The 228,212-nt window shown below is 72.0% G+C and carries 190 protein-coding genes, 2 rRNA genes, 3 pseudogenes, 1 CRISPR repeat array and 2 riboswitches (1 of these 198 running past the window's edge); of the genes and pseudogenes, 100 read left to right on the top strand and 95 right to left on the bottom strand.

The window, feature by feature from the left end; translation table 11 throughout:
- Both ACIODU_RS14885 and ACIODU_RS14880 read left to right on the top strand, forming a co-directional pair.
- Nucleotides 1-724, top strand: the 3' portion of a protein-coding gene (locus tag ACIODU_RS14885) for a metallophosphoesterase (protein ID WP_401767641.1). Its footprint begins 497 nt before the window's first position; only the last 724 of its 1,221 coding nucleotides appear in the window; the start codon falls outside the window, past its left edge; it ends in the stop codon at nt 722-724.
- Nucleotides 725-1,019: 295 nt separating this feature from the next.
- Nucleotides 1,020-1,463, top strand: a complete 444-nt coding sequence (locus tag ACIODU_RS14880) for an SRPBCC family protein (RefSeq protein WP_401767639.1) — start codon at nt 1,020-1,022, stop codon at nt 1,461-1,463.
- A gap of 74 nt (nt 1,464-1,537) precedes the next feature.
- On the opposite strand, the gene ACIODU_RS14875 is transcribed toward ACIODU_RS14880, so the two are convergent.
- From ACIODU_RS14875 to ACIODU_RS14850, 6 genes are all read right to left on the bottom strand, one after another.
- Entirely contained in the window at nt 1,538-3,154 is a 1,617-nt protein-coding gene (locus ACIODU_RS14875; protein WP_401767637.1) for a glycoside hydrolase family 13 protein, read from the bottom strand.
- A gap of 136 nt (nt 3,155-3,290) precedes the next feature.
- Complete coding sequence (locus ACIODU_RS14870) at nt 3,291-5,792, bottom strand: carbohydrate-binding protein (protein WP_401767635.1); 2,502 nt, start codon at nt 5,790-5,792, stop codon at nt 3,291-3,293.
- Between the two features lie 226 nt (nt 5,793-6,018).
- Nucleotides 6,019-6,903, bottom strand: coding sequence for a carbohydrate ABC transporter permease (locus tag ACIODU_RS14865; protein ID WP_401767633.1), 885 nt, complete (start codon nt 6,901-6,903; stop codon nt 6,019-6,021).
- A gap of 11 nt (nt 6,904-6,914) precedes the next feature.
- Nucleotides 6,915-7,859, bottom strand: a complete 945-nt coding sequence (locus tag ACIODU_RS14860; protein WP_356425100.1) for a sugar ABC transporter permease — start codon at nt 7,857-7,859, stop codon at nt 6,915-6,917.
- 1 nt (nt 7,860) lies between these two features.
- Nucleotides 7,861-9,219: an ABC transporter substrate-binding protein gene (locus ACIODU_RS14855; RefSeq protein ID WP_401767630.1), complete on the bottom strand. Its 1,359-nt coding sequence runs from the start codon at nt 9,217-9,219 to the stop codon at nt 7,861-7,863.
- A gap of 119 nt (nt 9,220-9,338) precedes the next feature.
- The gene (locus ACIODU_RS14850) at nt 9,339-10,358 is read right to left on the bottom strand and encodes a LacI family DNA-binding transcriptional regulator (RefSeq protein WP_401767628.1); all 1,020 of its coding nucleotides are present in this window, start codon (nt 10,356-10,358) and stop codon (nt 9,339-9,341) included.
- A gap of 158 nt (nt 10,359-10,516) precedes the next feature.
- Between ACIODU_RS14850 and uvrA the strand changes: the two genes are divergently transcribed.
- Entirely contained in the window at nt 10,517-12,985 is a 2,469-nt protein-coding gene (uvrA, locus tag ACIODU_RS14845) for an excinuclease ABC subunit UvrA (protein WP_401767626.1), read from the top strand.
- A 40-nt stretch (nt 12,986-13,025) separates the two neighbouring features.
- Here the strand turns inward: uvrA and ACIODU_RS14840 are convergent, their stop codons facing one another.
- Nucleotides 13,026-13,448, bottom strand: a complete 423-nt coding sequence (locus ACIODU_RS14840; RefSeq protein WP_356425089.1) for a secondary thiamine-phosphate synthase enzyme YjbQ — start codon at nt 13,446-13,448, stop codon at nt 13,026-13,028.
- A 93-nt stretch (nt 13,449-13,541) separates the two neighbouring features.
- On the opposite strand from ACIODU_RS14840, the gene ACIODU_RS14835 reads away from it, so the two are divergent.
- From ACIODU_RS14835 to ACIODU_RS14810, 6 genes are all read left to right on the top strand, one after another.
- Nucleotides 13,542-13,625, top strand: a complete 84-nt coding sequence (locus ACIODU_RS14835) for a putative leader peptide (RefSeq protein ID WP_329223698.1) — start codon at nt 13,542-13,544, stop codon at nt 13,623-13,625.
- 149 nt (nt 13,626-13,774) lie between these two features.
- A complete protein-coding gene (locus ACIODU_RS14830) occupies nt 13,775-14,650 on the top strand; it encodes an ABC transporter permease (RefSeq protein ID WP_401767624.1) in 876 nt (291 codons plus the stop codon).
- On the top strand, nt 14,623-15,444 hold the full coding sequence (locus ACIODU_RS14825; RefSeq protein WP_401767622.1) for an ABC transporter ATP-binding protein: 822 nt from the start codon (nt 14,623-14,625) through the stop codon (nt 15,442-15,444). Before ACIODU_RS14830 ends, ACIODU_RS14825 begins: the two co-directional genes overlap by 28 nt.
- Nucleotides 15,434-16,492 (top strand): ABC transporter substrate-binding protein, encoded by a 1,059-nt coding sequence (locus tag ACIODU_RS14820; RefSeq protein ID WP_401767620.1) that lies wholly within the window; start codon nt 15,434-15,436, stop codon nt 16,490-16,492. The genes ACIODU_RS14825 and ACIODU_RS14820 overlap by 11 nt, the downstream gene beginning before the upstream one ends.
- Nucleotides 16,492-17,679 carry an LLM class flavin-dependent oxidoreductase gene (locus ACIODU_RS14815; RefSeq protein WP_401767618.1) on the top strand — a complete coding sequence of 396 codons (1,188 nt, stop codon included), beginning with the start codon at nt 16,492-16,494 and terminating at the stop codon, nt 17,677-17,679. The genes ACIODU_RS14820 and ACIODU_RS14815 overlap by 1 nt, the downstream gene beginning before the upstream one ends.
- A gap of 39 nt (nt 17,680-17,718) precedes the next feature.
- The gene (locus ACIODU_RS14810) at nt 17,719-18,843 is read left to right on the top strand and encodes an NAD(P)-binding domain-containing protein (protein ID WP_401767616.1); all 1,125 of its coding nucleotides are present in this window, start codon (nt 17,719-17,721) and stop codon (nt 18,841-18,843) included.
- A 43-nt stretch (nt 18,844-18,886) separates the two neighbouring features.
- Here ACIODU_RS14810 and mltG read toward each other — a convergent pair whose 3' ends face one another.
- Together mltG and ACIODU_RS14800 are read right to left on the bottom strand one after the other, a co-directional pair.
- Complete coding sequence (gene mltG, locus ACIODU_RS14805; RefSeq protein ID WP_401767614.1) at nt 18,887-19,735, bottom strand: endolytic transglycosylase MltG; 849 nt, start codon at nt 19,733-19,735, stop codon at nt 18,887-18,889.
- 77 nt (nt 19,736-19,812) lie between these two features.
- Complete coding sequence (locus tag ACIODU_RS14800; protein WP_401767612.1) at nt 19,813-21,702, bottom strand: ABC transporter ATP-binding protein; 1,890 nt, start codon at nt 21,700-21,702, stop codon at nt 19,813-19,815.
- A gap of 91 nt (nt 21,703-21,793) precedes the next feature.
- On the opposite strand from ACIODU_RS14800, the gene ACIODU_RS14795 reads away from it, so the two are divergent.
- The 3 genes from ACIODU_RS14795 (at nt 21,794) to ACIODU_RS14785 (ending at nt 25,964) form a co-directional block, all read left to right on the top strand.
- Nucleotides 21,794-22,237 carry a MarR family winged helix-turn-helix transcriptional regulator gene (locus tag ACIODU_RS14795; protein ID WP_401767610.1) on the top strand — a complete coding sequence of 148 codons (444 nt, stop codon included), beginning with the start codon at nt 21,794-21,796 and terminating at the stop codon, nt 22,235-22,237.
- 122 nt (nt 22,238-22,359) lie between these two features.
- Complete coding sequence (locus ACIODU_RS14790; RefSeq protein ID WP_401767608.1) at nt 22,360-24,186, top strand: ABC transporter transmembrane domain-containing protein; 1,827 nt, start codon at nt 22,360-22,362, stop codon at nt 24,184-24,186.
- A complete protein-coding gene (locus ACIODU_RS14785; protein ID WP_401767606.1) occupies nt 24,183-25,964 on the top strand; it encodes an ABC transporter ATP-binding protein in 1,782 nt (593 codons plus the stop codon). Before ACIODU_RS14790 ends, ACIODU_RS14785 begins: the two co-directional genes overlap by 4 nt.
- A 313-nt stretch (nt 25,965-26,277) precedes the next feature.
- Here the strand turns inward: ACIODU_RS14785 and ACIODU_RS14780 are convergent, their stop codons facing one another.
- Nucleotides 26,278-27,210, bottom strand: a complete 933-nt coding sequence (locus tag ACIODU_RS14780) for an SDR family oxidoreductase (RefSeq protein WP_401767604.1) — start codon at nt 27,208-27,210, stop codon at nt 26,278-26,280.
- A 109-nt stretch (nt 27,211-27,319) separates the two neighbouring features.
- On the opposite strand from ACIODU_RS14780, the gene ACIODU_RS14775 reads away from it, so the two are divergent.
- On the top strand, nt 27,320-27,889 hold the full coding sequence (locus tag ACIODU_RS14775) for a TetR family transcriptional regulator (protein WP_401767602.1): 570 nt from the start codon (nt 27,320-27,322) through the stop codon (nt 27,887-27,889).
- A gap of 942 nt (nt 27,890-28,831) precedes the next feature.
- Here ACIODU_RS14775 and ACIODU_RS14770 read toward each other — a convergent pair.
- Nucleotides 28,832-29,623, bottom strand: a complete 792-nt coding sequence (locus ACIODU_RS14770; protein ID WP_356430863.1) for a metal-dependent hydrolase — start codon at nt 29,621-29,623, stop codon at nt 28,832-28,834.
- 120 nt (nt 29,624-29,743) lie between these two features.
- On the opposite strand from ACIODU_RS14770, the gene ACIODU_RS14765 reads away from it, so the two are divergent.
- Together ACIODU_RS14765 and ACIODU_RS14760 are read left to right on the top strand one after the other, a co-directional pair.
- A complete protein-coding gene (locus ACIODU_RS14765) occupies nt 29,744-32,269 on the top strand; it encodes a DEAD/DEAH box helicase (RefSeq protein WP_401767600.1) in 2,526 nt (841 codons plus the stop codon).
- A 34-nt stretch (nt 32,270-32,303) separates the two neighbouring features.
- On the top strand, nt 32,304-33,182 hold the full coding sequence (locus tag ACIODU_RS14760; RefSeq protein ID WP_401767598.1) for an acyl-CoA thioesterase: 879 nt from the start codon (nt 32,304-32,306) through the stop codon (nt 33,180-33,182).
- Nucleotides 33,183-33,196: 14 nt separating this feature from the next.
- On the opposite strand, the gene ACIODU_RS14755 is transcribed toward ACIODU_RS14760, so the two are convergent.
- Nucleotides 33,197-33,469, bottom strand: coding sequence for a DUF6011 domain-containing protein (locus ACIODU_RS14755; RefSeq protein WP_401767596.1), 273 nt, complete (start codon nt 33,467-33,469; stop codon nt 33,197-33,199).
- Nucleotides 33,470-33,602: 133 nt separating this feature from the next.
- Here ACIODU_RS14755 and ACIODU_RS14750 point away from each other — a divergent pair, with 133 nt between their 5' ends.
- Nucleotides 33,603-34,091, top strand: coding sequence for a glutathione peroxidase (locus ACIODU_RS14750; RefSeq protein ID WP_401767594.1), 489 nt, complete (start codon nt 33,603-33,605; stop codon nt 34,089-34,091).
- Nucleotides 34,092-34,167: 76 nt separating this feature from the next.
- Here ACIODU_RS14750 and ACIODU_RS14745 read toward each other — a convergent pair whose 3' ends face one another.
- On the bottom strand, nt 34,168-35,397 hold the full coding sequence (locus tag ACIODU_RS14745; RefSeq protein ID WP_356430855.1) for an acyl-CoA dehydrogenase family protein: 1,230 nt from the start codon (nt 35,395-35,397) through the stop codon (nt 34,168-34,170).
- 168 nt (nt 35,398-35,565) lie between these two features.
- On the opposite strand from ACIODU_RS14745, the gene ACIODU_RS14740 reads away from it, so the two are divergent.
- Nucleotides 35,566-36,210: a TetR family transcriptional regulator gene (locus tag ACIODU_RS14740; RefSeq protein WP_161307472.1), complete on the top strand. Its 645-nt coding sequence runs from the start codon at nt 35,566-35,568 to the stop codon at nt 36,208-36,210.
- Between the two features lie 63 nt (nt 36,211-36,273).
- Here ACIODU_RS14740 and def read toward each other — a convergent pair whose 3' ends face one another.
- A complete protein-coding gene (def, locus tag ACIODU_RS14735; protein ID WP_401767591.1) occupies nt 36,274-36,819 on the bottom strand; it encodes a peptide deformylase in 546 nt (181 codons plus the stop codon).
- A 116-nt stretch (nt 36,820-36,935) separates the two neighbouring features.
- Between def and ACIODU_RS14730 the strand changes: the two genes are divergently transcribed.
- The 5 genes from ACIODU_RS14730 (at nt 36,936) to ACIODU_RS14710 (ending at nt 41,447) form a co-directional block, all read left to right on the top strand.
- Nucleotides 36,936-38,174 (top strand): MurT ligase domain-containing protein, encoded by a 1,239-nt coding sequence (locus ACIODU_RS14730; RefSeq protein WP_356430851.1) that lies wholly within the window; start codon nt 36,936-36,938, stop codon nt 38,172-38,174.
- A gap of 45 nt (nt 38,175-38,219) precedes the next feature.
- Complete coding sequence (locus ACIODU_RS14725) at nt 38,220-38,948, top strand: type 1 glutamine amidotransferase (protein ID WP_161307469.1); 729 nt, start codon at nt 38,220-38,222, stop codon at nt 38,946-38,948.
- A gap of 186 nt (nt 38,949-39,134) precedes the next feature.
- On the top strand, nt 39,135-40,160 hold the full coding sequence (locus ACIODU_RS14720; protein ID WP_356430849.1) for a 6-phosphofructokinase: 1,026 nt from the start codon (nt 39,135-39,137) through the stop codon (nt 40,158-40,160).
- A gap of 116 nt (nt 40,161-40,276) precedes the next feature.
- Nucleotides 40,277-41,230, top strand: a complete 954-nt coding sequence (locus ACIODU_RS14715) for a cytochrome c oxidase assembly protein (RefSeq protein ID WP_401767588.1) — start codon at nt 40,277-40,279, stop codon at nt 41,228-41,230.
- A 61-nt stretch (nt 41,231-41,291) separates the two neighbouring features.
- The gene (locus tag ACIODU_RS14710) at nt 41,292-41,447 is read left to right on the top strand and encodes a hypothetical protein (RefSeq protein WP_202532366.1); all 156 of its coding nucleotides are present in this window, start codon (nt 41,292-41,294) and stop codon (nt 41,445-41,447) included.
- 93 nt (nt 41,448-41,540) lie between these two features.
- Here ACIODU_RS14710 and ACIODU_RS14705 read toward each other — a convergent pair whose 3' ends face one another.
- Complete coding sequence (locus ACIODU_RS14705; protein WP_401767586.1) at nt 41,541-42,764, bottom strand: SPFH domain-containing protein; 1,224 nt, start codon at nt 42,762-42,764, stop codon at nt 41,541-41,543.
- Between the two features lie 95 nt (nt 42,765-42,859).
- Nucleotides 42,860-43,081 (bottom strand): hypothetical protein, encoded by a 222-nt coding sequence (locus ACIODU_RS14700; RefSeq protein WP_202532365.1) that lies wholly within the window; start codon nt 43,079-43,081, stop codon nt 42,860-42,862.
- Nucleotides 43,082-43,434: 353 nt separating this feature from the next.
- Between ACIODU_RS14700 and ACIODU_RS14695 the strand changes: the two genes are divergently transcribed.
- The 6 genes from ACIODU_RS14695 (at nt 43,435) to ACIODU_RS14670 (ending at nt 50,855) form a co-directional block, all read left to right on the top strand.
- Complete coding sequence (locus ACIODU_RS14695) at nt 43,435-45,138, top strand: ABC transporter ATP-binding protein (RefSeq protein ID WP_401767583.1); 1,704 nt, start codon at nt 43,435-43,437, stop codon at nt 45,136-45,138.
- Between the two features lie 68 nt (nt 45,139-45,206).
- Nucleotides 45,207-46,958, top strand: coding sequence for an ABC transporter ATP-binding protein (locus ACIODU_RS14690; RefSeq protein WP_401767877.1), 1,752 nt, complete (start codon nt 45,207-45,209; stop codon nt 46,956-46,958).
- A gap of 125 nt (nt 46,959-47,083) precedes the next feature.
- Nucleotides 47,084-48,151: an iron-siderophore ABC transporter substrate-binding protein gene (locus ACIODU_RS14685; protein ID WP_401767875.1), complete on the top strand. Its 1,068-nt coding sequence runs from the start codon at nt 47,084-47,086 to the stop codon at nt 48,149-48,151.
- Nucleotides 48,152-48,364: 213 nt separating this feature from the next.
- Nucleotides 48,365-48,928 carry a papain-like cysteine protease family protein gene (locus tag ACIODU_RS14680; protein ID WP_401767581.1) on the top strand — a complete coding sequence of 188 codons (564 nt, stop codon included), beginning with the start codon at nt 48,365-48,367 and terminating at the stop codon, nt 48,926-48,928.
- A gap of 10 nt (nt 48,929-48,938) precedes the next feature.
- Nucleotides 48,939-49,826 carry a hypothetical protein gene (locus tag ACIODU_RS14675; protein WP_401767579.1) on the top strand — a complete coding sequence of 296 codons (888 nt, stop codon included), beginning with the start codon at nt 48,939-48,941 and terminating at the stop codon, nt 49,824-49,826.
- A 186-nt stretch (nt 49,827-50,012) separates the two neighbouring features.
- Nucleotides 50,013-50,855: a TIGR03621 family F420-dependent LLM class oxidoreductase gene (locus ACIODU_RS14670; RefSeq protein WP_401767577.1), complete on the top strand. Its 843-nt coding sequence runs from the start codon at nt 50,013-50,015 to the stop codon at nt 50,853-50,855.
- 98 nt (nt 50,856-50,953) lie between these two features.
- Here the strand turns inward: ACIODU_RS14670 and ACIODU_RS14665 are convergent, their stop codons facing one another.
- Both ACIODU_RS14665 and ACIODU_RS14660 read right to left on the bottom strand, forming a co-directional pair.
- Entirely contained in the window at nt 50,954-51,157 is a 204-nt protein-coding gene (locus ACIODU_RS14665; protein ID WP_401767575.1) for an MbtH family protein, read from the bottom strand.
- Between the two features lie 26 nt (nt 51,158-51,183).
- The gene (locus tag ACIODU_RS14660) at nt 51,184-70,359 is read right to left on the bottom strand and encodes an amino acid adenylation domain-containing protein (RefSeq protein ID WP_401767573.1); all 19,176 of its coding nucleotides are present in this window, start codon (nt 70,357-70,359) and stop codon (nt 51,184-51,186) included.
- Nucleotides 70,360-70,535: 176 nt separating this feature from the next.
- Between ACIODU_RS14660 and ACIODU_RS14655 the strand changes: the two genes are divergently transcribed.
- The 3 genes from ACIODU_RS14655 to ACIODU_RS14645 are packed head-to-tail and all read left to right on the top strand — an operon-like array spanning nt 70,536 to nt 73,568.
- Nucleotides 70,536-71,561, top strand: a complete 1,026-nt coding sequence (locus ACIODU_RS14655) for a FecCD family ABC transporter permease (RefSeq protein WP_401767571.1) — start codon at nt 70,536-70,538, stop codon at nt 71,559-71,561.
- 2 nt (nt 71,562-71,563) lie between these two features.
- A complete protein-coding gene (locus ACIODU_RS14650; protein WP_356430830.1) occupies nt 71,564-72,673 on the top strand; it encodes an iron chelate uptake ABC transporter family permease subunit in 1,110 nt (369 codons plus the stop codon).
- A 4-nt stretch (nt 72,674-72,677) separates the two neighbouring features.
- Entirely contained in the window at nt 72,678-73,568 is an 891-nt protein-coding gene (locus tag ACIODU_RS14645; protein ID WP_356430828.1) for an ABC transporter ATP-binding protein, read from the top strand.
- Nucleotides 73,569-73,649: 81 nt separating this feature from the next.
- Here the strand turns inward: ACIODU_RS14645 and argB are convergent, their stop codons facing one another.
- Together argB and ACIODU_RS14635 are read right to left on the bottom strand one after the other, a co-directional pair.
- Entirely contained in the window at nt 73,650-74,519 is an 870-nt protein-coding gene (gene argB, locus ACIODU_RS14640; protein WP_401767568.1) for an acetylglutamate kinase, read from the bottom strand.
- Entirely contained in the window at nt 74,516-75,463 is a 948-nt protein-coding gene (locus ACIODU_RS14635) for a methionyl-tRNA formyltransferase (RefSeq protein WP_401767566.1), read from the bottom strand. Before ACIODU_RS14635 ends, argB begins: the two co-directional genes overlap by 4 nt.
- Nucleotides 75,464-75,539: 76 nt before the next feature.
- On the opposite strand from ACIODU_RS14635, the gene ACIODU_RS14630 reads away from it, so the two are divergent.
- Complete coding sequence (locus ACIODU_RS14630; protein ID WP_401767564.1) at nt 75,540-76,904, top strand: lysine N(6)-hydroxylase/L-ornithine N(5)-oxygenase family protein; 1,365 nt, start codon at nt 75,540-75,542, stop codon at nt 76,902-76,904.
- Between the two features lie 42 nt (nt 76,905-76,946).
- On the opposite strand, the gene ACIODU_RS14625 is transcribed toward ACIODU_RS14630, so the two are convergent.
- From ACIODU_RS14625 to ACIODU_RS14610, 4 genes are all read right to left on the bottom strand, one after another.
- Nucleotides 76,947-78,128: a PP2C family protein-serine/threonine phosphatase gene (locus ACIODU_RS14625; RefSeq protein ID WP_401767562.1), complete on the bottom strand. Its 1,182-nt coding sequence runs from the start codon at nt 78,126-78,128 to the stop codon at nt 76,947-76,949.
- Between the two features lie 127 nt (nt 78,129-78,255).
- Nucleotides 78,256-78,927, bottom strand: a complete 672-nt coding sequence (locus ACIODU_RS14620) for a response regulator transcription factor (RefSeq protein WP_356430819.1) — start codon at nt 78,925-78,927, stop codon at nt 78,256-78,258.
- Nucleotides 78,924-80,261, bottom strand: coding sequence for a sensor histidine kinase (locus tag ACIODU_RS14615; RefSeq protein WP_401767874.1), 1,338 nt, complete (start codon nt 80,259-80,261; stop codon nt 78,924-78,926). Before ACIODU_RS14615 ends, ACIODU_RS14620 begins: the two co-directional genes overlap by 4 nt.
- A gap of 43 nt (nt 80,262-80,304) precedes the next feature.
- Nucleotides 80,305-82,518, bottom strand: a complete 2,214-nt coding sequence (locus tag ACIODU_RS14610) for an MMPL family transporter (protein WP_401767560.1) — start codon at nt 82,516-82,518, stop codon at nt 80,305-80,307.
- Nucleotides 82,519-82,780: 262 nt separating this feature from the next.
- Here ACIODU_RS14610 and ACIODU_RS14605 point away from each other — a divergent pair, with 262 nt between their 5' ends.
- The 5 genes from ACIODU_RS14605 (at nt 82,781) to ACIODU_RS14585 (ending at nt 86,848) form a co-directional block, all read left to right on the top strand.
- Nucleotides 82,781-83,353 (top strand): isochorismatase family protein, encoded by a 573-nt coding sequence (locus ACIODU_RS14605; RefSeq protein WP_401767558.1) that lies wholly within the window; start codon nt 82,781-82,783, stop codon nt 83,351-83,353.
- 166 nt (nt 83,354-83,519) lie between these two features.
- Nucleotides 83,520-84,119 carry a hypothetical protein gene (locus tag ACIODU_RS14600; protein WP_356430814.1) on the top strand — a complete coding sequence of 200 codons (600 nt, stop codon included), beginning with the start codon at nt 83,520-83,522 and terminating at the stop codon, nt 84,117-84,119.
- A 61-nt stretch (nt 84,120-84,180) separates the two neighbouring features.
- Nucleotides 84,181-84,813: a class F sortase gene (locus ACIODU_RS14595; protein ID WP_401767555.1), complete on the top strand. Its 633-nt coding sequence runs from the start codon at nt 84,181-84,183 to the stop codon at nt 84,811-84,813.
- A 259-nt stretch (nt 84,814-85,072) separates the two neighbouring features.
- A complete protein-coding gene (locus ACIODU_RS14590) occupies nt 85,073-85,852 on the top strand; it encodes an SDR family NAD(P)-dependent oxidoreductase (RefSeq protein ID WP_401767553.1) in 780 nt (259 codons plus the stop codon).
- Between the two features lie 99 nt (nt 85,853-85,951).
- Nucleotides 85,952-86,848 (top strand): LysR family transcriptional regulator, encoded by an 897-nt coding sequence (locus ACIODU_RS14585; protein ID WP_401767551.1) that lies wholly within the window; start codon nt 85,952-85,954, stop codon nt 86,846-86,848.
- Nucleotides 86,849-86,897: 49 nt separating this feature from the next.
- On the opposite strand, the gene ACIODU_RS14580 is transcribed toward ACIODU_RS14585, so the two are convergent.
- The 6 genes from ACIODU_RS14580 to ACIODU_RS14555 all read right to left on the bottom strand — a co-directional run bounded on the left by ACIODU_RS14580 (nt 86,898) and on the right by ACIODU_RS14555 (nt 95,565).
- Nucleotides 86,898-87,812 (bottom strand): carbohydrate ABC transporter permease, encoded by a 915-nt coding sequence (locus tag ACIODU_RS14580; protein WP_401767549.1) that lies wholly within the window; start codon nt 87,810-87,812, stop codon nt 86,898-86,900.
- Entirely contained in the window at nt 87,809-88,735 is a 927-nt protein-coding gene (locus ACIODU_RS14575; RefSeq protein WP_401767547.1) for a carbohydrate ABC transporter permease, read from the bottom strand. The genes ACIODU_RS14580 and ACIODU_RS14575 overlap by 4 nt, the downstream gene beginning before the upstream one ends.
- A complete protein-coding gene (locus tag ACIODU_RS14570) occupies nt 88,732-90,114 on the bottom strand; it encodes an ABC transporter substrate-binding protein (protein WP_401767545.1) in 1,383 nt (460 codons plus the stop codon). The genes ACIODU_RS14575 and ACIODU_RS14570 overlap by 4 nt, the downstream gene beginning before the upstream one ends.
- A 38-nt stretch (nt 90,115-90,152) precedes the next feature.
- The gene (locus ACIODU_RS14565; RefSeq protein WP_401767543.1) at nt 90,153-91,250 is read right to left on the bottom strand and encodes an enolase C-terminal domain-like protein; all 1,098 of its coding nucleotides are present in this window, start codon (nt 91,248-91,250) and stop codon (nt 90,153-90,155) included.
- Between the two features lie 67 nt (nt 91,251-91,317).
- A complete protein-coding gene (locus ACIODU_RS14560) occupies nt 91,318-94,572 on the bottom strand; it encodes a discoidin domain-containing protein (RefSeq protein ID WP_401767541.1) in 3,255 nt (1,084 codons plus the stop codon).
- 162 nt (nt 94,573-94,734) lie between these two features.
- Nucleotides 94,735-95,565: a FadR/GntR family transcriptional regulator gene (locus ACIODU_RS14555; protein WP_401767539.1), complete on the bottom strand. Its 831-nt coding sequence runs from the start codon at nt 95,563-95,565 to the stop codon at nt 94,735-94,737.
- Between the two features lie 277 nt (nt 95,566-95,842).
- Here ACIODU_RS14555 and ACIODU_RS14550 point away from each other — a divergent pair, with 277 nt between their 5' ends.
- Together ACIODU_RS14550 and ACIODU_RS14545 are read left to right on the top strand one after the other, a co-directional pair.
- Nucleotides 95,843-96,181, top strand: coding sequence for an L-rhamnose mutarotase (locus ACIODU_RS14550; protein WP_401767537.1), 339 nt, complete (start codon nt 95,843-95,845; stop codon nt 96,179-96,181).
- A gap of 32 nt (nt 96,182-96,213) precedes the next feature.
- The gene (locus ACIODU_RS14545; RefSeq protein ID WP_401767535.1) at nt 96,214-96,936 is read left to right on the top strand and encodes a formylglycine-generating enzyme family protein; all 723 of its coding nucleotides are present in this window, start codon (nt 96,214-96,216) and stop codon (nt 96,934-96,936) included.
- 37 nt (nt 96,937-96,973) lie between these two features.
- Here the strand turns inward: ACIODU_RS14545 and lpdA are convergent, their stop codons facing one another.
- Nucleotides 96,974-98,386: a dihydrolipoyl dehydrogenase gene (lpdA, locus tag ACIODU_RS14540; protein WP_401767533.1), complete on the bottom strand. Its 1,413-nt coding sequence runs from the start codon at nt 98,384-98,386 to the stop codon at nt 96,974-96,976.
- A 212-nt stretch (nt 98,387-98,598) separates the two neighbouring features.
- Here lpdA and ACIODU_RS14535 point away from each other — a divergent pair, with 212 nt between their 5' ends.
- Nucleotides 98,599-99,321 carry a lysophospholipid acyltransferase family protein gene (locus ACIODU_RS14535; RefSeq protein WP_356432649.1) on the top strand — a complete coding sequence of 241 codons (723 nt, stop codon included), beginning with the start codon at nt 98,599-98,601 and terminating at the stop codon, nt 99,319-99,321.
- Between the two features lie 59 nt (nt 99,322-99,380).
- Nucleotides 99,381-99,884, top strand: a complete 504-nt coding sequence (locus tag ACIODU_RS14530; RefSeq protein ID WP_401767530.1) for a YbaK/EbsC family protein — start codon at nt 99,381-99,383, stop codon at nt 99,882-99,884.
- An 84-nt stretch (nt 99,885-99,968) separates the two neighbouring features.
- On the opposite strand, the gene ACIODU_RS14525 is transcribed toward ACIODU_RS14530, so the two are convergent.
- The 8 genes from ACIODU_RS14525 to ACIODU_RS14490 all read right to left on the bottom strand — a co-directional run bounded on the left by ACIODU_RS14525 (nt 99,969) and on the right by ACIODU_RS14490 (nt 106,816).
- A complete protein-coding gene (locus ACIODU_RS14525; RefSeq protein ID WP_401767528.1) occupies nt 99,969-101,570 on the bottom strand; it encodes an alpha/beta hydrolase in 1,602 nt (533 codons plus the stop codon).
- Nucleotides 101,571-101,714: 144 nt separating this feature from the next.
- Nucleotides 101,715-102,509, bottom strand: coding sequence for an urease accessory protein UreD (locus ACIODU_RS14520; RefSeq protein WP_401767526.1), 795 nt, complete (start codon nt 102,507-102,509; stop codon nt 101,715-101,717).
- On the bottom strand, nt 102,506-103,186 hold the full coding sequence (ureG, locus tag ACIODU_RS14515) for an urease accessory protein UreG (RefSeq protein ID WP_401767524.1): 681 nt from the start codon (nt 103,184-103,186) through the stop codon (nt 102,506-102,508). The genes ACIODU_RS14520 and ureG overlap by 4 nt, the downstream gene beginning before the upstream one ends.
- Before the next feature lie 74 nt (nt 103,187-103,260).
- The gene (locus ACIODU_RS14510; RefSeq protein ID WP_356432663.1) at nt 103,261-103,935 is read right to left on the bottom strand and encodes an urease accessory UreF family protein; all 675 of its coding nucleotides are present in this window, start codon (nt 103,933-103,935) and stop codon (nt 103,261-103,263) included.
- Between the two features lie 61 nt (nt 103,936-103,996).
- Nucleotides 103,997-105,718, bottom strand: coding sequence for an urease subunit alpha (locus tag ACIODU_RS14505; protein ID WP_401767522.1), 1,722 nt, complete (start codon nt 105,716-105,718; stop codon nt 103,997-103,999).
- Nucleotides 105,711-106,022 (bottom strand): urease subunit beta, encoded by a 312-nt coding sequence (locus ACIODU_RS14500; protein WP_356432669.1) that lies wholly within the window; start codon nt 106,020-106,022, stop codon nt 105,711-105,713. The genes ACIODU_RS14505 and ACIODU_RS14500 overlap by 8 nt, the downstream gene beginning before the upstream one ends.
- Before the next feature lie 14 nt (nt 106,023-106,036).
- The gene (locus ACIODU_RS14495; protein ID WP_356432671.1) at nt 106,037-106,339 is read right to left on the bottom strand and encodes an urease subunit gamma; all 303 of its coding nucleotides are present in this window, start codon (nt 106,337-106,339) and stop codon (nt 106,037-106,039) included.
- Nucleotides 106,340-106,522: 183 nt separating this feature from the next.
- On the bottom strand, nt 106,523-106,816 hold the full coding sequence (locus tag ACIODU_RS14490; protein ID WP_401767519.1) for a type II toxin-antitoxin system Phd/YefM family antitoxin: 294 nt from the start codon (nt 106,814-106,816) through the stop codon (nt 106,523-106,525).
- 58 nt (nt 106,817-106,874) lie between these two features.
- Between ACIODU_RS14490 and ACIODU_RS14485 the strand changes: the two genes are divergently transcribed.
- Nucleotides 106,875-107,534, top strand: coding sequence for an ATP-dependent Clp protease proteolytic subunit (locus tag ACIODU_RS14485; RefSeq protein WP_401767517.1), 660 nt, complete (start codon nt 106,875-106,877; stop codon nt 107,532-107,534).
- A gap of 354 nt (nt 107,535-107,888) precedes the next feature.
- Nucleotides 107,889-108,060: riboswitch (cyclic di-AMP (ydaO/yuaA leader) on the top strand.
- Between the two features lie 3 nt (nt 108,061-108,063).
- Entirely contained in the window at nt 108,064-108,537 is a 474-nt protein-coding gene (locus ACIODU_RS14480) for a C40 family peptidase (protein ID WP_401767516.1), read from the top strand.
- 80 nt (nt 108,538-108,617) lie between these two features.
- On the opposite strand, the gene ACIODU_RS14475 is transcribed toward ACIODU_RS14480, so the two are convergent.
- Both ACIODU_RS14475 and ACIODU_RS14470 read right to left on the bottom strand, forming a co-directional pair.
- Nucleotides 108,618-109,049, bottom strand: coding sequence for an ATP-binding protein (locus ACIODU_RS14475; protein WP_401767515.1), 432 nt, complete (start codon nt 109,047-109,049; stop codon nt 108,618-108,620).
- 235 nt (nt 109,050-109,284) lie between these two features.
- Nucleotides 109,285-110,373, bottom strand: a complete 1,089-nt coding sequence (locus ACIODU_RS14470) for an 8-amino-7-oxononanoate synthase (protein WP_401767873.1) — start codon at nt 110,371-110,373, stop codon at nt 109,285-109,287.
- Nucleotides 110,374-110,751: 378 nt separating this feature from the next.
- On the opposite strand from ACIODU_RS14470, the gene bioB reads away from it, so the two are divergent.
- The 5 genes and pseudogenes from bioB to ACIODU_RS14445 all read left to right on the top strand — a co-directional run bounded on the left by bioB (nt 110,752) and on the right by ACIODU_RS14445 (nt 115,096).
- Nucleotides 110,752-111,927: a biotin synthase BioB gene (gene bioB, locus ACIODU_RS14465; RefSeq protein ID WP_401767513.1), complete on the top strand. Its 1,176-nt coding sequence runs from the start codon at nt 110,752-110,754 to the stop codon at nt 111,925-111,927.
- Nucleotides 111,920-113,275: an adenosylmethionine--8-amino-7-oxononanoate transaminase gene (locus ACIODU_RS14460; protein WP_401767511.1), complete on the top strand. Its 1,356-nt coding sequence runs from the start codon at nt 111,920-111,922 to the stop codon at nt 113,273-113,275. The genes bioB and ACIODU_RS14460 overlap by 8 nt, the downstream gene beginning before the upstream one ends.
- Before the next feature lies 1 nt (nt 113,276).
- Nucleotides 113,277-113,495: pseudogene (locus ACIODU_RS14455) on the top strand (AAA family ATPase); the annotation flags it as partial.
- Between the two features lie 309 nt (nt 113,496-113,804).
- Nucleotides 113,805-114,512 (top strand): annotated as a pseudogene (bioD, locus tag ACIODU_RS14450) (ATP-dependent dethiobiotin synthetase BioD); the annotation flags it as partial.
- Between the two features lie 239 nt (nt 114,513-114,751).
- On the top strand, nt 114,752-115,096 hold the full coding sequence (locus tag ACIODU_RS14445; RefSeq protein ID WP_401767509.1) for a VOC family protein: 345 nt from the start codon (nt 114,752-114,754) through the stop codon (nt 115,094-115,096).
- A gap of 31 nt (nt 115,097-115,127) precedes the next feature.
- Here the strand turns inward: ACIODU_RS14445 and ACIODU_RS14440 are convergent, their stop codons facing one another.
- Nucleotides 115,128-115,616: an RrF2 family transcriptional regulator gene (locus ACIODU_RS14440; protein ID WP_401767507.1), complete on the bottom strand. Its 489-nt coding sequence runs from the start codon at nt 115,614-115,616 to the stop codon at nt 115,128-115,130.
- A gap of 156 nt (nt 115,617-115,772) precedes the next feature.
- Here ACIODU_RS14440 and ACIODU_RS14435 point away from each other — a divergent pair, with 156 nt between their 5' ends.
- The 7 genes from ACIODU_RS14435 to mug all read left to right on the top strand — a co-directional run bounded on the left by ACIODU_RS14435 (nt 115,773) and on the right by mug (nt 122,656).
- Nucleotides 115,773-116,504 carry an SDR family oxidoreductase gene (locus ACIODU_RS14435; protein WP_401767505.1) on the top strand — a complete coding sequence of 244 codons (732 nt, stop codon included), beginning with the start codon at nt 115,773-115,775 and terminating at the stop codon, nt 116,502-116,504.
- Between the two features lie 112 nt (nt 116,505-116,616).
- Entirely contained in the window at nt 116,617-117,036 is a 420-nt protein-coding gene (locus tag ACIODU_RS14430; RefSeq protein WP_401767504.1) for a GNAT family N-acetyltransferase, read from the top strand.
- Between the two features lie 171 nt (nt 117,037-117,207).
- Entirely contained in the window at nt 117,208-118,641 is a 1,434-nt protein-coding gene (locus ACIODU_RS14425) for a hemolysin family protein (RefSeq protein WP_401767502.1), read from the top strand.
- Nucleotides 118,638-119,651 carry a hemolysin family protein gene (locus ACIODU_RS14420; protein ID WP_356431026.1) on the top strand — a complete coding sequence of 338 codons (1,014 nt, stop codon included), beginning with the start codon at nt 118,638-118,640 and terminating at the stop codon, nt 119,649-119,651. Before ACIODU_RS14425 ends, ACIODU_RS14420 begins: the two co-directional genes overlap by 4 nt.
- Before the next feature lie 81 nt (nt 119,652-119,732).
- The gene (locus ACIODU_RS14415) at nt 119,733-120,542 is read left to right on the top strand and encodes an SGNH/GDSL hydrolase family protein (RefSeq protein ID WP_401767500.1); all 810 of its coding nucleotides are present in this window, start codon (nt 119,733-119,735) and stop codon (nt 120,540-120,542) included.
- A 70-nt stretch (nt 120,543-120,612) separates the two neighbouring features.
- The gene (gene purB, locus ACIODU_RS14410; RefSeq protein WP_401767498.1) at nt 120,613-122,055 is read left to right on the top strand and encodes an adenylosuccinate lyase; all 1,443 of its coding nucleotides are present in this window, start codon (nt 120,613-120,615) and stop codon (nt 122,053-122,055) included.
- A gap of 19 nt (nt 122,056-122,074) precedes the next feature.
- A complete protein-coding gene (gene mug, locus ACIODU_RS14405) occupies nt 122,075-122,656 on the top strand; it encodes a G/U mismatch-specific DNA glycosylase (protein WP_401767496.1) in 582 nt (193 codons plus the stop codon).
- Between the two features lie 17 nt (nt 122,657-122,673).
- On the opposite strand, the gene ACIODU_RS14400 is transcribed toward mug, so the two are convergent.
- From ACIODU_RS14400 to ACIODU_RS14390, 3 genes are all read right to left on the bottom strand, one after another.
- The gene (locus ACIODU_RS14400) at nt 122,674-123,084 is read right to left on the bottom strand and encodes a hypothetical protein (RefSeq protein ID WP_401767494.1); all 411 of its coding nucleotides are present in this window, start codon (nt 123,082-123,084) and stop codon (nt 122,674-122,676) included.
- 114 nt (nt 123,085-123,198) lie between these two features.
- On the bottom strand, nt 123,199-123,936 hold the full coding sequence (locus ACIODU_RS14395; protein ID WP_401767493.1) for an ABC transporter permease: 738 nt from the start codon (nt 123,934-123,936) through the stop codon (nt 123,199-123,201).
- Between the two features lie 2 nt (nt 123,937-123,938).
- Entirely contained in the window at nt 123,939-124,925 is a 987-nt protein-coding gene (locus ACIODU_RS14390; RefSeq protein WP_401767491.1) for an ATP-binding cassette domain-containing protein, read from the bottom strand.
- A 106-nt stretch (nt 124,926-125,031) separates the two neighbouring features.
- Here ACIODU_RS14390 and ACIODU_RS14385 point away from each other — a divergent pair, with 106 nt between their 5' ends.
- Nucleotides 125,032-126,294, top strand: coding sequence for a histidine kinase (locus tag ACIODU_RS14385; RefSeq protein WP_401767490.1), 1,263 nt, complete (start codon nt 125,032-125,034; stop codon nt 126,292-126,294).
- 56 nt (nt 126,295-126,350) lie between these two features.
- Nucleotides 126,351-127,001, top strand: coding sequence for a response regulator (locus ACIODU_RS14380; protein ID WP_401767488.1), 651 nt, complete (start codon nt 126,351-126,353; stop codon nt 126,999-127,001).
- Nucleotides 127,002-127,069: 68 nt separating this feature from the next.
- Here ACIODU_RS14380 and ACIODU_RS14375 read toward each other — a convergent pair whose 3' ends face one another.
- A complete protein-coding gene (locus ACIODU_RS14375; protein WP_401767486.1) occupies nt 127,070-127,510 on the bottom strand; it encodes a nitroreductase family deazaflavin-dependent oxidoreductase in 441 nt (146 codons plus the stop codon).
- Between the two features lie 208 nt (nt 127,511-127,718).
- On the opposite strand from ACIODU_RS14375, the gene ACIODU_RS14370 reads away from it, so the two are divergent.
- Entirely contained in the window at nt 127,719-128,876 is a 1,158-nt protein-coding gene (locus ACIODU_RS14370) for an ROK family transcriptional regulator (protein WP_401767484.1), read from the top strand.
- Nucleotides 128,877-129,004: 128 nt separating this feature from the next.
- Here ACIODU_RS14370 and ACIODU_RS14365 read toward each other — a convergent pair whose 3' ends face one another.
- The 3 genes from ACIODU_RS14365 to ACIODU_RS14355 all read right to left on the bottom strand — a co-directional run bounded on the left by ACIODU_RS14365 (nt 129,005) and on the right by ACIODU_RS14355 (nt 131,760).
- Nucleotides 129,005-129,769: a GntR family transcriptional regulator gene (locus ACIODU_RS14365; RefSeq protein ID WP_401767482.1), complete on the bottom strand. Its 765-nt coding sequence runs from the start codon at nt 129,767-129,769 to the stop codon at nt 129,005-129,007.
- 273 nt (nt 129,770-130,042) lie between these two features.
- Nucleotides 130,043-130,915, bottom strand: coding sequence for an RNA polymerase sigma factor SigJ (sigJ, locus tag ACIODU_RS14360; protein ID WP_401767872.1), 873 nt, complete (start codon nt 130,913-130,915; stop codon nt 130,043-130,045).
- Between the two features lie 86 nt (nt 130,916-131,001).
- Nucleotides 131,002-131,760, bottom strand: a complete 759-nt coding sequence (locus ACIODU_RS14355; RefSeq protein WP_401767480.1) for a DeoR/GlpR family DNA-binding transcription regulator — start codon at nt 131,758-131,760, stop codon at nt 131,002-131,004.
- A gap of 72 nt (nt 131,761-131,832) precedes the next feature.
- Between ACIODU_RS14355 and ACIODU_RS14350 the strand changes: the two genes are divergently transcribed.
- The 7 genes from ACIODU_RS14350 (at nt 131,833) to ACIODU_RS14320 (ending at nt 143,656) form a co-directional block, all read left to right on the top strand.
- Nucleotides 131,833-133,104 (top strand): MFS transporter, encoded by a 1,272-nt coding sequence (locus tag ACIODU_RS14350; RefSeq protein WP_401767479.1) that lies wholly within the window; start codon nt 131,833-131,835, stop codon nt 133,102-133,104.
- 135 nt (nt 133,105-133,239) lie between these two features.
- Nucleotides 133,240-134,847, top strand: coding sequence for an alkaline phosphatase D family protein (locus ACIODU_RS14345; protein ID WP_401767477.1), 1,608 nt, complete (start codon nt 133,240-133,242; stop codon nt 134,845-134,847).
- A gap of 67 nt (nt 134,848-134,914) precedes the next feature.
- Entirely contained in the window at nt 134,915-136,300 is a 1,386-nt protein-coding gene (locus ACIODU_RS14340) for an SWIM zinc finger family protein (protein WP_401767475.1), read from the top strand.
- On the top strand, nt 136,297-139,020 hold the full coding sequence (locus ACIODU_RS14335; protein ID WP_401767474.1) for a DUF6493 family protein: 2,724 nt from the start codon (nt 136,297-136,299) through the stop codon (nt 139,018-139,020). Before ACIODU_RS14340 ends, ACIODU_RS14335 begins: the two co-directional genes overlap by 4 nt.
- Nucleotides 139,021-139,138: 118 nt before the next feature.
- On the top strand, nt 139,139-140,545 hold the full coding sequence (locus ACIODU_RS14330; RefSeq protein WP_401767472.1) for a GNAT family N-acetyltransferase: 1,407 nt from the start codon (nt 139,139-139,141) through the stop codon (nt 140,543-140,545).
- Nucleotides 140,546-141,009: 464 nt separating this feature from the next.
- Complete coding sequence (locus ACIODU_RS14325; RefSeq protein WP_356430993.1) at nt 141,010-142,692, top strand: DUF885 domain-containing protein; 1,683 nt, start codon at nt 141,010-141,012, stop codon at nt 142,690-142,692.
- A 91-nt stretch (nt 142,693-142,783) separates the two neighbouring features.
- The gene (locus tag ACIODU_RS14320; RefSeq protein ID WP_401767470.1) at nt 142,784-143,656 is read left to right on the top strand and encodes an ATP-grasp domain-containing protein; all 873 of its coding nucleotides are present in this window, start codon (nt 142,784-142,786) and stop codon (nt 143,654-143,656) included.
- A 718-nt stretch (nt 143,657-144,374) separates the two neighbouring features.
- Here the strand turns inward: ACIODU_RS14320 and ACIODU_RS14315 are convergent.
- Nucleotides 144,375-144,902 (bottom strand): rhodanese-like domain-containing protein, encoded by a 528-nt coding sequence (locus tag ACIODU_RS14315; RefSeq protein ID WP_401767468.1) that lies wholly within the window; start codon nt 144,900-144,902, stop codon nt 144,375-144,377.
- Nucleotides 144,903-144,996: 94 nt separating this feature from the next.
- On the opposite strand from ACIODU_RS14315, the gene ACIODU_RS14310 reads away from it, so the two are divergent.
- The gene (locus tag ACIODU_RS14310; RefSeq protein WP_356430988.1) at nt 144,997-145,443 is read left to right on the top strand and encodes an Lrp/AsnC family transcriptional regulator; all 447 of its coding nucleotides are present in this window, start codon (nt 144,997-144,999) and stop codon (nt 145,441-145,443) included.
- Here ACIODU_RS14310 and ACIODU_RS14305 read toward each other — a convergent pair.
- Complete coding sequence (locus ACIODU_RS14305) at nt 145,433-148,447, bottom strand: AAA family ATPase (protein ID WP_401767466.1); 3,015 nt, start codon at nt 148,445-148,447, stop codon at nt 145,433-145,435. The two genes, ACIODU_RS14310 and ACIODU_RS14305, sit on opposite strands and share 11 nt — an antisense overlap.
- Nucleotides 148,444-149,610, bottom strand: coding sequence for an exonuclease SbcCD subunit D (locus tag ACIODU_RS14300; protein WP_401767464.1), 1,167 nt, complete (start codon nt 149,608-149,610; stop codon nt 148,444-148,446). Before ACIODU_RS14300 ends, ACIODU_RS14305 begins: the two co-directional genes overlap by 4 nt.
- 405 nt (nt 149,611-150,015) lie before the next feature.
- On the opposite strand from ACIODU_RS14300, the gene ACIODU_RS14295 reads away from it, so the two are divergent.
- The 3 genes from ACIODU_RS14295 (at nt 150,016) to ACIODU_RS14285 (ending at nt 151,938) form a co-directional block, all read left to right on the top strand.
- Entirely contained in the window at nt 150,016-150,405 is a 390-nt protein-coding gene (locus ACIODU_RS14295) for an STAS domain-containing protein (protein WP_356430983.1), read from the top strand.
- Nucleotides 150,406-150,466: 61 nt separating this feature from the next.
- On the top strand, nt 150,467-151,192 hold the full coding sequence (locus ACIODU_RS14290) for an ANTAR domain-containing protein (RefSeq protein WP_356430981.1): 726 nt from the start codon (nt 150,467-150,469) through the stop codon (nt 151,190-151,192).
- On the top strand, nt 151,189-151,938 hold the full coding sequence (locus tag ACIODU_RS14285) for an ANTAR domain-containing protein (protein WP_401767462.1): 750 nt from the start codon (nt 151,189-151,191) through the stop codon (nt 151,936-151,938). Before ACIODU_RS14290 ends, ACIODU_RS14285 begins: the two co-directional genes overlap by 4 nt.
- Nucleotides 151,939-151,987: 49 nt before the next feature.
- On the opposite strand, the gene ACIODU_RS14280 is transcribed toward ACIODU_RS14285, so the two are convergent.
- Nucleotides 151,988-152,614 (bottom strand): YigZ family protein, encoded by a 627-nt coding sequence (locus ACIODU_RS14280; protein WP_401767460.1) that lies wholly within the window; start codon nt 152,612-152,614, stop codon nt 151,988-151,990.
- Nucleotides 152,615-152,699: 85 nt separating this feature from the next.
- Between ACIODU_RS14280 and ACIODU_RS14275 the strand changes: the two genes are divergently transcribed.
- Nucleotides 152,700-153,107: a CoA-binding protein gene (locus ACIODU_RS14275; RefSeq protein ID WP_356430976.1), complete on the top strand. Its 408-nt coding sequence runs from the start codon at nt 152,700-152,702 to the stop codon at nt 153,105-153,107.
- Between the two features lie 97 nt (nt 153,108-153,204).
- Here the strand turns inward: ACIODU_RS14275 and ACIODU_RS14270 are convergent, their stop codons facing one another.
- Together ACIODU_RS14270 and ACIODU_RS14265 are read right to left on the bottom strand one after the other, a co-directional pair.
- Nucleotides 153,205-153,759, bottom strand: coding sequence for a YbaK/EbsC family protein (locus ACIODU_RS14270; protein ID WP_356430974.1), 555 nt, complete (start codon nt 153,757-153,759; stop codon nt 153,205-153,207).
- A 100-nt stretch (nt 153,760-153,859) separates the two neighbouring features.
- Nucleotides 153,860-154,600 carry an acyltransferase gene (locus ACIODU_RS14265; protein WP_356430972.1) on the bottom strand — a complete coding sequence of 247 codons (741 nt, stop codon included), beginning with the start codon at nt 154,598-154,600 and terminating at the stop codon, nt 153,860-153,862.
- A gap of 283 nt (nt 154,601-154,883) precedes the next feature.
- Between ACIODU_RS14265 and ACIODU_RS14260 the strand changes: the two genes are divergently transcribed.
- The 5 genes from ACIODU_RS14260 to ACIODU_RS14240 are packed head-to-tail and all read left to right on the top strand — an operon-like array spanning nt 154,884 to nt 159,463.
- Complete coding sequence (locus ACIODU_RS14260) at nt 154,884-156,638, top strand: sensor histidine kinase (protein ID WP_401767457.1); 1,755 nt, start codon at nt 154,884-154,886, stop codon at nt 156,636-156,638.
- Between the two features lie 57 nt (nt 156,639-156,695).
- Complete coding sequence (locus tag ACIODU_RS14255; protein WP_356430968.1) at nt 156,696-157,115, top strand: roadblock/LC7 domain-containing protein; 420 nt, start codon at nt 156,696-156,698, stop codon at nt 157,113-157,115.
- The gene (locus tag ACIODU_RS14250; RefSeq protein WP_401767455.1) at nt 157,112-157,471 is read left to right on the top strand and encodes a DUF742 domain-containing protein; all 360 of its coding nucleotides are present in this window, start codon (nt 157,112-157,114) and stop codon (nt 157,469-157,471) included. Before ACIODU_RS14255 ends, ACIODU_RS14250 begins: the two co-directional genes overlap by 4 nt.
- Nucleotides 157,452-158,066 carry an ATP/GTP-binding protein gene (locus ACIODU_RS14245; RefSeq protein ID WP_356430965.1) on the top strand — a complete coding sequence of 205 codons (615 nt, stop codon included), beginning with the start codon at nt 157,452-157,454 and terminating at the stop codon, nt 158,064-158,066. The genes ACIODU_RS14250 and ACIODU_RS14245 overlap by 20 nt, the downstream gene beginning before the upstream one ends.
- Nucleotides 158,063-159,463: a cytochrome P450 gene (locus ACIODU_RS14240; protein ID WP_401767453.1), complete on the top strand. Its 1,401-nt coding sequence runs from the start codon at nt 158,063-158,065 to the stop codon at nt 159,461-159,463. Before ACIODU_RS14245 ends, ACIODU_RS14240 begins: the two co-directional genes overlap by 4 nt.
- 72 nt (nt 159,464-159,535) lie before the next feature.
- Here the strand turns inward: ACIODU_RS14240 and ACIODU_RS14235 are convergent, their stop codons facing one another.
- The gene (locus tag ACIODU_RS14235) at nt 159,536-160,765 is read right to left on the bottom strand and encodes a cytochrome P450 (RefSeq protein WP_401767451.1); all 1,230 of its coding nucleotides are present in this window, start codon (nt 160,763-160,765) and stop codon (nt 159,536-159,538) included.
- Between the two features lie 166 nt (nt 160,766-160,931).
- On the opposite strand from ACIODU_RS14235, the gene ACIODU_RS14230 reads away from it, so the two are divergent.
- Complete coding sequence (locus tag ACIODU_RS14230) at nt 160,932-161,528, top strand: gamma carbonic anhydrase family protein (protein WP_401767450.1); 597 nt, start codon at nt 160,932-160,934, stop codon at nt 161,526-161,528.
- Nucleotides 161,529-161,714: 186 nt separating this feature from the next.
- Here the strand turns inward: ACIODU_RS14230 and ACIODU_RS14225 are convergent, their stop codons facing one another.
- Complete coding sequence (locus ACIODU_RS14225; protein ID WP_401767448.1) at nt 161,715-162,386, bottom strand: DedA family protein; 672 nt, start codon at nt 162,384-162,386, stop codon at nt 161,715-161,717.
- 80 nt (nt 162,387-162,466) lie between these two features.
- Nucleotides 162,467-162,904, bottom strand: a complete 438-nt coding sequence (locus tag ACIODU_RS14220) for a DUF4442 domain-containing protein (RefSeq protein WP_401767870.1) — start codon at nt 162,902-162,904, stop codon at nt 162,467-162,469.
- 109 nt (nt 162,905-163,013) lie between these two features.
- Between ACIODU_RS14220 and ACIODU_RS14215 the strand changes: the two genes are divergently transcribed.
- Together ACIODU_RS14215 and ACIODU_RS14210 are read left to right on the top strand one after the other, a co-directional pair.
- On the top strand, nt 163,014-164,150 hold the full coding sequence (locus tag ACIODU_RS14215) for a hypothetical protein (protein WP_401767446.1): 1,137 nt from the start codon (nt 163,014-163,016) through the stop codon (nt 164,148-164,150).
- Between the two features lie 95 nt (nt 164,151-164,245).
- Complete coding sequence (locus ACIODU_RS14210) at nt 164,246-165,586, top strand: MFS transporter (protein WP_401767445.1); 1,341 nt, start codon at nt 164,246-164,248, stop codon at nt 165,584-165,586.
- Here the strand turns inward: ACIODU_RS14210 and ACIODU_RS14205 are convergent.
- From ACIODU_RS14205 to tuf, 3 genes are all read right to left on the bottom strand, one after another.
- On the bottom strand, nt 165,548-166,393 hold the full coding sequence (locus ACIODU_RS14205) for a spermidine synthase (protein ID WP_401767444.1): 846 nt from the start codon (nt 166,391-166,393) through the stop codon (nt 165,548-165,550). The genes ACIODU_RS14210 and ACIODU_RS14205 overlap by 39 nt on opposite strands.
- A gap of 365 nt (nt 166,394-166,758) precedes the next feature.
- A complete protein-coding gene (locus tag ACIODU_RS14200; RefSeq protein ID WP_401767442.1) occupies nt 166,759-167,613 on the bottom strand; it encodes a patatin-like phospholipase family protein in 855 nt (284 codons plus the stop codon).
- A 256-nt stretch (nt 167,614-167,869) separates the two neighbouring features.
- Entirely contained in the window at nt 167,870-169,063 is a 1,194-nt protein-coding gene (gene tuf / locus ACIODU_RS14195; protein ID WP_401767440.1) for an elongation factor Tu, read from the bottom strand.
- A gap of 410 nt (nt 169,064-169,473) precedes the next feature.
- Between tuf and ACIODU_RS14190 the strand changes: the two genes are divergently transcribed.
- Nucleotides 169,474-170,184, top strand: a complete 711-nt coding sequence (locus tag ACIODU_RS14190; protein ID WP_356431829.1) for a TVP38/TMEM64 family protein — start codon at nt 169,474-169,476, stop codon at nt 170,182-170,184.
- 357 nt (nt 170,185-170,541) lie between these two features.
- Here the strand turns inward: ACIODU_RS14190 and ACIODU_RS14185 are convergent, their stop codons facing one another.
- The 4 genes from ACIODU_RS14185 to ACIODU_RS14170 form a co-directional block, all read right to left on the bottom strand.
- Nucleotides 170,542-171,627: an enoyl-CoA hydratase/isomerase family protein gene (locus ACIODU_RS14185; RefSeq protein WP_401767438.1), complete on the bottom strand. Its 1,086-nt coding sequence runs from the start codon at nt 171,625-171,627 to the stop codon at nt 170,542-170,544.
- 69 nt (nt 171,628-171,696) lie between these two features.
- Nucleotides 171,697-172,695 (bottom strand): methylmalonyl Co-A mutase-associated GTPase MeaB, encoded by a 999-nt coding sequence (meaB, locus tag ACIODU_RS14180; RefSeq protein ID WP_401767437.1) that lies wholly within the window; start codon nt 172,693-172,695, stop codon nt 171,697-171,699.
- Between the two features lie 4 nt (nt 172,696-172,699).
- Nucleotides 172,700-174,898, bottom strand: a complete 2,199-nt coding sequence (gene scpA / locus ACIODU_RS14175) for a methylmalonyl-CoA mutase (protein WP_401767435.1) — start codon at nt 174,896-174,898, stop codon at nt 172,700-172,702.
- Entirely contained in the window at nt 174,898-176,796 is a 1,899-nt protein-coding gene (locus ACIODU_RS14170) for a methylmalonyl-CoA mutase family protein (RefSeq protein ID WP_401767433.1), read from the bottom strand. The genes scpA and ACIODU_RS14170 overlap by 1 nt, the downstream gene beginning before the upstream one ends.
- A 448-nt stretch (nt 176,797-177,244) precedes the next feature.
- Here ACIODU_RS14170 and ACIODU_RS14165 point away from each other — a divergent pair, with 448 nt between their 5' ends.
- From ACIODU_RS14165 to lnt, 10 genes are all read left to right on the top strand, one after another.
- A complete protein-coding gene (locus tag ACIODU_RS14165; protein ID WP_356431820.1) occupies nt 177,245-178,117 on the top strand; it encodes an undecaprenyl-diphosphate phosphatase in 873 nt (290 codons plus the stop codon).
- Nucleotides 178,118-178,266: 149 nt separating this feature from the next.
- On the top strand, nt 178,267-178,437 hold the full coding sequence (locus ACIODU_RS14160) for a hypothetical protein (RefSeq protein WP_401767431.1): 171 nt from the start codon (nt 178,267-178,269) through the stop codon (nt 178,435-178,437).
- A 90-nt stretch (nt 178,438-178,527) separates the two neighbouring features.
- Entirely contained in the window at nt 178,528-179,094 is a 567-nt protein-coding gene (locus ACIODU_RS14155) for a hypothetical protein (protein WP_401767429.1), read from the top strand.
- A gap of 216 nt (nt 179,095-179,310) precedes the next feature.
- Entirely contained in the window at nt 179,311-180,762 is a 1,452-nt protein-coding gene (locus tag ACIODU_RS14150) for an MFS transporter (protein ID WP_401767428.1), read from the top strand.
- Between the two features lie 342 nt (nt 180,763-181,104).
- The gene (locus ACIODU_RS14145; RefSeq protein WP_401767426.1) at nt 181,105-181,620 is read left to right on the top strand and encodes a methylated-DNA--[protein]-cysteine S-methyltransferase; all 516 of its coding nucleotides are present in this window, start codon (nt 181,105-181,107) and stop codon (nt 181,618-181,620) included.
- 43 nt (nt 181,621-181,663) lie between these two features.
- Nucleotides 181,664-182,164, top strand: a complete 501-nt coding sequence (locus ACIODU_RS14140) for a sigma-70 family RNA polymerase sigma factor (protein WP_356431811.1) — start codon at nt 181,664-181,666, stop codon at nt 182,162-182,164.
- Nucleotides 182,164-182,781, top strand: coding sequence for a methylated-DNA--[protein]-cysteine S-methyltransferase (locus ACIODU_RS14135; RefSeq protein ID WP_401767424.1), 618 nt, complete (start codon nt 182,164-182,166; stop codon nt 182,779-182,781). The genes ACIODU_RS14140 and ACIODU_RS14135 overlap by 1 nt, the downstream gene beginning before the upstream one ends.
- Nucleotides 182,778-183,563: a 2OG-Fe(II) oxygenase gene (locus ACIODU_RS14130; RefSeq protein ID WP_401767423.1), complete on the top strand. Its 786-nt coding sequence runs from the start codon at nt 182,778-182,780 to the stop codon at nt 183,561-183,563. The genes ACIODU_RS14135 and ACIODU_RS14130 overlap by 4 nt, the downstream gene beginning before the upstream one ends.
- Before the next feature lie 148 nt (nt 183,564-183,711).
- Nucleotides 183,712-184,182 (top strand): nuclear transport factor 2 family protein, encoded by a 471-nt coding sequence (locus tag ACIODU_RS14125; protein ID WP_401767421.1) that lies wholly within the window; start codon nt 183,712-183,714, stop codon nt 184,180-184,182.
- 109 nt (nt 184,183-184,291) lie between these two features.
- Nucleotides 184,292-185,905, top strand: a complete 1,614-nt coding sequence (gene lnt / locus ACIODU_RS14120) for an apolipoprotein N-acyltransferase (RefSeq protein ID WP_401767419.1) — start codon at nt 184,292-184,294, stop codon at nt 185,903-185,905.
- Here the strand turns inward: lnt and ACIODU_RS14115 are convergent.
- Entirely contained in the window at nt 185,829-186,734 is a 906-nt protein-coding gene (locus tag ACIODU_RS14115) for a Gfo/Idh/MocA family protein (protein ID WP_401767417.1), read from the bottom strand. The two genes, lnt and ACIODU_RS14115, sit on opposite strands and share 77 nt — an antisense overlap.
- Nucleotides 186,735-186,859: 125 nt before the next feature.
- On the opposite strand from ACIODU_RS14115, the gene ACIODU_RS14110 reads away from it, so the two are divergent.
- A complete protein-coding gene (locus ACIODU_RS14110) occupies nt 186,860-187,378 on the top strand; it encodes a DinB family protein (protein ID WP_401767415.1) in 519 nt (172 codons plus the stop codon).
- 173 nt (nt 187,379-187,551) lie between these two features.
- Nucleotides 187,552-187,968 (top strand): hypothetical protein, encoded by a 417-nt coding sequence (locus ACIODU_RS14105; protein WP_401767413.1) that lies wholly within the window; start codon nt 187,552-187,554, stop codon nt 187,966-187,968.
- Here the strand turns inward: ACIODU_RS14105 and ACIODU_RS14100 are convergent.
- The 7 genes from ACIODU_RS14100 to ACIODU_RS14070 form a co-directional block, all read right to left on the bottom strand.
- On the bottom strand, nt 187,956-188,468 hold the full coding sequence (locus ACIODU_RS14100) for a hypothetical protein (RefSeq protein ID WP_401767412.1): 513 nt from the start codon (nt 188,466-188,468) through the stop codon (nt 187,956-187,958). The genes ACIODU_RS14105 and ACIODU_RS14100 overlap by 13 nt on opposite strands.
- A gap of 129 nt (nt 188,469-188,597) precedes the next feature.
- Nucleotides 188,598-189,281 carry a uracil-DNA glycosylase gene (locus ACIODU_RS14095; protein ID WP_401767410.1) on the bottom strand — a complete coding sequence of 228 codons (684 nt, stop codon included), beginning with the start codon at nt 189,279-189,281 and terminating at the stop codon, nt 188,598-188,600.
- Between the two features lie 135 nt (nt 189,282-189,416).
- The gene (locus ACIODU_RS14090; protein WP_401767868.1) at nt 189,417-191,000 is read right to left on the bottom strand and encodes an ABC transporter substrate-binding protein; all 1,584 of its coding nucleotides are present in this window, start codon (nt 190,998-191,000) and stop codon (nt 189,417-189,419) included.
- Between the two features lie 159 nt (nt 191,001-191,159).
- Nucleotides 191,160-191,966 carry an SDR family oxidoreductase gene (locus tag ACIODU_RS14085; protein WP_401767408.1) on the bottom strand — a complete coding sequence of 269 codons (807 nt, stop codon included), beginning with the start codon at nt 191,964-191,966 and terminating at the stop codon, nt 191,160-191,162.
- 67 nt (nt 191,967-192,033) lie between these two features.
- Complete coding sequence (gene fabG / locus ACIODU_RS14080) at nt 192,034-192,795, bottom strand: 3-oxoacyl-ACP reductase FabG (RefSeq protein WP_401767407.1); 762 nt, start codon at nt 192,793-192,795, stop codon at nt 192,034-192,036.
- Nucleotides 192,796-193,085: 290 nt separating this feature from the next.
- A complete protein-coding gene (locus ACIODU_RS14075; protein ID WP_401767405.1) occupies nt 193,086-193,469 on the bottom strand; it encodes a DUF3037 domain-containing protein in 384 nt (127 codons plus the stop codon).
- Nucleotides 193,466-194,323: a HipA family kinase gene (locus tag ACIODU_RS14070; RefSeq protein WP_356431786.1), complete on the bottom strand. Its 858-nt coding sequence runs from the start codon at nt 194,321-194,323 to the stop codon at nt 193,466-193,468. The genes ACIODU_RS14075 and ACIODU_RS14070 overlap by 4 nt, the downstream gene beginning before the upstream one ends.
- 1,304 nt (nt 194,324-195,627) lie before the next feature.
- A CRISPR array of direct repeats spans nt 195,628-195,900; the repeat unit is 29 nt; unit sequence GTCCTCCCCGCCAGCGCGGGGGTGTTCCG.
- Nucleotides 195,901-196,891: 991 nt separating this feature from the next.
- On the opposite strand from ACIODU_RS14070, the gene ACIODU_RS14065 reads away from it, so the two are divergent.
- Nucleotides 196,892-198,241, top strand: a complete 1,350-nt coding sequence (locus ACIODU_RS14065; protein WP_401767404.1) for a S28 family serine protease — start codon at nt 196,892-196,894, stop codon at nt 198,239-198,241.
- 257 nt (nt 198,242-198,498) lie between these two features.
- Here ACIODU_RS14065 and ACIODU_RS14060 read toward each other — a convergent pair whose 3' ends face one another.
- On the bottom strand, nt 198,499-198,669 hold the full coding sequence (locus tag ACIODU_RS14060; RefSeq protein WP_356429724.1) for a hydrophobic protein: 171 nt from the start codon (nt 198,667-198,669) through the stop codon (nt 198,499-198,501).
- 117 nt (nt 198,670-198,786) lie between these two features.
- Nucleotides 198,787-199,593: a class E sortase gene (locus ACIODU_RS14055; protein WP_401767402.1), complete on the bottom strand. Its 807-nt coding sequence runs from the start codon at nt 199,591-199,593 to the stop codon at nt 198,787-198,789.
- A gap of 239 nt (nt 199,594-199,832) precedes the next feature.
- Between ACIODU_RS14055 and ACIODU_RS14050 the strand changes: the two genes are divergently transcribed.
- Nucleotides 199,833-200,294: a Rieske (2Fe-2S) protein gene (locus ACIODU_RS14050; protein WP_401767400.1), complete on the top strand. Its 462-nt coding sequence runs from the start codon at nt 199,833-199,835 to the stop codon at nt 200,292-200,294.
- Between the two features lie 39 nt (nt 200,295-200,333).
- On the opposite strand, the gene ACIODU_RS14045 is transcribed toward ACIODU_RS14050, so the two are convergent.
- Nucleotides 200,334-201,239 carry a LysR family transcriptional regulator gene (locus tag ACIODU_RS14045; RefSeq protein WP_356429671.1) on the bottom strand — a complete coding sequence of 302 codons (906 nt, stop codon included), beginning with the start codon at nt 201,237-201,239 and terminating at the stop codon, nt 200,334-200,336.
- A gap of 74 nt (nt 201,240-201,313) precedes the next feature.
- Here ACIODU_RS14045 and ACIODU_RS14040 point away from each other — a divergent pair, with 74 nt between their 5' ends.
- A complete protein-coding gene (locus ACIODU_RS14040; protein ID WP_401767398.1) occupies nt 201,314-202,435 on the top strand; it encodes a DMT family transporter in 1,122 nt (373 codons plus the stop codon).
- On the opposite strand, the gene ACIODU_RS14035 is transcribed toward ACIODU_RS14040, so the two are convergent.
- On the bottom strand, nt 202,426-203,757 hold the full coding sequence (locus ACIODU_RS14035) for an aminotransferase class I/II-fold pyridoxal phosphate-dependent enzyme (RefSeq protein ID WP_401767396.1): 1,332 nt from the start codon (nt 203,755-203,757) through the stop codon (nt 202,426-202,428). The two genes, ACIODU_RS14040 and ACIODU_RS14035, sit on opposite strands and share 10 nt — an antisense overlap.
- Before the next feature lie 36 nt (nt 203,758-203,793).
- Here ACIODU_RS14035 and ACIODU_RS14030 point away from each other — a divergent pair, with 36 nt between their 5' ends.
- Nucleotides 203,794-204,486: a pyridoxamine 5'-phosphate oxidase family protein gene (locus ACIODU_RS14030; RefSeq protein ID WP_401767394.1), complete on the top strand. Its 693-nt coding sequence runs from the start codon at nt 203,794-203,796 to the stop codon at nt 204,484-204,486.
- Nucleotides 204,487-204,502: 16 nt separating this feature from the next.
- Here the strand turns inward: ACIODU_RS14030 and ACIODU_RS14025 are convergent, their stop codons facing one another.
- The 3 genes from ACIODU_RS14025 to ACIODU_RS14015 all read right to left on the bottom strand — a co-directional run bounded on the left by ACIODU_RS14025 (nt 204,503) and on the right by ACIODU_RS14015 (nt 207,028).
- Entirely contained in the window at nt 204,503-205,510 is a 1,008-nt protein-coding gene (locus tag ACIODU_RS14025) for an EamA family transporter (protein WP_401767393.1), read from the bottom strand.
- 40 nt (nt 205,511-205,550) lie between these two features.
- A complete protein-coding gene (locus ACIODU_RS14020) occupies nt 205,551-206,093 on the bottom strand; it encodes a Clp protease N-terminal domain-containing protein (RefSeq protein ID WP_401767391.1) in 543 nt (180 codons plus the stop codon).
- A 296-nt stretch (nt 206,094-206,389) separates the two neighbouring features.
- The gene (locus ACIODU_RS14015) at nt 206,390-207,028 is read right to left on the bottom strand and encodes a PadR family transcriptional regulator (protein ID WP_401767389.1); all 639 of its coding nucleotides are present in this window, start codon (nt 207,026-207,028) and stop codon (nt 206,390-206,392) included.
- A 132-nt stretch (nt 207,029-207,160) separates the two neighbouring features.
- Here ACIODU_RS14015 and ACIODU_RS14010 point away from each other — a divergent pair, with 132 nt between their 5' ends.
- Nucleotides 207,161-207,994 (top strand): PhzF family phenazine biosynthesis protein, encoded by an 834-nt coding sequence (locus ACIODU_RS14010; RefSeq protein WP_356429690.1) that lies wholly within the window; start codon nt 207,161-207,163, stop codon nt 207,992-207,994.
- A 15-nt stretch (nt 207,995-208,009) separates the two neighbouring features.
- Here the strand turns inward: ACIODU_RS14010 and ACIODU_RS14005 are convergent, their stop codons facing one another.
- The gene (locus ACIODU_RS14005) at nt 208,010-208,789 is read right to left on the bottom strand and encodes a CPBP family intramembrane glutamic endopeptidase (RefSeq protein WP_161306662.1); all 780 of its coding nucleotides are present in this window, start codon (nt 208,787-208,789) and stop codon (nt 208,010-208,012) included.
- Between the two features lie 218 nt (nt 208,790-209,007).
- Between ACIODU_RS14005 and ACIODU_RS14000 the strand changes: the two genes are divergently transcribed.
- Nucleotides 209,008-210,807 (top strand): substrate-binding domain-containing protein, encoded by a 1,800-nt coding sequence (locus tag ACIODU_RS14000; protein ID WP_401767387.1) that lies wholly within the window; start codon nt 209,008-209,010, stop codon nt 210,805-210,807.
- A 5-nt stretch (nt 210,808-210,812) separates the two neighbouring features.
- Here the strand turns inward: ACIODU_RS14000 and ACIODU_RS13995 are convergent, their stop codons facing one another.
- The gene (locus tag ACIODU_RS13995) at nt 210,813-212,336 is read right to left on the bottom strand and encodes a glutamate--cysteine ligase (protein WP_356429696.1); all 1,524 of its coding nucleotides are present in this window, start codon (nt 212,334-212,336) and stop codon (nt 210,813-210,815) included.
- A 509-nt stretch (nt 212,337-212,845) separates the two neighbouring features.
- Here ACIODU_RS13995 and ACIODU_RS13990 point away from each other — a divergent pair.
- Both ACIODU_RS13990 and ACIODU_RS13985 read left to right on the top strand, forming a co-directional pair.
- Nucleotides 212,846-213,454 (top strand): hypothetical protein, encoded by a 609-nt coding sequence (locus ACIODU_RS13990; protein ID WP_356429699.1) that lies wholly within the window; start codon nt 212,846-212,848, stop codon nt 213,452-213,454.
- 304 nt (nt 213,455-213,758) lie between these two features.
- Nucleotides 213,759-213,962, top strand: a complete 204-nt coding sequence (locus ACIODU_RS13985) for a DUF5999 family protein (RefSeq protein ID WP_356429727.1) — start codon at nt 213,759-213,761, stop codon at nt 213,960-213,962.
- Between the two features lie 120 nt (nt 213,963-214,082).
- Here ACIODU_RS13985 and gcvP read toward each other — a convergent pair whose 3' ends face one another.
- Nucleotides 214,083-216,968: an aminomethyl-transferring glycine dehydrogenase gene (gene gcvP, locus ACIODU_RS13980; RefSeq protein ID WP_401767386.1), complete on the bottom strand. Its 2,886-nt coding sequence runs from the start codon at nt 216,966-216,968 to the stop codon at nt 214,083-214,085.
- A gap of 174 nt (nt 216,969-217,142) precedes the next feature.
- A riboswitch (glycine riboswitch) is annotated at nt 217,143-217,240 on the bottom strand.
- A gap of 129 nt (nt 217,241-217,369) precedes the next feature.
- On the opposite strand from gcvP, the pseudogene ACIODU_RS13975 reads away from it, so the two are divergent.
- Nucleotides 217,370-217,765, top strand: a pseudogene (locus tag ACIODU_RS13975) (PRC-barrel domain-containing protein); the annotation flags it as partial.
- Here ACIODU_RS13975 and ACIODU_RS13970 read toward each other — a convergent pair.
- From ACIODU_RS13970 to ACIODU_RS13915, 12 genes are all read right to left on the bottom strand, one after another.
- On the bottom strand, nt 217,663-219,327 hold the full coding sequence (locus tag ACIODU_RS13970; RefSeq protein WP_401767384.1) for a DNA polymerase IV: 1,665 nt from the start codon (nt 219,325-219,327) through the stop codon (nt 217,663-217,665). The pseudogene ACIODU_RS13975 and the gene ACIODU_RS13970 sit on opposite strands and share 103 nt — an antisense overlap.
- Before the next feature lie 87 nt (nt 219,328-219,414).
- Entirely contained in the window at nt 219,415-219,984 is a 570-nt protein-coding gene (locus tag ACIODU_RS13965) for a MerR family transcriptional regulator (protein WP_401767382.1), read from the bottom strand.
- Between the two features lie 203 nt (nt 219,985-220,187).
- Complete coding sequence (locus ACIODU_RS13960) at nt 220,188-220,661, bottom strand: bifunctional nuclease family protein (protein ID WP_161308445.1); 474 nt, start codon at nt 220,659-220,661, stop codon at nt 220,188-220,190.
- Nucleotides 220,662-220,714: 53 nt separating this feature from the next.
- Nucleotides 220,715-221,449: a MerR family transcriptional regulator gene (locus tag ACIODU_RS13955; RefSeq protein ID WP_356429708.1), complete on the bottom strand. Its 735-nt coding sequence runs from the start codon at nt 221,447-221,449 to the stop codon at nt 220,715-220,717.
- A gap of 16 nt (nt 221,450-221,465) precedes the next feature.
- Nucleotides 221,466-222,227, bottom strand: coding sequence for an FHA domain-containing protein (locus ACIODU_RS13950; protein ID WP_401767379.1), 762 nt, complete (start codon nt 222,225-222,227; stop codon nt 221,466-221,468).
- A gap of 190 nt (nt 222,228-222,417) precedes the next feature.
- Nucleotides 222,418-223,176: a DUF881 domain-containing protein gene (locus ACIODU_RS13945; RefSeq protein ID WP_356429714.1), complete on the bottom strand. Its 759-nt coding sequence runs from the start codon at nt 223,174-223,176 to the stop codon at nt 222,418-222,420.
- Between the two features lie 5 nt (nt 223,177-223,181).
- Complete coding sequence (locus ACIODU_RS13940) at nt 223,182-223,514, bottom strand: small basic family protein (protein ID WP_023543062.1); 333 nt, start codon at nt 223,512-223,514, stop codon at nt 223,182-223,184.
- Nucleotides 223,511-224,443 (bottom strand): DUF881 domain-containing protein, encoded by a 933-nt coding sequence (locus ACIODU_RS13935; protein ID WP_356429717.1) that lies wholly within the window; start codon nt 224,441-224,443, stop codon nt 223,511-223,513. Before ACIODU_RS13935 ends, ACIODU_RS13940 begins: the two co-directional genes overlap by 4 nt.
- A 127-nt stretch (nt 224,444-224,570) precedes the next feature.
- Complete coding sequence (locus ACIODU_RS13930; protein ID WP_161306733.1) at nt 224,571-227,066, bottom strand: mannose-1-phosphate guanyltransferase; 2,496 nt, start codon at nt 227,064-227,066, stop codon at nt 224,571-224,573.
- A 113-nt stretch (nt 227,067-227,179) separates the two neighbouring features.
- The gene (locus ACIODU_RS13925) at nt 227,180-227,788 is read right to left on the bottom strand and encodes a CDP-alcohol phosphatidyltransferase family protein (RefSeq protein ID WP_161306734.1); all 609 of its coding nucleotides are present in this window, start codon (nt 227,786-227,788) and stop codon (nt 227,180-227,182) included.
- 152 nt (nt 227,789-227,940) lie between these two features.
- Nucleotides 227,941-228,057: ribosomal RNA gene (gene rrf / locus ACIODU_RS13920) — 5S ribosomal RNA — on the bottom strand.
- An 81-nt stretch (nt 228,058-228,138) separates the two neighbouring features.
- Nucleotides 228,139-228,212: ribosomal RNA gene (locus tag ACIODU_RS13915) — 23S ribosomal RNA — on the bottom strand; the annotation flags it as partial.

Below are 228,212 nucleotides of genomic sequence, written 5' to 3'. Positions count from 1 at the left end.
GGGGGCGGGACTGGACGGCACCCGGGTCGTGCTGATCACCGACACGCACTACGGTCCGCTGGACCGCGCCCGCTGGTCGGCGCGGGTGTGCGAGACGGTGAACACCCTGGACGCCGACCTGGTGTGCCACACCGGCGACATCGCGGACGGAACCGCCGCACGCCGTCGCGCCCAGGCCGCCCCGCTGGGCACGGTGCGGGCGACGCACGGCCGTGTCTACGTCACCGGCAACCACGAGTACTACAGCGAGGCCCAGGGCTGGGTCGACCTGATGGACGAACTGGGCTGGGAGCCGCTGCGCAACCGGCATGTGCTGCTCGAACGCGGCGGCGACACCCTCGTGGTCGCGGGCGTCGACGACGTCACCGCCGAGTCCTCAGGGCTGCCGGGCCACCGCGCCCACCTCGCCGGCGCCCTCCAGGGCGCCGACCCCGGCCTCCCCGTCCTCCTCCTCGCCCACCAGCCCACGTTCGTCGACCGCGCGGCGGCCCACGGCGTCGACCTCCAGCTCTCCGGCCACACCCACGGCGGCCAGATCTGGCCCTTCCACTACCTGGTACGCCTCGACCAGCCGGCCCTCGCGGGCCTCAGCCACCACGGCGCACGCACCCTCCTGTACACCAGCCGAGGCACCGGCTTCTGGGGCCCTCCGTTCCGCGTCTTCGCCCCGAGCGAGATCACCCTGCTGGTGCTCCGCTCCCCGCAGAGCCCCACCACGCCCTGAGCCAACGAGCAAGTCGTCCTCCCCTCCGATACCCCGCTCGGACCCGGGCAGCCGCCGCCCGGCCCCGGTCCGGTACCGCCTCCGCCTGCGCCTCCGCCTGCGGGAGTGTTGTTCTCCGGCCGGTCTCTCTCTTGAGGCTTGCGACCAGTCCAGCGCGTGATGGTGTGCCTCGTGGCTTTCGACCTGGTGGACGAGGAAGCGCGCCCTGCCGGTGATGCGGGGGGCATTGAGCGGGTATCCGTTGACGTGCGATGGCCGCCGCGAGAGCCGGTCCCCCTACAGACAGGTGCCCACCATGGTTCACGTTGTCCGCTCGATGACCGTCAACAGGCCGCTCGGCCCCGTGGTCGCCTACCTCGCCGACTTCTCCAACGCCCTGGAATGGGACCCGGGCACGCGTGAGTGCACGCGCCAGGACCACGGTCCGCTCCAGGTGGGCTCTCTCTGGCACAACGTCTCCGAGCTGCGCGGCCGGCGCACCGCCCTGACCTACCGGCTCACCCGGATGGACCCGGACCGGCTGACGTTCGTGGGCAGCAACGACACAGCGACCTCCACCGACGACCTCACCTTCAAGGACCACGGCGCGGCAACCCTCGTGGTCTACGAGGCCACCGTCAAGTTCAACGGTCTGGCCAAGCTCGCCGACCCCTTCATGCGCCGTGTGTTCGAAGGCCTGGGGGACGAACTCGTACACTCTCTGCCCGCCGCGGTCGAAGCGCGCGTGACACCCGCCTGAGAGCCGCGACCGAGGAGCGGCAGCGGGAGTGGGGGCCCGCGCGGGTGAGGTGTGGTCTCCGCGCGGGCCGGGTGTCAGACCGTACGGAGCCAGACGCTCGTGTCGCTGGGCAGCTGACTGCCGTTCAGGGGGTGGGAGGCCAGCAGTACGGCGTGGTCGCCGGGCAGCTCGACCGGTGTGCCGGACAGGTTGACGAGGCAGGTGAAGTCCGTGCCGCGGCGGTAGGCGAGGACGCCCTCGGGGGCGGGCAGCCACTGGAGGGGGCCGTCGCCGAGGTCGTGGCGCTCTGCTCGCAGGGCGAGCGCGGCGCGGTAGAGGTTGAGCATGGAGGCGGGGTCGGGCTCCTGTGCCGCGACGCTGAGCCCGGCCCAGGCGGCGGGCTGGGGCAGCCACGGGCGGGCGGCGTCGTCGTCGTCGCTGAAGCCGTAGGGGGCTGTGGTGCCGGACCAGGGCAGGGGGACGCGGCAGCCGTCGCGGCCCGGGTCCTTTCCGCCGGTGCGGTGGTAGATGGGGTCGTCGCGGCGGTCGGCGGGAATGTCCTCGACCTCGGGGAGTCCGAGTTCCTCGCCCTGGTAGATGTAGACCGCCCCGGGCAGGGAGAGCGTGAGCAGGGCCGCGGCGCGGGCACGGCGCCGGCCGAGATCCTCGTCGACGACCGGGTTGTACTGGCGGATGCCGGCGGCGGTGCTGGTGTCGGGGCGGCCGTAGCGCGTGACGTGGCGGGTGACGTCGTGGTTGGACAGGACCCAGGTACTGGGGGCCGCGACCGTCGCGTGGACGCTGAGCGTCTGGTCGATGACGGTGCGCAGCGCGGAGGCGTCCCAAGCGCAGCCGAGGAAGTCGAAGTTGAAGGCGGCGTGCAGCTCGTCGGCGCGGAGGTAGCGCGCGAAGCGTGCGGAGTCGGCCAGCCAGACCTCGCCGATCAGGGCCCGGGGGTCGGGGTAGGAGTCGGCGACGGCCCGCCAGCGCCGGTAGATGTCGTGGTTGATGTCGAGGTCGACGTAGGGGTGGGGGTCGGGCAGGCCGGAGTGGTCGAAGTCGGGCAGCTCGGGGTCCTTGCCGCACATGGCGGCGGAGTCGACGCGGATGCCGTCGACACCGCGGTCGAACCAGAAGCGCAGGATGTCCTCGTACTCGCTGTGGACGAGAGGGTTGCGCCAGTTGAGGTCGGGCTGCTCGGGAGCGAAGAGGTGGAGGTACCACTGGCCGTCGGGCAACCGGGTCCAGGCCGGGCCGCCGAAGATGGACTGCCACTCGTTGGGGGGCAGCTCGCCGTTCTCGCCGCGGCCGTCGCGGAACCAGAAGAGGTCGCGCTCGGGTGAGCCGGGGGTGGCGGCGAGGGCCTTGAGGAACCACTCGTGCTCGTGGGAGACGTGGTTGGGGATGACGTCGACGATGATGCGGATGCCGCGCTCGTGCGCCTCGCCGATGAGGGCGTCGGCGTCGGCGAGGGTGCCGAAGCGGGGGTCGATCTGCCGGAAGTCGGTGACGTCGTAGCCGGCGTCGGCCATGGGGGTCAGGTACCAGGGCGAGAACCAGATGGCTTCGATGCCGAGCCGTTTGAGGTAGTCCAGGCGGTTCCGGACGCCGGTCAGGTCGCCGATACCGTCGCCGTTGCCGTCCGCGAAGCTGCGCGGGTAGACCTGGTAAATGGCTGCGTGACGCCACCAGTCGGTGGTGCGCGGGGTCATGGGACCTGCCTTCGTGAGTGTGGTGGAACGGGCGCGCGGGCCCGGCAGCGAGGTGGGGCCGGGCCCGCGGGTCTGCGGGTACGGTCGACCGCGGGCCCGGGCGGTCAGGGGCGACCGGGCCCGCGGTCGGCCGTGGCTACCAGCCGGAGTTGCCGGTTCCGCGCTGGATGGCGAATCCGCCGGTCATGTTCAGGGGCGCGCCGGCGGTGGAGGTGATCTTGGTGTTGGAGAAGCTTCCGCTGCCCGCGGCGTTGCCCTCGATGCCGTGGAGACCGGTCTGGTTGATGGTCAGGCCGTTCACGCGCAGGTCGGAGACCACCCGCTGCCAGCTGATGAGGAGGCCGCTGTAGGTGGAGTCCTCGATCGTGTTGTTCGTCAGGACGACGGGCTGGGTGATGTCGTAGCGGTCGGCGTAGACCCAGAGGGCGCCGAGCTTGCTGTTCCAGTTGACCTCCATGCTGCCGGTGCGGCGCAGGAGGTTGCCGGAGACGGTGGTGGTGCCGCTGAAGGGGTCGCCGAAGCGTGTGGAGACGGTGATGCCCGCGGCGGCCACGACGGTGTCGGAGATGAGGTTGTTCTCGACGCTGTTGCCGCTGCCGCCGTAGACGGCGGCGCCGTTGGCCAGGGTGGGGAGCTGGACGGTGTTGTTGCGGAAGGCGCTGTTGGTGACAGCCGCTCCGTCCGACCACATGGCCAGGGCGTCGTCCCCGGTACCGCGGAGGCTGCTGTTGGAGATGACGGTGTTCCTCACCGCGCCGTGCAGGTTGACCCCGTCGGCGAAGGTGTTGCGGATGCGCAGGTCGCCGGCCTTCAGGCCGTCGGTCGGCGCGGAGATCCAGAGGCCGACCTTGGTGTGCTGGATCCAGACGTTCTTGATCACCGAGCCGGTGCCGAAGTCGCCCTCGACGGCGGCCTGGCCGGCCGCGTCGTCGCGGACGTTGTTCTGCCCGTCGATCATCAGGTTCTCGACGGTGCTGGTGCCGCCCCGGCCGAACAGCCCGCCCTTGAGGCCGGTGCCGCGCAGGACGGTGTACCAGACACCCGCGCCGCGCAGCTTCACGCCGCTGAGGTTGACGTGGTCGGAGATGTTGTAGGTGCCGGCGGGGAGGAACAGCCCCCTGCCCTGGCTCTTGGCCGTGTTCAGGGCGGTGTTCAGGGCGGCGGTGTCGTCCTGGTTGTCGTTGGGCGTGACACCCAGGGTGCCTGCGGAGACGTAACCGCTGGGCAGTGTGCCGGCCGCGCCGGTCTCCTCCGCCTCGATCAGGTCGATCGTGTAGGACGCGGCGGTGTCTCCGCTGTCCTTCTGGAGCCGCAGGACTGTGCCCGCCGGCAGGGTACGGCCGAAGGTGGCGCGGCTCTCGTCGAAGAAGCGGTGGGCCTGGCCCTCTCCGGGGTTGTTCGTGTACGGGTACGCGCCGTAGACCCAGGCGTAACGGGAGGTCAGCTGGAGGTCGGGCAGGGCCGCGCCGTCCGCGTAGGCGCTCAGCGTGGCGTCGATGCCCCTGCCGTCGCCGCTGTCGGGCAGGGAGTAGCGCAGGTTGACGGCGTTGGCGGGCTTGGTGAGCTTGACCTCGACGTAGTCGCCGGTCTGGGTCAGCTTGACGGCCTTGCGGCCGGAGGCTTCCGAGGCGACGGTGAGGTAGGTGCGGTCGGGGCCGATGGACGAGCCCTTGAAGGTGCCGGACTCGGCCTCGTAGGTGGTGAAGGGCAGGGTGGCGCCCACGCCGCTGGGGGCCGGGGGGCCGGGGTCGGTGGGCGTGGTGGGGGTGTTCGCCTTGACGCTGTCGATGTTGACGTTGCCGCTGTCGTTGTTGGTGAAGGCCAGCGTGAGGGTGTTGGCGCCCTGGGTGAAGGTGACGGGTACGTCGACGGTCGCCCAGCTCGTCCAGCCGCTCGTCGCGGGGAGGTTGACCCCCGAGGCGGTTCCGCCCGCCGTGAGGGTCAGCGTCTTGGCCGCGCCGTTGCCGTTGGCGTAGCGGACGGTGACGGTTCCGGCGCCGGCGTAGGCCGACTGCACGGTGGTGGTGAGGGACGCGCGGCCCCTGTTGGCGTCGGTCAGTCCGCCGACGTAGCCGGTGCCGGTGTAGCCGGCGTGCTCGTTCTCGACGACGGCGCCGCCCGCGAGGACGGCGCTCTCGGCCTCGGAGGAGCCCGGCTGCGTCGTGGTGTCGGGTGTGACGGCCGTGAGGCTGTCGACGTTGACGTTGCCGCTGTCGGCGGCGCCGAACTTCAGGGCGAGGGGGTTGGCGCCCTGGGTGAAGGCGACCGGCACGTCGATGGTCGCCCAGGTCGTCCAGCCGCTCGTCGCGGGCAGGGTGACCTGCTGGGAGGCGGTGCCGCGGACCAGGGTCAGCGTCTTGGCCGCGCCGTTGCCGTTGGCGTAGCGGATCTTCACCGACCCGTTGCCCGTATGCGTGGACTGCACGGTGTAGGCCGCGGTGGCGCCCCGGTTGGCGTCGGTGTAGCCGCCGACGTAACCGGTGCCGGTGTATCCCGAGTGCTCCGTCTCGACCCGGGCACCGCCCGTGAGGGTCGCGGTCTCGGCCTGGAGGAGGGCGGTGGCGGCGTGCGCCGGGAGGGGGGCGGCGATGCCGTAGGAGGCGGCGCCGGTGAGCGCGAGGAGGAGGGCCGCTGTCACGGCGGAGTTTCTGGGGCGCGGGTGGGCGCGGTGGATCGACACGGCGTTGTGTCCTTTCGGGGCAGGGGCGGCTCAGCCCTGGGGGTGTACCGGCGGGGGCCGGTGGTGGGTGCCGCCGGGCAGGCGGAGGCCGGCCGGCGGCCGGGCGACCGGTGCGCGGGATTCGTGCGGGGAGGCGCCGGTCGGTCGGAGGGGGTGTGCTTCTCGCCGGGCCGGGCGGGCGGGTTCAGCCCTTCAGGCTGCCCGCGGTCAGACCGGCGATGATGTGCCGCTGGAAGATCAGGAAGATGACCAGCAGGGGTACGGAGGCCATGACCATGCCGGCGAGGAGCTGGTTGGCGGGCATGAACTCGGCGAGACGGTTGAGGGCCACGGTGATGGGCTGGCGTGCCGGGTCGGGCAGGACCAGCAGGGGCCACAGGAAGTCCTTCCAGACCCCGACGACCGCGAAGATCGACACGACGGCCAGGACCGGCCGGGACAGCGGCAGGATGAGCGACCACAGGATCCGCACGGGGCCGGCGCCATCCAGGCGGGCGGATTCCAGCAGCTCGCCCGGGATCTGGTCGAAGAACCTCTTCAGGATGAAGATGTTGAAGGCGTTGGCGCAGGCCGGCAGCCAGATCGCCCAGGGGGTGTTGATCAGGTTGGCGTGGATGAGGGGAACGTCCGTGACCGTGAGGTAGGTCGGGACCAGGAGCGCCGAGACCGGCAGCATGAGCGTGGCCAGCATCATGCCCAGGACGACGTTGCCCAGTACCGGCCGCAGCCGGGACAGGGCGTAGGCGGCGGCGACGTCGACGACGACCTGGGTGAGCCAGGCGCCGACGGCGAGGAGCAGGGTGTTGAGGAAGTACTGGCCCAGGCCGACGTTGGTCCACACCTCGCTGTAGGACTCCGGGTGCCAGCTCTGCGGCAGCGGCGTCGGGTTCGGGTCGGCGAGTTCCGCGGAGGACTTGAGGGCCCCGCTGGCCATCCAGTACAGCGGGAAGACGAACGCGAGGGTGAAGCCGGTGACGGTCAGGACGAGGACGAACCGGTAGAGGAGCCGGCCCGTACGGCGGTTCATCTCGGTGGGGGCGATGAGGGTGCGTTCCGCAGGGGCGGACATGGTGGTTCCTTTCAGCCCTTGCCGCGGGTCAGCCGCAGGTAGACGGCGGCGAACAGGCCCAGGACGACGAAGAGCACAGTGCTCATCGCGCTGGCCATGCCGAAGTCGTTGTAGACGAACGCGTACCGGTACAGCAGCAGCAGGACGGTGACGGTGGCGTCGTTGGGGCCGCCGCCGGTGAGCACGTAGGGCTCGATGAACACCTGCATGGTGCCGATGATCTGCAACAGCAGGGTGATCATGAGGATGAACCGCGTCTGCGGGATGGTCACGTGCCACAGCCGCCGCCGGACGGAGGCGCCGTCGAGTTCGGCCGCCTCGTACAGTTCGCCCGGGACGGAGCCGAGGGCGGCGAGGTAGATCAGGGTGGTGGTGCCCATGTTCGCCCAGGTGGAGACCAGGACCAGGGAGACCATGGCGAGGTTCTCCGACTCCAGCCACTGCTGGGCCGGCAGGTGCAACATCTCCAGGACGTTGTTGAACAGGCCGGGGCCCGGGTCGTAGAACCAGCGCCACAGCAGCATGGTCACGATCGGTGGCAGCATCACCGGGAGGTAGACGGTCATCCGCAGGTAGGACCGGGCGTGCCGGAACTCGTTGAGGACGACCGCGGTGGCGAACGGGGCGACGAAGCCGAAGACGAGGGCGAGGAGCGTGAAGTAGCCGGTGTTCTTCCACGCGGTCGCGAACAGCGGGTCGTCGAAGAGGCGCTGGTAGTTCTCCCAGCCCACCCAGGTCGACGGCCGGGCGAAGGTGACCTGCTGGAATCCCAGCAGGATGCCCCGCACGATCGGGTACCAGGAGAACAGGACGAAGCAGATCAGCCCCGCGCCGAGGAACGCGTAGGCGGTGAGGTTCTCGCGGATGCGGCGCCGGAGCCTGCTGGGGCTGTCCACCGAGTGCTTCTGCGGCTTGGCTGTGCGCTTGGGTGCCCTGGTCAGGGTCGGAGCCGCCATGTCACTTGACCGTCGCGAGGATGCCGTCGACCTTCTTGGCGGCATCCGCGAGCAGCTGGTCGATGTTCGCGTCCTTCTTGGTCAGTACGGCCTGCATCAGCCCGTCCAGGACGGTGTAGATCTGCTGGGCGTTCGGCGGCTCGACCTTCTGCTCCAGCTGGGCGTTGCGCTCGATGAAGGGCTTGTAGTTGCCCTGCGGGACGTTGGCGTACGTGCGGTGCGCGGCGTCCTGCTTGGCCGCGGCGCCACCGGTGAGGAGCCTGTCCAGCGGGAGGCCGATCGGGACGTCGTTGCCGGAGGCCCGCTTGTCCTCGAACGCGGTGCGGTCGGGGTTGAGGTACTTCCACTGGAGCCACTCGATGCCGGCCTTGATCTTCTCCGGCGACGCCTTCGGATTGAACATGAAGCCGCTGCCGCCGCCGAGGGTGGCGTTGTCGTTCGGCATGCCGGCGACGCCGTAGTCCTCGTACTCGCGCTCGAACTGCTTGACGATGGTGGGGATGTTGTCCGGCCCGGCCATGTACATGCCGAGCTTGCCGGCGCCCATCATCTTCTGCACATCCTCGATCTGCAGGAGCTGACGCGTGCCCATGGTGTTGTCGGTCCAGCGCATGTCGTGCAGCATCTGGAGCGCCTCGCGGCCGGCGTCGCTGTCGAACGCGGCCTTCCAGCGGCCCTGCTCCTTGACGGCGATGTCGCCGCCCATCGAGTAGACCCAGGCGGTGTAGTGCCAGCCGCCCTGGTTGTTCTTGCTGTAGTCGGCGTAGCCGACGGTCCCGTCGCCCAGCGCCGAGATCTTCTTCGCGGCCGCCCGGACCTCGTCCCACGTGGTCGGCGGCCGGTCCGGGTCGAGGCCGGCCTTCTTGAACAGGGCGCGGTTGTACACCAGGCCGAGGGAGTACTGGCCGTTCGGCAGCCCGTACAGGCCGCCGTCGGGGCCGGTGAACACCTTCAGGTAGTCCTTCTTGATCTGGTCGTAGTACGGCATGTCCTTCACGTACTCGCTGATGTCGGCGCCCTGGCCGCGCTGTATCAGCCCCGAGGGGTCGGTGAAGTACACGTAGTAGACGTCCTCCAGCTGGCCGCCGGCCAGTTTCGCGGAGAAGGTCTTGGGGTCCATCTGGCCCTCGCGGGCGTCGATCCTGATCTTGGGGTGCGCCTTCTCGAAAGCCTTGATGTCCTCCACGAAGTACTTGTGGTCCACAGGCTGCGTCTTGGGCGGCATGCCGTTCACCGTGATGGTGACGACGCCGTCCTTGCCGACTCCCGTGGTCTCGCCGCTGCATGCGACGAGACCCGCGGAGAGGGCACAGGCGATGCCTGCGGCGATGAGCCGGCGGCGGCTCTGGATTCCAGCCATGAGAGGTCAGCCTTCCTGCGATACACCCGCGTCCGTGGGCCCCGTCGCCCACAGCTCCAGCGGACACGCAGAACGTAGAAGCCTGTCATGTAAGAAGTCAATGACTGTGCGCAAAAGTTCTACTGCGCTGCTCCGGCGGGCGGCCTGCCCGTGGAGCCGCGAAGGAGCAGCTGAGTCTGGAAAAGGGTCACGCCCGGAGCGATCTGCTGTCCTTGCATCTGTTGCGCGAGCGCCTCCACGGCCGCGTCCGCCATCCGCGCGACGGGCTGCTGGCACGTGGTCAGCGGCGGGTCGACGGCCACCATGAACACCGAGTCGTCGAACCCCGTCACCGAGACGTCACGGGGCACGTCCAGGCCCAGGCGGCGAACTCCACGAATCGCCCCCAGCGCCAGTTCGTCACTTCCGCAAACAATCGCGGTCGCCCCGTCCCGTACGAGCCTCACCGCGGCCGCGGCGCCCCCTTCCAGCGAGAACAGAGCGTGCCCGACCAGCGGCATCCAGTCCTGCGAGGGGACCTCGCGGGCCTTCCAGAAGGCCGCGAAGGCCGCCAGCTTGCGGGCGGACGGCACGTGCCCCGCCGGGCCGATCAGCAGCCCCACGCGCCGATGCCCCACCCAGGTCAGATGGGTGAGGGACTGGACGACGGCATCCGCGTCATCCGCGCTGATCCGCACCGACCCCTCGTTCTCGTCGGCCGGGTTCACCAGCACCATCGGCACCTTGCGGTCCCTCAGCGCCTTGCCCTGCTCCGGTCCGGCGTCGGCGTAGCTGGACCCGATGAAGACGATTCCGCCGATGTTCTGTTTCAGCAGCATCTTGATGTAGTTCGCCTCGGAAACCCCGTCCGATGTGCGAGTGCACAGCACGGGAATGAGCCCCCGCTTGTTGAGGCGGCCGGCGATCGCCTCCGCGAACGCGGGGAAGACCGGATTGCGCAGATCCGGCACCACCACACCCACCAGCGGGCTCCGCTCGACCTCGGTCGCGGCGGGCCGCGGCAGACCCAGCACGTCCAGAGCCCTCAGCACCCGCTCCCGCGTCGCGGGGGCCACCGCCGGGCTGCCGTTCAGCGCCCTGCGGACCGTCCCCTCGCTGACGCCTGCGAACTCCGCGACATCGCTCAGCTTTTTCTTCATACGCGAACCGTACATCGAGAGCGCAAGAAATGATCAGAAAAATGCAAGGATTCTGCAATCGCCAGGCGGACCGGAGGCGTCTCGCAACTGCCCGGACAGCGAGGCCCGGTGGCGGCGCCTGTCGCGCGGTTTCCAGGGTCATGAGGTAGTCAGGAGGGGTGGACAAGGACGCGACCGACCCCTTCGTACGTGTCAGGGGGGCCAGCGAGAACAACCTGCGGAACATCGATCTCGACGTTCCGCGGGACGCGATGGTCGCCTTCACCGGCGTCTCCGGTTCGGGCAAGTCCTCGCTCGCGTTCGGCACGCTCTACGCGGAGGCCCAGCGGCGCTACTTCGAGTCCGTGGCACCGTACGCCCGGAGGCTGTTGCAACAGGTCGGCGCACCGCACGTGCGGGAAATCACCGGGCTGCCACCGGCCGTGGCACTACAACAGCGGCGCGGGTCGCCCAGCTCGCGCTCGACGGTCGGCACCCTCACCACCCTGTCCAATCTGCTCCGCATGCTGTACTCCCGCGCCGGCACCTACCCGCCCGGGGCCGCACGACTGGAGGCCGAGTCGTTCTCACCCAACACCGCGGCCGGCGCCTGCCCGGAGTGCCACGGGCTGGGCGTCGTGCACGACGTCGCCGAGGACCTGCTGGTCCCGGACCCCTCGCTGAGCATCCGCGAGGGGGCGATCGCCGCCTGGCCGGGCGCCTGGCAGGGCGCCAACCTGCGCAGTGTCGTGAACGGCCTGGGGATCGACATCGACCGACCGTGGCGAAGGCTCAGGAAGAAGGACCGGGACTGGCTGCTGTACACGGACGAGCAGCCCTCCGTGTACGTCGAGCCGGAGGAGGAGCGTGTCGACTACGGCTACCAGGGCACGTTCTGGAGCGCGCGCAAGCACGTCATGCACGTCCTCGCCGACTCCAAGAGCGACCGGATGCGCGAACGGGCGCTCCGGTTCGTCAGGAGTGTGCCCTGCCCCGAGTGTCACGGCAGCGGACTGCGGCCCGAGGCGCTCGCCGTGACCTTCGCCGGACGTTCCGTCGCCGAGATCAACACGATGCCGCTCACCGAGGCCGTGGCGCTGCTGCGGCCCGTCGCGGGGCGGTCCGAGGCCGACGCCACCACGTCGACCGCCCGATCCGGGGAGACGACCGAGGTCGCGGTACGCATCTGCGGCGACCTGGTCGAGCGGATCGACGTCCTGCTCGAACTGGGCCTCGGATACCTCAGCCTCGGGCGCCGCTCCACGACCCTGTCGCCCGGCGAGGCGCAGCGCCTGCGGATCGCCACCCAGCTGCGCTCGGGGCTGTTCGGCGTCGTCTACGTCCTCGACGAACCGTCCGCGGGCCTGCACCCGGCCGACGCGGAACCGCTGCTGGACGTGCTGGACCGCCTCAAAGCGGCGGGCAACACGCTGTTCGTCGTCGAGCACGACATGGACGTCGTACGGCGGGCGGACTGGGTGGTCGACATCGGCCCCGGCGCGGGCGAGGGCGGCGGACGCGTGCTGTACAGCGGCCCGGTCGCCGGTCTTGAGCAGGTCGGGGAGTCGGCCACGAGCCACTACCTGTTCGGGCGCGCCCGGCCGCCCGATCACCGCCCGCGCACACCGCACGGCCGGCTGCGCCTGAGCGGCGTCTCCCGCCACAACCTGCGCAACGTGTCCGTCGACGTACCGCTCCGCGTACTGACGGCGGTGACGGGCGTGTCCGGTTCCGGAAAGTCGACGCTGGTGACGCAGGTGCTCGCCGAGGTCGTCCGCGGCCACCTCGGACTCGTACCCGAGGAGCCCGACGAGGCGCGGCTGGAGGTCGACGTCCGGGACGCGTCGGGGGTCGAGTCGTTCGACCGGCTGGTCCGGGTCGACCAACGGCCCATCGGCCGGACTCCCCGGTCCAACCTGGCCACGTACACGGGGATGTTCGACGCGGTGCGCAAACTGTACGCGGGGACGGACGAGGCCAGGGCGCGCGGCTACGCGGCCGGGCGGTTCTCCTTCAACGTGCCCGAAGGGCGGTGCGGGACCTGCCAGGGCGAAGGATTCGTCGCGGTGGAACTGCTGTTCCTGCCCGGCACCTACGCGCCGTGCCCGACCTGCCAGGGGGCCCGGTACAACGCCGAAACGCTGGAAGTCACCTACCGCGGCAAGAACATCGCGCAGGTGCTGGGGATGTCCGTCGACGCCGCCGCCACGTTCCTGTCCGCCGTCCCGGCCGCCTCCCGCAGTCTGGAGACGTTGCGCGAGGTGGGACTGGGGTATCTGCGGCTGGGGCAGCCCGCGACGGAACTCAGCGGTGGTGAGGCGCAACGCATCAAACTGGCCACCGAGTTGCAGCGAGCCCGCCGCGGGCACGCGCTCTACCTGCTCGACGAGCCGACGGCGGGGCTGCACCCCTCGGACATCGCGCTGCTCCTGCGACAGCTGCACCGGCTCGTCGACGCCGGCAACACGGTCGTCCTCGTCGAGCACGACCTCGACACGATCGCCACCGCCGACTGGGTCATCGACCTCGGGCCGGGCGGCGGCGACGCGGGCGGCCGGGTGGTCGCGGCGGGCACGCCGGCCGACGTGGCGAAGGCCCGCCGCAGCGCCACCGCGCCGTATCTCGCGGCCCGGCTCGCCCGCTCCTGACGACGGCGCGAGGGCTGGGCCGCCCCCTGGGCGATCCCGCTCAGCCCAGGAAGCTCAGCCGGACCTGTCGGTCCGGGTTGTCCCTGTTCGTGTCGACCAGGCAGACCGACTGCCAGGTGCCCAGTTCCAGGCGGCCGGCGAGCACCGGGAGGGTGGCGTGCGGGGGGACCAGGGCCGGGAGTACGTGGTCCCTGCCGTGGCCCGGGGTGCCGTGGCGGTGCTGCCAGCGGTTGTCCGCCGGAAGGAGTGTGTGCAGGGCCGCCAGCAGGTCGTCGTCGCTGCCTGCTCCCGTTTCGAGGATCGCGACGCCCGCGGTGGCGTGCGGGACGAAGATGTTGAGGAGGCCGTCGCGGCCGGCCGCGGTGTCGTGGAGGAACCGTTCGCAGGCGGCCGTCAGGTCGGACACGGTCTCCTCCCGGCCGGTGGCGATGTTCAGGACCCTGGTGGTGAAGGCGTCTGGCATGGGTCCATCCTGCCCGCTCGCGCCCCGGGATCGCGCGTCCGCGTGACGAGACGCCATTGACCGTGGCCGGAGGGGCTCGCTACGTTCTGCGCCATGTTGCGTTCAGCTCTGCTCACCACGCGCGGTCACATCGACCTGCTGCGGGTGGCTTCCGCCGCGTGTTGTCGCGGCCGCTGACCTTCTTCTTCCGTATCGCCGCCGACGCTCGGCGCGGCGTTCTGTTCCGCCCGCAGTCCCGTTGACCGTGTGACGCCGTCGTGCGTGGTCAGGGGGCGTCGAGGCGTTTTCCCGTACGGCCCTCTCCCCCACCTGCCCGTGGAGCCGTCATGACCGTCGATCATGCCCCACCGGACCTTCCCGTCGCCCCGGCCGGGGCAAAACCACCCGAGCTGGAGGCGGTTGTCCCCGCCGCCGGCCCGGGGAAACGTTCCTCCCCGCGCTCCGTCCCGCGCTGGCTGCGCAGGACCGTCGGACCGCTGCTGCTCCTCGTCCTCTGGCAGGTGCTCAGCTCGACCGGCGTCCTGCACCCCGACACCCTCGCCTCGCCCGGGTCCGTCGCCCGGTCGGCCGGGGATCTCATCGCGGACGGCACCCTGCCGACCGCGATGGGCGTCTCGCTCCAGCGGGTCGCCGTCGGACTGCTGATCGGCGGGGTCGCCGGGACCGCCCTCGCCCTCGCGTCCGGGCTCTCGCGGCTCGGCGAGGACCTGATCGACGCGACCGTACAGATGCTGCGGACCGTGCCGTTCATCGGGCTGATCCCGCTCCTCATCATCTGGCTGGGCATCGGCGAGGCGCCGAAGATCGCGCTCATCGCGCTCGGCGTCGCCTTTCACCTCTACCTCAACGTGTACGCCGGGATCCGGGGTGTCGACGAGCAACTCATCGAGGCCGGGCAGTCGTTGGGGCTGGGACGGTGGGGGCTCGTCCGGCACGTCATCCTGCCGGGCGCCCTGCCCGGCGCGATGACCGGGCTGCGGTACTCGCTCGCCACCGCCTGGCTGGCCCTGGTCTTCGGCGAGTCCATCAACGCCGACGCCGGCATCGGCTTCCTGATGAACCAGGCCAGGGAGTTCTTCCGTACCGACGTGATCGTCGTCTGCCTGGTCGTCTACGCCTTCCTCGGCCTGCTCGCCGATGCCGTCGTCCGCACTCTCGAAAGGCTGTTGCTGCAATGGCGACCCACCTTCAAGGGCCGGTGAACCACGTGAACCGCGTGAACGGCTTGAATGGCGCGAACGACGTGAGCGGCGACACCGCCGTCCGGGTCACGGGGCTCACCCGGGCCTTCGACAGCCGTCCGGTGATCGACCGGCTCGATCTCACCCTGCGCGCGGGCGAGTTCACCGCGCTCCTCGGCCGCAGCGGCTGCGGCAAGTCGACCCTCCTGCGGATCCTGGCCGGCCTCGACCGCGACATCGAGGGGACCGTGCTCGTACCGAAGCGGCGTGCGGTCGCGTTCCAGTCGCCCCGGCTGATGCCGTGGAAACGGGTCTGGCGCAATGTGCTGCTCGGCCTCGACGGCAGTCCCGGACGGGCCGTCGCCGAGGGCGCGTTGGAGGAGGTCGGACTCGGGCACCGGTCGGGCGCCTGGCCCAAGACGCTGTCCGGCGGCGAGGCCCAGCGCGCCTCGCTGGCCAGGGCGCTCGTACGGGAGCCCGATCTGCTGCTGCTCGACGAACCGTTCGGCGCGCTCGACGCGCTGACCCGTATCAAGGCCCAGCGGTTGGTGGCCGAGTTGTGGCAGCGGCGCGGCTGCGCGGTGCTGCTCGTGACCCATGACGTGGAGGAGGCCCTGTTGCTCGCCGACCGTGCGCTGGTGATGCGGGACGGTGTGATCGCGTACGAGACGGAGGTCGCCCTGGACCGGCCGCGCTCCGTCGGTGATCCCGCCTTCGCCGCGTTGCGTACGCGGCTGCTCACGGAGTTGGGCGTCGACGAACCGGCGGCCGCCGGGACGAGCACCGCCACCACCGGGACGAGCAATGCCGCGTAGGCCGCGAGGGCTGGCCTTCGCCCTCCTCCCCGTCGCCCTCACCCTCCTCCTCTCCGCCTGCTCCTCCGCCGCCGGCGACACCTCGGACGGTGGCCTCGGTGGCGGCGGCAACACCGACGGCAAGGGGTCCGTGACTCTCAACGTCGGTGACCAGAAGGGGGGTTCGGAAGCCGTCCTGCGCGCCGCCGGTGAACTGGACGACCTGCCCTACCGCGTGAAGTGGTCCACCTTCACCTCAGGACCGCCGCTGCTCGAAGCCGTCAACGCCGGTGCCGTGGACATCGGGAGCGTCGGCAACACCCCGCCCGTCTTCGCCGCGGGCGCCAAGTCGAAGATCACCGTCGTGGCCGCCACCCACGGCGACTCAGCCGGCGAGGCCATCCTCGTCCCCGAGAACTCGCCGCTGAAGAAGACGAGCGACCTCAGGGGGAGGACGGTCGCGGTCGCCCAAGGCAGCTCGGCGCACTACCAGTTGATCGCCTCGCTCAGGCAGGCCGGTCTGACGCCGGACGACATCAAGGTCACGCTGTTGCAGCCGGCCGACGCGCTCGCCGCCTTCACCAGCGGCAAGATCGACGCGTGGGCGGTCTGGGACCCGTACACCTCACAGGTCCTGCGCGGCGGCAAGGGGCGGGTGCTCACCACCGGACGCGGCGTGGTGAACGGCCTCAACTTCCAGGTCGCCGCCCCCGCCGCGCTCCGGGACAGGGAGAAGGAGCAGGCGATCGACGACTTCGTCACGCGGCTGCGCCGGGCGCAGGACTGGGTCTTCGAGCACCCCGAGGAGTGGGCGAAGGTCTGGGCGAAGGACACCGGACTGCCGTACGACGTGGCCCTCGACGCGGTGAGGCGGAGTTACGGCACCCGCGTGCCGGTCGCCCTCGACGAGGCCGCGATCGCCTCCGAGCAGGAGATCGCCGACAGCTTCGCCGATCTCGAACTCATCCCGGGCCGCTTCGACTTCGCGGACTTCGTGGACGACCGCTTCAACGACTCCCTGCCGCCGTCGACCTCCCCGGCGCGCAGTTACGGAAAGGCCCCCTCCTGATGAGCATCCATCTGCACTGGTTCCTGCCGACGGGCGGGGACGGGCGGACCCTCGTGGACCGGCACGCGTACACCGACGGTGGCATCACCCGTACCGGGAACACCGCCGTGACCGGGATCCGCGCACCCGACGTCGACTATCTGGCGCAGATCGCCAAGGCGGCCGAACGCCTCGGTTTCGAGGGCGTGCTGACCCCCACGGGCACCTGGTGCGAGGACGCCTGGCTGACGACGGTCGCGCTGTCCCAGCACACCGACCGGCTGAAGTTCCTGGTGGCGTTCCGGCCCGGGGTGATCTCCCCCGTGCTGGCGGCGCAGATGGCGTCCACGTACCAGCGCATCACCCGCGGCCGGCTGATGCTCAACGTGGTGACCGGCGGTGACTCCACCGAGCAGCGGCGCTTCGGCGACCCTCTCGACCACGACCGGCGTTACGCCAGGACGGCGGAGTTCCTCCAGGTCGTACGGGGTGTGTGGGGCGGGCGCCCGTTCGACTTCGACGGCGAGCACTACCAGGTCGAGGGCGGGCTGACGGCGCTGCCGCCCGACCCGCTGCCGCCCGTCTTCTTCGGCGGTTCGTCGGCGGCCGCGGGCCCGGTCGCCGCCGCGCACACGGACGTCTACCTGACCTGGGGCGAGCCCCCGGCGCAGGTGAAGGAGAAGATCGACTGGATCCGGGGGCTGGCCGAGGAGCAGGGCCGTACCGTCCGCTTCGGCATCCGGATGCACACCATCTCGCGGGACTCCGCGAGGGACGCCTGGGCGACGGCGGACCGGCTGCTGGACGACCTCGACCCGGAGACGGTCGCCGCCGCGCAGAAGGCGCTCGGCAGGAGCGAGTCGGTCGGGCAGCAGCGGATGCTCGCGCTGCACGGCGGCACCCGTGACCAGCTGGAGATCGCGCCGAACCTGTGGGCGGGGGTCGGGCTGGTACGGGGTGGTGCCGGGACGGCGCTGGTGGGCAGCCACGGCGATGTCGCCGACCGGATCGAGGAGTACCACGCGCTGGGGATCGAGCACTTCGTGCTGTCCGGCTACCCGCATCTGGAGGAGGCGTACTGGTTCGGGGAGGGCGTGACCCCGGAGCTGGCGCGGCGGGGGCTGCTCGCCGAGCTGGCGCCCCTGCCCGGCGCGGCGGGCGGCGGGGCGGGCGGCGGGGCGCCGCTGCTGGTGTCCGGGGGCCGCTGAGGCGGGAAGATCCCTCGTCGCCCGGCTGTTGCTGTGGACGTGAGCGACTTCGGCGTACGGGACATCGATGTGGTGGTCATAGGCGCCGGGCAGGCGGGTCTGTCCGGCGCCTACCATCTGCGCCGGTCGGGTCTGGAGCCCGACCGGGACTTCGTGGTGCTCGACCATGCCCCGCGCCCGGGCGGGGCGTGGCAGTTCCGGTGGCCGTCGCTCACGTACGGCCGGGTGCACGGCATGCACTCGCTGCCCGGCATGGAGCTGACCACGGCGGCGGCCGACGACAACCGGCCCTCCTCCGAGGTGATCGCCGCCTACTTCGCCGCGTACGAGAGCTGCTTCGGTCTGCGGGTGCACCGGCCGGTGGACGTCTCGGCGGTACGCGACGCCTCCGCCGTACGGGAAGGTTCCACGCCATCCGACGGCGGGGCGGGGCGGCTGCGGGTCGAGACGTCCGAGGGGATCTGGTCGGCGCGGGCCCTGATCAATGCCACCGGCACCTGGGACCGGCCCTTCTGGCCGCGCTATCCCGGCCAGGAGACCTTCCTGGGACGGCAGTTGCACACGGCGGACTACCCGGGCCCCGGCGAGTTCGCCGGCCTGCGGGTGGTCGTGGTGGGCGGCGGTGCCTCCGGGACCCAGCATCTGATCGAGATCGCGAAGGTGGCGGCGGACACGACGTGGGTGACCCGGCGGCCGCCCGTCTACCGCGAGGGCCCGTTCGGCGAGGAGCAGGGCCGGGCGGCCGTCGCCCTCGTGGAGGAACGGGTCCGCCAGGGCCTTCCCCCGCAGAGCGTGGTGTCCGTGACCGGGCTGCCGGTGAACGAGGCGATCACGAAGGCGCGCGAGGAGGGGGTGCTGGACCGGCTGCCGATGTTCGACCGGATCACCCCGACCGGCGTGGCCTGGGACGACGGCCGGGCGGTGGAGGCCGACGTGATCCTCTGGGCGACCGGTTTCCGGGCGGCCGTGGACCATCTGGCGCCCCTGCGGCTGCGGGAGCCGGGCGGCGGCATCCGTGTCGAGGAGACCAGGGCCGTACGGGACGAGCGGGTCCATCTGGTCGGGTACGGGCCTTCGGCCTCGACCATCGGCGCGAACCGGGCGGGCCGGGCGGCCGTACGGGACATCAGGCGGCTCCTGGCGCGGGTGCCCGAGTCGGTGTGAGCCCTGGGGACAGCCCCTCGGCCGGTACCCCGGGGACAGCTCCTTAGCTGCTACGACTGGCCGCCCGGCGGTTCGCGTTGAACTCCGCCACGTTCCGCTGCTGCTCGGCGAAGCTGTCCGTGAAGCGGGTGTCCCCCGGCGCCACGGTGACGAAGTAGAGCCAGTTCCCCCGCGTCGGATGCACCGCCGCGTCCAGCGCCTCGTCCCCCGGGTTCCCGATCGGGGTCGGGGGCAGTCCCTTGCGTTCGTACGTGTTGTACGGGCTGTCGACCCCGGTGTCCTGGTACGTGGTGTCCAGGCTGCTCCGGTTGAGCGCGTAGTTGATGGTCGAGTCCATCTGGAGCGCCATCCCCCGGGCCAGCCGGTTGTGGATGACGCGGGCGACCTTGCCCATGTCGGTGGCCGTCGCGGCCTCGGCCTGCACGATGCTGGCGATGGTGACGGCCTGGTAGACGGTCACGTGGTGGAGCTGGGCGCCGGTACTGACGCGGTGGTCGCCCAGCCGCTGGTTCGCTGTGTTGACCATGAAGCTCAGCAGGCTGGCGGGGGTGCTCTCCGAGTCCACCGGATACGTCGCCGGGAAGAGGTAGCCCTCCGGGTTGTCCCCCGCCGTCTCCGGGAGGTCGAGCGGTACGGACGCGGCCTTCTCGCGCGTGGTGCCGGCCGGCATGCCGAGGACGCGGTCGACGGAGGCGTACACCTGCGCGGCCCGCCGTCCCTCGGGGACGACCAGCGTGGCCGGTCCCGGGCCGTCGGATCCCCGCTCGACCAGGACGGGCACCAGCACCGCGACGGCGATGACCAGGACGGCGCCCATCATGAGGACCAGCCGGCCCCGGCGCGTCAGCCGGGGACGGCGCCCCGGCCGGCGCCTCGAAGGGTCGTACGTCATACGGGCACGCTAACCCGCGGTGATCACCGATCACGGCACGTGGGGAGCGGCGACACGGTAGAGGCAGGACAGAGGGCCTAGGGCGCGAGCGACGCCAGGTCCTCCGCCGGGGGCAGGGTCTCCCCGGCCCCCGCGGGCCGCGTGTCCCTGCGGACCAGCGCCGCGTACCGGCCGTCCTCCCGCAGCAGCTCCTCATGGGTGCCCCGCTCCACGACGCGCCCCGCGTCCAGGACCACGATCTGGTCCGCGTCCCTGATCGTGGAGAGCCGGTGGGCGATGGTGAGGGTGGTACGTCCTTCGGAGAGCGCGTCGATGGCCTGCTGCACCGCCTGTTCCGTACGGGTGTCCAGCGCGCTGGTGGCCTCGTCCAGGATCAGGACGGGCGGGTCCCGCAGGATCGTCCGGGCGATGGCCAGGCGCTGCTTCTCGCCGCCGGAGAAGCGGTACCCGCGCTCGCCGACGAGGGTGTCGTACCCGTCGGGCAGCGAGGCGATGTGGTCGTGGATCTGGGCGGCCCTGGCGGCCGTCTCCAGCTCCTCGTCCGTGGCGTCCGGCTTGGCGAAGCGCAGGTTCTCGGCGACGGAGGCGTGGAAGAGGTACGTCTCCTGGGACACGACGCCGACCGCGCGGGCGAGGGTGTCGAAGTCCAGGTCCCGTACGTCCACCCCGTCCAGGAGGACCCGGCCGCCGGTCACGTCGTACAGCCGGGGCACCAGATAGCTGAGGGTGGACTTGCCGGATCCCGTGGGCCCGACCACGGCGAGGCTGCCGCCGGCCGGGACCGTCAGGTCGATGGAGCTCAGCGTCCGGCCGCCCTTGCCCTCGTAGCTGAAGTCGACGCCCTCGAAGCGGACCTCACCGCCGATCTTGGCGAGGCGGACCGGCTCGTCGGGCTCGGTGATGTCGACCTTCAGGTCGAGGTATTCGAAGATGCGCTGGAAGAGCGCGAGGGACGTCTGCATCTGCACACCGGTGGAGAGCAGGCTCACCGCCGGGCGGAAGAGGCCCTGCTGGAGCGAGACGAAGGCGACGAGTGTGCCGATGGAGACGGCCGTGCCGCTCTCGTGCAGCGCGAGGCCCGCGACCCAGTAGATGACCGCCGGCATGGCGGCCATCACGATCCCGATGGTCGACATGCGCCAGCGTCCGGCCATGTTCGACCGCACTTCCAGGTCGACGAGCTGCTCGGACTCGTCGGCGAACGCCTTCGTGAGCGAGTCGGCCCGGCCCATCGTGCGTCCCAGGAGGATGCCGCTGACGGAGAGCGATTCGGTGATGTTGGCCGCCATCGTGGCCATCTGGCGCTGGCAGTGGGTGGTGATCTTCTTGCGCTCGCGGCCGACACGTCGGCTGATCCAGACGAAGACCGGCAGGAGGAGCAGCGAGACGAGCGTGAGCCGCCAGTCCAGGGCGAGCATCGCGACGACCGTGGCGATGACGGCCGTGAGGTTGGAGACCAGGGAGGTCGCGGTGGAGGTCACGGTCGCCTGCATGCCGCCGATGTCGTTGGCGATGCGCGACTGGACCTCGCCGGTCCGTGTCCTGGTGAAGAAGGCGAGCGGCATGCGCTGGAGCTGGGCGTACACGCCGGTGCGCAGGTCGTGCATGACGCGCTGGCCGACGGTCGTGGAGATGAGGGTCTGGAGCACGCCGAAGACGCTGTTGACGACGGCGGTGAGGATCATGCCGAGGGCGAGCAGGCTCAGCAGGCCCGTACGTCCCTCGGGGATGGCGGTGTCGAGGATCTCGCGCAGCAGGAACGGCGAGGCGACGGAGACCAGCGACGAGGCGCCGACGAGCAGCCCCACGACGGCGAGACGGCCGCGGTAGGGGCGGAAGAGACGGAAGATGCGCCGCAGCTCGGCGGGGGGTTCCCGGCCCGGCGCCTCGGCGCCGGGACCGCCGGGGGCGGGCCGGCCGGCCTCGGGGGCCGGCGAGGGTGTCCAGGTGGGGGCGTGCGGGTTCATGGGCTCCTTCGAGAGGGGTGTCGTGACATCCTTGAGCATAGCCGATAGTTACCTGTGTTCACAATGAGCGTGGTCCTGATATTATTCCGCCATGGACACCCCCGATCCCGACGGCGTGCTGGCCGAGCAGCTGTTGCGTCTGACCCGGCGGCTCCACCGCCTCCAGAAACGGCAGCTGGAACCGATCGGTATCACGCCCGCGCAGGCGAGACTGCTGCGCACGGTCGCGATGTACGACACCCCGCCCCGCATGGCCGATCTGGCCGCGCGCCTGGAAGTGGTCCCCCGCGCGGTCACCACCCTGGTCGACGGTCTGGAGGCGAGCGGCTGGGTCCGCCGCGCCCCGGATCCGACCAACCGCAGAGTGGTACGGATCGAGCTGACCGACACGGGCACGGCCACGCTCAAGTCGCTGCGGCTGGCCCGGCGTTCGGCCGCCACGGAGATCCTGGCCCCGCTGACCGGCGAACAGCGCGAGACGCTGGGCGGGCTGCTGGCGACCCTGGTCGACGGGACGGCCGGCTCCCGCTGCTGACCCCGTTCCCCGACAGAGCGGATGGCTCGATTCCGCTCGTCCCGGAGAAAATCGATTGCTCCGGGCCGGGCGCGAGGGCGAACCTGGCACGGTTTGCGCCACTCCACCAGTCATGGGACGTCATGCAGATTCGCGATCTTCCGTATCCCGATCCAGGGGTTCCCGACGCGCGGTCGGGCCCCCGGTTCCTGCTGTGGCTCGGACGCAACCAGCTCGGCGGGCAGCTCAAGGCCGTGGCCTGGGGACTGCTGCACCACCTGGGCATCGCCGGTCTCCCGGTCGGTGCCGGGCTCGCCGTCCAGGCCGTGGTGGACCGCTCCGGCGGGCGCCTCGCGTGGGCCGGTGGCCTCATCGCGCTGTGCGGCGCCGCCATCGCCCTCGGCGACACGATGCTGCACCGCACCGCCGTCACCAACTGGATCACCGCCGCCGCCCGCGTCCAGCAGCTGCTCGCCCGCAGGACGGCCGACCTGGGCTCGGCGCTGACCCGCCGGGTCGCCGCCGGGGAGGTCGTGGCGGTCTCCACGGGGGACGTCGAGAAGATCGGCTGGTTCGTGGAGGCGCTGTCGCGCTTCCTGGCCGCCGCCCTCGCCATCATCCTGATCTGCGTGGGGCTGCCGCTGTACCTGCCCGAGCTGGGCTGGATCGTCGCCGCCGGGGTGCCGGTGCTCGCGCTGGCCGTCCTGCCGCTGCTCCCCGTGGCCACCCAGCGCGCCGACATCCAGCGCGAGAAGGGGGGCAAGGCCACCGAACTGGCCTCGGACACCGTCGCCGGACTGCGGGTCCTGCGCGGCATCGGCGGCGAGGAGCTGTTCCTCGGGCGCTACCGCGCCGCGTCCCAGGAGGTCAGGAGGGCCGCCGTCCGCAGCGCGCGGATGTGGTCGCTGATCTCGGCCGTCCAGGTCCTGCTGCCGGGCATCCTGCTGATCTCGGTGGTCTGGTACGGCGCGCACCTCGCGCTCGACGGGCGGATCGGCGTCGGCGGGCTGGTGACCGTCTACAGCGCGGTGACGCTGCTGCTCTTCCCGCTGGGCCAGTTCGAGGAGATCGCCATGGCGTACTCCTTCTCGCGGCCCTCCGCGAAGCGCGCGGCGCGGGTGCTGTCGCTGGAGCGGACGTCGTACGACGACGAGCGCGGCGGCCTCGACGACGCGCGGCCGACCGGGGACCTCTACGACCCGGCGACCGGGCTGCTCGCCCCGGCGGGACTGCTGACCGCCGTGGTGTGCGGCGACCCGGACGCGGCGGGGCTGCTCGCCGAACGCCTGGGCGGGCACGCGGCCGAGGAGGAGAAGAGCCCGTCGGTGCTGCTCGGCGGGGTGGCGCTGGACGACCTTCCGCTCGACGCGGCGCGGGCCAGTGTGCTCGTACAGGACAAGGATCCGGTGCTGCTGTCGGGCACGCTCACCGAGCTGCTGGACGTGCCTGCCTCCGGCGCGGTCGACGCCGGGAAGGCGCTGGAGGCCGCGCAGTGCGCGGACGTGCTGGACGCGCTCGCGCAGGCGTCCGTGGACGGCAGCGGCGACCCGATGTCGTCGCGCATCACCGAGCGCGGGCGCTCGCTGTCCGGTGGCCAGCGCCAGCGGCTCGCGCTGGCCCGTTCGCTGGTCACGGACCCGGAGGTGCTCGTCCTGGACGAGCCGACGTCCGCCGTGGACTCGCACACGGAGGCCCGGATCGCGCAGGGCGTCAAGGAGTTGCGGGCCGGTCGTACGACGATCGTGTTCGCGTCCTCGCCGCTGCTGCTGGACAGCGCGGACCGCGTGGTGTTCGTCCACGAGGGGGCGGTCGCCGCGGTGGGCGGCCACCGTGAGCTGGTACGGACCGACGCGCGGTACCGCGCGGTCGTGACGCGCGAGACGGAGCCGGAGAGCGAAGAGCTCTCCGTACAAGACGAGTTGACACCGGCGTCCGCGCGGGCCCGGGAAGAGATCGAGGAATCGGCATGATCGGCCTGTCTCCCCCGGCGTTCGACCCGGCGGCCCCGGAATCGGCGGCCACCCTGCCCGTCGGGACGCCCGCGACCGTACGGGCCTATGTGCGGGAGCTGCTGCGCCGCCACCGCCGGGCGTTCGTCCTGCTCGTCACGGTCAACGCGGTCGCGGTCGTCGGGTCGATGGTCGGTCCGTACCTGCTCGGCTCGCTGGTCGAGGATCTCTCCGAGGGGGCGCGCGACCTGCACCTGGAGCGCGTCGCCGTGGTGTTCGCGGTGGCGCTGGCCGTCCAGACGGTCTTCACCCGGCTGGTACGGCTGCGCGGGGCGATGCTGGGCGAGGAGATGCTCGCCGATCTGCGGGAGGACTTCCTCGTCAGGGCGGTCGGGCTGCCGCCGGGCGTGCTGGAGCGGGCCGGGACCGGCGATCTGCTGTCCCGGATCACCACCGACATCGACCGGCTGGCGAACGCGATGCGGGAGGCCGTGCCGCAGCTGGCGATCGGTGTGGTGTGGGCGGCGCTGCTGCTCGGCGCCCTGACGGTCACCGCTCCGCCGCTGGCGCTCGCCGTGCTGGTCGCGGTGCCGCTGGTGGTGGCGGGCTGCCGCTGGTACTTCAAACGGGCGCCGTCCGCGTACCGTTCGGAGGCCGCCGGGTACGCCGCGGTCGCCGCGATGCTCGCGGAAACCGTCGACGCGGGCCGGACGATCGAGGCGCACCGCCTCGGCGCGCGCCGCGTCGCCCTGTCGGAGCAGCGGGTCAAGGAGTGGACGGCGTGGGAGCGGTACACGCTCTGGCTGCGGTCGGTGCTCTTCCCCGTCATCAACCTCACCCATACGACGATCTTCCTGTCCGTCCTGATGATCGGCGGGGTGTTCGTCCTCCAGGACTGGATCACCGTCGGACAGCTGACGACGGGGGCGCTGCTCTCCCAGATGCTGGTCGAGCCGGTCGGGCTGATCCTGCGGTGGTACGACGAACTCCAGGTCGCCCAGGTGTCGATCGCGCGGCTCGTCGGCGTGCGGGACATCGAGCCGGCCGGGGGCGACGAGTCGGTCGTCCCGGACGGCAGGACCGTCAGCGCGGACGACGTGCGCTTCGGGTACCGGGCGGGGGTGGACGTCCTGCACCGGGTGACGCTGGACGTCCCGCCGGGCACCCGGCTCGCGCTGGTCGGCCCGTCGGGGGCCGGCAAGTCCACGCTGGGGCGGCTGCTCGCGGGCATCTACGGGCCCAGGACCGGCAGTGTCACGCTCGGCGGGGCGGAGCTGTCCCGGATGCCGGCCGAGCGGGTGCGGCGGCATGTGGCGCTGGTCAACCAGGAACACCACGTGTTCGTCGGGTCGTTGCGCGACAACCTGCTGCTGGCCCGCACGGACGCGTCGGACGCCGAGCTGTGGGGGGCGCTGGGCGCGGTCGACGCGGAGGGCTGGGCGCGGGGGCTCGGCGGGGGCCTGGACACGGAGGTCGGGTCGGGCAGTACGACGCTGACCCCGGCGCAGGCCCAGCAGGTCGCCCTGGCCCGCCTCGTCCTGGCGGACCCGCACACGCTGGTCCTGGACGAGGCGACCTCCCTGCTGGACCCGCGGGCGGCGCGGCATCTGGAGCGGTCGCTGGCGCGGGTGCTGGACGGCCGTACGGTGGTGGCGATCGCCCACCGCCTGCACACCGCGCATGACGCGGACGTCATCGCGGTGGTGGAGGAGGGCCGGATCAGCGAGCTGGGGAGCCATGACGAGCTGGTGGCGGCGGAGGGGGCGTATGCGGCGTTGTGGCGGTCTTGGCATGGCTGACGGTGCGGTGGGGCGCGGGGCGCCCGGCTTGGCGGCGGCCGGCTTTTGTCCTCAAGCGCCGGACGGGCTTGATTTCGCCCGCTGCGGGTGCCCGTGCGGGGCGGGCCCGGCCTGACGGCCGGAGTGTTGTCCTCAAACGCCGGACGGGCTTGAATTCGCCCGGCGCGGGTGCCCGTGGGGGGCGCGCTTGGCTTGGCGGCCGGGGTGTTGTCCTCAAACGCCGGACGGGCTGGATTTGCCCGCCTCGGGTGCGGGGCGGGTCCGTGGAGTGGGGGGCGCTTCGCGGACGGGCCCCGGGGCCCGGGGGGAGGTGTCAGGTGGTTGTGGTGGTGAAGTAGTGGCCCTCGTCCAGGTCTTCGAGGAGGCCGGCATGGGTCGGGTGCCAGTTCAGCAGGTCCCGGGTGTGGGCGGCGGAGGTGGGGCTGTCCAGGGCGAGGAACGAGGCCATCCAGGCGAAGTGCCCGGCCGCCTCGTCCGGGGGGACCGAGACCACGGGCAGGCCCAGGTGGCGCCCGATCACCTCGGCGACCGCCTTGATCGGCACGCCTTCGTCCGCGACGGCGTGCAGGGTGGAGCCCGCCGGGGCGTTCTCCAGCGCCAGGTGGAAGAGGTGGGCGGCATCGGCGCGGTGCACGGCGGGCCAGCGCTGGGCGCCGTCACCGACGTAGCCGGAGACGCCCTTCTCGCGGGCGATGGCGACCAGCGTGGCGAGGAAGCCCTGGTCCCCGTCGCCGTGGACGGTCGGAGCCAGCCGTACGACCGACGAGCGCACGCCCCGGTCCGCGAGAGCGGTCGTGGCCTGCGCGGTCGCGAGCCGCCTCGCGGGGCCGGGAGCGTGGGCGCCCTCGGTGACGGACTCCTGGCCGTCGCGCTCGGTGGCGAACCGCCCCGGCGCGAGGCCGAGCGTGCCGGAGGCGATGAGGAGCGGGCGGCCGGTCCCGGCGAGTACGTCGCCGAACATGTCGACGGCCCTGCGGTCCGCGTCGGCGGCGTCCTCGAAGCCACCGCTGAACGCGATGTCGTGCTTGAAGGCGAGGTGGATCACGCCGTCGGACGCCTTGGCCGCGTCGCGCAGGATGTCGAGATCGTCGAGCGTGCCGCGCAGTACGTCGGCGCCGGCCCGGGTGAGGGCGTCTGCCGAGGCGTCGGAGCGGGCGAGGCCGAGGACCTTGTGGCCGGAGCCGAGGAGTTCGGGGACGACGGCGGAGCCGATCCAGCCGGACGCGCCGGTGAGGAACACACGCATGGGAGACCTCCAGGGTCGATGTCGATGCCGTGACCGTCGATGTCAGTCACTGCCATCACCACCAACGTAACACTCGATGTCAGTGACTGCCATCGCGTAGGATCGAGGCATGAGCCGATGGGAGCCCGACGCACGCGGGAGGCTGGAGCGGGCCGCGCTGGAGCTGTACAGCGAGCGGGGTTTCGAGCAGACGACGGCCGCGCAGATCGCGGAACGCGCGGGTCTTTCCGAGCGGACGTTCTTCCGCCACTACGCCGACAAGCGCGAGGTGCTGTTCGGGGGCGCCCAGCTGCTGGAGGGGGCCTTCGTGGAGACCCTGGCGGCTGTTCCGGCGGCGGTCGGACCGATGGACGCGATGGCGTCGACGCTGGAGGCGCTCTCGGACTTCTTCGCGGACCGGCACGAGTTCGCGCGGCGGCGCCAGGCGGTCATCGCGGCGAACGTGGAGCTTCAGGAGCGCGAGCTGATCAAACTGGCGACGCTGACCGCGGCGCTGTCGACGACGTTGCGGGGGCGGGGGGTGGGTGAGGCGGCGGCGAGCTTGGTGGCGGAGGTGGGGGTGGCGGTGTTCAAGGTGGGGTTTGAGCGGTGGCTACGGGCTGAGGGGGGAGCGTTGTCGTCGTTCTTGCGCGAGGCGCTTTTGGAGTTGCGGGTGGTGGTGGGGCCCCCGCCGCGATGACCGCGCCGCGGTCAGGGTTGTCCTCACGCCGGACGGGCGCCTACGCCCCGGTGGGCGGCGCGGCTTCCCTGCTTGTCCTCGCGCCGGACGGGCGTGTGCGCCCCGGTGGTGGGCGCGGCTTACTGATGTCCTCAATCGCCGGACGGGCTTGATTTTGCCCGCTGCGGGCCGCGTTTTCTGGCGCGGGTTGTCGCCGGGGGCCGGTCAGGGGTCGTGTCCTGCACTGCATGTTTTACGTCGCGTGCGACCAGTCGTATTGATTGACGATCGCCATGCGACACAAAACACGCTTTACGTTCCGGACACGACCCCTGCCCGTCCCCCTTCCAGGCCCGCGTCACTACCCGACCCGCTCCGGGGCGGGGCGGCAGGCAGCCCGGACCCGCACCGGGGCACTTCAAGCCCGTCCGGCGCTTGAGGACATCAGTAAGCCGCGCTGTCGGCAACCCAGGCCCGCCCGGACGCCCCCCCCAGCCCGTCCGGCGCTTGAGGACGACCCTGACCCGCACCGGCGCGCCGCGCGGGGGCACACCCCAGCCCGTCCGGCGTTTGAGGACATCAGTGAGCCGCGCCCGCGCAACGGACCGCAGGGTCCCCGGGGCGGGCGGGGTCGTTCAGTTCACCCCCGGCGTGAGGGGGGCGGGGTCGGAGGAGGTGCGTGTGTCCGGACGTAAAGCGTGTTTTGTGGCGCATGGCTACCGTCAACAAAACAAGACCTCGCACGCGCCGTAAAACATGCAGTCCGGACATACGTACCTCCGCAGGCCCCGCCCCCCGTCACCACGACACACCCAGCCCGTCCGGCGATTGAGGACAAGTAGTAAGGCGCGCCCACCACCGGGCCGCACACGCCCGTCCAGCGCAAGGACACGCAAGACGCCGCGCCCACCACCGCCGCGCAGACGCCCGTCCGGCGCGAGGACAAAACAAGAAGCGCGACCGCTAAAAGACCCCCAGCGCCGACGCCGCCCCCACCGCTCCCAGGATCATGAACACCGGCGTCAGAACCTTCAGCTCCACCCAGCTACCCGCGCGAAAGCGCATCGGCTTCGGCGGACCCAGCGCGTACCACCGCTTCCGCCCCAGCGGGATCGGCCACAGGATCGGGCAGCCCGACACCGTCAGCGCGTCGCCGATGTCGTGCACCAGCGCGCCCAGCACGATCGGCAGGCCCAGCCACAGGTACTCCTGGCCGGGCGCGGTGAACAGCCAGTCCGAGCCGTTGCCCGGCTGGTCCAGGATGCCCGCGAGATTCCACGCGGACGTCGCCCCCAGCAGCCACACCAGGATGTCGCTCGACATCCTCGCGGCCCGCCACAGCAGCCCCTCCACCGCGAGGACCAGGTGCACGAAGAGGATGAAGAGCACCGCCCAGCGCCCGCCCACGAGCGCCAGCCCGGACGCGCCCGCGCCGATCGTGACGGCCCAGAGCCAGGTGTGCGTGAGGGTGCGGTGCCCCCCGCTCCTGCGGGCGTCGCCGGGCTTCTTCGTCGCCTTGTAGACGGCGTACGACAGCTTGTCGACGATCTCGCACATCCGCTTCGAGACCGGGCCGAACGCCCTCGATATCGTCGCGGCCTTGTGGTCCAGGTCGGGGGCGAGCGCGGCCCCCGCGGTGATCAGCGCGCCGACCACCAGTACCGGCCACGGCATGCTGTGGCCGGTGGCCGCCGCCGCGGCGCCCACCCCCAGCCAGGCCGCAGCCCCTGACAGTGAGTGTGCCGGTCCCATCATGCGCGTATCCGCCCCATTGCAGTTGTGGAGAAGCTCAGTTGACAGGGCAGAGTACCGCTCATGATCTTCGGCCGAGCGGCCGGTTCCCGCCGTAGGGCGTGAGGCAGGCAAGATGGGGTGGTGACCCTCACTGATCAGCTGCCGCCGACCGCCGACCCCGACGCCCTTTTCGAGGCCTTCACCACCTGGGCCGAGGGCGAGGGCATCACGCTCTACCCGGCTCAGGAAGAGGCGCTGATCGAGGTGGTGTCGGGGGCCAATGTGATCGTCTCCACCCCCACGGGCTCCGGGAAGAGCCTGATCGCGGCGGGTGCGCACTTCGCCGCGCTGGCGCAGGACAAGGTCACGTTCTACACCGCGCCGATCAAGGCGCTGGTCTCGGAGAAGTTCTTCGACCTGTGCAAGCTCTTCGGCACCGAGAACGTCGGGATGCTGACCGGCGACGCGTCGGTCAACGCCGACGCCCCGGTCATCTGCTGCACGGCGGAGGTGCTCGCCTCCATCGCGCTGCGGGACGGCAGGCAGGCGGACGTCGGCCAGGTCGTGATGGACGAGTTCCACTTCTACGCGGAGCCGGACCGCGGCTGGGCCTGGCAGATCCCGATCCTGGAGCTGCCGCAGGCACAGTTCATCCTGATGTCCGCGACGCTCGGTGACATGTCGCGGTTCGAGGAGGACCTGACTCGCCGTACGGGCCGGCCGACGACGGTCGTCCGCTCGGCGACCCGGCCGGTGCCGCTGTACTACGAGTACAAGCTCACGCCCATCACCGAGACCCTGACGGAGCTGCTGGAGACCAAACAGGCGCCGGTCTACATCGTGCACTTCACGCAGGCCGCCGCCGTCGAGCGGGCGCAGTCGCTGATGAGCATCAACATGTGCAGCCGCGAGGAGAAGGACAGGATCGCCGACCTGATCGGCAGTTTCCGCTTCACCACCAAGTTCGGCCAGAACCTCTCGCGGTACGTACGGCACGGGATCGGCGTGCACCACGCGGGCATGCTGCCCAAGTACCGGCGGTTGGTCGAAAAGCTGGCCCAGGCCGGGCTGTTGAAGGTCATCTGCGGTACGGACACGCTCGGCGTGGGCGTCAACGTGCCCATCCGCACGGTGTTGTTCACCGCCCTGACCAAGTACGACGGCACGCGGGTACGGACGTTGCGCGCCCGGGAGTTCCATCAGATCGCCGGGCGGGCGGGCCGGGCCGGCTTCGACACGGCCGGACTGGTCGTCGCGCAGGCGCCCGAGCACGTCGTGGAGAACGAGAAGGCGCTCGCCAAGGCCGGCGACGACCCGAAGAAGCGCCGCAAGGTGGTCAGGAAGAAGGCGCCCGAAGGCTTCGTCGCCTGGTCGGAAACCACCTTCGACAAGCTGATCGGCTCCGATCCCGAGCCGCTGACCTCGCGTTTCCGGGTCACGCACACCATGCTGCTGTCGGTCATCGCCCGGCCGGGCAACGCCTTCGAGGCGATGCGCCACCTGCTGGAGGACAACCACGAGCCGCGCAGGCAGCAGCTCCGCCACATCCGCCGGGCCCTCGCCATCTACCGCTCGCTGCTGGACGGCGGGGTGGTGGAGCGCCTGGAGACCCCGGACGCGGAGGGCCGGATCGTCCGCCTCACCGTCGATCTCCAGCAGGACTTCGCGCTCAACCAGCCGCTGTCCACCTTCGCGCTGGCCTCGTTCGAGCTGCTGGACCCCGAATCGCCGTCGTACGCCCTGGACATGGTGTCGGTGGTCGAGTCCACGCTGGACGATCCGCGGCAGATCCTGGCGGCCCAGCAGAACAAGGCGCGCGGCGAGGCGGTCGGCGCGATGAAGGCCGACGGGATCGAGTACGAGGAGCGGATGGAGCGGCTCCAGGAGATCACGTACCCGAAGCCGCTGGAGGAGCTGCTCGTCCACGCGTACAACGTGTACCGCACCAGCCACCCGTGGGTCGGCGACCACCCCGTCTCGCCCAAGTCCGTGATCCGGGACATGTACGAACGGGCGCTGTCCTTCACGGAGTTCACGTCCCACTACGAGCTGGCGCGGACCGAGGGTATCGTCCTGCGCTATCTCGCGGGCGCGTACAAGGCGCTGGAACACACCATTCCGGACGATCTCAAGTCGGAGGACCTGGAGGATCTGACGGCCTGGCTCGGTGAGATGGTCCGTCAGGTGGACTCCAGTCTGCTGGACGAGTGGGAGCAGCTGGCCAACCCCGAGGTGGAGACGGCCGAGCAGGCGCAGGAGAAGGCGGACCAGGTACGGCCGGTCACGGCCAACGCGCGGGCCTTCCGGGTCCTGGTGCGCAACGCGATGTTCCGCCGGGTGGAGCTGGCCGCGCTGGACCGCGTCAACGACCTGGGCGAGCTGGACGGCGAGTCGGGCTGGGACGCGGACCGGTGGGGCGAGGCGATGGACGCGTACTGGGAGGAGTACGAGGACCTGGGTACGGGCCCCGACGCTCGCGGGCCCAAGCTGCTGGCCATCGAGGAGGACGCCGAGCACGGCCTGTGGCGGGTCAGGCAGACGTTCGCCGACCCGAACGGGGATCATGACTGGGGCATCGGCGCGGAGGTGGATCTCGCGGCCTCCGACGAGGAGGGCCGGGCGGTCCTGCGCGTCACGTCGGTGGGCCAGCTCTCCGCGGTGCGCTGAGACCGGGCCGGGAACAAGGCAGAAGGAGCACACCATGACCAACCCCGCCGAGCGGCTTGTCGACCTCCTCGACCTGGAGCGGATCGAGGTCGACATCTTCCGCGGCCGCAGTCCCGAGGAGTCCCTGCAACGGGTCTTCGGCGGCCAGGTCGCGGGCCAGGCGCTGGTCGCGGCCGGCCGTACCACCGACGGCGACCGGCCGGTCCACTCGCTGCACGCGTACTTCCTGCGCCCCGGCCGGCCCGGCGTGCCGATCGTCTACCAGGTGGAACGGGTCAGGGACGGCCGGTCGTTCACCACCCGCCGGGTGACGGCCGTGCAGGAGGGCCGGACGATCTTCAATCTGACGGCTTCCTTCCACCGCCCCGAGGAGGGCGGGATCGAGCACCAGCTGCCGCCGCGCCTGGACTTCCCCGACCCCGAGTCGCTGCCGACGGTCGCGGAGGAGGTACGGGAGCATCTGGGCGCGCTGCCGCAGTCGCTGGAGCGGATGGCCAGGCGCCAGCCGTTCGACATCCGGTACGTGGACCGGCTGCGCTGGACGCGGGAGGAGATCAAGGACGCGGATCCGCGCAGCGCGGTGTGGATGCGCGCGGTGGGGCCGCTGGGCGACGACCCGCTGGTGCACACCTGCGCGCTGACGTACGCGAGTGACATGACCTTGCTCGACGCCGTACGCATCCCGGTCGAGCCCCTGTGGGGCCCGCGCGGGTTCGACATGGCGAGCCTGGATCACGCCATGTGGTTTCACCACCCGTTCCGCGCCGACGAGTGGTTCCTGTACGACCAGGAGTCGCCGATCGCGACGGGCGGCCGGGGCCTGGCGCGCGGCCGGATCTACGACCGGGCGGGCACGCTCCTGGTGTCGGTGGTGCAGGAAGGTCTCTTCCGGCGCCACGCCGCGGCGGGATGAGTCACGGCGCGGGGTCAGAAGCCGGGGATCGGGTCCTGGTCGGCCTCGCGCCGCCGGGTCCTGATGTCCCGCGCGGGCGGGTGCAGCTTGGCGTCGCAGTCCGGCCCCAGACCGCTGCGCCGGGACGCCGTACCCCTCAGCGGGCGCCCGCACATGCGGCAGCGGACCAGGCGGCGGGCGGGCTCCGGCCCTGCGTCGGGCCCGGCGTCCGGCACGGCACCCGGCAGGGGCGGACCGGCCGCGGTTCGGTCCGGCGGGAACAGCTCCGGCTGCGGGGAATCGGGCATGCCCCACCTCTACCACCCCGGCCGCCGCGCCGGTACGGCCGGCCCGGTCCGCGACCGCCCGGCCCCCTGATCGCCGCCTCTCCGGCGGGTCCACAATGGGAGCGGACCACCGCCTGCACCAAGGAGACCCAGGATGACTCTGTACGACATTCCGCTGCGCACCCTCGCCGGTGAGCCGACCTCGCTCGCGGCGTACGAGGGCAAGGCCGTCCTGGTGGTGAACGTGGCGTCCAAGTGCGGCCTCACCCCGCAGTACACCGGCCTGGAGCGGCTCCAGAAGGAGTACGGCGACCGGGGGTTCACCGTGCTCGGGGTGCCCTGCAACCAGTTCGCCGGCCAGGAGCCGGGCAGCGCCGAGGACATCCAGACGTTCTGCTCGGCGACGTACGGGGTCACCTTCCCGCTGCTGGAGAAGACCGACGTGAACGGTGACGATCGTCACCCCCTGTACGCGGAGCTGACGAAGACGGCCGACGCCGAGGGCGGCGCGGGCGACGTGAGCTGGAACTTCGAGAAGTTCCTGCTCTCCCCGAAGGGCGAGGTCGTGGCCCGCTTCCGGCCCACCACGGAGCCCGGCGCCCCCGAGTTGGTCGCAGCCGTCGAGGCACAGCTGGCCGCCTGACCGCCGACCGTCGTACGGCTACGGCTGCCCCCGCCGGGCGATTCCGGCGGGGGCACTCGTACGCCCCGGGATCCCGCTACCGGATCGGCATGCCCGACAGCGCGCGGGCGATGACCAGGCGCTGGATCTCGCTGGTCCCCTCGAAGATCGTGTAGATCGCGCTGTCGCGGTGCATGCGCTCCACCGGGTACTCCCGCGTGTAGCCGTTGCCGCCGAGTATCTGGACGGCCTGCGCCGTGACCTCCTTGGCGGTCTCACTGGCGTACAGCTTCGACATCGAGCCCTCGGCCGCCTCGAAGGGCCGCCCCGCCGCCGCCATCCAGGACGCCCGCCACACCAGCAGGCGCGCGGCGTCGACGCGGGTGCGCATGTCGGCGAGCTGGAAGGCGATGCCCTGGTTGTCGATGATCGGCCGGCCGAACTGGGTGCGGGTCCTGGCGTAGTCGAGCGCGACCTCGTACGCGGCCCTGGCGGTGCCGACGGCCATCGCGCCGACCGCCGGGCGGGACGCCTCGAACGTGGCCATGGCCGCGTTCCGCACCCGCTCGCCGCCGGGCGCCGCCGCGCGCTCGCGGGCCCGGGCCAGCCGCTCGTCCAGCTTCTCCTTGCCCCCGAGGAGGCAGTGGCCGGGGATCCTCACGTTCTCCAGGACCACCTCGGCGGTGTGGGAGGCGCGGATGCCGTGTTTCCTGAACTTCTGGCCCTGGGAGAGTCCCGGGGTCCCGGGCGGTACGACGAAGGAGGCGTGGCCCCGGGTGCCGAGGGCCGGGTCCACGACGGCGACCACGACGTGCACGTGGGCGATGCCCCCGTTGGTCGCCCAGGTCTTGGTGCCGTCGAGGACCCATTCGTCCTTGGCCTCGTCGTAGACGGCGCGGGTCCGCATGGCGGCCACGTCGGAGCCGGCGTCGGGTTCCGAGGAGCAGAAGGCAGCCAGTTTCACGTCGTCGGCGTCGCCGTACATCTGCGGCACCCACGTGCCGATCTGCTCGTCCGTGCCGTTGGCGAGGACTCCGACGGCCGCCAGGCCCGTACCGACGATGGACAGGGCGATGCCCGCGTCGCCCCAGAACAGCTCCTCCATCGTGAGGGGGATCCCGAGGCCCGTGGGGTCGAAGTACTGCTGGGCGTAGAAGTCGAGGGAATAAATTCCGATCTTGGCGGCTTCCTGGATGATCGGCCAGGGCGTCTCCTCACGCTCGTCCCACTCGGCGGCGGCCGGGCGGATGACGTCCGCGGCGAAGCCGTGGAGCCAGTCGCGGACCTGCTTCTGGTCGTCGTCGAGTTCGAGCGTGAACGCGGCCATCGTGCCCCTCCGGTACTGTGTCGCCTGGGTTCGTTACTGGCGGTAACCGCAGTCTGTTACCCGCAAGTAGCCGATGTCAACCGGCCAAGGAGCGGGCGGCATTGCCGGGGGGCGGGGTGTTACGTTGCCCGGGCGTCACGGATACAGCGCAGGGCGGGGAGAGACACGATGGAGACCACACAGCAGGCCGAGCAGCAGCGATCGGCGCGGCAACGCCGGCGGCAACTGCTGGAAGCCGCGGACCGGGTGGTGCTCCGGGACGGCCCCCAGGCCTCCATGAACGCCATCGCCGCCGAGGCGGGCATCACCAAGCCGATCCTGTACCGGCACTTCGGTGACAAGGGCGGGCTGTACCGGGCCCTGGCCAAACGCCACACGGACGCGCTGCTGGACGCCCTGCGGGCCGCGCTCGACGCGCCCGCCGAGCGCCGCCAGCGGGTGGAGGCGACGCTCGACACGTACCTCGCGGCGATCGAGGCGAGGCCGCAGGTCTACCGCTTCCTGATGCACCCGGCCGAGGACAGCCAGCCGTCCGAGCAGGGCTTCGACGTGGGCCGGCACTCGGTCCCGCTGCTGCGGCGCCTGGGTGAGGAATTGGCCAAGGTCATCGAGGAGCGCGTCGACCTCGGTCCCGGCAGCGAGCAGCTGGCGCGGGTCTGGGGCCACGGCATCGTCGGCATGATGCACGGCGCGGGCGACTGGTGGCTCGGCGAACGGCCGTGCCCGCGCGAGCAGTTGGTCCACAGCCTGGCGGACCTGCTGTGGGGCCGGCTGGCGGTCGCGGGCGACCGCACGGGCGGACCGGCGTTCTGACGTGCCCCCGACGAGGACGAGGGCGGTACGGGCCGGTGCCGTACGGGTCCCGCGTACCGGACCTCAGACCGTACGGACTCCCGGCACCCGGCGCCCCGCCCGCAGCGCCCGGGACCTGCGCCACCCCGTGAGCCGGTCGGTGTACACCGTCCCCTCCAGGTGGTCGCACTCGTGCTGGAGGCAGCGGGCGAAGAAGCCGGTGCCCTCGACCCGTACCGGCTCGCCGTCCAGGGTGAACCCCTCCACGACGGCCCGGTCGTACCGCTCGGTTCCGGCCTCCACGCCGGGCAGCGAGAGACAGCCCTCGGGCCCGCGGAGGACAATGCCGTCCGCCTCCGCCAGCCGGGGATTGACCAGGTGTCCGAGGTGACGGACGTCCTCGTCGTCCGGGCAGTCGTACACGAACACCCGCTGGGCCACCCCGATCTGACTGGCCGCCAGGCCGACACCCCGGGCCTCGTACATCGTCGCGAAAAGGTCCTCGACCAGCTCCGCGAGCGCGGGACCGAAGTCGGTGACGGGGTCGCAGGGGGCGTGCAGCACCGGATCGCCCAGCAATCTCATGGCTCGTACTCGCCCGGAACTGCCGGGGATCGGACGGTTTCGCATGACGCTCAGGGTACGGTCCAGCGTGACCCCCGCCTTCTGCCCGGTGCCGCGGTTCGGGGCCCTGGCCGGATCTCGATAGGCTGACCCACGGACCGACGCAAGGAGGATCAAGGACGATGGCAGGCAACACGGAGCCGCTGTCGCCGCGGGCCAAGTTGGCCGTGACGGCGGGCAAGGCCGCGGCGGCGGTGTCGCGCGCGGCTGGCCGCGGCAGCGGATCGGTGATCGGCGGGAAGGTGGCGCTGAAGCTCGACCCCGATCTGCTGGGACGGCTGGCGCAGCACCTGGACGTCATCCTCGTGTCGGCGACGAACGGCAAGACCACCACCACACGGCTGATCGCGGAGGCGCTGGGCGCCGCGGGACCCGTCGTGTCGAACGCGCTCGGCGCCAACATGCCGGCGGGGATCACCTCCGCCCTGGCGGGCGGTTCCGACGCGAAGTACGGCGTGATCGAGGTGGACGAGAAGTACCTCGCGGGTGTGGCGCGGGACACCACACCGAAGGCGATCGCGCTGCTGAACCTCTCGCGCGACCAGCTCGACCGCGCCGCCGAGACCCGGATGCTCGCCGAGAAGTGGCGGGAGGGGCTGGCCGGCACGAAGGCCGTCGTCATCGCCAACGCGGACGACCCGCTGATCGTCTGGGCCGCCTCCTCCTCGCCGAACGTGGTGTGGGTGGCGGCGGGCCAGGAGTGGAAGGACGACGCCTGGTCGTGCCCGTCCTGCGGTGGTGTGATGCAGCGCCCCGGGGACGACTGGTTCTGCGGCGAGTGCGGTTTCCGCAGGCCGTCGCCGAGCTGGGCGCTGCACGGCGACCACGTCCTGGACCCGCACGGGTCGGCGTGGCCGATCCACCTCCAGCTGCCGGGCCGCGCGAACAAGTCGAACGCGGCCACCTCCGCCGCCGTCGTGGCGACCTTCGGGGTCCCCCCGCAGGTGGCGCTGGAGCGGATGTACCAGGTCCAGGCCGTCGCGGGACGGTACGACGTGGTGTCCTTCCAGAACCGCGACATCCGGCTGCTGCTGGCGAAGAACCCGGCGGGCTGGCTGGAGACGTTCTCCCTGATCGACCCGCCGCCGACGCCCGTCGTGCTGGCCGTCAACGCGCGGGGCGCCGACGGCACCGACACCTCCTGGCTGTGGGACGTGGACTACACCCGGCTCGCCGGGCATCCGATCTTCGTCCTCGGGGACCGCAAGCTCGACCTGGCCGTCCGTCTCGAAGTGGCCAATCTCGACTTCCGGGTGTGCGAGACGCTGGACGAGGCCGTCCAGCAGGCGCCCCCGGGCCGTATCGAGGCGATCGCCAACTACACCGCGTTCCAGGACCTGCGCCGAAGGGTCGGTAACTGACCGATGGACCCCCGGACCCAGAGAGCTTCGGAAAGGCGAGCGAACATGAGCGAGAGCAGCCTGCGGCTGGTGTGGATCTATCCAGACCTGCTGAGCACGTACGGCGACCAGGGCAACGCGCTGGTCGTGGAGCGCCGTGCCAGACAGCGCCGCCTGGGTGTCACGCGCGTGGACGTCCGCAGTGACCAGCCGATCCCGACCTCCGGCGACATCTATCTGATCGGCGGCGGTGAGGACCGGCCGCAGCGGCTGGCCGCCGAGCGGCTGCGCCGGGACGGCGGGCTCAGCCGTGCCGTGTCCAACGGCGCGATCGTCTTCTCGGTCTGCGCCGGCTACCAGATCCTCGGCCACGAGTTCATCAACGACCTGGGCGAGCGCGAGGCCGGCCTCGGGCTGCTCGACGTGGTCTCCACCCGCGGCGAGGGCGAGCGGTGTGTCGGTGACGTCCTCGGCGACATCGACCCGCGGCTCGGCCTGCCGCAGCTGACGGGCTTCGAGAACCACCAGGGCGTCACCCACCTCGGCCCGACGGCCCGCCCGTTCGCGCAGGTCAGGCTGGGCAAGGGCAACGGCACGGGGGACGGTACGGAGGGCGCGTACAACGACACCGTCTTCGGTACGTACATGCACGGCCCGGTCATGGCACGCAACCCGCACATCGCGGACCTGCTGCTGAAGCTGGCGCTGGACGTCAACGCGCTGCCGCCGACGGACGACCGCTGGTACGACGCGCTGCGCGCCGAGCGCATCTCCGCGGCGGTCCAGCCCGCCTGAGGCCTTGCTCACGGCCCGCCCGGCGGCCCGTGCGTACCCCTGGTGGGTGCGTCGCGCGGCGCCGGGCGGCTGTCCAGCAGTCGGACGGCAGGTTCGGTCCTGACACTCCCCGCCGGTAGGCTGGCCGAGATCAGGCCGGACAGAGTGGTGCGGCCTCCAGCCCACGTTGCAAAGGTATTCCGGGCCATGCGAATTGGTGTGCTCACCTCAGGCGGGGACTGCCCCGGCCTCAACGCCGTCATCCGGTCCGTCGTACACCGCGCCGTCGTCGACCACGGCGACGAGGTGATCGGCTTCCACGACGGCTGGCGGGGTCTCCTGGAGTGCGACTACCGCAAGCTCGACCTGGACGCGGTGGCCGGGATCCTGGCCCGGGGCGGGACGATCCTCGGCTCCTCGCGGGTCCAGCCGGCGCACCTGCGCGACGGGGTGGAGCGGGCCAGGGGCCATGTCGCGGACCTCGGCCTGGACGCGATCATCCCGATCGGCGGCGAGGGCACGCTCAAGGCGGCCCATCTGCTGTCCGAGGCCGGGCTACCGATCGTCGGGGTGCCGAAGACCATCGACAACGACATCCCCTCGACCGACGTGACGTTCGGCTTCGACACGGCCGTGGGGGTCGCCACCGACGCGCTCGACCGGCTCAAGACCACCGCCGAGTCCCACCAGCGGGTCCTGATCGTCGAGGTCATGGGCCGCCACACCGGCTGGATCGCGCTGCACTCCGGCATGGCCGCCGGGGCCCACGCCATCGTCGTCCCCGAGCGCCCCTTCGACATCGGTGAGCTGGCGGCGCTGGTCGGCAAGCGGTTCTCGGCGGGCAAGCGGTTCGCGATCGTGGTGGTCGCCGAGGGCGCCAAGCCGCGCGAGGGCTCGATGAAGTTCGACGAGGGCGGCACGGACGTCTACGGGCACGAGCGCTTCGCCGGGGTGGCCGGGCAGCTCTCCGTGGAGCTGGAGCAGCGGCTCGGCAAGGAGGCCCGTCCGGTGATACTGGGCCACGTCCAGCGCGGCGGCACGCCGACCGCGTACGACAGGGTCCTCGCGACCCGGTTCGGCTGGCACGCGGTCGAGGCGACCCACCGGGGCGAGTTCGGCATGCTGACCGCGCTGCGCGGCACGGACATCGTGATGGTGCCGCTGTCCGAGGCCACGGCGACGCTCAAGACGGTGCCCGCCGAGCGGTACGCCGAGGCGGAGTGCGTGCTCTGAGCCGCTGTACGGCGGACACCGCCCCCGGTCGCGGCCGCGGCCGGGGGCGGTTCTAGTCTGGTGCGGACAACCGGCACGAATCGCCGCGGCACCACTCGTCACTCGGGAGCGCACGGATGGATCACAGCGGGCACGGCATGACCATGGATCTGCCGCCGTTCACGCTGGGACGGGCGCTGGAGTACTCCCCCGACTACTTCTTCCTGACGGGCTGCCTGCTCGCGCTCGTGCTGTACGGCTGGGGTGTGGTGCGGCTGCGCCGGCGCGGCGACGGCTGGCCGGTGGGCCGCGCCGTCGGCTTCACGCTCGGCGTGCTGACCGTGGCCCTGGTGATGTGCACGAAGCTGAACGACTACGGCATGGTCATGTTCAGCGTCCACATGGTCCAGCACATGGTGATCAGCATGGTCTCCCCCATCCTGATCCTGCTGGGCGCGCCGGTGACACTGGCCCTGCGGGCGCTGCCGGTGGCACGCCGCCGGGGCCGCAAGGGCGCGCGTGAGCTGCTGCTCGCGGTCCTGCACAGCGGGTTCGTACGGGTGATCACACATCCGGCCTTCACCATCCCGCTCTTCATCGCGAGCCTCTACGGGCTGTACTTCACGCCGCTCTTCGACTTCCTGATGGGGTCGAAGACCGGACACGTCGCGATGATGGTGCACTTCCTCACCGTGGGCCTGGTCTTCTTCTGGCCGATCATGGGCATCGACCCGGGGCCGCACCGGCCGGGCTATGTGATGCGGATGCTGGAGCTGTTCGCCGGGATGCCGTTCCACGCGTTCTTCGGGATCGCGCTGATGATGGCGAGCGAGCCGATGATCGGCGCGTACCGTACGCCTCCGGCCTCGCTCGGGATCGACGCCCTGAGCGACCAGACGGCGGCGGGCGGTATCGCCTGGGCGTTCAGCGAGATCCCGTCCGTGCTGGTGCTGGTGGCCCTGGTCTTCCAGTGGTACCGCTCGGAGCAGCGGGTCGCGACCCGCTCGGACCGGGCCGCCGACCGGGACGGGGACAAGGAGCTGGTGGCGTACAACGCCTATCTCGCCTCGCTCCAGACCCGGGGGCAGTAGCGCGAACCACCCGTCGGGGGCGACGATAGCCCTCACGGCCCCGGCCGGGAGGAGGACGTTCATGTCCGGTTCCACAAAAACGATGGGTGGCATCACCGTCGGTGCGCTGGTCCTGGTGACCGCCTACACGGCGGCGCTGGGCAGCAACGGGTGGCTCTGGTTCGGGTGGGTGGTACTGGGCCTGCTCACGATCGGGATGGCCGCCTCGCGCTCCTGAAGCCCGCGAGGAAGTGCGCGTACGACCAGGGCACCGCCGCACACGCGGCGGTGCCTTGGTCGTGTACGCCCCCGGCGGTGACCGGGACCGGTGCTACTTGGTCTCGGGGGTGCGGGCCGGGGCCTTGCCGTTCAGGTTCGGGGACGCCGGGGCGCCGCCGTTGCCGGTCGCGCCCTGCGTGCCGGGGCGCTGGAGCGAGTTCAGGATCGCCAGGCCCTGGCTCACCAGGCCCGCCACCATCTCGTTGAGGCCGTCGGTGCCGTTGAGGACGGTCAGGTTGGCGCCCGCCATGCCCCGCGCGGCCGCGTCGGCGAGGGCGGGAAGGTTCTCCACCGTCCGGTTGGCGGCGATGAGTTCCTGGTTGCCGTTCTTGAGGGACTCGGCGCGGGCGCTGTTCGCGTCGGCCTGGGCCTGCGCGAGCGTACGTTCCGCGTACGCCGAACCGTCCGCCTCGAACTTCGCCCGGTCGCGGGAGGCTTCGGCCAGCGTGCGCTGCCGGTAGGCCTCGGCGTCCGCCGGGCGCCTGACCTCGGCCTCGAGGCGCTGTGCGGCGAGGAGCGCCTGGCGCGTCGCCAGCGAGGTCTGCTCCTCGATGACTTCCTGGGAGGCCCGGGCCTCGGCCAGCGGCCCCGCCTGCGCGGCGCGGGCGTTGACCTGCTCCGTCTCGGCGAGGAAGCCCGCGCGCTTGATCGCGGTGTCCCGTTCGTACTCGGCCTTCAACGCGGCGGCCTGCTGCTCGCGTTCGGCCGCTTCCTGGTCGGACTTCGCCTGGGCGATACGGGCCTGGCTGGCGACGGCCGCCGCGTGCGGGGCGGCGAGGTTCTGGATGTAGCCGGTGGCGTCCTCGATCTCCTGGATCTGGAGGGCGTCGACCACGATCCCGAGCTTCTCCATCTCGCTGTGGCTGCCCTGCTTCACCTCCTGGGCGACCCGGTCACGCTCGCGGATGATCTGTTCGACGGTCAGTCCGCCGATGATGGAGCGGAGGTGACCGGCGAAGATCCGGCCGACCAGCTCCTCCATCCGGTCCTGCTCGGCGAGGAAACGCCGGGCCGCGTTGGCGATCGACACCGCGTCGTCGCCGACCTTGAAGACGGTCACCGCGCGCACGTTCAGCCGGATGCCCTGCTGCGTGACGCAGTCCTCGACTATCTCGGCCTCCCGCAACGCGAGGGACAGCATGCGGGCCTTCTGCTTGATGGGCATGACGAAGCTGCCGTGCCCGGTGACGATACGGAACTGCGTGTCCTGCGCCTGGCGTTTGGAGCCGGAGATGAGCATCGCCTCGTTGGGCGCGGGAACATGCCAGAACAGCATGGTGGGACTCCTGTCGTACCGCGTGGTGCGTGTGTGGGATTGCTCAGGAGGAATGAGGGATCACGGGGAAAAGGGGCCCGGGAGGAAGAGGGGGCTCAGGAGGGAAAGGGCTCCACGATCACCGAGCGGGCCGAGATCGACTCGACGACGATCACGCGGAGGTTCCTGCCGATCGGCCGGTCCGACCAAGCGGCGTAGGCCTCGGATCCGCCCCGTACGGCGACCAGTACTTCGCCCGGGCCCTCGGCGGGGATCGGAACGGTGACCCGGCCGATCGCGCCGACCGGGCTCTGCGCGGAGTCATCTGCCACGGACATACGTCGTCGCCCCACCCGTTTCCCTGGCGCGGGGCTCCCGGGCGCCGGGCGCCGCTCCGCGCTTCCGCACAGCCGGTGTGTCAGCCGCGATCATGAGCGACCACGCCTTCCGGAGGACCGTGCCTCCGACGTCGTTCCTCGTCGAGGACGCCACCGGCAGAACGGCCGGTGACGACAGGTCCTCGATACCTCTCACAGTACTCCGCGAAGCGCCGGGAAAGGCTCACCGCGGGCGATGTTCCCGGGGCCCACCCCGGGGTGTCCCCGGGAAGGAAGTTAGTCTAGCCTTACCTAAGTTTTGTGCCCGGTCCGTGGGCGCGGGCAGGGATTCCGGAGGGGCGCGGTGGAGTGCGGTGGGGGCTGAAGTCCCAGCAGGACGGGACGTCCTGAGGCGAGTGGTCACCGGACAGCGGCGCGATGTGCTCCTCGCCTCGCTGCTCGCGGCCGGGCACCAGGGCGGCGAGGCCCTCGTCCCCGTCCTGGTCGGCGTGGTGATCGACCGGGCCGTCGCCGAGGACGACGGAGGGGCCCTGGGTCTGTGGATCGGTGTGCTGGCCGTCGTCTATGTCGGGCTCTCGTTCAGCTTCCGGCACGGCGCCCGCCTCTCCGAGCGGGCGGCCGTGGTCGCCGCGCACGAACTGCGGACCGCCGTGGTGGCGCGGGTGCTGGAGCCGGGGGGCGGGGCGGAGGCCGGCCGGCTGCCCGGCGCGCTCACGAACCTCGCCACGGAGGACGCCAAGCGGGTCGGCGCCGTCACCGTCGCGGTGATGGAGGCCGCCGCCGCGCTCGCCGCGCTCACCGTCAGCGCCGTGGCGCTGCTCTGGATCTCCGTCCCCCTCGGACTGGTCGTCCTGCTGGGCACCCCGCTGCTGCTCTGGCTGGGGCATCTGCTGAGCAAGCCGCTGGAGCGGCGCAGCGAGGCCGAGCAGGAGCGCGCCGCGCACGCCTCGGGGGTGGCCGCCGATCTGGTGGCCGGGCTGCGGGTGCTCAAGGGCATCGGCGCCGAGTCCGCGGCGCTCGCCCGCTACCGGTCCACGAGCCGCGCCTCGCTGGGCGCCACGCTGCGGGCCACCCGGGCCCAGGCGTGGCAGAACGGCATGACGCTCGCCCTGACCGGGGTGTTCCTCGCCCTGGTCGCGCTGGTCGGCGGCCGGCTGGCCGCCCAGGGGGACATCAGCCTGGGCGGGCTGGTCTCGGCGGTGGGTCTCGCGCTGTTCCTGCTCGGGCCGCTGCAAGTGGCCGGCTGGGTGAACGCGGAGCTGGCCCAGGGCCGGGCGTCCGCCGCGCGGATCGCGGAGGTGCTGTCCGCTCCCCCGGCCGTGGTGCCGGGGCCGGGCGCGCCGACCCGGCCCGTACGGGGAGAGGTCCGTCTGCGCGCGGTGTCGTACGGCGGGCTGCGCGGCCTCGAACTGGACGCCGCGCCGGGCGAGTTGCTCGGGGTGGTCACGACGGATCCGGCCGACGCCCTGGCGCTGCTGCACTGCCTGGGACGGGTGGCCGACCCGGACGCGGGATCCGTGGAGCTGGACGGCACGGCCCTCGCGTCGCTCGATCCGGCGCTGGTACGGGACGTGGTGCTGGTCGCGGGCCACGACGCCGATCTGTTCGAGGGGACCGTCCTGAGCAACGTGTCGGCCGCCGCCCCCGACCCCGCCGACACCGCCCATCTCCGGCGGGCGATGGCGGCGGCGGGCGCGGACGAGGTCGCCGGCACGCTGCCGTACGGCGCGGACACGACGGTCACCGAGCGTGGACGCTCCCTGTCCGGCGGGCAGCGCCAGCGCGTGGCCCTGGCCCGGGCGCTGGCCGCCGAGGCGCCGGTGCTGGTCCTGCACGATCCGACGACGGCGGTCGACGCGGTCACGGAGGCCCGGGTGGCAGGCGCGGTACGGGAGTTCCGGCGCGGCCGTACGACGATCCTGGTCACCGCGAGCCCCGCCCTGCTGGCCGTCACCGACCGGGTGGTGCTGGTGGACCGGGGGCGCGTGACGGACACGGCCGCGCACGCCGACCTCGTACAGCGGCACGAGTCCTACCGGACGGCGGTCTTCGCGTGACGGACCACCTCACCACCACGTCTGCCGATTCCGGTACGACGCCGTCCGCCGGGGCGGACGGCCGGGCCCTGCTGCCCACCGCGTCCGTCCGGCGCACCCGCGCGGCGGTACGGGAACTGGTGCGCCCGCACCGGGGGTTGGCCCTCGCCGGACTGGCCACGATGGTCGCCGCCACCGCCGTCGGGCTGCTGATCCAGCCGACGCTCGGCCACATCGTCGACACGGTCACCGAGGGCCGGCCGGCCGGCGCGCTGACCGCTCCGGTGGTCCTGCTCGTCGTGGTCGCGCTCGTCCAGGGCGCGGCGACCGGGCTCGGGCTCTCCCTCGTCTCCCGGCTCGGCGAAACCGTACTGGCCCTGCTGCGCGAGCGGTTCGTGGACCGCGCGCTGCACCTGCCCCTGGAACGGGTGGAGGGCGCGGGCTCGGGCGACCTCACGGCGCGGGTCACCGGAGACGTGTCGCTGATCGCCGACGCGGTGCGCAACGCCCTGCCCGAGCTGGCCCGTTCGGTCCTCGCGATCGTCCTCACGCTCGGTGCGCTGGCCCTGCTCGACTGGCGGTTCTTCCTGGCCGCGCTGCTCGCCTTTCCCGTACAGGCGCACACGGCACGCTGGTACCTGCGCCACGCGGCACCGCTCTACGCCGAGCAGCGCGTCGCCCACGGGGCCCAGCAGCAGCAGTTGCTGGACACCATCGGTGGCGGGCCGACCGTGCGCGCCTTCCGGCTGGAGAAGGAGCACACCGGACAGGTCACCGCCCGGTCGTGGTCGGTGGTCGAGCTGACGATGCGCGGGGTGCGGCTGATCCTGCGCTTCTACAGCCGGCTGCACCTGGCGGAGTTCACCGGTCTGGCCGCCGTGCTGGTGGCCGGCTTCCTGCTGGTACGGGCCGACGCCGTGTCCATCGGTACGGCGACCGCGGCCGCGCTCTACTTCCACAGCCTCTTCACCCCGGTGAACTCGGCGCTGATCCTGATCGACGACGCCCAGTCGGCGACGGCGGGGCTGGCCCGGCTGATCGGCGTGGCCGATCTGGCACCGCCCGTACAGCCGGAGCGGCCGGCCGTACCGAAGGACGCGTCCGTCACCGTCCGCGGCCTCACGCACGCGTACCGCACCAACCATCCCGTTCTGCACGGGGTGGACCTCACGCTGGCCCCCGGGGAGCGGGTCGCGCTGGTCGGGGCGAGCGGCGCGGGCAAGACCACCCTGGCCAAGATCGTCGCGGGCATCCACCGGCCGCAGGAGGGCACGGTGCTGATCGGCGGCGCGGACCTGGACGCGCTCGGTCCCGAAGCCGTCCGCCGGGCCGTCGCGCTGATCACCCAGGAGGTGCACGTCTTCGCCGGGCCCCTCGCGGACGACCTGCGGCTGGCGCGCCCCGGCGCGACGGACGCGGAGCTGCGCGAAGCGCTGGACCGGGTGGACGCGCTCACCTGGGCCGACCTGCTGCCGGACGGACTCACCACGGTCGTCGGCGAGGGGGGCCACCGGCTCACCAGCGCCCAGGCCCAACAGCTCGCCCTCGCCCGGCTGGTGCTGGCCGACCCGCCGGTCGCCGTCCTCGACGAGGCCACGGCGGAGGCGGGCAGTGCCGGGGCGCGCGCCCTGGAGAAGGCCGCCGCGCGCGCCGTGGACGGCCGTACCGCACTGATCGTGGCGCACCGGCTGACGCAGGCCGCGACCGCGGACCGGGTGGTCGTGATGGACGCCGGCCGGATCGTCGAGTCGGGGACGCACGACACGCTGCGCGCGGCGGGCGGGCGCTATGCCGCGCTGTGGGAGGCGTGGTCGGACAGCCGCGAGGCGGCGGGGCCGTGACCGGGGCTCACCGGCGAGGGCCGTGACCGTACTCCCCGGCTTCCCGAACGCACCACCCAACCCCCCGCATCAACCCACCAGAGAAGCACCACCGATCACGAAGGACCCCTTTGATGGCCCGCACACTGGCCCGCACCCTCCGTGCCGACCGGCTCGCCGCCGCGTTCGCCTCCGTCCTGCTGCTCTTCGCCACCGTCGCCGCCTGCGGCTCGGACTCGGGCTCCGAGCCCGGTTCGGCCGCCGGGGGCAAGGACGCGGCGGCGCCCGGGGCGTACCCCGTCACGATCCCCCACAAGTTCGGCAGTACGGTCGTGAAGTCCGAGCCGCAGCGGATCGTCACGGTCGGCCTGACCGACCAGGACGCCGTGCTCGCACTGGGCGAGGTCCCCGTCGGCACGACGGAGTGGCTGGGCGCGTACAAGGGCGCGCTCGGTCCCTGGGCGACGGCGAAGCTGGACGGCGGGGCCGTACCAACGCTCCTCAAGGACCCCGGCACCGGGCCGCAGACCGAGCGGATCGCGGCGCTGAAGCCCGATCTGATCATCGCGCTGTACTCGGGGCTCACCAAGGAGCAGTACGAGACGCTCTCGAAGTTCGCGCCCGTTCTGGCGCAGCCGAAGCAGTACAACGACTACGGCATCCCGTGGGAGCTCCAGACCGAGACGATAGGGAAGGCGCTCGGCAAGGAGGCGGAGGCGAAGAAGCTCGTATCCGGGGTGGAGGCGAAGTTCGCCGCCGCGCGCGAGGCGAATCCGGCGTTCACCGGCGCGACGGGCGTGATGGCGACTCCGTACGAGGGCATGTTCGTCTTCGGCAGCCAGGACCCGCGCTCGCGGCTGCTGACGTCGTACGGCTTCACGCTGCCGGCGGGGCTCGACAAGGCGATCGGGGACCAGTTCGGCGCGAACATCAGCAAGGAGCGGACGGATCTGCTGAACCAGAAGGTGGCGGTGTGGTTCGTCGGCGACCCGGTCAAGGACGCGGAGAAGCTGCACAAGGACCCGACGTACGGGGATCTGCCGGTGGTGAAGCAGGGGCGTGAGGTCTTCATCAAGGAGACGAGCGACTACGGGAACGCGCTGTCCATGGGGACGGTGCTGAGCCTGCCGTACGCACTGGACCGGCTGACGCCGCAGCTGGCGGCGGCGGTGGACGGGGACCCGGCGACGGTGGTGGCGCAGCCCGCGTCGTGACGCGGCCGCGCGTGCGCGCGGCCTGCACGGTGACCGCACCCCGGCCAGGCGGGTCCTGGCCGGGGTGCGGTCATTTGCATGATTGCCTGACGAATAATCAGTAAGGGTTCATGTCTCGCAAGTCACCTATATACCGCAAACATAATGCGGTGTCATATTCCTGCCACATCACCCCGTTCATCGCGTGTGAACGGATCAGGGGAAGGCAGGGACATGAGCAGATTCAGGTACGGAACCACTGCGCCGCTCGTCGCGCTGGCCGCCTTGGGAGCGCTCGTCACCGCGGGAGGCACGGCCCACGCGGAGGCGGGCCAGGACAGCATCACCATGCTGAAGCAGGAGAAGAACCAGTGGTGCTGGGTCGCCTCCGGGCTGACCATCGCCAAGTTCCAGGGCGTCGGCTCCACCCAGGCGGACTTCTGCGACCGGGCCAAGCCCTACTACGGCTGCAACAACCAGCCCGCCACGCTCGACGACATGGCCAAGGGGTGGAGCAGCCTCGGCATGACCCGCACCGGCACGGGCCTGAACAGCGCGGCCACGTTCGACCAGGTCCACACGGACGTCAAGGCGGCCCGGCCGATCGGTGCCCGCATCGGGTGGGCGGCCGGCGGCGGCCACATGAACGTGATCTACGGCTTCGACACGTCGAACACGACGATCGCGGTGGCCGACCCGTGGCCGGACACCACCACGTACACGTGGTGGAAGTACAGCGACTACGTGAGCAACAGCTCGTCCAAGTGGACCCATTCCCGCATCGGTATCTCCCGCTAAGGCAGGCGACATGCGCGACACCAGCGGCACCAGAACGTCCGGCGGGCGGGCCGCCCGCTCCTCCCGGCTCTCCGTCCTCCTCGCGGTCGGCGCGTCCGCGCTGCTGTCCATGGCCGGACCGGCGTACGCGGCCCCGGCCAAGGACCCGCTCCCGGCCGACATCCCCGACTACCGGGCCGCCCTCGACGCGGTGAAGTCCACCGACGTCCTCAACACCGTCTGCCGGTTCCTGCGCACCCCGGTGCCCACCGGCGAGGCGAGCACCCGGGTGCAGACGATCCCCGACACGGCCGAGCCCTGCCAGGGCCTCCCGGCCTTCACGATCAAGGACCCGGTCGCGCGGAACGAGATCACCCCCGGGTTCGCGGCGGGAACCGCCCAGCCGCTGGCCACCGAGGCGATCAGCCTGACCGGCCTGGTCTCCTCGCTGAGCACCACCGTCAACGGCCGCGACGCCACCGTCCTGCTCGCGCCCACCCAGGGCGGCGGCTGGCACCTGGCGGCCGTGCGCGACGGCAACACCGACGCCGGATACGCCGGCCGGGCCGGCGTGGGCACGCTGACCTTCACCGAGCCGCAGATCCGCGGCTGGTACCGGCTCAGGCTCACCACCGTCGAGCCGCTCAACGACCAGGCCCGGGAAGGACTGGGCGGCAAGGCGTCGGTGTCGCTCCGCGACTACCAGAACCTGGTCAAGGCCCGCTACGCCGACAAGCAGCCCGGCTCGGAGTACGACTCCAAGGGCTTCTCCAGCGGCTACGAGCTCCAGCGCGCGGAGACCGGTTCCTCGCCCTCCTCGTCCTCCGCCCTGCTCGTCGCCGGCGGGTCCGGCACGGCCCTCGCCCTCGCGGGCGGGGCGGCGGTGTTCCTCCGGCGCCGTCGCCCTGGCGCGCGCTGAGCCCTGGCGCGCGCTGAGCCCACTCTTGGTTCACCCCCCGCTCCGCTCCGGCGGAGGGGGGGGTGAACCACTCGCATGCGGTCCTCGTGTGTTATTCCGGTAGATACGGGTCGATGAGTGCATCCACCACTCAGACGGCTTTTCCATCCGTACCCGTACCCGCTGGATCCGCACGAAGGGCTGCCCATGAGTAACCACCCGTTCCGTTTCGGCGTGAGTCTGATCAACGTCGGTTCCCGCTCCGCCTGGCGTGACCGTGTGCGCGAGGTGGAGGACCTGGGGTACGACGTGCTCCAGATGCCTGATCATCTGGGCATGCAGTCGCCGTTCCCGGCTCTGGTGGCGGCCGCCGACGTGACAGCCATGCGCCTGGGTACGTACGTGCTCAACGCGGGCATCGCCAGTCCCGCCTACCTGGCGCGGGACGTCGCGGACACCCAGCGCCTCACCGACGGGCGCCTGGAGCTGGGGCTCGGCGCGGGATACATGCCGAACGAGTTCGAGGCCGTGGGCCTGCCCTTCGGTACCGGAGGGGAACGCCTGGGGAGGCTGGAGGCCACCCTGGCCGCCACGCGTGAGCTGCTGGCGGCGGAGGCGGACCGGCCCGTGCCGCCGATCATGCTGGCGGGCTCCGGTGAGCGCATGCTGCGATTCGGCGCGCGGGAGGCCGACATCTTCAGCTTCTCGATCATGGCCGGGGTGACGGAGGGCGTACCCCCCGAGGAAGCGTTCGCGCGCCGCGTCCGCGTCCTGCGCGAGGCCGCGGGCGAGCGGGCCGACCGGATCGAGCTGAACCTGTTCGTCGCGGCGGTCGGCGCGAGCGCCGAGCAGCTGGATCTCGCGATCATCCGGCAGGCCAGCGGTCTGGACGACGCCTCGCTCAACCAGCTGCCGGGTGTGCTGATCGGTTCGCCGGGGGAGATCGCGGATCGGCTGCGGCGGTATCACGAGGAGTACGGCGTCAGCTACATCAGCGTGCTGGAGCCGCACCGGGCCGCGTTCGCGGAGGTCATCAAGCACCTGCGGTGACGCCTCGGCGCGGAGCGCCCACGCCGGGGCTCCGCCCCGACCCAGGTCCTCAATCGCCGGACGGGCTCATGGGAGCCCGTCCGGTCGAAGGAGGAACGTCAGAGGGTCAGGCTCTTCGGGCGGAGGTCCGTCCAGTTGTCCTCGATGTGGCTCAGGCACGACTCGCGGGTCGTCGGGCCGTGGGTCCTCGTCCAGCCCGCCGGGATCTCCGCGAAGTCCGGCCACAGGCTGTGCTGTCCCTCGTCGTTGACCAGGACCGAGTAGACACCCTCGGGGTTCTCGAACGGGTTGCTGCTGCTCATGTCGGATTCTCCTCAGGCTGCTCTTGTCACAAACGTGCGCCGGCGCGTGCCACCAGCGCTTCCAGGGCCCGGAACCACGTCTCCGCGAGGTCCCTGACATCTTCCTCGTCCAGCACTCCCGCCGGCCAGGACCAGTGTGCCGCGAGGACCGGGCCCTCGGGGCGGTCTTCCGTGACGACGTTGATGCCGAGGGCGTGGCCCTCGCGCATCGACGGGTCGGCGCCGATGTCGGCCGCGTCCTCCTCGGGCGCGTACGACCAGTCGGTCGCCTCGGGGATGCTGAAGCGTCCCAGGTAGTTGAACTCGATCCGCGGCGGTTCCAGCGCGGCGAGCACCGGGGCCGTACGGGGGTTGAGGTGGCGGAGCATGCCGTAACCGACGCCGTTGGCCGGCAGTCCGCCCAGGTGGCGCCTGACCCGCTCCAGCGCCTCGTCCACCGCCGGGCCGCCCGCGAAGGCGTCGGCCAGGTCGACGGGGCCCGGGTCGAGGCGGACGGGGAAGACGCTGGTGAACCAGCCGACGGTACGGGACAGGTCCGCGTCGCCGGTCAACTCCTCCTCGCGGCCGTGGCCTTCGAGGTCGACCAGCACCCCGCCCGCCGTGCCCCGGCGGCGGAGCCAGTCCGTCAGCGCGAGGGCGAGGCCGGTGAGCAGGACGTCGTTGACCGTCGCGCCGAGGGCGGCGGGGGCCGTGGACAGCAGGGGGTCGGTGTGTTCCGGCGGAAGGCGCAGCGCCATCTCCCGTACGGTGCCGGTGGTGTCGCGCTCCGGGTCCAGCGGGCGGAGCAGCGGGAGGGGTTGCGCGCCGTCCAGGATGCCGGTCCAGACCGGCAGTTCGGCCTCGCGGGCGGGGTCCTGCGCCAGCTCGGTGAGTTGGTGCGACCACTGGCGGAACGACGTCTCCACGGGGGCGAGTTCGGCCGGCCTGTCCTCGGCGACGTCCTGCCAGGCCGCCGCCAGGTCGGGCAGCAGGATGCGCCAGGAGACGCCGTCGACCAGCAGGTGGTGGGCCATCAGGAGCAGTCGGCCGGGGCGGTCGCCCGTGTCGAACCAGACGGCCTTGACGGCGTCGCCCGTCTCGGGGTCGAGCGCGGCCCGGGCGGCGTGGGCCCGGTCGGCGACGAGGGTGCTCAGGGCGTCCGGGTCGTTCGGGTCGAGGCCGGTCGCGTCCACGCGTTCGATCCAGCGGTCGGAGTCGAATCCGTCGGCCGGGGGGACGTCCAGGGACCAGTGCGGGGTGTGGGCTGTGCCGGTTGTCGCGGTCGTGTCCGTACGGATCAGCCTCGCCCGCAGCATGTCGTGCCGGACCGCCAGCGCCCGCAGGACGGCCGCCAGCTTCGGGCGGTCGAGTGCGGCGGGGGTCTGGACCAGGGCCGCCTGGTGGTAGCCCTGGAAGGGGCCGCCCAGTTCGCGCAGCCAGTGCATGACGGGGGTCGGCGGGACGCTGCCCGTGCCGTCGTCCGGGGTGCGGACCACCGGGGCCGCGGCCTGTTCGGTGGCGACGGCGCAGAGGCCCGCGACCGTACGGTGCCGGAAGACCAGGCGCGGTGTGATGCGCAGCCCGGCCGCCCGGGCCCGGCTGACCAGTTGCATGGCGACGATGCTGTCGCCGCCGAGGGTGAAGAAGTCGTCGTCGGCGCCGACTTCTTCGAGGCCGAGGACGTCGGCGAAGACGGCGGCGAGGGTCTTCTCCCGGGGGGTGGCGGGCGGGCGGCCCGTGGAGAGGGCGGTGAAGTCGGGCGCGGGCAGGGCCGCGCGGTTGAGCTTGCCGTTGGCGAGCTGCGGCAGCCGGTCCAGCAGGACGACGGCCGCGGGCACCATGTAGTCGGGCAGGTGCTGGGCGGCGTGGCCGCGCAGCCGGGCCGCGTCGGGGGTGCGTCCGGCCACCGGGACGACGTAGGCGACGAGTTGCTTGCGCGGTCCGTCCTGACGGGCCGTCACCACCGCCTGTGCGGTGTCGGGATGGCGGTCCAGGACGGACTCGATCTCGGCGAGTTCGACGCGGAAGCCACGGATCTTGACCTGGTCGTCGGCGCGGCCGAGGTAGTCGAGCATCCCGTCGGACGTCCAGCGCGCGAGGTCACCGGTGCGGTAGAGGCGGGATCCCGGGGCGCCGAACGGGTCGGCGACGAACCGTTCGGCGGTCAGCGCGGGGCGGTCGAGGTAGCCGCGCGCCAGTCCGCCGCCGGCGAGGTACAGCTCGCCGGTGACACCGGGGGGTACGGGCCGGAGCCGGTCGTCCAGCACGTAGGCCCGGGTGCCCGCGACGGGGCGGCCGACCAGGGGCCGGTCGCTGTCGCGGACCCGTGCCACCAGGGCGTCGACGGTCGACTCGGTGGGCCCGTAGAGGTTGAAGACCTCCGTGCCGCGCAGCCCCCGCAGCCTGTCCCACAGCGCCTGCGCTACGGCCTCCCCGCCGACGCCGACCACCGCGAGGGGGCAGGTGTCGCCGGAGACCAGGCCGGTGTCGGCCATCTGGGCGAAGAACGACGGGGTGACCTCCAGGAAGTCGAAGCCGTGCGTGACGACGGCCGCCGCGAGCAGTTCGGGGTCGCGGCGGGTCTCCTCGGACACGACGTGCACGCAGTGGCCGTCCAGCAGCCACAGCTGCGGCTGCCAGGAGGCGTCGAACGAGAACGACCAGGCGTGCCCGGCCCGCAGATGACGCCGGCCGGTCGCCGCGACGGCCGGGGCGTAGAGGGTCTCGCGGTGGCTGTGGAAGAGGTTGCCGACGGTCTCGTGGGTGATGACCACGCCCTTGGGGCGGCCGGTGGAGCCCGAGGTGTAGATCAGGTACGCCGGGTGGGCCGGGGTGAGCGGGGCCGTACGGTCCGCGTCGGTGAGGTCCCGTACGTCCGCCTTCGCGAGGCGGGTGACGGTCCCGGGGGCGTCGAGCACCAGGACCGGCACCTCCGACTCCGGGAGCAGCGGGGCGAGTTCGCGGGTGGTCAGGGTCAGGACGGGCCGGGCGTCGGCGAGCACGTCGGCCGTGCGGGCGGCGGGGGCGTCGGTGTCGACGGGCAGGTAGGCGGCGCCCGCCTTCTGCACGGCCAGGATGGCCGCGAGGGTGTGGGCGGTACGGGGCAGGGCGAGCGCGACGAACCGCTCGGGTCCGGCGCCCTGTTCGACCAGCAGCCGCGCCAACTGATTGACGTACGCGTTGAGTTCGGCGTAGGTCAGCTCGACGCCGTCGGACGCGACGGCGGGCGCGCCGGGAGACAGCCGTACCTGCCGCTCGAAGAGGGCGGGCACGGTGGTCGGCGGGGCCGGCAGGGCGCGGGCGTTCCACTCGTGCAGGATCCGGTGGCGCTCGCCGACGCCGAGGATGTCGATCCCGCTCAGGGGCCGGTCGGGGTCGGCGGCGACGGCGCGCAGCAGGCGGTGCAGCCGGTCGGCGAGGGCCTGCGCCGTCGACCGGTCGTACAGGTCGGTGCTGTATTCGAGGACGCCGTGCACCCCGCCGCCGTCGGGCTCCTCCACGAAGTCGAAGGAGAGGTCGAACTTGGCGGTGTCCTGGCCGATGTTCTCCTCGCGGGCGGTGAGCCCGGGCAGGGCGGGGCCGCCGGAGCCGGCCGCCAGGTAGACGACCATGACCTGGAACAGGGGGTGCCTGGCGAGCGAGCGCGGTGGGTTGAGGACTTCCACCAGCCGCTCGAAGGGGATGTCCTGGTGGTCGTACGCGGCGAGGTCGGTGTCCCGGACGCGGGCCAGCAGCTCGCGGAAGCCGGGGTCCCCCGAGGTGTCGGTGCGCAGGACCAGGGTGTTGAGGAAGAAGCCGACCATGTCCTCCAGCGCCTCGTCCGTGCGCCCGGCGATGGGGCTGCCGAGGGGGATGTCGGTGCCGGCGCCGAGCCGGGTGAGCAGCGCGGCTACGGCGGCCTGGATCAGCATGAACATACTGACCTCGCCGTCGCGCGCCAGTTCCCGGAGGGAGCGCGCGAGTTCGGGGTCGAGGGTGAGGTCCACGGACCCGCCCCGGTAGCCGGCCTCCTGCGGGCGCGGCCGGTCGGTGGGCAGGTCGAGTTCCTCGGGCAGTCCCTCCAGGGCCCGCTTCCAGTGGGCGAGTTGGCGGGCGGCCGGGCTGGCGGGATCGCGCTCGTCGCCGAGGACGTCCCGCTGCCAGAGGGTGTAGTCGGCGTACTGCACCGGCAGGGGCGCCCGCCGCGGGGCGAGCCCGGCGGCCCGCGCCGTGTAGGCGGTGGCGAGGTCGCGGGTCAGCGGCAGCTCGGACCATTCGTCACCGGCGATGTGGTGGACCAGGACGAGGAGGACGTACTCGTCCTCGCCCAGCTCGAACACCGTGACGCGCAGCGGGGGTTCACGGTCCAGGGCGAAGCCGTGCGACGCGGCGGCGGCGAGCAGGCTCGCCAGGCTCTCCTCGTCGGCGGGGACGACGTCGACGGCGAGGTCGTACGAACCGGGGGCGAGGATCCGCTGGTAGGCGGTGCCGCCCTCGTCGGGGAAGACCGTGCGCAGCGTCTCGTGCCGCTCCGCCAGGTCGGCGACGGCGGCGCGCAGGGCGGTGGTGTCCAGGGCGCCGGTCAGCCGCCAGGCGGAGGGGATGTTGTACGTGGAGCTGGGCCCCTCCACCTGGTGGAGCACCCAGAGCCGCTGCTGCGCCGACGAGAGGGGGAGCCGGTCGGGACGGGTCCTGGGGACGAGCGGGGGCCGGGGCGCGCCGCTCGCGCCGTCGGTCGCGGCCGACCGCTGGGCCAGTTCGGCGACGGTGGGCGCGTCGAAGACCGTACGCAGCGAGATCTGCGTACCGAGTGCGGTGCGGATCCTGGCGACGAGCCGCATGGCGAGCAGGGAGTGGCCGCCGAGGGCGAAGAAGTCGTCGTCGATGCCGACCCGTTCGACGCCGAGGACGTCGGCGAACTGCTCGCAGAGGATCTCCTCGCGCGGGGTGCGCGGGCGCCGGCCCTCGGGCACGGCGGTGACGTCGGGGGCGGGCAGGGCGGCGCGGTCCAGCTTGCCGCTGACGCTCCGGGGCAGCGCCGTCAGCGGGACGAAGGCGGCGGGCACCATGGGGGCGGGGAGCGCGGCGGCGACGTGGGCGCGCAGGTCCGCCGGGCCGGGGACGTGGGCCGCGTCCGCCGGGACGAGGTAGGCGACCAGCCGTTGTACGCCGGGGGTGTCCTCGCGGACGATCACGGCGGCGGCGGCCACGTCGGGGTGTGCGGCGACCTGGGCCTCGATCTCGCCCAACTCGATCCGGAATCCACGCAGTTTCACCTGGTCGTCGGCGCGGCCCAGGAATTCCAGGGTGCCGTCGGCGCGGCGCCTGGCCCGGTCGCCGGTGCGGTACATCCGGCTGCCGGGGGCGCCGAACGGGTCGGCGGTGAAGCGTTCCGCGGTGAGGGCGGGCCGGTGCAGGTAGCCGCGGGCGAGCCCCTCCCCGGCGAGGTACAGCTCTCCCGCCACGCCGACCGGGACCGGCCGGAGGACGGCGTCGAGGACGTGGGCGCGGATGTTGGCGAGCGGGGCGGCCCATGTGCGGCTGTCGCCGGCGTTGTCCATGGTGCCCCTGGCACCGCTGTGCCAGCCGTACGCGTCGACGGCGGACTCGGTGGGTCCGTACAGGTCGTGGACGACCGTGCCAGGCAGGGCGCGGAGCTGGTCCCACAGGGGGGCGGGGGTGGCCTCGCCGCCGACGGCGAGGACGGCGGGCACCTGGCTGCCGGGGGCCAGGAAGCCGTGGTGGGTCAGTTCCTTCAGGTAGGTGGGGGTGACGTCGAGGAAGTCGATGTGCTGGTCGGCGAGTTGGGCGAGGAGGGCGGCCGGGTCGGTCATCGTGGTCTCGTCCACGACGTGCAGTTCGTGTCCGGCGAGGAGCCAGAGCAGCGGCTCCCAGGAGCCGTCGAAGCTGAACGAGGCCGCGTGCAGGGCGCGCAGGACGGTCCGTCCGGCGGCGCGCTCGGCGGGCAGGATCAGGTCCTCGTGGTGGGAGGCGAAGAGGTTGCTGAGGCCGCGGTGGGTGCCGAGGACGCCCTTGGGACGGCCGGTGGAGCCGGAGGTGAAGATGAGGTAGGCGGCGCTCGCGGGGTGGATGGCGGGCTTCGTGAGAGGTCCGGGGTCCGCCGCCTCCTCCGCCTCCTCGGCGAGGAGCGTGTCCAGCAGGACGTACGGGTGACCGGTCTCCGGCAGCTTCGCCGTCAGGTCCTCGGTGGTGAGGACGCACAGCGGCGCCGCGTCCGTGAGCATGAATTCCAGCCGGTCGGCCGGATATTCGGGGTCGAGCGGCAGGTAGGCGGCGCCCGAGGCGAGGACGCCGAGGATCGCCGGGACCATCTCGGCCCGGGGCAGGGCGAGGCCGACGACCGTCTCGGGGGCGGCGCCGCGCCGCAGCAGGGCGCGGGTGACGGCATCGGCCTTCGCGGACAGCTCGGTGAAGGTCAGCCGCCCGTTCGCGGTGACGAGGGCGGTGGCGTCCGGCCGGTCCCGTACCGCCGCGTCGAACAGCTCGGGGACACCGCGGGTCTCGATGGGCCGGTCCGTGTCGTTCCAGGTGGTCAGGGCGGCGGTGGCCTCGTCGTCGGTGAGCACCCGCAGGGCTCCGACGGCCCGTTCCGGCGCCTCGGCGACCTGCGCCAGCAGGCCCACCAGGCGTGCGGCGAGGCCGGCCGCCGTGCCGGGGTCGACCAGGTCGGTGGCGTACTCCAGGAGCAGCACGAGCGACCGGTCACCGCCGTGGTCCACGAAGGTGAAGTCGAGGTCGAACTTGGCCATGCCGGTGTCCATGTCGTACCACTCGGTCTCCAGGCCCAGCAGGTCCGGATCGCCGTCGGGACGGTAGTGGTAGCCGAGCATGACCTGGAAGAGCGGGTTGCGGTCCGCGACGCGCGCCGGGTTGACCGCCTCGACCACCCGGTCGAAGGGGAGATCCTGGTGCTCGAAGGCCGCGAGCGCGGACTCCCGTACCCGCGCGAGCAGTTCGGCGAAGGTGGGGTCTCCGGTCAGGTCCGTGCGGAGCACGAGGGTGTTGACGAAGAAGCCGACGAGGTCGTCCACGGCCGCGTCCGTGCGGCCCGCGATGGGCGCGCCGAGCGGGATGTCGTCCCCGGCGCCGAGGCGGTGCAGGAGGGTGGCGGTGGCGGCCTGGAACAGCATGAACATGCTGACGCCCTGGGCTCCGGCCAGCTCCCGTAGGGCGCTGCCGGTGTCCGCCGGCAGTTCGACCCGTACGACTCCGGCGTGGCCGGTGGCCTGTGCGGGGCGGGTGCGGTCGAGCGGCAGGACGAGGTCGTCGGGCAGGTCGCGCAACGTCTCGGTCCAGTAGGCGAGTTGCCGTTCCCCCACCTCCGCGAGCAGGCGGTCCTGCCAGAGGGTGTAGTCGGCGTACTGCACCGGCAGGGGCGCCCACGTCGGCGCGTGCCCCTCGGTCCGTGCCGCGTAGGCGGTGTTGAGGTCGGCGAGGAACGGCCGGTCGGACCACTCGTCCGTGGTGATGTGGTGGAGCACGACGGCCACCACCTGGTCGGCGGGACCGAGGCGCAACACCTCGGCCCGAAGGGGGAGCTCGGTGCTGAGGTCGAAGGGGCGGCGCTGTGCCTCCTCGACGCGCGCGGCCAGGTCGGCCTCGGCGCAGTCGGAGACGGTCAGCGCGGGACGGGCCTCGTCGGCGGGGACGATCCGCTGGTACGGCTCTCCCTCGTGCTCCTCGAAGCGGGTACGGAGCGCTTCGTGACGTCCCGTCACATCGTGGAGGGCGAGCCGCAGCGCGTCCAGGTCGAGGGTCCCGCGCAGCCGGAAGACGAGCGGGAAGTTGTAGGCGACCCCGTCACCGGTGATCTTTTCGACCAGCCAGAGCCGCCGCTGGGCGGCGGACAGCGGAACGCGGTCGGGACGGCGCGCGGCGGGTTCCAGGACGGGGCGGGCGGGCTGTCCGCCGTCGGTGCGGCCGGCGAGGAGTTCCGGGGTCGGGGCCTCGAAGAGGTCGCGGATGGCGAGTTCGGCGCCCAGTTCGGTGCGGGCGCGGCTGATGAGCCGGGTGGCGAGCAGGGAGTGCCCGCCGAGGTCGAAGAAGTTGTCCTCGGCGCCCACGGCGGGCAGGCCGAGCACGTCGGCGAAGAGCCGGCACAGGATCTCTTCGCGGGGCGTGCGAGGGCCGCGGCCCTCGCCCCGGGCGGCGGCGGGCTCGGGATCGGGCAGCGCCCGGACGTCGAGCTTGCCGTTGCCGGTCATCGGGAGGCGCGGCAGGACGGCGAGGGCGGCGGGCACCATGTAGTCGGGCAGCGACTCCTTGAGGTCGTCGCGCAACCGCCGTACGAGACCGCCGGAACCGCGGGTGGTGGTCGGGGTGTTGGCGTACGGCGGGGTGCCGCCCTGGGGGCGGTGGAGACCGGCCGTCAGGCGCGGGGCCGTACCGTCGTCCCGTACGAACACCGCTTCGTAGCGGCCGATTTCGGCGGACCAGGTGGTGAGGGTGCGGTACCCGAGGCCGGTTGCCAGGTCGCGCAGCTCTTCGGGTTCCACTCCCCCGTCCGGTACGGCGTGCGGACGGCCGGTGTCCAGGGCGCGCAGGGCGGCCAGTTCACCGGCGGTACGGGCGTCGGGGATGCCGGTGACGCGCAGCTGTCCGGGGCGCCGGTCGCGCAGGTGCCGTACGAGCGTGGTCTCGTCGGTCCAGCTCGTCACGGGCGCGTCGGTGAGCCGGAGTACGTCGTCCGCGCCAGCCGACTCCCGGTCCGCGTCCGGCCATTCCCGGTAGAGGACGGCGTCGTAGCGGTGGCGGGTCAGTTCGTTCTGGTGGCGGCCCGCCTTGGTGCGCAGGTCGACGCCGAAACCGAGGGTGCTGAAGTAGTCGGGGTCGACGAGGAGTTCCTTCTCCAGCGCGATGCCCCGGTCCACGGCCCGCCGTACGGTCGCGGCGTCCGTGCCCTCGTCGACGCGGGTGAGCTGGATGGCGGCCTGGAAGGCGCGGGCGAGGCGCGGGTTGCGTACGTCACCGACGAACAGGGCGCCGCCGGGGACGAGGAGATCCATCGCGCCGGTGATGACCTCGGTGAGGTGGTCGACGCTCGGGAAGTACTGGATGACGGAGTTGATGACGACGGTGTCGAAGAAGCCGGTGGGCAGCCCGTCGGTGATGTGGGCGGCCTGGGCGCGCAGTTCGACCTTGGCGGCCAGTCCGGGGTCCTGCCGCAGGTCCTCGCCGATCTTGCGGATGACGGGCGCCGCGAAGTCCGTGGCCCAGTACGCCTCCGCGTCCGGCGCGAGCTGCGAGAGGAGCAGCCCGGAACCGACGCCGATCTCCAGGATGCGGCGGGGCCGCAGCGAGCGGATGCGCTCGACCGTGGCGGCCCGCCACTCGCGCATGTCCTCCAGCGGAATGGGAGCGCCGTCGTACGAGCTGTCCCAGCCCGCGAAGTCCTCGGTGAAGACGGCGGTGTCGATCTCGGTGTACTCGGCGGAGTAGATCTCCTGCCATTCGCCGATCTGCTCGCGTTCCGCCTCTTCCTTGGCGGCGCCGGTGAGTTCGGCCGGGACGACGTAGCCGATGAGGCGCTGGGTGCCGGGTGCGGACGGGTCGTCGCGGGCGATGACGGCGGCCTGGGCGACCTGGGGGTGCCGGTCGAGCGCGGCCTCGATCTCACCGAGTTCGACGCGGTAGCCGCGTACCTTGACCTGGTCGTCGGTGCGGCCGAGGAAGTCCAGGTTGCCGTCGGGGCGTCGGCGTACGAGGTCGCCGGTGCGGTACATCCGCTCGCCCGGTTCGCCGAACGGGTCGGCGACGAAGCGTTCGGCGGTCAGGCCCGGCCGGTCGAGGTAGCCGCGGGCGAGGCCGACTCCGGCGATGTACAGCTCGCCGGGGACACCGTCCTGGACGGGCCGCAGCCAGGCGTCCAGGAGGTGGGCGCGGGTGGCGCGGATCGGGCGGCCGACGGTCGGGGTGGCGCTGTCGTCCGTACCGCCGCCGAGGGTGTTGATGGTGTATTCGGTGGGGCCGTACAGGTTGTAGCCGTACGTGCCCTCGGTGTCGCGCAGCCGGTTCCAGACGGTCTCGGTGACGGCCTCGCCGCCGAGCAGGACCAGCGGGGGCCGGTGGCCGTCCAACAGCCCTTCTTCGATGAGGAGATGGGCGTAGGTCGGGGTGACGTTGACGACGTCGATCCGCCGTTCCTCGCAGTACGCGACGAGCGCCTCGGCGTCGCGGCGCAACTCCTCGTCGCAGATGTGCACTTCGTGGCCCTCGACCAGCCAGAGCAGTTCCTCCCAGGACATGTCGAAGGCGAAGGACACGGTGTGCGCGATCCGCAGCCGCCGGCCGCCGGCCGACGCGATGGCGGGTTCGAAGATCTCCTTCTGGTGGTTGAGCTGCATGTTGGTCAGGCCCCGGTAGGGGGTGACCACGCCCTTGGGGCGGCCGGTGGATCCCGAGGTGTAGATGACGTACGCCGGGTGGTCCAGGGCGAAGTCGACGTGCACCGGCCCCTCGGGCAGCGCGGCCAGTTCGGCGACGACGGCGGCGTCGTCCAGCAGGACGCGCGGGACGTCGCCCTCCAGTGTCTCGGACACGGCGGCGGTGGAGAGGAGGAGCAGCGGCCGCGCGTCTTCGAGCATCAGCGCGAGACGGTCGGCGGGGTGATCGAGCTCCAGGGGGAGGTAGGCGGCGCCGGTGCGCAGGACGGCGAAGAGCGCGACGACCATGTCGAGGGAGCGCGGCAGTCCGAGCGCCACCACTCGCTCCGGGGCGGCGCCCCGGGCGATCAGCAGCCGGGCCAAGCGGTCGCAGCGGGCGTCGAGTTCGGCGTAGGTGAGCGTGCGGCTGCCGAAGACCAGGGCGGTCGCGTCGGGGGTACGGGCGGCCTGGGCGGCGAGGAGGTCGGCGACGGTCTCGTCGGGGACGGGCTCGCGGCTCGCGGCGTTCTCCCGTACCAGCGCGGCCCGTTCGGCGGGCAGCAGCGCGTCGAGCCGGCCGACGGGCGCCGAGGGGTCGGCGGTCAGCCCCTCCAGGAGGAGGGTGAACCGGGCCAACAGGGTCCCGGCGTAGGGGTGTTCGATGAAGTCGGGGCGGTAGGAGAGGGTGATCCGCACGCGCTGTCCCGGCGTGACGACGAGGTTCACCGGGTAGTGCGTGGCGTCGACGTTGGCGACGGCGGTGGCGCCGTGCAGGTCGCGCAGTGCGGCGAGGCGCTCCTCGGTGTCGGCGTTGCGCAGCACGAACAGGGTGTCGAAGAGCCTGCGGTGGCCGGTCTCGGCCTGGAGGACACCGAGGCCCAGGTATTCGTGCGGCATGAGGGCGAGCCGTTCGCCCTGGATGCGGCGAAGCAGGTCGAGGACCTGTTCGGCCGGGTCGAAGGCGATGCGGGCAGGCACGGTGTTGAGGAACATGCCGATGACGTTCTCGACGTCCGGCACCTCGCTCGGGCGTCCCGCGACCGTCGTACCGAACACGACGTCGGTGCGGCCGGTGGCACTGGCGAGGGCCAGCCCCCAGGCGGCGTTGAGGACGGTGTTGAGGGTCAGGCCGTGCCGGCGCGCGGTGTCGCGCAGCCGGTCACTGGCCTCTGCGGTCAGGTCGGTGTCGAGGCTGCGCGGGATGACGGGTTCGAGCCCCCGGTCGGCCGCGGCGGGGACGAGCAGGGTGGGCTCGTCCAGTCCGGCGAGCGCGGCGCGCCAGGCGCCGGTGGCGTCGTCCTCGTCCTGCTGGTCCAGCCAGGTGAGGTAGTCGCGGTAGGAGCCGGGGCGCGGCAGGTCGCGGGCGTCGCCGCCGTTCTCGTACAGGGCGAACAGCTCGTCCAGGAACAGCCAGGCGGACCAGCCGTCCCAGAGGATGAGGTGGCGGCCGATGACCAGCCGGTCGCCGCGCTCCCCGCCGAGGCGGATGAGCAGCAGCCGGAAGAGCAGCGGGCGGGTGAGGTCGAAGCGGCGGCCGCGTTCCTCGTCCATCAACTCCCGCAGCCGGTCGTCCTGTTCGGCGGCGGGGAGGCCGGTGAGGTCGACCTCTTCGAGGGGGACCTCCGGGTCCTTCACGATGAACTGGACGGGCCGGCGCAGCCCTTCGCTGGTGAAGCCGGCCCGCAGGCTGGGGTTGCGGGCCAGCAGCACCTTGGTGGCGGCGCGCAGACGGGCGGTGTCGACGCGGGCGGCGAGGTCGAAGGACTCGTGGACGGTGTAGACGTCCAGGGCGCCGTTGTCGTACGTGGAGTGGAAGAACAGGCCTTCCTGGAGCGGCGCGAGGGGCCAGATGTCCTCGACGGCGCCGGGGGCGATCCGCTCGACGCGGGCCGTCTCCTCGGGGGTGAGCGAGAAGGAGTCGGTACGGTTCCGCTCGGCCCGCTCGGTGGTTGTCGCCTCGGTGGCGAGGGTCGCGGCGGCCACCGCGAGGGCGGCCGGGGTGCGGTGCTCGAAGATGTCGCGGGGGCTCAGGCCGAGGCCCGCGCGGCGGGCGCGGCTGGAGACCCCGATGGAGCTGATGCTGTCGCCGCCGAGGAGGAAGAAGTCGTCGTCGGCCGAGACGTCCGCCAGCTTGAGGACGCCCGCGAAGATGTCGGTGAGCGCCTGCTCCCGGGCGTCCTTCGGGGCGCGGGCGGCGGCGCGGACGGTGGTCGGGGCGGGCAGGGCGGCCCGGTCGAGCTTGCCGCTGGGGGTGAGGGGCAGGGCGTCGAGGACCACGTAGGCGGTGGGCACCATCGGGGCGGGCAGCGCGCCGGTGAGGAAGGCCTGGAGCGCGGGGGCGTCCAGGGCGTGGCCCGAGGCGGGGACCGCGTACGCCACGAGTGTGTTCTCGCGGACGGTCACGGCGGTCTGCGCGACGCCGGGTGCGCCGAGGAGGGCGGCCTCGATCTCGCCGAGTTCGACGCGGTTGCCGCGCAGTTTGACCTGCCGGTCGGTACGGCCCAGGTACTCGACCGTGCCGTCGGGGCGGCGCAGGACCAGGTCGCCGGTGCGGTACATGCGGGTGCCGGGCGGGCCGTACGGGTCGGCCGTGAAGCGTTCGGCGGTGAGCGCGGCGCGGCCGTGGTAGCCGCGGGCCAGCTGGACGCCGGTGAGGTACAGCTCGCCGGGGACGCCCGCCGGGACGGGGCGCAGGCAGGCGTCGAGCACGCGCAGTCCGGTGTTCCAGACGGGGCGGCCGATGGGCACGGTGGTGGTACCGCCCCCGGTGTCGTCCGTGTACGCGTGGTGGGTGACGTCCACGGCCGCCTCGGTGGGGCCGTACAGGTTGTGCAGGGGCACGCCGGTGAGCGCGTGCCAGCGGCTCGCGGCGGAGACGGTCAGGGCCTCGCCGCTGCTGAGGACGCGGCGGAGAGTACGGGCCCACCCGGGGTCGCCGGTGACCTCGTCGGCCGCCAGGAACGCGTCCAGCATCGACGGCACGAAGTGCATCGTGGTGACGCGCTCGTCGCGGACGAGCGCGGCGAGGTAGGCGGGGTCGCGGTGGCCGTCGGGCTTGGCGAGGACGACGGCGGCGCCCTCGGTCAGCGGCCAGAAGAACTCCCACACGGACACGTCGAAGCTGGACGGGGTCTTCTGGAGCACGCGGTCGTCGGCGCGCAGGCCGAACGCGCCCTGCATCCAGGCGAGTCGATTGACGATGGCGCGGTGGGTGACGACCACGCCCTTGGGCCGGCCGGTGGATCCGGAGGTGTAGATGAGGTAGGCGGGATCGTCGGGTCCGGCGGCACGCGGGGTCGCCCGGCCGGCCGGGGTGGCGGTCCCGGCGGACGCGTCGTCGTCCGGCGCGTCGCCGTCCGGTGGGTCATCGTCCGGGGCGTCGTCGTCCGGCGCGTCGAGCACCAGCGCGGTCACGCCCTCCGCGCCGGGCAGCCGGGCGGCCGACGCGGCGGTGGTGACCACCGTGGCCGCCCCCGAGTCGGTGAGCATGTGCGCCACCCGGTCGGCCGGGTAGTCCAGGTCGAGCGGGAGGTAGGCGGCGCCGGACTTGAGGACGCCGAGGAGGGCGACCATCAGCTCGGTCGAGCGGGGGACGGCGACCCCGACCACCTGGTCGGGTCCCGCTCCCCGGGCCCGCAGGCGCCGGGCCAGCCGCTCGGCGCGGGCGTCCAGCTCCGCGTAGGTCAGGTGTTCGTCGCCGAAGACGACCGCCGTGGCGTCCGGCGTCCTGGCGACCCGGGCCTCGAAGGCGGCGGAGAGAGTGGTCGCCGGTATCTCGCGCTCGGCGCCGGCCAGTTGGGCCCCGGACCGCTCGGCCGGGGAGAGCAGGTCGATCCGCGCGGCGGGCTGCGCCGGGTCGTCGGCCAGCGCCTCCAGGATCAGCGCGAGCCGGCCGGCGAGCGCCCGGACGGTGTCGCCGTCCAGCCGCTCGGCGTGGTGCTTGAGACGCAGGTCGAGCCGCCGGCCCGGCTTCACGATGAGGGCGAGCGGATAGTGGACCGCGTCGTGGAACGCGCGGCCGGTGATCCGGACCGTCCCCGAGGGGTCGCGCAGGTCGGTGTCGGCCGGGTAGTTCTCGAACACCAGCAGGGTGTCGAAGAGTTCACCGCCGCCCGCGAGACCAGTGAGGCGCTGGATCTCCGCGAGCCCGAGGTGCTGGTGGTCCAGGAGCTGGGCCTGCTCGTCCTGGAGCCGGCCGAGGAGGGCCGCGAGGGTATCGGCGGGGTCCCAGGTGAAGCGGGTCGGCAGGGTGTTGATGAACAGCCCGACCATCGACTCGATGCCGTCGACCGCGCCGTCACGGCCGGAGACGGTGGTGCCGAACACCACGTCCTGGCGGCCGGTGAGCCGTCCGAGCAGCAGGCCCCAGGCGCCCTGGACGACCGTGCCCAGGGTGACGCCGTGTTCGCGGGCACGGGCGGCGAGCCGTCCCGTGGTCCGCTCGGACAGCTCGACGCGGACCTGTTCCGGCCGCATCGGCGTGCCGTCGGCGGGGGTGGTGACCAGCCGGGTCGGCTCGTCGAGCCCGGCGAGGGCGGTGCGCCAGGTGGCGCGGGCGGCCTCGCGGTCCAGGCCGGCGAGCCTGCGCAGATACGTGCGGTACGGAGCGACGTCGGGCAGCGGGGCGGTGCCGGGCCCGGAGCCGTACGACGCCATCAGCTCGCGATGCAGCACCGGCAACGACCAGCCGTCCGCCACGATGTGATGGAACGTCAGAATCAGGGCGGCGCGCTCGGGGCCGAGGCGCACGAGCGCGCAGCGCAGCAGCGGGGGCCTGGCCAGGTCGAAGCGGCGGGCGCGTTCGTCGGCGGCGACGGCCTCGGCGAGGGAGTCCCGTACGGACACGTCCTGGGCGGTCAGGTCGATCTCGCGCCAGGGCAGGGTCAGGCCGCCGGCGATGATCTGCACGGGTGCGCCGTCCGGGCCCGGCCGGAAGGCGGCGCGCAGGGGGGCGTGCCGGTCGAGGAGGCTCTGCGCGGCGGTGCGCAGGGCTTCGCCGTCGAGGGGTCCCGCCAGCTCGATGACCTGCTGGACGACGTACGCGTCGCGGTCGGAGCCACCGACGAGGGAGTGGAAGTAGAAGCCCTCCTGGAGCGGGGTGAGCGGCAGCAGGTCCCGTACGGCCAGCGGGTCCGCGCCCTGGATCTCGGCGAGTCCGGCGGCGGTGACCGCGACGAGCGGTTCCTCGTGGTCGGTGGAACCGGTGCCCGTACGGTCGACGGCGACGGTCGCGAGCGCGGCGACCGTGCGGTGCCGGAAGACGTCGCGGGTGGTGAGCCGGATCCCCTCCTTGCGGGCCCTGATCAGGAGTTGGATCGCGGTGATGCTGTCGCCGCCGAGGGCGAGGAAGTCGTCGTCGACGGTGACGGAGCGCAGGCCGAGCACCTCGGCGTACAGGCCGCAGAGCAGCGTCTCCCGGGCGTCCCGGGGGGCGCGGCCCGAGCTGAGGGCGCCGTAGTCCGGGGTGGGCAGGGCCTTTTCGTCCAGCTTGCCGCTGGGGGTGACGGGGAGCCGGTCCAGCGGGACGAACGCCGACGGCACCATGTACTCCGGCAGCCGGTCGGTGGTGTGCGCGCGCAGGGTCTTCATCAGCGTGGTGATGTCACGGAAGGGCACGGGCCGGTTGGCGTGCGGGAAGCTCCCGCCGGGCCGGTAGACCGTGCCGAGCGGCGCGTCGCCCGCCGCGAGGACGACGTCGAGGCTCCCGTCGTCGGCGTGGCCGTTCCAGGTGACGGCGCAGCGGTAGCCGTGCCGGGCGGCGAGGGTGTGGAACGCCTCGGGGTCGATCCCGGCGGGGGCGGGGCCGCTGCTGTCCTCCAGGGCGCGCAGCGCCGAACTGTCCTCGTCCAGGCGCCCGTTGGGCACACCGGTGACGCGGATCCGGCAGGGGTGTTCGCCGAGGAGGGCGGTGAGCGCGTCGAGTCCGCCGAGCGCGGACCAGCGGATCTCCCGCGAGTCCTGCGGGTCGGGAACGGTCGGGGGCAGCCCGGTCGCCGCGGCGGACGGGCGCAGGACGACGTCGTACCGGTAGCGGCTCAACTCGTTCTGGTGGACGGCCCGTTTGACGAGGACGTCCGCCTCGTAGCCGGGCAGGGCCGTGAAGTAGTCGGGATCGAGGAGCAGTTCGCCCTCCCAGCGGACGGAGCGCTCGACCGCCGCGCGCAGCGCGGTCTTGTCGTTCTCGTCCTGCCCGGCCGTTCCCCGGCTCTCGACGGCGGCGCGCAGGGTCCGCAGCAGCCGCGCGTTCCGTACGTCGCCGACGAAGACGGCGCCGCCGGGCGCGAGCAGGGCCGTCACCTTGCGCAGCACCTCGGCGAGGTAGTCGGCGCTCGGGAAGTACTGGGCGACGGAGTTGATGACGACGGTGTCGAAGAAGCCCTCCGGCAGGCCCTCGGTGTCATGGGCGGGCCGGGCCGACAGCTCGACGCGCGCGGCCAGTTCCGGCACGGCCCCGACCTGCGCGCGCAGCGCCCGTACCGCCTCGTGGGAGACGTCGGTGCCCCAGTACGCCTCGCTGTCCGGGGCGATCCTGGAGAGGATCAGGCCGCTGCCGACGCCGATCTCCAGCACCCGGCGGCCGGGGCCGAGCGCGCGGATGCGGTCGACGGTGGCGTCCCGCCACTCGCGCATCTCGTCGACGGGCAGGGGGGTGCCGTCGTACATGCTGTTCCAGCCCGCGAAGTTCTCGCGGAAGCCCTGGCCCTCGGACCCGGCGGCGCTGTAGAGCAGTTCGTGCAGGTCCTTCCACTCCTCGACCTGGGCGGTCTCGTCGTGGCCCGGTTCGGTGTCGAGCGAGGGGACGATGTACGCGGCGAGCCTGCGCTCGCCGGGGCGGTCCTCGCGGGCGACCACGGCGACCTGGTCGACCGCCGGGTGGCCGCGGAGCACGGACTCGATCTCGCCCGGTTCGATGCGGAAGCCGCGGATCTTGATCTGGGTGTCGGCGCGGCCGAGGAACTCCAGGCGCCCGTCGGCCTTCCACCGTACGAGGTCACCGGTGCGGTAGAGCCGTTCGCCGGGCGCGCCGAACGGGTCGGCGACAAAACGCTCGGCGGTGAGGGCGGGCCGGCCGAGGTAGCCGCGCGCGAGGCCCGCGCCGCCCAGGTACAACTCGCCGGGCACACCGGCCGGGACGGGTCGCAGGCGCGCGTCGAGGACGTAGGCCCGGGTGCCGGGGTCGGGGACGCCGATGGGGACGATCGTGCCGGCCGGGGTGTCGGGGTCGCAGAGGCCGAGGGTCGAGTTGGTGGTGGCTTCGGTGGGACCGTACGCGTTGAACATCATGCGGCCGCGCGCGTAGCGCCCGACGAGTTCCGGCGAGACGCGCTCGGTGCCGGCCAGCAGGGTGGCGGCGGGCGGCAGCCGGACGTCGTCGGGCAGGGCCGCGAGCAGGGCGGGCGGCAGGATCATGAAGGTGATGCCGTGGGTGTTGGCGTAGTCGGCGAGAGGGGCTGCCGGCACCCGCAGTTCACTCGGTACGACCACGAGGCGGCCGCCGGAGAGCAGGCCGAGGCAGAGGTCCCAGAACGCCACGTCGAAGCTGGGCGAGGCGAATTGGAGGACCCGGCTGTGCGGTCCGATGCCGAAGCGCTCGCTCTGGGTGGCGACGAGCTTGGCGACGCCGGTGTGGGAGAGGACCACTCCCTTGGGGCGGCCGGTGGATCCCGAGGTGTAGATGACGTACGCGGCGTTCAGGACGGTGAGTTCACCGCCGCGGTCCGTGTCGGTCGGGTCGTGGGCGGGGCGCCCGGCCAGTTCTTCGGCGGTCTCCGGCAGGTCGAGGAGGAGCGTGGCGATCCCGTCCGCCGGGTCCTGCGCGTCCTGAGGGAGAAGTTCGGCGTCGGCCGTCGTGACCAGGCAGACCGGCCGGGCGTCCGCGAGCATGTACGCGATCCGGTCGGCCGGGTAGTCGCGGTCGACGGGCAGGTAGGCGGCGCCCGACTTGAGGACGGCGACCTCGGCGACGATCAGGTCGGCCGAGCGCGGCAGGGCGAGGGCCACGACCCGCTCGGGGCCGGCGCCCCGGGCGATCAGGGCGTGCGCGAGGCGGTTGGCCCGTTCGTCCAACTCGGCGTAGGTCAGGCGCTCTTCCTCGAAGACGAGCGCGGTCGCGTCCGGGCGCAGGCGGACCTGCTCGGCGAACATCGCGGGCCAGGTGGCGGCCGGGACGGAGTGCTCGGTGGCGTTCCATTCGACCAGCAGCCGGTGGTGCTCTTCCGGGGTGGTCAGGGCCAGTTCGCCGACCGCCGCCTCCGGCCGGGCGACACCGTCCGCCAGCAGGGTCTCGTAGTGGCCGAGGAGCCGGTCGACGGTCGCGTCGTCGAACAGGTCGGTGCGGTACGTCGCCTGCACCTCGCCCGGGACGACGTCCAGCGCCAGGTCGAGCGTGCCGGGTATGTCCTCGTCGGCGCTGTTCGCGCCCGCCGCGCGCCACGGGACTCCCGTCCCGGGGTCCGCGTCGAACGCGGTGTTGAAGAACAGTCCGCCGCCGCGCGTCGGCGCCGGGCGCAGCGCCCCGACCAGCGTCCGCAGCGGCACCCGGTGCTCCCGGGCCGCCGCGAGGGCGTCCTCCACGCGCCGTACCAGCGCGCCGAAGGTGGGGTTGCCGCCGAGGTCGACCCGTACGGGCAGGTTCTCGAACCCCACGGTGAGGTCGGCGGCGCCGCTGTACCGGTGCAGCAGGGCGAAGTAGGCGGCGAGCAGGGTCTCCGCCGCGGCCGGGGTGTCCGTGCGCCGGGTCCGTACCGACCGGCCCCCGGAGGGGGACACGGGGTAGGGGCGGTCGGCCGGCAGCGCCGTCTCGGGTGAGAGCGGTGCGAGCGCGTTCCGCCAGTAACCCACTGCTTCTTCGATAGCGGACACGGTGGCCGCGCCTCCCCAGACAGGTCGGTCCCCGGTTCGGTGGAGCCCGGGTCGGACGCCATACTAAGGTAAGGGTTACCTAATCAAAAGCACCCACCCGGACCGAGGTGCCCCGAGGCTCCTGCACTACAGTTAAGGTCTGCCTAACCTAAGGATGTTGACGTGGAGAGCGTTCGGTGACCCGGGCGAAAGCCCCTCGCGCGGTGCTGCTCGTGGCACTGCCCGGCGCCGCCCTTCTCACTCTGTGCCTGCTGTCGATCGCGTTCGGCGCGCTGAGCGTTCCGCTCGGCCAGGTTGTGGAGACCCTGTTCGGCCACGCGCCCAGCGCGCGGATCGACAGTGTCATCTGGTCGGTACGGATCCCCCGTACCGCACTCGGCGTGGCGGCCGGAGCCGCCCTCGGGCTGTCGGGCTGCCTGATGCAGGCCCTGACCCGTAATCCGCTGGCCGACCCCGGGGTGCTCGGGGTCAGCGCGGGCGCGGCGTTCGCCATCGCGGTCTCCGTCGGGGTGTTCGGCCTCGGATCGGTCTACGGCTACATCTGGTTCGCCTTCGCCGGGGCGCTGTTCGCGAGTGTGCTGGTGTATCTGCTGGGCGGGCTCGGGCGATCGGGTACGACACCGGTCAAACTCGCCCTCGCCGGGGTCGCGATCACCTCGCTGCTCTCCTCGCTGACCAGCGCCATCGTGCTCACCGACGCGGACGCCCTGAACCGCTTCCGCTTCTGGGAGGCGGGCTCCCTCGCCAACCAGAACGGCGACACGCTCGTCCAGGTGCTGCCGTTCCTCGCGGTCGGCGCCGTCCTGGCCCTCGCCTCCGCGCCCGCGCTCAACAGCCTGGCCCTGGGCGACGACGTGGCGGCCTCCCTGGGGCTGCGGCTGGGACTGATACGGGTCCAGGGCGTCCTCGCCGTGACCCTGCTCACGGGCGGGGCGGTGGCCGTCATCGGCCCGGTGGTCTTCGTCGGACTGGTCGTCCCCCACGTCGCGCGCATCCTCACCCAGGCGGCGGGCATCGGCCCCGACCACCGGTGGCTGCTGCCGCTGTCGGCGGTGCTCGCGCCCTGTCTGCTGCTCCTCGCCGACATCGCCGGACGTCTGATCGCGCGCCCGGTGGAGATCCAGGCCGGCATCCTGGTCGCCTTCATCGGCGGCCCGTTCTTCATCGCGATGGTCCGCCGCCGACGACTCGCGGAGCTGTGAACATGACCGGTCCGCCGCCCACCCGTACCCCGGCCGCCGTCACCGACCCCGCGCCGGTTCCGCGCCGTACCGCCGGCCGTGTCCCGTTCCGGCTGGCCCTTCCCCCCGTCTCCGGAGTGGTACGGCCCCGGCTGGTCGCGGTCTGCGCCGGCCTCGCCGTCGCCACCTTCCTGGTCTTCTGCTGGGGCATGTCCGTGGGAGAGATCTCTCTCGGCCTGCCCGACGTGGTGCGGGCCGTGCTGGGCACGGGCGATCCCGGCACCCAGCTGATCGTCCAGGAACTCCGGCTCCCCCGGGCGACCACCGGGCTGCTCGTCGGCATCGCCTTCGGGATCTCCGGCGCGCTCTTCCAGACCATGACGCTCAATCCGCTGGCCAGCCCCGACATGATCGGCATCACCCAGGGCGCGGGCGCGGCGGTCGTCGCGGGTCTCGTCCTCGGCTGGGACGCGGGGCTGAGCACCCAATCCCTGGGCCTGGCGGGCGCGTTGGGCGCCGCGCTGCTCGTGTACGTCCTGGCGTGGAAGCGCGGGACCACCGGCTACCGGATCGTGCTCGTCGGGATCGGCATCTCCTGGATCTGCACCAGCGTCACGGACTATCTGATGGCCCGCGGCGGGCAGTTCCAGGCGCAGGCCTCGCTCGGCTGGCTGGTGGGGAACCTCAACGGCCGCGGCTGGAACGAGGTCGGGCCGCTCGCCGTCGCGATGGCCGTACTCGTCCCGGCCTCGCTGCTGCTCGGCCGCCGGCTGCGCACGCTGCAACTGGGCGACGACGTGGCGAAGGGCCTCGGCACCGCCGTGCAGCCGGTGCGGCTGGCCACGCTGCTCACCGGCGTCGGGCTGGTGGCGTTCGGTACGGCGGCGGCGGGACCGGTCGCGTTCGTCGCGCTGGCCGCGCCGCAGGTCGCGCAGCGGCTGGCCCGTACCGCCTGGCCCCCGCCGGTGGCCGCCGGCCTGACCGGCGCGCTGATGGTGCTGGCCGCGGACCTCGCCGCGCGGGAGCTGATCCCCGATACGGAACTTCCCGTCGGCGTGGTCACCGGGGTGCTCGGCGCGCCGGTGCTGCTCTGGCTGCTCGTCCGCGCCAACCGCGTCGGCTCAGGAGGCTGAACCCATGTCATCAAAATCCGCGCCCGCCACCGACCCGGCCGCACCCAAAGCGACAACGACAACCGCCGACGCCGCTGTCGCCGGTACCGGGCCCGGCCCCGACCTGCGGGCCGAAGGGGTACGGCTCGCGTACGACAACCGGGTCGTGGTCGATCACCTGGACGTGGCGATCCCGCCCGGCCGGGTCACGGCGATCGTCGGGGCCAACGCGTGCGGCAAGTCGACCCTGTTGCGGGCGCTGGCCCGGCTGCTGTCCCCGCGCGAGGGTACGGTCCAGCTGGACGGCCGCTCCCTCCACGCCATCCCCACGCGGGAGTTGGCCCAGCGGCTCGGCATCCTGCCCCAGGGCCCGGTGGCCCCGGAGGGCCTGACGGTCATCGACCTGGTGGGGCGCGGCCGTTCACCGCACCAGACGTGGTGGCGGCAGTGGTCCCAGGGCGACGAGCGGGCCGTGCACGACGCGCTGCGCGCGACCGCGATGACGGATCTCGCGGACCGCCCGGTCGATGAACTCTCCGGCGGCCAGCGACAGCGCGCCTGGATCGCCATGGCGGTGGCCCAGGGCACGCCGGTCCTGCTGCTGGACGAGCCGACGACGTATCTCGACCTGGCCCACCAGATCGACGTCCTGGACCTGATCACGGACCTCAACCGGCACGAGAACCGCACGATCGTGATGGTGCTGCACGACCTCAACCAGGCCTGCCGGTACGCGGATCACGTCATCGCCATGAAGTCCGGCGCGATCGTCGCCGAGGGCCCGCCGGCCGAGGTCATCACGGCGAAGACGGTGGAGGAGGTCTTCGGCCTGCGCTGCCAGGTCACCGAGGACCCCGTCAGCGGCACCCCGATGATCATCCCGATGAGCCGCCACCACGAGCCCGCGCTGCCGTGAGAACGCACCGCTGTGAGAACGCGCTGCCGTGAGAACGCGCTGGACGGGCCCGTCGAGGCCCGTCCAGCGATCGGGCCCGCTCTAAGCCCTCGCGTCCGGCACAACTGTGGTGCCCGCAACTCCCGGCTCCAGCAGGCCCGTCCACAGCGCGTGGTGCACCCGCCCGTCCAGGACGCGGGCCGTGGCCACTCCGGCCCGTACCGCCGTGCGGCACGCCTCCATCTTCGGGAGCATCCCCCCGTCCAGGCCCGGCAGCAGCAGGTCCAGGTCGCCAGCCGTCAGGCGCTCCACGATCCGGTCGCTGTCCGGCCAGTGCGCGTACAGACCCGGCACGTCCGTCAGGACGACCAGCGTCTCCGCCTCCAGCGCCGCCGCGATCGCGCCCGCCGCCGTGTCGGCGTTGACGTTGTAGACCTCGCCTTCCTCACCGCGCGCGACCGGCGAGACGACCGGGATGTGGCCGTGGTCCAGCAGGACCTGTACGGCCGCCGTGTCGACCTTGGTGATGTTCCCCACCATGCCGAGGTCGACGGGTTCGCCCGCCACCCGGGCGTAGTGCTTCTCCGCCGTCAGGGTGTGCGCGTCCTCGCCGGTGAGCCCGACCGCGTACGGGCCGTGCTCGTTGAGCAGGCCGACCAGTTCGCGCTGTACCTTGCCGGAGAGCACCATCCGTACGACGTCCATCGCCTCCGGCGTGGTCACCCGCAGCCCCGCCTCGAAGCGGGACTCCAGCCCGTGCCGGGCCAGTTGGGCGCTGATCTGCGGGCCGCCGCCGTGCACGACGACGGGTTTCACCCCGGCCAGGCGCAGGGCGACGACGTCGTGGGCGAACGCGCGCTTGAGCGCGTCGTCCACCATCGCGTTCCCGCCGAACTTGACGACGACGATCCGGCCGCGCAGCCGCTCCAGCGCGTCCGTACCGGCGCCGGCCGGCGCGAGGACCCCGTTCACGGACGGGCGGTCAGGTAGCCGCCCATGGTCCGGAAGTAGTCCGTGGCGGCGTGCTCGACACCGTCCTCGGTCCGCACCCGCCTGACCACCAGGCCCTTGCTCCGGCCGAAGCGCGCCTCCGTGCCCGCCACGATGACCACGCCGTCGCCCTCGCGGATGAAGATCCGGCCGGGCGTGCCTCCGTAGTCGGCCTGCGAGAGCGCCGCCGAGACGATCCGTATCCGCTCGCCCCGGTGGTACGTGAAGGCGTTGGGGTACGGGTCGGACTGGGCGCGTACCAGCCGCTCCAGGTCCTCGGCGGGCCACGTCCAGTCGATCCGGCTGTCCTCGACGGACCGCTTGTGGAAGAAGCTGGCCCGGCTCCGGTCCTGCGGGACCCACTCCGCGGTGCCCGACTCGATGCGGTCGAGCGAGTCGCGCACGATCGGGCCGATGAGGTCGACCGTACGGTGGAAGAGGTCGGTGGCCGTGTCGGTCGGGCCGACCGGGACGGAACGCTGGAACACGACGTCCCCGGCGTCCAGTTCGGCGTCCATCCGGTGCGCGGTGACCCCCACCTCCCGCTCGCCGTTGATCAGCGCCCAGATCAGCGGCGAGAATCCCGCGTACGAAGGCAGCAGCGAGTCATGGACGTTGAGCGTGCCGTGCGGCGGCAGGTCGAAGATCTCCGGCGGCAGCCACGTGCGCCAGTTGTTGGCGACGATGATGTCCGGCTCCGCCTCGCGCAGCGCCGTCAGCAGCTCCTCGTCGTCGGGGCGGTTGCGCAGCAGCACCGGGACGCCGTGCTTCTCGGCGAGTTCGGCCACCGAGTCGTCCCAGATCTTCTCGTAGACGTGGTCGCTCTTGGGGTGGGTCACCACCAGGACCACGTCGTGCGTGGAGTCGAGCAGCGCTTGGAGCGTGCGATGACCCCAGGTCTGGTAGCCGAACATGACGACCCGCATGGTGAATCCTCCTCAGACGTTGCAAGGTAAGGCTAACCTTATCTAACATGTGCCTGCTTAGGGAGGCGATGACGCGGTGAACCCACTGCACAGTGAGCCGGGCTCGGTCCAGGACATCCATGACATCCATGACGTACTGGGCATCGGATTCGGGCCGTCGAACCTGGCGCTCGCGATTGCGATCCAGGAACACAACGCACGAGTCCCCGACGACGAACGGATACGGGCCGGTTTTCTGGAGAAGCAACCGCGTTTCGGCTGGCACCGGGGCATGCTCATCGACGACGCCACGATGCAGGTCTCGTTCCTCAAGGACCTGGTCACGATGCGGGATCCGACGAGCGACTTCAGCTTCCTGTCGTACCTGCGCGAACAGGGCAGGCTGGTGGACTTCCTGAACCAGAAGACGCTGTTCCCCCTCCGCATCGAGTTCCACGACTACTTCGAGTGGGCCGCCGCCCGCGTGGACGACATGGTGGAGTACGGCTCCGAGGTCGTCTCCGTCGACCCCGTGACGGTGGAGGGCGAGGTGCGCTGGTTCGACGTGACCAGCCGCGACCCCGGGGACCCGGAGCGGCGGATCGTGCGCCGGGCGCGCAACCTGGTGGTCGCCACGGGCCTGGAGCCGCACCTGCCGCCCGGGACCGTCCTGTCGGACCAGGTCTGGCACAACAGCCAACTCATCCCGCGCGTCGCCGAGTTGGCGGACAGCGGCAAGCAGGTGCGCCGGGCCGTGGTGCTGGGCGCCGGGCAGAGCGCCGCGGAGGCGGTCGACTACCTGCACCGCAGCTTCCCGGAGGCCGAGGTCTGCTCGGTGTTCTCCAAGTACGGCTACACCCCCGCCGACGACAGCCCCTTCGCCAACCGGATCTTCGACCCGGAGGCCGTCGACATCTACTACCACGCCCCGCGCGGCGTGAAGCAGTCGCTCTTCGACTACCACCGGGGCACCAACTACTCGGTGGTGGACATGGATCTGATCGAGGCCCTCTCCCGGACCATGTACCAGGAGAAGGTCCAGGGCCGGGAGCGGCTGCGCATGCTGAACGTCTCCCGCATCCGTGAGGTCGAGGCGCGCGGGGACCAACTGGACATCACTGTCGAGTACTTGCCGACCGGGGAGCGGGAGGTGCTCACCGCGGACGTCCTCGTCCACGGGACGGGGTACCGGCCGCAGGACCTCGGCGAGCGCCTGGGCGGTGTCGGCAAGTTGTGCCTGCGCGACGACGAGGACGCGCTGCTCGTGGGGCGTGACCACCGGGTGGTGACGGCCGCGAACGTGAGCGCCGGGATCTACCTCCAGGGCGGTACGGAGCACACCCACGGGATCACCTCGACACTGCTGTCGAACACGGCGGTGCGGGCCGGCGAGATCCACGCGGCGCTGCTCGCGGAGCGCGGGAGCCGGGGGTCCGTCCCGGTGAGGAGCGGCACCGTCTAAAAACGGACGGGCGGGGCGGCGGGGCGGCGTACGGACCGCGGCTCAGGCCGCCGGCGGCTCCGGCTGGTCCCGCAGCCGCTCCAGGGCGACCAGCGCCACGTCGTCCTCCAGCCGCCCTTCGACGTGCTCCAGCAGATCCTTCACCAGGCGCTGGAGCAGTTCGTCGGGGTCGCACCAGAGCAGGGTGTCGAAGCGCTCGTGCGCGGGATAGAACGCGCCGGTACTGTCCCGGGCCTCCAGCAGACCGTCGGTGTGCAGGAGAAGCGTGTCGCCCGACTCCAGCGGGAAGCTGTCCAACTGGTAGTCGTCGATGTCGCCGGCCAGGCCGAGCGGCGGCGCGGGGTGCGGCGAGCGCAGCAGCGTCGTGACCCCGCGGTGGGAGCGCAGGGGCGGCGGGTGGCCGCAGCTGATCATCCGTACCACCGGGGCGTCGTCCGGGATCTCCAGGACCAGGGCGGTGATGAACCGCTCGCCGCTGTCCCGGTCGGTCTTGCCGACCTCCCGCAGGTGCCGGCCCACGCTGCCCTCCAGCGACGCCACCAGCTCCGGCAGGGTGGCGTCACGGTGGGCGGCCTCCCGGAAGGCCCCCAGCACGGCCGCGGCGTCGTCCACCGCCGGCAGGCCCTTGCCCCGTACGTCCCCGATGATCAGGCGGACCGCCCCCGGGATCCGCTCGGCGGCGTACAGGTCACCGCCGATCTGCGCCTGCGCGGCGGCCGAACGGTAGACGGACGCGATCCGCAGCCGGCCGATCCGGCGTGGCAGGGGGCGCAGCACCGCGCGCTGGGCGGCGTCCGAGACGGATCTCACCTGGACCAGCGCCTTGAAGTCCAGGTCCCGCAGGCGCCAGAACAGCACGACGAGACCGCAGACCACCAGCAGGTCGATCAGGTGGATCGGCAGGATCGGTGAGTCCATGAGGCCGTCACGGATGTCGAGCGCGGCGGCGGCCACACACGCCAGGGCGGTGATGAGGGCCGTCCACCGGGGTCCCACCAGCCCGGCGGTCAGCGCCGGCACCGCGACCAGCAGCGACGCCAGGTGGATGTCGGCGGGGACGAGGAATCCGACGACGGTCACCGCGCACAGCACCGCCAGCGGCAGGACCGTGGGCGCCTGCCACAGCAGGCGGAGCAGGAGGGTCTTCCCCGCCGTGGCTCCGGACCGGCGCGCCGGAGAGCCCGGGCGGGCACGCGTGGCGGTGGGGGTCGTCCGTTCTCTCAAAGGGGTGCCTCAAGCGGGGAGCGGGAGCGGGCCGGTCGCGGAACCCGGCCTTTGGTCAGCCATTGTCCTGATTTTGACCTCGTCCAACTGTACGCGTATCGCCCAGAACGTCCAGGGCCGTGTCCCGTCAGGCCGAGCCCGGCTGGACGATGCCCGACTCGTACGCCAGGATCACCACCTGCGCCCGGTCCCGGGCGCCGAGCTTGGCCATCGCCCGGTTGACGTGGGTCTTCACGGTGACGGGGCTGACGTACAGCTGGGCGGCGATGTCCTGGTTGGAGAGGCCCCGCCCCACCCAGGTGACCACCTCCCGTTCGCGCGGGGTCAGTCCGGCCAGCCGCTCCGCCGCGTCCGGGTTGGGCCGCTCGGTCTGGGCGAGGAAGCGGGAGATGACGCTCTTCGTGGCGGACGGCGAGAGGAGCATGTCGCCGGTGGCGATCACCCGGATCGCGTCGAGGAGTTCGTCGGGGTTGATGCCCTTGCCGAGGAAGCCGCTGGCCCCGGCGCGCAGGGCCTCGGCCACGTACTCGTCGTTCTCGAAGGTGGTCAGGATCAGCACCCGGACCCCGGCCAGGTCTTCGTCCGCCATGATCTGCCGGGTCGCGTCGAGGCCGTTCACGCCGGGCATGCGGATGTCCATCAGGACGACCTCGGCCTGGCTGCTGAGGGCCAGCGCGACCGCCTCCCGGCCGTCGGACGCCTCGGCGACGACCTCCATGTCCGGCTCGGAGTCGATGAGCAGCCGGAACGTACCCCGCAGCAGCGCCTGGTCGTCGGCGAGCAGCACCCTGATGGTCATGCGCGGCCGCCGCCGAGGAGGCGTACGCCGGTGACGAGGCAGGGGGCGGTGGGTTCGGCGGGGGCCGGGATCGTGCCGGTGAGGCCGGGCTCGGTGGCGTCGGGCGCGGGGGCGTCGTCCGCGGCGCCGGGAACCCTCACGACCGGGGAGGCGACGGTCGAAGGCGGGGCGGCTCCGACGCTCAGCGGCAGTTCGGCCGTGACCCGGAATCCCGTCTCCGGGGCGGGCCGCGCGCCGGCCGTCACGGTGCCGCCCGCCGTCCGCGCCCGTTCGTGCATCCCGATGAGGCCGTACCCGATGCCGTTCCCCGTACCGGCGTCCCGTCCGTCGTCCTCGACGGTGATCCGCACCGAGGCCGCCGTGTAGTCGAGCAGCACCCGGGCGCGGGCCCGCCCGGCGTGCTTGTGGGTGTTGGTCAGGGCCTCCTGGATGATCCGGTACGCCGTGAGGTCGGCCGTCGCCGACAGCGTCCCCGGCTCCCCCGCGCACACCAGCTCCACCGGCAGCCCGGAGTGCCGGAAGCGCTCCAGCAGGTCGTCCAGATCGGCCAGCCCCGGCGCGGGCTGCGTCGAGGGCGTCTCGCCGGGCTGGCGCAACAGGCCGACGGTGGCGCGCAGTTCGTCCAGGGCCGACCGGCTGGTGTCCCGGATCCGTTCGAGCGCGGTGTACGCGTGCTCCGGGTCGGTGCGCATCAGATGGTGGGCGACCCCGGCCTGGGCGTTGACCAGGGTGATGTGGTGGGCCACCACGTCGTGCAGCTCGCGGGCGATCCGTACCCGCTCCTCCGTCACCCGGCGCAGCGCGACCTCCTCGCGGGTCCGCTCGGCGCGCTCGGCCCGTTCCGTCGCCGCCGCCAGGACCTCCCGGCGGCTGCGGACGCCGTCGCTGATGGCGACGGGCAGGCAGGTCCAGGGGAGCACGCCGAGGTTCATCGGCAGGTTGTCCACGCCGGGCCGGACGAACAGGGCGACGGCGGTCAGCGCGAGGACGACCGCCCCCGCGACCCGCCACGCGGTACGGCGGCCGGTGTGCGCGGCCATCACGTACAGCGCGATCACGGTCGCGGTGGGGTACGTCTTCTGGAAGTCCGGCTCGATGAGGAACAGCCGGGTGACGTCGAGGGCGGCGGTCACCAGGACGACCGGCACCGGCCAGCGGCTCCCGGCGAGCAGCGGCAGACAGGTCAGCACCACCAGGCCCGCCGGGACGGCGATGGCGGAGTCCGACGCCCGGAGCGCGACGCTGAGGGTGATCGACAGGAGCACGACGGCGGTCGCGAGGGCCACCACGGCGTCGTGCAGCGCCGGGCGCGTCCTGACCCGGCTCCACACCATGGGGATCACTCGTCCTCCTTCGCCTTCCGGCCCCGCCGCGGGCTCAGCGCCCGACCGGCACGTCCTGCCTGTCGTCCCGGTCCTGCCGGTCCCCCGCCGTGGCCGGCACGTCGTCCGGGGTCCCCTCGATGGAGAGGTGCGGCAGCAGCTTGTCCAGCCGGCGCGGCAGCCACCAGTTGCGCGCGCCGAACAGATGCATCAACGCGGGCACAATAACCATACGCACGAGCAGCACGTCCAGAAGAACGGCGAGCGCCAGGCCCAGGCCGAACTCCGCGACGATCCGCTGGCCGCTGAACATGAAGGCCGCGAACACACACGCCATGATGACGGCGGCGGCCGTGATGATCCGCCCGGTCTCGGCCTGCCCGATCCGTACCGCCCGGGCGTTGTCCCGGCTCAGCGTCCACTCCTCGTGCATCCGGCTGATCAGGAACACCTGGTAGTCCATGGACAGGCCGAACAGGATCGCGATCATCATCACCGGCGCGAACGCCTCCACCGGTCCGGCGGCTCCGGCGCCCAGCGCCTCGGACACCCAGCCCCACTGGAAGGCCGCGACCACGGCGCCGAAGGCGACGCCCATGGTCAGCAGGTTCATCACCACACCGATCAGCGGGACCAGCACGCTGCGGAACGCCACCATCATCAGCAGGCAGCCGAGGCTGACGATGATCACGATGAACAGCGGGAGCTTGGAGACGATGACGTCGGAGAAGTCGACCCCGCTCGCCGTGCTGCCGCCCACGTAGACCTGGAGGTCGGTGTTCTGCTCCGCCCTCGGCACCACGGTGTCCCGCAGGTGGGTGATGAGGTCGGTGGTCTGCACGGACTGGGGCGAGCTGGTCGGGACGACCTGGATCGTGCCCACGTCCTGGCCGGGGGCCAGCGGCGGGGCCACCACTTGCGCGACACCCTTCACGTCCGAGAGGTCGGCGGCCAGGGACTCCAGCGCCGTCTTGTCCTGGGCGTGCGGGGCCTGGGCCACCAGCAGCAGCGGCCCGTTGAAGCCGGGCCCGAAACCGTCCGCCAGCAGGTCGTACGACTGACGGCTCGCGCTCGACGAGGGGTCGTTGCCCGCGTCGGCGCTGCCCAGCCGCAGGGAGAACACCGGCAGGGAGACGGCGACCATCACGAGCAGGGCCAGCAGAGCCTTGCCGCGCGGCTTGGCCAGGACGGCGGAGGCCCAGCGGCCCCACACCCCGCGCTGCTCGTCGTGGGCCGGGCCGTGTTCGCGCAGGGTCCGCCGTTGCTTGCGGCTCAGCACCCGGTGTCCCATGAGCCCGAGGAGGGCCGGGAGGAGGGTGATCGAGGCGAGGACGGTGAGGGCGACGGTGAGCGCGGAGGCGGCCGCCATGCCGTTGAGGAAGCCGATGCCCAGGGCGTACTGCCCCAGCAGGGCGACCACCACGGTCAGGCCCGCGAAGATCACCGCGCGCCCGGAGGTGTCCAGGGCCCGGGCCGCCGCGTCCTCGACGGAGGAGCCGGCCATCAGCCCCTTGCGATGCCGGTTGACGATGAACAGCGCGTAGTCGATGCCCACCCCGAGCCCGACCAGGGCGGCGACGGTGGTCGCCACGTCCGGGATGGAGAGGGTGTGGCTGAGCACACCGGTGCCCAGGATGCCGGCGCCGACCCCGGCGACGGCGGTGAGGATGGGCAGCGCCGCCGCCCACAGCGAGCGGAAGAGCAGCAGCATGATCAGCAGCGCCGCGATCACCCCGACGATCTCGCTGGTGGGCTTGAGCTCGTTCTCGGCCGCCTTGAAGGCCTGCCCGCCGTACTGCACGTCGACCGTGTCCGTACGGGCCTGCTTCACGAGCGAGATGACGTGCTCGACCTGCGCCTTGTCCACGTCGTTCGCGGCCTTGTCCAGCGTCACCGCCGCGTACGCCGTCGCCCCGTCCTCGCTGATCTGTCCCGCGCCGCCCTTGGCGTACGGACTGGCGACCGACGCCACCCCGGGCGCCCTGGATATCCGGTCCAGCACCCCCGTGAGGTCCTGGCGCACCGCGCTGTCGGTCACCTTGCCGCCGCTGGTGTGCCACACGACGGTGTCCCGGTCGCCCGAGGCGGCCGGACTGTTCTTCTTCAGCAGGTCCAGGGCCTTGCTGGACTCGGTGCTCGGCGCGGACAGCGTCGTACTGTACGCGCTGCCCACGCTGTTCGACACGGCCCCGAGTCCGACCAGCACCCCCAGCCAGATCAGTGCGGTCAGTAGCCGGTGCCGGTAGCACCAGCGGGCAAGGGCGGACATCGGTCCTCCAGGAACAACGTGCGGCTGACAGGGCGGAAAGCGGTGAAGGGAGCGCGCGGACGCGGCGGGCGCCGGGCGGGCTCCGCGCCGGGCCCTCCTCGCGCCCGTCCCACACTTCCGCAGTACGGGCCGTACGTCGTCGTGCCACCGCAGGCGCCCCGCCTGCTGCGAGCGCAGCAGACAGGGACGCGTCAACCGCCTCCCTGGTGGGGGGCGGGAAATTGAATGGAGGCGCCCCGGCGGCGAAGGTCATCATGGCCGGATGAACTCTCCCGTGCCGCCCGCAGAGGCTTTGATCGTGGTGGACGTCCAGTCCGCCTTCGTCTCCGGTGACGGGGCGGTGCCCGACGCGGCCCGGCTGGTGGACCGTACGACGGACCTGCTCGACCGGGCCCGCGGGAGCGGCGCGCTGGTGGTCCACGTACAGAACGACGGAGCGCCCGGCGCGGACGACGAGGCCGGCACGCCGGGCTGGGAGCTGTACCACCCCGTGCAGGCGGGCCCGGCGGAGGTCGTGATCCGCAAGGCCAAGGACGACGGCTTCGACGGGACCCCGCTGGGGACCCTGTTGGCCGACGCGGGGGTACGGGCGCTCGCGGTCTGCGGCGTGATGTCCGAGATGTGCGTCCTGGCGACGGCGCGTACGGCCCTGGCGCGGGGGTACCGGGTGGTCCTGCCGCACGACGCCCACGCGACGCAGGACATCCCGGCGAGGCCCGGGCTCGGCGACCGGGTCCCGGCGGCGACGGTCTCCCGGGTCGCCGAATGGGCACTGGGCGCGGGGGTGGAGATCCCCCCGCGCGCGGCGGACGTCACGTTCACTCCCCTGCCCTGAGGGCGCGGCGGGGAGGGACGGCGGTGCGGGTGGGGCCGTCCGTTGCGCCAGTCAGGGCATTGTGACGGTTTCCCGGCGTTTCGCCGCTGGGTTTTGTCGGATATGTGACATTTAGTCAGATGATCGCATGCAGTACGACAATCATCCCGGCTTGAAGGAGCCTCCCATGCCCACGTCGCCCTCCCTCCGCTCCGCCCGCTCCCGCTCCGCCGCCGTCCTCGGCGCGTTCGCTCTCGCCGGCGCGTCCCTGGCCGGGGCGTCGGCCGCCGTCGCCGCTCCCGGCGACAGCGGGGACGTGAGGATCCACAACGCCGGGACCCCCGCCGGCAACACCGGGGACGCCCTGAAGGTCTGCAAGTTCAACCTGAGCGCCTTCAACTTCGAGACGGTCCCGCTGGTGACCTTCACCATCACCGCCGAGCCGCCCACCCCCGCCCTGCCCACCCTGACCGGTGCCATCACGCTCGCGGCCGGGAAGGGGAGCACCTCGGACTACTCGCTCCCCAACGGGACGTACCAGCTCAACTGGACGTTCCCCGGCGGGGTGCCCAAGAAGAAGCTCTTCAAGGTCGAGTGCCCGCTGGGAAGCGGTGAGCTCCCCCTGCCGGTCGGCGCCGTGGCGGCGGGCGGCGGCGGGGTCGCGAGCCTCGAAGGCGGCGACGACTCGTCCACGGGGCTGACCCCGTGGCTCGTCACCGGTGCGGTCGGAGCCGCGGGCCTGCTCCTCGTCCGCCGCGCCCGCCGCCGCGGCCATGGCGCCGCGTAACACGCCACATCGACGCCGGAGAGGGCCGAGCCGCGCCTGCCGCCTCACCCTCACGCTGAGCGTGACCGCCTCGCTGGTGACCGGTGTGGTGTGGGCGTGCGGCGACGCCCCCGCCGATCCGCCGTTCACCGGGACCGTCGTGCTCGCCGCGCCCGCCGCGGAGAGCGCGAAGGGCGCGGGACGGCGGCCGGGGCGGGCGGCGGCGGTCCCGCGCCGCCCGCCCCGGCCCCTGCCGCCCTCGCCGGCGGTACGGCTCGCCGTCCCCGCCCTCACGATCGAGGCCCCCGTCATCCAGGTGGGGCTCGACCCGCTGGGCCACCTGGGCACTCCCCCGCTGGAGCGGCCCCGGGAGGTCGGCTGGTACCGGGGCGGTCCCACGCCGGGCGAGGCGGGGACCGCTCTGATCGTGGGCCACCGGGACACCAGGACCGGCCCTGCCATCTTCCTCAACCTCAACGCCCTGCGCCCCGGCGACCTCGTCAACATCGCCCGGGCGGACCGGCGGACGGCGGTGTTCAGCGTCGATGCCGTGAAGACGTACCGCAAGGACAAATTCCCCGACCGGGAGGTGTACGGCAGGACCGGGCGCCCCGAACTGCGCCTGCTGACGTGCGGCGGGACCTTCGAGAAGAAGACCGGCTACGCGGCCAACATCGTGGTGTTCGCGCACCTGACGGATGTGAAACGCACATGACCCGGGGTGTACGCGCCCCGGGCGCACGGGCCCGGCGGCACACGCATGCCGCCGGGCCGCCGTGTCGCCACGCACAGGTCACCGCAAGCCGGTCACCACAAGCCGCCCACCGCGTGCCGGTCACCGCGTGCCGCTTATGGCCGCCAGCAGGAACGCCGATGGGCCGGCCGGAAGGCCGGAGGCGGCCCGCTCCTTGTACCGGGTACAGCCGCGCGACACCGCGCACGGCGTTCCGTACCGCTTCAGGAGATGCCCCGTCATGACTGTCAGGAACGAAGAGCAGACCACCCGCCGGGAGACGTCGTCGGGCGAGTTGGCGGACCAGGTCGCCCTCATCACCGGGGGCACCGCGGGAATCGGCCTGGAGACCGCCCGCCTGTTCCTCCGCGAGGGAGCCCACGTCGTCATCTCCGGCCGCAGCCCCGAGCGCGGCGCCAAGGCGCTCGCCGACCTGCCGGAAGGCCCCGGCACCGTGCGCTTCGTCGCGGCCGACCTCGCGGACCTCGACTCGGTCCGCGCCCTGGCGGAGGAGGTCGGCCCGGTCGACATCCTCGTCAACAACGCCTCCGCGTTCCCCGTCGCGCCGACCGTGGAGCAGAGCGTCAGCGTGTTCGAGCGACTGTTCGACACCAACGTCCGCGGCGCCTATTTCCTCACCGCGAGCCTGGTCCCCGCCATGCTCGACAAGGGCGCGGGCAGCATCGTCAACGTCAGCACCATGGCCGCGTCGATGGGCGTTCCGGGTGCCTCGGGCTACAGCGCCACCAAGGCCGCGCTGGCCTCGCTCACCCGCACCTGGGCGGCCGAGTTCGGCCCCGGCGGCATCCGGGTCAACAGCGTCGCCCCCGGCCCGACCCTCACGGACGGCGTCCTGGTCGAGTGGGGTGACGGAGTGGCGGAACTGGGCAAGACCCTGCCGCTGCGCCGGACCGCCGGACCCGCCGAGATCGCCGAGGCGATCCTCTTCCTGGCCTCGCCCCGCTCCAGCTTCGTCACCGGTGCCACCCTCGCGACCGACGGCGGAGCGACCGCGGTCTGAGCCGTCCCCGCCGGCGGGCCCACCGCCCCCGGGAGCGTTACTGTCGGGATGACGTGCCGTCAGGCATCACGTACGACAGGAAAGGGGCTCTCGGGGGCGATGGAGATCCGGGAGATGCGCGCGTTCGTGACGGTCGCCGACGAGGGCGGCCTCTCGGCGGCCGCGCGTGTCATGCACATCAGCCAGTCGGCCCTCTCGCAGACGATGCGGTCACTGGAACGCCAGATCGGCGGCCAGTTGCTCGTCCGGGGCCCCGGCGGGACCCACCCCACCGAGCTGGGCGCGACCCTGCTCGACGAGGCCCGCGTCCTCATCGAGCGGCACGACCGGCTGATGAGCACCCTCAACCGGCCGGCCGTGCCGCCCGAGCGGGTGCGCGTCGGCGTACCGCTGGAACTTCCCCCGGACCTGCTGCCGACGGCGATCGCCGAGGTGAACGCCACGTACCCGAACACCTCGGTCGTCCTCCAGCACGCCAGGAGCACGGCCCAGCTCACCGCCCTGCGGGCCGGTGAACTGGAAGTGGCGCTGGTACGGGACCACCCCACGGACCCGTCCCTCGACAGCGTGCTCGCGGTCGAGGAGGCGATGGGGGTGGTCCTCACCGCCGCCCGCGCGGAGGAACTGGCCGACGCGGGGAGCGTACGGCTGCACCGGCTGAGGGGCATGTCCTGGGTCAGCTTCGCCCGGGTGGACGCCCCGGCGTGGCACGACCAGGTGATCGCCACCTTGCGCAGCCACGGGGTCACCGACACCTACAGCGCGAGCGAGGAGGGCCGTCCGGTGCCCCGGGAGGTGAAGTTCGCCGCGGTGAACGGCCCGCGGACGTTCGCCTTCGCGTCCCCGCGCTGGGTGGACCCGCTGCCCGACGGGCTGGTGTGGCATCCCCTGGCCGGCGACCCCCTCGTCCGCCACACCTGGGCGGTCTGGCGGGCGGACGCCACGGAGCGGGGACTCGCCGCGCTGGTCGCCGCGCTGGACCTCACCGCCCGCTGACCGCACGGACCTCCCACCGTACGGATTCCGGCCGCACCGGCGGTGTTCCTCACTCCTTGGTGGATCCGGCGAGCATCCCGGAGACCAGCGTCCGCTGCGAGAAGAGGAACAGCACCAGCACCGGCAGGATCGCGATGATGATGGCCAGCGCGAGTTCGGGGATCGTGATGTTGAGACCGGCGCCCGCCACGGGGTTGAACGACGGGGTGGACGACAGGAGTTGGTTCAGTCCCACCTGGACGGGGAACTGGTCGCTGTTCGGCAGCACGAGATACGGAAGGAAGAAGTTGTTCCAGTTGCCGACGAAGCTGAAGAAGGCGACCAGCCCGATGACGGGCTTGGCCAGCGGCAGCGCGATGAGCTGGAAGATCTGCCATTCCGAACAGCCGTCGATGCGCGCCGCCGAAAGGATCTCGCGCGGCAGGCTGGTGGCGAAGTAGATGTAGACGAGGTAGACGCCGAACGGGTAGAAGGAGAAGGGCAGGATCACCGACCAGGCCGTGCCGATCAGATGGGACCGGTTGAGCTCCAGGAAGATCGGCAGCACCAGGGTGGCCGACGGCATGATCATCGTGACCAGGGTGATCGTGAGCAGCAGCTTGCGTCCCCGGAACCGCGTCAGCGCCAGCGCGTACCCCGCCGGCACACTGGTCAGCAGGGTGAGGAGCAGCGAACCGCCCGAGTAGACCGCCGAGTTGCGCAGCCACAGGAGCAGCGCGCCGTCCTGGAAGTCCACCAGGTGGTGCCAGGCCGTGCCGATCTGGGCGAAGGAGCCGAAGGAGAGCGGCGCGTCGTGGGTCATCTGCGACGCCGTCTTCGTCGGCGCCAGCAGCAGCCAGACGACGGGCAGGACGAAGAAGACGAGCAGCGCGGTCAGCAGCACGCAGACGACGAGGACCGACAGGGCGCGGGAGGGCTTGCCGCGTCGCGGGCGGGTGGGTGAGCCAGGTGCGGTGTAGGTCATTTCTCATCCAACGTGAACATGTCCGAGCGCCACACGAGCAGCCCGGCGACGATGACACCCAGGGCCAGCAGGAAGACGGAGATCGCCGCGGCGCCGTTGAAGTCGCCCTGCTGGAAGGCGAAGACGTACGCGAGCTGGTTGGGTGACCAGGTGGGGCTGACCCGGCCGAGGCTGGCCGTCTGGAGGAGTTGCGGCTCGACGAAGAGCTGGGTGCCGCCCGCGAAGGCGAGGATCGTCATGTAGGCGATCCACTGCCTGATCATGGGGATCTGGATGTGCCAGGCCGTCTTCCACGGGCCGGCGCCGTCCATCCTGGCGGCTTCGATGACCTCGTCGGGGATGTTGTTGAGCGCCCCGTACATCACGACGATCCAGCCGCCGGCGCCGGTCCAGAAGGCGATCAGGACGAAGATCACGGGAAGGTCGCCGGGGCTGAGGACGGCGGCGAAGCTGTCCTTGCCCATCGCGTCCAGCACCCAGGAGGCGGGGCTGACCGCCGGGTCCAGCATGAACAGCCAGACGAGCACACTGGCGACCCCGGCCAGCGCACCCGGGATGTAGTAGAGGAAGCGGAAGACGGCGGACAGTCCCGGCCTCATCCGGCCGCGCAGGACGACGGCCACCAGGACCGTCAGGACGACCAGGACGACCAGCCACATCACCAGGTAAAACAGGATGTTGGTGAAGGCGGGGACGAACCGGTAGTCCCCCATGACCTTGGTGAACTGGTTGATGCCGGTGAACTGCCCCTTGTCGTTCGTCAGGGACAGGTAGAACGAGTAGACGGTGGGGAAGACCCCGAAAGCGAGCAGCAGGATCGCGTAGCCGGCGACGAAGAGGTAGCCGGCCACCCCTCCCCGCCGCCGCGACGCGTCGCGGCGGCGGGGAGGGTTCGTGACGTGCTGAGTGTCCAGCACGGTCATTTCGTGGTCACCTTGTATCCGACGGCCTTGGCCTCGTTCGCGATGGCCGTCTGCCACGCGGGCAGGGTCTCCGACAGGGTCTTGCCGGAGGTCAGCGCGGGAAGGACCACGCTCGACCAGGCGGTCGCGTCACTGAACTTGGTGTTGGACCAGCCCGTCCACACCTGGCCGGCGGCCGTGCGGAAGACGTCGCTGATGTCGCCGGCGAAGTACTTCTTGTTGTCGGGGTTGGCGAGCCAGGCGTCGGCCGCGGGGGCGTACGCCGGGTAGGTCGGCGCCTTGGCCTGGTTCTCGTCGGACGTGGTCAGCCAGCTGACCAGGTCGGTGGAGGCCTTGAGGTTGGCGCTGTGCGAGGAGACCATCCACAGGCCGCCGCCGACGTTGCCCGTCGACGCGGTCGTCTCACCGGGCCAGGTCAGCGGGGCCGCGGCGGAGATCTGTCCGGCCGGCGTCTTGAAGGCCGCGTTGAACAGGTACTGGCCGTACCAGGACGGGCCGTACGCCATCAGGACCTTGCTGCCGCTGTCCTTGGCGAAGCCCTGGCTGAAGAAGCCCTGGGTGCTGACGGTCTTCTTCGCGATGAGGGTGTCCAGGAGCTTGGACATCCGGGTGCACTTCTCGTCCCCGAGGGCCACCCGCAGGGTGTTGGGCGCCGTCAGGTTGAAGGCGGGGCACTGGCTGGACCAGAAGTACGACTCCTGGGAGTTGGTGTCACCCACCGACCCGACGAGGTAGCCGGGGTGGTCCTTGGCGAGCTTCTCGCCGATGGCCTGGTACTGCTCCCAGGTGGTGGGCACCTGGTAGCCGAACTGGTCCATCAGCTTCTTGTTGTACCAGAGGACGACCTGGGCTATGTCGTTGCGCATGCAGTAGGTGTGGCCGCCGACCTGGCACGGCGCGAGCGAGCCCTTGGCGAAGTTGTCCAGGGTCTTCTGCGGGACCAGGTCCTGGTCGAGCGGCGCGGCGAAGGGGATGGCGCCGGGCTTGGTGGGCTCGGCGGCCCAGGTCACGTCGGTCGGCGAGCCGAACACGACGTCGGGCCAGCCCTTGCCGGTCCGGTCGAAGAGCTGCACCTTCGTCTGGAGGTACGTGGACCCGTCGGCGCCTCCGTCGTACGTGACGACGTTCAGCTTCGCGTCCGGGTGCTGCTTCTGGTACGCCTCCACCTGCGGCAGCCGGGTCGAGTCGGTCCAGACGGTGATCTTCGACGCCTCGTCCTGCTTGACCGGCTTGAACGCCTTGGTGGTGTCCGACGACGAGGACTGCGTGGCGTCGGCGCAGCCGGCCAGCAGGGTGACGGCCGACAGGGCCAGGGCCGCGACCGCCTTCCGGGTGACGTTGCGGCGGATGCCGGCTCCCGAACCTCTTGAAGACGTCATTGTCTTGCCTTTCTGCTTTCTTACGTGTGTCACGTGTGTCACGAGTGCTTCTCGACAAAGGGGAGGAGGGCGCTGCCGTACTCGAAGTCGAGCGGCAGGGCGATCCCCGGACCGGTGGGTGCGTGGACGAGTCCGCGCTCGTCCACGTGGCGTTCGCGGGTCACCGTCGTCCGGGTGACGAGGGATTCGTAGTAGGTGGTGTTGGAGATCGCCATGCAGAGGTGGTGGTTCGGGATGTCCGAACCGTGCACCTCGGCGCGGAGCAGGTGCGCGTCGGCGAGGTGGGCCGTGCGCATGGCTCCGGTGATGCCCCCGCGCAGGGTGGTCCCTGTGCGCACGCCGAAGGTCGCCGCCCCCGAGGCGATGAAGTCGGCGGAGTTCATGTGGGCGCCGTCCGAGGTCTCGGCGACGAGCAGCGGTACGGAGACGGCCTGGCCGAGCCGCCGGTAGGCGCCGACGCTGAATTCGCGCATCGGCTCCTCGTACCAGAGGTAGTCGGCCTCGGAGAGGGCGCGGCCGAGGTGGATGGCGTCCGGCAGGTCGAACCCGGCGGAGCCGTCGTACATCAGCGGGACGTCGCTCCCGACGTGTTCGCGCAGCGCCAGGCAGAGCGCGGCGTCCTTGCGGGCGTCGCCCCAGGCGTGCAGCTTGATGCCCTGGTAGCCCAGTTCCAGGCACTGGTCCGCGACGTCGAGGAATTCCTCGGTGGTCGCGAAGGTGGAGGTGGAGGCGTACGCGGGTATCGCGTCGCGGAATCCGCCGAGGAGCTGCCAGACGGGCTGGTCGCTCACGCGTCCCGCGAGGTCCCACAGGGCGATGTCGATCAGGCCGAACGCGGGCAGCGGCAGTTCGTGGATGCGGTCCAGTTCCCAGACGCGGTGCCAGAGCCATTCCCGCCGGAACGGGTCCTGTCCGACGAGTTCGTCCCGGAACACCCGGTCCACGAGGTCGGCGAGGAGGACGGCCGCGCCGGGTCTCGCGAACACCGCCACGCCCTCGGCGCCCTCGTCGGTGCCGATCCGCAGGACCGCGCCGTCGCCGACGGCGGGGCTGCCGGCCAGGCCCTGCCGCCAGCTGAACGGCGGGTCCGCGGCCGGGACCCGGATCGGATGGGCTTCCACATGCGTGATCTTCATACTGGCTTTCGTTTCGGTGGGAGGGGGAGACGGGCGGGGTGCCCGCCTCCCCCTCGGAATCGCGGGATCAGAAGTCGCCGTACGCCTGGAGCTCGTACAGGCTGCCGCCGTTCCAGTTCGACCCGGTGACCGTGAGCCGCAGGTAGCGGGCGGAGACCGGCGCGCCGGGGAGGGAGATGTTCGTCCGTCCCGAGGTGGCCGTGGCGGTGTGGTCCTCCAGCGTCGACCAGGTGGTGGCGTCGGTGGAGTACTCGATCCGGTACTTGTAGCCGCTCTGGAGCTCGAACGTGGTGACCACTCCCGACACGGAGGCGGTCCTGCCCAGGTCGACCTGGATCCAGGACGGGTCCGGGAGGCCGAGGCCCTGGGCCCAGCGGGTGGAGAGGTCACCGTCGACGGCGAGCCCGGGGGTGTTGGGCTCGGAGTACGAGGACACGGTGACCGGCTTGTTGAGGGCCAGGTTGACGTAGGCGGGCAGGGTCACGTCGGCGGCCGGGCTCGGGGCGGAGGCGTTGAGCGCGCCGTCCACCGCGACGACCGTGAAGCGGTACTTCTGCCCGGAGGTCAGATCGGTGAGCCGCAGGCTCGTCCGGTCGGTGACGGCGATCCGCTTGCCGTCCTGGAAGACCTCGTAGGTGGCCACCCCGACGTTGTCGGCCGGGGCCGTCCAGGTGAGGTCGGCCGTGCCGGGGACCAGCGGGGAGACCTTCGGCGCGGCGGGCGCGGCCGGGGCCTGGGTGTCGGTGTTCGGCGCCTTGAGGGAGCCGTACGCCTGGAGTTCGTAGAGGCTGCCACCGTTGCCGTTGGAGCCGGTGACCGTCAGGCGCAGGTACCGTCCGGCGGTCGGCTTGTCGGCGGAGGAGTAGTTCGTCGCCTCGGTGGTGGCGGTGGCGGTGTGGTCCTCCAGGGTGACCCAGTGGACCTCGTCCGGGGAGACCTCGACGCGGTACTTGTAGCCGTTGGCCTTCTCGAAGGTGGTGATCGCGCCGGTCAGGTCGTACTGGGCGCCGAGGTCGACCTGGATCCAGGAGGGGTCCGGGAGGCCGAGGCCCTGGGCCCAGCGGGTGGAGAGGTCACCGTCGACGGCGCGCGCGGGGGTGTTGGCCTCGGAGTACGAGGAGGCCGTGACCGGCTTGTCCTGGGCGACGTCGGCGCCGGACGGCATGGTGACCACGGCGGGCCTGCTCGCCCTGGACTCGTTGCCGGCGGCGTCGCGGGCGGTCACCGTGAAGGTGTACTTCTTGCCCGCGGTGAGGCCGGTGACCCGGGCGGTGGGCTTGGCGGAGGCGCTGACGACCTTGCCGTCGAGGTACACCGCGTACCCGGTGACGCCGGTCTTGTCCTGCGACGGGGACCAGCTGAGGTCGGTGACGGTCGGGAAGTCGGCCGCCGCGGTGGGCGTGCCCGGCGCGGTGGGCGCCGTACGGTCCGTGGTGGCGGGGTCCGGGTCCAGGTGGCGGTAGCGCGGCTGGAGCCCGGCGTTCTCGACGATCGAGGCGGGCAGCTGGGCGCAGCTGTCGACCTTGGTGTTGTCGACCACAGCGGAGCCGATGGTGTTCGCCTGGGTCGAGTAGTTGGGCTGGGTGGTGAAGTTGCGGTCGGCGGTGACGTCCAGGCCGTGGTTCATCAGCAGCCACTGGTACGAGACGTCGCAGAACGCGTTCTGCGTGGTGTGGAAGTACTGGCTTCCCTCGTCGTGGTAGATCGCGCCGTACGCGGGCTCGGGGACGCCCTTGATGTAGTTGCCCGAGACGACACTGCCGGGGTTCGAGCTCAGGGTGTAGATGGCACCCCCGTCGGCCTGGAGCTTCATGATGTCGCTGATCTCGTTGTCACTGATGACGTTGTTCCTGGCGGGCGTCGGTGTGTCGTAGATCGGGACGCCCGAGTTGCCGGGGTAGTTGGTGTCACCGCCCTTGTCGGTGAGCCCCCAGCCCCAGCCGAGGGAGATGCCGCTGTACGGGAGGTCGTAGACCTTGTTGTGCGTGATGACGGTGTGGTCCGTGTAGCTCGCCATGATGCCCAGCGAACCGGTGTACTGGTCCGCCACGTTGGTGACCACGTTGTTGCTGACGGTGGTGTTCTTGACGATCGACCGGGGGTCGCTCGGGTGGTGGTCGATGACGTCGGTGCCACCGATCTGGACGCCCGTCCCGGCGATCTCCTTGAAGACGTTGCCGGTGATCGTGGTTCCCTGCGTGCCGGTGTTCAGGTTCAGCCCGACCGCGCCGAGGTGCGTGAAGGTGTTGTCCAGGAACGACACGTCGTGGCCGTAGCCCACGTTGACCGCGCCGGGCGTCTTCTGCCAGTGCAGCCGGGTGGAGTCGAAGTCCGGGTTGTCCTTGCCGACCATGCGGAAGCCCGCCTGGCCCTCGATCAGCCCGTCGTCCGAACTGGGCGCGAGCCACGTCGAGTAGGAGAACGTGATGCCCTTGAACGTGACGTCCGTGACCGGCTTGGAGAGCGTGCCGTTCAGGTCCACCAGGTCCTGGACGCGCGGCACGGTCACCTGCGCGGTCGCGAGGTTCTGGCCGGTCTTCGGTATGTAGAAGAGGTCGCCCGCGCTCTTGTCGAGGTACCACTCCCCCGGGGCGTCCAGCAGCTCGCGGGCGTTCTCCAGCCAGGTCGGGTTGGTGATCTCCTGGCCCTGCTGGAGGTTGGCGTTCTTCCAGCACGGCTGCTGCATCGTCACGGTGGTGCCGACGATCGAGTCGACCGGGCAGCGCATGAGCTTCCAGCCCCAGCGGCTGGCGACCTCGAGGTCCGACTGGTTCTTCCAGTCGGCGAGGCCCGTGTCGGTGGTCTTGTAGCCGGTCGCGGTCTTGGTGAAGCCGCCGGGGTCCTTGGCGCCGCGGGCGCGGGTGGCCAGTTCACCGTTGACGTACAGCTGCCGGGTGTCGATGTTCCCGACGTGGGCCTTGTAGACGTTCTTCGCGGCGTCGGCGACGGTCCAGCCGGTCACGGACGTGCCGCCGCTGATCACGGGGTGGGCGCCGGGCGCGGCCTGGTACGTGATGGTGTGGCCGTTGGTGCCGGAGTCGGCGCTCGTCAGGGTGAAGGTGTCGGTGAGCTGGTACGTACCGTCCAGCAGCTCGACCTCGATGTCGCGCTTCATCCGGTCGTTGAGGTCACGCACCCGGTCCCTGGCGTGCGTCAGGGTCCTGTACGGGTGCGAGGCCGTGCCGGATCCGGCGTCGCGGCCCTTGCCGGGCGAGACGTAGATCTTGAGCGGGGCCGGCGAGGACTTCGCCGTGCCGGCCGAGGCCAGGCCGACGGGCATCGCCACGGTGACGACCAGCGCGAGGCCGGTCATGAGGGTCATTCTCCGCTTCACGGTGCGGAGAGTGCCGGGAAATTTCGACACTGAAAATTCCAATCGACTGCCAGGGACGAATGGGGTGGTGGCGTACGGGGCCGGAAGGGTGCTCCGGGTCGTTCCTGCGGGGTTTTCGCCGGCCTGTGCGCGTCTCTCGCGAGACGTCCGCTACGAGGCCGAAGTCTGCTGTCGCTCCTCCGGCGCCGGCGGGGTGGCCGCGGGGCCGGTGGTGTGGTCCGGCTGGTTGAAGAGCCGGTCGCGGATCTTGCGTTCGAACTGGGTCTGGGTGGTGGAGATGTGCTCGGCCATGAGCCGGACCGCGGATTCCGCGTCCCCCGAGCCGATGGCCTCGGCGATGGCAAGGTGCTGCGTCCCGGCGATCCGGAGGGAGCCCGGCACGTCGCCGTGGAAGAGCAGGACGTCCGACTGCGCCGCGAAGCTGCGGACGTTGGCCACGCTGGAGCGCAGGAAGACGTTGTGCGCCGCGACGCCGACCGAGTCGTGGAACAGCGCGTCGGCGCGGGCGAACGTCTCGACGTCGTCCGCCTCCCCCGCCTCCAGGGAGGTGCTGGCCGCCTCGCGGATCGCCCGGACCTCGATCGGGGTGGCCAGGGTCGCCGCCCGTCTCGCCGTCTCGGACTCGATGAGCCGGCGGTAGTCGAGGAGCATGAGGACGTGTTCCATGCTCGTCGGCTGGAAGTGGGCGAGCCGGTCGTCGCCCAGCGCGCCCGGCGAGGACGCCACGAAGATGCCGGCTCCCCTGCGGACGCTCAGCCGGCCGATCGCCGCGAGGACCTTGACGGCCTCGCGGGTCACGTTGCGGGTGGCCCCGAGGATCTCCGCCAGTCCTTTCTCGGTCGGCAGCCGGTCGCCGGGGAGCAGGTTCTGCTCGGCGATGTGGTTCAGCAGCTGTTCCGCGACGAGTTCGTACCCCGGGCGGTAGCGGTCGGACGCGTCGTCCGTACCGCCGGACGCGGGACCGGCAGGGCCTGACACCACGCAACCTCCTCAAGTTCAGATGAATCAGATCTATCGGCGCGGTCACTATGACACCGGCGTGGGGCGAAGGGAAGGTTTGCGCCAAACTCCGTTCGGAGAGTGGCTGATTCAATCGAGCAATCCAGACAAAACACCCATGGACGCCGCAACCGTTGCCTGTTGGCCCGCTGATACATAGGGTCCATCCCGTCCGATGAACCAGATCCATCGAGTCGGACCCCCACAAGCCGCTGTCACAACCAATGCAACTGCCACTGCCACCCAGGGAGGACGGGCCGTGCCCCAGCCCACCACTCGGCGATTCGCCTCGGTCATCCGCCTGCGCCCGGAGAAGGAGGCCGAGTACCGCGCACTGCACGCGGCGGCCTGGCCCGGCGTCCTGGCGGCGCTGAAGCGCGCGCACATCGCCAACTACTCGATCTTCCTGCGCGCCGGGGTGCTCTTCAGCTACCTGGAGTACACGGGGGACGACTACGAGGCCGACATGGCCTCGATCGCGGCGGATCCGGTCACACGGGAGTGGTGGGAGCGCACCGATCCCTGCCAGCAGCCCGTGGAGGACGCGGGGGAGGGCGAGTGGTGGGCGCCGGCGGAGGAGGTCTTCCACCTCGACTGACAGCAGTCCGGAGCCGCTAAGATCATCCGTTCATGGGACCGAGCGCAGAAGACGAGACGATGACAGCCGTCCCCCCGGGGCGCGTGACGCTGTCCGACCGGCGGACGCAGCGCAGTTGGCCGGTCGAGGTGGCGCCGTACCTGCTCGGGGTCTTCCCCGTCACCCAGGCGTCGTACGCCGCGGTCACCGGCCTCGCTCCGATCACCGCGCGGGGCGGGCGGCTGCCGGTCGAGGGGGTGTCGTGGGGGGACGCGGTCCGCTACTGCAACGCGCGTTCGGAGCGGGAGGGGTTGACGCCCGCGTACGACCTCCCGGCCCCGCCGTCCCGCCCCTCCCTTCCTGACCTCCCCGCTCTCCCCGACGACACCGGGACCGTCACGTGGGACACGTCCGCCGACGGGTACCGGCTGCCGACCGAGGCCGAGTGGGAACACGCCTGCCGGGCGGGCACCACCGACGCGCGGTACGGACAGCTCGACGACATCGCGTGGCACCGGGGCAACTCGCTGGACCACGTGCACGAGGTGGGCGGCAAGCGGCCCAACGCCTGGGGCCTGTACGACATGGTGGGCAACGTGTGGGAGTGGTGCTGGGACCTGTACGACCCCGAGGTCTACGCCTCGTACCGAGTGCTGCGGGGCGGCGGCTGGTTCGACGAGCACTGGAGCTGCCGCGCCTCGGTGCGCCGGCGCAGCCATCCGACGTTCCGGATCGACGACGTGGGATTCCGGGTGGCGCGGTCCGTGGTGGGCTGACACGTGGCGTGTGCCGGCCCACCACCGGGGCGGCGGCCTACAGGTTGATCATGTGCCCGGACAGCCCGTGGACCGCTTCCTGGATGGCCTCACCGAGCGTCGGATGGGCGTGCACGTTGCGCGCGACCTCGTGCACCGTGAGGTCCCACTTCTGCGCCAGGGTGAGTTCGGGGAGCAGTTCGGTGACGTCGGGGCCGATCAGGTGCGCGCCGATGATCTCGCCGTGGCGCGCGTCGCTGAGCAGCTTCACGAAGCCCTTCGCGTCCCCCAGGCCGTGGGCCTTCCCGTTCGCGGTGAACGGGAACGTCGCCACCTTGACGTCGAATCCCCGCTCGCGCGCCTGCGCCTCCGTCCAGCCGAAGCTGGCGATCTGGGGCTGGCAGTAGGTGGCGCGCGGAATCATGACGTAGTCGAGTTCCATGGTCTCCGCGCCGGCGAGGGTTTCGGCGGCGATGACCCCCATGGCCTCGGCGGCGTGCGCGAGCATCAGCTTGGCGGTCACGTCGCCGATCGCGTAGATGTGCGGCACGGAGGTCCGGCAGTAGCCGTCCACGTCGATCGCGCCGCGCTCGGTGAGCGCCACTCCGGTCGTCTCCAGGCCGTAGCCGTCCACGTTCGGCACGAACCCGATGGCCTGGAGGACCTTGTCGGTCTCCAGGACCCGGGACGACCCGTCCTTCGCGGTGACAGTGACCTGCACGCGCGGCCCGGACTCGTCGATCCGGTCGACCCGGGTCGACGTGAGAACTTCGATGCCCAACTTGCGGTAGCGCCTGGCCAGTTCCGCCGAGACATCCTCGTCCTCCAGCGGCGCCAACCGGTCGAGGAACTCGACCATCGTGACCTTGACGCCGTAGTTGCGCAGCACGTACGCGAACTCGATGCCGATGGCTCCGGCCCCGGCGATGACGATCGACTCCGGGAGCTGGTCGCTGAGGATGAGTTCCTCGTACGTCACCACCCGGTCGCTGACGGCGGTCCCGGGAAGGAGCCGGGTCGAGGCACCCGTGGCAATGATGCAATCGTCGAATCCGATGACGCGCCTGCTGCCGTCCGGCTGGGTCACGTGGAGGGTGTGCGGGTCGGCGAACGCGCCGTGCCCATCGACCTCGGTGATCCCGTTCTTCTTCATCAGGTAGTGCACGCCCTTGACGCGGCCGTCCGCGACCCGCCGGCTGCGGCGGTACGCCTCGCCGTAGTCGAAGGACACCTCGCCGTCGAACCGGATGCCGAAGGTCTTCGCCTCCTGCGTGACGATGTGCGCCAGCTCCGCGTTGCGCAGCAGCGCCTTGGTGGGGATGCAGCCCACGTTCAGACAGACACCGCCCCAGTACTTCTTCTCCACGACCGCGACGCTCCGACCCAGCTGCGCGGCCCGGATGGCAGCCACGTAACCGCCCGGACCCGCCCCGAGTACGACGACATCGAAGTGCTCGCCCTGTTCGTCCATGAGGTTCACCGTAGACCAGATCAATCGAAGCTTTCACGTCCCGTTACGCCGACCCGGCCACGACGGCGGCGCGACGCGGACACCTTTCGCCGGGCTCGTCGCGGACGCTTTCACGCGGGTGCGGGTGCGCATACACTGACCCCCGCCGGGGCACCCGCTGACCTGGGGCAATGTCGCCCCGGGGCCGGTCGGAGCAGTGAGGGGCGCATCCCATGTTCTATTACGTGCTCAAATACGTGCTCCTCGGGCCCCTGCTGCGGCTGCTCTTCCGCCCCCGGATCGAGGGTCTTGAGCACATCCCCGCCGACGGGCCCGCGATCGTCGCGGGCAACCATCTGTCGTTCTCCGACCACTTCCTGATGCCCGCCATCCTCAAACGGCGCATCACCTTCCTCGCGAAGGCCGAGTACTTCACCGGGCCCGGGGTCAAGGGGCGGCTGACCGCCTTCTTCTTCCGCAGCGCCGGGCAGATCCCCGTGGACCGGTCGGGCAAGGAGGCCGGGCAGGCGGCGATCCGGGAAGGGCTCGGGGTGCTCGCCGAGGACGAGCTGCTGGGGATCTATCCCGAGGGCACCCGCTCGCACGACGGACGCCTCTACAAGGGCAAGGTCGGCGTCGCGGTGATGGCGATCCGGGGGAAGGCCCCCGTGGTGCCGTGCGCGATGGTCGGTACGTTCGAGATCCAGCCTCCCGGCCAGAAGGTCCCCCGCATCAAGCGGGTCACCATCCGCTTCGGCGAGCCGATGGACTTCTCGCGGTACGAGGGCCTGGAGGACCAGAAGGCCGCGATCAGGGCCGTCACCGACGAGATCATGTACGCGATCCTCGAACTGTCCGGCCAGGAGTACGTCGACCGGTACGCGGCGGACGTCAAGGCGGAGGCCGCGAAGGCCGAGGCGAGGGGCGCGAAGAAGTTCCCCCGGCTGCGCCGCTGAGCGGGAGCGGGACGGCAGGATACGTTTCGCGAACCGGAAGCGTACGAAGAGGGAGCGCAGTGAGCGAGACCTACGGGAATGACACCTACGACAAGCTGATCGGGCTGCTGGACGAACACGGGGCCGTGTACCGGGTCATCGAGCACGCCGCGCAGGGCGCGACCGAGGAGGTCAGCGCGCTGCGGGGCAACACCCTGCGGCAGGCCGCCAAATGCATCGTGGTGATGGTCAAGACCGGGAAGAAGACCAAGCGTTACGCGCTGGCCGTCGTGCCGGGCGACCGGCGGGTGGACCTGGGCGCGCTCAAGGCCCTGTGGGGCGGGACGTACGCGGGGTTCGCGACGCCCGAGGTGGCGGAGCGGCTCGCGGGCAGTGTCAGCGGGACGATCCTGCCGTTCTCCTTCGACCCGGAGCTGGAGTTGGTGGTGGATCCGGTGCTCCTGGCGGAAGAGGAGATCTTCTTCAACGCGGCCCGCCTGGACCGGTCGTTGGCGTTGCGGACCGCCGACTACCAGACCGTCGCCGGGCCGAGGACCGCGCCGATCTCACAGCCGGCGGTCTGAGCCCGGAAGCGGAGAAGGGGCGGCCGGTGGATCCGGCCGCCCCTTCGAGCTGATCAGTCGGTCAGCTCAACCCCGCCCGCCGCCTTACGGCTTGGGCGTGGCGTGCGGGCCGCAGGTGACGTCCTTGCCGCCCACCGCCCCGGAGAGCAGGTACGCCTTGACCAGGTCGTTGACACACGGGTTCACCAGGTTGGTGATGCCGTGCGAACCGGCGTCCTTCTCGGTGACCAGACGCGAGCCCTTGAAGCGCTTGTGCAGTTCGACCGCGCCGGAGTACGGCGTGGCCGCGTCGCGCGTGGACTGCGCGATCAGCACGGGCGGCAGGCCCTTGCCGGTCTTGACCTCGACCGGGGTCTGCTGCTTGACGCCCCAGGTGGCGCACGGCAGGTTCAACCAGGCGTTCCCCCAGGTGAGGAAGGGGTAGTCCTTGTTGAGGCGGGTGTTGTCCCGGTCCCACTTCTGCCAGCTGGTGGGCCACTTCGCGTCGGTGCACTCGACGGCCGTGTAGACCGCGTTGCCGTTCTCCGAGGCGATGTTGCCCTTGACGTCGGACAGGTCGGGCGCCGCCGCGTCGACGAGCGCCTGCGTGTCACCGGCGAGGTACGCGCTCCAGGTCGAGGCGACGGGCACCCAGCTGGAGTCGTAGTACGCGGCGCTCTGGAACAGGCTGTCCAGCTCGGCCGGGCCGACGAGGCCCCCGAAGGGCGCCTTCTTGGCGGCGGCGCGGAGCTGGTCGTACGCCTGCTGGACCTTGGTGGCGGTGGAGCCGATGTGGAAGGTCGCGTCGTTCTGCGCCACCCACTTCTTCCAGTCAAGGAAGCGGCCCTCGAAGGCGACGTCCTGGTCGAGGTTGGCCTCGTACCAGATCTTGTCCTTCGACGGGTTGACGACACTGTCGACGACCATGCGCCGCACGTGCGTCGGGAAGAGCGTGCCGTAGACGGCGCCGAGGTACGTGCCGTACGAGACGCCCACGTAGTTCAGCTTCTTGTCACCGAGCGCGGCGCGGATGACGTCCAGGTCGCGCGCGGTGTTCGCCGTCGTCATCTGCGGGAGCATCCAGCCGCTGCGCTTCACGCAGCCGTCCGCGTACGCGGCCGCCAGCTTGCGCTGCGCCCTCTTCTCCGCCTCGCTGTGCGGGACGGGGTCGAGCTTGGGCGCCTTGACGAACTCCTGCGGGTCGACACAGGAGATGGGCGTCGAACGGCCCACCCCGCGCGGGTCGAACCCGACGAAGTCGTACGCCTTGGCCGCGTCGGCCCAGATGGCGTTCTTGGTGACGACACGGCGCGGGAACGCCATGCCGGAACCGCCGGGACCGCCCGGGTTGTAGAGGAGCGAACCCTGGCGCTCGCCCTTGGTGCCGGTGTTGCCGATGCGGTCGACGGCGAGCGTGATCTGCTTGCCGTTCGGCTTCGTGTAGTCCAGCGGGACGCTCACGTAACCGCACTGGATGGGCTTCTCCAGCGACCAGTCCGCCGGACAGTCCGCCCAGGCGATGCCCTTCTTGGCGGCCCTGTCGGCGGCGACCTTCGCGCCGTAGGACGCGCTGTGGGACGCGCCGTACGACGTGGAGTGCCCCGTCTGCCGGGCGTCGGCGGTGGCCGCCGGTGCGGCGACCGCGCCGGCTATGAGCGCGCCGGCGAGCAGAGTGCCGGCCGAGCCGAGCACTGCTGTACGTCTCAAGTGGAACCTCCCCCTGTGTGATGCGCTGTCTGCCTGCGACAACGCGTTCGATCGGACTCCGGGATCCTCGCTCCTGTGAGCCAGCTGAGAACAGGCCTCATGGCCCATTCTTTACCTAACCCATAACCGGTGTCGGTGGCCCGCTCAGCGGTACGCGGTGAGGCGCAGCGCCTCGTCGAGCACGCGCCGCAGTTCCAGGGCGTCCGCCGCGACGGCGGTGACGAGGACGCCGGGTCCGGCGAGCGGGGTGAGGACGGCGGTGTCGCCGAGCAGGATCGGCTGCGCGGGTTTCTCCTCGAACTCCGGTCCCACGACGAGGAGTTGACCGACGGCCCGGTGTCCGCCGAGGACCGCTCCGCCGTCCCAGCCGCCAGGCGCGCCGGGCCCGTGGCGCAGCTCCTGGTCGAGGAGGGGGCGGCCGGCGCGGCGGACGGTGAGGCGGGTGCGGAGGGTGCCGGGCTCTTCGCCGTGGCGGCCGAGGACCTGTTCCTCGCGGAGCACGAGGCGGGCGGTGGCGGCGAGTTCGACGGTCATGCGCGTCCGCAGGTCGCTGCCCCGGGCGGAGACGAGCTGTTCGGGCAGCCAGTGGAGTTCGGCACCGTCGTCCACGGTGAGGCGCACGTCGTAGTGGGCCGGTTCGGCGGTGTCCGCGCCCGGTGGGATCCGGCCGGGCAGCGCGAGTGTCGCCGCCGACGCGTCCACGGTCAGCCGGGCGCCGTCCCGTACGCGCACCTCGATCGCGAGCCGGTCGCCGCCCAGGGGCGCGCTCATGGCGCCGACGACGGTGACGCGGTGGCGGGTGCCGGTGGCGGGTCCGGTGCTTGTGCCGGTGACGGTGCCGGTCGCGCGGGTACGGCGTACCGCCAGCGGCCCGTCGCTCACGAGGACGGGCAGCCCCGCGCGGGTCGCGACGATCCGGGCGGTGGCGCGGACGCTCATGCGGTCCAGGCGGCGAGCCGCGCCCGCACCCACGCGGCGACCGGCTCGACGCCTTCCTCGCCGGCCCTCAACGAGGTGAGGACGACGGGGAGTTCGCCGCGCTGCTCCTTCGCGTCGCGGGCCATCCGGCCGAGGTCGGAGCCGACGTACGGCGCGAGGTCCGTCTTGTTGATCACGAGCAGGTCGGCGGTGGTGACGCCGGGGCCGCCCTTGCGGGGGATGTCGTCGCCGCCGGCCACGTCGATGACGAACACCTGGGCGTCGACGAGCCCCTTGGAGAAGGTGGCGGTGAGGTTGTCGCCGCCGGACTCGACGAGGATCAGGTCGAGCGGCCCCACCGCGTCCTCCAGGTCCTCCACGGCCTCCAGGTTGGCGGAGATGTCGTCGCGGATCGCGGTGTGCGGGCAGGCGCCGGTCTCGACGGCCTGGATGCGCTCCGGGGGCAGCACGGCGTGCCGGAGCAGGAACTCGGCGTCCTCGCGCGTGTAGATGTCGTTGGTGACGACGGCGAGGGAGAACCGGTCGCGCAGCGCGCGGCAGAGCGCGGCGACGGTCGCGGTCTTGCCGGACCCGACGGGCCCGCCGAGCCCGATACGCAGCGCGCGCCGCGTCCCGTCGGACCGGACGGCGTCAGCACTGACGGCGGCCGGCCCGGGAAGGCTGTGGTCGAGATGCATGGGGCGACTCCTTGGCTTCTGGCCCGTGAGGGCCTGCGTCCCTGAGGGCTTGTGTCTCCGGGGGTGTTCGCCGCTCAGGAGGCGAACAGTCTGACCGGCCAGGCCGCGTGGGCCTCCGCCGCGATGTCCGCCAGGGGGCCGGAGGCGGCCGGCAGTGCGTCGAGGCCCTCGTCCGCCGCGCGTGCCGCGTACGTGGTGGCCCGCGCCGCGACCTCGTCCAGTTCGGGGGCGAGGCGGGCCAGGACGGCGGTCGCCTCGAAGGGGTTGAGGCTGAGGAGGCGTACGGCGGCCGTGGCGGGGCCGCTGACGGTCTCGTACACGACACAGTGCGCGGCGTCCCCGGGCGTGAGCCCGGCGGAGCGTGCGGTCAGGCCCAGGACGACCGGCTGGTGGGCGCCGCGCGGCCGGGCGGCGGCGAGCGCGTCGAGTTCCCGGCCCGGCCACGTCGCGCGGGCCGCGCGCATCAGCTGGCGGCCGAGCCTGCGGGCGGTGGCGCGCAGGGCGGGTGAGGGGGTACGGGCGTCCGCCGCCTCGTCCAGGCCGAGCGGGTCGAGGCCCCCGGCGGCGGCCGCGGCCAGCGCCGCCGAGGTGAGCCCGGCGGTGTGCAGCCGCCCCCGGCAGAAGGCGGCCAGATCCCGGGCGTCCCGGATCCGCCCCGCCTTGACGGCGGCCTCCGCCCCGCCGGAGTGGGCGTGGCCGCCGGCGGGGAACCGTCCGTCGGCGAGGACGAGCAGGGCCGCGGCACTCATCCGGTGCTCCTTTCGGTCGGGTTCGGGGCCGCGGACACGGATGTCAGGACGGGCAGTCACGTCAGAACAGGAAGTACCGCTGCGCCAGCGGCAGTTCAGTGGCCGGGGCGGGCTCGACCGGTTCGCCGTCGATCGTCACGGTGAACGTGTCCGGTTCGACCTCCACGCGCGGCCGGGCGTCGTTCTCCCGCATGTCGGACTTGCTGAGCCCTCGCGTGTTGCGGATCGGCACGAACCTCTTGGCCAGGGCGAGCCGTTCGGGCAGCCCGTCCTCGATCGCCGCCTCCGCCACGAAGTTGAACGATCCCGCCGCCGCGGCCCGGCCCAGCGCGCCGAACATCGGCCGGGGCAGCACCGGTTGCGGGGTGGGGATGGACGCGTTGGCGTCGCCCATCTGCGCGTACGCGATCTGCCCGCCCTTGATGACCAGTTGGGGCTTGACGCCGAAGAACGCCGGGTCCCAGAGCACCAGATCGGCGAGCTTGCCGGTCTCCACCGAGCCGATCTCACCGTCGAGGCCCTGCGCGACGGCGGGGTTGATCGTGTACTTGGCGACGTACCGCCGTACCCGGTGGTTGTCCGCGCGCCCGTCGCCGGGCAGCGCGCCCCGGCGCTTCTTCATCACGTGGGCGGTCTGCCACGTCCGCATGACCACCTCCCCGACCCGCCCCATGGCCTGCGCGTCGGACGAGATGATCGAGATGGCTCCGAGGTCGTGCAGGATGTCCTCGGCCGCGATGGTGGAGGGCCGGATCCGGGACTCCGCGAAGGCCAGGTCGCCGGGCACGGCCGGGTTGAGGTGGTGGCACACCATCAGCATGTCGAGATGTTCGTCGATGGTGTTGACGGTGTGCGGCCGGGTCGGATTGGTGGAGCTGGGCAGCACGTGCGGCTCGGAGACGACCGTGATGATGTCCGGGGCGTGCCCGCCCCCCGCGCCCTCGGTGTGGTACGCGTGGATCGTGCGGCCCGCGATGGCGGCGAGGGTGTCGCCGACGAACCCGGCCTCGTTCAGGGTGTCGGTGTGGATGGCGAGCTGGGCGCCGCTCTCCTCGCAGACCCGCAGGCACGCGTCGATGACGGCGGGGGTGGCGCCCCAGTCCTCATGGATCTTGAACCCGAGCGCCCCGCCCCGGAGTTGGGCGTGCATGGCGTCGCTCGACATGGTGTTGCCCTTGCCCAGCAGCCCGATGTTGACGGGGAAGGTCTCCAGCGCCTCGAACATCCGGGCGAGATGCCAGGCGCCCGGGGTGACGGTGGTGGCCTTCGTGCCCTCGGCCGGTCCCGTACCGCCGCCGACGAGGGTGGTGACACCGCTCGTGAGCGCCTGGTCGACGATGGTCGGCGAGATGAAGTGGACGTGGGCGTCGATCGCGCCCGCCGTGAGGATCTTCCCGTTGCCCGCGATCACCTCGGTCTCGGGCCCGATGACGAGGTCGGGGTGGACGCCGTCCATGGTGTCGGGGTTGCCGGCCTTGCCGATCCCGGTGATCCGGCCGTCCCGGATGCCGAGGTCGGCCTTCACGACGCCCCAGTGGTCGATGACCAGCGCGCCGGTGATCACCGTGTCGGGCGCCCCTTCGGCCCGGGTCGTCCGGGACTGGCCCATCGACTCGCGGATCACCTTGCCGCCGCCGAACACCGCCTCGTCACCCGCGCGTCCGGGGCCGCCGCAGCGGTCCTCCTCCACCTCCACGAAGAGGTCGGTGTCGGCGAGGCGGATCCGGTCGCCGGTGGTGGGGCCGAAGAGATCGGCGTACGCGGCGCGGGAGATGTCAGTCATCGAGGGGACCTCCGGTCTCGCCGCGCAGGCCGGGGACGACCCGCAGGCCGGCGAGGGGGACGAGTGCGACGGCGACGGGGATGCCGGGCTCGAAGCGCACGGCGGTGCCCGCGGCGATGTGCAGGCGCTTGCCGCGCGCGGCGGCGCGGTCGAACTCCAGCCCGGGGTTGGCCTCGGCGAAGTGGTAGTGCGAGCCGACCTGGACGGGCCGGTCGGCGGTGTTGAGGACGGTCAGACGGGTGACCTCGCGGCCCTCGTTGAGGGCGACCGGCCCGTCTCCGTACAGGATCTCTCCGGGGATCATCGGCGTCCCGCCCCTCAGACGATCGGGTCGTGGACGGTGACGAGCTTGGTGCCGTCCGGGAAGGTGGCCTCCACCTGCACGTCGTGGATCATCTCGGGGACGCCCTCCATGACGTCCTCGCGCCCGAGCACCGTGCGCCCCGACTCCATGAGTTCGGCGACGGTACGGCCGTCCCTGGCGCCTTCGAGGAGGTGCGAGGTGATCAGCGCGACCGCTTCGGGATGGTTCAGCCGCAGTCCGCGGTCCCTGCGCCTGGCCGCCACGTCCGCGGCCACATGGATGAGCAGGCGTTCCTGCTCGTGCGGGGTCAGTTGCACGCTTCCACCTCACAGTGTCGGCCCGGTGACGGCTCAAGAGTCCCTGGCACGTTAAGGCCGAAGTTTTTCGGGCGCGTTAACTGGAGCCCTCGACGGGGCCGTGGGAGTGAGTGCCGTATACAACGGCGGCGTACAACGGCGGCGCGGGCTCCCGCCCCCGCCCGCTCCGCCGTCAACGGCCCGTCAGTGCCCCTGGGGCGGCTCGTCGTGCTGCCCGCGCAGCTCGGCCGCGATACCGAAGCGCGCGCGTTCGCCCGGAGCGGACGACAGGGTCCCGACCGACGTGACCGACGTGATCACCCGCTCCTCGGCCGCCTCCTGCTCCTTCTCCAGTCGCTCCAGGTCAGCGGCGGAGACCAGCGCCACCAGCGGCTTGCCGTGGCGCGTCACGACCACCCGCTCGCCGCCGTACACGACGCGGTTGATCAGGTCCGCCAGCTCGGCCCTGGCTTGCGTCACCGGAATCTCGTAGGCCATGCTCCCCAGGGTACGGGACGTACGTCCTGTACATTTTTGACAGAAAGCGAGCCCCGCGATGCCCGGCTTTTCCGTTCCCGGCCCTTCCGCGCGTTACGTCCTGCCGGAGTTCAGCGAGAGGACGAGCAACGGCACCCGCACGCTCGACCCGTACTCCAAGCTCTTCGAGGAGCGGATCATCTTCCTCGGCACCCCGATCGACGACACGGCGGTCAACGACGTCATCGCGCAGTTCCTCCACCTGGAGTACGCCGCGCCCGACCGGGACATCTGCCTCTACATCAACTCCCCCGGCGGCACGATCGGCGCCATGACCGCCCTCTACGACACGATGCGGACGATCGGGTGCGACGTGCAGACGACCTGCCTCGGCCAGGCGGCGTCCACCGCCGCCGCCCTGCTCGCGGCCGGCACACCCGGCAAGCGGATGGCGCTGCCCGGCGCGCGGGTCGTGCTCCAGCAGCCCGGCGTCGACGAGCCCGTCCGGGGCCAGCCGTCCGACCTGATGATCCGGGCCGACGAGCTGCTGCGGACGCGCGACCTGCTCGCGTCGCTGCTGACGCGCCACACCGGGCAGAGCGAGGAGCGGGTACGGGACGACCTGGAGCGGGACACGATCTTCGACGCCGCCGGGGCCCGGGCGTACGGCCTGGTCGATCACGTGGTGCGGACCCGCAGGGCCACCCTCGGCCTCGCGGGCCCGGCCGGCGGGCGGTGACGGCGGAAGGCCCCCGGGACGGGCGACTTGAGGGAGTGTTCCCGTACGGGCGCGTCCGTACGGGAAAGCCTCCCCCGTTCGGCGTAGGAGCGAACTGGACAACCGCGGGGACACGAGTTGCGCGAAGTGACCATGCGCGCAACGAGGGGTGACGCTCCGTCGCAGGTGCGGCCCTCGTCGGGCTCGCGCCGTCCGGGCGAAAACTCCCGCGTCCACCCGTATGGGTCAGACGTGATGAGATTCACATATCGTCGTTTCGCCTCGGAAATCCCTCGGATCCGCGTCAAGATCCCTGGGACGACAAGCCCCCGCCACCCACGGCGGGGCGGTCCGGGCGGACGCCGAGTCCTGCCGCCGCTCCGGATGCCTGGTCGACACGAGTGGATCGGCAGGAGTGGAGGACCCGAGCAGTACGGGCCGGCCCGCACAGGGGCCGTCCCTCGGGGTGAAGCCGCTCACGCGGCCGGGCGACTTCGCCAGCCCGAACCCGACAGGTCATCCTTCACAGGCGGCTGACGAAGGGTTGCGCATGACTGCGCAGACGCATGTCCCGTCCTTGTTCTCGCGGGCGGGGGCCGTCTCGGCCCTCACGCTCGCCGCAGTCGGCGGCTCGCTGCTGGTACCGGGCGCCGCGTCCGAGGCCCAGGCCGTGCCCCACGCGGCGACGGCTCTCAAGGTGGCCGCCTCCAAAAAGGGTTCACCATACAAGTACGGAGCCACGGGGCCACGCCGCTTCGACTGCTCGGGGCTGACGGTCTATTCGTACAAAAAAGCGGGCAAAAAACTCCCCCGTACGGCCCAGCAGCAGTACAACAAGACGCGCCACATCTCGGCGTCGAGCAGGAAGAAGGGGGATCTGGTGTTCTTCCACTACGGCAGCAGCGTCTACCACGTCGGGATCTACGCGGGCAGGGGCAAGATCTGGCATTCGCCGAAGCGGGGCTCCGTGGTGCGCCTGGAGCGCATCTGGTCCAGAAGCGTCTGGTACGGGCGGGTCCGCTGACGGGGCCGGGGCAGGAGACGGCGGGCCGACTCGAGCGGTACGGGGGCGGGGACAGGGCCCTCGGAGCCGCGGGGCCGGAGTCAGCGCTGCGCCGGCGCCGTCCAGGGCAGGGCGATCCAGACCGTCTTCCCGCCTTCCTCCGTGGGGGTGACGCTCACCCGTCCGCCGCACTCGGCGGTCAGTGAGCGGATGATGACCATGCCGCGGCCGTTGTCCTGCTGCACGGCGGCGGGCAGCCGCCGCGGCCACCGCGGGTGGCTGTCGGTGACGCCGACCCGCAGCCGCTCGTCGCGCTCCAGCCGTACCTCCACGGTGAACGTCGGCGACGTGCCGAAGGTGTGCTGGACGGCGTTGGTGGCCAGCTCCGAGACGATCAGCCGGACCGTGTCCGCCAGATCCGCCTCGCCCGGCAGCCCCCAGTCCCTGAGGAGGGCCGCGACAAATCTCCGGGCCTCGGGGACGGAGGCCGCATCACTCGGCAGGGTGACGGATGCTTCCTGATGGTCTGCCATGGCGACGCTGTCCCTTTCCCGCCGGGCCGGACTGGGGCTCAGAACTGATGCTGCGCCGGCGGCCTCGGACTGTGCTCCGCGCCAGAGTGCCACTTATCGTGCCGTTCGGGGCGCTGATCCACCGAGATATGGGGAATCCTGTCGCTCGAAGCGGTGAACTCTGCTACGTGAGAACGTATTTGAGGGCTCTTGTCCGGAGGGCCGTGACCGGCGCCCCGGTGCGGTCCGGACGGTCTCAGCCCACCGGGGCCGCGGTCGCGATGATCGTCTCCACCGCCGCGTCGAGCTGACGGTACGTCATGTCGGCCCGGGCCGTGAGCCTGATCCGCGAGACGCCGTCGGTGACCGACGGCGGCCGGAAGCATCCCACGGCCAGGCCGGCCGCGCGGCAGTCCGCCGCCCAGCGGACCGCGGCTTCCGCCGAGGCCGCGCGGACCGACACCACCGCGGCGTCCGGGCGCACGGCGCTCAGCCCGGCCTCGGTGAGCCGCCCGTACAGGGTCAGCGCCACCTCCCGGGCCCGCGCCGCCCGCTCGGGCTCGCGGCGCAGCAGCCGCAGGCTCTCCCGCGCCCCGCCGACCGCCGCCGGTGCGAGGCCGGTGTCGAAGATGAACGTCCGCGCGGCGTTGACCAGGTGGTCGATGACCCGGGCCGGGCCGAGGACGGCGCCGCCCTGGCTGCCGAGGGACTTGGAGAGCGTGACCGTGGCCACGACGCCCGGGGCTCCCGCGATCCCGGCGGCGGCCGGTGCGCCGCGCCCGCCCGCGCCGAGCACCCCCAGTCCGTGCGCGTCGTCGACGACCAGGGCGGCGCCCCGGGTACGGCAGACCTCGGCCAGCTCGCCCAGCGGCGCGGCGTCGCCGTCCACCGAGAAGACCCCGTCGGTGACGACGAGGGCGCGGCGCCCCGGGTGCGCGTCGAGTGTCTTCCGTACCGCCCGGGGGTCGGCGTGCGGGACGACCACCGTCTCGGCGCGGGAGAGGCGGCAACCGTCGATGATCGAGGCGTGGTTGCCGGCGTCGGAGACGATCAGCGAGCCGGGGGCCGTGAGCGCGGTGAGGGCGGCGAGGTTGGCCGCGTAACCGGACGACAGGACGAGGGCCGCCTCGAAGCCGCAGAACGCGGCCAGTTCGCTCTCCAGCTCGGCGTGGAGCGCGGTGCTGCCGGTCACCAGGCGGGAGCCGGTGGCGCCGGCGCCCCAGCGCAGGGCCGCGTCCGCCGCGGCGGCGGTGACCGAGGGGTGGCGGGCGAGGCCCAGGTAGTCGTTGCTGGCGAGGTCGACCAGCGGCGAGTCGGCCGGGCGGGGGCGGAGGGTGCGGACCAGTCCCGCGCGGGCGCGGCGGCGCGCCTCGGCGTCCGTCCAGTCGAACGGATCGGGGAGCGGCGCCGGCGCGGGAACCGCGGGCGGTACGGACGCTTGACCGGCGGCGGGGCGGGCAGGGTCGACCGGGGCGGACACGGGGCCGCCGGTCCGGGGGCGCGAGCCCCGCGGGTCCTGAGGGTCCTGGGGGTCCCGAGGGTCCGGGCGATCCTGCGGGTCCTGGCGGTCCAGCGGCACGGGAAGGGTCCTTTTGTAGGCTGCGCACAGACCCTAACCGGGACCGGATCGGGCAAGGATGTGGCCATACACACACTTCGATCGGGTGGTGTTGTCGGGTTCCTCCCTGGCACCGGAGCCTCGCCGTGCGCGAGGATCAACGCCATGGATCTGCTGAAGACGCTGGTGGAGAAGGGTCTGCGGCGTGAGCTGCCGACCCGCGAAGAGGCCCTCGCCGTACTGGCGACCTCCGACGACGAGCTGCTCGACGTGGTGGCCGCGGCGGGGAAGGTGCGCCGGCAGTGGTTCGGGCGGCGGGTGAAGCTGAATTACCTGGTCAACCTCAAGTCGGGTCTCTGCCCCGAGGACTGCTCGTACTGCTCGCAGCGGCTCGGGTCCACGGCCGAGATCCTCAAGTACACCTGGCTGAAGCCCGACGAGGCGTCGAAGGCGGCGGCCGCGGGCGTGGCCGGCGGGGCGAAGCGGGTCTGCCTGGTGGCGAGCGGCCGGGGGCCGACGGACCGCGATGTCGAGCGGGTCTCGGGCACCATCAGGGCGATCAAGGAACAGAACGAGGGCGTCGAGGTCTGCGCGTGCCTCGGGCTCCTCTCGGACGGCCAGGCCGAGCGGCTGCGGGCGGCGGGAGCCGACGCGTACAACCACAACCTGAACACGTCCGAGGGGACGTACGGGGACATCACCACGACGCACACCTACGCGGACCGCGTGGACACCGTGAACAGGGCCCACGCGGCGGGCCTTTCGGCCTGCTCCGGGCTGATCGCGGGCATGGGCGAGAGCGACGAGGACCTGGTCGACGTCGTGTTCTCGCTGCGCGCGCTCGACCCGGACTCGGTGCCGGTGAACTTCCTGATCCCCTTCGAGGGAACGCCGTTGGCGAAGGAGTGGAACCTCACCCCGCAGCGGTGTCTGCGGATCCTCGCCATGACGCGCTTCGTCTGCCCGGACGTGGAGGTGCGGCTGGCGGGCGGGCGCGAGGTGCATCTGCGGACGATGCAGCCGCTCGCGCTGCACCTGGTCAACTCCATCTTCCTCGGCGACTACCTCACGAGCGAGGGCCAGGAGGGCAAGGCGGACCTGGACATGATCGCCGACGCCGGGTTCGAGGTGGAGGGCGCGGACACCACGACGCTGCCGGAGCACCGGAGCGGCGGGGGCTGCGGGCCGTGCGACGGGGCGGACGGGGGCACGGGTACGGGCGGGTGCTCGGGTACGGTCCCGGCGGCGCGGGCCGACGCGGCTCCGGCGGACACCGTACGGACGGATCTGGTGGCCGTACGGCGCCGGGGTGCCGGTACGGACCTCGCCCCGAATGCCTGAGACCGCGCCGCCGTCCGTGTCTCCGTCCGTGTCTCCGTCCGCGTTGGACCCGGAGGCATCGCTCGCGCCGGACCCGGAGGAACTGCTCGCGCTGGACCGGGCCCACGTCTGGCATCCGTACGGCCCCATGCCGGGCCGTGCGGAGCCGCTGGTCGTGGAGTCCGCGTCGGGGGTACGGCTCCGGCTGGCCCGGCCCGCCCACGGGCAGCGCGAGTTGGTCGACGGGATGTCGTCCTGGTGGTCGGCGATCCACGGCTACAACCACCCCGTCCTCAACGACGCGGCGCGCGGCCAGCTGGACCGGATGAGCCATGTCATGTTCGGCGGGCTCACGCACGAGCCCGCCGTACGGCTCGCGGCCAAGCTGGTCGAGATCACCCCGGAGCCGCTGCGGCACGTGTTCCTCGCCGACTCCGGTTCGGTGTCGGTCGAGGTCGCGGTGAAGATGTGCCTCCAGTACTGGCGTTCGGTGGGCCGGCTGGCCAAACAGCGGCTGCTGACCTGGCGGGGCGGGTACCACGGGGACACCTGGCAGCCCATGTCGGTGTGCGACCCCGACGGCGGGATGCACGAGCTGTGGTCGGGGGTGCTGCCGCGCCAGATCTTCGCGGACGCGCCGCCGGCCGCGTACGACGAGACGTACGCGCGCGGTCTGCGTGAGCTGATCGGGCGCCACGCCGGGGAGCTGGCGGCGGTGATCGTGGAGCCGGTGGTGCAGGGCGCGGGCGGGATGCGCTTCCACTCCCCCGCGTATCTGCGGGTGCTGCGGGAGGCGTGCGACGCGCACGACGTGCTGCTGATCCTGGACGAGATCGCGACGGGATTCGGCCGTACGGGCACGCTGTTCGCGGCCGAGCAGGGCGGGATCTCGCCCGATGTGATGTGCGTGGGCAAGGCGCTGACCGGCGGCTATCTGACGATGGCGGCGACGCTGTGCACGGCGCGGGTGGCCGAGGGCATCGCGCGGGGCGACGTACCCGTACTGGCCCATGGCCCGACCTTCATGGGCAACCCGCTGGCGGCGTCGGTCGCGCTGGCCTCGATCGAACTGCTCCTGGCCCAGGACTGGCGGGCGGAGGTCGAACGCATCGGTACGGGACTGCGCGAGGGCCTGGCCAAGGCGTCGGGCCTGCCCGGCGTCATGGACGTCCGGGTGCTGGGCGCGATCGGGGTCGTCCAGCTGGACCACGAGGTGGACATGGCGGCGGCGACGCGCGCGGCGGTCCGCGAGGGCGTGTGGCTGCGGCCGTTCCGCGACCTCGTCTACACGATGCCTCCGTATGTCACCGGCGACGACGACATCACGAGAATCTGCCGCGCGGTGGTCGCGGCGGCGGAAGAGGGCTGACATGCCGGTACTGATCGTGACGGGCACGGGCACGGAGGTCGGCAAGACGGTCGTCACGGCGGCGGTGGCGTCCACGGCCCTCGCGCACGGCCACACGGTAGCGGTCCTGAAACCGGCCCAGACGGGCGTCGCCCTGGACGAACGGGGGGACGCGGCGGAGACGGCCCGCCTGGCGGGTGCCCCTCGGCCCCTCGGCCGCTCGGGTGCGGCCGCTCGGTCGGCCGGGGGCGGCGTGGCCGGTGAGGCGGCGCCCGGGGGCGGCGTGGCCGGACCGACGGGGTCGGCCGGGGTGGCGGACCGCCCGGGATCGCCCGGACAGACCGCGTACGCCGAATCCGCCCGACGGGCGGCGGCCGACGTGACCGGTCGGGCGGATCGGCCCGGATTGGCCGGGCAGACGTGGTCCGGCGCACCCGCCCGGCAGGCGGAGGCGGCCGACATGGACGGCCAGGCGGAGCCTGCCGGTCAGGCAGACCCGCTCGGGTCGGCCGGGCAGACGTGGCCCGGCGCACCCACCCGGCAGGAGGCGGTGGGCGGTACAGGCAGCCAGGCGGAGCCTGCTGGTCAGGCAGACCCGCTCGGGGCGGCCCGGCAGACCCGGTTCGGCGCACTCGCCCCGCAGGCGGAGGTGGGCGGTACCGCCGCGCAGGTAGGGGTGGTCGGGCAGGTCGCCGGGCCCCGGGCGGGCCGTGGTGGTGTGGGGGCGTTGACCGTGGTGGAACTCGCCCGGTATCCCGAGCCGTTGGCGCCTGCCACGGCCGCGCGTCGCGCGGGCCTGGCCGCTGTGTCGCCCGACGAGATCGCCGACGCGGCGCTGAAGCTCGCCGTGGAGCACGACCTGGTGATCGTCGAGGGCGCGGGCGGGCTGCTGGTGCGGTTCGACGAGGCCGGCGGGACGCTCGCGGACGTGGCCCGGTTGCTGGACGCTCCGGTGCTGGTGGTGGCCGCGGCGGGTCTCGGCACGCTGAACGTCACCGCCCTGACGACCGAGGCGCTGCGCGCCAGGGGCGTCGAGCCCCTCGGGGTGGTGATCGGCAGCTGGCCCGACGACCCCGACCTCGCGGCACGCTGCAACCTCGCGGACCTCCCGGAGTCGGCGGGGGCGCCGCTGCTCGGCGCCGTACCGGCGGGAGCGGGCGCGCTGGCCCCGGCGGACTTCGGAGCGCTGGCGCCCGACTGGCTGGCCCCGGAGCTGGGCGGGGGCTGGGACGCGGCGGAATTCGGCGCGCGGCACGCGCCTCCGGCCCCGGCCCCGGCCTCGGCTCCGGCTCGGTATCGCTCCGACAGGACGGAGGACACGCGCGGCCACGCGATTCGCCCGTACGGCGATACGAACCGCTCGTAAGACATGCTCTCGGGGCCTGGGAGGCCCGTTCGGTCACCCCACACGCCGGTCCGGCACGGCGGGCAACGGCACCCGCCCCCGCTGCGCCGCGCCGCGCGGAACCGCGTCCCCTCCGCCGTAAGGTGGGCCGCATGCGCGCGCGTATCGAGGAGATCGTCTTCGACTGTGCCGGGCCCGCCCGACTGGCGCGGTTCTGGGCCGCCCTGCTGGGCGGTGAGCCGGTGGACCGTACCCCCGACTGGTCGTACGTCGACCCGCCCGGGTTCGCCCGGATCGCCTTCCAGCTCGTGCCGGAGGGCAAGGTCGCCAAGAACCGGCTCCACCTCGACCTGGACGCGGGCGACGTCGAGGAGGCGACGGCGGAAGCCGTACGGCTCGGCGCCGTCCCGGTGGGCGGCGTGGTGAACGACTCGTACGGCCGGTTCCAGGTCCTCCAGGACCCCGAGGGCAACGAGTTCTGCTTCGTGGGGAGTTGAGCGGGGCCGAGGTCGCCGCGAAGCCCGGGACTCACTCCTCCTGAGCCGCCGTCAGCCAGGCCCCCATCCCCGCCAGCGCGCCCGCCCCGCTCCCCGGCGGATCCACCCGCCCCGCCAGGTCCGCGATCGAGACGCCCGCGAGCGAGTCCCGCCACGCCGCCTCCGCCACGGCCATCGCGTGCGCGATGCCGCAGGGCGCCGTGCAGGACTCGGGCGGGCTCGCCAGCGGTCCGCGCTGCCGGATCTCCGTACAGACGAACGCCGGTCCTGCCCCGTCGACCGCCTCCACGACGTCGAGCACCGTGATCGAGGCCGGGTGCCGGGTGAGGACGTAACCGCCCGACTTGCCCTGCACCGCCCGCACCAGCCCCGCCCGGGACAACGCCTGCATCTGTTTGGCGAGATACGTGGCCGACACGTCGTGCAGCCGGGCCAGCCGCGCCGCGGGGACGGGTTCCTCCACCGCGGTGAGCACCACACAGCAGTGCAACGCCCACTCGACCCCACCGGACATCTTCATCCGGCCACTTTAATCCACCCCGCCCTTGACTCGGACACGATGCATCCGGGTATCGTCCGCAGAGAAGCGGACAACACGTGTCCGGGTTTGTGCGTACGGTCCGTCCACGGGCATGTATGTCACCCGTCGGACACCTCCCGAGCGGAAAGGCATGTCATGAGGGTCGCAGTCATCGGCGGTACGGGGCTCATCGGATCGCAGGTCGTGAAGAAGCTGAACGCCGTCGGTCACGAGGCGGTGCCGCACTCCCAGTCCACCGGCGTCGACGTGCTCTCGGGCGAGGGCCTGGACGCCGCGACGGCGGGGGCGGACGTCGTCGTCAACCTGACGAACTCCCCCACCTTCGACGAGGCGTCCCTGGCCTTCTTCCAGACGTCGATGGACAACCTCCTGGCCGCCGCCGGGAAGAACGGGGCCGGCCACTTCCTCATCCTCTCCATCGTCGGCGTGGACCAGGTGCCCCAGCTGGACTACTACCGGGCGAAGGCCCTCCAGGAGGACATCCTCACGGCCGGGCCGATCCCGTACTCGATCGTCCGTGCCACGCAGTTCATGGAGTTCATGGACGCCACCCTGTCCTGGACCACCAGCGGCGACGTCGTCCGCCTGCCCCCGACCCCCCTCCAGCCGATCGCCGCCGAGGACGTCTCCGACGCGGTCGCCGGCGTCGCGGCGGGCCCGCCCCTCCAGGGCATCCGCAACATCGCGGGCCCCGACGTCTTCCCCCTCGACGAACTCGGCCGGATCACCCTGGCCGCCCGCCCCGACGGCCGCAGCGTCGTCACCGACCCGACGGCGGGACTCTTCGGCGCCGTCGAGGGCGACGTCCTCATCGCCAGGGGGGACGCGCACCTCGCCCCCACGCGCTACACCGACTGGCTCGCCTGAGCCCGGGAGCGGCACGGCGCGCGGAGGGTCCGTACAAAATCCGTACCGTACAAAATCCGTACCGTACGAAAACCGTTCGCCCGACCGGTCGGCGCCCTGGTTGGCTCGTCCCATGAGCGATCTCCTCATCCGGCCCGCCTCGCCCGCCGACATCGACGCCGTCCTGCTGTTCTGGCGCGAGGCCGCCATGGGGGTGAGCGTCAGCGACGACCACGACGGAGTGGCCCGGCTCCTCGCCAGGGACCCGGAGGCCCTGCTCCTCGCGGAGCGCGACGGGGTTCTCGTGGGCACGGTCATCGCCGGTTTCGACGGCTGGCGGTGTCACGCGTACCGGCTGGCCGTCCACCCCGCCCACCGCAGGCAGGGGATCGCCACGGCCCTGACGGAGGCGGCGGAGCGGCGGTTCACCGCCCTCGGGGGGCGCCGGGTCGACGCCATGGTGCTGGAGGCCAACGACGGGGCGCGCCACGCGTGGTCGGCGGGCGGCTACCACCGGGAGGATCACTGGCGGCGTTGGGTGAAACCGCTGTGAGCCGGCCCCGCGCGACGGGGCGGGACGGGGTCGGTCGAGCCGCCGGGCGGGTGAACCCGGGGTCCTGACGTGTGAGCGTCCCGCCACGGGCCACCCTCCCTGTAGCGATCTGTGGCGATCCGGTCGGGCGGCGACCGATCGGCCGGCCGATCATGGGACGGAGGTGGACCGATGACCGAAGCGCTCCTGCTCGTCGTGGCGGTCGTCCTGTCGTTCGCCTGCGGCGCCTTCGTCGCGGCGGAGTTCTCGCTCACCACCGTCGAGCGCGGTGAGCTGGAGCGGGCGGCGGACGAGGGGCGGCGGGGGGCCTCCGGCGCCCTGGAGGCGGTACGGAGCCTCACCTTCCAGCTCTCCGGCGCCCAACTCGGCATCACTGTCACCAACCTGGTCGTCGGCATGCTCGCGGAACCCTCGCTCGGCAAGCTGCTGCGCGGGCCCGTCGAGGACGCCGGGCTGTCCCGTTCCGTCGCGTCCTCGGTGGCCCTGGTGATCGGCACCGCCCTGTCGACGGTCTTCCTGATGGTCGTCGGCGAACTCGTCCCCAAGAACTGGGCGATCTCCTCCCCGCTCGCCGTCGCGACGACGGTGGGCACCCCGCAGCGGTACTTCACCCTGGCCTTCCGGCCCTTCATCGCGCACCTCAACAACACCGCGAACCGCATCGTGCGCGCCCTCGGCATGGAGCCGACCGAGGAGCTGGCGACCGCCCGCAGCCCGCAGGAGCTGGTCGCCCTGGCCCGGCACTCCGCGAAGGAGGGCGCACTGGAGGCGGACACGGCCGAGCTGTTCGTACGGACGCTGAGCCTGTCGTCGCTGACGGCGGAGAACGTGATGACGCCGCGCGTGCAGCTGATCGCCCTCGACGTGCGGGCGACGGCGGAGGACGTCGCCAACGCCACCCGCGCCACCGGGCTCTCCCGCTTCCCCGTCTACCGCGACAGCCTCGACACCGTCGTGGGCATCGCCCACATCAAGGACGTACTGGCCGTCCCGGCGGAGGAGAGGCCCCGGCGGCCGGTGTCCGGGCTGCTGCGCGAGCCGCTGCTGGTCCCCGGGTCGCTGACGGTGGACCAGCTCCTCGACCGGTTGTCAGCGGGGATGACGATGGCCGTCGTGATCGACGAGTACGGGGGTACGGCGGGGGTGGCGACGCTGGAGGACATCGTCGAGGAGGTCGTCGGCGAGGTCAGGGACGAGCACGATCCGCACGAGACCTCGGACCTGGCATCCGTCGGCGAGGACGCGCGCGGCCGGCGGCTCTGGTCGGCGGACGGCGCGGCCCGGTCCGACCAGCTGGAGACGATCGGGCTGCGGATGCCCGAAGGGCCGTACGAGACACTCGCCGGGCTGGTGGCGGCCTCACTGGGGCGGATCCCGGCCAGGGGCGACCGGCTGGACGTGGCGGAGTGGCAGCTGGAGGTGGTGGACGACACGGGCCGCCGGGCGGCCCGGCTGCTGCTGCGGTCGCCGATTCCGACAGATGACGGCGAAGCTGGCGAGGGCGGCGAAGGTGGCAAGGGCAGCGGGGGCGGCGGGGGCATGACCGGCGGAAGCGGCAACGGAGACGGTCCGGCGGCCCGCACGGACGAGCGGGGTGGCCGGTGACCGCCGTCCAGCTGATCGTCGGACTGCTCACGATCGCCCTCAACGCCCTCTTCGTCGGCGCCGAGTTCTCCCTCATCTCCGTACGCCGCAGCCAGATCGAGCCCGAGGCCGAGGCGGGGAACCGCCGCGCGCGCAGCGTCATCTGGGGGCTGGAGCACGTGGCCGCCCTGCTGGCGGCGGCGCAGCTCGGCATCACCCTGTGCACGCTGGTGCTCGGCATCGTCGCCGAGCCCGCCATCGCCCATCTGCTGGAGCCGCTCTTCCACGCGGTGGGCCTGCCGGACGGACTGATCCACCCGTTCTCGTTCGCGATCTCCCTCATCCTGGCGACCTATCTGCACATGCTGCTGGGCGAGATGGTGCCGAAGAACATCGCCCTGGCGAGCCCCGTCCGGCTGGCGCTCGCGCTCGGCCCGCCGCTGGTCGCGATCGCCCGGGCGCTGCGACCGGTGATCTTCACGGTCAACGCCTTCGCCAACAGCCTCCTCAAGCTGCTCAAGGTGGAGGTCAAGAGCGAGGTCGCGGCCACCTACTCGGACGACGAGCTGTCCCGTCTGGTCACGGACGCCGGTCATGCCGGGGTGCTCGACGAGCGGTCGGCCGAGCGGTTGCAGGACGCGCTGGAGCTGGGGCGGCGGCCGGTGCGGGACGTGGTGATGCCGCTGGAACGGGTGGTCACGGCGGAGGTCGGGGTCACGCCGGAGACGCTGGAGGGGCTCGCGGCCGAGTCGGGCTTCTCACGCTTCCCGGTGGTCGACGCCTCCCGGCGGATCCTCGGCTACCTCCATGTGAAGGACGCGCTGGACGCGGCCCCGCGCGACACCCCGTTCGCGGTCTCCGCGATGCGGGCGATCGCGCGAGTGACGGACACGACGCCGATGGACGACGTCCTGAACGCGATGCGTCGCAGCCGTACGCACCTGGCGGCCGTCCTGGACGAGGACGGCAAGCTGGAAGGGCTCGTGACCATGGAGGACGTGCTGCGCGAACTGGTGGGACGGCACGCGTAGGGCGGGCGGCACCGCGCTCGCGGGGGCCGTACGGGAGACGCCGCAAGGGCCCGCCGTACCGCGCGGTACGATCGCTCCGCCATGGAGATGAATGCCAGCTACACCAGCCTTGTCGCGGTCGGTGACTCCTTCACCGAGGGCATGTCCGACCTGCTGCCCGACGGTTCCTACCGGGGCTGGGCGGATCTGCTCGCCGCCCGCTTCGCCGCGCGTGACCCCCGCTTCCGGTACGCGAATCTCGCCGTGCGCGGCAAGCTCATCGGACAGATCGTCGAGGAGCAGGTGGCGGTCGCCGCCGCGATGTCCGCCGACGTGGTGACCCTGGTCGGCGGTCTCAACGACACCCTGCGGCCGAAGTGCGACATGGGCCGGGTGCGCGGGCTGCTCGAAGAGGCGGTGGAGAAGCTGACCCCGTCCTGCAAGCAGCTGGTGCTGATGCGCAGCCCCGGCCGGAACGGCCCGGTGATGGAACGGTTCCGCCCGCGCATGGAGGAGCTGTTCGGCTTCGTCGACGAGCTGGCGGAGCGGCACGGCGCCCTGGTCGTGGACCTGTACGGCGCCCCGGCGCTCGGTGACCAGCGGATGTGGGACGTGGACCGGCTGCACCTGACCGCCGAGGGCCACCGCCGGGTCGCCGAGGCGGTCTGGCAGGCGCTGGGGCAGGCGGCGGAGGACGACTGGCGTACGGAGCTGCCCGCCGCCGTACCGGTGCGCTGGCTGGCGCGGCGCTCGGGCGACGTACGGTTCGCCCGGCAGTACCTGGGGCCGTGGATCATGCGGCGGCTCACCGGCCGCTCCACGGGGGACGGCCGGCTGCCGAAGCGGCCGGAGCTGCTGCCGTACGGGACTCCGGGCGACCACCGGCTGCCCCAGGGGGCTCGGGAGTCGTGAGGAAGCTGTAGGAAGCCACAAGAACGGGCACGGCGTCGGCCTGCGGGATCCGCCAGTAGAATCAGGACACGTGACTGTCGCGTCTGAGAAGCCCCGTATCCCCAACGTCCTCGCCGGCCGCTACGCCTCGGCGGAGCTGGCCGTGCTGTGGTCCCCCGAGCAGAAGGTGAAGCTGGAGCGCCGGCTCTGGCTGGCGGTGCTCCGGGCGCAGAAGGACCTCGGCATCGAGGTGCCCGAGACGGCCCTCGCCGACTACGAGCGGGTGGTCGACCAGGTCGACCTCGCGTCGATCGCGGAGCGCGAGAAGGTCACGCGGCACGACGTGAAGGCGCGGATCGAGGAGTTCAACGCCCTCGCCGGCCATGAGCAGGTCCACAAGGGCATGACGTCCCGCGACCTGACGGAGAACGTCGAGCAGCTCCAGATCCGGCTCTCGCTGGAGCTGGTGCGGGACCGTACGGTCGCGGTGCTGGCCCGGCTGGGCAGGCTCGCGGGTGAGTACGGCGAGCTGGTCATGGCGGGCCGCTCGCACAACGTGGCCGCGCAGGCCACCACGCTCGGCAAGCGCTTCGCGACCGCCGCCGACGAGCTGCTGGTCGCCCACGGCCGGCTGGAGGACCTGCTGGGCCGCTACCCGCTGCGCGGCATCAAGGGCCCGGTCGGCACCGCGCAGGACATGCTGGACCTGCTGGGCGGCGACACGGCGAAGCTCGCCGACCTGGAGGGCCGGATCGCGGGGCATCTGGGCTTCGCCCGGGCCTTCACCTCCGTCGGCCAGGTCTACCCGCGCTCGCTCGACTACGACGTGGTGACCGCGCTGGTGCAGCTGGCGGCGGCGCCGTCGTCGGTGGCGAAGACGATCCGGCTGATGGCCGGGCACGAACTGGTCACCGAGGGCTTCAAGCCCGGCCAGGTCGGCTCGTCCGCGATGCCGCACAAGATGAACACCCGTTCCTGCGAGCGGGTCAACGGCCTGATGGTGATCCTGCGCGGCTACGCGTCGATGACGGGCGAGCTGGCGGGCGATCAGTGGAACGAGGGCGACGTCTCGTGCTCGGTGGTACGGCGGGTCGCGCTGCCCGACGCGTTCTTCGCGTTCGACGGGCTGCTGGAGACGTTCCTGACCGTCCTGGACGAGTTCGGCGCGTTCCCCGCGGTCGTGGCGCGTGAACTGGACCGCTACCTGCCGTTCCTGGCGACGACCAAGGTGCTGATGGCGGCGGTACGGGCCGGGGTGGGCCGGGAGGCGGCGCACGAGGTCATCAAGGAGCACGCGGTGGCGTCGGCGCTGGCGATGCGCGAACAGGGGGCGGAGCGCAACGAGTTGCTGGACCGGCTCGCGGCCGACGAGCGGATGCCGCTGGACCGGGCCCAGTTGGACGCGCTGATGGCCGACAAGCTGTCCTTCACGGGCGCGGCGGAGGACCAGATCGCGGCGGTGGTCGCCCGGGTCGAGGAGATCCTCAAGCGGTACCCGGAAGCCGCCGCGTACGCGCCCGGCTCGATCCTCTGAGCGGGGCCGGGTCAGACCGATGAGGGCCGAGGAGCTGGAGGCCGCCCGCGACCGCGTCATCCCCGACGTGGTCGCGGAGGGGCTGCGCGTACTGTTCTGCGGCATCAACCCGGGCCTGATGTCCGCCGCGACGGGCCATCACTTCGCCCGCCCCGGCAACCGCTTCTGGCCGGTGCTGCACCTGTCGGGGTTCACGCCCCGGCAGTTGAGCCCTGCGGAGCAGGACGAGCTGCTGACGTACGGTCTCGGCATCACGAACGTCGCGGCGCGGGCGACCGCGCGGGCCGACGAGTTGAGCGACGAGGAGTTCCGCGAGGGCGGGCGGCTGCTGGTCGCGAAGGTGCAGCTGCTGCGGCCGCGGTGGCTCGCGGTGGTCGGTGTCACCGCGTACCGCATAGCTTTCGGCGACAAGAAAGCGCGGATCGGCCCGCAGGAGCGCACGATCGGCGACACCCGGATTTGGGCGCTCCCGAACCCGTCGGGGCTGAACGCGCATTGGACGGCGCAGACAATGGCGGAGGAGTTCGGCCGGCTGCGGGTGGCGGCGGAGGCCCCTGCGCCGGTTTCCCCGGACGGAACTGACGCGTCCGGGCTGAACTGACGCGCGTTGCCCGCCCGTCAGGGCGGGTCCGTCTCCGTCGTCGCCGCCAGGAGGCGGAAGGGCTCGTCCTCCGCGTCCTGCGTCACCCCCAGGACGAGCCAGCGGCGTTCTGTCCACCACACGCGCACGTACGCCACGCTGTTGCACAGCTCCCACCAGGGCTCCGGTATCTCCTCGCCCTCGCCGCCCCGGACACGCAGGCTCCACAGGCTCACGTGGTGCGGCGCGCCGAAGCGGTTCGTCAGGATCTCCGCCAGCGCCCCGCCCTCCGCCTCGCACTGGTCCGCGCCGGAGGGGCCGTCCCCCCGGGACAGTTCGGCCAGGTGATACCCCGGGCCGCTCGTCCCGACGCCGGAGGGACCGCGGGCCGCGGGGTAGGCATGGGCGCACAGCAGCTCGACCAGGGCGAGTTGCCGCGCGGTACTCATGGGTCCAGTAAACCCCCGGACACTGACATCTGGTTTTCTGTCAGGCCGCTTTGAGGCGTGGGGCGTGCGGGGTGAGGCGTGGGGCGTCGTGCGTCAGGCGTCGTGCATCAGGCATCAGGCGTCCCGACGTCTGACGGCGAGCCATCCGGCCAGTACGGCCGCGGCGGCCCACGCCGCCGTCACGGCGAGCCCGGTCCAGGGGCCGATGGCCGCGTCCGGGTACTGGTGCAGGGCGATCTGCCCGGCCCGGTCGGGCAGGAAGTCCGCGACGGCCGACTTCAGGTCCCCGATCACGAACGACACGATGAGGATGAACGGGATCAGCAGGCTCATCACCAGGACACCGCTGCGGAGCAGCGCGGCGAGACCGGCCGCCAGCACCGCCATCAGCGCCAGGTAGACACCGGCGCCGACCGTGGCGCGCAGGGCGCCGGGATCGCCCAGGCCGATCGCGTACGACCCCATGCCCGTCTGTCCGGCGAAGAAGGTGGCGAAGCCGGTGACCAGTCCGACGGCCAGGGCCGCGCCGGCGACCGTCGCCATCTTGGCCGCGTAGAAGTGGGCCCTGCGCGGCACGGCGGTCAGGGAGACCCGCAGCGCGCCGTTGTGGAACTCGGTGGAGAACGCCGTCGCCCCGAACGCGATCGCCGCGATCTGGCCGAAATTGATCCCGTAGAAGGAGAAGAGGACGGGGTCGTAGTCGGGTCCTCCGGCCTCGCCCGTCCCGACACCGGCGCTGATGAGCGCCCCGATTCCCGCGCTGACGACCAGGATGGCCAGCAGCGAGCCGAACGTGCCGCGCACGGAACGGATTTTGATCCATTCGGAGCGCAGGATCGCGGTGGACGACATGGTCAGACCTCCTGAGGGCCGGTCGAGCCCGTTGTGCCGGTTGAATCGGTCGAGCCGGTTGGGTCGGTCGCGCCGTGCGGGTTCCGGGCGGCGAACTCCGCCTCGCCGGTGGTGAGATCGAGGTACGCCTGCTCCAGGGAACCCCGGTCGTCGCTGAGTTCGAGCACCGGGACGCCTTCCCGGGAGGCGAGCCGGCCGATGTCGTCGGCGCGCGCCCCGTCGACGCTCCAGAGCCCGTCGTCGCCCTGCACCGCGAGGTGCCCCGCACGGGCCAGCGCCGCGCGCAGCCGCTCCGGTTCGGTGCTGCGGAACCGTACGCGCGGGGTGGTCCTGGAGGTGATGAACTCCTCCATCGGCAGGTCGGCGAGGAGCCGGCCCCGGCCGAGGATGACGAGGTGGTCGGCGGTGGCCGCGGTCTCCGCCATCAGATGGCTGGAGACGAGGACGGTCCTGCCCTCCTTCGCGAGGCGGCGGGTCAGCTCCCGGATCCAGATGATGCCTTCCGGGTCCAGGCCGTTGGCCGGTTCGTCCAGCAGCAGGACGCCCGGGTCACCGAGGAGCGCGGCGGCGATGCCGAGGCGCTGGCGCATGCCGAGCGAGAAGGACCTGATCCGCTTGCGGGCGACGGCGGCGATGCCGGTCTCCTCCAGCACCTCGTCCACCCGGGCGGGGCGGATGCGGTTGCTGGCCGCGAGCACCCTGAGGTGGTCGCGGGCGGTACGGGCGCCGTGCGCGGCCTGCGCGTCGAGCAACGCGCCGACGTGGCGCAGGGGTTCGCCGAGGTCGGTGAAGCGGCGTCCCCCGACGGTGGCCGTGCCGGACGTGGGCCGGTCGAGGCCGAGGACGAGCCGCATGGTGGTCGATTTGCCCGCCCCGTTGGGGCCGAGGAAGCCGGTGACGCGGCCGGGCCGCACCTGGAAGGTGAGCCGGTCCACCGCGCGGGCCGTGCCGTACTCCTTGGTGAGTTCGTGGACATCGATGCTGGTCATGGCTCCACTCTGGGCGCCACGGGCGCGCCGGACCTCCCCCACGGGTGGAGAGCGTCTCCCCCGCGCGGGGGAACTCCCGCCACCGGTCCACTGGCACGATGACCCGATGGTCCGATTCCTGCGTCCGCTGTCGCGGCCGGTGACGTACACCCGCTGGCTGCACCTGTTCGTGCCGACGGGGTTCTGGGCCGTCTGGCTGTTCGTCTTTCCCGCACATCCGGCCCTGCCCCTGCTGTTCCTCGTCCCGATCGGGCTGGTGCCCGCGGTGCGGCTGGCCGAGGGGCTCCAGGCGCAGTGGCTGCTGCTCCCGCACGACGGGAGCGTGCCCCCCGGGTCCATCTCCCTCGCCTCGTCCGCCACCTGGGCGGAGCGGTGGCGGACGGTGCTGTGGCTGGAGGTCCGCGCGCTCCTGTCGGGGGCGATCACGATCACGACGGTGTGGGGGCCGGCCCTCACGATCGAGCTGGTCCACGCCGGCGCGCAGGGCTCCTGGATGGGCCTGCCGTTCCTGTCGACGGTCACGCCCGAGTGGTGGTTCGCGTTGTTCGCGCCGCTGCCGGCCGTCGGGTTCTTCGTCGGGATCGTGCGGCTCGGGCGGCTGGGCGCCGCTGCCGCTCTCCGGCTGCTCGGCCCGTCCCCCGCGCAGCGGTTGGCCGCCCTGGAGGAACGTACCGAACGACTCCTGGAACGCACCCGCATCGCCCGCGAGCTGCACGACTCGATCGGGCACGCGCTCACCGTCGCCGTGATCCAGGCGGGCGCGGCCAGGGCGGCCGGGGACCCGGAGTTCACCGACCGCGCGCTCGGGGTGATCGAGGAGACCGGCCGGGCGGCGCTGGAGGATCTGGAGCGGGTCCTGCTCGTCCTGCGGGAGTCGGGCCGGCCGGCCTCGCAGCGGCCCACGCTCGCCGAGGCGGACCGGCTGCTGGAGTCGGCGCGGGCGTCGGGGGCGGTGGTGGACGTCACGCTGTCGGGGCCGCTGGAGCGGTTGCCGGGGCCGGTCTCCCGGGAGGGGTACCGCATCCTCCAGGAGGCGCTCACCAATGTGCTGCGGCACTCGGGCCCGGTGCCGGTGCGGATCCTGATCGAGGTGACGGACGACAGGCTCGGGATCGAGGTCGCGAACCCTCTCGCCGAGGACGCCTCCGCGTCCTCCCCGGGGAACGGGCTTCGGGGGATACGGGAGAGGGCGGCGCTGCTCGGCGGGGAGGCCAGGACCGGGGCGTACGACGGGGAGTGGCAGGTGAGCGCGCGGCTTCCGCTGAGCGGTCCGGCGGCGGGGGCGGTCGCGGGAGCGGGGGCGGTCGCGGGAGCAGGGACGGGCGCGGGGGCAGAGACGGGCGCGGGAGCAGGGGCAGGAGTGACCTGAGCGGATCGGGAAGGCGGGCTGCGGGGAGCACGGGCGGAGGCCGATAATCTGACCGGATGCCCATCACTGTGCTGTTGGTCGACGACGAGCCGCTGGTACGCGCGGGCCTGCGCGCCGTCCTGGCGGCGCAGCCCGACATCACCGTGGTGGGAGAGGCGGCCGACGGCGCCGCCGTCGTCCCGCTGGTGCGCCAACTGCGGCCCGATGTGGTCGCGATGGACGTACGGATGCCCCTGCTCGACGGCATCGAGGCCACCCGTGCGGTGCTGCGCACGGTGCAGGACCCGCCCAAGATCCTCGTCGTCACGACCTTCGAGCAGGACGAGTACGTGTACGAGGCGCTCCGGGCGGGCGCCGACGGCTTTCTCCTCAAGCGGGCCCGTCCGGCGGAGATCGTGCACGCCGTGCGCCTGATCGCCGAGGGCGACTCGCTGCTCTTCCCGGCGTCCGTACGGGCACTCGCCGCCGAGTACGGCACCGCCGCCGCGCGCGACAGCCTGGAGAGCGCGCGGCTCACCGACCGGGAGGCGGAGGTGCTGCGGCAGATGGCGCGGGGGCTGACCAACGCGGAGATCGCCGCGGGCCTGGTGGTGGGGACGGAGACGGTGAAGTCCCATGTGAGCGCGGTGCTGGCGAAGCTGGGGGCGCGGGACAGGACGCAGGCGGTGATCGCGGCGTACGAGTCGGGGTTCGTCGCGCCGGGCTGACGTGTCCCCGGCCGACCGGTTCTCACCGACCGGGGACATGTCAGCCCGGGGTCAGCCCCCGGTCCCGGTCAGCCTTCCGTCCGGCGCAGCCGGATCACCGGTATGTCCCGTTCCGTCTTCTTCTGGTAGCCCTCGTACGGCGGGAAGACCTCCACCAGTCCGGGCCACACCCGGGCCTTCTCCTCCGGGGTCAGCGTCTCCGCGTGCGCGGAGAAGCGCTCGGTGCCGACCCGTATCCGTACGTCGGGCTGCTCCTGGAGATTCAGGTACCAGAGCGGGTGATCGTCCGCCCCGCCCTTGGACGCCACGAGCAAGTAGTCGTCGCCGTCCCGCCCGTAGATGAGCACGGTCCTGCGCCACTGTCCGCTCCGGCGGCCCCGGTAGTCGAGCAGGAGGCACGGCGCGCCCTGCAAGGTGGTGCCCCGGGTCCCGTCGGACTCTTCGTACTCCGCCGCCTGCTTCGCCACCCAGCCCGTGGGACTGATCACGATCTCGTCGTCCGACGCCATGCCGACTCCTAAGGTCCGGGTCCGGATCCGCTGCTCCGGCTCTTCTGCTCTGGTGGTCTACCGCTCTACTGCCCGGGTGCTCCGGATCCGCTGAGGTGAACCTGTCCACAGTAGGGCGCTCTGTCCGGCGGGCGGCCGCCGCCCCTCGCCGTGCAAGCGACCAGCGAGTAGCATCCGGCAGACGACGCACGAGCTGGGAGGACTTACCGTGGGGCGGCTGACCGGCGGAGACCCTTCGCTTCTGCGGCGGATCAACTCCGCGGTGGTACTGCATTCCCTGCGCGGTGCCGGATCCCTCACCCTCACCGACCTGACCCGGGTCACCGGTCTGTCACGGCCGACGGTCGAGGGCGTCGTGGAGGGCCTCATGGAGGCCGGCCTGGTGGTCGAGTCCGCCCCCGAGGAGGGCGAGACCCGCAAGCAGGGCCGCCCCGCCCGCAAGTTCCGCTTCCGCGCGGAGGCCGGGCACCTCCTGGGCATCGAGATCGGGCCGCACCGCGTGGCCGCGATCCTGTCGGGGCTGGACGGCCGGATCATCGGGGCCGGCTCGCGGGAGGTCTCGGAGACCGCCGACGCCGACGAACGCCTGGAGCGCGTGCGGCTGGTGGTGGCGGACGTGCTGCGGCGTGCGGGGGTGGCGCGCAACTCGCTGCGCGCGGTGGGCGTCGGCAGTCCCGGCATCGTGGAGGCCGACGGGACCGTACGGCTCGGCACGGCGCTGCCCGGATGGACGGGACTGGCCCTCGGGGAGCGGCTGGGCCGTTCGTTCCGCTGTCCGGTGCTGGTGGAGAACGACGCCAACGCGGCCGCCGTGGCCGAGCAGTGGAAGGGCGCGGCGACCGACTCCGACGACATCGTCTTCGTACTCGCCGGGTTGAGCCCCGGGGCGGGTTCGCTGATCGGCGGGCGCTTGCACCGCGGGTTCGGCGGGGCGGCCGGGGAGATCGGCGCGCTGCACCTGCTGGGCCGTGACGTGACGCCGGAGAAGCTGCTGTCGACCACGGACGAGCCGCTGCACCCGCTCGACGAGCACGCGGTGGCCAAGGTGTTCGCCCTCGCCAAGGACGGCGACGTGGGCGCGCAGGAGGCCGTGGAACGCTTCACCCGGCGGCTGGTGCACGACGTGGCCGCGCTGGTGCTGGCGCTCGATCCCGAGCTGGTGGTGATCGGCGGGTGGGCGGCCGGTCTCGACGGCGTCCTGGACCCGCTGCGCGACGAGCTGTCGCGCTTCTGTCTGCGGCCCCCGCGCGTGGCGCTCTCGCTGCTCGGCGAGGCGGCGGTGGCCACGGGGGCGCTGCGGCTGGCGCTCGACCACGTGGAGGAGCAGCTGTTCGCGGTGGAGGGAACGGTGACGGCCCGCCGCTGAGCGACGGGCCGCCGTGGTGCGTTGTGCGCGCGGGTGTTCGTGTCCGGTACGGACGGGGCGTACAGACGGGCCGTACGAACGTCCTGTACGAGACTCCGAAGGTGTACGCGTGGGCCGTGCCGCGTCCGTCAGGACGCGCGGCGCTCCTCCGGGTGTTCGCTGATCTCCAGGTCGCCGGAGTCCCCGAAGGTCAGCCGGCAGGTGTCCGCGCGGTACGTGGCCACCGAGACGGCGGCCGGGCGGCCCCCCACGATGTAACGCGTCGTGACGACGAGCACGGGCGCGCCGGGCAGCCGGTCCAGTTCCTTGGCGTCGTCGGCACGCGCCGAGCCCAACTCCACGGCGCGGTCCTGGGAGTCGAGCGCCAGGCGCTGGAGTTCCCGCAGCACCGCGCGGGCGCGGACGGGTCCCGACGCCCCGGCGATGGCCGACAGTTCGGGCACCGACGAGGCCGGTACGTAGAGCAGTTCGGCGGCGACGGACTGGCCGTGGGTCACCCGGACGCGGCGCACGACGTGCACCTCGTCGTCCGTGGAACGCTCCAGCAGCCGGGCCACGGGGCCGGGCGCGGCGGCGACCGCGCAGTCGATGAGCTGCCAGGCGTCCTTCGTGGCGCCCGGCCATTCGTGCTGGGCCGTGGACACGTCCACGCGCACCCTCGGAGGCGCGACGGTCGTTCCGACCCCCCGGCGGCGCTGGAGCCTGCCTTCCAGCTCCAGTTGTTCGAGCGCCTGTCTCAGCGTCGCGCGCGCGACCCCGAACCGCGCGGCGAGATCTCGCTCGTTGGGCAGGATCTCCCCCACCGCGAAGTCCGAGTCGAGCGCTTCGCCGAGCACGGTTTTCAGGTGCCAGTACTTAGGCTCCGGCACTGTTTCCAGCTGCGTGGTCCCCACCCTGATCCTCCGCAATCGCCGTGTCCCCGGCGGTTTTCCGTGCCCTTGTTTATTAAAGGTTCCTGCACTAACTATTGACCATAGGACGCGTGAATCGGTTGGTCAAGACCAATCCTGCGCCGTGACTCAGCGAAACCGAAATCTACCGCAGGGTGTTCACACGACGTTCGTGCGCTGGTGAGGCGCCCGCAGCAGTCGGCCCCGCGTCCGTGACGGACGCGGGGCCGGTGGTCGCTCCGCCCTCCGCGGGGGCAACCCGAACGGTCTCCGGGCTTATTCCGCGATCACTCCGGAGAGTTTGTCGGGGTTCCGCACGATGTAGACGCACGTGATCACGCCGTCGGCGACCTCCAGCTGAAGGACGAGATCGAGCTTTCCGCCCGCGCGGGCCAGCACGGCGGGCGCGCCGTTGACCTCCGTGACCCGGAATTCGTAGAGCCCGGCGTCCCCCGAGACGGCGGACAGGAACCGGCCAACCTTGTCGGCGCCCTCCAGGATCCGCAGCGGCGCCTTCGCCTTCCCGCCGCTGTCGCCCACCAGCCTGACGTCCGGGGCGAGCAGCCTGAGCAGGGCCTCCAGATCGCCGCCGCCGGCCGCCGCGAGGAACCGCTCGGTGAGGGCCCGGCGTTCCGCCTGGTCGACGTCGTACCGGGGCCTGCGCTCGTCCACATGGCGCCGCGCGCGCCCGGCGAGCTGGCGGACCGCCGCCTCGCCCCGGTCGAGGACGGCGGCGATCTCCGCGTACGGGAAGCCGAAGGCCTCCCGCAGGACGAACACCGCGCGTTCCAGCGGCGAGAGGGATTCGAGGACGACGAGCACCGCGAACGACACCGATTCGGCCAGCATCGCGCGCTCGGCGGAATCGGGGACGGCCGATCCGAGATCGGTGGTGACCGGCTCCGGCAACCAGGGGCCCACGTAGGCCTCCCGGCGCACCTGCGCCTGGCGCAGCCGGTCGATCGCGAGGCGCGTGGTGATCCGTACGAGATAGGCGCGCGGCTCGCGGACCTCGGCGCGGTCCTCGGCGGTCCAGCGCAGCCAGGCGTCCTGCACGACGTCCTCGGCGTCGGCGACCCGGCCCAGCATGCGGTAGGCCACCCCCGTCAACAGGGAGCGGTGCGCTTCGAATTGGTCGGTGCTCATCATGTCGGCTGCCACGGCTCCCATCCCAGCCGACCGCCCGGCACCTGTCCAGGCGACGCTCCCGGGAACGGAGTCGGGGGGCCGGGGGCTCACACCGTACGTACGGTGACTCCCGCCCCGGCCAGCGCCTCGGTCTCGTCGTCCGGCGCGGCCCGGTCGGTCACAACCACGTGCAGCGCGGCGGCCGGGGCGACGAAGGCGAGCGCGGTACGGGAGAACTTGGCGGCCTCGGCGACCGCGACCACCCGGCGGGACGAGGCGATCGCCGCGCGCTTGACCGCCGCGTCGTCCAGGTCGTACGCGGTCAGGCCGTCGGCGGCGGTGAGACCGCAGCAGCCGAGGACGGCGGTGTCGAAGCGCAGCGCGGCCAGGGACGCCAGGGTCAGCGGGCCGGTCAGCGCCAGTTCGCCGGGGCGCGGCCGGCCGCCGGGCAGCAGGAGGGTCAACGGGGGCGCGTCCGTGAGCGCGTTGGCCGCGTGCAGGGACAGCGGCATGACGGTCAGGCGGCGGCCGTGCAGGGCGCGGGCCACTTCCAGGCAGGTGGTGCCGCTGTCGACGACGACCGACTCACCGTCCGCGATCAGCCCGGCGACTTCGGCGGCGATGCGCGCCTTGGCCTCCTGCCCGTCCTGCGCCCGCAGCACGAACGGGGGCTCCTCCCCGCGCAGCAGCAGGCTCCTGGCACCGCCCCGGTAGCGCTCCAGGACACCCTGCTCCGCCAGGACCTCCAGGTCGCGGCGGACGGTCATCTCCGAGGCGCCGGTGAGCGCGGCCAGCTCGGCGACGCTCGACCGGCCGGACTCCCGTACCGCGTCGGTGATCCTTCTGAGTCGCTCCACACTCGTCACCGTTGAATCAAACACCGATCATGTTCGAAGAGCAAGTTTACGAACACATGAGATGTTCTGTATGTTCGCTTCATGGAGAGATCACTGCGGGCCGGCCGGCTGGCCACCTTCGCGTACTTCGTCCTCGCCGGCTTCATCATGGGCATGTGGATCGTCCACATCCCGGTGATCGAGCACCGCACCGGCATCAGCCACGCCGTGCTCGGCTGGCTCCTCCTGCTGCTGGGCGCGGGCGCCTTCGGGGGCATGCAGCTCGCCGGACCGCTGACCGACCGCTTCGGGGCCCGTACGGTCGTCCCCGCCAGTGCGGCGCTGTGCGCGGCGTCGCTGGTCCTGCCGGGCCTGGCGGTGGACGTCTGGACGCTGGGCGGGGCCCTGCTGCTGCTCGGGGTCGGCAACGGGTGCCTGGACGTGAGCATGAACGCCCACGCCGTACAGGTCGAGCGCGGCTACGGGCGGCCCATCATGTCCGCCTTCCACGCCTGGTTCTCCATCGGCGGCGTCCTCGCCGCGCTGCTCGGCGCGTTCACCCTCGGCCAGGGGTGGAGCGCGGCCGCCACCCTGGGGGGTACGGCGCTGTTCTGCCTCGTGGCCGCGGGGGCGGCCGCCGGGGCGCTGCTGCGCCCGGACCCGTCGGCCGCCGTCGGCGCGTCCACCGATGAGGCCCCGGCGGGTCCCGTCCACAAGGCCCGGCGGGCGACGCCCTCGCGCATCTGGATCCTGGCCGTGCTCGCCTTCCTGCTGATGCTCTGCGAGGGCGTGGCCAACGACTGGAGCGTCCTCCATGTGAAGGACGTCCTCGGAGCGCCCGCCTCCACCGCCGCTCTCGCGTACGGCGCGTTCGCCACGGCCATGACCGCCGGCCGCCTGCTCGCCGACCGGGTGGCGGCTCGGGTGGGCCCGGCCGCCGTCCTGCGGTACGGGTCGGCGATCGGCGCGGCCGGTCTGACCTTGGCCGCGTTCGCGCCCAACGTCCCGCTGGCGCTGCTCGGTTGGACCGTCGTCGGCGCCGGCCTGTCCGGCTGTGTTCCGCAGCTCTTCAGCGCGGCGGGACACGCCGACCCGGACGCGGCCGGGGCCAACGTCTCGCGCGTGGCGGGCCTCGGCTACCTGGGGATGCTCGCGGGACCCGCCGTGATCGGCCCGCTGACCCACGCGATCCCGCTGAACCTCACCTTCCTCCTCCCCGCGGCCTTCTGCGTGGTCGCCGGCTTCACCGCCGGGATTTTGAAGCCCGGGCCGTCGCTCGATGCCTCGCGTGAGCCCGGGCCGCTGCCCGAGCCCCAACTCACCCCGGACAGCGCCGGGAAGAAGTCCCCCGTCTCCCGGCCCACGGCCGGCTGACCCGGTCCGTCCCGCACCGGGCGACAACAACACGGCACCACCGGGCGGTTGTTCATCCGGGGTTCGCGCGGCGGCTGCCACCAGGCGTTAGGCATGGCACGGCAATCGGCACCCGTCTGCCCAGGAGGCGCATCGATGTCGTACCACCCCAACTCCCCCGAGTCCGCGGCCTCGCCCGGCCGCCGCGGCGTGCTGCGCGGCACCCTCGCCGCGTCGGCCGCGCTGGCGCTGCCCACCGCCGGCCTGGTGGCGGGCGCGGCGCCCGCGCAGGCGCGGTCCGGGCGGCCGCGCGCCGCCTGGGGCGTACAGATGGGCGATGTCACGTCGTCGTCCGGACTGGCGTGGGTCCGGTCCGACCGGCCGGCCCGGATGATCGTGGAGACCTCCGCCACCGAGTCGTTCCGCCGCGCCCGCACCTGGCACGGCCCGCTGCTCGGCCCGGGCTCCGACTTCACCGGTACGGTCCCGCTGCGCGGCCTCCCGGCCGGTGAGCAGGTGCACTACCGGGTGACCCTCGCCGACCCGGACGACTACCGCCGTACCGGCGAACCCGTCTACGGCACGTTCCGTACCGCGCCCGCCAGGCGCCGGCAGGGCGTGCGCTTCCTCTGGTCGGGCGACATCGCCGGGCAGGGCTGGGGCATCAACCCGGACATCGGCGGCTACCGCGCGTACGACGAGATGCGGCGGCTCGACCCCGACTTCTTCCTGTGCAGCGGCGACACGATCTACGCCGACGGGCCGCTCGAACCGCAGGTGACGCTGCCGGACGGCCGGATCTGGCGGAACGTCACCACCGAGGAGAAGTCGAAGGTCGCGCAGACCCTCGACGAGTACCGGGGCAACTTCCGCTACAACCTGCTGGACGCCAACGTACGGCGCTTCAACGCGCAGGTGCCGACGATCGTCCAGTGGGACGACCACGAGGTGCGCAACAACTGGTACCCCGGCCAGATCCTGGACGACGTCCGGTACACGGAGAAGAACGTGGACCTGCTGGCCGCCCGTTCGGCGCGCGCGTTCCGCGAGTACTTCCCGGTGTCGACCCTCCACGAACGCGGGGCGGACCGCCGCGTCCACCGGGTGATCAGCCACGGTCCGCTGCTGGACGTGTTCGTGCTGGACATGCGTTCGTTCCGCAACGCCAACTCCCCCGGCCGGCAGGCCGACGACACCACCGGCATCCTCGGCGCGGAGCAGCTGGAGTGGCTCAAGCGGGAGTTGTCGCGTTCCCGCGCGGAGTGGAAGGTGATCGCCGCCGACATGCCGCTCGGACTGGTCGTACCGGACGGCGCGGCCAACTTCGAGGCCGTCGCCCAGGGCGATCCGGGCGCGCCGCTCGGCCGTGAGCTCCAGATCGCGGAGCTGCTGCGGTACATCAAGCACCGGCGGATCACGGGCACGCTGTGGCTCACGGCGGACGTCCACTACACGTCGGCGCAGCACTACGCGCCGGAGCGCGCGGCGTTCAAGGACTTCGCGCCGTTCTGGGAGTTCGTCTCGGGGCCGCTGGCCGCCGGCGGATTCCAGGCCAACGCGCTGGACGGTACGTTCGGGCCCGACCGGGTCTTCGTGCGGGCGCCCGACCGGGCGAACGTGTCGCCGATGGAGTCGCCCCAGTACTTCGGCGAGGTGGAGATCGACGGCGGCAGCGGTGAGCTGACGGTCCGTCTGCGGGCGGAGGGCGGCACGGTCCTGTTCAGCAAGGTGCTCCAGCCGGGGAGGGTCGGGCAGGACCGGTAGTCGCTCCGACCCCGGGCGGGAGCCTGTCCGGGGCCGGTTGTCAGTGGCGGGTCCTAACGTCGTTCCCATGACGCGATCCACGCAGGCGCTCGCCTACTCCCGTCCGTCCGCCCTGGCCACGGCCCCGGGCGGGCGGCTGCTCGGCCTGGAGACCTCGGGCGGGGTGACGCCGCTCGGGGCCGAGGCGCATCCCGGCTTCTTCTCCGGACTCCTGACCTCGCCCCGGGCCGCCGCGCGGGGGCTGCTGGCGGTGGCGGACGTGGCGGGGGCGCGCTACTACCAGCGCGTCCCCGGCTCGTCGCTCGACCCGGTGGTGACAGGGAACGGCGACCGGCTGCGCTTTGAGTCGTTCTCCGGCTGCTGCGGGGTGTACGCCCGCCTCGACGTGCTGCGGGAGGGCCTCGACGGCGCGGACACCGGACACGGCACGACCAATGTGGACGTGAACAATCCGCTGCGGGAGGCCCTGTCGCGGATGACCGGCGACGATCCGCTCCACCTGCGGGTCGGTCCGGACGAGATGACCGTCACCACGCTCGACGGTCCGGTGGTGGAGAAGAAGGTGCCGCTGCCGGACCGCTGGCTGCGCGGCTTCGCCGAGGCCCAGGTGATCTCGGCCGGTTTCGACCTGCGGGCCGAGCTGCCGGCCGCGGAGGCGGTGCGTTTCCTGCGGGCCCTGCCGCGCGGTTCCGGCACCGCCTCGCGCGGGGCGATGTGGGTCGTCCCGACGGGCAGGACGCTGCGGCCGACGACCCGGCCGGTGCGGGGCGCCGTGTGTCTGCCGGGGCCCGAGCGGCTGGCGGCCCTGCAACGGGTGCTGCGGGACGCGACGGCGCTGCGGGTGTACGGGCCCCCGGCCGGCGGCGTGGCCGTGTCGAGCGCCTGGGAGGTGGTGCTGCCGGGGATGCGGCTGACGCTCACGCTGTCGCCGGACGCGGCGCGCGGGTTCTCCGGCGAGGGCGGGGTGCTGGAGGCGCTGGCCACCGAAGAGGCGGCGCGGGACGCCGAGTTGGTCTCCGTCCTGCTGGCGTGGGAGCCGCGGATCGACCCGGCGGAGCTGGCCGTGGAGGCGGGGCTGCCGGTCGGGCGGGTGCGGGCCGCGCTGGTGCGCCTGGGCACGGCGGGCCGCGTCGGCTACGACGTGGCGGACGCGGCGTACTTCCACCGCGAGCTGCCGTACGACGCGTCCCGCGCCGAGCGGCACAACCCGCGGCTGGTCGCGGCCCGGGCCCTGCTCGACGCGGGCGCGGTGGTGCTGACGGGCGATCTGGCGCGGGTGGCCTCCGGTGAACGGCACTATCAGGTACGGGAGTCGGGCGGGGCGCTGAGCTGCACCTGCCGGTGGTGGGCCGACCACCGGGGAGCGCGCGGGCCGTGCAAGCACGCGCTGGCGGTGCGGATGGCGCGGCGCGACACGGTCCTGGCCACCCTGACCGGAGGCGGCGCCCGATGAGCGAGCTGCTGGACGCTGTACGGGCCGGCCGGGTCGAGGACGTTCCCGGGCTGCTCAAGCCGCTGACGGCGCGTGAGCGCGCGGCGGAGCTGCGGGAGTTGAAGGCGTGGCGCGCCGAGGTACGGGACCGGCCGTGGACGGGCTGGCAGGAGCGGCGGCGCCTGCGCGACGCGCTGCTGGTGGCCGGGGCGGGGTGCCAGCGGGGAGCGGCCTCGGCGGTCGCCTGGCTGGGAGCGTCCGATCTGCGCGGGGCGGACGGGCTGCCGACCGGTCCGCTGGTCGAGGTCCTGTCGCACCAGGAGCCCGCCTGGCTCGCCGACGTCGCCCGCCGGCTGGCGGGCCGGGCGTCGACCGCGCAGGAGGACTATCCGCTGGTCGCCGCCCTGGTGCGGCTCGCGGGCTGTGCGATGCCGGTCACGGACGCGCTGACGCGCGGGTGGGCGGAGGCGGTCTCGCCGTCCGGCGGCCCGTCCCTCGCCGAGACCCTGCGGGCGGATCCGCAGGCGCGGGACATGGTGCGGGGCCTCTTCGAGGTCACGGAGCTGCCCTTCGTCATCGTGTGGCGGCCCGATCCCGACGTGGCGGGCGACTGGCCTGGCGTGCTGGCCGCCCTGGCCGGGGAAGGGGTGCTGGAGCGGGATCCGCTGGTGGCGGCCTGCCTCGCGCGGCTGCTGCGCGGCGGGCGCCCCCGGGACCTGCCGTTCTTCCTCAAGCTGCTGCGCCGGCTGGAGTTGACCGGGGAGGAGGAACGCGCCCGTACGGCCGACTGGATCGGGATGGTGTCCGACGGCGCGTCGACGGTGGCCGCCCTGGCCCAGGAGGTGCTGTCCCGACTCGCCGTGTCCGGGGCCCTCCCGGTGGGCGCCCTCGCGGACATGTCCGGGTCGGCGCTGTTCCGGCCGGAGAAGAAGCTGGTCAGGGCGCAGCTCGTCCTGCTGGGGAAGGTCCTGCGGAGTGACCCGGGGGCGGCGGGCGTGCTGCTGCCGGTGGTCGCGGAGGCGTTCGGGCACGCGGACACCGACGTGCAGGAGCGGGCGTTGAAGCTGGTGGCCCGTCATCTGCCTGCCGTGGAAGGGGAGGAGGCGCGTGCCGGGCTGGCCTCGGCGGCGTCGCTGCTGAGTCCGGTGCACCGGCCGCGGGCGGCCGAGCTGTTTGGCGGGGCGGCGGACGCCGAGGCCGATCCGTACGAGGAGATCCTGCCGCCCGTGCCGGAGCCGGACCGGCTGGCGCCCGTGGCGGCGTCCCTCGCCGAACTGGTCGAGGAGGTGGCCGCGCTGAGCGGCGGGCGCGGTGAGCCGTCCACGTACACACCGGGTGGGATGGCCGCCTTCGAGCGGGCCCTGGACGGTCTCGTCCGGTACGCCCACGCGGATCGCGCGGCCCTGGCCGACGCGCTGCGGGACACACTCGCGGGCAGTTGGTGGCTGAAGGACGATCCGGCCGCCGCGAACGAGACCTGGCTCGTCCGGCTGGCCGGGGTGGAGCGGGTGGCCGCGGCGGCGCTCGACCGGATCTCCGTACGGGGCCTGTGGTACGCGTACGCACACGGGCCGCGGTCCACCTGCTGCGCGCACGCCAGCCTGGGCGGCGTGGCCGAGGCCCGCCTGGCGGAGGTCGCGTACCTGGTGAGGACCAAGTCGCTGCCGTTCCTGCTCGCCACTCCGACGTGGTCGACGGGGGCGGTGGATCCCGATGTCCTGGTGGAGCGGCTGCGTACGTACCAGCGCCTGTGTGCCGCTCCCGCCCCGGTGGACTTCGCCCAGGCGTTGGTACGGGTGCGGCGCGGCGGGGACCCCGGGACGGTCCGCGCGGCGGCGGCGCTCGGCACGCCGGAGGGGGACCGGCTCGCGGCGTGGCTGGTGGAGGAGACCCCGGTGCCCGGACTGAAGGGGGCCGGCGAGCCGGAGCGCGGGGCACGGTCCGGGGACGGGTACGGGTGGCTGGGCGCCGGGAGCCGGGCGGGGCGCCTCCTGGCCGGAACGCGGCAACGGCTGGTCGCGCGGCGGGACTTCCCGCCCGCCTTCCGCTGGCTGGGCCAGGCGTCCGCCCCGTCCGGCACCTGCTCCCACTGGAGCACGGGCATGACGCACTGGCCGGGGGTGCTGCCCGAGGACCGCGAGACCCTCGCCGCCTGGCTGCTGCCGGACGTGGCGGCGTGCGCCGGGACCGGCCGGCGCGGCGGGGCCTGGTGGCTGCCCGTCGGCGCGGAGGCGGGCGGCCCCGCCGGGCCCGCGCTGCGCCTGGGGGTCGCGTACGGGCTGGCCGCCCGGCACCCGGGCGACCGGCTGGCGGCGGTGGACGCGCTGCTCGTCCTGGCGGCCCGGGGACAGTTGGACGGACCCCAACTGGGCCGGGACATGGCGCTGCTGGCGATATCGGGTACCGTCAAGCTGAACCGTCTGGCCGACTCGGCGCGTACCGCCGCCGCCACCGGTGCGTACAGGACAGTGTGGTCCGTGCTCGGCGCGACCCTGTCCGACCTGTTGGCCGACCCCTCGCGTCCCGGGCTCGGGGACCTGCTGGCCGTGGCTGCCGAGTGCGTGGAGCACGGTGCGGTGGCCGATGCGGTGGCCGGGGCCGGCGCCGTGGCCGGTGCGACGGCCGGTGCCGGCACGGGCGCGTATCCGGCGATACCGGCGCTGGCGGCGGTCGCCGCCCGGGGCGGGTCGTCGCGGGTGACGGCGCAGGCGGTGCGGCTGATGACCGCTTTGCGTCAGTGAAGCGAGCACTCCCAGCCAAAATTGGCTAAAGATAGTCCAAAAGGGAACAGATCCATCCTTAACCCATCAGTCACAAACCGTTCGTGATCACGCAACACCGTTCGGCCACAGTGAGGCCATGACGAATGTGACTTCCGCGAAGAGTGCCCGCCGCCCGCACCACTGGCGGCGGGATCTGGTCGAGCTGGCCGCCCTGTTCACCGCGGTGGCGGTCGCCGACGCCGTGGCCAACACGATCGTGCACGGACCGGACGGCGCTTCCCTGCTGATCGCCTCGGCGGTCGTCCTGCTCGCCACGGCCACGTTCCACACGTGGTGGGCACGCAAGCACAGCCACGCACCCCCGGAGGCGGTCACCGGCGCCGTCTCGGCCGCCCCGGTGGCGGACTTCGGCGTGCCGGCCGAGACGGTGCTCTGGCGGATGCGGACCACCGTCCGGGACGAGCCCGGCAGCCTGGCCGCCCTATGCGTCGCGTTCGCGACGCGGCGCGTGGACATCCTCACCCTCCAGACCCATCCGCTCTCCGAGGGGACGGTGGACGAGTTCCTGCTGCGCGCCCCCGCCACGCTCCAGGTGAGGGACCTCACCGGGGAGGTCGCCGCCGCGGGTGGCAGCGGCACGTGGATCGAGCGCGCGGACGCGCACGACCTCGTGGACACCCCGACCCGGGTGCTCGGCCTCGCCACCCGTACCGCTCTGGACTCGGCCGAACTGCCGCTGGCGCTGCGCCAGTTGCTGGGACGCTGCACGATCCACTCCCGGCCCGCCGAATCCGCCGGCGGACGGCGGACCGGGGAGGGCGCGCCCGTCGAGGGCGCGCTCGACGAGACGTCCATGGTGCTGCGCGACCCGAGCGGCGGGTCCATCACGGTCGAGCGGCCGTATCTGCCCTTCACCCCGACCGAGTTCGCGCGGGCCCGCGCGCTGGTCGAGCTCGACGCCCGGCTCGGTCCGCGCATGCCCGTGGGGCACGACGTCCACACACTCCCCGAGGGCGAGGAGATCACGGTACGGCGCGCCGACCAGGACGACCTCGAAGCCGCCCTCGCGATGCACGCCCGCTGCTCCGCCCGTACGCTCGGCCTGCGTTACCACGGCCCGGCTGCCGACGCGGACCGCTACCTGGACCACCTGCTCAGCCCGCGCTTCGGGCGCACCCTCGCGGTCGAGACCTCGTCGGGGAACCTGGTCGCTCTCGGCCACCTGCTCTGGGACGGCGACGAGACGGAGGTCGCGCTGATCGTCGAGGACGCCTGGCAGCGGCGCGGCATCGGCGCCGAACTGCTGGCCCGGCTGGTCGAGTTGGCCACGGAGGCACGCAGCGGGACCGTATACGCGGTCACCCAGTCCTCCCACACCGCGATGGTCGCGGCGATGCGGAGTCTCGGCCTGCCGCTCGACTACCAGATCGAGGAGGGCACGCTGGTCATCACAGCCCGACTGAAGCTAAAGCCGACCCACCCCCTGCCCCCGCACGAAGATTCCGACCGCTTCGAACAGGACCACTCCGAACGCCGCCCCTAACACCCAGGGCCGGGGGCCCTTTTCGGCCACTTCCGCCCCCACTTCCCCGCCCGCGACGCGACGGCGGATCCGTACGGCGTCCGCACCGGCCACGCCATGACACGGGTCCGCGCCAGCCGTACCGGCGCTGTGACAAACAACCAGACGTTGACGCCGAGGCCACGGACCCGCGCGTATCGCCGGGCGGCGGTCGCCGCGGTCACGCCACCGACGAAGACGACCACGGGCCGTGCGGACCGACGCCCCGGCCCGGTCGCGCGGGCCCACGGCCATTCGCCGCCTCGATCCGGCCGAACCCGGGGTCGGGGGCCGGAGCCGCCCGCCGTGGGGCCGGGTCGGGGCGCGCCGGTGGGGGACCGTGGGCCGCCGGGTCCGTCTCGGCGACCGTCTGGCGTCGGCCACCGGCGGCGGCAGGGGCGGAACCCTGACGTGACGGATGTGGCCGACTCGGAGAGGATGTCGGCATGTCAGACACAGCAGGCAGCGTGCTGCCCCGTCAGGTCGCCGACGCCTACGTCGACGAGCTCATCGCACTCGACCCGATCACCGGCACCTATCTGGGCGTCGCGGAGAGTTCCCGCCGTCTCCCCGACTTCTCCCCCGCCGGACAGCAGGCGCTCGCCGATCTGGCCCGCGCGACCCTCGCCCGGCTCGACGCGGCCGAGCGGTCGCCGGGCGCGGACAGCGAGGCCGAGCGGCGCTGCGGGCGACTCCTGCGCGAGCGCCTCACGGCCGAACTCGCCGTCCACGAAGCCCAGGAGGGGCTGCGGGCGGTCAGCAACATCCACTCGCCCGCGCACTCCGTCCGCGACGTCTTCACCGTGACCCCCACCGCGACGGACGACGACTGGGCGGCGGTCGCCGACCGGCTGCGCGCCGTGCCCGACGCGCTGGAGGGGTTCCGCGCCTCGCTGGCCCTCGGCCTGGAGCGCGGTCTGCCGGGCGGCCCCCGTCCCACCGCGACCTTCGTCGGCCAGCTGACGGAGTGGGCGGGCGACGGGCGCGGCTGGTTCGACGAGTTCGCCTCCTCGGGCCCGGAGACCCTCCGCAAGGAGCTGGACGAGGCCGCCGCCCTGGCCACCGACGCGGTCGCGCGGCTGCGGGACTGGATGCGTGAGGTGTACGCCCCCGCCGTCGCGGGCACGCCCGACACCGTGGGCCGGGAGCGGTACGCCCGCTGGTCGCGCTACTTCAACGGGACGGACCTCGATCTCGACGAGGCGTACGCGTACGGCTGGTCCGAGTACCACCGGCTGCTCGCCGAGATGCGGACCGAGGCCGGGAAGATCCTCCCCGGCGCGAGCCCCTGGGAGGCGCTCGCCCACCTCGACGAGCACGGCACGCACATCGAGGGGGTGGAGGAGGTCAGGGACTGGCTCCAGAACCTGATGGACGAGGCGATCGCGGCGCTGGACGGCACCCACTTCGAACTCGCCGAGCGGGTACGGAAGGTGGAGTCCCGGATCGCCCCGCCGGGCGGCGCGGCCGCCCCGTACTACACGGGCCCCTCCGAGGACTTCTCGCGGCCGGGCATCACCTGGCTGCCCACGATGGGCGAGACGCGCTTCCCGGTCTACGACCTGGTCTCGACCTGGTACCACGAGGGGGTGCCGGGCCACCACCTCCAGATCGCGCAGGCGACCCACGTGGCGGACCGGCTCTCGCGGTACCAGGCGTCGGTCGGCATGGTCAGCGCCAACGCCGAGGGGTGGGCGCTGTACGCGGAACGCCTCATGGACGAACTGGGTTTCCTGCCCGACGCGGAGCGCCGGCTGGGGTACCTGGACGCGCAGATGATGCGGGCCTGCCGCGTCATCGTGGACATCGGCATGCACCTGGAGCTGGAGATCCCGGCGGACTCGCCGTTCCACCCGGGCGAGCGCTGGACGCCGGAGCTGGCGCAGGAGTTCTTCGGCAACCACAGCGGCCGTCCCGCCGACTTCGTGGAGAGCGAGCTGACCCGCTACCTGTCCATGCCGGGCCAGGCGATCGGCTACAAGCTGGGCGAACGCGCCTGGCTGCTGGGCCGGGAGAACGCGCGGAAGCGTCACGGCGACGCCTTCGACGCGAAGGCGTGGCACATGGCGGCCCTGTCGCAGGGGCCGCTGGGCCTGGACGACCTGGTGGACGAGCTGTCGAAGCTCTGACGGCCACGGCGGCGGGGCGACCCGCGGACGGGAGCCCCGCCGCCGCCCCCGTACCGAGGCGCACCGCTCACTCACGCGCCTGGAGGACGTGATGACCACCTCGCTGCTCTACTGCGCGGACCCGCTGCGGGCGGGCCGGGCGGCCCGGGTCGACCCGGTGTTCGCCGAGGAGGCCGCGCAGGCCGGGGCGTACGGCGTGACGCGGGCCCTGCTCGACCACGACGCGCTGCTCGCCGGGGATTTGACCCGCGCGCTGGCTCGGGTGGAGCGGGGCTCGGGGCCGTACTGGTACCGGGGCTGGATGATGCCGGCGACGGTGTACGGGACGCTGGAGCGAGCGCTGGCCGAGCGGGGGTGCGCCCTGCTGACCGGCGCCGCGGACTTCCGGCGCGGGCACGAACTTCCCGGCTGGTACGAGGAGTTCGCGGCGCTCACCCCGGCCACCCGCTGGCTCCCCCGCCCTCCCGGCACCCCGCCGACCCGGGACGAACTGGCCGCGCTCGCCGCTCCGCTGGGGTCCGGTCCGGGCATCGTGAAGGACTACGTCAAATCCCGTAAGCACGAGTGGGACGAGGCATGCTTCGTCCCCGAACTGACCGACACCGCAAGGCTGTCGGCCGTGGTGGACCGCTTCTTCGCCCTCCAGGACGACACGCTCGCGGGAGGTGTGGTGCTGCGCGCGTACGAGCCGTTCGCGGCGGACGGCGAGGCGCGGGTGTGGTGGGTGGACGGCGTACCGGTCCTCACCACGGCCCACCCGGACACCCCGGACCGGCGCCCCGCACCGGAGACGGCGGCGGTGGGCACGGCCGTACGCGCGCTGGGCTCCCGCTTCGTCACCACGGACCTGGCGCTGCGGGAGGACGGCGTGTGGCGGGTGGTGGAGGTGGGCGACGGCCAGGTAAGCGGCCTCCCAACCGGCACCGACGCGACGCCGCTGTTCGCTGCGCTGGCGGCGGGGTGACTTCCGGTCGGGGGGGACCTCCGGTCCGGGGGGCGGGGGGACCCGCTGACGGCGGCCGACCTCCGGTCCAAAGGGTCAGCGGACCCGCTGACGGCGGGCAACCTCCGGTCCGACGGGTAAGTTACGGGACCGAGTCCGGCAACCTAGGGCCCCAGCCCGACCCGGCGGATGAGGCCGCAGCCCCAGCGCCCCGCAGGTGACGTACCGGGCACGGCGCACCACCCCGGACACGTCCACACCGAAGGCCACGACCCGCCGCCGTATCCGCCGCCCGAAGGACACGCGAGACGGCGCCCCCACGACCTGGCGGGTGGAACGCCGGCCTCCGGCCCGGCGGGTGAGGCGCCAAAGCCCGGCCCGGCAGATGACGCGACAGCGCCACGGCCCGGCGAGTGACGTGCTCGCGCCCGGTCCGCCAGGGGGACGGCCCCCTCGCCGCCCGGCGGGTGAGCCAGCGCCACCGGTCCGGCTGGTAAGGCGGCCCACGGTCCGGCGAGTGGGGAGCCTGCTCCTGGGCGTTGGGCCCCGGGCCCGGCCACCCCGGGCGCCCATCGCCGGAACCACCCCCGCCCCCACCGATCCCGCCGCGCCCGCCGCGTCGTCCCGCGCTCGCCAAGCGCGCTCGCCGAGCCCGAGAACGTCCCGTTCCCGAGACCGCCGACCGCGACCCCGCCCGCGTCAACAGGCCGCCGCGCCCTCCCCGTACACCCCGTAAATCTCAGCAGCCGCACTCCTCCGCCCCCACCACCGCCGTCAGAGAATCGGCGGCGCGCCGCTCGGTGCCCTCCCAGGTCTCGACCTCGAAGCCCTCCCTGATCCAGTACTCGATCCCGCCGAGCATCTCCTTCACCCGGTAGCCCAGCCCGGCCAGGGCCAGCGCGGCGCGCGTACCGCCGTTGCAGCCGGGGCCCCAGCAGTACGTGACCACCGGGACCGCCTTGTCGAGGAGCCGTTCCGCGTCCTCGGCGACGCGCGCGGTCGGCAGGTGGAGCGCGCCGGGAACGTGCCCCTGGTCCCAGGACGCCGTGGAGCGGGAGTCCAGCAGGACGAAGCCGGGGTCGCCGCCCGCCGCCAGCGCCGCCGCCACGTCCGAGACGTCGGCGTGGAAGGCGAGGCTCGCGCCGAAGTACGCGGCGGCCTCGGCGGGGGACGCGGGCGGCACCCGCAGCACCGCGTTGACGGCGGAGGGAAGAGACGGAAGGGGCTGTGCGCCGCCGGTCGGAAGGTCTGCCTGTGTCGTGGTCATGCACAGAAATCTACGGTCGTCCGACCCGCGCTTGAAGGCGCGATCCCCGGCACCCCGCTTGAATCGCCGTGGTTTCCTCTGCTATCCCTGCCCCATGACCACGTATTCCCCGGACGGCACCGACTGGCGCATTCTGGACGTCCTCCAACGCGACGGCAGGGCCAGCTTCGCCGAGCTGGCGCGCGCCGTCTCGATGTCCCCGAGCGCCGTCACCGAGCGCGTGCGGCGGCTGGAAGAGGCCGGTGTGATCGCGGGCTACACCGCGGTCGTCGACCGCGAGCGCCTCGGGCTGCCGATCCTCGCCTACGTACGGCTGCGCTACCCGAACGGCAACTACAAGCCGTTCCACGACCTGCTGGAGCGGACCTCCGAGATCCTGGAGGCCCACCACGTGACGGGCGACGACTGCTTCGTCCTCAAGGTCGCCGCCCGCTCCATGTCCCACCTCGAAGAGATCACCGGCCGGATCGGCACCCTCGGCTCCGTGACGACCAACGTGGTCTACTCCTCCCCGCTGCCCCGCCGCGCCCTCAGTCGCTGAGCGCCGCCGCGTCCACGCCCCGCTGCCGGACCGCCGACCCGTCCCGCTCCTTGACGATCTCCAGCTGGGTCGGAATGCGGCGCCGCAGGTCCGCGACATGGCTGACGATCCCGACGCTCCGGTCCCGCTCGCGCAGCGAGTCCAGCACGTCCAGGACCTCGTCCAGGGTCTGGTCGTCCAGGCTGCCGAAGCCCTCGTCGATGAAGAGCGTGTCCAGCCGTACGCCCCCGGCCTCGTCCGTCACGACGTCGGCGAGGCCCAGCGCGAGCGCGAGCGACGCGAAGAACGTCTCGCCGCCCGACAGCGTCGCCGTGTCCCGCGCGCTGCCGGTCCACGCGTCCACGACCTGGAGGCCCAGTCCTGAGCGCCGCTGCCCGCCGGCCCTGGCGTCGGTGTGGACCAGCGCGTAGCGCCCGCCGGACATGCGCCGGAGCCGTACGGTCGCGGCGGCGGCGACCTGTTCGAGGCGGGCGGCCAGGACGTACGACTCCAGGCGCATCCGGTGCTCGTTGTCGGTCGAGGTGCCCGCCGTGAGCGCGGCGAGGCGGGCCACCCGGCCGTACTCCTCGCGCACCGGGCCAAGACCCCGCACCTCGGCCTCGGCCTGCCGGGAGAGCCGCCCCAGCTCCGAGCGGCGGTCGCGGGCGGCGGTACGGACGGACGACGCGCCGCGCAGGGCCCGCTCGGCCGTGTCGTGCGCGGCCTGCGCGGCGTCCGCCTCGGCGGGCGGCCGGTCGGCGGCGGCCCGCGCGTCCGATTCCCCGAGCCGGTCGGCGACCGCCGCCGCCTCGGCCTGCCAGAGGTCGATACGGCGCTGGAGCGCGCGCCGGTCGGTCTCGGAGAGGAGCGCCTCGGCGGCGGCGCGAGGGGTGTCGAAGCCGGCCCGGAACGCCGCGTCGGCCAGCCGGTCGTCGGCCTCCTTGAGCCGCGCCGCCGTGGTGTCGACCGCCCGGACGGCGTCGGCGGCCTCGGCGAGCCAGCGGGCCCGGTTCTCCAGTTGGGCGACCCGGTCGGCGACGCTGTCGGCGTCCCCGCGTGCCTGGCGCAACTGGCCTTCCAGCAGCAGCTGTTCACGTTCGAGGGCCTCGCGCCGCGACGTACGCGCGGCGACCCCGCGCTCGGCCTCGCGCCGGGCGGCGAGGCGGCGTTCGTACTCGTGCCCGGCCCGGTCGAGCGCCTCGCGGGCCGCGTGGGTGCTCGCGGCGACGCGGTGGGCGTCGGTGTGCTCGTGGTCCAACCGCCGTACCAGCTCGGCCAGTTCGGCGACGGTGGCGGTGCCGGCCGCCTCGCGGGCCGCCGCGCGTTCCTCCCGCAGTTCCGCGTATCGCCGTTCGGCCACGGCCCGTTCGGCGTCCGCGCGGTCGTACAGCTCCCGGCGCGCGTCCTCGTCGGCCGGGTTCACCTGGTCGTCGGAGGCCCGCGCGGGGGCCGGGTGCCCGACGGAACCGCAGACGGCGCACGGCTCCCCGTCGACCAGCCGCGCGGCCAGCTCCGCCGCGATGCCCTCCAGGCGGCGCTCGCGGATCCGCAGCCATGCCTCGTGGGCCGTGTTGGCCTCCTCACGGGCGGAGTTGAGCCGCCGTTCCGCCGTGCCGGCGGACTCTTCGAGGGTGTCGCGCCGCCGGGCCGCGGTGAGCCGCCGCCGGGCCGGTTCGAGCTGTCCGGCGAGTTGTTCGGCGCGGGTGGCCGCCTCCTGGGCGGCCTCGATACGGTCCTGGAGGGTGCGGCGGGTGGTGTCCCAGCCGGCCAGCCAGCTCTCCGCGTCCCGGAGGATCTCCTCGTCGGTCCGCGCCTCCCGCTCCAGTCCCGCCCGCTCGGCGGTGATCTCCGCGCTGCGCCGCTCGGCCTGCCGGGCCGCGTCCAGGGCGCCCAGTTCCTGGCGCATGGTCCGTTCCAGGGCGGCCAGTTGCTCGGCGCCCGCCTCGGTGAGGTCGTCGGGGAGGCGTTCGCGCGTACGGTCGTACTCACTGGACGCGGCGCGGTGCGCGCGGTCGGCGTCCTCCCGCAGGGCGAGGGCCGGCGCGACCCGTTCGGCCTTGAGGCCGCGCTCCAGCAGGGTCCCGGCCTCGTCCCGCTCGGGGCGGCGGGCCTCCAGCTCCTCGGCGCGCCGGCGTGCCGACGCGAACCGCTCCTGGAGACGGGCCAGTTCACGCTCACCGTCCAGGGCGCGCCGGGCCGCCGCCTGCCGGCTCTCCGCCGCCGCGAGGGCCGACTCGGCGATGTCGGCGCGCTCGTACGCGAGGGAGCGGGCGACGGCCGCCCATTCCAGGACGGCCGGGGCGAGTTCGGGGTCGCCCGGCTGGAGCCCCGGCAGCGGTGGCACCCCGCCGCCCGCCGCCTGGGCGACGCGCTGCGCGATCCCGGTCAGCCGTTCGTCCCCCGCGCGCACCTGCTGCTCGGCGGCGCGGCGCAGCTCGGCGAGGCGTTCCTCGACGGCGGCGAAGCGCCGGGTGTCGAAGAGCCGTCCGAGCAGTTTGCCGCGCGCTTCCGCGTCGGCCCGCAGGAAGCGCGCGAAGTCCCCCTGGGGCAGGAGCACGACCTGGCAGAACTGCTCGCGGCTCATGCCGAGCAGCTGGCCGATCTCGTCGCCGATCTCCTGGTGGGAGCGGCTCAGCGCGCGCCACGCGCCGCTCCCGGGGTCGTACTCGCGCAGCCGGCTCTGCGCCTTCTCGGTGGTGAAGCCGGCGCCCCGCTTCTTGGGGCGGAGCTGAGCGGGCTGCCGGGTGATCTCCAACCGCCGTCCGCCCACGGTCAGTTCGAGCAGGATCTCGGTGGGCGTCCCGGCGGCGGCGTGGTCGCTGCGCAGGGACGCCCCCGGGCTCTGCCGGGCGCCCGGCACGGCGCCGTACAGCGCGTAGCAGACCGCGTCGAGCACGGACGTCTTGCCCGCGCCGGTGGGTCCGTGGAGCAGGAAGATGCCGGCGGTGGAGAGCGCGTCGAAGTCGACGGACTGGGTCCCGGCGAAGGGGCCGAAGGCGGTGAGGGTGAGGCGGTGCAGTCTCATGGGGTCACCTCGCGGACCGTCGCGTCGACCCGTACGTCCTCGAAGGCGTCACGCAGCACGGTACGTTCCCGCGCGTCGGCCCCGGACCCGCCGCGCACGTGCGCCACGAAGTCCTCGGCGATCTGCTGGTCGGTACGGCCCGCGAGGCGCGCCGCGTACGAGGCGAGCGGGTCGTCGTCGGTGCGCTCGGGGTCGAACACCAGGCTGAGGGTGTGCGGGAAGCGGGCGGTGAGCCGGGCCATGGGTTCGGAGGGGCGGACCGTGTCGGTCAGGGTCGCCTCGACCCAGGCGTCCTCGTGGGGGGTGAGGGTCTCGTCGGCCAGCAGGTCGTCCAGCCGGCCCCGGATCCTGGCCAGGGCGCGCGGTACGGGACAGTCGATCCGCTCCGCCTCGATCTCGCCGCCGGGGCCGAGGTCCACCAGCCACATGGTCTTGCGGTGGGCGGCCTCCGAGAAGGAGTACGCGAGCGGCGAACCCGCGTACCGTACGCGCTCGGTCAGGCGCTGGGAGCCGTGCAGGTGGCCGAGGGCGACGTAGTCGACGCCGTCGAAGACCCCGGCGGGCACGACCGCGATCCCGCCGACGGTGATGTCGCGTTCGCTCTCGCTGGGCGCGCCCCCGGCGACGAAGGCGTGGGCGAGGACCACGGAGCGGGTGCCGGCGGGGCGGGCGGCGAGGTCGGCCCGTACCCGCTCCATGGCGGCGGTGAGCACGGTCTCGTGATCCGCCCTGGGGGCCTTGAACTCGTCCCGTACCAGCGCCGGTTCGAGGTAGGGCAGGCCGTAGAAGGCGACGTCGCCGTGGGTGTCGGTGAGCACGACGGGGGTGGCGCAGTGGGCCGGGTCGGTCCGCAGGTGGATCCCCGCGCGCCCGAGGAGACCGGAGCCGACGCCGAGCCGGCGGGCCGAGTCGTGGTTCCCGGAGATCATCACGGTCGGTACGTCCGCGTCGGCCAGCCGGTGCAGGGCCCGGTCGAAGAGGTCCACGGCGCCCAGCGGCGGTACCGCGCGGTCGTAGACGTCGCCCGCGACCACCACCGCGTCGACCGCGTGGGTCCGTACCGTCGTCACGAGATGGTCGAGGAACGCGGCTTGCGCGTCGAGCAGGCCCACGCGGTGGAACGACCGCCCCAGATGCCAGTCCGACGTATGGAGAATCCTCAAGAGACGGCTCCGGCGTGCATAGTTCCCTTTCCCCCACCCCTCAGGGCGCCCGGTCCCGCGCGCACCTCGCCGGTCACGCCACTCGTCGGCGACCACGCTAGCGCCGCCCGCAACGCGTTTCCCAGCGGCCCCAGTCTCGCACCGGAGGCCCGCCGGGCGGGTCATCGCCGGTCATCCCGGGGTCATCTGCGCGAACCCCGCCCGAAACAACAGACACAATCGGTGACACTTACGACAAATTCCATCACCACTCATGAATCTCCGATCGGATCAGCACCAAGTTCGGGCAGCCGGTGGCGCATGGGCGCCGTGACGAGGTCCGGCGGCGGACGCCGCACTACGCTGGCCGCGCTGACGAACCGTGTCCCGGCCCCCGGCGACCAGACCCAGAGGAGTTGGCCACGGATGGGTTCCCTCACCGATCCCCCCGACGCGTGCCAGGTGGTCAGGGCGACGGGTGAACTCGACCTGACGACCGTCCCCCGCTTCGCGCGCGAGCTGCGGACCATACGGGACCTGCCGCGACCGCCCCGCCTGGTGGTGGACCTGACCGCCGTCTCCTTCATGGACGGCAGCGCCCTCGACCCGCTCTGCGCGGCCTGGGACGACTGCCGGTACCGAGGCGGCTGGGCCAGGGTCGTCTACACGCGTCGCAGCGTCGGCATCGTGTTCCGCGCGGCCCGGCTCGGGGAGCTGTTCCCCCAGTACCTGAGCGTCCTCGACGCCCGGAACGGCCAGGTCGCGGACGCCCCGCCGCCCCGGGGACAGGACGCGCCGTCCGGCGGGAGCGCGTAGCCTTGGCCGGAGTCGGCGGGCGCCGCCCAGGACACCGGCCACAGCGATCAGGACGGACACCGTGATCAGCGACGGCATGGCCGAAGTCCTGCGGACCCTCGGCCTCGGCGGGGACAGGGACCTGGCGGCCGTCTGCGTGCAGGCACTCGGGGTGGACGGGGTCGCGGTGTCCCTCCTCCTGGACGACGGGCCGCTGGTCGAGCCGTTGTGGTGCTTTCCGGGGAGCAGCGCCCGTTTCGAGGAGCTCCAGTTCACCTTCGGGGAGGGCCCGGGACCCGAGGCGGTCCGTACGGGCGTGGTCGTCCTGGAGCCGGATCTGGCGCGCGTACGGCCGGAGCGGTGGCCGGCACTGCTGCCGGCCGCGCTGGCGACCCCGGTGCGGGGCGTCTTCTGCTTCCCCCTCGGCATAGGCGCCATCCGTTTGGGTGTCATGACCGTCGTGCGCCATGACAACCGCGGGTTGTCGCGCCAGCAGATCGCGGACGCGCTGGCGCTCACGGCGGCGCTGACCACGGTTTTCCTGGACGACCAGGGCACACGGGTCAGGGGCGGCCGGAAGGCGGTGTCCCCGCCGTCCGAAGTGCACCGCGCGGTGGTCCACCAGGCGACCGGCATGATCAGTGTGCAGCTCGGGGTGGAGCTGGCGGAGGCGCTCGTGCGGCTGCGCGCCTTCGCGTACGGCAGTGAGCAGACGTTGAGCGAGGTCGCGGCGGACGTGGTAGCGAGAAAGCTTCGATTCGAGGACCATAAGAACGGGCCGGATTCGCCCGACGGTGGAAAGAGATGATCGGCATGGCCCGCGAACAACGACTGGCGGAGATCTTCGTCGAGGTCGCCGACTCCCTGATCGACGACTTCGACGTCATCGATCTGCTCCAGCGGCTGTCCACCCGCTGCATCGAACTGCTCGCCGTCGACGCGGCGGGCATCATGCTGGCGGACGTGCACGGCGAGTTGCAGATCATGGCCGCGTCGGACGAGCACGCCCGGCTGCTCGAACTGCTCGCGGTGCAGCACGACCAGGGTCCGTGCGTGGAGTGCTACGCCACGGGTCTGGCGAGCCCCAACATCGACCTGACGGACGCCACGGCCGCCGCGAAGTGGCCGCGCTTCACCGCGCAGGCGCGCGCGACCGGGTACGTGACCACCCACGCGCTGCCGCTGCGGCTGCGGGACCGCGTGGTCGGCGCGCTGAACCTCTTCCAGAACGAACCGCACCCGCTCGGGGACGGGGAACTGGCCCTCGCCCAGGCGCTGGCGGACGTCGCGACGATCGCCATCCTCCAGCAGCGCACGCTGGAGCAGTCGCACGTGGAGACGAGCCAGCTCCAGGCGGCGCTGACCAGCAGGGTGCTGATCGAGCAGGTGAAGGGGATCCTCGCCGAACGCTGGGGAGCGTCCGTGGACGAGTCGTTCGAGGCCTTCCGCGCCTACGCCCGTTCCCACCGGCTGCGGCTGGCGGACTTCGCGGCGGAGATCATCACCGGCGGGTTCGACACCTCACTGATCCCGGCGCCGGCCCGGAGCCTCTGAGTCACCGCGCGCGCCGGAGCGCACGCGGGCGGGCGCCGCCCGGGCGCCCTCATCCGTCCCCGTACGCCTCCGCGCCCAGTTCCAGTACCGCCGTCCCCGCCGTGGTGTCGGCGAGCCAGGCCCGGAACGTGTCGACCTCTCCGTCCGGCAGCCCGACCCCGATGGTCACCGCCTCCGCGTACCGCACCTCGCGGACCGCGCGCCCGGTGGCCCGCAGATCGTTCTCCAGCTTGCCCGCGCGCTGGTGGTCCACGGTGACGGTGGCGAGCCGGAAGCGCCGCCGGGTCCGGACGCCGACCACGTCCAGCGCCTCGCCGACCGCCCCGCCGTACGCCCTGATCAGCCCGCCCGCGCCCAGCTTGACCCCGCCGTAGTAGCGGGTGACGACCGCGACGACGTACCGCATCTCGCGGCGCAGCAGCATGTCGAGCATCGGCACCCCGGCCGTCCCGCCGGGCTCCCCGTCGTCGCTCGCCTTCTGTACGGAGGCGTCGGCGCCGATCACGTACGCGAAGCAGCGGTGACTGGCCGCCGGGTGCTCCTTGCGGATCCCCGCGACGAAGTCCTGCGCCTCGCGCTCGTCGGCGACCGGCGCGAGGGCGCAGAGAAAACGTGACCGGTTGACCTCGGTCTCGTGCACGCCCGCGCGGGCGACGGTCCGGTACTGCTCCTGCATCACCCCACCCTATGCGGGGCCGCCGGCCCGCGGACCCGCGGGAATACGCGGGAATGACCGGGCCGGGCCGCCCGTTGTCCCGGACATGTACGCAGACGAGAAGACCATCCGCCGGATCCTCACCTCGACCGGTGACACCTGGGCGGTCGTGGGCCTGTCCAGCAACACCTCGCGGGCGGCCTACGGCGTCGCGGCCGTGCTCCAGCGCTTCGGGAAGCGGGTGGTGCCGGTGCATCCCAAGGCCGAGACGGTCCACGGCGAGCAGGGGTACGCCTCGCTGGCCGACATCCCCTTCCCCGTCGACGTCGTGGACGTCTTCGTGAACAGCGAGCAGGCCGGGGCGGTCGCGGACGACGCCGTGGCGATCGGCGCGAAGGCCGTCTGGTTCCAGCTCGGGGTGATCGACGAGCAGGCGTACGAGCGGACGCGCGACGCCGGTCTGGCGATGGTGATGGACCGCTGCCCGGCCATCGAGATCCCGCGGCTGGGCTGAACCGGGGACTCGGCTGCCCCTGGGGCGAGGGCGGGGGTACGGAGGTCGGGCGGCCGGCTCGTACCGTCCAGGCCTCCTCCTCGGCCTCGGACGCCCCTCAGATACCCAGAGCCTCCAGCACCACCGCGCCCGGCAGGTCCGCGAAGGCCTTGCCGGGCACGATGAGCTTGCCCCGGCGGCGGCCGCTGCCGATGAGGACCCACTCCGTGTCGAGCACGGCGGAGTCCACGAAGAGCGGCCAGTCGGCGGGGAGCCCGATCGGCGTGATGCCGCCGTACTCCATGCCCGTCTCGCCGACGGCGGTGTCCATGGGGGCGAACGACGCCTTGCGCGCGCCGAGTTGTTTGCGTACCACCCCGTTGACGTCCACCCGGGTACGGGACAGGACGACGCACGCGGCGAGGGTCGACCCGCCCGCGCGCTTGCCCGCCACCACGACGCAGTTGGCCGACTGGTCCAGCAGCTCGGCGCCGTGGTGTTCGACGAAGGCGGCCGTGTCGGCGATCGCCGGGTCGGTGTCCACGAACACCAACTGGTCGGCGGGGACGGCGCCCTGCCAGGCGCGTACGGCCCGGGCGACCGGTTCGGTGAGCAGGTCGAGGCAGTCCGGGGCGGGTCGGGCGTCGGTGAAGTTTCCGATGGGTGCGCGCATGGACGTCACGCTAACGCACGGCAGGCGCACGACCGGCGCGCGCGTGAGCCGTCGCCCCTCGGCCGTCAGCCGTTGTTCGTCAGCCGTCAGCCGGTGGCCGTCAGCCGTCCGGGTCCAACTCCGCCAGCGCCAGCAGCTGTTCCGGCGTGACCCCCTCCGGGATCGGCACCGGCGCCGGGGTGCGCAGCGGCGGCTGCCAGCCCCGCTCCGGGTCCCAGCTCCGTACGATCCGCGCCGGGGCCCCCGCCACCACCGCGTGGTCCGGCACCTCGCCCCGTACCACCGCGCCCGCCGCCACGACCACGTTCCTGCCGAGCCGCGCGCCCGGCAGGACGACCGCGCCCGTGCCGAGCCAGCAGCCGGACCCGATCTCGACGGGCTCGACGCGGGGCCACTGCTTGCCGACGGGTGTCCCCGGATCGTCGTAGCTGTGGTTGGTCGACGTGATGTAGACGTACGGGCCGCAGTACGTGTCGGAGCCGATGGTCACCGTGGTGTCGGCGATGACGTGACTGCCCCGCCCGAGGACCACCCCGTCGCCCAGCGTCAGAACCGTCGCGGGTCCGAGGTCCAGACCGGGCATCATCCCGGCGGTCAGCGTGACCTGCTCGCCTATGACGCAGTGGTCGCCCAGCTCGATCCACGCCTCGCCGAACACCGTGCCCTGCGGGAACGCCAGCCGGGTGCCGGCGCCGATCCTGGCGAAGCGCAGCCGCCCAGGATGCTCGGCGGTGACGGCGCCGGTGTCCTGGATCCAGCGCCAGCCGCGCTGGACGGCGCGCGACGCGAGAGCGCGGCGCCACGCGGCCAGCGAGGAGAGGACGGTTCCGTTCTTCGGCACGCACTCACCGTAGTGGGGCGCGGACAGGACGGGCCGGGCGCGGACCTGTGATCTTCCCCCCAGGCCCCCGCGGAAGCGCCCCTTCCGCTGCCCCGGCGTCCCCTCCCCTGTCACGGCACCCTCTCCCGTACCACGGCACCCCTCCCCACAGGGGCACTTCCGCGCGAACTCCCCCGTAGGGCTGGCACCGGCCTTTCGCGGGCCTCGGGACGCGGCGCCGTGGCTAGCATGAACGCCACTCTCTGTCTCCCCCCACACACTCCAAGTACCGAGGGACCGCGGAATGTCAGTGCCTGTCACCCCCAGCCCGCACCGCATACGCCCCGCACGATCGCTGTCGCTGACCGCCCCGCTGGCCGTGCTGATCGTCGCGGGCGCGGCCGCTGCCGCCGTGGTCGCGGCGGCTCCCGGCCCGGCCCGCGCCTGGGTGACGGCCACCGCCGCCGGGGCCTGGGCCTGTGTGGCGGTCACCGTCGCCGTCGCCGTCGTGCTGGTACGCCAGGGCCGCCGCGGTGCGGTCACGGCGGACGGCGAGGTCAGGACCGCGCAGACCCAACTGGCCCAGCTCGTCGGGGAATCGGCGCACCTGCTCAACGTCTCGCTGCCCTCGGTGGTCAAGCGCCTGCGGGACGGCGCGAGCGCCGAGACCGCGACCGCCGCCGTCACCGCGCCGTCGGACCCCCAACTGCGCCGCCTGCTGGAGGTGTTAGCCGCCGAGGTCGCCGCGTCGGAACAGCGCGCGGCCGACGCGCGCGCGGAGTGCGCGAAGGCCGTCGAACAACTCGCCCGGGCCGCCGACGATCTCGACCTCCTGATGACGAGGACGATCCCCGGCGCGCTCGGCGGGCTGCGCTCCGGCGGCTCGGCGGACACGGTGCTCGGCAGTCTCGAACCGCCCGCGGATCCGCGGCTGCGGATCCTGGTGGACTCGATCGTCCGCGAGTTCGCCGTCAGTGAGCGGCGGGGCGCGGCCGCGCAGGCGGCCAGCGCCAAGGCGCTGAGCCGGGTGCAGGCCAAGGCCGTGAGCATGCTGGCCGATCTGCGCGAGATGCAGGACAAGTACGGCGAAGAGGTGTTCGGCGACCTGTTGAGGCTCGACCACAACACCTCCCAGCTCGGATTGCTCACCGACCGGCTGGCCCTGCTGATGGGCGGCCGCGCCAGCCGCGCGTGGAACAAGCCGATCCCGATGGAGTCCATCCTGCGCGGCGCGGTGGGCCGTATCGCCGCCTATCAGCGGGTACGGCTCCACTGCTCCAGCACCGCCGCGATCGCCGGGTTCGCCGCCGAGGGCGTGATGCACCTCCTGGCCGAACTGATGGACAACGCGGCGAACTTCTCGCCGCCCATCGACGAAGTGCACGTCTACGTCGAGGAGCGCACGGCGGGGATCGTGGTGACCATCGAGGACAGCGGCCTCAAGATGGCGGACGCGGCGATGCGCCGGGCCGAGGAGTCCGTGTCGGGCCGGATGAACGACCTGGCGGTGCTCCAGGGGACCCGGCTCGGGCTCGCGGTCGTGGGGCGGCTGGCCGCCAAGTACCACCTGAGCGTCAACTACCGGCCCTCCTCGCGCGGCGGTACGGGCGTGGTCGTCCTCTTCCCGCCCCAACTGCTCGCCCAGCAGCGGTCGGTGCTCCCGGAGCAGGCCGTACGGACGGAGCAGGACGCGCTCCCGGAGCAGGCCGTACGGACCGAGCAGGACGCACGGCCGGAGCGGACGGCGTTCCCGGAGCAGACCGTACGACCGGAGCGGGCGCCGTTCCCGGAGCAGACCGTACGGCCCGAACGCGCCGACACACCGTCGCCCGGGTCGGCCGCGGCGGCCGCCCCCGCCCCGGGCGACGGCCCCCGCGTGGCCACGCCCAACGGGCTGCCGGTACGGCCGCCGGGCCGCACGATGGCCGCCGCCGACCGGGGCCGCCCGGAGCCGGAACCGGAAACCGGCGCGCCCCGCACGGGCCGCGACGCGGGCTCGCAGTTCGGCGCGTTCCACCGCGCCCGTCAGGGCCACCGCCCACCGGACGACACCCCGTAGCGGCCACCCCACGCACCAGCCCCCCAAGTCCCCCACCCGGAACGCGAGATCAGGAACATGCAGACCACTGACAACAGTCTGACCTGGCTCCTGGAGAGCCTGCTGGAACGCACCCCCGGCACCCGCCACGCCCTGGTCCTCTCCCGCGACGGACTCAAGCTCTGCTGGAGCCGCTTCCTCACGGTCGACCAGGCCGACCAGCTCGCCGCGATCTGCTCCGGCATCCAGGCGCTCGCCCAGGGCGCCTCGGTGGAGTTCGGCAACGGCAGCGGAGGCGTACGGCACTCGATGACCGAGTTCCACGGCGGCCTGCTGTTCGTCGTGGAGGCCGGTGAGGGGGCCCACCTGGCGGTCGTCGCCGAGGACGGCGCGGACCCGGGTGTGGTGGGCCACCGGATGACCGAGCTGGTCGAGCAGATCGGTGAGCACCTGCGGGCCGAGCCGCGCACTCCCGAGCGGGAGAGTTCCCCGTCATGATCCGCAAGCCCGTCGACACCGGGGACCCCCACCGGCTGTACACGGTCACCGGTGGCCGCAGCCGGGTCGACGACGACACGTTCGACCTGGTCACCCTGATCGTCGCCGAGTGCGAACCGACCCCGGGCATGCAGTCGGAGCACGCCAGGATCCTGAACCTGTGCCGTCATCCCACCGCGGTCGTGGAGATCTCCGCCGAGGTGGGACTGCCCGTGACGGTGGTACGGATCCTGCTCGGCGATCTCCTCGCGACCGGCCGCATCACCGCCCGCCGTCCCCGCGCCGGGCGGACGGTCGCCTCACCGGCCGACTCCGCCTTTCTCAAGGAGGTGCTCCATGGACTCCATGCTCTCTGAACTGCCGGGCCGCACGCCCCTGGCCGACGGGGCGGAGACCGGTCTCAAGATCGTGGTGGTGGGCGGGTTCGGGGTCGGCAAGACCACGCTCGTACGGTCGGTCAGCGAGATCCGGCCGCTCAACACCGAGGAGGTCATGACCCAGGCGGGCGCCGGTGTGGACGACCCGGCCGGGCTGACCACCAAGACGACCACCACGGTGGCCTTCGACTTCGGCCGGATCAGTCTCAACGACCGCATGGTGCTCTACCTGTTCGGGGCGCCGGGCCAGGAGCGGTTCTGGTTCCTGTGGGACCGGCTGTTCTCCGGCACCCTCGGCGCGGTGGTCCTGGTCGACACCCGGCGCATGAGCGAGTCGTGGTACGCCATCGACCGGCTCGAACACCACAAGACCCCGTTCGTGGTCGCGGTCAACCGGTTCGACGACGACGTCTCCGCGTTCTCCCTGGACGAGATCCGGCAGGCGCTGTCGCTGGCGGACCACGTGCCGCTGATCGACTGCGACGCGCGGGTGCGCTCCTCCGGCAAGAACGTCCTGATCACCCTCGTGGACCACCTCTACGAACTGGCCATGGCCCGGGAGCTGACCCCATGACCGAACCCACGACGGATCCCCCGGCCGGCCACCCGGCGGACCACCTGCCCGGACCGGCGGGCCCCGCCGAGCCCGTCGAGCCCACTGATTCCACCGACCTCACCGACCTCCCTGGTCTCGCCGATCCCGCCGATCCCGCCGGCCCGGGCGACCCCGGCGGGGCGCCTCCGCCGGGCTGTCCCGCGCACCCGGGCGCGGTGTCGTTGAGCGGTCTGGAGTTCCAGCAGACCCCGTCCGAGCTGTACCGCGCCCTGCGCCGCCGGCACGGCACCGTCGCGCCCGTCCTCCTCGACGGTGACATCCCCGCCTGGCTGGTGCTCGGTTACTCCGAGGTCTCGTACGTCACCGGTCACGACGAGCTGTTCGCCCGCGACTCGCGCCGCTGGAACCAGTGGGCCGCCATCCCGGCCGACTGGCCGCTGATGCCGTACGTCGGCCACCAGCCGTCAGTGCTCTTCACGGAGGGTACGGAGCACCAGCGCAGGGCCGGTGTGATCACGGAGGCGCTGGAGGCGGTCGACCAGTTCGAACTCGCCCATCTGTGCCGGGAGATCGCCGAGGCGCTCATCGACGGGTTCGCGGGCGGCGGCCGGGCCGAGCTGATGACAGCGTACGCGCACGCGCTGCCGATGCGTGCCGTGGTGCGGCTGTGCGGAATGCCGGGCGGCGGCAGCGGCGACACCGACGATCTCGTACGGGACCTGCGGGTCTCCCTGGACGCGGCGGAGGACGACGACCCGGTGGCCGCGTACCTGCGGGTGCAGGCGCGGATCGAGCAGCTGGTCAAGGACAAGCGGACCAGCCCCGGTTCGGACATCACGTCCCGGATGCTGACCCATCCGGCGGGCCTCACCGACGCCGAGATCGTCCAGGACCTCATCACGGTCATCGCCGCCGCCCAGCAGCCGACGGCCAACTGGATCTGCAACACCCTGCGTCTGCTGCTGACCGACGACCGGTTCGCGCTGAACGTGTCGGGCGGCCGGATCGGGGTGGGGCAGGCGCTGAACGAGGTGCTCTGGCTGGACACCCCGACGCAGAATTTCATCGGCCGATGGGCCGTGCGGGACACCCAGTTGGGCGGCCGGCAGATCAGGGCGGGCGACTGCCTGGTCCTGGGACTGGCGGCGGCCAACACGGATCCGCTGATCTGGCCGGGCGGCGCGGTCGGCGCGGAGAACTCCGCGCACCTGTCGTTCAGCAACGGCGAGCACCGCTGCCCCTATCCGGCGCCGCTGCTGGCCGACGTCATCGCCAGGACGGCGATCGAGACGCTGCTGGAGCGGCTGCCCGACGTGGTGCTGGCGGTGGAGCCGCACGAGCTGCGCTGGCGGCCCTCGATCTGGATGCGCGGTCTGATGGCGCTGCCGGTACGGTTCACCCCCGCGGCACGCTGAGGCCGGCCGCCGGGCCGCGTGGGGAGGAGGCCGACCTCAGCCCCCGTACACCCGGCCCGGGACGGCCCGGGGTCAGGCGGGAGCGGCGGGGGTGAACACCAGCGGCAGGGACCGGGGGCCCCGGGTGAACACGCCCTGCTCCACCGGGTCGAAGCCGTCGGCGAGACGCACGTCCGGCATGGCGTCCAGCAGTTGGCCGACGCCGGACTCGATCTCCGCCTTGGCCAGCAGGGCGCCGACGCAGAAGTGCCGGCCGAGCGCGAACGCGAGGTGATCGGCGGCGGCGGAGAACGCGGTGGTGGTGGTCAGGTCGTCCCGGAAGATGTCGAAGGTGTCGGGCTCGGCGTAGCGGGAGCCGTCCCGGTTGGCCGCCCCGATCAGACAGGTGACCGTCGCACCGGACGGTATCGTGCCGCCGCTCACCTCGACGTCCACGGCGGTCTGCCGCATGATCATGTGGACCGGCGGGGTGAACCGGAGCGTCTCCGCGAAGGCCCGGGGGATCAGGCTCCTGTCCTCCCGTACGGCCGCGAGCTGTTCGGGGTGGAGCAGCAGGTTCGCGAAGAGCGAGGCGATCGCCTTGTCGGTGGTCTCCCCGCCGGCGGTGAGCAGGAGACTACAGAAGGACTTGATGTCCTCGTCGTTCATCCGTACGCCGTCGACCTCGGCGGCGCAGAGGGTGGAGAGGAGGTCGTCGCCCAGGTTCTCCCGCCGGGCCCGGATGATCGGGATCATGTACTCGGCGAACTCGACCCGGGTCCGCTCCCCGTCCGCCGTGACCTGGGGGTCGCCGGAGAGGTTGCCGAGGAAGGCGATGACGGCGGTGTACCAGGTGTGGAAGCGGCCGTGGTCGGACTTGTCCAGGCCCAGCATGTCCACGATGACGTTGATGGGGAAGCGGGTGGCGAAGGCGTCGACCAGGTCGACCGTACCGGTGTGCCGGAAGGTGTCGATCAGCTCGCGGGCGTTGCGGTCGATGACCGGTAAGAACTTCCGCTGGAGGTCGTCGCCGCGGAAGGCGGGGGCGACGAGCGCCCGGCGTACGGCGTGCTCCCGCCCGCTGAGCTGGAGGATCGTCTTCCCGTGCACGGGCGCGAGCTGCCAGTCGTAGTTGTCGGTGGTGAACACCGACTCGCGGTCCTTGAAGGCCCGTTCCACATCGTCGTACCGCGAGATGATCCAACTGCGGGTGGCCTCGTGCCAGATGAGGGGCGCGTGCTCGCGCATGGCGCGGTAGGCCGGATAGGGATCCGCGGCGAACTCGGCGGAGAGAATGTCGGGGATCTGCTGTGCGGTGGCCATGGAGCTCCCTCGGATCGACCCACACGATCGGAACATCCCTGCCCGCACAGTTTATTGATGATCCATCAGAAGAGACACCCCGAGGGCGGCCCGACCTGGTGCCGGAAGGCCGGCGGGAGTCGCCTACGGTTCGTACGGATACCGGAGAAGAGGCGGGGAGAGGCGCATGACGCACGAGGCACTGATCGCGGGGCTGGCGGGCAAGGACCCCCGGATCGATCCGGGCGCCTTCCTCGCGCCGACCTGTGTGGTGGTGGGCGAGGTGACCGTGGCGGCGGGCGCGAGCGTCTGGTACCACACGGTGCTGCGGGCCGACTGCGGCCCGATCCTGCTCGGCCCGGACTGCAACATCCAGGACAACTGCACGCTCCACTCGGACCCGGGCTCCCCGCTGTCCGTCGGCGCGCGGGTGTCGGTGGGCCACAACGCGGTGCTGCACGGGTGTGTCGTCGAGGACGACGTCCTGATCGGCATGGGCGCGACGGTCCTGAACGGCGCGCACATCGGCACGGGCTCCCTGATCGCGGCGCAGGCACTCGTCCCGCAGGGGATGCGCGTACCACCGGGCTCCCTGGTGGCCGGCGTCCCGGCAAAGGTGCGCCGCCGGCTGACGGAGGAGGAAAAGGAGGGCATCAAACTGAACGCGGCGGTCTACACGGACCTGTCCAAACTCCACCGAGAGTCCCACCCAAGCCGTCCCGACACCGCAAGCCCGCCCGGCACCGCAAGCCCGTCCGGCACCTCAAGCCCGCCCGGCGCTTGAGGACAACAGTGACCGCACAGGTCACGACCCGCGCACACCCACCGCCCACATCCACCCCGGCACCTCAAGCCCGTCCGGCGATTGAGGACAACAGTGACCGCACGGCTCACGCCCCGCGCAGACCCACCGGCCACATCCAGCCCGTCCGGCGATTGAGGACACCCCGGTCCAGGCGGACCGCCCCGCCTACTCCCCGGCCCGTACCGACTCCGGCGCCCCCGACTCCACCTCACCCGCACCCGCACCCGCCCCGGCACCCGCCGACTTCGCCCGGCTCCGCAACACCAGCATCGACCCCACCCCGATCAACACCGCCAAAGCCAACCCCACCCACGAGAACCGCTTCAACCACGGCTCCGCCACCACACCCACCGTGTAGATGACCGCCGTCGTCCCCCCGGCCCACACAATCCCGCCGAACACGTTCGCGATCAGGAACTTCCAGTACGGCATGTGCAGCACCCCCGCCAGCGGCCCCGCGAAGATCCGCAGCAGCGCCACAAAACGGCCGAAGAAGACCGCCCACATGCCCCACTTCTCGAAGGACCGCTCCGCCATCGCGATCTGGGCCTCGCCGAAGTGCTTGGGGAACTTGCCCCCCAGCCACGCGAGCAGCGGCCTGCCGCCCCGCCGCCCGATGGCGTAACCGATCGAGTCCCCGATGATCGCGCCGGCCGAGGCGCACGCCCCGAGGATGTACGGGTCGATGTCACCGTGCTGGGACGCCAGCAGCGCCGCACTGACAAGGACGATCTCACCGGGCAGCGGGATGCCGAGGCTTTCCAGCCCGATCACCAGCCCCACCAGGAGATAGATGCTGACCGCGGGCACGGTCTCGAGCCACTCCTGGACGTGCAACGCCGGTTCCTCCCGTATACCCGTACCCGTAAACCTGCTGTGGCTGTACGGCGGGAAGCCTACCTGGTGACCGGGGACAGTCAGGCGTTCGGACGCAGCGTCCAGACGACGGTCATCTCGGCGGTCACCGCGCCGTCCGCGCGCGTGACGTCGACGGTGACGGGAAACTCGGGGCGCTCCCCCGCGTCCAGCTGCGCGACGACGTCCGCCACCGGACGGCCGAGCGACGCGGTCGCCGTGACGACCCCCATGGCGAGCTTCCGGTAGCTGATCGCCGCGTTGACGGCGAGCGGTACGGCACGGTGGAGCTGGTCGCCGAACGCGGCGATCACGATCGCGCCGCTGGCGGACTCGGCCAGCGTGAACATCGCTCCGGCGTGCGGGCCGCCGAGGTGGTTGTGGTACTCGGGACGGTCGGGCAGCCGGACCACGGCCCGCTCGGGAGTCGTCTCGGCGAACTCCAGCTCCAGGGTCCTGGCCATGGGCACGGTGGCGGTGAGCTGTTCACCGACGGACATCTGATCAGCGCTCATACGACCATATGTTACTCATGAGTAGTACGCCTTGGCCATACCCTGACGGGGCAGCCGTGGCAGCCGGGGTACGGCCCCTCTATCGTTACTCGCCATGTGGCCAGGACAGCAGCCGCCCGGGGGCGAGCAGAACCCGCAGGACCAGAATCCCAATCCGTACCAGCAGCCGGGGTACCAGCAACCGGGATACGCGCAGCCGAATCCGTATCAGCAGCCCGGTTACCAGCAACAGCCGGGCTATCAGCAGCAGCCCGGCTATCCGCCCCCGCCCGGGCAGCCCCAGCAGCCGGGGTATCCGCAGCAGCCGGCCCACCCGCAACAGCCCGGCCGGCCGGTCGCGCCGAACCCGTACCAGCAGCCGACCGTGCCGCAGTACGGGGTGCCGGGGGCGCCGGGACCGGGCGGCCCGGGTCCGTCGGACGGCGGGAAGAAGACGACGGTGGTCGCGATCGTCGCGGCCCTCGCCGTGGTCGTGGCGGCGGGCGTCACCGGATTCCTCGTGCTCGGCGGCAACGACGACAAGGCCAAGGACCCCAAGGCCGACGACCAGAAGTCCTCGGTGTCCGCGAAGCCGAGCACGTCCGGCCCCGCGCCCAATCCCCGCGACGGTGCCGCCGCGGCCAAGCCGCAGATCGCGGGCTGGAAGGTCGTCAGCAACCCCAAGTACGGCACCCAGTTCGACGTTCCGGCGGACTGGGAGGTGGAGAAGCCCGGCGTCGCCACGTACTTCGAGGACGAGAAGAAGGGGGACGGCTCGCCCATCTTCTCCTTCTCCGCCCCCGCCTTCTACCAGTCCAAGTGGTGCTCGCAGGACTCCGACCGCGACGGCGAGACCGAGGACAGCAGCCTGGTCGGGACGGGAACGAAGGGCGCCAGGGGCGCGAAGGACACCCCGTCGTCCGCGGAGATCCAGGCGAGCAACCTGGTCTGGGCCGCCTACGCCCAGAAGGAGCCGGAGGCGAAGCTCAAGACGATCCTGAAGACCAGCAAGGGCGCGCCGTTCACCACCACGTCCGGGCTGGAAGGCAGTTACTCGATCTCGACCACCACCGGCGTCACCAAGAAGGCCAAGTGCGAGACCGACGGCAAGGCGATCGCCTTCTCGTTCGTCAACGCCCAGGGTGAGTACGCGACATGGGTGGCGTTCGCGGCCAAGGGAGTGAAGGACGAGGTGCCGGACGCGACGCTGAAGAAGATCATGGGCACGGTACGGCTGGCGGGCGCCTCCTGACCGGACGGCGGGAGCGCAGGTGCGCGGGACACGGGGATCGCGGGGCGGCCGGATAGTCGGTTGGCACAGAGGCCGCGCGCGGGGATAGTCCTGGGGTGAGTGCATCCGCAGGCGCCCCGGGCCGCCGAACCCGCCCCTCGCGTCGCCCCGACTGGGCCGGCCGCAACTACACCCTGCTGACGGCCGCCGCGATCGTCACCAACCTGGGCAGTCAAGGGGCCCTGATCGCCTCGGCGTTCGCGGTGCTCCAGATGGGGGGCGACGGCGGGGACGTCGGGCTCGTGGCTGCGGCGCGCACCGTACCGCTCGTGCTGTTCCTGCTCGTGGGCGGCGCCCTGGCCGACCGGTTGCCGCGGCACCGGGTGATGGTCGCCGCCAACGCCCTCAACTGCGTGTCCCAGGGCACCTTCGCCCTCCTGGTGCTCGTGGGCGAACCGCACCTGTGGCAGATGATGCTCCTGTCCGCCCTCGGCGGGACCGGTCACGCCTTCTTCTCCCCGGCGTCCGAGGGCATGCTGCTGTCCAGCGTCAGCGGCGAACAGGCCGGCCGCGCCTTCGCCCTCTACCGGATGGCCATGCACGGCGCCGGGATCGGCGGCGCGGCCCTGGGCGGTGCGCTGATCGCGGTGTTCGGCCCCGGCTGGGTCCTGGCGGTGGACGCGGCCGCGTTCCTGGTGGCCGCCTGTCTCCGGGCCTTCCTCGACGTCAGCCACATCCCGGTACGGAAGCCGGGCGGCGGCATGATCTCCGATCTGCGGGAAGGCTGGCGGGAGTTCACCGGACGGTCCTGGCTCTGGTCGATCGTCGTGCAGTTCGCGGTGGTCAACGCGGTGGTGGTGGCGGCCGAGGCGGTGTACGGACCGCTGGTCGCCGAGGAGGAGTTGGGCGGCGCGGGTCCCTGGGGCCTGGCGCTCGCCGCCTTCGGCGCGGGCACGGTCGCCGGCGCGCTGGTGATGATGCGCTGGCGCCCCCGGCGGCTGCTGCTGGCGGGCACGCTCTGCGTCTTCCCGCTGGCCCTCCCGCCGGCGGCGCTGGCGGTGCCGCTGCCGGTCCTGCCCCTGGCGGCGGTGCTGTTCCTGACGGGCGCGTCCATCGAGGTGTTCGGCGTCTCGTGGATGACGGCACTGCACCAGGAGATCCCGGAGGACAAGCTCTCCCGGGTCGCCGCCTACGACTGGCTGGGCTCGATCGGCATGGTGCCGGTGGCCACGGCACTCACGGGCCCGGCGGAGGAGGCGTTCGGCCGGGACGCGGCGCTGTGGGGCTGCTCGGCGCTGGTGGTCCTGCTGACGGCGGCGGTGCTGACGGTCCCGGACGTACGCCGCCTGAGCCGCCGTACGACAAAGGTCACAGAATCCCCCATCCTCCCGGCTCCCCCCACACCCACCCCATCCCCCTCAGCCGATGCTGAAGGCACCGTCGGGCGGACGGGGTGAGGGAACGGCGCCGGCGTCCCGTACCGCCGTGGCGTCCCCGATGAATTTCACCAGAGACGATCCGTGTTCGACGCGGGCGGGAAAGGCGTCGGAGGCGGTGCGCCGGGCGAGCGCGGCCGTATCGATGGCGGAGTGCGAGGCGGCGAGCACGGCATTGCCGAACCGGCGCCCGCGCAGGACGCCGGGCTCCGCGATCAGCGCCAGTTCCTCGAAGACCTGCGCGAAGGTGGCCAGTTGGGAGCGGAGGAAGTCGAAGGGCACGCCGTCGGCGAGATTGGCGATGTAGATCCCGTCGGTACGGAGGACCCGTTCGGCCTCGCGGGCGTACTCGACGGAGGTGAGGTGCGCGGGGATCCGCGAGCCGCCGAAGACGTCGGCGACGATCATGTCGGCGGAGCGGTCCTCCGCCTGCCCGAGCCAGCGGCGGGCGTCCGCGTGGTGCACGGAGATGCCCACGCCGGCCGGTATCGGCAGTTGCTCGGCCACCAGCGCCAGCAGACCGGCGTCGGCCTCCACGACGTGCTGGGGCGAGTGCGGCCGGGTGACGGCCACGTAGCGGGGCAGCGTGAGCCCACCCCCACCGAGATGCACCACGGCGAGCGGCTCCCCGCGGGGCGCGACGCAGTCGACCACGTGGGCGAGGCGGCGCGTGTACTCGAACTCCAGGTGGGTGGGCTCGTCAAGATCGACGTACGACTGCGGCGCCCCGTCAACGGTCAACAACCAGCCCCGCGCCCGGTCGACGTCGGGCATCAACTTGGCAGTCCCATGATCCACAACCCGCACAACGGGAATCGACTCACTCACCCCCCTATTGTGCGCGCCCCCACACCCCACCCCACCCGACCCACATCCCCCCACCCGCCCAACCAAATCCAGCCGGTCCGGCACTTGAGGAAACGCTTCAGCCCGTCCGACGCCTGAGGACACCCTTCAAGCCCGTCCGGCACCTGAGGACACCCCCACCACACCCGCGCAAACCCACCCACCCCAGCCACAACCAGCCCGTCCGGCGCTTGAGGACACCCTTCAAGCCCGTCCGGCGTTTGAGGACACCCACCCCCGACCCGAGCCACCCCACCCCGCCCAGCCAAACCCAGCCCGTCCGGCGCCTGAGGACACGTCCAGCCCGTCCGGCGATTGAGGACAACACGTCCAGCCGAACGCCCGGCTCACCGCGCCCGCCCCGCATCCCACACCGCCGACACCACCCCCGCCACCCCCACCCCCTGCGCCAACCCCGCCCGCGCAGCCACCCCCCGCCGCCCAGGATCCAGCACGTTACGCCCAATCGCCCTCTTCGCCGCCGCCCCCGGCACCATCACCTCCACCCGCGCACCCCCCGCCACCAGCGCCTCCGCCTGGCTGCGCGGCCCCGCGACCACCCCGCTCCCGGACCCCACCGGCGCGATCACGACCACCCGGTCGTACCCGGCGGCGAGCTGCGCGTTGGCGGGCGAGTGCATCCCGCCGTCGATCCACTTCCGCCCTTCGATGGTCACCGGCGGCCACACCCCCGGCACCGCGCAACTCGCGGCCACCGCGTCCACCACCGGCACCCCGCTCTCCCGGTCGAACACCCGGAGCTCCCCGGTCAGCGCGTCCACCGCGGTGACGGCGAACGCCCGCTCCGGCCACGCGTCGACCAGGATCCGCGAGGCGATCACGGCCCGGCGCTCCGCCTCGGGCTCCGTCGCGGCGGCCAGCGCGTACCGGCCGATCCGCTGCCCGTACGCCTCCGGGGTACGGGAGACGAGCATCGCGCGCGCGTACCGGAACAGCACCGCCGCCCCCAGCCGCGCCGGCCGCTCGTCCCCGGGCGGGGCCAGCTGCCGCTCGTACAGCGCCTCCAGGTCATGCGTCCCGGAGGCAAGCTGCGCGCCGACCACCGAGCCCGCCGACGTGCCGATGATCACATCGGCCGTGGTCAGGTCCGTCCCGGCGACGCGGAGACCGTGCAGGACACCGATCGTCCAGGCGACGCCGGTGACGCCACCGCCGCCGAGGACCAGGGCCGTACGCGTCATGTTTGCCGCCTCTCCCGCACCGGACCCACCACCGGGCCCAGAAGGAAGTGTCGCGCACGAACACACAAACCGTCCCCCGACGGACGGCGGACCGGTATCCGTCGTACACCAGTCACGTCCGCCCGCCGTACACCGCTCCCCTCCCCCCGCCGCACACCGGCCCCGTCCCCCCGCCGACCGCCGAGCCCGGCCCCCACACCCCCACAGAAGCCGGGCCCACCGCCTCCACCAGCGAAAACGCGCCCCCGCGCCACGCCTACAGCAGCGACGTCACCGTCCCCGCCCCGACCGTCCGGCCGCCCTCCCGGATCGCGAAGCCGAGCCCCGGCTCCAGCGGGAGGTCACGGCCCAGCTCCACGGTCATGGTGACCGTGTCGCCGGGACGCGCGACGCCGACCTCGCCCAGGTCCACGTCGCCGACGACGTCGGCCGTACGGAGGTAGAACTGCGGCCGGTACCCCGTGGACACCGGAGTCGTACGGCCGCCCTCCCGCCCGGAGAGCACGTACACCCGCGCGGTGAAGCGCCGGCTAGGCGCCACCGTGTCCGGCGCCGCCACCACGTGCCCGCGGCGGATCGCGTCACGTGGCATCCCGCGCAGGAGCAGCGCGACGTTGTCCCCGGCCTCGGCGGACTCCATCGGCTTGCCGAAGGTCTCCAGACCGGTGACGGTGCTGGCCTGCGGCCCCAGGTCGGCGCCCAGGACCTCCACCTTGTCGCCCACGCGCACGGTGCCGCGCTCGATCGCCCCGGTCACGACCGTGCCGCGCCCGGTGATGGTGAGGACGTTCTCCACCGGGAGCAGGAACGGCGCGTCCGTGTACCTCACCGGAATCGGCACATACGTGTCGACCGCGTCGAGCAGCGCCTCGATCGACCCGGTCCAGCGGGGGTCTCCCTCCAGCGCCCGCAGCCCGGACACCCGGACGACGGGGGTCGTGTCGCCGCCGTACCCGTGCGAGGTGAGCAGTTCGCGCACCTCCAGCTCGACCAGGTCCGTCAGCTCGTCGTCGCCCGCGTCGGCCTTGTTGAGGGCGACGACGATGTGATCGACGCCGACCTGGCGGGCGAGCAGGACGTGCTCGGCGGTCTGCGGCATGATCCCGTCGAGCGCGGAGACGACAAGGATCGCCCCGTCGAGCTGCGCGGCGCCGGTGACCATGTTCTTGATGTAGTCCGCGTGGCCCGGCATGTCCACGTGCGCGTAGTGGCGGGTGTCGGTCTCGTACTCGACGTGCGCGATGTTGATGGTGATCCCCCGGGCCGCCTCCTCCGGCGCCCGGTCGATCCGGTCGAACGGTACGTAGGTGGTGCCGCTGCCGCCGCCGGTCCCGCGCTCGCTGAGGACTTTGGTGATGGCGGCGGTGAGAGTGGTCTTGCCGTGGTCGACGTGGCCCATGGTGCCGATGTTCAGATGCGGCTTGGTGCGTACGTATGCCGTCTTGGACATGATGGTCCGGTCCCTTCAAGGAACTCGAAGCGTGAGAGGGACCCCCTGGACTCGCCGACCCTCCCCCTGCGGGGTCCGCCGGACGATCCGGGAAGGGTCAGCTTCGGGCGCCGTCGACGGGCGCCGCGGCGGCGACAGCGGCTGCCGCCGCGTCAGCCGCGAGGAACGCGGCAGCCTTCGGCGCGTCCGCGACTGCGGACGGCGCTGCGAGGAAGGCGTACCGGCACATGTCTCGATGGTCGTCCACGACGACCGTCACGTCGAATGGTTTTCCGCGCGAGCGGGACGCCCGGTTCTGCGCTTGGGCAAGACCCCCGGCAGCGGCAACGAGCGCGTCTGACTGCTCACATCACACCCGCCGCCCGTCCCCGGTGCGGCGATCACACACGTTCGTCGGCTAGTCTCCCCGGATGCTCGACACCGCCACCCGGCCCGCGCCGGGCATCGCTGTCCGCTGCTCCAGGGCGTTGCGCTCGCCCTGGTCGCGGTTCGCTCTCCTTGTGGCGGTGCTGGGTGCCGCCGGGTCGCTTGTGCTGGTGTACGAACCCCAGAGACTCCTGTCGGAGGGCTGGCCCACCCGGCTCACCGGGAGCGCGGCCGTGGTGCTGTTCGCGCTGGCGTACGGCGTGTGCGCGGTGGCGTTCGTCCCCCGCCCGCTGCTGAATCTCGCGGCGGGGGCCCTGTTCGGTACGGCGCTCGGGTTGCCCGCGGCGCTCGCGGGGACGGTGCTGGGCGCGGGACTGGCGTTCGGTCTCGGCCGTTTTCTCGGCCAGGACGCGCTGCGGCCGCTGCTGCGGGGGCGGTGGATGGAGGCGGCGGACGGCCAGTTGAGCCGGCACGGCTTCCGGTCGATGCTGGCGGTACGACTCTTCCCGGGCGTCCCGTTCGCGGCGGCGAACTACTGCGCCGCGATCTCCCGCATGGGGTGGCTCCCGTTCCTGCTGGCGACGGGCATCGGCTCGATCCCGAACACGGCGGCGTACGTGGTAGCAGGCAGCCGCGCCTCCTCCCCCACGTCACCGATGTTCCTGGTGGCGATGGGCTTCATCGTCCTGACGGGCGTAGCAGCAACCATCGTGGCCTGGCGCAAACGCGACGCCCTACAAGGCAAAAACGCCTGACGCCCCGCCACGCACGAACGCCCCCTCCAGCAAAATCCGCACGGGCCACACACATGCACCTTCCAAACCCACCCAAGCCAATCCAAGCCCGTCCGACGCTTGAGGACACCTTTCAGCCGGTCCGGCGCTTGAGGACACTCCCCTACCCGCACCACCCCACTCCGCCCGGCCACATCCAGCCCGTCCGGCGCTTGAGGACACCTTTCAGCCCGTCCGGCGCTTGAGGACACCCACCCCCAACCCGCACCACCCCCGCCCCGCCCAGCCAAACCCAGCCCGTCCGGCGCTTGGGGACACATCCAGCCCGTCTGGCGTTTGAGGACAAAGCGTGGCCCCGCCCCGCAACCCCAACCCCCGTCACAACCCCCCGCGCCCACCCCAAAGATCCCCACCCGCCGGCACCGCCAAAAACGCCGACACCTCCGCCCCCGACACCCCGCCCAACTCCCGCGGAGCCCACCGCGGAGCCCGATCCTTGTCGATGACCTGCGCCCGAATCCCCTCCACCAGATCCCCCGTCCCAAGCGCCGCACACGACGCCCGGTACTCCCGCTCCAGCACCCGCTCCAACGTCGGCAGCCCCCGCGCCGCCCGCAACCCCGCCAGCGTCGCCTTCAGCGCGGTGGGCGACCGCGTCAGAATCGTCTCGGCCGCCTCCTTCGCCGCCGGATGCCCGTGCCCGTACAGCCGGTCGACGATCTCCTCGACGGTGTCGGCCGCATAACACCCGTCGATCCACTCGCGATCGCTGGCGAGCCGCCCCTCGGGCGCAACCCCGGCGTACCGGGCCACCACGCCCCGGACCGCACCCACACCATCGTCCTCCCCTTCCCCCTCCCCGAGCGCATCCTCCAGAGCCCCCCGCAGCGCCCCCAACCGCTCCGACGGCACAAAATGGTCCGCGAGCCCGCACCACACCGCGTCCGCCGCCCCCACCACCGCCCCCGTGAGGGCCAGGTGCGTACCGGCCTCCCCCGGCGCCCGCGCCAGCAGATACGTCCCGCCGACGTCCGGCACCAACCCGATCCCGGTCTCCGGCATGGCGACCGCCGACCGCTCGGTCACGATCCGTACGCTGCCGTGCGCCGAGATCCCGACCCCGCCCCCCATCACGATGCCGTCCATGAAGGCGACGTACGGCTTCGGATAGCGGGCGATGTACGCGTTGAGCCGGTACTCGTCGCGCCAGAACTCCGCCGACGCGCCCCCGCCCACCCGCGCGTCCTCGTAGATGGCCCGGATGTCCCCGCCCGCGCACAGCCCGCGCTCCCCGGCCCCGGAGACGACCACCACCCGCACGCGGTCGTCGCCCTCCCACGCGGTGAGGGCCTCGGAGAGCGCCGAAACCATGCCGTGCGTCAGCGCGTTGAGGGCCCGGGGCCGGTTCAGGGTCAGCGAACCGACGTTCCCCCGACGGTCGGTCAGCACATGCTGTTCGTCCACGTTCCGTACGCCTTCTTCTTCTTGAGAGTCACCCGTTACGAGAGATCACGCGGTCTTCGGACGACGAGGTCACCCGCCGCCCCCCGCCCGCCCCAGCGCCTCGATGATCCGGTCGGCCGCCAGCGTCGGCGTCAACGTGCCTTCCCGTACCCGCTGTTCCAGCCCCGGAGCCAGCTCCCGTACCTCCGGGTGCTCACGCAACCGGTCCAGGAGATGGTCGCGGACCATCGACCACGTCCAGTCGACCTGCTGGTCACGGCGCTTGCGCTCCAGCCGGCCGTCCGCCTCCAGGACCGCGCGGTGCTGCTCCAGCCGTTCCCACACCACGTCGAGCCCCGTGCCCTCCCGCGCGCTGCAACTGAGCACCGGCGGCGTCCAGGCCGCGTCCACGGGATGCATCAACCGCAGCGCGCCCGCGAGTTCACGCGCGGCCGAGCGCGCGTCGCGTTCGTGGGGGCCGTCGGCCTTGTTGACGGTGATGACGTCCGCCAGTTCCAAAACGCCCTTCTTGATGCCCTGGAGCTGGTCGCCGGTCCGCGCGAGGGTGAGGAGCAGGAAGGAGTCGACCATCCGGGAGACCGTCGTCTCGGACTGGCCGACCCCGACCGTCTCCACCAGCACCACGTCGTACCCGGCCGCCTCCATCACCACGATCGTCTCGCGCGTCGCCTTCGCCACACCCCCCAGCGTGCCCGCGGTCGGAGAGGGCCTGACGAACGCCTGCGGATCGACCGCGAGGCGCTCCATCCGCGTCTTGTCGCCGAGGATGGACCCGCCGGTCCTGCTGGACGACGGGTCCACGGCCAGCACCGCGACCCGGTGCCCGAGGCCGGTGAGCATCGTCCCCAGCGCGTCGATGAAGGTGGACTTGCCCACGCCGGGCACGCCGCTGATCCCGATCCGGCGCGCCTTGCCCGCGTACGGCAGCAACTCCGTCAACAGCCCCTGGGCGAGGGCCCGGTGGTCGGGCCGCGTGGACTCCACCAGCGTGATGGCCCGGGCGATGTACGCGCGCGAGCCGTCCAGGACACCCTTGGTGTAGCTGTCGAGGTCGATCCGTGGCGGCACGCGCTCAACCCTCGTGGCCCAGCGCCGCGGTGAGCGCCGTGAGCAGATCGGTCGCCGCGTCGGGGATCACCGTGCCGGGCGGGAAGACGGCGACGGCCCCGGCGCGGTGCAGCTCCTCGATGTCCTGCGGCGGGATGACCCCGCCGACGACGATCATGATGTCCTCGCGGCCCTCGGCGGCGAGCTGCTCGCGCAGCGCCGGTACGAGCGTGAGGTGCCCGGCGGCCAGCGACGAGACGCCGACGATGTGCACGTCGGCCTCCACCGCCTGCCGCGCCACCTCGCCCGGCGTCTGGAACAGCGGGCCGACGTCGACGTCGAAACCCAGGTCGGCGAAGGCGGTGGCGATCACCTTCTGCCCCCGGTCGTGCCCGTCCTGGCCCATCTTGGCGACCAGGATGCGCGGGCGCCGGCCCTCCGCGCGCTCGAAGTCCTCGACCGCCGCGCGGGTGCGCTCGACGGCCGGGGAGGTGCCTGCCTCGTTCCGGTACACACCGGAGATCGTACGGATCTGTCCGGCGTGCCGCCCGTAGACCTTCTCCAGGGCGTCGGAGATCTCACCGACGGTAGCCATCGCGCGGGCCGCGTCCACGGCGAGGGCCAGGAGGTTTCCCTCCAGACCGGGGCCGGGGCCGGATTCGGCCGCCGCGGTGAGGGCCCGGAGCGCGTCCTGGCAGGCGCCGTCGTCCCGCTCCTCACGCAGCCGCCGGAGCTTGTCGAGCTGCTGGGCCCGTACGGATGAGTTGTCGACCTTGAGGACGTCGATCTTCTCGTCGGTCTCGACCCGGTACTTGTTGACGCCGATGACGGGCTGCCGCCCGGAGTCGATCCGCGCCTGGGTACGGGCCGCCGCCTCCTCGACCCGCAGTTTCGGGATGCCGGCGTCGATGGCCTGCGCCATGCCGCCCGCCGCCTCGACCTCCTCGATGTGCTGCCAGGCGCGGCGCGCGAGGTCGTAGGTCAGCTTCTCGACGTACGCGCTGCCGCCCCACGGGTCGATGACCCGGCCGGTGCCCGACTCCTGCTGGAGGAGCAGCTGGGTGTTGCGGGCGATCCGCGCGGAGAAGTCGGTGGGCAGGGCCAGCGCCTCGTCGAGCGCGTTGGTGTGCAGGGACTGGGTGTGTCCCTGGGTGGCCGCCATCGCCTCGACACAGGTGCGGGTGACGTTGTTGAAGACGTCCTGTGCGGTGAGGGACCAGCCGGAGGTCTGTGAATGGGTGCGCAGCGAGAGGGACTTGGCGTTCTGCGGGTCGAACTTCTTCACCAGTTTGGCCCAGAGGAGCCTGGCCGCCCGCAACTTGGCGATCTCCATGAAGAAGTTCATGCCGATCGCCCAGAAGAAGGAGAGCCGCGGCGCGAAGGAGTCGACGTCAAGTCCCGCGCCCAGCCCGGCCCGCAGGTACTCCACCCCGTCCGCAAGGGTGTACGCCAGCTCCAGGTCGGCCGTCGCGCCGGCTTCCTGGATGTGGTAGCCGGAGATGGAGATGGAGTTGTAGCGCGGCATCTTCCGCGAGGTGTACGCGAAGATGTCGGAGATGATCCGCATCGACGGGGTCGGCGGATAGATGTAGGTGTTGCGGACCATGAACTCCTTGAGAATGTCGTTCTGGATGGTGCCCGCCAGCTTCTCTGGCGGTACGCCCTGCTCCTCGGCGGCCACGATGTACAGCGCGAGGACGGGCAGCACCGCGCCGTTCATCGTCATCGACACGCTCATCCGGTCCAGCGGGATGCCGTCGAAGAGCCGCCGCATGTCGTAGATGGAGTCGATGGCGACGCCCGCCATGCCGACGTCGCCGGTCACGCGCGGGTGGTCGCTGTCGTAGCCGCGGTGGGTCGGCAGGTCGAAGGCGACCGACAGGCCCTTCTGTCCCGCTGCCAGGTTGCGCCGGTAGAACGCGTTGGACTCCTCGGCGGTGGAGAACCCGGCGTACTGCCGGATCGTCCAGGGCTGGTTGACGTACATCGTCGGGTACGGCCCGCGCAGGTACGGCGCGATGCCCGGGTACGTGGCCAGGAAGTCGAGGCCCGCCGTGTCGCGCGCGGTGTAGAGCGGCTTGACGGCGATGCCTTCCGGGGTGTCCCAGACGAGTTCGGCGGCGTCCTTGCCGGTGTGTTCCTCCACCGCCCCGCGCCACTGCTCCTCGGAGCCTGTCGCGGCGCCGGGGCCGAGTTCGATCTCCGAGAAGTCGGGGATTCCCATCACGCCACTCCCATCCGGTCGAGTACGGAGCCGAGGACCGCGACCGCGTCGCCGCCCGCGACGACGAACTGGTCCACTCCGGCTTGTCGGTACATCTCCTCCTGCTCGCCGGGCCGCCCGGCGAGGAACACCCTGAGTGCCCCGGCCGCGACGAGGGCCCGTGCGACGGGCGCGGCTCCCTCGGCGTACAGCGCGTCGCTGGAGCAGACGCAGGCGACGGCGGCCCCGCTGCGCGTGAACGCGTCGCCTGCCGTGTCCGCGTTCACGGACACCGGGTCGTGCACGGTCTCGATGCCGCCGGCCTGGAAGAGCCCCGCGGCGAACGAGGCCCGCGCGGTGTGGGCCGCGGCCGGCCCGAGCGCGGCCAGGAAGACACGCGGCCTGGCTCCGGTGGCGGCGAGGTGCGCGTCCGAGCGAGCGCGCAGGGCCTCGAACGCCTGGTCGCGGTGGACGACGGGGAGCCCCCCGGCCGAGCCGAAGGCCGTGGGCTGCGGCGCTTCCGGTGCCGGCTCGCGCACGACCGGGGCCTGGTCGAGAAGCGGGAACTCGCTGACACCGGTGATGGGTTCGCGCCGCCGGGCCAGCCGCCCCGAGCGTTCCTTCCAGGTGGCCGCGAGCCGTTCACCGATCAGTCCGCCGTGCAGGGCGGCACGCAGGCCGCCGGCCCGCTCGATCTCCTGGAACCACGCCCAGGCCGCGTGCGCGAGGTCGTCGGTGAGCCGCTCCACGTACCAGGACCCGCCCGCCGGGTCGATCACGCGTCCCAGGTGCGACTCCTCCAGCAGGATCGTGGAGGTGTTGCGGGCGACCCGGCGGGCGAACGCGTCCGGCAGTCCGAGCCTGTGGTCGAACGGCAGGACGGTCACGGAATCGGCCCCGCCGAGCCCGGCCGCCAGCGAGGCGACCGTGGTGCGCAGCATGTTCACCCAGGGGTCGCGCCGGGTCATCATCACGGGTGAGGTCACGGCGTGCTGGCGCTGCGCCCGGGCGGCGGGCCCGGCGCCGCCGACCTCGGCCACCCTGGCCCAGAGCCGGCGTGCGGCACGGAGTTTGGCGATGGTCAGGAACTGGTCGGCGGTGGCCGCGTACCTGAACTCCAGCTGTCCGCAGGCGTCTTCGACGGACAGTCCGGCCGCGGTGAGGTCCCGCAGCCAGGCCACGCCGGTGGCGAGTGAACAACCCAACTCCTGGGCGTCGGACCCGCCGGCCTCGTGGTAGGGCAGCGCGTCCACGGAAACGGCGCGCAGCCCGGGGTACTCCCGTGCGCAGAGCGAGGCGAGTTCGGCCGCCTGTCCGACGCCGTCCGCCGACTCCGTTCCCATACGGGCGAGTTGGCCGTACGGGTCCGCGCCGAGCGTGCCCCTCACCTGATGCGGCGCCACGTCGCGCTCCCGGTGGAGCCGCAGCAACTCCTCGGCGGCGGGGGCGAACTCGTCCCCCGCGTCGAGGGCGACCGGCGCCAGGTCGAGGAAGACCCCGTCGAGCGCGGTGGCGAGCGCGGACACCGGCACCCCACCCGGTCCCACGGCCAGCCAGAGCGAGGTGACCCCGTTCTCCAGATCGGCGAGCACCGCTTCGCTCGTCAGCGCGGGGTCGGTACGCGCGTGCCGCTGCCGTACATCCCAGCCGGCGACGGCGGCCCCTTCGGCCTGGCTGCCCCGGGTGAACGGCGCGAACCCCGGATAACCGTCGGCCGACGGCGCGTCGTCGGCGGTATAGAGGGGGGAGGTCGAGAGGCCGTCCTGGAGTCGCGTAGACAGCGCTTCCTCGGCCGCCGTACCCGACGTCTCCCGGCCCGATTTGCGCAGGACGCCCGCCACCAGGCTCTGCCACTCCTCGCGGGTCGCGTCGGGGAACTCGGCGGCGAGGGAAAGCCCGTCATCAGGCAGAACCGTCATGCTCAGATGTTATGACAGCCCGCTGAACGAGCAGCAGAGCGCGCCGCTGTGACGTTGCACTCCCTTGCCCGCCCCGGAGTGCGCTGCCGACCCTTGCCACGTTTCCCACTCCTCGCTCCCTTCCTTTCGCTCCCCCCGCGCACGGGCACTTAGCACGCGGACGCTAGGCTGCACCGGAACCGACACGTGATCGCCGCCACTTATTTTTTGGGGATCGGCGTCACCGACGCAGGTCTCCGTCGCGGGTCTCCGACCCCCGACAACACCGTGCTTCGCCGTGTCCGCCCCATCAGCCCTGTCCGCCCTGTCAACGAAGAGCCAGCGCGACCAGGACCGCCCGACCGTCCATATGATCCAATCCTCGTACCGCCCGTCAGCTCCCGCTCCGCCACTGCGCCGTGGTTCAGCCGGCCAGTGCACGATGATTCCTTGGATGGCGTAGTACCTCATGTCTTGGTTCGAATCTTTCATCCTCGGGCTCGTCCAGGGGCTGACCGAGTTCCTGCCCATCTCCTCCAGCGCGCACCTGCGGCTCACCGCGGCGTTCGCCGGCTGGCACGACCCGGGCGCGGCCTTCACGGCGATCACGCAGATCGGCACGGAAGCGGCCGTGCTGATCTACTTCCGCAAGGACATCGCGCGGATCATCTCGGCGTGGTTCCGGTCGCTGACGAACAAGGCACTGCGCTCCGACCACGACGCGCAGATGGGGTGGCTGGTCATCGTCGGCTCGATCCCGATCGGTGTCCTGGGCATCACGTTCAAGGACCAGATCGAGGGCCCCTTCCGCGACCTGCGGCTGATCGCCACAACCCTGATCGTGATGGGCATCATCCTCGGCATCGCCGACCGGCTGGCGGCCCGCGACGAGGCCGGCGGCAAGCACCGTGCCGTCAAGGTCCGCAAGTCCCTCCAGGACCTGGGGGTCAGGGACGGCCTCATCTTCGGCATCTGCCAGGCCCTGGCGCTGGTGCCGGGCGTCTCCCGCTCGGGGGCCACGATCAGCGGTGGTCTCCTGATGGGCTACACCCGAGAGGCAGCGGCCCGTTACTCCTTCCTGCTCGCGATCCCCGCGGTGCTGGCGTCGGGCGTGTTCGAACTCAAGGACGCGACCGAGGGCCACGTCTCCTGGGGCCCCACCATCTTCGCGACGATCATCGCGTTCATTGTCGGATATGTTGTTATTGCGTGGTTCATGAAGTTCATCACCACAAAGAGCTTCATGCCGTTCGTCATCTACCGGATCCTCCTCGGCATCGCACTGTTCTTCCTGGTGGGCACCGACACCCTGAGCCCGCACGCGGGCGAGTCGGCGGGCTGACGGGCCGAAACCCGCACGGCCGGGTCTCCAGAGACATCGCCATAGGGCGCACACCATAAGAAGGGGGTTAAAACCCTCCGCATCCGAGTGTGAGCAAGGACGCCCCTTAATCGGTCACTTCGCACCCCGGCTGCCCCTACGCTAGTCGTATGTCCTCTTCTTCCCCTTCCGCTTCCGCGGTGCCCGGCGCCGTCGCGGCCAACGAGCGCATCCGTGCGCTCGTCGACGCGGCCGACGGAACGTGGCCTGCCGAGGCGTACGAAGTGCTGCTCCTCGAATGGGCCGCCGCCCTCCGCCCCGACGTGAACCGGGCCGCCTAGCACCTCCCGTCCCCCCGTGGGCCGGCCGTGCGGCCCGGGCCCACCCGTCACCATGGGCACGGACATGGCACGAAGAGAGCAGGAAGACAGATGACACCTCCTGACACCGCCGAACTCGACACCGGGGAACCCGACGCGGGGGCACCGGACACCACCGCCGAGGAGAAGGCCGGCCGGCACGCGGTGCGCGGCAGGGCCCGGGGGCTCTCGCACCACGAGGTGGCGGCCGCCCTGGAAGACGCCCAGAGCCGACTGCCCGAGGAAGACAGCGACGGCGGCGAGGAAGAAGCCACGGCCGACCCGTCCCGGGCCCGCGCCCTCGCCGAGGTCGAGGAGTGGGAACGCATCGAGGCCCTCCTCGCGGTCCACGCCGGAACGTACGACCCCGACACCGACGCCTTCGTCCAGGGCGGCCTGGCCGGCGAGGCCGACCGCCGCGCGGCCGAGCAAGCCGGGTCGGCCGACTCCGACAAGGCCGGAGACACACTGCTGCGGGCGCTGTCCCACGCAGGTCTCCTCGACGCACCGGACGGCTCCGGCCTCTCCTCGGGCGAGGACACCGCGATCGCGACCCGCCTGGCCCAAGCCGATCCCGAGGCCGCCCTCGCGGTGAGCCGCTGGCTGGACACGGCGTCGGGCCACCTCCCTCCTTCCTGAAGCAACGTCACGCCTGATGGCGTGTCAGTTCCAGGTCGGGCACACCACGGATCGTAGGCTGAGCCGACGGCCCGTCAGTCCCGGGCGTCGCCCCACGAGGACGCCACAGATCTCTGTGCCGAGCGCCTGACCTGCATGTGCGCCTCCCCCACCACGACCCCGGAGGCGACAATCAGTTCCCGTTTCCTTACGCCTCGCGTCTTCACCAGCCTCCCCTTGGCGGGCAACTACGCCGCCGCGGTCACCCTCGCGCTTCTCGCGCTGAGTCCGTTTCTCGTACTCACTACGGCACTCTCCCTCTTTCCTGAGATCCTCATGAAGGAGCTGGACGCGAGCCGGTTCCAATTGCAGCTCACGAGCGGACTTTCGAACGCCGGATACGCGTTCGGCGCGGTGGTCGCCGCCGATCTCTTCCAGCGGCTGCCTGGACGCCATCTCTACATCTTCTGCGAGTCCGGCTTCGTGGTGGCCGCAGTGCTGGCACTGAGCGCCCAGGACATCGGGCAGTTCATGGCCGGTGTCATTCTCCAGGGCCTGTTCACCGGCATGCTGCTGGTCCTCTCGCTGCCACCGCTCATCCTGACCCACGGTGTGGACCGCCTGCCGACCACCGCCGCGGTCATCAGCCTCGGGCTGTTCGGCATGGTCACCGCCGGCCCCGTGATCGGCGGACTGGTCGGCAGCTACAGCGGCTGGCGGCTGCTGTACACCTCAGTCGCCGTACTGGCCGCGATCGGCCTGACCGTCGGCACCATGACCTTCGAGCCCAACGAACCCCCGGCCCGGGGAGCCCGCTTCGACTGGACGGCCATCCCCCTCGCCTTCGGCGCCACCATGCTGCCGTTCTTCGGTGTCTCCTGGCTGTCCCGCGGCGATTTCAGCGACTGGGAATTCATCGCGCCGGTGGTCGTCGGCGTCGTGCTGGGTGCCCTCCTGCTGGTGACTCAGTACAGCAAGACCAAACCGCTGATGCCGGTGCGCCCGATCAGCAACACACTGCCGGTCACGGGAACACTCAACGCCATGGTCGTCGGCGCCTCCTTCACCACCCTGCTGGAGCTGACCGAGGTCTACATGCTCCAGGTGTCCGGATACTCCCCGGTGAAGACCGGACTGCTCATCGCCCCTCAGATCGTCGGCGTCGTGGTTTCCGCCCTCCTGTTCCGCAAGATCATGGTCACCCGCTGGACGCCGTACATGGCGCTCTCCGGCCTCCTCAGCATCGTCTTCGCCGCGGCGGTCCTGTTCGCTCTGACCCCGACGAACGCGGCCACAGTCGTCCCCATCGTCGCGATCCTCCTGGGGTACGGCGCCGGCGCCGGTGTGGTTCCGGGCCTGTTCCTGGCCGGTTTCTCCGTGACCGCAGTCCAGATCGGTCCCACCTTCGCGCTGGTGGAACTCCTGCGCTCCGAGGCCGCGTTCCTGATCGGCCCCGTTCTGGTCCATCTCGCCATGATCCAGAGCAGTTTCACGGACGGATTCCGCCTTTCCCTGGAGATCATGCTGGCCTTCACCGCTGCCTCGGCCGTCATCCTGCCGGGACTGTTCCTGCTCGGCGGCGCCCGCCCGGAGCCGCCGAACCTCGAAGGCTGGATGTCCGGCACCTCCACCGGCTATCACTCCCCGCGGATCGCCAACAAGATCCGCAAGGCCCTGCCCACGTCGTAGGCAACGGCCGGCGGCTCTGTCCGCTGCACCCACTCTCTCCACCCGCGAGGCTTTCCGAGGGGCTCCACCGACCGGTCGGCGGAGCCCCTCGCGCATCTATCGGTGGAGCCTCTCCCGCGTATAGGGGACAAAGCATCGGTCCTCCCGCTGGTGTGTGGCGAATGGTCGCTGCCGTTGCGGCGCCTCACCGAGTAGACGTCGGCCGGAGGCGGAATGTGAGCCGCGGACGCGCCGCGAAGTTTTTTCCCGCCCGACCTCACGTTTCGCTCCGCCCCAGCGTCTACGAGATGTGAAAGGCGATCCGCTCGGGGTCGTCACCGGTTTCGGGGAAGGGAGCACTCCATGCAAACCCTCATCAACCACAGGGTGCATACGACCATCGAGTCGCCGCTCGGCGATCTCACCGTGGTCGCGGAAGACGGCAAACTGACAGGGCTCTATTTCGCGGACCACCGCCGCGGCCCGGCGCCCGACTCGCTCGGCGTGCGCGACGAAGCGGGCTTTGATGACGTCAGGCGTCAGCTCGATGAGTACTTCGCGGGCGAGCGGCGCGAGTTCGCTCTGCCGCTGGCTCCGGCCGGAGACGCGTTCCAGCATCGTGTGTGGGAGCTGCTCGCTCGTATTCCCTATGGCCGGACTCGTTCTTACGGTGATCTCGCACGTCAGCTGGGGGATCCGGCACTCGCGCAGGCCGTGGGCGCGGCGGTCGGGCGCAATCCGCTGTGCGTGATCGTGCCCTGTCACCGCGTGGTGGGCGCCGACGGCAGCCTCGTGGGGTATGCGGGCGGGCTGTGGCGCAAGCGGCACCTGCTGGATCTGGAAGAGCCGGCGCCGGTCAAGGCCGAGCGGCTTTTCTGACGTGGCGACCTCACGTTCGGCGCCGCCGGTTCGTTTACCAGGTGTGAGCAAGCCACCCTTCCAACAGATCGTGACCGAGTACGGGCCCATGGTGCTCCGCGTCATCCGCGCTGTCCTCGGGCCGGACGACGCCGAGGACGCCTGGTCGGAGACTTTTCTCGCGGCGATGAAGGCCTATCCCGACCTGCCGTCCGAGGCCAATGTGGAGGCCTGGCTGGTGACCGTCGCCCATCACAAGGCGATCGACGCCACCAGGGCCAACGCGCGTCGGCCGGCCCCGGTGGAGGAACTGCCCGAGCGTCCCAGCCGTATCGGCAGACCGCAGGACTGGGACGGAGACCTGTGGCAAGCCCTCAAGGCCTTGCCCGACCGGCAGCGCCAGGCGGTGGCGTACCACTACCTGGCGGGTCTGCCGTACAAGGAAATCGGCGCACTGACCGGTTGCAGCGCGGCCGCGGCCCGCCGGGCCGCGGCCGACGGAATCAAGACGCTGCGCAGCACTTATCCAAGAGACACCGACGAGATGGGAGTGGCCCGAAGGTGATGAACGCATCCGACCCTGAGACCAGGCGCCTGTTCGCGGCGTTGCCGTCGGAAGACAACAACGTGCTGACCCGGCTGGAGGCACGGCTCGTCGCGCAGGCGGAGGAGGAGGGAATCCTCGACATCGCCTACCGCACCGTGGACACCCCGGCCGGGAACCTGCTGCTCGCCGCCACCGAGCAGGGGCTGGTCAAGGTCGCCTACGCGGTCCAGGACCATACGGCGGTGCTCCAGAAACTCGCGGAGACGATCGGACCGCGCATTCTGCACGCGCCCGCCCGTCTCGACGAGGCCAGTCGGCAGATCGACGAGTATTTCGCCGGCCGGCGCCGGCGGTTCGACCTGCCGCTGGACTGGCGCCTGTCCAAGGGCTTCCGTCGTGACGTGCTCAGCCACCTCGGCCAGATCGGCTACGGACACACCGAGAGCTACGCCGAGGTGGCCGTCGCCTCGGGCAGCCCACGAGCGGTCCGGGCGGTGGGCACGGCGTGCGCCACCAACCCCCTGCCGGTTGTGGTGCCGTGCCACCGGGTGGTGCGCTCCGACGGATCGGCCGGCCAGTACGTGGGCGGTGTGGACGCCAAACACATCCTTCTCACCCTGGAGACAGCAGCATGACCACCACAACGAAGAGGACGCAGGCCGGCGGCACGGCCGCCACGACTACGGCTGCTGCGGAAGCAGCGGAGAGGGACGTGTTCGCCCGGCGGGTGGGCGCCACGGACTGGAGTGCGGTCACCGACGAGATCAACGAGTACGGATGCGCGCTCCTGCCCCAACTGCTCACCCCCGCCGAGTGCGCGGACATCAGCCTGCTCTACGAGCAGTCCGATCTGTTCCGGTCCACGATCGACATGGGGCGCCATCGCTTCGGCAGCGGGGAGTACCGCTACTTCGACCGGCCCTTCCCGGAGGCGGTGCAGCGGCTGCGCGAGGAGTTGTATCCGCGGCTGCTGACGATAGCCCGTGACTGGTACGCCAAGCTCGGCCGGGACGCGGAGTGGCCCGAGTCGCTGGCGGAGTGGCTGGAGATGTGCCACCGGGCGGGGCAGGAACGGCCCTCACCCATCCTGTTGCGCTACGGGCCCGGGGACTGGAACGCGCTGCACCGCGATGTGTTCGGCGAGAAGGTCTTTCCGCTCCAGGTGGTCGTCAATCTGAACGCACCCGGTGAGGACCACTCCGGCGGTGAGTTCTTGATGGTCGAGCAGCGCCCCCGGGCGCAGTCCCGGGCGACGGCCACCCTCATACCCCAGGGGCACGGACTGGTCTTCACGACCCGTGACCGGCCGGTGCTGTCCAAACGAGGCTGGTCGGCCGCCCCCGTGCGGCACGGCGTTTCCGTCGTGCGCTCGGGCCGGCGCCACACGCTCGGGCTCGTGTTCCACGACGCCACTTGATCACGGCGGCTCTGCTGACTCCTGAACGCGTCAGCGAAGAAGGCGTGGACGGCGGGGCGAGGCTGCTGCGCAGCACGGCTTGATCAAGACTTCCGTCGCCGGACCCATGGCCCTTGGCCTGGGGCCTCGGCTACCGGAGACTGGGACGATGACGCAGCGCGTGGAACTTGCGACACTCCTGGACCGGCTCGCCATCGATGAGGTGATCACGAGCTACGCGGTGGCCGTCGAGGAGGCCGACTGGCCAGGTTTTCTCGCTCTGTTCGCCCCGGAGGGCCGCGCCGACCACACGGCGGCGGGCGGGCTCGAAGGTCCGGCGGATCAGGTCGCCGAGTGGCTGGCCGGTGAGCTGCGGCCGTTCGCTGTCCGGCAGCATTTGATCGTCAATCGCCGTGTGCGGTTCCAGGACGCGGACGGTTATCCGGGGAACCACGCCGAGTTGACGGCCGGTTATCTCAGTGCGCTGCGTCATGAGTCGGGCGAGGACGTGATGTCGGGCGGCCGGATCGTGTTCGTGCTGCTGCGGGACGAATCCGGCTGGCGGCTGAACCGCGTCGTCGTCCACGAGCAGTGGCGGCGCGGTGGGGCTGTGCCCGGCGGTGTACCGACCGCCGGTTGACCCTTCCGGTCCAGTCCTGGGCGTCTCCCACCGCTCCCCGGCCATGCCTGCTTCGGTCCTCGGCTTCGGGGGAAGAGACTGCTGAACAGGCAGGATGAGGAGGCACGGTATGCAGACCCTGGCCGTCAGGCGTGTGGTGTCCGGCCCGCGCATGGCCTCGCCCTGGTGGCGTGGTGCGGCTGCCGTCGTGGCGGGCGCGCTGCCCGCCCTGGCCTTTCCGGCTCCGTCGCTCTGGTGGTTCGCGTACGGGGCGCTGGTGCCCTGGATGTTGTTGGTCCGGAGTGCGCCGACCGCGCGGCGCGCGGCGGTGGAGGGTTGGCTGGGCGGCCTCGGTTTCATACTGTTCGTGCACCACTGGCTGATGCCGAGCCTCCATGTGTTCATTGTGATAGTGGCGGCGCTGCTCGGGCTTCTCTGGGCGCCGTGGGGGCCGCTGGTGCGTTCGATGCTCGGCGGGGTGCCGTCCGCCGGGCGGGCGGTGGCCGCAGTCATCGTGGTTCCTTCGGGCTGGCTGATGGTCGAACTGCTCAGGTCCTGGGAAGGACTCGGCGGGCCCTGGGGGCTGCTCGGGGCCAGCCAGTGGGAGGTCGCGCCGGCACTGCGGCTCGCCTCGGTGGGCGGTGTGTGGCTGGTGAGCCTCCTGGTGGTCGCGGTGAACACCGCGCTGACCCTGCTGATCGCGGTGGCCGCCGCCCGGACGGTGGCGGCGGTGGGGCTCGTGGTGTGCGCGCTCGCCGTGGGCAGCGCGTGGACCTGGGCGCCGAGGCCCGACCGCTCCGGGCACGCGAGGATCGCGGTCGTGCAGCCGGGCATCGTCTCCGGACCCGGTTCCCTGGAGCGCCGGTTCACTCGAAACGAGACGCTGACGCGGACACTCGCCGGTCAGGACCTGGATCTGGTGGTGTGGGGCGAGAGCGGGATCGGCGCCGATCTGGGGCGGCGTCCCGATCTGGTGGCGAGGCTGGCGGCGCTGTCCCGTACGGTCCGGGCCGACCTGCTGGTCAATGTGGACGCCCGTATCAGGGGCGCGTCCGAGGGGGCAGGGATCTTCAAGCGGAGTTTCCTGATCGGGCCGAAGGGACCGACGGGTGACACCTACGACAAGATGCGGCTGGTGCCCTTCGGCGAGTACATCCCCGCCCGTTCCGCGCTGGGGTGGGCCACGTCGGTGGGCAAGGCGGCCGGCGAGGACCGGGGGCGGGGATCGCGGCAGGTGGTCATGACACTGCCGCCGGAGCCGTCGGGAGGCGGCCTGCGGTTCGGTCCGCTGATCTGCTTCGAGACGGCGTTCCCCGACATGAGCAGGCGCCTGGTCCAGAACGGGGCCCAGGTGCTCGTGGGCCAGTCGTCCACCTCTTCGTTCCAGGGGAGTTGGGCACCCGAGCAGCACGCCTCGCTCGCGGCGCTCCGGGCGGCCGAGACGGGCCGGCCGATGGTGCACGCCACGCTCACCGGTGTGAGCGCGGTGTTCGGGCCCGAGGGTGAGCGGATCGGGGCGTCGATCGGTACGGAGCGCAGCACCGCCGCGGTCTTCGGCGTCCCGCTGGCCCGGGGCACCACTCCGTATGTCCGGTTCGGTGACTGGGCGGTGTACTCGGCGATCGGTGTTCTGGTGGTGTGGGGGCTGGTGCGGGGCGGGCGTCGGCTCAGGCGGCCTGTTCCAGCGCCTGCCGTACCACTCGCTCGCACAGCTCATGACTCAGCAGAGCGTCCCGCGCGCTGACGGTCCTGCCGTCCCGTACGGCGTCGAGGAACGTCAGGACACACTGTTCGATGCCGCGCTGGCGGGACACCGGCACCCAGTCGCCGCGGCGTCGTACGCTCGGCTGTCCCTTGTGGTCGATGATCGTGCCGAGGTCGTGGACAGCCCGCTTGGTGTCCTGTCCCGACACCTCCAGGATCTCCTCGGTGGAGCCGTTCAGCCGGTTCATCATGCCGATGGCGGTGAAGCCGTCGCCGGAGAGCTGGAGCACGACGTGATGCAGCAGCCCGTCGCGGAGCCGGGCCCGTACATCGGTGTGTTCGACAGGTCCGGGGACCAGGAAACGAAGGGTGTCCACGACATGGATGAAGTCGTCCAGGACGAAGGTGCGGGGGTCCTCGGGCAGTCCGACGCGGTTCTTCTGGAGGAGGATGAGGTCACGCGGGTGTTCCAGGAGCTGGGCGTAGCCGGGGGCGAAGCGGCGGTTGAAGCCGACGGCGAGGCTGACGCCGCGTGTTTCGGCGAGTTCCACGATCCGCTGCGAGTCGGCCAGTTCGTAGGCGATCGGTTTGTCGACGTACGTCGGCACTTCCGCTTCCAGCAGCCGGGTGGTGATCTCGGCGTGGGTGGCGGTGGGGGCGTGGACGAACGCGGCGTCGAGCCCCTGTGCGAGCAGCGCGTCGAGGTCGGTGTGGCAGTGCGCCGCCGGGATGCGATAGGTCTCGGCCGTCCTCGCCAGGGTGGCGGGGGTGCGGGTCTGGAGATGCGGTTCGACCCCGGGGAGGGTGGTGAGCACCGGCAGATATGCCTTCTGGGCGATGTCTCCGAGCCCGATGCAGCCGACCTTCACAAGTAACCTCCTGGCGCTTCTTGGGCGCGTGTCCGACCGTTGATCCACCGTCCGGGCAGCATACGGGGGCCGCCGCGCGGATAACCCGTGGCCATGGGGGTGGGGGGTGGGTGAGGATGACCGCCATGACCACACCACACCGCTCAGAACCCTCCACCGTCGCCGGCGAGCGCGAGATGCTCGAAGGCTGGCTGGAGTACCACCGCGCGACCCTGGCCACCAAATGCGAGGGCCTGGACGACACACAGCTGCGCCAGCTCTCGGTAGCCCCCTCGGAGCTGAGTCTGCTCGGGCTCGTACGGCACATGGCCGAGGTCGAGCGGGGCTGGTTCCGCAACACGATGGCCGACGAGAAGACGCCGGGGATCTTCTTCGACGACGCCGACCAGGACGGCGATTTCCATGCCGGCGAGGACGACACCTATGCCGAGGCGTACGCGGTCTGGCAGGAGGAGATCGCCCACGCCCGTGAGGTGGCCGCGCCGCTCGGGCTCGACGACCTCGGGGCCGGCCGGGTGAGCCGGCACACGGGGAAGCCGTACAACCTGCGGTGGGTCTACACCCACATGATCGAGGAGTACGCCCGGCACAACGGTCACGCCGATCTTCTCCGCGAGCGCATCGACGGCGCGACCGGCGACTGACCGCAGGCACGTCGCGCTCAAGGGCAGTGGGGCTGTCGGGCTGTCGGGCAATAGGCGGCCCGTCCTCACCCGTACGAGCCAATCTTCGCCCGTGGGCTCGCTCAACGACGCCGCCGACCAGCAGAGTTGCGCGGGTGTACCGAACGAGAAGCGCGGCAATGATCATGGTGGGAATGGCGGTCACGACCGTCTCGGGATGTGTGGCGGTGGATCCGGGGACGGCGGCCGTACCTCGCCCGGAGACGCGTACCCCGGCGGCGCGGCCCGAGGTGGAGCCGCAGATCGTCCAGGCGCCGGCCCGGGAAGCGCTGGACGCGGTCCGCCCCACACCGGAACGGAAGCCGGCTCCTTCCGCCTCGCACGGCGCCGGCCGGATCGCCCGTCCCCAGCCGGACACCCGGTCCGTCCCCCGTCCGGAGGCGCCGCCCGCGAAGCCGAAGCCCCGCGAGCGGGCCGTGGAGCGGCAGCAGGCCCTGCCCGGCACGGCGGAACCCCTCATCCGCGAGGTGTGCGCCCTCGGCGAGACGTACGGAGGCTGGACCGAGGACAGTCCGGAGGCGAGGATCTGCCACGACGTCTACGGGAACTGACCGAGCAGGTGTTCCAGGCGGTCGATGCCGGCCCGCACCCCGTTGCCGTACCCGTCATCGCCCGCGTCCCCCAGCGCGTCCGCGGCGGCGCGGGCCCGGTCCAGGTGGAGCCGCGCCGCCTCGGGGCGTTGCAGTTTCAGGTAGTCGGCGGCGAGGTTCAGATGGAGCGTGGGGTAGAAGGCGCGCATCTCCGGTGAGGCCTCCCGCGCCTCCCCGGGCGCGGAAGGGGCCCGCCGGTCCGACTCCTCGCCGCCCTGCCCGTCCGCGGCCGCGAGGGCCCGGAGGTCCCAGGCGAGTTCGTCGCCGGCGTCGTCCTGGGTGTCGGCCATGTAGTGCGCCAGCGTGCAGCGGTGGAGGGCGTCCCCCGCCTCTCCGATCTCCGCCCAGAGGGCGCCGAAGCGGTTGCGCGCCTCCTCACGGTCACCGCCGTGGAGCAGCATGACCGCCTGCCCGATCCTGGTCATGAAGGTGTCCCCCGACGCCTCCCGCTGCTCCGTCACTGCCGCCTCCGCTGCCCGTCCGAGAATGCCGACGAACCCGACGCTAACCCCCGTGACGGACAATCCCCCTCAGGCTCGGGTGCGGAGCCCGAGCCTGTCTGCCGCGCCCCCGGACCAGCCCGCCCCCGGTCAGCCGAGGTCGGGAATGCGCCAGTCGATGGGGTCGTGCCCCTGGGCGGCGATCGCCTCGTTCATCTGGGTGAAGGGTCGGGAGCCGAAGAACTTCTTCGCCGACAGCGGCGACGGGTGGGCGCCCTTCACCACCACGTGCCGCTCCTCGTCGATGAGCGGCAGCTTCTTCTGCGCGTAGGCGCCCCAGAGGACAAAGACCGCCGGGTCGGGACGCGCGGCCACGGCGCGGATCACCGCGTCGGTCACCTTCTCCCAGCCCTTGCCCTTGTGGGAGTTGGCCTCGCCCTCGCGGACGGTCAGCACGGCGTTGAGCAGCAGGACACCCTGCTCGGCCCACGGCATCAGATAACCGTTGTCCGGCACCGGGTGGCCGAGCTCCTCCTTCATCTCCTTGTAGATGTTCCGCAGTGAGGGCGGGGTCTTCACGCCGGGCCGCACGGAGAAGCACAGGCCGTGGCCCTGCCCCGCGCCGTGGTACGGATCCTGGCCCAGGACGAGCACCTTCACCTTGTCGTACGGAGTGGCGTCGAGGGCCGCGAAGACCTCGTCGCGCGGAGGGTAGACCGGCCCCTTCTCCCGCTCCTCCTCGACGAACTCGACGAGCTCCTTGAAGTAGGTCTTCTGCAGCTCGTCGCCGAGGACGCCGCGCCAGGACTCGGGCAGCATGTCGGTGTCGGTCACGTCAACAACCTCCGGTAAGGGATCACTTGTGGCACCGAACCTACCGGTGACCACTGACAACGGCCGTCCCGGTCCAGCGCCGAGCGGTCGGCCGCCGAGCGGTCCGGTGCCGGGCAGTCGGATGCCGACCGGGCCCTACCAGCTCGCCTTGCGGTTCAGCTCCCACATCTGCATGACCGTCTGCGGATCGAGCGCCCGCTCCCCGCCCCCGATGTCCTCCCCCGCCGCGACGTACAACTTCCCCTGCCACAGCGGCAGCAGCCGCACGTCCCCGACGAAGATCTCCTGCGCGCGCTCGAACTGCCGCGTGACGGCGCCCCGGTCGCTCACCTTCCGCGACTCCGGCAGCAGCTTCCGGGTGATCTCGTCGCTCTCGTACGGCGTGCTCAGCGCGTTGTTCTTCCCCACGAAGGGGGCGATGAAGTTGTCGGGGTCGGGGAAGTCGGGGAACCAGCCGCGGCCGAAGACCGGATACCGCCCCTTCGTGTATCCCGCCTGGAAGTCCTTCCAGGGCTTGCCGTGCACGGTGACCTCGAACAGCCCCGACGCCTCCAGCTGCCTCTTGATCTCGGCGAACTCCGCCGCCGTACCGGAGCCGTAGCGGTCCGTCGTGAACCAGAGCGTCAGCGGCACCGGCTCGGTGATGCCCTCCGCCAGGAGGAGGGCCCGCGCCTTGGCCGTGTCGGGTTCGCCGAACTGGTCGAAGAAGCTGGTCGCGTGGCTCGCGATGCCCTTGGGCACCATCGAGTACAGCGGTTCCGCCGTGCCCTGGTAGACCTTGGCGACCAGCGCGTCACGGTCCACGACCTGGGCGATCGCCTTGCGTACGGCAAGCCGGCCCACCGCCCGGTCGGTCGGGTTGAACACGAGGTAGCGGATGTCCGCGCCGACCGTCTCGACGAGCTGGAGATCCTCGTTCTCGGGCTTCTTCTGTTCGAGTTCGACCACGTCCTGGGAGGTGAGACCTCGGTAGATGACGTCGACGTCCCTCTTCTTCAAGGCGCGGAACAGGACGGCCGAGTCCTTGAAGTACTCAATGGTGACCCCCTTGTTCCGGCGGTCGGCGAACCCCTTGTACGTGGTGTTCTGCACCAGTTCCGCCTTCGACCCCGGGGTGTACGAGGTCAGCGCGTACGGCCCCGAGCCGCTCACCTCGCCGTCGTCCCGCAGCTTGTCTGCCGGGTACTCGGCGGGATCGACGATGGACATCGCGGGGGTGGCGAGAATGAACGGGAAGGTGGTGTCCGGCTTCTTCAGCCGGAAGGTGACGACGTCGTCGCCGGTCGTCTCGACCGTGTCGAGCGACTCCAGCAGACCCGCCGGACCACCTTGTGCGTTGATCGCGCGAATGCGGTCGAAGGAGTGCTTGACGGCCTTCGCGTCGAGTCTGTAGCCGTTGGAGAACGTCAGCCCTTCACGCAGCGTGCACCGGAAGACCTGGTTGCTGGTCGGGTCGGTGAAGGCACAGCTCCGTGCCGCGTCGGGCTGGGGGTACGAGCTGTTGGCGGGGAAGCTCAGAAGTGTCTGGAAAACATTGCGAAACAGTTCCCACGAGTTGTCCCACGAGGCGGCGGGATCGAGCGTGCTCGGCTCGCTCGTCGTACCGACGACTATGCGCCGGCCGTCCTCACCGTTCTCGTCGGGGAGTAATCCACACGCCGTGAGCAGGGACAAGGACGCGAGGGCCGAGGCAGCCTGTCTACCGATCCGGTTGAACACCGCGCACACTCCTAGTTCAGCCATGGATCGGCAGACCATACCGCAATGCCCCATCCGGTCAACATGTTGATCAGATGGGGCAGTTGGGCAGTTCTGCGGCACCGCGTGCCAGGGTGTGTCACCGTGTGCCGCCGGGGTGCCGGCGGCTGTCAGGGCGGGTCAGCCGACCCCGGCGTTCAGGAAGATGCCTCCGTCGACCACCAGGGTCTGGCCGGTGATCCAGTCCGACTGGTCCGAGGTGAGGAAGGCCGCAGCGCCGCCGATGTCCTCGGGCACCCCGAGCCGGCCCAGCGGGTACGAGGCGGCGGCCTCGGCCTCGCGCCCCTCGTAGAGCGCCTGCGCGAAGCGGGTCTTGACGACCGCGGGCGCGATCGCGTTGACCCGTACGGCCGGCGCGAACTCGTGCGCCAGCTGGAGGGTCAGGTTGACCATGGCCGCCTTGCTCATGCCGTACGCGCCGATGAAGGGCGACGCGGAGATCCCGGCGAGCGATGCGATGTTCACGATCGCGCCGCCGTTCTCCTTCTGCCAGAACTTCCAGGTCAGCTGGGCGAAGCCGAGCGCCGAGACCACGTTGGTCTCGAACACCTTGCGGGCGACGTTCAGGTCCAGCTCGGCCATCGGGCCGAACACCGGGTTCGTCCCCGCGTTGTTGACGAGGAAGTCGACGCGGCCGAAGGCCTCCATCGTGCGCTCGACGGCGATCGCCTGGTGCGCCTCGTCGTGCGCCTTGCCCGCGACGCCGATGACCCGGTCGGAACCGAGCCGCTCCACGGCCTCCTTGAGGGCGTCCTCGCCGCGCGCGGTGATGCACACCCGGTCGCCGCGGGCGACGAGCGCCTCGGCGACTCCGTACCCTATGCCGCGACTCGCGCCCGTGACGAGCGCGACCTTGCCGCTGTCCTGGGGCCGGCCGCCGGCCGCCGGGGCGTCCCGTATCTGCTCGTCCCGCGTCTGCTGTGTCATTACGTGATCCCTGCTCCCGGGTTCGTCACATGCCTCGGTGCGCCGGTGCTGTTGCGCCGGACACTCCCTAGTTGAGCGGCCCGCCCGCCACGTACAGCACCTGGCCGGAGACGAAGCCCGCCTCCTCGCCGGTGAAGAAGGCGATCGCGTTCGCAATGTCGTCCGGCGTCCCGACGCGCTGGACCGGGATCTGGGTGGCGGCGGCGGCCTGGAAGTCCTCGAAGTCCATGCCGACCCGGGCGGCGGTCTGCGCTGTCATCTCGGTGACGACGAAACCGGGGGCCACGGCGTTGGCGGTGATGCCGAACTTGCCCAGTTCCTTGGCGAGGGTCTTGGTGAAGCCCTGGAGACCGGCCTTCACCGCCGCGTAGTTGGCCTGCCCCCGGTTGCCCAGCGCGGAGCTGGAGGAGAGGCTGACGATACGGCCGAAGCCCGCGTCCACCATGTGCTTCTGGCAGGCCTTCGCCATCAGGAAGGCGCCCTTGAGGTGCACGTTCACCACGGTGTCCCAGTCGGACTCGCTCATCTTGAAGAGGAGGTTGTCCCGCAGTACGCCGGCGTTGTTGACGAGGATCGTCGGCGCGCCGAGCTCGGCCGCGACGCGGGTGACGGCCGCCTCGACCTGCGCGCTGTCGGACACGTCACAGCCCACGGCGAGCGCGGTGCCGCCCGCCGAGGTGATCTTCTCGACGGTGTCCTTGCAGGCCGCCTCGTCCAGGTCGAGTACGGCGACGGCACGGCCCTCGGCCGCCAGTCGTACGGCGGTGGCGGCGCCGATGCCCCGCGCCGCGCCGGTCACGACCGCGACGCGCTGCTCAGTGGTGGACATGCATGTTCTCCTCGCCCTAGGAACCCGCGACTCCCGGTCACCGGCCTCGTTCTCCGGCCCCGATCACTGAGCAACCGCTTAGTAGCTTCAGCAGACGAGACGCTAGAAGCAGCGGCACGCGGTGTCAACGCCCGACGCCGCCGACGGCGCGATCGGCCGAGAACGATCGGGGGGGGGGACCGCAGGGGACCGGCGAACACGACACACCACCGGCGCATCACGGAACACACCACCCGCGCACCGCCCGGCACATCCCCCTGCGGGCCGCCCGCCCCCGCGGGCCGCCCGCCTCAGCGCACCAGCAGCTCCAGCAGACGCTCCGTCTCCGCCTCGGGATCGGCCGTCAGCCCCGTATGCACAGGCCCCGGCTGTACGACGGTCGAGCGCGGCGCGATCAGCCACCGGAAGCGCCGCCCGGGGTCGTCCCCGGCCGCCTGCCCCGCTCCCGTACCGCCGCCGCAGACGCTCTCGACCGCGCGCAGAGCCGCCCGTACCCCCACCACATCGGCGTCCGGGTCGAGGGCCTTCAGCTTGGCCTCGTCCAGGTGGGTCCTGGCCGCGACGTAGGACGCGGCCCGGCAGTAGACGAGCACCCCGGCGTTGAAGCACTCCCCGCGCTCCATGCGCGGCACGACGCGCAGCAGCGCGTACTCGTAGACGTCCCTCTTGCTCACTTGACGCCGTCCTTGTCGTTCGTGCCCGTCGCCCGGTCGGGCCGGGGGGCGAGCCGGTCGGCGAGCCAGCCCGGCGCCTGGGAGGGCCTGGTCCTGGCGGGCGCGTCGAAGACGACGCGCTCGTGAATGCTCGCGGCGCGCGCCAGCAGCGGTTCCGTGTAGGCGCGGCGCACGGCGTCGGGGGTGTCGAAGCCGGGCTCCCCGGCCAGCCACTCGTCGGGTACGTCGGCGACCACCGAGGCCAGCAACTCCTCGGTCACCAGCGGGGCGAGGGCGGCGGCGGCCGACGCGACGTCCGGGGCGAAGGCCGCGAGGGCGTGGTCCGAGGCGTTGTACGGCTTGGCCGCGGAGGCCTGGGCGGTGGGCCAGTTGTGGTGCCAGATCATGGTCGCGCCATGGTCGATGAGCCACAGGTCGCCGTGCCAGACGAGCAGGTTCGGGTTCCGCCAGGAACGGTCCACGTTGTTGATCAGCGCGTCGAACCAGACGACGCGGCCGGCCTCCGCCGCGTCCACCTCGTACGCGAGCGGGTCGAAGCCGATCGACCCGGGCAGGTAGTCCATCCCGAGGTTGAGCCCGCCGCTCGCCTTGAGCAGGTCCTGCACCTCCTCGTCCGGCTCGGAGAGGCCGATGACCGGATCGAGCTGGATGGTGACGAGTTCCGGCACGCGCAGCCCCAGCCGGCGGGCCAACTCCCCGCAGACGACCTCGGCCACCAGCGTCTTGCGGCCCTGCCCCGCGCCGGTGAACTTCATGACGTACGTCCCGAGGTCGTCGGCCTCGACGATCCCGGGCAGCGATCCACCTTCCCTCAAGGGGGTGACATAGCGGGTCGCGTTGACTTCTGTGAGCATTTTCCCGGGCCGTCCGTCTCTTCAACGTTACGATCAACGGCCAACTCTACAGAGGCGTAGCAGCGGGAATTGTCCGCCGACGGGCCTGGGGAGAAGCTGGGGAGTTTAAGGTCGGCGTGCCCATCTCTCCGTTCCCCCGAGCAGTCCGTCAATGGCGGCGCGGGGGCGCCTCCTTCCGGCCTCCCGCATGAAGCGAGCATAGTAACGGAGGGTGATTGCGGGCGAGGAGCGCCTGAGGCGGGGGTGCGCCGCAGCACATGGAAACCGTCCTTGGGGGCCGCCACCCACTGCGTGGGTTTCGCACCCTCGACCCGAGGCGGGATGACGCCGTCCTCGGCCAGCGCAGACTTTCAGGTGTAGGTGTTCCACGCTTTCACCGCAAGGGCGTTGTCGAAGCGCGTAGTGAGCAGCAGAGAAAACGGGTCTACGGCACGGGCCTTCTTCCCATTTGACAGGGCCGAAGTACGCTCTTCAACCGATCGCCTACATTTGGCGGCGGACGTGAAGGACGCCTCGCGCGTAGTCGATATCCTCCGGGCTCAGCCCAAAAACCCCGCCCTGACGGAGCCCGAATCCCAGGCCGAATGCCACGCTGGTAGTCGGCCGACAACACGGTTGACCAGGTATACCGGCGACCTTGTGCCGCTTCCCCTTGCTGTAGCTCCTCATCAAGGGAAGCGGTGGTCTGAGGCGTGGGAGCCTCAGGCTTTGGGGATTCGACAAGGCCTTCTCGGCGGCACATCACGCGACCACGAGGACCCATGCGAAGCTCGGCGAGCCCTGCCGCTGCGACAGGTTCAAGGATTGCCTCGCGCTCCACATGGTGCGTCATCGAAAACATGTCACCCTGGAAACAGCGCCGTTCTGGTCTCGAACGAGGGCGAGCGGGTGCTCAGAGCGTCAAACGAGCGTCACGGCCGCAAGAAGGACCGATGCCTGCTTGTGCGTTCCAGGGCGATCACTGCCGGCCCAGCCCACGGCATCTCCACGGCCTCGCCGATCTTCTTGGCGGTCTTCCCTTATCCTCATCCCGTGTTAGGGGTAATGGACCGCTTCTCCCCAGTCCTAGATGACAGAGCCGTTGCACGCGCGCCCGAGGATGATGCCGCGGGTGCCCCGCCCCCTCCTCGCACCGACCAGAACACCGAAACTGCCCCCCACTGACAATCACCCTGACCTGCAACGACGTTGCCACCCATCTCCCCTCACCACCCGAGGCGTTAGGCTCAGCAGATGACAACCAGCAACTCGGAGCAGCAGGTCAAGGGTTTGCAAAGCGCCGACTAAGCCGCAGGTCAGGAAGAGTCCTCCCCGCCAGCGCGGGGGTGTTCCGGGTGCCGCAGCCGCACTGCCGGTCATGTACACGTCCTCCCCGCCAGCGCGGGGGTGTTCCGTAGCTGATGGTGGTCTCTTCGGCACCGTCCAGGTCCTCCCCGCCAGCGCGGGGGTGTTCCGGACATGGCGAAGGGGGCCTTCGCGCAGGCCGCGTCCTCCCCGCCAGCGCGGGGGTGTTCCGCCGTCGAGGCCGAAGCGAACCGCGTAGATGTCGTCTTCCCCGCCAGCGCGGGAATGGACACTACGGCTACCCCGAGGCTGATTGGTCCGCCCACCGTGGAGAGAGTCCGGCCGAGGCAGGAGAGCCGGCCGAGCCCGGTCGGGTCGGCGTTGTTGACGCAGTCACCCGCCGCGTAGAGGTAGGGGTTGTTCTCCTCGCCCGAGGGGTCGGGCTGGGTGAGCGGGCGAGGGTGGGGGTGTAGTAGCGGGCGCCGATCTTGTACGGGCCGGTGGGGTCGAGGTATTCGCCTGCGAACCGGTGGGGCTGGGTGACCGCTTGGGATGGGGTGGTACGGGGGAGGGCTGTGGGACCGTGGGCATAGGTGTGGGTGCGTGTGCCGGCGTCGTCTACGAAGACCCAGGACGTTGCCGGTCGCGTCGGTGAGGTAGTAGTAGCTCTTCCCTCCGGTCCGCATGGAGTTGAGCGTGTCCGCCGGTTCCCGGATGAATCCGGTGTCCGTGCCGGCGGTGGTGATCCCGGTCAGGGCGAGCGCGGTCGCGTGGCACCAGGTGCAGCCCAGTTTGGTGCGTTCGCTGTTGTCCGTACCGGCGTGCACCAGGTCGTAGGAGGAGGTGCCGGTGGTGATGGTGGCGAGCTGCTGGTGGTCAGTTCAGGTCTGCGCGGTGCGGGGGGGAGTGGCGGAGGCGCCGGAGGTTTCGTTGCCGGCCTTGTCGTACGTTCAGCCGGCGGTCGAGCCGTTCTTGCCGGTGACTTCGGACGCGTCGTCCTAGGTGCAGCGCACGGTGCTGTTGGTGGAGGACCCCGTCTTGACGCGATCGCGGGCGTCGTAAGGGGATCGGTGACCTTGGTGATCTTGTCGTCCGCGTTGTGCGTGTGTACGGTCGCGTCGCCGTCGGGGTCGGTCACCGTGGTCGTACCGGCGTCCGGATATTCCAGCCGCCCTCAAGGGCCGGGCCCCGTACGGGAACTCCCGTGCGCTCTCCCCCGCGTGGGGGACGCCGCTCACCCGGTGAGGGGATCCGTGCGCCACGGCCCGCGACTTGACTGGCCCCATGAGAAGAACTCACCTCCGCGCAGCCCTCGTCGTCCTCGCCCTGCTGGCCGTCCCGCCGCTCGCCGGGCCGCTGCCGGGAACCGTGGCCCCGGTCGCGGCGGCCGCCTCCGAGCCGTCGCCCGCCGTAGACATCCGCGCCCGCATCGAGGCCGTCCCGGGCATGCGGGTCACGGCGGAGAAGCCCGCGGCGTCCGGCTACCGCTTCTTCGAGCTGGCGTATCGGCAGCCCGTGGACCACCGCCACCCCGCGAGGGGAACGTTCGAGCAGCGGCTGACGCTCCTCCACCGGTCCGCCCAGCAGCCCATGGTGCTGTACACCTCCGGCTACGACCTCGTCACGAGCCCGGACTTCCGGTCCGAGCCCGCCGGGCTCGTGGACGGCAACCAGATCGTCACCGAGCAGCGCTTCTTCGGTGAGTCCCGGCCGAGCCAGGTGGACTGGTCGAAGCTCGACATCTGGCAGGCGGCGAGCGACCACCACCGCCTGATCGAGGCGCTCAAGCCGCTCTACGGCGGTCCGTGGATCTCGACGGGGGTCAGCAAGGGCGGTATGGCGTCGGTCTACCACCGGCGTTTCTACCCCCACGACGTGGACGGTACGGTCGTCTACTCCGCGCCCAACAACGTGGACGATACGGACGACAGCGCGTACGACACGTTCCTCGCGAACGTGGGAACACCGGCCTGCCGCGCGTCACTGGAGGCCGTACAGCGTGAGGCGCTCCTGCGGCGGGCAGAGATGGTGGCCCGCTACGAGGAGTGGGCGGCCGGGGAGGGGCGTACGTTCACGGTCATCGGCGGCGCCGACCGCGCGTACGAACTCGCCGTGCTGCGCGCCGTACCGATGTACTGGCAGTACGGCGACCCCCTGTGCACCGGCGTCCCGGACCCCACCGCCTCCACGGAGGAGCTCTACACCTGGCTGGACAGGACGTCGGGTCTCGCGAACTACACCGACGGCACGCTCACCCCCCTCACGCCGTACTTCTACCAACTGGGCACCCAGCTGGGTTATCCGCAGTACAGCACCGCACATTTGACCGGCCTGCTCCGCTACCCCGGCATCCAGGAGGTACGGACGTACGTGTCGCGCGACATACCCCTGCGCTTCCAGCCGCACGCGATGGCCGACATCGACCGATGGGTACGGAAGGACGGGAGCCGGCTGCTCTTCGTGTACGGCGAGAACGACGCCGCGACCGCCGAACGCTTCCGCCTCGGCCCCGGCAGCCGGGACGCGCGGATCGACATCGCGCCGGACACCAATCACCGGGCGCGCATCGCGTCCCTGAACGCGGAGGACGCGGCCGACGCCACGGCGACGGTCCGGCGGTGGGCCGGTCAGTGACCGAACCCCGGCGCGACGGAAGGTGACCGGGGGCGTGCCGTGCTGGAGGCGCGGTTCCCTGTGCGCCACGGCCGCCACCCGGCCACCCACGGTTCTTCCTGCCCCGGTTCACGGAAATGACGTTTCGCGCGCCCGTGTCTTCTTCACTTCTCGACTCTTTTCCCATCCGGCTCTCACACGTGCGCCGGGACATGGAAATTCGGATGGGGGCCGGACTGAAATGTCCGGCCCCCATCCGAATGTGCTGGAACTACCGCCTACCAGCGATACCAGCGTCCTCGCTTGCCGCCTCCCGCCCCGGGGCGGACGACGAAACCGAGCAGCCACACCACCAGGACGATGATGGCGATCCACCACAGAATCTTGAGTGCGAAGCCCGCACCGAAAAGAATCAGGGCGAGCAGAAGAACGAGTAGCAGGGGAACCATAGTTATCAACCTCCAGGACAGCGTGTGCCCTGAAAGGATCCGCTCACGCATATGATCTTATGTAATTCTTACAACACGCTGAGTCACGTTCCGGGTCACCCGCTCCGTCACCGTGGATCAGGGCGTGGAGGCCTTCTTCTCCGCCACCAGTTCGCCGACCTTGTCGATGCGGTGCTCCGGGTTGTGCCGGTCGTCGCGCCAGAAGTTCCCGGCCGCGTTGTCCTCCGGGGTCGCGCAGGTGGAGAGTGTGATCATCGCCTTGGTCGGCTGCTTGCCCGGGAAACCGGGCACCGCCGCCCGCTGGTCCGCGAGGGAGCTCGCGGAGCGGAACGAGGTGATACGGGACTCCGTGATCCGGTACTCGTAGGTGACGCCTCCGGCCGTGACGAACACCCGGTCGCCCGTCTTGAGCGACGGCACCTCGCGCAGCGGGCCGCCCGCGGAGAGGCGGTGGCCCGTGACGAGGTAGTTGCCGACCTGACCGGGGCCGACCCCTCCGTCGGGGCCGTACGGACTGGCGGCGATGCCCCGGTCCTGTATGCGCGTGCCGGGCCAGTCGTCGGTGGTGCCCCGGTACGGGACCACCCGCAGCGCCTTGATGTCGATCGACGGAATCGTCAGCGTGGCGTTGACGATCCGCGGCGACGGGGCGCGCGGGGACGGCGCCGGCGGGGACGGGGCGCGCGGGGACGGCGCAGGCACGGACGGCGCGGCCACGGAAGGCGCGCTCGGTGCCGTCGTCACGGACCCGGCGTCGGACGCCCCCGTCCCCCTCACCGCCACCGAAGCCGGAGGTCCCCCCGCCGGGGCACCCGCGGCGCTGTCCGCACCGCCCGCGCCGACGGCGGACGAGCCGCCGAGTACGGCGGCCAGCGCGCAGGCCAGCGCGGGGACAACAGCCCGGGATCGGTACGTGGAGTACATGATCCTCCTGGGGGGATGCGGGCGGGAGCCGCTGATGTGCGTTTCATCAAATGTCCGACTCCGCCGCCGCGCCGTCAACCCGGGGCCCGCCCCGGCCCACGGGCGACCGCCCCGCGAACTCCCAGGACAGCCACGGAATGTTCCGGACAGTTCGTCCCACGCGTGAACACGGAGGCGGGTTTGTCCGTACTTTCCAGTGATCGGCCGACGTACTGGCGGCCAGGAGAGAGGTACGCAGCATGACGGGAACGCAGGGCACCGCACGGATCGTGACACGCCGGACCATCGTCGCCGCGGCCGGCGCCGTGGGGCTGAGTGCGGCACTCGTGGCGTGCGGGGACGACACGTCGGACACCGCCGACCAGAAGCCGGGCGACGCCGGGGCCGACACCGGAGCGGGCGACGCGGGGGCGGGCGGTGTCCTCGCGAAGACCACCGACATCCCCGAGGGCGGCGGGAAGATCTTCGACGGCCAGGGTGTGGTGGTCACCCAGCCCGAGACCGGACAGTTCAAGGCCTTCTCGTCCAAGTGCACCCACCAGGGGTGCGCCGTGACGACCGTGAAGGACGGCGTCATCAACTGCCCCTGCCACGGCAGTCAGTTCAGCGTCACGGACGGCAGTGTGAAGCAGGGACCCGCGACCCAGCCCCTGCCCGCCGCGTCGATCAAGGTCACCGGAGACTCGATCACGCTCGCGTGACGGCGTACCCACCAGGACGTGAGGACGCGTACGGCCCCCTCACTCCTCGACCGTCCGCGCCGCCGCCCCCAGCGCCTCGACCGCCGCCCTGATCGAGGGGCGGCGGCCGGCGTCCGTGCGCCAGACCGCGTGGATGTGCCGCCACATCTTCTGCCGTACGGGGACCACCGCCACGCCCTCGGGCACCGGCCCGCGGCCCAGCCGGGGCGCGACGCAGACGCCGAGACCCGCCGCGATCAGGGCGAGCTGGGTGTGGTGTTCCCCGGCGAGATGGCCGATCCGCGGCTCCATGCCCTTCGAGCGGAGCGTGAACATCAGCCAGTCGTAACAGAATTCGCCCTCCGGCCAGGACACCCAGGAGTCGTCGGCGAACTCCTCCAGGTCCACCTCCGACCGGCCCGCGAGCCGGTGGTCGGCGGGCATCGCCACATCGGCGGCGTCGTCCAGGAGATGCGCCATGGCGAGACCGCCCGGCACGGGCAGCCGTTTGTTGTTCCAGTCCAGCACCACGGCGAGGTCGAGATCGCCCCTGAGGACTCCCCGGATACCGGCCTCCGGCTCCAGCTCCCGCCCCATCACGCGCAGTTCGGGATGGGTGTCGCGCAGGGCGCGGATCGCGACGGGGAACAGCCCGCGCGCCGCCGTCGGGAACGCCGCGATCCGCACGTCCCCCACCACCCGGCCGCGCTGCGCCTCGATGTCCGACTGGGCGACCTCGACCTGCGAGATGATCCGCGCGGCGTGGTCGGCGAGCAGCCGGCCGGCGTCCGTGAGCCTGACCCCCCGGCCGTTCTTGGCGAGCAGCTGCTGACCCACCTCGCGCTCCAGCTTGGCCAGCTGCTGGGAGACGGCGGAGGTGGTGACGTGCAGGCCCTCGGCGGCGCCGCTCACCGAGCCGTGGCGGGCCAGCGCGTCCAGGGTCCGCAGTCGCTCCAGATTCAACATATAAGCGATGCTAAGACATCGGGAGTACAAAATCTCGCTTGTCCTACGAGATGGTTCAGGTCATGGTGATGACCATGAGCACCGCCACCCCGCCCCGCCCCGCCGCCGCCTCCCTCCCGCACTCCTCCCCACCGGCCTCGGGGGGCACCCCGGTCGGGCCCGGCGGCTCCCCGGACACCCCGCGTGTGCGCCGCGTGATCGGCTGGCGCGTCCGGTTCGCGGCGCTCTCCCTCATCTGGGGTTTCAGCTTCCTGTTCATCAAGGTGGGCACCGACAGCTTCGCGCCGTTCCAAGTCACCTTCGGCCGCCTCCTGTTCGGTACGGCGGTCATCGCGATCGCCCTCGTGTGGAAGCGCGAACGGCTGCCCCGGGGCCTGCGCACCTGGGGCCATCTCGCCGTCGCGGCCTTCCTCCTGAACGCGCTGCCGTTCTCGCTCTTCGCGTACTCCGAGCTGACGATCCCCTCGACGCTCGCGGGCATCTGCAACGCGACCTCGCCCCTGTGGGGCATGCTGCTGTCGTTCGTCGCCCTGTCCGAGGACCGCCCCACCCGCCGCCGGGTGGCCGGAGTGGGCATCGGATTCCTCGGTGTGCTGACCGTCCTCGGCGCCTGGCAGGGGTTCTCCGGCCTCGACGTCACGGGTACGGCCATGGCCCTGCTGGCCTCGCTGAGCTACCCGGTCGGCTGGATCTACGTACGCCGCACCCTGGCCGGTGGCAGCCATTCGCATCTCTCGCTCACCGGTACGCAGTTGCTCCTCGCCACCGTGCAACTCGCCCTGGTAACGCCCCTGTTCACCTCCATGCCGACGTCGTTCCCGCTGTGGCCGCTGCTCGCGGTGGTGGTGCTCGGGGCGCTGGGGACCGGCCTGGCGATCCTGCTCCAGTACGGAGTCGTCGCCGAGGTCGGCCCGACGATCGGGGCGATGGTGACGTACTTCATCCCGGTCATCGCCACGGCCGCGGGGGTCACCCTCCTCGGCGAGCCGCTGAGCTGGAACACCCCGGTCGGCGCGGTGGTCATCCTGGCCGGTGCCGCCCTGACGCAGAGCAAGCCGTGGAAGTCCCGGAAGCGGGGAGGGAGCGGAGGCCGGACGGCCGAGGCGGACCCGACGGACACGACGGACCCGGCGACCGCACCGCAGCCGACACCCGCACCCGCGCAGGCACCGGCACCCACACCCGCTCAGCCGTAACTGCGCGCGGGCCCCGGTCCCGCCGCCGCGGCCAGCGCGTCCGCGAGCGACACGAGGTCGCCGTCCGTGAGCGCCGAGACCGTGACCCGTACCGCCGCCCGCGAAGCCACCCGGAAGCGCGCCCCCGGCGCGACCGCCCACCCCGCGCGCACCAGGCCCGTCACCGCGCTCGTCTCGTCGGCGACCGGCACCCAGATGTTCATGCCGCTGCGGCCCCTGGCCTCGACACCCCGTTCCGCCAGGGCCCGTACGAGCGCGTCGCGCCGTTCCCCGTACGCGCGCGACACCGCCCCGACGTCCACCGCGCCCGAGGTCCACAGCTCCACGACGGCCCGCTGGAGGAGGCGGCTGACCCAGCCGGGACCGAGCCGCTGCCGGCCCGTCACCCGGTCGATCGTCATGGCGTCGCCGGTCAGGACCGCGAGGCGCAGATCGGGCCCGTACGCCTTCGCGGTGGAGCGCACCAGCGCCCAGCTGTCGGTGGCCCCGGCGAGCGGGTGCAGGGGCAGGTCCACGAAGTGGTGGCCGTGGTCGTCCTCGATCACCAGCACCCCGGGGCGGGTGGCGAGCACCGCGCGCAACCGCGCCGCCCGGGCCGCGCTCACCGCCGCGCCCGTCGGATTCTGCGCGCGGTCGGTCACGACGACCGCGCGGACGCCGTCCCGCAGCGCCCGCTCCAGATCACCGGGCAGGGGCCCTTCGTCGTCCACCCCCACCGGCACGGGCCGCAACCCGAGCGCCGGCACGAGGTCCAGCAGGCTCCCCCAGCCCGGGTCCTCGACGGCGACGGCGTCACCTGGCCGGAGGTGGGCGGCGAGCACCCGCTCGATCGCGTCGAGCGAGCCGGAGGTGACGGCCACCGGCCCGTCGGGCACCCCGTCGGCGTCCAGTCCCGCGCGGGCGAGCCGCGCGAACTCCGCGTCGACGGCCGCCTGTCCGTACATCCCGGGCCGCTCCGCGTTGTGCCGCGCGGCGGCGGCGAGCGCGTCGTGCAGCGGCGGCAGCAGGGCCGGATCGGGGTTGCCCGCCGACACGTCCCGTACGCCCGGAGGCGCCTCGACGCGGATCGACCCACGGGCCGTACTGGCCGGGCGCGCCCGGACGCGGCTGCCCTTGCGGCCCGCCGTCTCGATCACCCCGCGCTCGCGCAGCGTGCGGTAGGCGGCCGCGACGGTGTTCGGATTGACCCCCAACTCCGTCGCCAACTCCCGCATGGGAGGCAGCAGTTGGCCCGGCACCAGCTCGCCGGAGCCGACCGCCCGCTCCACACTCGCCGAAATATCCGCCGCGCGCCGACCCTGGATCCGATACTCTCCTAGCACAAAGTCAACTATGCACTAGTGCAATGGAGGACGCAAATGCCGGAGAGCGCACCGGAATCCGCCCCGCCGGAGACCACCGCCGCCTACCGCCCCACCGAACGCACCGTCCCGACCCGCTCCCGCGAACGGGCCTCGTACGACCGGGAACTGGTCCACGCCATACTCGACGAGACGTACATCTGCCACCTCGGTTTTGTACGTGACGGCGCACCCGTCGTCCTGCCCACGCTCTACGGCCGGGTGGACGAGCGGCTGTACGTCCACGGCTCCACCGGCTCGCGTCCACTCCTGCTCGCGGGCGCCGCCGACCCCGGCCTCCCCGTCTGCCTGACGGTCACCCATGTCGACGGCCTCGTCCTGGCGCGCTCCGCCTTCCACCACTCGATCAACTACCGCTCCGTGGTGGTGCACGGCGTCGCCCGCCAGGTGACCGACCCCGACGAGCGGCGCACGGCTCTCGACGCGATCGTCGACCATGTGGTGCCCGGCCGCGCCGCCGACTCGCGCCCCGCCAACGCCAGGGAGCTGGCCGCGACCGCCGTGATCCGCCTCGACCTCGACGAGGTCTCCGCCAAGGTCCGTACGGGCGGCCCCAACGACGACGCCGAGGACCTGGCGCTCCCGTACTGGAGCGGGGTCGTCCCCGTCGTACGGGGTTACGGTCCGCCCGTACCGGCGGACGATCTCGACCCGGCCGTCGCCCTGCCCGGCTACCTCGCCGCCCCCTGAGCGACTGGCCCGGGACCTAGGCCGGGTGGCTCGTCTCTTCGAACGCCTCGTCGTGCGCCGGGACCGGAGCTTCCCCCAGAGACACCGCACCGCTCGACGGCGACCGGGGCGTCGAGGACTGCGCGATGAAGGCGCCGACCAGCACCACCGCGCCGCCGGCGATCTGCGGCGCGGACAGGTGTTCCCGCAGCAGCACCCACGCGAGACCGGTCGCGATGACCGCCTCCAGGCACGCGACCACCCCCGCGACCTGCGGCGAGAGCTTCCGTACGGACACCACACCGGTCGTGTACGCGAGCACGGTCGCGATCACCACGATCCAGCCCAGCAGGAGCGCCGCGGACACCTCGGTGCCGCCGAGGTCGGCCGTACCGCCGAGCACGGACCAGTCCATCTCCCACGGCCGGCCGACGGCGGTCAGCACGACGGTCCCGACGAGCAGTCCGTACGCGATCACCCCGAGCGGATCCGCCGTGTCTTCCGGGTCCTCCGTACCGCTCCCCTGGTCCGACAGTACGAAGTAACCGACCTGGCAGCAGGCCGCGGCGAGCGCGAGCAGGATCCCCACCGGATTGAAGCTCAACCCGGCCCAGACCTCGACCACACAGGCCAGGCCGCCCACCGCGAGCACGACCCCCACGGCGGCCGCGCGGGTGACGGGCCGCCGCTGCACGAAGCGGACCCAGAGCAGGACGAGGGCGGGGGCGAGGTATTCGACCAGCAGCGCGACGCCGACGGGGATACGGGAGAGCGCGGCGAAGTAGAAGGCCTGGACGCCGGCCACGGCCAGCAGCCCGAATCCGGCGAGCAGCGCGGGCCTGCGGCGGACGAGGTCGCGGTGGCGCCAGGCGACCGGAAGCATGAGCAGGGCCGCGCCGGCGACCCGCAGCCAGACCACCTGGAGGGGGTCGAGCCCCGCCTCGATGAGCGGCTTGGCCGCGACACCGGAACCACCGAACGCGAACGCCGACGCCAGGGCCAGGCCCAGTCCGACGCTCCTCCCCTGCCCCTGAGACGCGTGCATGGCGTCATCATGACAGGTCGCGTCAGGAGCTACCCACCGGTCACACCTGTCGTCCGCGCCGGCCCGCTCCGAGCAGCCGCGCCGACAGCAGCGGCACATCCACCCCGGCCCGTTCGAGCACGTCGACCGCCCTGCACGACCGGTCCGCCGCGAGCGCGGCGAGCAGGTCGAGCCCGGAGGCCCGGAGGTCACCGCGCCGGACGGCCCGCTCCAGCGCGTGGTTCATGGCGGTGACGGCGGGCGGGGACCAGCCGGTCACGGCGTCCTCCCGCAGGACCGGCACGGCGCCGGAGTCCTCGACCGTCCCCTGCCAGCGCAGCCCGTACCCGATGCTGCGCTGGACGAGATAGCCGAGCACCCGCGCCACCTGGGGCCCGTCGAAGGCGGCCCGCACCCCGGGGTCGGTCTCCAGCAGCGAGTGCAGGAGATGGGCCGTGTCGATCTGCGCGTCACCGTCGCGGTGGACCCTTCTGCGCGCGCCTGAGACGACCGACGCCAGCTCCACGGTGAGCCGGGCGTCCAGGTCGACGCCGGGACGGGTCGGTACGGGTTGCCGGGGCACGCGCGGGGTAGGGCTCTGCACTCTCTCACCTCATCAGCCGGCCCCCGGGTGAGGCATCCCCGGCGGGGGCCATCTTGGCGTCCCACGGAAGGTGGGCACATTGGGCCGGTTCCTCATCCTTGGGAATGAGATCGGACCCTCCTCACCCCGACAGGGGCGCGCTGCCTTGCGTCCGGATGTACGGGACGGTCACCCTGCCGACCGCGTGCGACCACGCCGTGGGACGGCACGCGACGGGGCCCCGCGGTCACGACCGCGGGGCCCCGTCTCCGTACAACCACTCTCCGTACAACGGCTCTCCGTACCACCGCTCTCCGTCAGTCCTCATCGGCGAGGATCAGATAGAGCTTCTTGCGTGCTTCGTTGGTGACCGCGAGGGCCTTCTGCCGCTGCTCGGGCGTGCCGGTCTTCCAGACCTGGGCGAACGCCTCCATCAGCCCGAAGCCGGCCTGCCGGATCTCGTTGACCGTCTCCCAGTCGACGCCGCGCCCGGCCTCTTCCCACGGAGCGTCGGGGCCTGTCTCGGCCTCCGCCTGTCCGCTCTCCGTGAGCGTGAACAGCTTCTTGCCGCCCTCGCTCCTGCTGGTGATGTGCCCCTCGTCCTCCAGCAACTGGAGGGTGGGATACACCGAGCCGGGGCTGGGCCGCCAGGCCCCGCCGCTGCGCTCGCCGATCTCCTGGATCATCTCGTAACCGTGCATGGGCCGGTCCTTCAGCAGCGCCAGGATCGAGGCGCGTACGTCACCACGCCGCGCCCTTCCCCGGCCACCGCCGCCACCGCGCCCCCGGCCTCCGCCGAAGGGACCGCCCCCGAAGGGACCCCCGCCGAACGGCGGGCCGAAGGGCCCGAAGGCGGCGCGCCGCCCCTCGAAACCTCCCCGGCCCCGCTCGCCGGGCCCACAGCGACCGGATCCCGGTCCGTGCTCATGTCCGTGTCCGTGTGCTTGTGAACGCATCTCTACGTTCCTCCTTCATCTATCGTTGATCTGTCGCGATACCCCAACGATATATCGGAAGCGTACGTTTGACAAACACCTTTTTTGTCCCCCCTCTCACCTGGTGCTTCGGCGATCCCCTACCGTCGGCGCATGCGGATCCGAATCGTCGACGCCTTCACCGACCGCCCCTTCGCCGGCAACCCCGCGGGGGTCCTGCTCCTGGACGCGGCGGAGTTTCCCGACGACGGGTGGCTGCTACGGGTGGCGGCGGAGGTCAATCTGTCGGAGACGGCCTTCGCGCATCCCCTGCCGGCCGGCGGCGACGCCGGGTGGGCGCTGCGGTGGTTCACCCCGGTCACCGAGGTCGATCTGTGCGGGCACGCCACCCTGGCCACGGCCCACGTGCTGCGCTCCACCGGCCGGGCGACGGGTCCCCTGCGCTTCGCCACGCGCTCGGGCGTCCTCGGCGCCACCGCGCACAAGGACGGGTCTCTGACGCTGGACTTCCCCACCTCGGCGCTGATCCCGGTGGCCGCCCCGGACGGCGTCGGCGCCGCGCTGAGTGCCGCGCTGGGCGCCGAGCCGCTGTCGGTGCACCGCACCTCGGAGCGGATCGGTGACCTGCTGGTGGAGCTGGCGGACGAGCGGACCGTACGCGGACTCGCCCCCGACCTCGGGCGGCTCGCCGCCCTCTCCCGGCGCGGCGTGGTGGTCACGGCCGCCGCGGCGGACCCGGCGGGCGGCTACGACTTCGTCTCGCGCGGCTTCTTCCCGGCCGTGGGGATCGACGAGGACCCGGTGACGGGCAGCGCGCACACGGCGCTCGCCCCGTTCTGGTCGGCGAGGCTGGGGCGCGCCGAGCTGACGGGTCTCCAGGGAGGTGCCCGTACGGGAGTGGTCCGCACGTCCCTGCGCGGCGACCGTACGCTGCTCACCGGCCACGCGGTCACGGTCATCGACGGCGAACTGCTCAGCGCGCCGTAGGTCGAGGGGAACCCCCTACGCCGTCGGCAGCCACCCCACCTTGCCCGCCAGCAGCGCGTATCCGACGAAGGCCCCGATGTCGAGCAGCGAGTGGGCCACCACCAGCGGCCCGACCCTCCCCCAGCGCCGGTAGAGGAGGACGAACACCACGCCCATCACCATGTTGCCGAGGAAGCCGCCGATCCCCTGGTACAGGTGGTACGAGCCACGCAGCACGGAACTCGCCACCAGCGCGGCCATCGGTGTCCACCCCAACTGCCCGAGGCGCCGCAGCAGATACCCGACGACGATGACCTCCTCCAGCACGGAGTTCTGCACCGCCGAGAGGATCAGTACCGGGAACTTCCACCACACGCCGGGCAGCGACTCCGGCACCACGGTCAGGTTGAAGCCCGACGCCTGGACCGCCAGGTAGAACGCGAGCCCCGCGCTCCCGATCCCCGCCGCCACGAGCGTGCCGCGCCCCAGGTCGGGGCCGGGCCGGGTGCGGTCAAAGCCGATGGCCCGCAGTCCGCTGCCCTCCCTGAGCAGGAAGTGCGCGACGAGGGCGACCGGCACCAGAGCGGTCGTGATGCCGAACAGCTGCCAGGCGAGATCGAGCCACGGCCGGCCCGGGGCCGCCGACGAGTTGAGCTGGGCCGCCTGGTCCCGGAGGGCACCGGGTTTTGTCACCGAGCCGACAAAACTGATCAGCGCCGACACACCACTCGCGCCGAGCGAGAGCGCCAGGACGAGCACCGTCTCGGACCGGAGGATCCGCCGGGGAGCGTCCTCCTCGGGAAAGGAACCGGCCACCTGATCCACGTCCGCCCGCACACCTGCCTCCAGTTGAGTATTCCCGCCTCGTGCCACGCGCCGTGCCGCTAGGGTCTCGAATGCAGGTACGAAGATCGCGCGCGACAGGCCGGGGGACGGTCGCCGTTCGGCGGCGAGGTACCCCTCTTCTACACCCATCGAGCCGCGCCCTTCGAGCCCACCCCTGTTCACCCCTCACGAAGGAGGGCGCCACCGCCATGGGACGTCACAGCTTGCCCGACGAGAGGGCGGCGGGTCCCGCCGGGCCCCGCTCGCCGCGCCGTCGCGGCGTCGCGATCGCCACCGCCCTCGTCCTGACGGTGGCGGCGGGGGCCGCCCTCGCGGTGCAGAGCGGCGCGCTCTCCTTCGCCGAGGCCTGCGGGTACGTTCCGGTACGGCTGCGGATGGTGGCCTCGCCCGACATCGCGCCGGCGCTGCGGGCCATCGCCGACCGCGCCCGCGCGGACAAGGTGACCTCCGACGGGCGCTGTCTGGACATCCGGGTCGTCGCGCGCGAGAACTACCGGGTCGCGAGCGCCCTCGCGCGTGGCTCCGAGACCCCGGACTTCGAGGTCTGGGTGCCGGACTCCGGCGTGTGGGTGGACCGCGCCGAGAGCGTCGGGGACGCCGCGTCGCTGACCCCGGCCGGCAACGTGGCCCTCTCCCCGGTCACACTGGCCGCGGTGCCGACGGCCGCCGCGTCCCTCGGCTGGCCCAGGAAGACGTACACCTGGGCGGGGCTGACCACGGCCGCGGCCGAGCGGGACCAGCGGCTCCTGGGGGCGGCCGACCCGGCGCGCAGCGCGACCGGCCTGCTGGCGCTCACCAGCATCGCCGGGTCGTCCCGCGACAGCGGCCCGGGCGGCGACACCAGGGCCGCCGCCACCGCGAAGCTCCTGTCGCAGCGGGTCTCCGACTCCGACCTCCAGGTGCTCAGGACGCTGGCCGAGGACGACTCGGGCGCGGAGAAGGGCAACCCCCGCCGCAACGAGGCGGTCCTGCTCTCCGAACAGGCCGCGTTCGTCCACAACTCGGGGAGCAACGGCGCCGCGAATCTCCAGCTCTTCTATCCCACGGACGGCGCGCCCGCGCTCGACTACCCGTACAACCTGGTCGACGAGTCCGAGCTGACCACCGACGAGAGCCGTGCCGCCATGCGGTTCATGGCCCTGCTCACCGACGACGCGTCGTACCGGACGCTGGAGGACCACGGCTTCCGGGCGGGGGCGGCGGACACGCCGGTGAAGGCCGCGCTGGTCCGTACGGCGGGCGGGCGCGCGCCCCAGCCGTACGACACGGACGACTCCAGGCCCCCGACGGCGGAGGAGGTCCGGCGGACGCTGGGCCTGTGGACCGTGACGGTGCAGAGCGCCCGGCTGACGACGGTCGTGGACGCGTCGGGCTCGATGGAGGCGCCGGTGCCCGGGCGCGGCGGCCAGAGCCGGATGGACGTCACCAAGGCGTCGCTGCTCCAGGCGCTGGCGCAGTTCACGCCCGAGGACGAGATCGGGCTGTGGAAGTTCGCGACCCGGCTGGACGGCGCCAAGGACTACCGCGAGGTGGAGGAGACGGCCCGGCTCGGTGACGCGGCCAAGGGGGGCGGTACGCACCGCGAGGAGTTGTCGGACGCCTTCTCCGCCCTCGAACCGGTCCCCGACGGCGACACCGGTCTGTACGACACGACGCTGGCGGCCTTCAAGGACGCCCAGGCCTCGTACGTGAAGGGCAAGTTCAACGCCGTCGTCCTGCTGACGGACGGCACCAACAAGGACGACCGCGGCATTTCGCGTGCCGCGCTGATCGCCCGGTTGCGCACGCTCACCGATCCCGCCCGCCCTGTCGCGCTGATCGGCATCGCGATCGGCCCGGACGCGGACCGGGCGGCGGTGCACCAGATAGCCCGGGCCACGGGCGGCGCGGGCTACGAGGTGAGCGATCCGGGCGACATCCAGGCGGTGATCCTCCAGGCGATCATGGCGGTCGGCGAGGAGGAGGGGGAGGAGGGGCAGGAGCCGTAAGCCGGTCAGGCCCGGTCACCGGCCCCCGGCGCGGACAGCCCGGCCGGCCAGGTGTGCACCGGCTCCCCCCGGTGCATCAGCTCGCTGTAGCGCCGGGTGGTGGCGGCCAGCGCGGCCTCCCGCCCCAGCCCCTCCTCCCGCGCCCGGTGGTAGGTGTCCACCTGCCACGAGGCGCCGTTCACCCGCAGCCTGCACCGCTCCTCGATGACCCCGAGGTAGAAGTCGCGGTCCGCCGGCTCGACCTGCCACGCGTCGAGACCGGCCGCCGCGAGCGGCAGCAGTTCGTCCCGTACGAGCTTCACGGCCGGCACGGTGGTGATCCCGGTCCCCCGGCCCGGCCGGGGCCACCGCAGCTCCGCGTCGATGCCGTGCCGGCAGGCGGTCTCGAAGTTGGCGGCCGCCGTCTCGAACGGCAGCCGCTTCCACACCGGCCTCGTGTCGTCGGCGAGCGCGCGCACCAGCCCGTAGTAGAACGCGGCGTTGGCGATCACATCCGTCACCGTCGGGCCCGCGGGCAGGACGCGGTTCTCCACCCTCAGATGCGGCACGCCGTCCGCGACCTCGTACACCGGCCGGTTCCAGCGGTAGACCGTGCCGTTGTGGAGCGCCAGCTCCGCCAGGTCGGGCACTCCGCCGTCGTCCAGCGTCCGCAGCGGGTCCTCGTCGTCGCAGATCGGCAACAGGGGAGGGAAGTAACGCAAATTCTCCGCGAACAGGTCGTACGCGGAATCGATCCACCGCTCGCCGAACCACGTCCGCGGCCGCACGCCCTGCGCCGCGAGTTCCGGCGGCCTGACATCCGTCGCCTGGAGGAACAGCGGCGGCCTGGATTCCCGCCACAACTCCCGCCCGAATAGGAACGGGGCATTGGCACCCAGTGCCACTTGAACCGACGTGATGGCCTGCGCGGCGTTCCACACGCCCGCGAATCGCTCGGGTGTGACCTGGAGATGCAGCTGTACGGAGGTGCAGGCGGCCTCCGGGGTGATGGACGCGGACCGGCAGGTGAGACGCTCCACCCCCTCGATGTCCAGGGCGAAGTCCTCGCCCCTGGCCGCGACCATCTGGTCGTTGAGGAGCGTGTAGCGGCCGACGTCGGAGAGATTCGCCGAGACCGTGTCGTCCTGGGTGAGGGTCGGCAGAATACCGATCATCACAATGCCCGCGTCGACCTCGTCCGCTTTGCGGTGGGCATATCCGAGGCCGGCCCGCAGTTCTTCGGCCAACTGGTCGAGAACACGTCCCTCCAGCCGGTGGGGAGCTATATTCACTTCCAGGTTGAACATACCGAGTTCGGTCTGGAAATCACCGCTCGCGATGCGTTCGAGCACCTCGCCATTCATCATCCGCGGCATCCCGTCCGATCCCGCGAGATTGAGCTCGATCTCCAGTCCCATCAGATTTTTGGGCCGGTCGAACCTCTTCTCCGCCAGGAGCCGCCCCAGTACCGCCAGGCACTGCTGCAACTTTCTGCGGTATTTCTGCCGATCGGACAGAGCGAACCCGTCCGCCTCGACCTTCTCCCCCATCGAAGCGTCCCTCCTCCAGTGGGCAGCCCCGGGCTCCGGCCGCTCGCGTCACGGTCGATAATGCCCAGACTCTGTGATCCGTAACGCCCCCTCACCCTCCGGGCAACGGGTAGAGTGAAGAGTGGAGGCACGCGGCACATTCCATTGGCATGAGTGGCGCACGGGCTGAGCGGGATTGTCGACGGGATGTCATCTTCCCCGCGACTTCACCGCGACCGGTTTCGGCCGTCCACAGTCGGCCAATCCTCCCAGGCCAGCCACCCGCGTTCCGCGTTTATCCAAGAAAACGCACCCGGAAGACGGACCTGATTGTGCCTTGCCCGCAATATTGGCGACAGCTAGAAGAAACATGGTGTGAACACGTGTCGTATAACATCCGTGTACGAGGCAGAGAGGCGCCGCCCGGCTCACGGCCCCAGGCCACCCTCTGACCACGCACGCTGACACCGACGTCCGCACCCGCACGACCTCACGCACCACCCTGTCTCCTGAGTGAGAGGCAACCCACCATGCCGCTGCATGTCCCCCCGGCCCCCGCACCCGCCCTTCGCAGCGTTCTCGCGGCACTCGGTTCCCCCACCGCCGTTCGCGAGGCCCGCACACCCGCCCTGCGGTCCGTCCAGGGACCGCTGAGCCCCGAGTTCCCCCTTCCGCTCCATGTGCTGGACCAGGTCGCTCCGAAAGGCCGTGCGGTGCCCCCGGCGGGTCGTGCGCCCCGGACGAGACTGGTCGGCTGGCGCTTCCTGATCCGCAACGGCGACCGCGCCGTGGCCGCCGCCGACACCATGCTGACCGCCGACGGCTGGGCGTTCTCGCGCTTCTTCGAGGGCCCCTACCTCGCCTCCACGGAACGTGCGCTGCGCCAGGCCGAGACGCTGGGGACGGCGTACCAGCCCCGGCTCCTCTCGGTGCCCGAGCTCTACATGATCACCCTGTGGCTGCACAGCGACACGGAGGCGGACGCGTCCGAGGGTTCTCCCTCGCCCGCCGACATCCTGGTGCCGCTCGCGCCCGCCCCGCCGGGCATCGCCCCGCACCGTCCGCACCGCGTCGCCGAGTTGCTGCCGATGATCGGGCTGAGACTGGCTCCGGCCCCGCTGCTCCGTACCCCCGCCTGACCTGCGTACCACTCCTGCGAAGCCCCGCGATCCGGCCGGTCGCGGGGCTTCGTGCGTGCCGGTCCGGACCTGCTCCCCCGCCGATCACCGGCGTCCGCACCCGAACCGGCCCGCCCGGCGGACAAGTTGAACCGAACCGTCCGGCCGGGTGACGCGTCCCTGCACAGAAGGAAGTGCTGCCGTGAAATACCTGCGGATCGCCGTCCGTGGGGCAACACTGGGACCGGACCAACAGATACGGGGGGCGGCCATGACCACATCGAGCCGCAGGACACTCACCACGACGCAGCGAAAGAACCCAGCCATGTGCCAGCACCAGCCCGTGTGCCCGACCGCCGACTCCGCCGACCGGGACGCCGCCCGCCTGACGGCCCACCATCCGGAACAGGGCTGGAGCCTGCTGTGCAACGGCGTTCTGGTCTTCGAGGACACCGGTGAACTGCTGCCGGACGGCAAGATCATCGCGCCGCACCGCCCGCGCGACGAGGCGGCGGTGACGGCGGCCTAACCGGCCGCCGGGCAGCGGCTCGCCCGGCACCGCGCGCCACCGGTACGACAGGGGCCGGCCCGGAGGCGTTCCTCCGCACCGGCCCCGGGGCAGGCCCCGTCGTCCCCGACGGTCGCGCTGTCAGTGGTCGTACGCGTCCAGCGGCGGGCAGGAGCAGACCAGGTTGCGGTCGCCGTACGCGTCGTCGATACGGCGGACCGGCGGCCAGTACTTGTCCGCGGCCGAGACACCGGCCGGGAAGACCGCCTCGGCGCGGGTGTACGGGTGGTCCCACTCCCCGCCGAGCGCCGACGCCGTGTGCGGCGCGTTCCGCAGCGGGTTGTCGTCCGCGGGCCACTCGCCCGACGCGACCTTCTCGACCTCGGCGCGGATCGCGATCATCGCCTCGCAGAACCGGTCCAGTTCGCCCAGGTCCTCGCTCTCGGTCGGCTCGATCATCAGCGTGCCGGCCACGGGGAACGACATCGTCGGCGCGTGGAAGCCGTAGTCGATCAGCCGCTTGGCGATGTCGCTGACACTGACGCCCGTCGCCTTCGACAGCGGGCGCAGGTCCACGATGCACTCGTGGGCGACCAGGCCGTTGGGGCCGGTGTAGAGCACCGGGTAGTGCGGCTCCAGGCGCTTGGCGATGTAGTTGGCCGCGAGCACCGCGACCTGCGTCGCGCGCTTGAGGCCCTCGCCGCCCATCAGCCGTACGTACGCCCAGGAGATCGGCAGTATGCCCGCCGAGCCCCAGGGAGCCGCGGAGACCGGACCCACACCCGTCGCGGGTCCGGCGGCCGGCTGGAGGGGGTGGTTGGGCAGGTACGGGGCGAGGTGGGACCGTACGCCGACGGGACCGACGCCGGGGCCGCCGCCGCCGTGCGGGATGCAGAACGTCTTGTGCAGGTTCAGGTGGGAGACGTCCGAGCCGAACTTGCCCGGCTTGGCCAGCCCCACCAGCGCGTTGAGGTTGGCGCCGTCCACGTAGACCTGGCCGCCCGCGTCGTGCACGGCGGCGCAGATGTCGCTGATGTGCTCCTCGAACACCCCGTGGGTGGAGGGGTAGGTGACCATCAGGACGGCCAGCTCGGCGCCGTGCCGCTCGATCTTGGCGTGCAGGTCCTCGACGTCGACGTCACCGTCCTCGCGGGTCTTGACGACGACGACCTTCATGCCGGCCATGACCGCACTCGCGGCGTTCGTGCCGTGCGCGGAGGACGGGATCAGGCAGACGGTGCGCTGCGTGTCGCCGTTGGCGCGGTGGTACGCCCGTACGGCGAGCAGCCCGGCCAGCTCGCCCTGGGAACCGGCGTTGGGCTGGAGGGACACCGCGTCGTACCCGGTGACCTCGGCGAGCCGTTCCTCCAGCTCCCTGATGAGCGTCAGGTAGCCCTCGGCCTGCTCGGCCGGGGCGAAGGGGTGCAGGGCGGCGAACTCCGGCCAGGTGACCGATTCCATCTCCGTGGTGGCGTTCAGCTTCATGGTGCAGGAGCCGAGCGGGATCATGCCGCGGTCCAGCGCGTAGTCGCGGTCGGAGAGCTTGCGCAGGTAGCGCAGCATCGCCGTCTCGGAGCGGTGCTGGTGGAAGACGGGATGGGTCAGGATGTCGTCGCTCCGCAGCAGCGTCGCGGGCAGCGCGTCGCCGGCGGTCGCGTCCAGCGCCTCGATGTCGGCGTCGACGCCGAACGCCGCCCACACGGCGGTCAGCTGGGCGCGCCCGGTGGTCTCGTCACAGGCGACGGAGACGTGGTCGGCGTCGGCCTGGTACAGGTTGACGCCGTGCTCACGGGCGGCGGCGGTGACCTCGGCGGCCCGGCCGGGGACGCGGACGGTCACCGTGTCGAAGTACGCGCCGTGCACGACCTCCGCGCCGCCGGCCCGCAGCCCCTCGGCGAGCAGCGTCGCGTAGCGGTGGGTGCGCCGGGCGATGCCCCGCAGACCGTCGGGCCCGTGGTAGACCGCGTACATGCCCGCCATGACGGCGAGCAGGACCTGCGCGGTGCAGATGTTGCTGGTGGCCTTCTCGCGGCGGATGTGCTGCTCGCGGGTCTGGAGGGCCAGCCGGTACGCCTTGTCGCCGTCGGCGTCCACGGACACCCCGACGAGCCGGCCCGGCAGGGTGCGCGCGAACGTGTCCCGTACGGCCATGAATCCGGCGTGCGGTCCGCCGAAGCCCATCGGGACGCCGAAGCGCTGGGTGGTGCCGACGGCGATGTCCGCGCCCAGTTCGCCGGGCGAGGTGAGGAGCGTCAGCGCGAGCAGGTCGGCGGCGACGGTGACGAGGGCGCCCAGCTCGTGCGCCCGCTCGACGACCGGCCTGATGTCCCGTACGGCCCCGGAGGCGCCGGGGTACTGGAGCAGCACGCCGAAGACACCGCGCTCGGCGACGTCGGCCGGGATGCCGTCGGTGAGGTCCGCGACGACGACCTCGACGCCGGTCGGTTCGGCGCGGGTCCTGATCACGGCGATCGTCTGGGGCAGGGTGTCGGCGTCGATCAGGAAAACACCGTCCTTGACCTTGCCTGCGCGGCGGGAGAGGGCCATCGCCTCGGCGGCGGCCGTGCCCTCGTCCAGCAGGGAGGCGCCGGAGGTCGGCAGCCCCGTCAGGTCGGCGACCATCGTCTGGAAGTTCAGGAGGGCTTCGAGGCGGCCCTGGGAGATCTCCGGCTGGTACGGCGTGTACGCGGTGTACCAGGCCGGGTTCTCCATGACGTTGCGCAGGATCACCGGCGGGGTGAACGTGCCGTAGTAGCCGAGACCGATCATCGGGGCGAGAACCGTGTTGCGGTCGGCGAGGGAGCGCAGCTCCGCCAGCACCTCGGCCTCGGTACGGGCCCCGGGCAGCCGCAGCGCCTCCGCGCTCTTGATCACGTCGGGCACCGCGGCGGCGGTCAGCTCGTCCAGCGAGCCGTAGCCGACCTGCGCGAGCATCTTCGCCTGGGCCGCCACGTCGGGCCCGATGTGGCGCTGCTCGAAGGGAACGCCACTCTCCAGCCGGGAGAGCGGAATGCGGTGGTCGGTCATGTGGGAGGCCTCCTGGTCGTCACGACCTGCGAGGGGCACCAAGGCGCGGGTGCCCGGACGGCCTCCCCCTCTGTCATCTGACCTGAGAGCTTCACCGGGCGCCAGGGGGCCGCCCGGCTTTCACCGTCGGTGAGGACGGACGCCGTCGACGCCCGCCCTGCTTTCCAGAGTGACCTCGTCCGTGCGGTACGGGGGCCTGAGAGATTCCGGGGAGGATTTGCTCCTTCGGCGCCTCCGGCGATCTCTCCGGAGGACTCTCCCGCACAGGGTCAGCAGCCGTGTGCCAGCCTACCAGCGAGGCCCCGCGCAGGGCTTTTCGAGTGGCCGACAGGCCAAATCTGCACTTTTCTTATGAGTGGAGCGACGGGTCTTCCCCGCTTGTGCGACCAGTTGGAGGGACCGTGGAGAACGACATCGATCCGCGCAGCCTGATCGGCCGCAAGGCGTTCGACCGCGATGGCCACAAGATCGGCACGGTGGACGAGGTGTATCTGGACGACGCCACGGGGGTGCCCGAGTGGGCGGCCGTCCGCACCGGGATCTTCAGCCGGGACGCGTTCGTCCCCCTCGCGCCGAGCACGCTGGAGGAGGAGACGCTCCGGATTCCCTTCGAGCGTTCGCTGATCAAGGACGCGCCCGACTTCGGCGTCGGCAGGCACCTCTCGCCCGAGCAGGAGCTCCAGCTCTACCGGCACTACGGCCTGGCCCTGCCGGAACCGGGGCCGCCCGAGCGCCCCGCCTCGCTGTCCGACCGGGACGCCGAGCGTGACTTCGGGCGGGTCGCCGGCCAGGACGACGGATCCCGCTCCGGCGGCCCCGGCCCGTCCTGAGTCGCCTCCCCCTCCTGAGCCGCCTCACCGCCCCCGGCCGGTCCTCCGGTCAGGGGCAGCGGGTCCGACAGCTCCAGCTCGGGATCGTCCACCCAGAACGTCCGCACCCGCCCCGGCGCGGACCACGGCACCTCGAACCGTACGGTGACCCGGCGCAGCCCGCTGCCCTGCACCCAGCCCGCGCCGAACGCGGCGTGGCGCACGTCGTGCCCGGCCGGAAAGCGCCGGTCGGCGGGCAGGCCCGGATTCCCCGGCGCCTCCTGGGCGGCCGGTACGCCCCCGGTGGGCGCCGCGTGCCCGTCCGCCGCCCCGAGTGCCCGGGAGGCGTCGGCGCGCTCCTCCCCGGCCTTCTCAGCGCCCTTCCCGGAGCCCTGCCCGGGCGCCGGCGTGGACGCGGCGACGTGGGCCACCTCCGCCGCCCGGTCCGCAGCCGCCTTGTCCGCCGCCAGCCGGTCCGCCGCCGCCTGCGCGAACAGGTCCTCCTGCGTGTAGTCCGCGAGCCCGCTGACCCCCACCCCCAACAGCCGTACCCCGCCCGTGGTGTCCACCGACTCCAGCAGCCGCCCCGCCGCCTCCCGCACCACACCCGGGTCGTCCGTCGGCCCGCGCAGCGTCTCCGAGCGGGTCAGCGTGGAGAAGTCGTACCGCCGGACCTTGAGCACGACCGTCCGCCCCGAGTGCCCGGCCGCCCGCAGCCGCTGGACGCACCGGTCCGCCAGCCGGTCCACCTCCGCCCGCACCCGCATCCGGTCGTGCAGATCGACGTCGAAGGTGTCCTCCACGGAGACGGACTTGGTCTCCCGCTCGGCCACCACGGGCCGGTCGTCGTGCCCGCCCGCCATCCGGAACAGCGACGCCCCGTGCGACTTCCCCAGCAGCCGTACGAGCTCGTCCTCACCGGCCTCCGCCAGATCCGCCACGGTGGTCATCCCGGCCCGCCGCAGGTGCTCCCCCGTCGCCGGACCGACCCCGGGCAGAGTCCGTACGGTCATCGGCCCCAGGAGCGCCCGTTCGGTCCCCGGCTCGACGATGACCAAGCCGTCCGGCTTGGCCTGCTCCGAGGCGATCTTCGCCAGCATCTTGGACCCCGCGAGCCCCACCGACCCGGTGAGCCCCGTGGTCGCGCGGATCTCCCGCCGCAACCGCTCACCGGCCGCCCGCGCGGAGGCCGTGTCGTGGGCCGAGCCGCCCGCCTCCAGGTCCACGAACGCCTCGTCCAGGCTCAGCGGCTCCACCAGCGGCGACAGCCGCCCCAGCAGCTCCATCACCTGCTCGCTGATCGCCCGGTAGACGGTGAAGCGCGGGACGAGATACGCGGCGTTCGGCGCGAGCCGTCTCGCCTGCGCCATCGGCATCGCCGAGTGCACCCCGAACCGCCGCGCTTCGTAGGAGGCCGTGGAGACCACCCCGCGCGGTCCCAGACCCCCCACCACCACGGGCTTTCCACGCAGACTCGGCTTCGCCGCCTGCTCCGCCGCGGCGAAGAAGGCGTCCATGTCCAGATGCAGGACGGTCGGGGCGGCTCTCACACCCCCGATGGTCCCTCACACCACTGACAATCGGCCGGTACGGCGAGGGAACGGGCCCGGTCCCGCGTGCACGGAGCCTCGCGCGGCTCAGACCGCGCGGTCCCTGCGCCGCCTGGCCAGTTCGTCGGCGGGGTTGTTCCCCACCAGCGTCTCGCCCGTGTCGATCCGCTCGCCGTGCAGCTGCGACAGGGCGGCCTCGACGTCCCGCCACACCACCCCGACCGCGATCCCGAAGATCCCCTGACCGCCCTGGAGCAGCGTGACGACCTCGTCCGGCGACGAGCACTCGTAGACCGTGGCGCCGTCGCTCATCAGCGTCATCCGCTCAAGATCCTGGACGCCCCGGGTCCGCAGGTGCCGCACGGCCGCCCTGATGTTCTGGAGCGCGACCCCGGTGTCCAGGAACCGCTTCACGATCTTGAGGACGACCACGTCACGGAAGCTGTAGAGCCGCTGCGCCCCGGAGCCGTACGCCGCGCGCACGCTGGGCTCCACGAGCCCCGTACGCGCCCAGTAGTCCAACTGGCGGTACGTGATCCCCGCCGCGGCACACGCGGTCGGTCCTCGGTATCCGACCGTCTCGGTACCGGGGTCGGCCGCCTCGCTCCGCAGCGGGAACGCCCCGCCCACCGCCGTACCGTCGCCGCTGCTTCTCACGCCGACCTCCGTCCTTGACCTGCCCTCAACGACGGTAGGGAGTCACTCGGGGTGCGTCAACGATCGCCGCACTCGCCACGCCGAGTGATAATCACCTTGAGAGTGGTTTCGCGTGTCCCGGTCCCGGGAAGGGCTGACCGAATGTGCCGCCGGTGCTGTCCGGAGGCGGGTCCGCCTCCGGCCGTCAGGCACTCACCGGCCACTCACTGGCTGTTGGTCCCGAAGTCCTCGGGAGAGATCTGGTCGAGGAATTCGCGGAACTTCTCCACCTCGTCCTCCTGCTCGTCCGGGATGGCGATCCCCGCGTCGTCCAGGACGCCGTCACTGCCGTAGATCGGCGTGCCGGTGCGCAGCGCGAGCGCTATGGCGTCGGACGGCCTGGCGCTCACCTCGACCCCGCTGGCGAAGACCAGCTCCGCGTAGAAGACACCTTCCCTGAGGTCCGTGATGCGGACCTCGGTCAGCTCCTGGCCCACGGCCTCAAGGACGTCCTTGAAGAGGTCATGGGTCAGCGGCCTGGCAGGGGTCATGCCCTGCTGGGCGAAGGCGATGGCGGTGGCCTCCCCCGGCCCGATCCAGATGGGAAGGTACCGATCGCCTCCCACTTCACGCAGGAGCACGATCGGTTGGTTGGAGGGCATTTCCACCCGGACACCCACAACGTCGAGCTCGTTCACACAGCAACCCTAGGACGCGAGCGACCGGTTTGGGTAGTCGGACTCCCCCATGATCAGTACGGATGTGCTCCGAGAGCCGTCCGGAACAGTGCCGCGTGCAGCTTCACCGAGAGGGTCGCCAGCTCCCTCGTGGTGGCCTCCGCATGGGCTCTGGTCTGCGGGTTACGGTGCCGGCGCAGCGGTGCGACCACCTGCTCGACCATCCCCGCCTCGCGCTGGGCCGCCGCTCTCATGATCCGCAGATGCCGTGGTTCCAGTCCGAATCTTCCGAGATCCGTGACCAGTTTCGCCACGGTCACGGACTCGGCGTCGTACCCGCCGTCCGGCATCGGAGTGATCAGGCCGTACGACTCCCACTCGTCCAGCGCGCTCGCGTCGGCCCCGGAGGCGGCCAGCAGCTCCTCACGCCCGATCCTGGCGGCGGTCCGCGGCGCGGGCCCGGTCTCCGCCCCGGCGCGCCGCTGGCGCTGCTGGGACGGCAGGGGGACACGCTCGCCCCGGCCGAGGGCGTCGAGATGCTCCCGGATGGCTTTCAGCGGGAGGTAGTGGTCCCGCTGCATCCGCAGCACCTGGGTCAGCCGCTCCACGTCCTGGGGCCCGAACTTCCGGTACCCGGACGAGGTGCGGCGCGGCTCGACCAGGCCCTCCGCCTCCAGGAAGCGGATCTTGGACATGGTGACCTCGGGGAACTCGACCCGCAGCCGGCCGAGCACCGCACCGATGCTCAGCAGAGTGTCGCCCGAGGGGGCGGTGCCGTGACCGGCACCGCCCGTGGGTGTTCGCAGCATGGACCTTTCCTGAAAGTCACACGCCCCGCTGGCTCGCGTAGAAGACCAGCCGGTACTTGCCGATCTGAACCTCGTCGCCGTTCGACAGCAGGACCGAGTCGATCCGCTCGCGATTGACGTACGTGCCGTTCAGGCTGCCCACGTCCGAGACGGTGAAGCGGCCGTCGGCACCCCTGCGGAAGTCCACATGGCGGCGGGAGACGGTCACGTCGTCGAGGAAGATGTCGCTCTGCGGGTGACGTCCGGCCGTCGTCAGCTCGCTGTCCAGGAGGAAGCGGCTGCCCGAGTTGGGCCCCCTGCGCACCACGAGGAGCGCCGAACCCAGCGGGAGGGCGTCCACGGCGGCCTGGGCCTCCGGGGAGAGGGACGGCACGGCCGTCTGGCCCGTGACCTCCGAGTCGTACGCCTCGAGGCCGGAGATGGAGATGGTGGAGGTCGTCTCCGAGGCGCGCTCGGCGGGCACCCCGGCCCGCAGCGGCGCTCCGCAGTTGGAGCAGAACCGACTTGCCTCCGCGTTGCGGTGGCCACACCTCGTACAGACCGGCAAGGCAGACCCTCCACCCGTGGTCGAGGCCGATGGTTCACCGAAACCTATGCGGCCCTGACCGGCGGGGTCAACAGACGACGCGCCTCCGGCGGCGCCGTCACCCACCTGGTCACGGAAGAGCGGGCGGTCGCCGCTCGACTCCTCGCTCCCGCCGTGCCGCGCCGCACGGTGACGGGAACCCCCGCCGTCCTCGCGTGCGCTCTTGCCGAACAACTTCCCAAACAACTTCACGGGCGATTCCCCTTGACCGATACAGACCCGCCCGTGGGGCAGGACGAACCCTGAATGAACACACCTGCCGACCCGGACATCTTGACAACGTCCGTATCCACCGGACAGTTTCCACCACTCACCACACTGTTCGTGCGCCGACCCCCCGCAACGTCATGCCCGCGGCCGCTTGCCGCCATGCGCCCCCGCCTCACTGCGCCGACGACCGAGCGTAGTCAGGGCTCCGCGCCGGTCGCAAGGCATTGACAATGATCTTCTCAGCCCTGGCCACCGTGGCCGTGGCCTGCTCCTTCTCCAGTGTCTGCACCACCCCGCCCGGGATGTTGAGGGCGGGCTCCAGGTCCTGGGGCTTGCCGATGACCTTGAAACGGTACGGCGCGGTGACCCGTTTCCCGTCCACCTGGATGTCACCTCCCGTACCCGAGAAGTAGGTGTTCGCAACCACCCGGACGTCATTGATCTGGATCGCCTCCGCGCCCGCGGCCCGCAACTCCTGGATCGTGTCGAGCAGCATGTCGGGCTCGACGGTGTCGCTGCCGTCCGCGACGGTCAGCGTGATCCCGGGTCCCTCGGCGGCGACGGTGCCCGCCAGGATGCCGAGCTGCTGTTCCTTCTCCCGCGTCTGCCTGCGGGCCTCCTCGGCCTGGTCCGAGCTGGTCTCCAACTCGGTGCGCTGGTCGTCGAGGCTCTGCTTCTCGTCCTCCAGCCGCTGGGTGCGGTCGTCCAGTTCGTCGAGGATCCGCACGAGGTCCTCCTGGCGGGCCCCGCGCAGCGCGCTGTCGTCGTTGTTCGACCGCACCTGGATGGCGAGCCCCAGACCGAGCCCGAACAGCAGCACGGCGACGATGAGTTGGGCCCGGGTCACCCGGGGCGGCCACAGCCCCGCCGCGAGCCGCTGACGGCCGGTGAGCCGCCGGGGCTCCCTGTCTGTCCCTCCCTGGTCGCTCATCGGCGTCACGCCCGGAAGACGTGCCGGCGGATCGCGGCCGCGTTGGAGAAGATCCGGATGCCGAAGACGACGACGACACCGGTCGACAACTGGGCGCCCACACCGAGCTTGTCGCCGAGGAACACGATCAGCGCGGCCACCACGACGTTCGACAGGAAGGAGACGACGAAGACCTTGTCCACGAAGATCCCGTCGAGCATGGCCCGCAGGCCGCCGAAGACCGCGTCCAGGGCCGCCACGACGGCGATCGGCAGATAGGGCTCGACCACCGCCGGCACTTCGGGCCGGACCAACAGTCCGACCACGACTCCCACGACGAGGCCCAGTACGGCGATCACGATGTGCCCTTCCCTGTGTCGGCCGCGTCCTGCCCGTTACCCTTCCCGGGGGCGGCGGCCTTCGGCTTTGCTGTACGTACGATCAGGCTCGGCGCGGCGGGGAGACGCACCTCGCTCCGGACCGAGATGTTCGTCCTGATGTCGAAGTTCTCCTGAAGCGCGTGCAGGTACTGCCCGTCGGCGCTGTCCTGGAACGCGGTGCTCAACTTCTTCCCGTCGCCCACCGCGAGCACGGTGTACGGGGGCACCAGCGGCCTGTTGTCGACCAGTATGGCGTCACCCGCCGCCCTGATCGCCGAAAGGGACGTCAGGCGCTGGTCGTTGATGGCGATGGCCTCCGCACCGGACTCCCAGAGGCCGTTGACGACCCGCTGCATGTCCCGGTCCCGCACCCGGCCCGTGTCGGCGAAACTGGCGCTCTCCCGGGGTCCGCCGCCCCCGCCCTGCTCGCTGTCCTTCGCGTCGTCCACGACCAGCCTCAGGCCCTGTCCCCGGACGGCGGTCGCGCCGGACAGCAGGTCGACCAGCTCGGCGTGGGCACCGCTCGGCCGGCGCAGCGCGGCACGCTGCCGTTCGCCGACCTCGTCCCGGAGCTTCTCGACGTCACGCTCCAGGGCGTCCGCCGCCGAAGTCTCGTCGTGGATGCGGTCGATGAGCTCGTCGCGTTCCTTGGCCACCACCGGGGCGGAGATCCGCGCCTGGGCCGCGCCCACGGTGACCACCAGCGCGGCCAGCACCAGGCCCGCCGCGAGCCACAGTCTGGCCCTGAGCGTACGGGGCAGTTGACCGCCCGCGGCGTCCCTGCGGGCCGCCGCCTCCGCGTACCCCTCGTCGAGGCCGTGGTCCATCACGTTGTTCAGCAGCGACATGGACGCATCGGGACGCGCGCGTGGCGTGCCGGTGCTCCGAATGGGGGACTGCTGCGACATGCCGCACATCGTCGCACGTCGCCGGTAGTGCTGAAGAACCGGCCGGGCGGACCGTTAACGGCCCGCCCGGCGGTCACACTGATCAGTGAGGTGGAACGGTGCGGTTGACGCGTGCGGTTGACGGGTCCTAGTGACCCGCGCCGTCGACCACCGACGACCACTCGTCGAGCAGGGCCTGGGCCGACGCGTCGTCGGGTCCCTCCGCCCACAGATGGGTGACGGCCTCGGACGGGTCGGGCAGGACCATCACCCAGCGCCCGTCGGTCTCCACGACCCGGACCCCGTCCGTCGTGTCCACCTGCCGGTCTCCGGCCGCCTCCACGACGCTGCGCATCACGAGTCCCTTGACGGCCCAGGGGGTCGCCAGATCGCGGCGCAGCACATGGGCTCGCGGTATGCGGGCGTCGATCTGGCTCAGCGTCAGCTGCGTACGCGCCACCAGGCCGATGAGGCGCACGAACGCCGCCGTACCGTCCAGGACACTGCTGAACTCCGGCACGATGAAGGCACCACGCCCGTCACCGCCGAAGATCGTGGTCTCCTCCCGGCCGACCCGTGTCAGGTCGTCCGGCGAGGTGGTCGTCCACTCCACCTGCGTGCCGTGGTACGCGGCGACCTGCTCGGCGATCCTGGTGGTGGTCACCGGCAGTGCCACCCGGCCGCTGCGGCGCTCCGCGGCGACCAGGTCGAGCAGCACCAGCAGGGCCCGGTCGTCCTCGATGATCCGGCCCCGCTCGTCGACCAGCGACAGCCGCTCGCCGACCGGGTCGAACCGCACACCGAACGCGGCCCGCGCGGACGCCACGATCTCGCCGAGCCTGACCAGCCCGGAACGGCGGGATTCGGCCGTCTCCGTCGGCCGCGACTCGTCGAGCCCCGGGTTGATGGTCAGCGCGTCGACGCCGAGCCGTCCGAGCAGGCTGGGCAGGACGAGGCCGGCGCTTCCGTTGGACGCGTCGACCACGACCTTGAGCCCGGCCTCCGCGATGCCCGTCGTGTCGACGTTGCGGAGGAGGGACCCCGTGTACGAGTCGAAGACGCTGGCCGGGAAGTGCAGGTCCCCGATCTCTCCCGGGAACGCGCGGCGGTACTCCTGCCGGGCGTAGATGCGGTCCAGCTTGCGCTGACCGGCCTGGGAGAGGTCGGCGCCCCGCTCGTCGAAGAACATGATGTCCACGGAGTCGGGGACGCCGGGGGACGTACGGATCATGATGCCGCCGGCGCTGCCCCTGGCGGTCTGCTGCCGGGCGACGGGCAGCGGTACGTTCTCCAGGTCGCGTACGTCGATGGCGCTGGACTGGAGCGAAGAGATCACGGCCCGCTTGAGGGCGCGCGCACCTCGGGAGTGGTCACGGGCCGTGGTGACGGTGGACCCCTTCTTCAGGGTCGTCGCGTACGCCCCCGCCAGCCGTACGGCCAGCTCCGGCGTGATCTCGACGTTCAGGATCCCGGAGACACCGCGGGCGCCGAAGAGATTCGCCTGTCCTCGGGACTCCCAGATCACCGACGTGTTGACGAACGCGCCGGCCTCGATGGTCTTGAACGGGTAGACCCGTACGTTGCCCTGGATGATCGATTCTTCGCCGACGAGGCATTCGTCGCCGATGACCGCGCCGTCCTCGATCCGCGCGGCCCGCATGATGTCCGTGTTCTTGCCGACGACACAGCCGCGGAGATTGCTGTGCTGGCCGATGTAGACGTTGTCGTGGACGACGGCTCTGTGGAGGAACGCGCCGGTCTTCACGACCACGTTGGATCCGAGGACGGTGTGCTCGCGCAGCTCGACGTCGGCTTCGACCTTGGCGTAGTCGCCGATGTACAGCGGCCCGCGCAGCACGGCGTCGGGGTGGACCTCGGCGCCCTCGGCCACCCATACGCCGGGGGAGATCTCGAAGCCGTCGATGTCGACGTCGACCTTGCCTTCGAGGACGTCGGCCTGGGCCTTCACATAGCTTTCGTGCGTGCCGACGTCTTCCCAGTAGCCCTCGGCGATATAGCCGTAGATGGGCTTGCCTTCCTTCATGAGCTGAGGGAAGACGTCCCCGGACCAGTCGACCGAGACATCGGCCTCGACATAGTTGAAGACCTCGGGCTCCATCACGTAGATGCCCGTGTTCACGGTGTCGGAGAAGACCTGTCCCCAGGTGGGCTTCTCCAGGAACCGCTCGACCTTTCCTTCCTCGTCCACGATCGTGATACCGAATTCCAGAGGATTCGGCACACGGGTCAGGCACACCGTCACCAGTGCGCCCTTTTCCTTGTGGAAAGCGATGAGGTCGGTCAGGTCGAAGTCGGTGAGGGCGTCACCGGAAATGACGAGGAAGGCGTCGTCCTTGAGTGCCTCTTCGGCATTCTTGACGCTTCCCGCCGTTCCCAGGGGCTTCTCCTCGTTGGCGTAGGTGAGTTCCATGCCGAGCTCTTCGCCGTCGCCGAAATAGTTCTTGACGAGAGAGGCGAGAAACTGCACGGTCACGACGGTCTCGCTGAGCCCATGGCGCTTGAGCAGGCGAAGCACATGCTCCATGATCGGCCGGTTCACCACCGGCAGGAGCGGCTTGGGCATGCTTGAGGTCATGGGGCGAAGTCGAGTTCCTTCGCCACCGGCCATCACGACGGCCTTCATGTCGGAAGCGTCCTCCTTGAAGAGACGATCTCGCCGACCGAACCCGTCCGGACAGGCCTCTAGGCGTGTGAGCCGCAGGCCGGGCGACTCTGCGCGGCACGGCGTCGACGAGCTCAATCGGCCACTGTGTCCGCCCGGACGAGCCGGCGGACCTGGACCACATACAGGATCCCTGCCCACCAATACAGAGTTGTACCCCATCCGGCGAACGCCCATCCGAAAACTTCGGCGAGCGAGGCAAGCCAACCGCTCCGGTCGCTCAGCAGCAGGAGCGGGAAGGCGTACATCAAGTTGAAGGTAGCCGCCTTCCCGAGAAAGTTCACCTGGGGAGGCGGATAGCCGTGCCTCCGGAGGATTCCCACCATCACCAGAAGCATCAGCTCACGGGCCAAAAGCGCCGCTGTCAGCCAGAGCGGCAGGATCTCGCGCCAGGTGAGGCCAACCAGGGTGGAAAGGATGTAGAGCCGGTCCGCGGCGGGGTCCAGCAGCCGTCCCAGGCTGCTGATCTGGTTCCACCGGCGGGCCAGCTTGCCGTCGAGGTAGTCACTGACGCCGCTGAGGGCCAGGACCAGCAGGGCCCAGCCGTCGCTGTTCGGACCGCCGAACTCGGGGCGGAGAATCAGCCACAGGAAGACCGGCACACCGACGAGGCGGGCCATGCTGAGGATGTTGGGGATGGTGAGGACCCGGTCCGTCTGAACGCGGGTCTCCTGGACCTCCACCCGGGGGCCTCCTGTGTGGAATGTGCCAATGATGCCTCCTGGACCCTACCCTCAGCCCGGGCCGGCGGACGCCAGGGGGGTCCCGCACATTGATCCGGAACGCAGGAATGCCCTGTACCAGAAGGTACAGGGCATTCCCACGATCAAAGATTGTTCGGCGGCGTCCTACTCTCCCACAGGGTCCCCCCTGCAGTACCATCGGCGCTACGAGGCTTAGCTTCCGGGTTCGGAATGTAACCGGGCGTTTCCCTCACGCAATGACCACCGAAACACTATGAAGATATCCGAAAAGCTGGATGACAACACGGCTCTTCGTTACTTCAGAACTAACACAGTGGACGCGAGCAACTGAGGACAAGCCCTCGGCCTATTAGTACCAGTCAGCTTCAACCGTTACCGGTCTTCCACATCTGGCCTATCAACC

The sequence above is a fragment of the Streptomyces sp. NPDC088261 genome (genome assembly GCF_044740805.1).
GTDB lineage: Bacteria > Actinomycetota > Actinomycetes > Streptomycetales > Streptomycetaceae > Streptomyces.
This window is presented reverse-complemented; position numbering and strand designations above follow the sequence as displayed.

What these genes read in the sequence shown, in the direction of transcription:
- ACIODU_RS13945 (WP_356429714.1), bottom strand. Translation starts at nt 223,176, where the DNA reads ATGAGCGACCAGGGAGGGACAGACAGGGAGCCCCGGCGGCTCACCGGC.
- ACIODU_RS14705 (WP_401767586.1), bottom strand. Translation starts at nt 42,764, where the DNA reads ATGCTGTTCTGGCATGTTCCCGCGCCCAACGAGGCGATGCTCATCTCC.
- ACIODU_RS14635 (WP_401767566.1), bottom strand. Translation starts at nt 75,463, where the DNA reads ATGCGGGTCGTCATGTTCGGCTACCAGACCTGGGGTCATCGCACGCTC.
- ACIODU_RS14785 (WP_401767606.1), top strand. Translation starts at nt 24,183, where the DNA reads ATGATCGGCCTGTCTCCCCCGGCGTTCGACCCGGCGGCCCCGGAATCG.
- ACIODU_RS14860 (WP_356425100.1), bottom strand. Translation starts at nt 7,859, where the DNA reads ATGGCGGCTCCGACCCTGACCAGGGCACCCAAGCGCACAGCCAAGCCG.
- ACIODU_RS14675 (WP_401767579.1), top strand. Translation starts at nt 48,939, where the DNA reads ATGCGCGACACCAGCGGCACCAGAACGTCCGGCGGGCGGGCCGCCCGC.
- ACIODU_RS14050 (WP_401767400.1), top strand. Translation starts at nt 199,833, where the DNA reads ATGACGGGAACGCAGGGCACCGCACGGATCGTGACACGCCGGACCATC.
- lnt (WP_401767419.1), top strand. Translation starts at nt 184,292, where the DNA reads ATGCAGACCCTGGCCGTCAGGCGTGTGGTGTCCGGCCCGCGCATGGCC.
- ACIODU_RS14425 (WP_401767502.1), top strand. Translation starts at nt 117,208, where the DNA reads ATGACCGAAGCGCTCCTGCTCGTCGTGGCGGTCGTCCTGTCGTTCGCC.
- ACIODU_RS14045 (WP_356429671.1), bottom strand. Translation starts at nt 201,239, where the DNA reads ATGTTGAATCTGGAGCGACTGCGGACCCTGGACGCGCTGGCCCGCCAC.
- ACIODU_RS13935 (WP_356429717.1), bottom strand. Translation starts at nt 224,443, where the DNA reads ATGTCGCAGCAGTCCCCCATTCGGAGCACCGGCACGCCACGCGCGCGT.
- ACIODU_RS14240 (WP_401767453.1), top strand. Translation starts at nt 158,063, where the DNA reads ATGACCGAACCCACGACGGATCCCCCGGCCGGCCACCCGGCGGACCAC.
- ACIODU_RS14165 (WP_356431820.1), top strand. Translation starts at nt 177,245, where the DNA reads ATGTCTTGGTTCGAATCTTTCATCCTCGGGCTCGTCCAGGGGCTGACC.
- ACIODU_RS14715 (WP_401767588.1), top strand. Translation starts at nt 40,277, where the DNA reads ATGGATCACAGCGGGCACGGCATGACCATGGATCTGCCGCCGTTCACG.
- sigJ (WP_401767872.1), bottom strand. Translation starts at nt 130,915, where the DNA reads ATGATGAGCACCGACCAATTCGAAGCGCACCGCTCCCTGTTGACGGGG.
- ACIODU_RS14260 (WP_401767457.1), top strand. Translation starts at nt 154,884, where the DNA reads ATGTCAGTGCCTGTCACCCCCAGCCCGCACCGCATACGCCCCGCACGA.
- ACIODU_RS14445 (WP_401767509.1), top strand. Translation starts at nt 114,752, where the DNA reads ATGCGCGCGCGTATCGAGGAGATCGTCTTCGACTGTGCCGGGCCCGCC.
- ACIODU_RS14505 (WP_401767522.1), bottom strand. Translation starts at nt 105,718, where the DNA reads ATGACTGACATCTCCCGCGCCGCGTACGCCGATCTCTTCGGCCCCACC.
- ACIODU_RS14755 (WP_401767596.1), bottom strand. Translation starts at nt 33,469, where the DNA reads ATGCCCGATTCCCCGCAGCCGGAGCTGTTCCCGCCGGACCGAACCGCG.
- ACIODU_RS14575 (WP_401767547.1), bottom strand. Translation starts at nt 88,735, where the DNA reads ATGACCGTGCTGGACACTCAGCACGTCACGAACCCTCCCCGCCGCCGC.
- ACIODU_RS14590 (WP_401767553.1), top strand. Translation starts at nt 85,073, where the DNA reads ATGACTGTCAGGAACGAAGAGCAGACCACCCGCCGGGAGACGTCGTCG.
- ACIODU_RS14255 (WP_356430968.1), top strand. Translation starts at nt 156,696, where the DNA reads ATGCAGACCACTGACAACAGTCTGACCTGGCTCCTGGAGAGCCTGCTG.
- ACIODU_RS14145 (WP_401767426.1), top strand. Translation starts at nt 181,105, where the DNA reads ATGCAAACCCTCATCAACCACAGGGTGCATACGACCATCGAGTCGCCG.
- ACIODU_RS14760 (WP_401767598.1), top strand. Translation starts at nt 32,304, where the DNA reads ATGACCAACCCCGCCGAGCGGCTTGTCGACCTCCTCGACCTGGAGCGG.
- ACIODU_RS14415 (WP_401767500.1), top strand. Translation starts at nt 119,733, where the DNA reads ATGGAGATGAATGCCAGCTACACCAGCCTTGTCGCGGTCGGTGACTCC.
- ACIODU_RS14280 (WP_401767460.1), bottom strand. Translation starts at nt 152,614, where the DNA reads ATGCAGGAGCAGTACCGGACCGTCGCCCGCGCGGGCGTGCACGAGACC.
- ACIODU_RS14610 (WP_401767560.1), bottom strand. Translation starts at nt 82,518, where the DNA reads ATGTCCGCCCTTGCCCGCTGGTGCTACCGGCACCGGCTACTGACCGCA.
- ACIODU_RS13985 (WP_356429727.1), top strand. Translation starts at nt 213,759, where the DNA reads ATGTGCCAGCACCAGCCCGTGTGCCCGACCGCCGACTCCGCCGACCGG.
- ACIODU_RS14585 (WP_401767551.1), top strand. Translation starts at nt 85,952, where the DNA reads ATGGAGATCCGGGAGATGCGCGCGTTCGTGACGGTCGCCGACGAGGGC.
- ACIODU_RS14720 (WP_356430849.1), top strand. Translation starts at nt 39,135, where the DNA reads ATGCGAATTGGTGTGCTCACCTCAGGCGGGGACTGCCCCGGCCTCAAC.
- ACIODU_RS14580 (WP_401767549.1), bottom strand. Translation starts at nt 87,812, where the DNA reads ATGACCTACACCGCACCTGGCTCACCCACCCGCCCGCGACGCGGCAAG.
- ACIODU_RS14400 (WP_401767494.1), bottom strand. Translation starts at nt 123,084, where the DNA reads ATGAGTACCGCGCGGCAACTCGCCCTGGTCGAGCTGCTGTGCGCCCAT.
- ACIODU_RS14645 (WP_356430828.1), top strand. Translation starts at nt 72,678, where the DNA reads ATGTCATCAAAATCCGCGCCCGCCACCGACCCGGCCGCACCCAAAGCG.
- ACIODU_RS14215 (WP_401767446.1), top strand. Translation starts at nt 163,014, where the DNA reads ATGTGGCCAGGACAGCAGCCGCCCGGGGGCGAGCAGAACCCGCAGGAC.
- ACIODU_RS14040 (WP_401767398.1), top strand. Translation starts at nt 201,314, where the DNA reads ATGAGCACCGCCACCCCGCCCCGCCCCGCCGCCGCCTCCCTCCCGCAC.
- ACIODU_RS14750 (WP_401767594.1), top strand. Translation starts at nt 33,603, where the DNA reads ATGACTCTGTACGACATTCCGCTGCGCACCCTCGCCGGTGAGCCGACC.
- ACIODU_RS14535 (WP_356432649.1), top strand. Translation starts at nt 98,599, where the DNA reads ATGTTCTATTACGTGCTCAAATACGTGCTCCTCGGGCCCCTGCTGCGG.
- ACIODU_RS14390 (WP_401767491.1), bottom strand. Translation starts at nt 124,925, where the DNA reads ATGACCAGCATCGATGTCCACGAACTCACCAAGGAGTACGGCACGGCC.
- ACIODU_RS14440 (WP_401767507.1), bottom strand. Translation starts at nt 115,616, where the DNA reads ATGAAGATGTCCGGTGGGGTCGAGTGGGCGTTGCACTGCTGTGTGGTG.
- ACIODU_RS14295 (WP_356430983.1), top strand. Translation starts at nt 150,016, where the DNA reads ATGGGTTCCCTCACCGATCCCCCCGACGCGTGCCAGGTGGTCAGGGCG.
- ACIODU_RS14435 (WP_401767505.1), top strand. Translation starts at nt 115,773, where the DNA reads ATGAGGGTCGCAGTCATCGGCGGTACGGGGCTCATCGGATCGCAGGTC.
- ACIODU_RS14815 (WP_401767618.1), top strand. Translation starts at nt 16,492, where the DNA reads ATGAGCATCCATCTGCACTGGTTCCTGCCGACGGGCGGGGACGGGCGG.
- ACIODU_RS14235 (WP_401767451.1), bottom strand. Translation starts at nt 160,765, where the DNA reads ATGGCCACCGCACAGCAGATCCCCGACATTCTCTCCGCCGAGTTCGCC.
- ACIODU_RS14190 (WP_356431829.1), top strand. Translation starts at nt 169,474, where the DNA reads ATGCTCGACACCGCCACCCGGCCCGCGCCGGGCATCGCTGTCCGCTGC.
- ACIODU_RS14730 (WP_356430851.1), top strand. Translation starts at nt 36,936, where the DNA reads ATGGCAGGCAACACGGAGCCGCTGTCGCCGCGGGCCAAGTTGGCCGTG.
- mug (WP_401767496.1), top strand. Translation starts at nt 122,075, where the DNA reads ATGAGGGCCGAGGAGCTGGAGGCCGCCCGCGACCGCGTCATCCCCGAC.
- ACIODU_RS14350 (WP_401767479.1), top strand. Translation starts at nt 131,833, where the DNA reads ATGGAGAGATCACTGCGGGCCGGCCGGCTGGCCACCTTCGCGTACTTC.
- ACIODU_RS14395 (WP_401767493.1), bottom strand. Translation starts at nt 123,936, where the DNA reads ATGTCGTCCACCGCGATCCTGCGCTCCGAATGGATCAAAATCCGTTCC.
- ACIODU_RS14030 (WP_401767394.1), top strand. Translation starts at nt 203,794, where the DNA reads ATGCCGGAGAGCGCACCGGAATCCGCCCCGCCGGAGACCACCGCCGCC.
- bioB (WP_401767513.1), top strand. Translation starts at nt 110,752, where the DNA reads ATGGATCTGCTGAAGACGCTGGTGGAGAAGGGTCTGCGGCGTGAGCTG.
- ACIODU_RS14070 (WP_356431786.1), bottom strand. Translation starts at nt 194,323, where the DNA reads ATGCTCACAGAAGTCAACGCGACCCGCTATGTCACCCCCTTGAGGGAA.
- ACIODU_RS14510 (WP_356432663.1), bottom strand. Translation starts at nt 103,935, where the DNA reads ATGAGTGCCGCGGCCCTGCTCGTCCTCGCCGACGGACGGTTCCCCGCC.
- ACIODU_RS14875 (WP_401767637.1), bottom strand. Translation starts at nt 3,154, where the DNA reads ATGACCCCGCGCACCACCGACTGGTGGCGTCACGCAGCCATTTACCAG.
- ACIODU_RS14850 (WP_401767628.1), bottom strand. Translation starts at nt 10,358, where the DNA reads ATGAAGAAAAAGCTGAGCGATGTCGCGGAGTTCGCAGGCGTCAGCGAG.
- ACIODU_RS14155 (WP_401767429.1), top strand. Translation starts at nt 178,528, where the DNA reads ATGACACCTCCTGACACCGCCGAACTCGACACCGGGGAACCCGACGCG.
- ACIODU_RS14325 (WP_356430993.1), top strand. Translation starts at nt 141,010, where the DNA reads ATGTCAGACACAGCAGGCAGCGTGCTGCCCCGTCAGGTCGCCGACGCC.
- ACIODU_RS14520 (WP_401767526.1), bottom strand. Translation starts at nt 102,509, where the DNA reads ATGAGCGTCCGCGCCACCGCCCGGATCGTCGCGACCCGCGCGGGGCTG.
- ACIODU_RS14795 (WP_401767610.1), top strand. Translation starts at nt 21,794, where the DNA reads ATGGACACCCCCGATCCCGACGGCGTGCTGGCCGAGCAGCTGTTGCGT.
- ACIODU_RS14060 (WP_356429724.1), bottom strand. Translation starts at nt 198,669, where the DNA reads ATGGTTCCCCTGCTACTCGTTCTTCTGCTCGCCCTGATTCTTTTCGGT.
- ACIODU_RS14670 (WP_401767577.1), top strand. Translation starts at nt 50,013, where the DNA reads ATGAGTAACCACCCGTTCCGTTTCGGCGTGAGTCTGATCAACGTCGGT.
- ACIODU_RS14565 (WP_401767543.1), bottom strand. Translation starts at nt 91,250, where the DNA reads ATGAAGATCACGCATGTGGAAGCCCATCCGATCCGGGTCCCGGCCGCG.
- ACIODU_RS14790 (WP_401767608.1), top strand. Translation starts at nt 22,360, where the DNA reads ATGCAGATTCGCGATCTTCCGTATCCCGATCCAGGGGTTCCCGACGCG.
- ACIODU_RS14480 (WP_401767516.1), top strand. Translation starts at nt 108,064, where the DNA reads ATGACTGCGCAGACGCATGTCCCGTCCTTGTTCTCGCGGGCGGGGGCC.
- ACIODU_RS14500 (WP_356432669.1), bottom strand. Translation starts at nt 106,022, where the DNA reads ATGATCCCCGGAGAGATCCTGTACGGAGACGGGCCGGTCGCCCTCAAC.
- ACIODU_RS14345 (WP_401767477.1), top strand. Translation starts at nt 133,240, where the DNA reads ATGTCGTACCACCCCAACTCCCCCGAGTCCGCGGCCTCGCCCGGCCGC.
- ACIODU_RS14545 (WP_401767535.1), top strand. Translation starts at nt 96,214, where the DNA reads ATGGGACCGAGCGCAGAAGACGAGACGATGACAGCCGTCCCCCCGGGG.
- ACIODU_RS14285 (WP_401767462.1), top strand. Translation starts at nt 151,189, where the DNA reads ATGATCGGCATGGCCCGCGAACAACGACTGGCGGAGATCTTCGTCGAG.
- ACIODU_RS14315 (WP_401767468.1), bottom strand. Translation starts at nt 144,902, where the DNA reads ATGACCACGACACAGGCAGACCTTCCGACCGGCGGCGCACAGCCCCTT.
- ACIODU_RS14125 (WP_401767421.1), top strand. Translation starts at nt 183,712, where the DNA reads ATGACGCAGCGCGTGGAACTTGCGACACTCCTGGACCGGCTCGCCATC.
- ACIODU_RS14460 (WP_401767511.1), top strand. Translation starts at nt 111,920, where the DNA reads ATGCCTGAGACCGCGCCGCCGTCCGTGTCTCCGTCCGTGTCTCCGTCC.
- ACIODU_RS14380 (WP_401767488.1), top strand. Translation starts at nt 126,351, where the DNA reads ATGCCCATCACTGTGCTGTTGGTCGACGACGAGCCGCTGGTACGCGCG.
- ACIODU_RS14835 (WP_329223698.1), top strand. Translation starts at nt 13,542, where the DNA reads ATGTTGCGTTCAGCTCTGCTCACCACGCGCGGTCACATCGACCTGCTG.
- ACIODU_RS14650 (WP_356430830.1), top strand. Translation starts at nt 71,564, where the DNA reads ATGACCGGTCCGCCGCCCACCCGTACCCCGGCCGCCGTCACCGACCCC.
- def (WP_401767591.1), bottom strand. Translation starts at nt 36,819, where the DNA reads ATGCGAAACCGTCCGATCCCCGGCAGTTCCGGGCGAGTACGAGCCATG.
- ACIODU_RS14335 (WP_401767474.1), top strand. Translation starts at nt 136,297, where the DNA reads ATGAGCGAGCTGCTGGACGCTGTACGGGCCGGCCGGGTCGAGGACGTT.
- ACIODU_RS14025 (WP_401767393.1), bottom strand. Translation starts at nt 205,510, where the DNA reads ATGCACGCGTCTCAGGGGCAGGGGAGGAGCGTCGGACTGGGCCTGGCC.
- ACIODU_RS14780 (WP_401767604.1), bottom strand. Translation starts at nt 27,210, where the DNA reads ATGCGTGTGTTCCTCACCGGCGCGTCCGGCTGGATCGGCTCCGCCGTC.
- ACIODU_RS14310 (WP_356430988.1), top strand. Translation starts at nt 144,997, where the DNA reads ATGACCACGTATTCCCCGGACGGCACCGACTGGCGCATTCTGGACGTC.
- ACIODU_RS14250 (WP_401767455.1), top strand. Translation starts at nt 157,112, where the DNA reads ATGATCCGCAAGCCCGTCGACACCGGGGACCCCCACCGGCTGTACACG.
- ACIODU_RS14820 (WP_401767620.1), top strand. Translation starts at nt 15,434, where the DNA reads ATGCCGCGTAGGCCGCGAGGGCTGGCCTTCGCCCTCCTCCCCGTCGCC.
- ACIODU_RS14740 (WP_161307472.1), top strand. Translation starts at nt 35,566, where the DNA reads ATGGAGACCACACAGCAGGCCGAGCAGCAGCGATCGGCGCGGCAACGC.
- fabG (WP_401767407.1), bottom strand. Translation starts at nt 192,795, where the DNA reads ATGTCCACCACTGAGCAGCGCGTCGCGGTCGTGACCGGCGCGGCGCGG.
- ACIODU_RS14800 (WP_401767612.1), bottom strand. Translation starts at nt 21,702, where the DNA reads ATGAACCCGCACGCCCCCACCTGGACACCCTCGCCGGCCCCCGAGGCC.
- ACIODU_RS14880 (WP_401767639.1), top strand. Translation starts at nt 1,020, where the DNA reads ATGGTTCACGTTGTCCGCTCGATGACCGTCAACAGGCCGCTCGGCCCC.
- ACIODU_RS14745 (WP_356430855.1), bottom strand. Translation starts at nt 35,397, where the DNA reads ATGGCCGCGTTCACGCTCGAACTCGACGACGACCAGAAGCAGGTCCGC.
- ACIODU_RS14770 (WP_356430863.1), bottom strand. Translation starts at nt 29,623, where the DNA reads ATGATGGGACCGGCACACTCACTGTCAGGGGCTGCGGCCTGGCTGGGG.
- gcvP (WP_401767386.1), bottom strand. Translation starts at nt 216,968, where the DNA reads ATGACCGACCACCGCATTCCGCTCTCCCGGCTGGAGAGTGGCGTTCCC.
- ACIODU_RS14305 (WP_401767466.1), bottom strand. Translation starts at nt 148,447, where the DNA reads ATGAGACTGCACCGCCTCACCCTCACCGCCTTCGGCCCCTTCGCCGGG.
- ACIODU_RS14620 (WP_356430819.1), bottom strand. Translation starts at nt 78,927, where the DNA reads ATGACCATCAGGGTGCTGCTCGCCGACGACCAGGCGCTGCTGCGGGGT.
- ACIODU_RS14570 (WP_401767545.1), bottom strand. Translation starts at nt 90,114, where the DNA reads ATGACGTCTTCAAGAGGTTCGGGAGCCGGCATCCGCCGCAACGTCACC.
- ACIODU_RS14725 (WP_161307469.1), top strand. Translation starts at nt 38,220, where the DNA reads ATGAGCGAGAGCAGCCTGCGGCTGGTGTGGATCTATCCAGACCTGCTG.
- ACIODU_RS13930 (WP_161306733.1), bottom strand. Translation starts at nt 227,066, where the DNA reads ATGAAGGCCGTCGTGATGGCCGGTGGCGAAGGAACTCGACTTCGCCCC.
- scpA (WP_401767435.1), bottom strand. Translation starts at nt 174,898, where the DNA reads ATGGGAATCCCCGACTTCTCGGAGATCGAACTCGGCCCCGGCGCCGCG.
- ACIODU_RS14245 (WP_356430965.1), top strand. Translation starts at nt 157,452, where the DNA reads ATGGACTCCATGCTCTCTGAACTGCCGGGCCGCACGCCCCTGGCCGAC.
- ACIODU_RS14110 (WP_401767415.1), top strand. Translation starts at nt 186,860, where the DNA reads ATGACCACACCACACCGCTCAGAACCCTCCACCGTCGCCGGCGAGCGC.
- ACIODU_RS14865 (WP_401767633.1), bottom strand. Translation starts at nt 6,903, where the DNA reads ATGTCCGCCCCTGCGGAACGCACCCTCATCGCCCCCACCGAGATGAAC.
- ACIODU_RS13955 (WP_356429708.1), bottom strand. Translation starts at nt 221,449, where the DNA reads ATGCTGCGAACACCCACGGGCGGTGCCGGTCACGGCACCGCCCCCTCG.
- ACIODU_RS14105 (WP_401767413.1), top strand. Translation starts at nt 187,552, where the DNA reads ATGGCGGTCACGACCGTCTCGGGATGTGTGGCGGTGGATCCGGGGACG.
- ACIODU_RS14055 (WP_401767402.1), bottom strand. Translation starts at nt 199,593, where the DNA reads ATGTACTCCACGTACCGATCCCGGGCTGTTGTCCCCGCGCTGGCCTGC.
- ACIODU_RS14230 (WP_401767450.1), top strand. Translation starts at nt 160,932, where the DNA reads ATGACGCACGAGGCACTGATCGCGGGGCTGGCGGGCAAGGACCCCCGG.
- ACIODU_RS14015 (WP_401767389.1), bottom strand. Translation starts at nt 207,028, where the DNA reads ATGCGTTCACAAGCACACGGACACGGACATGAGCACGGACCGGGATCC.
- tuf (WP_401767440.1), bottom strand. Translation starts at nt 169,063, where the DNA reads ATGTCCAAGACGGCATACGTACGCACCAAGCCGCATCTGAACATCGGC.
- ACIODU_RS14275 (WP_356430976.1), top strand. Translation starts at nt 152,700, where the DNA reads ATGTACGCAGACGAGAAGACCATCCGCCGGATCCTCACCTCGACCGGT.
- ACIODU_RS14330 (WP_401767472.1), top strand. Translation starts at nt 139,139, where the DNA reads ATGACGAATGTGACTTCCGCGAAGAGTGCCCGCCGCCCGCACCACTGG.
- ureG (WP_401767524.1), bottom strand. Translation starts at nt 103,186, where the DNA reads ATGCATCTCGACCACAGCCTTCCCGGGCCGGCCGCCGTCAGTGCTGAC.
- ACIODU_RS14475 (WP_401767515.1), bottom strand. Translation starts at nt 109,049, where the DNA reads ATGGCAGACCATCAGGAAGCATCCGTCACCCTGCCGAGTGATGCGGCC.
- ACIODU_RS14085 (WP_401767408.1), bottom strand. Translation starts at nt 191,966, where the DNA reads ATGACACAGCAGACGCGGGACGAGCAGATACGGGACGCCCCGGCGGCC.
- ACIODU_RS14220 (WP_401767870.1), bottom strand. Translation starts at nt 162,904, where the DNA reads ATGTCCGTCGGTGAACAGCTCACCGCCACCGTGCCCATGGCCAGGACC.
- lpdA (WP_401767533.1), bottom strand. Translation starts at nt 98,386, where the DNA reads ATGGACGAACAGGGCGAGCACTTCGATGTCGTCGTACTCGGGGCGGGT.
- ACIODU_RS14340 (WP_401767475.1), top strand. Translation starts at nt 134,915, where the DNA reads ATGACGCGATCCACGCAGGCGCTCGCCTACTCCCGTCCGTCCGCCCTG.
- ACIODU_RS14700 (WP_202532365.1), bottom strand. Translation starts at nt 43,081, where the DNA reads ATGTCCGTGGCAGATGACTCCGCGCAGAGCCCGGTCGGCGCGATCGGC.
- ACIODU_RS14775 (WP_401767602.1), top strand. Translation starts at nt 27,320, where the DNA reads ATGAGCCGATGGGAGCCCGACGCACGCGGGAGGCTGGAGCGGGCCGCG.
- ACIODU_RS14010 (WP_356429690.1), top strand. Translation starts at nt 207,161, where the DNA reads ATGCGGATCCGAATCGTCGACGCCTTCACCGACCGCCCCTTCGCCGGC.
- ACIODU_RS14710 (WP_202532366.1), top strand. Translation starts at nt 41,292, where the DNA reads ATGTCCGGTTCCACAAAAACGATGGGTGGCATCACCGTCGGTGCGCTG.
- ACIODU_RS14130 (WP_401767423.1), top strand. Translation starts at nt 182,778, where the DNA reads ATGACCACCACAACGAAGAGGACGCAGGCCGGCGGCACGGCCGCCACG.
- ACIODU_RS14560 (WP_401767541.1), bottom strand. Translation starts at nt 94,572, where the DNA reads ATGACCCTCATGACCGGCCTCGCGCTGGTCGTCACCGTGGCGATGCCC.
- ACIODU_RS14320 (WP_401767470.1), top strand. Translation starts at nt 142,784, where the DNA reads ATGACCACCTCGCTGCTCTACTGCGCGGACCCGCTGCGGGCGGGCCGG.
- ACIODU_RS14200 (WP_401767442.1), bottom strand. Translation starts at nt 167,613, where the DNA reads ATGACGCGTACGGCCCTGGTCCTCGGCGGCGGTGGCGTCACCGGCGTC.
- ACIODU_RS14430 (WP_401767504.1), top strand. Translation starts at nt 116,617, where the DNA reads ATGAGCGATCTCCTCATCCGGCCCGCCTCGCCCGCCGACATCGACGCC.
- ACIODU_RS14830 (WP_401767624.1), top strand. Translation starts at nt 13,775, where the DNA reads ATGACCGTCGATCATGCCCCACCGGACCTTCCCGTCGCCCCGGCCGGG.
- ACIODU_RS14600 (WP_356430814.1), top strand. Translation starts at nt 83,520, where the DNA reads ATGCCCACGTCGCCCTCCCTCCGCTCCGCCCGCTCCCGCTCCGCCGCC.
- mltG (WP_401767614.1), bottom strand. Translation starts at nt 19,735, where the DNA reads ATGACGTACGACCCTTCGAGGCGCCGGCCGGGGCGCCGTCCCCGGCTG.
- ACIODU_RS14170 (WP_401767433.1), bottom strand. Translation starts at nt 176,796, where the DNA reads ATGACGGTTCTGCCTGATGACGGGCTTTCCCTCGCCGCCGAGTTCCCC.
- ACIODU_RS14490 (WP_401767519.1), bottom strand. Translation starts at nt 106,816, where the DNA reads ATGGCCTACGAGATTCCGGTGACGCAAGCCAGGGCCGAGCTGGCGGAC.
- ACIODU_RS14840 (WP_356425089.1), bottom strand. Translation starts at nt 13,448, where the DNA reads ATGCCAGACGCCTTCACCACCAGGGTCCTGAACATCGCCACCGGCCGG.
- ACIODU_RS14605 (WP_401767558.1), top strand. Translation starts at nt 82,781, where the DNA reads ATGAACTCTCCCGTGCCGCCCGCAGAGGCTTTGATCGTGGTGGACGTC.
- ACIODU_RS14385 (WP_401767490.1), top strand. Translation starts at nt 125,032, where the DNA reads ATGGTCCGATTCCTGCGTCCGCTGTCGCGGCCGGTGACGTACACCCGC.
- ACIODU_RS14065 (WP_401767404.1), top strand. Translation starts at nt 196,892, where the DNA reads ATGAGAAGAACTCACCTCCGCGCAGCCCTCGTCGTCCTCGCCCTGCTG.
- ACIODU_RS14665 (WP_401767575.1), bottom strand. Translation starts at nt 51,157, where the DNA reads ATGAGCAGCAGCAACCCGTTCGAGAACCCCGAGGGTGTCTACTCGGTC.
- ACIODU_RS14000 (WP_401767387.1), top strand. Translation starts at nt 209,008, where the DNA reads ATGGGACGTCACAGCTTGCCCGACGAGAGGGCGGCGGGTCCCGCCGGG.
- ACIODU_RS13990 (WP_356429699.1), top strand. Translation starts at nt 212,846, where the DNA reads ATGCCGCTGCATGTCCCCCCGGCCCCCGCACCCGCCCTTCGCAGCGTT.
- ACIODU_RS14135 (WP_401767424.1), top strand. Translation starts at nt 182,164, where the DNA reads ATGAACGCATCCGACCCTGAGACCAGGCGCCTGTTCGCGGCGTTGCCG.
- ACIODU_RS14375 (WP_401767486.1), bottom strand. Translation starts at nt 127,510, where the DNA reads ATGGCGTCGGACGACGAGATCGTGATCAGTCCCACGGGCTGGGTGGCG.
- ACIODU_RS14825 (WP_401767622.1), top strand. Translation starts at nt 14,623, where the DNA reads ATGGCGACCCACCTTCAAGGGCCGGTGAACCACGTGAACCGCGTGAAC.
- ACIODU_RS14270 (WP_356430974.1), bottom strand. Translation starts at nt 153,759, where the DNA reads ATGCGCGCACCCATCGGAAACTTCACCGACGCCCGACCCGCCCCGGAC.
- ACIODU_RS14160 (WP_401767431.1), top strand. Translation starts at nt 178,267, where the DNA reads ATGTCCTCTTCTTCCCCTTCCGCTTCCGCGGTGCCCGGCGCCGTCGCG.
- ACIODU_RS14485 (WP_401767517.1), top strand. Translation starts at nt 106,875, where the DNA reads ATGCCCGGCTTTTCCGTTCCCGGCCCTTCCGCGCGTTACGTCCTGCCG.
- ACIODU_RS14855 (WP_401767630.1), bottom strand. Translation starts at nt 9,219, where the DNA reads ATGGCTGGAATCCAGAGCCGCCGCCGGCTCATCGCCGCAGGCATCGCC.
- ACIODU_RS14680 (WP_401767581.1), top strand. Translation starts at nt 48,365, where the DNA reads ATGAGCAGATTCAGGTACGGAACCACTGCGCCGCTCGTCGCGCTGGCC.
- ACIODU_RS14615 (WP_401767874.1), bottom strand. Translation starts at nt 80,261, where the DNA reads ATGGTGTGGAGCCGGGTCAGGACGCGCCCGGCGCTGCACGACGCCGTG.
- ACIODU_RS13995 (WP_356429696.1), bottom strand. Translation starts at nt 212,336, where the DNA reads ATGGGGGAGAAGGTCGAGGCGGACGGGTTCGCTCTGTCCGATCGGCAG.